Below are 223,871 nucleotides of genomic sequence, written 5' to 3' on the forward strand. Positions count from 1 at the left end.
GACGTCGACCCGCTGTTCGGCACCCTCGACGATTTCGACGCCATGCTGGCCAAGGCGCACGGCCTCGGCATCCGCGTCATCGTCGACCTCGTGCCCAACCACTCCTCCGACCAGCACGTCTGGTTCCAGCAGGCCCTCGCCGCCGCCCCCGGCAGCCCCGAGCGCGCGCGGTACATCTTCCGCGACGGCAAGGGCGAGAACGGCGAGCTGCCGCCCAACAACTGGGAGTCCGTGTTCGGCGGCGGGATGTGGGAGCGCGTCATCGAGGCCGACGGCACCCCGGGCCAGTGGTACCTGCACATCTTCGACGTGAGCCAGGCCGACTTCGACTGGACCAACCCCGAGGTGCAGGAGTACTTCCGCGGCGTGCTGCGGTTCTGGCTCGACCGGGGCGTCGACGGATTCCGGGTGGACGTCGCCCACGGAATGATCAAGAAGGACGGCCTGCCGGATTACACGCCGCCCGCCGACGGCGACTCGATGGGCGGCGACGAGGACGACGTGCCCTACTGGGGACAGCCCGGCGTCCACGAGATCTACCGCGACTGGCACAAGGTGCTCGCCGAGTACGACGGCGACCGCGCACTGTGCGCCGAGGCGTGGCTGCCCACGCCCGACAAGACCGCGCTGTGGGTGCGCCCCGACGAGATGCACCAGGCGTTCAACTTCCCGTACCTGACGACGGCGTGGGATGCGGACGCCCTCCGCACGGTCATCAGCGACTCGCTGCGAGCGTTCCCCGCGGTCGGCGCCCCGGCCACATGGGTGCTCTCGAACCACGACGTGATCCGTCACGCCTCGCGCCTCGCCCTCTCGGCCGAGAGCCCGCAGGGCGAAGGCATCGGACCGCTCTCCGAAGCCCAGCCGATCCCCGCACTCGGCCTGCGCCGCGCCCGCGCGGCCACCGCCGTCATGCTCTCCCTGCCCGGCTCCGCCTACATCTATCAGGGCGAGGAGCTCGGGCTGCCCGAGGTCATCGACATCCCCGACGACGCGCGCCAGGACCCGACGTGGTTCCGCACGAACCACGAGAAGTACGGCCGCGACGGCTGCCGCGTCCCGATCCCGTGGGAGGCCGCATCCCCCGCCTACGGCTTCAACGGCACGGGCGCATCGTGGCTGCCGCAGCCCGCGGAGTGGGCGCAGCACGCGCGCGACGTGGAGCAGCACGATCCCGACTCGACGTTGGCGCTCTACACGCATCTGCTCCGGGTGCGGAAGGCGCACGGCCTGGGTGCCGCCCCCTTCACCTGGCTCGACGGCTACCCGGAGACGGTGCTCGCCTTCCGCAGCGGCGACGTCACGGTGATCGCCAACCTCGGCGACGACGTGATCGAGCTTCCCGCCGGCGACATCCTCGTCTCGAGCGAGCCGCTCGAGGGACGTCAGCTTCCCGCCGACACGGCGGTCTGGCTCGCCGCCGCCTGATCGTCGATCACGAGCACGCCGGCGCACCCTCCCGGGTCGCCGGCGTGCTCGTGTGGGCGGGGGATCCGATCGCTCAGGGCTCCCGAGTAGGGTCGGGACATGACCCTGGACCTCGAAGCGCTGTACATCGACCTGCACCGCCACCCCGAGCTGTCGTTCCAGGAGACGCGCACCGCGGGCGTGATCGCCCGCACGCTGGAGACGCTCGGGATCCCCTTCACCGAGGGCGTCGGCCGCACCGGCGTCGTGGCGACGCTCGCCAACGGCGACGGGCCGGTCGTCTGGTTGCGTGCCGACATGGACGGCCTGCCCGTCGCCGAGCGCACCGGCCTCGCGTACGCGAGCACGGCGCGCGGCGTCGACCCGCAGGGCGCGGACGTGCCGGTGATGCACGCGTGCGGCCACGACATGCACGTGACCGCACTCCTGGGTGCGCTGGAACGGCTCGTGGCGACCGCATCCGAATGGTCGGGAACGGTCGTCGCCGTCTTCCAGCCCGCCGAGGAGTTCGGCGCGGGCTCGAAGGCGATGATCGCCGACGGCGTGCTGGATCGTTTCCCGCGGCCCGACATCGTGCTCGGTCAGCACGTCACGCCCTTGCCTGCGGGGACGATCGGCGTACGACCCGGAACCCAGATGGCGGCGTCGGACGGGCTGACCGTCACCCTGCACGGACGCGGCGGCCACGGTTCGCGTCCCCACGCCACGATCGACCCGATCGTCATGGCCGCCGCGGCCATCATGCGCCTGCAGACGGTCGCCTCACGCGAGGTCGACCCGCGCGAGGTCGCCGTGGTCACGGTCGGATCGATCCACGCCGGACTCAAGCACAACATCATCCCCGCCGAGGCGACGCTGCAGCTCAGCCTCCGCTACGCGGACGACGGGATGCGGGAACGCGTGCTCGAACGGGTCGAGCGGATCGTCCGCGCCGAGGCCGATGCCTCCGGTGCCGAGGTACCTCCCACGATCGTCACCGACCACACGCTGCCGCCGACGATCAACGACGCCGACGCGACCGCCCGGCTGGCGGCGGCTTTCCGACGCGCCTACGGCGACGCGGCGGTCGTCGACCCCGGCATGTTCACCGGCAGCGAGGACGTCTCTTGGTTCGCGCGCGAGGCGGGCGTGCCGCTCGTGTTCTGGTTCTGGGGCGGCATCGACCCGGAGCTGTTCGCCCGCGCGAGCGCCGAGGGCACGATCGACCGCGACGTGCCGACGAACCACTCGCCCTTCTTCGCCCCGGTCCTTCATCCCACGATCGAGCGCGGCGTCGAGAACCTCGTCATCGCCGCGCGCGAGTGGCTGGGCTGACCCGAGCCACGGTCCGGCGCCGGGCTCAGGCGGCGCCGAGCTTGCCGTCGAGGGTCTCGGTCACTCGGTCGTAGATCTCCTTGAGCGTCTTGGCGAGGTCGGTGTAGGTCGCGGCTGACGTGATCAGATCCTTGATGAACTCGGCCAGCAGCGCAGCCCACTTGGCCGTCTTCGTCGCCGCTTGGCCAGCAATGACGGGCGCCGCCGTTCCGAGGGTCGCCGCGCCCAGAATCAGACTCTGGGCGATGAAACCGACGACATCGCTGATCACGTCGCGCACCATGTCGTGCACGGCCTTCACGATCGTCGAGAGCAGTTCGACCGCGACACCGACGCCCTGCGCGGCGGCCGACGCCGTGTGCAGCGTGCTCGCCATCGTGGCAAGGAACTTGCGGTACACGTCCATCGCGAAGCCCTGCAGGCCCTGCAGATCGCCGATGCTCGCGTTCAACTCGTTCGCTGCACCGTTGACCGCGGTCGACACGTTGCCCCAGGTCTGGGCGTAACTGCTGACCATCCTGTGATCACCGGTGAGCTGGTCGAGCCAGTCCTTCAGCGGCCAGAGATGCTCGAGCATCCACCCGACTCCGAGCGAGATCAGCCAGGAGATCGGATTGAGCACCGCATCCACGCCCGTCGCCACGACGGATGCTCCCGAGAGGGTGACGCCCACCCAGTCGCCGCTCATCAGACCGTTGGCCAGGTTGTACCCGTCTTCGAAGGGTCCGACGCCGTCCATCCAGCCCGGTGCCTCTGGAGCCACGATGAGCGAGTTCATGTTCGACGCTGCCGTGCTGGTCAACAGTCCGCCGTAGCCCACCGGAGTCATACCTGTACCACCCCGTCGAGACGGGCTTCCATGATGCGGATCGAGTCGATGTTCTCGCGTTCGCACGTCGCGAAATCCCGCGAGATCGTGCGAACGATGTCGGCTGATCGGCGCAGCAGCGCGCGCGTCGCGACGAGCGACGCGCCGGCCCCGGCACCCATGGCGTTCGTTGGCATCGCCGCCATGGCGCACATGATTCCGTACGCGTCTGCGCCGAGCGTCATGTAGGTGATTGCACCGATCGGGTCATCCAGCGAGTCGGCGATGCGGTCGATCTTCTGCGCGTGGCTCTCCAGCTGATCGCAATCGATGGCGATCTCGTAGCTCATCGGATCGTCCCCTCGTCGGGCCGATTGATTCGCGGTGCGTTGGCTTCCACCCCGTCGCGCAGATGGGCGACGGTCGGCGACTGCGGGCCGAGCGTCGCTTCGGCGAGGTCGACACTCGCCGTACTCGTGCGCCGATAGCCCTCGGCGACCGCGTCGAGCACGAGCGCCGAGAGTTCACGCGGCGTGAGATCGAAGGCGGAGTCGTCGAACCGGAGGTCGGTCAACCGACCGCTGACATCGACGGTGATCGATACCTCGCCCCTCGGCGAGCTCACCTCAGCGCTGAGCTCCGAGATCTGCGCAGCGAGAAGCTGCATCTCGTCAGCGTGAGCGGCCGCCTGCGCAACCTGCTCATCGATGCGCTGCAGTGCCTCGCGCACCTCTTCTGCTGCCGTCTGGTCCATGTGTCCCCCTCCTCCGACAGCGCCGATCGTACAGAGACAGCATCTGTCCTGGGCTGCCCTTGTGCATAAGCCGTGGTTCACACCGAGGAGCGCGGGGCACAATGTCCTCGTGACCGCTCCGGTGAACTATGCGCCCCTCTACGAGCCGCCCGCGCCCGTCGTGGACTGGAACCCTCTGGCGCAGATCGTGCAGATCTTCGCGGAGGACAACGGGTGGCCGTACTATCCGCTCGCCGTCGCTCAGCCGCTCCCCGGCACGATCTTCCGTGATCGGAACGGCAAGCCGCGCTTCATGCAACGTTCGGTCAACATCGTGCGCATCCCCGGACCGCCGCTGACCGAGATCGGCAACAGTTTCTACACCGAGATCGCGGTCGGCAACCAGTTCACGCAGAGCTGGGGCTACGTCGCCCTGGAGCTGGACACCGGGGCACCGCCTCTCGTGCTCGTGAACCAGCAGCTCGCTCCCCGCTCACCGCTGCCCTCACTCCCCGACGTCCGGCCCATGCCCTTCAAGAACCAGGACCGATTCCTGCTGTACGCCGATCCCGGCGCATTCGCGTGGGCGGACTGGCTGTTCGACGACGAGATGCAAGCGCTCCTGGACGACGGCACGCTCGGCTTCCATGTCGAGATCGCCGGCGGATCACTGTTCCTCTACGCGCCGCATCCGCTCGCCGTCCCCGACCCTGCCGTCTGGCAGCGGGTGCTCACCCTCATCAGCGCGCTGCGCGCCCGCCTGGGGGGCCGGCTCCCCGAGCCGAGCGCCCCCATCGCATCGCCCCGCCCACCCGTTCCGAACGAGCCCCCCTACGCGAGCGCACCGATCCCGGCCACAACGGACGGCAACGCGCCGATCCCTGAGCCGGCGGCACTCCCCATGCGCTCGAACGAACTCGCCGTCAACTTCCGGCGCACGTGGGTGGTGTGGGCTCTGGTTCTGGCCGGCGGCGTCGTGGCGGGCGGCGCATCGATCATCGTCTCCGCATTGCGCTGATCAATCGCGCCCGGCGCCCGCATCCGCCGTCGCACCGAGGGGGGCCGCCCGCCGCATCCGCCGGTCCAAGGCGCCGAGTCCTTTGTCGATGAGGACGTAGACGTACGCGACGACCTCGAGCGCGAGTGTGAGACCCACGATCCAGAGCACGACCCCGTCGACCCCGTTACGGTCGACGTTCATGAACGGGTACGGGTACTGACCCCCGCCGGCGAACCGACCGCCGGCGGCCCCGTAGATGAACGCGAACGCGAGGTACACGTACGGGATGAGCGTCCACAGGGGCGGATCGAACCACCGGCTGCGCCCCTTGGGCACGAACAGCAGCCAGTCGGCGATCGCCAGCGAGGGCGTGATGATGTGGATCAGGTTGTCGGTCAGCGTGAACGGCTGATACCCGTTGCCCTGGGTGTACGTCTCGGGCACGAGCACGATCAGATAGATCAGCATCGTCACCGTGATCGCGAAGGCCACGGCGAGCGAGAAGCGCGGGGAGGGCGTCGACGCACCGCGCGGTCCGTCCGCGCGAAGGTCGGCGATCGTGCGAACGACGAGGACCACCATCCAGACGAGGCAGAGCAGGTTGCTGAGCACCGTGTAATAGAGGAACTCGACGGGGCTGGGTCGTCCGTCCAGGATGCCGGTGACCCGCCCGATCCCCCACGCCATGAGGACCGCCGCGATGAGACGGTAGGCGAGGGCGACGCGGCGATCGGGCACATGCATGCGCTACATCGTAGGTCGGCGCCCGAGCCGCGGATGATCACGGAACGATGACGGCATGGCAAACACCCCTCGCTCGCGTTGCGCGGCCTGAGCGATCGGCGTAGTGTCGCGCGTCGTGGCAAACGACAGTGCCGAACCGGCGCCGGACTCCCCTATCGCGAAACGCCTGCTGATCGGGGACCCTCTCGCGTCCACGGATGCGGACGACCATCTCCTGCGCAAGCGCATGGCGCTGCCGATCTTCGCGTCCGACGCGCTGAGCTCCGTGGCCTACGCGCCGCAGGAACTGCTCATGATCCTGATGATCGGCGGGCTCTCGTTCCTGGCCTTCAGCCCATGGATCGCGGCGGCGGTCGTCGTGCTGCTCATCGTGGTGGTGCTCTCGTACCGCCAGCTCATCAAGGCGTACCCGTCGGGCGGCGGCGACTACGAGGTGGCGCGAACGAACCTGGGTGAGATCCCCGGCGTCATCGTCGCCTCGGCGCTGCTGGTCGACTACATCCTGACGGTCGCCGTCTCGGTCGCCTCGGGCGTCGACAACATCATCTCCGCGCTGCCGGGGCTGAACCCTTGGCGCATCGAGCTGGCGGTCGGCTTCGTCATCCTCATCGTGATCGTCAACCTCCGCGGCGTGCGCGAGGCCTCGCGCGCCTTCGCGCTGCCGACGTACATCTTCATCGGATCCGTCGCGCTCATGATCGTCACCGGCATCATCCGCATGATCCTCGGCGATGCGCCGGTCGCCTCCAGCGCCGCATTCTCCGTGCAGGCGGAGAGCCTCAGCCAGGCCGCCGTCATCCTGCTGATCCTCCGCGCGTTCTCCAGTGGCTGTTCCGCCCTCACCGGTGTCGAAGCGGTCTCGAACGGCGTGCCGGCCTTCCGCCGACCCAAAGTCCAGAATGCGCAGCGCACCCTCGTCGCGATGGGCGCCGTCGCCATCCTGCTCTTCTCCGGTCTGACCGTCCTCGCGCTCGTCTCCGGCGTGCATTACGCGGAGAACCCGTGCCACCTCATCGGATTCGACTGCACACAGCCGCAGCCGAGCCTCATGGCGCAGGTGGCGGCCGCCACCTTCGGGATGAACTCGGTGCCGTTCTTCATCATCCAGGCGGCCACCGCCTGCGTGCTGCTGCTCGCGGCCAACACCGCGTTCAACGGGTTCCCGCTGCTGGGCGCGGTGCTCGCGCGCGACGGATATGCCCCGAAGGCCATGAACACGCGCGGCGACCGCCTCGTGTTCTCCAACGGCATGATCCTGCTGGGGCTTGCGGCCATCGTCGTGCTCATCGCGTCCGAGGCGAATCTGACGACCCTCATCCAGCTGTACATCATCGGCGTGTTCGTCTCGTTCTCGCTCGGTCAGATCGGAATGGTGCGCCACTGGCGGCGAGAGCTCCAAGCGCTGAACCGGCTGCCCGCCGATGCACGCCAGCAGCACTCGGGTCGCTTCGAGCGACGCGAGATCATCTCGGGCCTGATCATCAACTCACTCGGTGCGGGGCTGACCGCGGCGGTGTTCATCATCGTCACGATCACGAAGTTCACGCACGGCGCCTGGCTCGTCTTCCTCGCGATCCCCGTGCTGTCGATCCTGATGATCGGCGTGCACCGCTACTACCGCGACGTCGAGCACGAGATCACCTACGACGACGAGACCCACTTCGGCGCCGCCGGTGACGTCGCCATCGTGCTGGTCGGGCGCCTGCAGAAGCCCGTCGCGAAGGCCATCGACTACGCCCTCGCCGCGCGCCACGACAAGACGATCGCCCTGCACGTCGCCGTCACCAAGGAGTCGGCGGATGCGGTGCAGAAGGAATGGGAGGACCACCGCCCTCCCGTGCCGCTCGTGATCGTCGAGTCGCCGTACCGCACCTATGCCCAGCCGGTCATCGCCTTCATCGAGAAGTACCGCGAGAAGCACGGACCGGCGGTCGTCACGGTCTACCTGCCGCAGTACATCGTCGGTCACTGGTGGGAGAGCTTCCTGCACAACCGCCGCGCCCGCCGCATCGCCCAGCAGCTCATGCTCGTGCACGGCGTCACGATCACCCTCGTGCCATGGCTGCTGGACTCGTCCGAGGTCATCTACGGCCGCCGCTCGAGGCCGCTCCCCGGTCAGGAACGTGCGGGACGCCCCACCACGCGCACCGTCCGCGTCGCGCGCCACGGCGAGGGCCAGAGCCGCAACTGACCCGCGCCCGCCGCGGCGGCCAGCACGTCCGCGGCGGCCGCGCTCAGGTCGGAGAATCGACCTGATGTCGGAGGTTTCACGCCGGAACCTCCGACATCCGCGGGTTTCTCCGACGCACGGGCGACGGATGCGGGGCCGCAGCCGCCGCGCCGGGCGCGGAGCCGGGCGCCCGCGGCACAACTAGCCTGGAGGGGTGAGCTCCTCCCCCCTCGACGCCGCCGCCCTGCGCGCCGACTTCCCGATCCTCGAGCAGAAGATCGGCGACGCGCCGCTCGTCTACCTCGACTCCGGCGCCACCAGCCAGAAGCCCCGCGCCGTGATCGACGCGGAGGTCGACTTCCTGCTGCGCGCCAACTCCGCTGTGCACCGGGGGGCGCACACCCTCGCCGCCGAAGCGACGGAGCTGTACGAGGACGCGCGCGCCCGGGTCGCGGGCTTCGTCGGCGCCGACGAGGAGACGCTGGTGTGGACCGGCGGGGCGACCCTCGCGCTCAATCTCGTCGCCTACTCGATCGGCAATGCGACCGCGGGGCGTGGATCCGCCGCATCCGCTGCCCTGGCGCTGCGCCCGGGCGACGAGATCGTCGTGACGGAGATCGAGCACCACGCGAACCTCATCCCGTGGCAGGAGCTCGCCGCGCGCACAGGCGCCGTGCTGCGCCACATCCCCGTGCATGACGACGGCACCCTCGATCTGGATGCGGCGGCCGCGCTCATCGGCGACCGCACACGCGTCGTGGCGTTAACGCACGTGTCGAACGTGTTGGGCATCGTGAACCCGGTCGCCGAGCTCGTCGCACTGGCGCACGGGGTCGGCGCGCTCACCGTCATGGATGCCTGCCAGTCCGCGCCGCACCTGGCGCTCGACCTGCCCGCGCTGGGCGTCGACCTCGCCGCGTTCTCCGGTCACAAGATGCTCGGCCCGTACGGCATCGGCGCGCTCTACGGGCGCCGCGAGGTGCTCGAGGCGCTGCCGCCGTTCCTCACCGGCGGGTCGATGGTCACGACCGTGACGAAGGATGCGGCCGAGTTCCTGCCGCCGCCGCAGAAGTTCGAGGCCGGCACGCAGCCCGTGTCGCAGACCGTCGCCCTCGCGGCGGCCGTCGACTACCTCGACGCGCTCGGCATGGAGGCGGTGCATGAGCACGAACGCATCATCGGGCGGCGCATGATGGCAGGGCTCAGGGACATCCCCGGCATCCGGCTGCTCGGCGACACCTCCGATGCCGACCGCGTCGGGATCGCGGCCTTCGACGTCGACGGTGTGCACGCGCACGATGTCGGCCAGTTCCTCGACGCCCGCGGCATCGCCGTGCGCGTCGGGCACCACTGCGCCAAGCCGCTGCACGCGCGGTTCGGGCTCACCGCATCCGTGCGGGCCTCCGCCTCGGTGTTCACGACCGACGCCGACGTCGACGCCCTGCTGGGCGCGGTCGGCGACGTGCGCGCCTACTTCGGAGCGGACGCATGAGCGGGCTCGACGGGCTCTATCAGGAGCTCATCCTCGACCACTCCAAGCATCCGCACGGCACGCCCATGGCGGAGGCCGAGGGGCGCACGGCGACGTCGCATCAGCGCAACCCGATCTGCGGCGATGAGATCGAACTGCGGGTGCGCCTGCACGACGACGGCACGGTGCGCGACGTGACCTTCACCGGCGCGGGGTGCTCGATCTCGCAGGCATCCGCATCCATGCTGGCATCGCTCGTCGACGACATCATCGACGAGGAGGGCTCCCTCACAGCGGATGCGGCCCGTGAGCGCATCGAGCGCTTCCGTGAGGCGCTGCGCTCTCGCGGAACCGTGGCGCTCGACGAGGAGACCTTCGGCGACGCCGCGGCGCTGTCCGGGGTGTCGAAGTTCACCGCCCGCGTCAAGTGCGCGATGCTCGCCTGGGTCGCCCTCGAGGACACCCTCGCCCGCGCCTGACCCCGGGTCCGACACGTCTGGGTGGCCCCTGCCCCCCTCATGCCCGAGTTGCGACGCATGTGCGCAGCCGCCACACCTTTGCGCAACAGGGACAGTCAATGACTGTGGCGGATGCGGAGAACTGTGGCGGATGCGGGCTGGCGACAGATGGAGACAGTGGCGGATCGCACCGCGCCACCAGCGGAGGTCCCGCTGGGCTGGGCGCTTCCTGGTGCCCGAGTTGCGACGCATGTGCGCAACCGCCACACCTTTGCGCAACAGCGACAGTCAATGACTGTGGCGGATGCGGAAAACTGTGGCGGATGCCCGCCTACCCCGCCGAGACAGCACCAACCCCGCCGAGACAGCACCGACCCCGCTGAGCGCGGACGGACCCCGCTGAGCGCGGGCTCGCCCCCGGTTCCGCACCGCGACGCACATGCGCAACCGCGCCACGTCTGCGCAAAAGCGCCCGTCGATGACGGGGGCGGATGCGGAGACGTGGCGCGGTCACGGACAGACTGCCCCGGCGAGCCCGAAGGCGCCGAGCACTGTCGGGGGAGTCCGGCGAGTCCTCAAGAGTGACCCGTGGGTCAGGCGGCGGAGCCTCCGGAGCGACCGCGGCCGCCGCGACGCCGGCGACGCGGTGCATCGGCCGAACCAGCGCCCGCACCCGCGGCGGAGCGCTCGGAGCCCGCACGACCGGATGCGGCATCGCCGCCCCGCGCGAGCGACTCGACCCAGGCGCGCTGCTGCTCGCTCACGGAGTCGCCGATCGTGCGTCCGCCGCGCGGCGCCACGTTCTCGGCCGTGTGGCCCTGGGGGCGTCCGGCGCGACGGTTCGGCGTGCGCTCGGCCGCGGCGCTGTGACGCGCCTCGGCGGGAGCGGCACCCCGGACGGGAGCATCCGTACGACCACCGGAACGACCTGAACCGGCAGCAGCGCCCGCGGAGCGACCGGCCGCGGCGCCCGAACGGCCTGCGCCGGCCGAGCGACCGGATGCGGCGCCCGAACGAGCCGGAGCGGCTCCCGGACGACCCGACGCGGCGCCCGAACGGCTCGTACCACCAGAGCGTCCCGACGCACCAGCCGAGCGCGAACCGCCGGAGCGGCCGCCCTGCGAGGGCGCGGTGACGGGCGACGGCTTCACCAGCGGCGCCGGCGCACCGACGAGCTCGGAGACGGCGGCGTGCGACGCGTCCACGCGCTCGAGGGGAGCGGAGATCGAGGCCTTGCGCAGCAGGTCGGCGAGGTCGCGACGCTGCGAGTCGAGCACGACGGTGACGACCGTGCCCTCGGCGCCGGCGCGCGCGGTGCGGCCGGAGCGGTGCAGGTACGCCTTGTGCTCGGCGGGCGGGTCGACGTGCACGACGAGCTCGACGTTGTCGACGTGCACGCCACGGGCGGCGACGTCGGTGGCGACGAGCACGCGCACGCCGCCCGCATCCGGATCCGCGCCGAAGGCGGCGAGATTGCGCTCACGCGCGTTCTGCGAGAGGTTGCCGTGCAGATCGACCGAGGGGATGCCGGCGGACGTCAGCTTCTTGGCGAGCTTCTTCGCCTGGTGCTTGGTGCGCGTGAAGAGGATGCGGCGGCCGTTTCCGGACGCGAGGCGCTCGACGAGATCGTTCTTGTCGTCGTCGGAGACGTGGAAGACCCGGTGGGTCATCGCGGCTGCGGGGACGCTGGACTCGTCGACCTCGTGGCGCACCTCGTTCTGGAGGAACTTGCGCACCAGGGTGTCGACGCCGCGGTCGAGCGTGGCGCTGAAGAGCAGTCGCTGGCCACCGGTCGGCGTCGCGCCGAGGATGCGCGTGACGCCCGGGAGGAAGCCCAGGTCGGCCATGTGGTCGGCCTCGTCGAGCACGGCGACCTGCACGCGGTCAAGGCGGATGACGCCCTGCTTCATGAGGTCTTCGAGGCGACCGGGGCAGGCCACGACGATGTCGACGCCGGCGCGCAGCGCCTGCTCCTGCGGCTTCTGGCTGACGCCGCCGAAGATGGTGGTGACGTTCAGACCCACGGCGGCCGCGAGCGGCGCGAGGGTCGCGGCGATCTGCGTCGCGAGCTCACGGGTGGGGGCGAGCACGAGGCCGGTCGGACGACCGGCGGTGCGCGAGACGCCTGTGAGGCGCGCCACCATCGGCAGCGAGAACGCGATCGTCTTGCCGCTGCCGGTGCGGCCGCGGCCCAGCACGTCGCGACCGGCGAGCGCGTCGGGCAGGGTGTCCTGCTGGATGGGGAACGGCTCGGTCTTGCCCGAGGCGGCGAGGACGGAGGCGAGCGGCGCGGGCACGCCGAGATCAAGGAAAGAAGGCATGAAGAAGTGCTTTCGGATGAGGCGATCGATCGTGATCGCAAGACGGGGCGACGGCGCGGATTCGCGCATCGGTTCGCCGCTCGAGAAGAGGGCCCAGCGCCCGGAGGCGGAGCACGCGTATCGACGACGCAGCCGCCCGAAGGCGACACACAACCCTAACACCGGCGGATGCGGGTGCATTCCGCATCCGGCAAGCGCCGGTCTTCTCACGGTCCTCCCGCCCGGAAAGACAGGACCGGGCCGGCGGCCGATGCCGCCGCAGCCCGGTCCGTCGTCCGCCGTCTCAGCCGCCGAGCACCTCGCGCTCGAGGCGAGCGTAGCTGGCCTCCATGCCCTCGGTCATGCCGGTCGCGAGCACCATGTCGCGCGTGGCCGCATCCGGATACTCGATGAGGAGGGTGAGCAGCGTCGCGCCGTCCTCCTCGTAGAGCGAGAGGTCGTTCGTGGTCGAGGGGAAATCGGTCCCCGTCATGTGCTCGGTCGTCACCCAGCGCCGCTCGGGCACGACGAGCTGCGTCTGCCCGTCGAAGCCGAACGGCTCGCCGACGACACCCGCGCCGGGCGCCCACGCGTAGAGGTAGTCGCCGCCGGCGACGAGGTCGATCTCGCACGTCGTCATGGTCCAGCCGTCGGGGCCGAGCAGCCACCGCCGGACGAGTTCGGGCTCGGTGTGCGCCCGCCAGACGACGTCGCGCGGACCGTTGATGAGCCGGGTGATGCGCACGTGCTGATCGCCGAGGATCCCGGTGCGCGTGCCCTTGCCCTCGGCGTACGCCCGCAGCTCCTGCAGCACCGCGTCGAGCTGGTTGAACGCGAGGGTGGAACCCTCGACGGCGCCCATCGCGATGACCTGTTCGAGCGCCTCGATCGAGTCGAAGTGCGAGACGTTCGTCAGACGCGAGCCGGTCTCGGTCGGCGCGAAGGTGAAGGTCATGTGCTGCACCGGCATCCCCTCGACGGGAACGCCGTCCGCATCCGTGAACATGTCACGCACCTCGAACATCAGGGGCTCGTCGATCGCCACGAACTCCCACGCCCCGCTGTACGGCTCGCCCTGAGGACTGGTCATCGTGTAGCGCGCGGTGCCGCCGACGGCGAAGTCGAACACGGTGAAGGACGCGGGATATCCGGGCGGGCCCCAGAAGCGCTCCAGCTGACGCGGGTCGGTGAGGGCACGCCAGAGGCGTTCGACGGGGGCGTCGACATCGGCGACGAGCGTCATGGTGAGCGCTTCGGGGTCGTGCGTGACGGCGGTGACGGGCATGGGATCTCCAGGTGGGTTCGGCGGATGCGGCCGGTGCCGCGTCCGGGTCAGGGCTCTTCGGCGAGCAGATCGTCGAGGCGGGAGATGCGCGATCGCCAGAGCTGCTCGTACTCGGCGAGCAGCAGGCGGGCGCGGGCGATCATTGCGGGATCGGCGCTCACGAGCCGCTCCCTTCCTTCGGCGCGCTTGGTGACCAGGCGCGCGGTCTCGAGCACGGCGACGTGCTTCTGGACGGCCGCGAACGACACGTCGTACACGGCCGCGAGGGCGGAGACCGACTGCTCGGCCTCGATCGTGCGCCGCAGGATGTCGCGACGCGTGCGATCGGCGAGGGCCCGGAAGATCCGGTCCACCTCGGCGTCGCTGAGTTCCGTTTGTACAACCATTTGGTTGCACGTTAGCGTGCGGATGCGGGCGACGCAAGAGGTGGGTGTCCGCAGCGCAGGCGACCTCCGAGCGCGCCCGAGCTCCTGCAGAACCGGCGTGACGGGCGGGATGAGCCGCAGCCCGGCGGATTCTGCAGGAGTTCGGCTCGCGGCGGCTCAGCAGACGCGTCGCCGCGCGTGGAGCCGCAGCTCCGCCGCCGCGTCAGAGGTTACCGTCGAAGGCCTCCGCCTCGGCCTCCCCCTCGGCGCTCACGAGGAGGCTGCTCACCCCTCCGTGTCGTCGTATGCGTCGGGGAAGACGCGCCCCTCGGGTCCGGACTCCGGCAACCAGTAGGGCAGCGCGCCCGGCGCCTCCCACACCTCGGTCAGGAAGTCCGCGAACGACGGTGCGACCACCGGCCACTCGCCCGCGACGCCGTGGAGCTCGTGGAAGCTGTCGTAGACCCGGCCACCGCGCGGCACGGACATGTCGACGGTGAGGTGATCTCCACCGGGAGTGCGGGCGATCAGATACGCGGCCCGGCTCACCGCATCCGCTTCGACCGGGTCGCCGACGATGAGCGGATTCGCGGGGACGACCTCGTCCGGCGGCAGGACGGTCAGCTCGCGAGCCTGCCCGGCGAACAGCACGGCTCCCCCGCAGCCTTCGTAGAACTCCCTCACCCCGTCGGGAAGGCGCTCGTCGTCCCGACGGGCGAGCGGGAGCGAGACCGGCGGCAACACCACGCAGTCCGCGCGCAGTCGTGCGTGCTCCAGCAGTTCGGCGATGTCCACGCATCCATTCTCCGGCGCGAGACGCGGGAAGATCCGCAGCGTGGCCGCGCGACTCGGAGGTCCCGCGCGACTACCGACGCCGCATCCGGGTGTCCGAACTCCTGCAGAATCCGCCTCGCGGTCGTTCGGAGGCGACGCACGCCCCGTTCTGCAGGAGTTGCGCACGACACCGACTTGGGGACGCCGGGCACGCGGGCCCTGCTCACCACGTGCGTCGTGCCGCGCGAGCCGGCATCCGAGCACCCCGCACGGTTGACGCCGCATCCGCCGCACCCCTAACCTCGGAGGGCTGTGCCTCATCCGGTGCGGCATCAGCCGAGGAGACCGACCCATGCACGCACGCGAAGGCCTGCGTCAGAACGCGGCCCTGCAGCTTTTCTCGAAGCGCAGCGGCCGCTACGAGTCGTACCCTCCGGCGCGCAGCATGTGACGATTTCGTCCCACGCCCCGCACCGAAAGGTCCGGGGCGTTTTCTTTCCGCGGGGAGAACACCCGGACCGGCTGGTCCATCCCACGCAAGGAAAGGAATCATGGAGAAGCTCTCCGCACGGCTCGTGTCGTGGGCGAGCCTGATCGACGACAAGACCCTCGATCAGGCGCGCACCTCGTCACGGATGCCGTTCATCCACCCGCACATCGCGCTGATGCCCGACGCGCACCTGGGCAAGGGCGCGACCGTCGGCTCGGTCATCCCGACGCTCGGCGCGATCATGCCGGCGGCCGTCGGTGTCGACATCGGATGCGGGATGATCGCCGTCCGCACCCAGTTCGGGCTCTCGCAGCTCGCCGACCGCGACCTCGCGCCGCTTCGCGAGGCGATGGAGCGGGCGATCCCCCTCTCGGCCGGCCACGACAACCGCAAGGTCGTCGCCACCGCCGCGCCGCGGATCGCGGAGCTCGAGGAGAAAGCTGCCGCATCCGGCTTCGACCCGGCCTCGTACGTCGGCCACTGGCGACTCCAGCTCGGATCGCTCGGGTCGGGCAACCACTTCATCGAGATCTCGGTCGACGAGCTCGACCGCGTCTGGATGTTCCTGCACTCGGGCTCGCGCGGCATCGGCAACAAGATCGCCACGCACCACATCGCGGTCGCGCAGCGGCTGGCGAAGCAGTGGTGGATCGACCTGCCCGACCCCGACCTCGCCTACCTGGTGGAGGGCACGCCCGAGTTCGCGCGGTACATCCGCGAGCTGCAGTGGGCGCAGCACTTCGCTCTGCTGAACCGCGAGGAGATGATGGACCGCGTCGCGCGCCAGCTCGGCGAGTTCCTCGGCGAGGACGTCGTCGAGCACGAGCGGATCAACTGCCACCACAACTTCACGCAGCCCGAGCGCCATTTCGGTAAAGAGGTGTGGGTGTCGCGCAAGGGTGCGATCCAGGCGGATGCGGGCCGGCTCGGCCTCATCCCCGGGTCGATGGGCACGGCGTCGTACGTCGTCGAAGGGCTCGGCAACCCGGTCTCGCTCAACTCGTCGCCCCACGGCGCCGGTCGCGAGTACTCCCGTTCCGCCGCGCGCCGCACGTTCTCGCACGACCAGCTGCGGGAGGCGATGGTCGGCATCGAGTTCCGTGACACGGACGCCTTCGTCGACGAGATCCCGCAGGCCTACAAGCCGATCGACCGGGTGATGACGGATGCGGAGGAGCTCGTGTCGATCCGGCACTCGCTGCGCCAGCTCGTCAACGTGAAGGGCGACTGACCCGATCAGCCCCGCTCGCCTGTCACAGATCGCGCGTTCCGCGTCGATCTGTGACAGGCGAGCCGGGGGTGCGGCAGTCGGGCATGCGCCGGTCGGCCGCGAACCACGTGCACGAACTCCTGCAGAATCCGCATGCCCGGCCCGCGAACACCACGGACGGCACGTTCTGCAGGAGTTGGGCCGCGCCGGACCGCCGGACCGGACCGCAGGCGACCACCGGCCCGCCGGCCCGCACCCCGGTGAGCCGCGCCCGCAACTAGACTGAGCAGGTCCGGCACCCCGATCCCTGGAGCTCAGCCGCGTGACCACTTCCGCCACCGCCTCGCGTCCTGCCGCCGATACCGTCGAGAACGCTCGAGCCACGCCCGAACGCGAGCAGCCGTACGCCGCTCTGGGCCTCAAGCCCGACGAGTACGACCGCATCCGCGAGATCCTCGGCCGTCGCCCCACCAGCGGCGAGCTGGCCATGTACTCGGTCATGTGGAGCGAGCACTGCTCGTACAAGTCGAGCAAGATCTACCTCCGCCAGTTCGGCCAGAAGGTCACCGACGAGATGCGCGAGCGGCTCATGGTCGGCATGGGCCAGAACGCGGGCGTCGTCGATGTGGGCGAGGGCTGGGCGGTGACCTTCAAGGTCGAATCGCACAACCACCCCAGCTACATCGAGCCCTTCCAGGGGGCCGCCACCGGTGTCGGCGGCATCGTGCGCGACATCATCTCGATGGGGGCGCGCCCGGTGGCCGTCATGGACCAGCTCCGCTTCGGCGCGATCGACAACCCCGACACGGCCCGCGTCGTCCACGGCGTCACGAGCGGCATCTCTTTCTACGGCAACTGCCTGGGCCTTCCGAACATCGGCGGCGAGACCGTCTTCGACAGCGTGTATCAGGGCAACCCGCTCGTGAACGCCCTCGCGGTGGGTGTGCTGCGCCACGAGGACCTCAAGCTCGCCGACGCGACAGGCCCCGGCAACAAGGTCGTGCTCTTCGGCGCCCGCACCGGTGGCGACGGAATCGGCGGTGCCTCCATCCTCGCCTCCGACACGTTCGCCGACGGCGGCCCGACCAAGCGCCCTGCCGTGCAGGTGGGCGATCCGTTCGCAGAGAAGGTGCTCATCGAGTGCTGCCTCGAGCTCTACCGCGACGAGCTCGTGGAGGCCATCCAGGACCTCGGCGCCGCCGGCATCTCCTGCGCGACGAGTGAGCTGGCGGCGAACGGCGGCTCCGGGATGCGGGTCGACCTCGAGAAGGTTCTCCTGCGCGACCCCTCGCTGACTCCCGAAGAGATCCTCATGTCGGAGTCGCAGGAGCGGATGATGGCGATCGTCGCCCCCGAGAAGCTCGACGCCTTCCTCGCCGTCGTCGATAAGTGGGAGGTCGAGACGAGCGTGCTCGGCGAGGTCACCGGCGACGGCCGCCTCGCGATCTTCTGGCACGGCGAGCAGATCGTCGACGTGGACCCCTCGACCGTCGCCGTCGACGGCCCCGTGTACGAGCGTCCGGTCGCCTATCCGACGTGGATCGACGCCCTGCAGGCGGACTCCGCATCCGCTCTGGCGCGTCCGACCGACGCGGCGGCGCTGCGCGAGCAGTTCCTGCAGCTGCTCGGGAGCCCCAACCTCGCCGACACGTCGTGGATCACGAACCAGTACGACTACTACGTGCTCGGAAACACCGCGCTGAGCTTCCCCGACGACGCCGGCATGATCCGCGTCGACGAGGAGTCGGGCCTCGGCTTCGCGATCGCCACCGACGCGAACGGGCGCTTCTGCCAGCTCGACCCGTACCAGGGCGCGAAGCTGGCCCTCGCCGAGGCGTACCGCAACGTCGCCGTCACAGGCGCCACTCCCACCGCCGTCACCGACTGCCTCAACTTCGGCAGCCCCGAGAACCCCGAGGTCATGTGGCAGTTCTCGCAGGCCGTCGAGGGCCTGTCCGACGCGTGCCTCGAGCTCGGCATCCCCGTGACCGGCGGCAACGTCAGCTTCTACAACCAGACCGGCGACGTCCCGATCCACCCCACCCCCGTGGTGGGCGTCATGGGCATCATCGACGACGTCGCCCGCCGCATCCCGAGCGGCTGGCAGGATGCCGGCGAGAACCTCTACCTGCTGGGCGTCACGGCCAACGAGCTGAGCGGCTCGGCATGGGCCCAGGTCGTGCACGACCACCTCGGCGGCCGTCCGCCGGCGGTCGACCTCGCCGCCGAGAAGCGTCTTGCCCAGTTGCTGCGCGCCGCCGGCGACCAGGGACTCATCTCCAGCGCCCATGACCTCTCGGAGGGCGGCCTCGGGCAGGCCCTCGCCGAGGGCGTCATGCGCTTCGGCGTCGGGGCGCGCGTCTGGCTCACCGAGATCATGGAGCGCGACGGGGTGGATGCCGCATCCGCCCTCTTCTCCGAGTCGACCGGTCGCGTCATCGTCAGCGTGCCGCGCGAGGAGGACGTGAAGTTCCGGGGACTGTGCAACGGGCGCGACTACCCCGTGCTGCGCATCGGTGTCACCGATTCCGGCGACGGCGAGTCGGTGCTCGAGGTGCAGGACGTGTTCACCCTGTCGGTCTCCGAGCTGCGGGAGCGCTCGCGTGCGACGCTGCCCGCCGTGTTCGGCCCGACGGTGACCGAGGACGCCTGATGAACGACGACGAGGAGTACGAGGGCTTCGCCGACAAGCGCCAGATGCGCATGAAGGTCGTCGCCTGGGTGGCCATCATCGCCCTCGTGCTCGTCGGTGGCGGCTCGACCGTCCTCGCTCTGCTCTTCGGCTGAAGCGGATCGGCGCGGTCCGTTCGGGCGGGGCTCTGCGTGCTTCTACCGCGACATCTGCACGACTCGTGGTGCGGACGTGAACTCGAGAGACGCATGAGGCGGCATCCGTGGCGTTCGCCGTGCAGACGTCGGTCCGCCCGCCGTGCACACGCCGACCCGCCGGCCGCGTCGACCGGGCCGACGGAGCCGCCCACCCCGGCTGTGCCTGCATCCGCCGCTTTCCCTCGGCCGTCCGTCCTGTCGCGCCGTAGCATGGAGATGTGGGACCCCTGCTCGAGTTCCTCGCGGTCTGGTGGTGGACCGCCCCCGCTGCGGCGGGTGCCGGCACCGTCGGATACGTCGCGGCGACGACCGGGCGGCGCCGGGCGCGTCGTCTGGCGCTGGATGCGGCCCGACACCAGGAGCAGCACGCGGTCCGTGAACTGCTCAGTGCCCGAGCCCGCACACGTGCCGCGCAGGCCGAGGTTCAGGCCGCTCGCGCCACCCGCAGCGCCTCGCACTCCGAGGCGCGCCGCGCGCTGAACCAGGCGCGCGAGGCGCAGCGCACCGCGACGCTGCTGCTGCGCGCCGCGCGCACGCGGGTGAAGGCGGAACGCGCGCAGCTGGCTGCCCGCGACGCCGAACTCCCGCTGGCGCGGATCGTGCGCGAGCACGACGCGATCGCCGCGCGCTGGCTCGAGTACGAGACCGACGTGGAGCTCGCGATCGCGGTGCCGCAGATGAGCGATCCCCACCACCCGGCGACGGCCGCCTACCTGCAGGCGATGCAGCGGGCGCAATGGCTGCGCCCGCCGAGCGGCGCGACGCGCATGGATCCCGCGGACTTCGTGGCCTACGCCGCGGCGGTCCGTGAGCTGAACGAAGCGTTCGCCGCCGCCGAGACCGCCGCCCTGCGGGCCTCCGCGGAGCGTGGGCGTCGGCGCACCGAGGTTCCGCCGCGCGGAAGCGCTGCCGCATCCGAGACGCCACGCGTCATCCGCACCGAGCCCCTGCCACCCGCGCCGGAGACGCCGAGGCATGCGCCGCGAGACCAGGAGTCGCCGGGGACGACGGAGCGCGTCGTTCGTGCGGTGTGGCCCGTGCCGCGCCGCAGCGGCGACACCGGTCGCGAGCCTCGCTCCTGAGCCGGCGGGAGAACCCGTTCCGCCGTCAGCGCGGCAGCGTCAGGATCTCCGCGCCGGTCTCCGTGATGGCGATCGTGTGCTCGGTGTGGGCCGTGCGGCATCCGGTGGCGCTGCGCAGCGTCCAGCCATCGTCATCCGTCACGAGCTGATCCGTGTCGACCATGACCCACGGCTCGAGCGCGAGCAGCAGGCCCGGACGCAGCACGAAGCCGCGCCCCGGGCGCCCGGCGTTGGGAACGTGCGGGTCCTGGTGCATCGTGGTACCGATGCCGTGGCCACCGAACTCGACGTTCACGGAGTAACCGGCCTGCTTGAGCACCGTGCCGATCGCGCGGGACAGATCGCCCACCTTGGCGCCGGGCTTCGCGGCCGCGATACCCGCGGCGAGCGCACGCTCGGTCGCCTCGATCAGCGCGACGCTCTCGGCGGGGCGGGCCTCGCCGACGATGAAGCTCACCGCCGCATCCGCGGAGATGCCGTCGAGCGTGACGGCGAGGTCGAGGGTCAGCAGATCGCCGTCGGCGACGCGCTCGTCATGCGGCATGCCGTGCAGGACGGCGTCGTTGACCGCCGTGCAGATGTAGTGGCCGAAAGGCCCACGGCCGAACGAGGGCGCGTAGTCGACGTAGCACGAGACGGCACCGGCGCCGAGGATCATCTCTTTCGCCCAGGCATCGATCTCGAGCAGATTGGTGCCGGGCACGACGCGCGAGCGGATCGTGTCGAGGATCTGACCGACGAGAGCGCCCGTCCGGCGTGCGCGGTCGACCTCGGCGGGCGTGAAGATCTCGATCATGGCAGTAACCATTCTCCATGGTCGCCGCCGTGGCCCGGTCATCGGCCTCTCGCTCGACGGACTCCGGGCGGATGCGGCCGGCGCAGCGCCGGGGACACGGCGAGCTCCCGCCTCCTGACCCACGATCGGCCCGCCCCGGCTCCTAACATGGAGAAGTGGACCAGCTGTTCGCGTTCCTCCAGCACAACTGGTGGCTCGCCTTCCCTCTCATCGGCGTCGCCGGCGGCGCCGCCCGCGCGTGGGAGCGAGGCGCGAAGCGGCGGCACGAGAGGCGGCTCGAACTCATCCGCGCCAGAAGCGGAGCGATCCCGCAGGCGCCCGTCGAGCCACGACCGGAGCCGACGGCGTCCGCACTCGAACGCACTCTCGCCGAGCACGACGCGACCACAGCGCGCTGGCTCGAGTACGAGCTCGACGTCACGAAGATGATCGCCTACCCCGCCATGAGCGACGGGCGCCAGGAGCTCACGGCCGCGTTCCTGCGCGCCAAGCGTGTCGCGGATCGGATGCGGCCAGCATCGGCGGATGCCAAGATCTCCGCGGCCGAGTTGACCGCGTATCAGAACGCCGTCACCGACTACGAGGTGGCTTTCGACGTCGCCGAACGCGAGGCGCGACGCGTACGCGACGCCGGGTTCACGCCATCCGAACGCAAGCGCCTCGACACGGCTCAACAGCTGCTCTCCGTCGCGGTGGACGAGGCGGCGACCCCCGCCGAGCGCCAGCTCGCGTACCGGCGTGTGCGCGAAGAGCTCGACGGATTGATCTCCCTCTCCGATGCGGCGATCGACGAACTCGAGCGACGCGTCGCCCTCGAGCTGCCGGCGACCGCCGCCCGGGACGAGCCGGCGGGTTCTGAAGCCGGGCCGCCGTCATCAGCGCCCGGATCGGATGAAGAGGGGCACCGACGCGAACCGCCGATGCCCCCGGGCCCCCGCGACGCCCCCCAGCAACGCTCACGTCCGTAACGCAGGCCACGTCGTCCCAGGCAGACCGCCTAACGTGGACGCAGTCCAAAGATATACCACGTCCATCTTTCACTTCAGGAGCCATGCCCGAGTCACTGCGCGCACGCAAGAAGCGCGACACCGAGAACGCGATCGAGATCGCGGCCGTCGAGCTCGCCCTCGAGCGCGGCCACGCGAAGGTCACGGTCGCCGACATCTGCACGCGCGCCGACGTGTCGCGCAGTACGTTCTTCAACTACATGAGCTCCCGCGAGACAGCGCTCTTCGGCCGCTCGCTGCACCTGCTTCCGGCCGAGCAGGCCGCCGTCATCATCGAGATGTCGGCGGACGTCCCGCTCACCACGGCGGTCTTCCGCCTGATCATCGCCTCGATCGGGCATGCGCAGATCAACGCGGTGGTGGCGGAGGGACGCAATCGGATGCTGCTGGAGCAACCCGACACGCAGGCCGCGATCCTCGCGCCCTTCCTGTCGCTGACCACGGAGCTGACGGCGTTCCTCGTGCCGTGGCTCGCGGCGCATCCGGAGCGCCGGAGGCTCGCCGACACCGACACGTCGATCATGCGCGAGGCGTCGCTGACGGTGCTCGTCGCCGTCTCCGCGTTCCAGTCGCTCATCTCCGACACCACGGGCACGGGCGACGTGGAAGCCACGGAGGCCGCGTTCCGCGATTCGGTCCGCAAGCTCGCCCTCCTCGCCGAGGAGAGCGCTCACTGAGAACCAGAACGCGCGGAAGGCAAGAGCGCGTCGAACGCAAGGACGCACTGAACGCCAGAACGCGCCGCACCCCGGAGGATGCGGCGCGTTCGGCGACGATCGTCAGGACGTCAGTGCGTCCACCCACGCCTGGTTCTCGGCGATCCAGTCGGCGACCGCCGGGGCGTAGTCGTTGCCGCTGCCACCGGAGTTGAACATCGCATCCTCGAGCGAGTAGAGGGTGTCGTTGTCCATCTTGAACGACGAGAGCCAGTCGTTCACCTCGGGGAAGTCGTCCTTGAAGTTCGACGACGTCACCGTGTGAATGCCCTCGGCGTCACCGAGCAGGCCGTCCGGGTCCTCGAGGTCCTTGAGCGGGAAGGCGTTGTAGGCCCAGTGCGGACGCCACAGGGTCACGGCGATGTCCTTGCCCGCATCCGTCGCCGCCTGGAGCTCGGTGAGCATCGCCGGCGTCGAGGAGGTCACGAAGTCGAGTCCTTCCAGGCCGTAGCCGGGGATGACCTCGTCCTGCGTGACGGTCACGAGACCCGATCCGGCCTCGATGCCGACGAGACGGTTGCCGAAGACATCGGCGTTGTCGGCGAGCTCGGTGAGCGAGTCGATGGGAGCATCCTCGTTGACGGCGATCGTCAGCTTGGCCTCATCGTTCCAGGCGCCGAGGTCGACCAGGTCGTCGCCGTAGGTCTCCATGTACTGGGCGTGGGTCAGCGGCAGCCAGGTGTCCAGGGTCAGGTCGTAGTCGCCGTTCGCGATACCGGTGTAGACCGCTGCCGGGTCCGCGTACTCCAGCTCGACCTCGTAGCCCTGCTCCTCGAGCACGTTCTTCCACAGCTCGGACGCGGCGATGCCCTCGTCCCAGCCGTTGAAGACGGCGATCGTGATGGGGCGATCGCCCGATCCTTCGCCCGCATCGCCGGCGGCCGAGCAGCCGGTCAGGGCGAGGGCGGCCACGCCCGCGAGGGCGATGCCCACGGTCAGGTTCTTCTTGGTGACAGTCATCTGCAGTCCTCTCCGTCCGCGTGCTGTCGCGGACAAGGTCGGTACGGCACGTCGAGTGTCGACGGCCGCTCGCGAGTGATGAGCTCGCAAGTCTCGGATGGGTGGGCGCGCGCTCAGGCCGCGCGGGCGAGCTCGCGGCGTCGGCCGAGGAGCGCGCGCTTCGGGCGGGGGCCCGCGAAGCTCGAGGTGACGCGGTCGAGGATCATCGCGATGATCACGACGGCGAGACCCGCCTCCACACCCAGCGCGATGTCGATCCGGCTCAGCGCCTGCACGATCTGACCGCCGAGGCCGCCCGCTCCGACCATGCCGGCGATGACGACCATCGACAGGCTGAGCATGATGACCTGGTTCACGCCGGCCATGATGCTCGGAAGCGCGAGGGGCAGCTGGATCTGACGAAGGATGCGGCCGGGCGACGCTCCGAAGGCATGGCCGGCCTCCACGACCTCAGTGTCCACGCCGCGGATGCCGAGCTCCGTCAGTCGCACACCCGGAGACATCGCGAAGACGATGGTGGCGACGATGCCGGGCACGGGTCCCACGCTGAACATGATCAGGGCGGGGATCAGGTAGACGAAGGCGGGCATCGTCTGGAGGAAGTCGAGCACGGGTCGCACGACGGCGGAGACGCGATCGCTGCGAGCGGCCCAGATGCCGAGGGGAAGCGCGATGGCGACCGCGATCACGGCGGCGATGATCACCAGCGCGAGGGTGTCCATGGCCGCATCCCACTGATCGATCGTGACGATCAGCAGGAGCCCGATCGCCGTGCCCAAGGCGAGCTTCCACCCCTTCGCGAAGAACGCGAGCGCGACGAAGACGACGATGATCACCCAGAACGGCGGACCGGACAGCACCGTGTCGAGCCCGTCGTAGAGGGCGCGGAAGGCGACGCTGATCCCGTCGAAGAGCCACGAGAAGGTCTTGATGATCCAGCGGACGGCGGTCTCGACGACATCGCCGAGAGGAAGGCGGAAGAGATCGTTCATCGGGCACCTCCCGTGCTCGTGGCGGCGGGTTCGTCGACGACGGCGAGCGTCTCGGTGAGCACGCTCGCCGGCACGGATGCGGGCACGTCGATGATCGGGTTCTCCCGCGTGACGGCGGGAACGTTGCCGAGGGCTGCGAGCAGGGTGACGCGGGGGATCACGCCCACGAGGCGCTGGCGCTCGTCGACCACGGCGACGGGGTAGGGCGACTCGACCGAGTGCTCGACGACATCCGTCAGCGGGTCGTCGGGTCCGACGACCTGCTGCGCGCGCTGCACGATGCGGCGGAGGTCGGTCTCGCCCGCCTTGACCGCGCGGATCACGGCGCGGTCGGTCACGGCGCCGATGTAACGGCGGTTCTCGACGACGGCCACCGCTCCCGCCTGCAGGTCACGCATGACGCGCAGGGCGCCCCGCATCCCGGCCGACACGGGCGTCGTCGCCTGCGGCGGCGCCATCACGGACGAGGCGGTCAGCACGCGCGCACGGTCGACGTCCTGCACGAACTGGGCGACGTAGTCGTTCGCCGGATCGGTGAGGATCTCCTCCGGGGTGCCGTTCTGCACGATGCGCCCGTCGCGCATGACGGCGATGCGGTCGCCGAGGAACATGGCCTCGTTGAGGTCGTGGGTGATGAAGACGATCGTGCGACCGAGCTCCTGCTGCAGCTCGATGAGCTGCTCCTGCATCTCGCGGCGGATGAGGGGATCGAGAGCCGAGAACGCCTCGTCCATGAGCAGGATGTCGGTGCCGGAGGTGAGGGCGCGGGCGAGGCCGACGCGCTGGCGCATTCCGCCGGAGAGCTCACCGGGCATCGCGTCGACGCGGTCGCCGAGGCCGACCTTGTCGAGGATCTCGCGGGCGCGCTCGCGGCGCTCCTGCGTGCCGATGCCCTGGATCTCCAGCGCGTACGCGGCGTTGTCGAGCACCGTGCGGTGCGGCAGGAGCGCGAAGTGCTGGAACACCATCGAGATCGACGAGCGTCGGATGCGGCGCAGCTGCGCGGCCGAGGCCGTCGTCACGTTCTGACCCTGCACGAGCACCTCGCCGGCGCTCGGGGGCAGCAGTCCGTTGAGCATCCGGATGATGGTGGACTTGCCGGAGCCGGAGAGGCCCATGATCACGAAGATCTCGCCCGGGTCGACGGTGAAGCTCGCGTCGATCACCGCGGCCGTGCCGCGGTCCGAAACCTCGGCTCGGGTCTTGCCCGCGCGCAGCTGCTCGATGACGGACTTGGGATTCTTGCCGAAGACCTTGAACAGGTTCCGCGCCTCAATGGCATGTTCGACACTCACGTGGATTGCACCTCGGCAGTCCGGTGCACAGACTGCATCGGTCACGCCCGGGTGGACGACCACGGGCGGTCGCGTCGGGAGGCGCAACACGCACGGGCTCCGGGCATAGGGCCCGGGCACGGTCGCCGACCGTACGCTCGCCGACGCGCTCCCGGAGGGGCATCAGGCGACCGCGGACTGGTCGTGGGGCCCGGCGACGGGCCTTTTCCAACGTGTCATGCGTTTTCGGGGTTCGCAAGTCGGCCCCCGCGCTTGCCGCATCCGACCGGCCACGCTACCGCGCCCGCGTGATATCAGACGTCGCGCGCGGACGCACGTGCGGTGTGGCTACCGCTCCGCGCGGGCACGTCGTGGGAGTACGTTCACACCATGTACCGCATCCCCGCCGGCGAGACGTTCTCCTTTCTACGTGGGCGGTCACTCGACCAACTGTGCTTCGGGCGCCATCAGCTGATCATGCGCTTCGACGAGGGCCTCTACGTATCCGTGGAAGGTCAGTTGGGCGTGCAGCCGGCTGACTCTGAGGAGACCGTGGTCGACGACACCCGCGACGCTGCCGCAACTCTCGTGACCGCGCTGGGAACTCTCGTCAGGGATGTTGTCGTCGACGACGATCGCAGCTTCTCGATGACATTCGAGGGAGGCCTGCGCGTTCGCGTCATCGACAGCTCGGACGAGTACGAATCGTTCCAGATCGGGCACGGACGGAGCGTCTTCATCGTCTGATGACCGGGACGCGCGCCCGGGAGCTCCGGCCCCGGACGATCATCCGCCGCGCTGCGGCGACGGCAGAGCGCGGGCACCCCGCGACTTGACACGCCCACTTCCGTCGTTGCATGGTTAGTTAGTCAAGTAATGAACCACCGAACGGGGATCCAGTGATCGAAGAGGGCAAGCCGCTCTTCCTGCAGATCGCGGAGAGCGTCGAGGACGCGATCGTCGACGGCAGCCTCCGCGAGGAGGACCAGGCGCCGTCGACGAACGAGCTCGCCGCGTTCCACCGCATCAATCCCGCCACCGCGGCAAAAGGAGTCAACATGCTCGTCGACAAGGGAGTGCTCTACAAGCGCCGCGGCGTCGGTATGTTCGTCGCCCCCGGCGCCCGCGAGGTGCTGCTGAGCGAGCGCCGCACCGCGTTCGCCGACCGCTTCGTCGAGCCGCTGCTGGCCGAAGCCCGCCGGCTCGGGCTCGGCCCGGAGGACATCACCCATCTGATCGCGGACCGCGCCGCCCACACCCCCGATGCCAGCACCGACACCAACGAAGGAGCGAACCAGTGACCGCCGTGATCGAGGTCAGCGCACTGACCAAGCGATACCGCGACACCGTCGCGATCGACGACGTCAGCTTCCGCATCGAGAAGGACGCCATCTACGGCCTGCTCGGCCGCAACGGAGCGGGCAAGACGACGATCATGTCGATCCTCACCGCGCAGAACTTCGCCACCTCGGGACAGGTGCGCGTGTTCGGCGAGGACCCCTACGAGAACGCCGGCGTACTCTCGCGCGTCTGCTTCGTCCGCGAGAGTCAGCGCTACCCCGACGACGCCCTTCCCATCCACGCGTTCCGCATCGCCCGGCTCTTCTTCCCGAACTGGGACCAGGAGCTCGCCGAGCGCCTCATCGCCGAGTTCCGTCTGCCGATGAAGACACGCATCAAGAAGCTCTCGCGCGGGCAGCTCTCCGCGGTCGGCGTCATCATCGGGATCGCCTCCCGCGCTGAGATCACCTTCTTCGACGAGCCGTATCTCGGACTGGATGCCCTCGCCCGCCAGGTCTTCTACGACCGCCTGCTCGAGGACTACGCGGAGCACCCCCGCACCATCATCCTGTCGAGCCACCTCATCGACGAGGTGTCGAATCTCCTCGAGAAGGTCATCGTCGTCGAAGGCGGCCGCGTGCTGCTGGATGAGGACACCGAGGCGCTGCGCGAGCGCGCGACGAGCGTCGTCGGCGACGCGGAGGCGGTCGACGCCTTCGTCGCCGGGCGCGAGGTGCTGCACCGCGAGAGCCTCGGCCGCGTCGCATCCGTCACCGTCCTCGGCGCGCTCACACCGGACGAGCGCGCGCGCATGCGGGATGCGGGCCTCGAGCTCGCTCCCGTCTCCCTCCAACAGCTCGTCGTGCGCCTCACACAGCGCGTCGAATCCCCCGCTCTCGAGAACGGAGCCGTGCGATGAACCGCATCCTCAAGGTCGTCCGCATGCAGCTGACCAACAAGCAGACCTTCGTGTGGGTCCCGCTCATCGTGCTGGGCGGCGCGTTCGCCCTCAGCCTCGCCGTCTACGGCATCCTCTACAGCGCCGGGGTGACCGGCGCCTTCTACGGTGGGGGCGCGCAGGCTCCCCTCTGGTACTTCGCGGTCATCGGCGCCCAGGCGCTGACCATGACCTTCCCCTTCTCGCAGGCGATGAGCGTGACCCGCCGCGAGTTCTTCCTCGGCACGATGCTGACCGCTGTGCTCACCGCCGCCATGCTCGCCGTGATCTTCGTCATCGGCGGGCTCGTCGAGACGGCGACCGGCGGCTGGGGACTCAACGGCTACTTCTTCGCCGTCGGAGTCATCTGGGAATCGGGAGCCGCGCTGGCGGGACTCTTCTACTTCGTGCTCGCCCTGTTGTTCTTCGTCTCAGGCTTCTGGGGCGCGACGATCTTCAAGCGCTTCGGCACGTTGTGGCTGATCGTCACCCTCGTCGCGATCGCCGCGGTCATCGTGCTCGCCCTGTTCGCCGTCACGCGCATGGATGCCTGGCCGTCGGTCGTCGACTGGTTCGTGTCGATCGGATTCGGCGGCATCACGCTCCTGGTCGCGGGGATCGCCGCGGTACTGGCCGCCATCGCCTTCCCGACGCTGCGGCGCGCCACCCCCTGAGAACGACGGATGATGGAGGGGGCGCGATCCCGGATAGGAGTCAAGATCCCGCCCGTGACGAGGAGAACAGCATGAGCGATTTCGCGCGACGAGTCGATGCCATCACCGTCGATCAGCTTCGGGCCACCGGAGCCACGAAGTGGTCGGCGGAGGACGGCGCGCTGGGCGCCTTCGTCGCGGAGATGGACTTCGGCATCGACCGGAGGATCACCGAAGCGCTCCACCGGGCGGTCGACGCGGGATCGTTCGGCTACATGCCCCGAGGCATGGCCGCCGATCTCTCGGAGGCGACGGCGGAGTTCGTCGGCCGCCGCTACGGGTGGCAGGTTCCGGCATCGGATGTGTGGGGTGTGCCGGATGTCATCGTCGGTCTCGAACTCGCGATGGAGCACTGTTCGGCCCCGGGCTCCAAGATCATCGTGCCGACGCCCTCGTACATGCCGTTCCTGTTCGTGCCGCCGATGCGGGGGCGTGAGGTCATCGAGGTCCCGCTCGCCGTACGCGACGGCCGATACGAGTTCGACCTCGACGCCCTCCAGCGCGCATTCGACGACGGCGGCAACCTCCTGCTGCTGTGCAACCCGTACAACCCGGTGGGACGCGTCTTCAGTCGCGAGGAGCTCGTCGCCGTCTCCGAGGTCGTCGAGCGCAACGGCGGACGCGTGTTCTCCGACGAGATCTGGGCTCCGCTCGTCTTCAGCGGGTCGACCCACATCCCGTACGCGTCGATCTCCGGGGCGGCCGCGCAGCACACGATCACGGCGATGAGCGCCTCCAAGGCCTGGAACCTGCCCGGACTCAAGTGCGCGCAGCTCGTGCTCACGAGCGACGTCGACCGGGAGACCTGGGCGAGGATCGGACCGTTCGCCGGCCACGGCACGAGCAATCTCGGCGCCGTCGCCAACGCGGTGGCCTACCGCGACGGCGACGACTGGCTCGCCGAGCTCGTGCCCTACCTCGAACGCAACAGGGACGCCCTTCGGGATCTCGTGGCCGAGGAGATCCCGGGGGCATGGATGCCGGAACCCGAGGGAACCTACGTGGGATGGATCGACTTCCGCGACGCCGGCCTCGGCGACGCGCCCGCCGATTTCTTCCATCGGGAGGCATCCGTCCAGCTCACGGAGGGAACCATGTGCGGTGTCGCCGGCACCGGTTTCGCGCGGCTCATCTTCGCGACCCCGACGCCGGTGCTCGAAGAGGTCGTCCGCCGCCTCGGCGCCTCGCTGCGCACACGCCCGACCGGCTGAGCGCAGCGCCGTGATCGTCGCGCTCCCGCGCCCGGGAGCGCCTCTGCGATCAGTCGGTGGCGGATGCGGCGGCCTCGTGGTGACGAATCACCTCGGCTACGACGAAGTTGAACCACTTCTCGGCGAACGCGGGGTCGAGATCCGCCTGCTCGGCGAGACTCCGCAGCCGCGCGAGCTGTCGCTCCTCGCGAGCGGGGTCGGAGGGAGGCAGGCCGTGCTCCGCCTTCAGTGCTCCGACGGCCTTCGTGCAGCGGAAACGCTCCGCCAGCATGAAGGTCAGCGCCGCATCGATGTTGTCGATGCTGGCGCGCAGCCCCTGGAGGGTGGAGATCGGGTCGACGGGCTCGGTCATGGCGTCCTCCTCGCGCTCGACACTACCGCGCGGGCCGCGCCCTAGAGTGTGGTCATGACCGATGAATCGGCTGGGTCCGTCGATCCCGCATCCGCTCCGCCCACCGCCACGGGTCTTCGCTGGCGCGCCGTGCACCACCCGTTCGCCCTCGGGTTCTTCGTGACCCTCGGCGGCCTGCTCGCACTGGTGCTGGGACTCGCCGTCTCGAACCTGTCCACGGTGCTGATCTACGTGGCTTTCGCGCTGTTCGCCGCCCTCGGTCTCGACCCGCTCGTGCGGTTCTTCGAGAAACGCGGCGTCGCACGCATCTGGGGCATCGTCATCGTGTTCGTCGGCTTCGCGATCGTGCTGGCCGGGGTGCTGCTGCTCATCATCCCGACCGTGGTGCAGCAGATCGCAGAGTTCGTGAACGGGGTGCCGCAGCTGTTCACCACGTTCCAGCAGAGCGACCTTTATCGATCGCTGCACGACACGTTCGGCAGCGTCCTGCCCGACATCCTCGGCCACGTGCAGGATTTCATCACCAACCCGACCAACATCGCCTCCATCAGCGGCGGCGTGCTCAAGGTCGGCGTCTCGATCGTCACGGGGATCTCCGGCGGGATCATCATCCTGGTCCTGAGCCTCTACTTCACGGCCTCCCTGCCGACGATGAAGAAGTCGCTCCTCTCGCTCGCACCCGCCTACTCACGCACCAAGGTCGCCTCCCTCACCGAGGAGATCGCGGACTCCATCGGCGGATACCTGCGCGGCATGGTCGTGCTGGCCCTGTGCAACGCGGTGTTCGTGCTGATCATGTTCCTGGTGCTCGGCCTGCCCTTCCCGCAGCTGTTCGCCGTGGTCGCGTTCTGCATCACCCTCATCCCCCTCGTCGGAACGGTGCTGTTCTGGGTGATCGGCTCGGTGTTCGCCCTGTTCGCGAGCCCGATGGGTGCGCTCGTGTTCGCGATCGCCTATCTGGTCTACATGCAGCTGGAGGCATACCTGCTCACGCCCCGCGTCATGAACCGCACGATCTCGATCCCGGGATCACTCGTGGTGATCGGCGCGCTCGTGGGCGGCACACTGCTCGGGCTGCTGGGAGCGCTCGTCGCGATCCCCGTCACCGCGTCGGTGCTGCTCATCGTGAAGCAGGTCATCATCCCGAAGCAGGACGCCAAACTGCATCCCGACGCCTGAGGTCGCCGACTCCCCCGTCAGCGGATGGGCAGCAGGCAGGTCGGCGACGGCACGGCCACGCGCGAGCGTACGCGCTCCGCGATGCCGGTGCGAAGATCCAGGGCGACGGCCGCGACCTCATCCGAGCGCTGACCGGCGACGAGCACGGTGTCGCGGGAGACGACGTGATGGCGCGGCCAGTCCACGCCGCTGTCGGCCAGGGCGACGAACTGCAGCTGCTCGCCGGCGCCTGCCACCCGCACGGTCGCGAGGGTGTTGCTGCCGCGCACGCCGGCGAGGAGGAACGTGCCGTCGGAAGACGCGGCCAGCTCGGCAGCGGTGTCGCCGTCGAGGGTGCCGGCCAGCTGCACGCCGCCGATCAGACGCCAGGTGCCCGACGCATCCGGCGCCAGAACGAACACCTCGCGCGAGAGCTCGGCCACGACGTAGAGATGACCGCTCGGATGCCACACCCCGTGGCGCGGGCCGCTGCCCCGGGGAAGCACGACCTGGCCCGCCGCGCGCATCCCGGCACCGGAGGGGCGCCAGAACCGCACGAGATCAAAGCCCATGTCGGTGGTGGCCACCGCGCCGCCGGGAAGAAGGATGCTCTGGTGGGCGTGCGGCGTGCGCTCCAACACGGGGGTCTCGAGCTCGGGGGCGACGGGCGCCCGCGACTCCCCCAGGTGCGGGATGAGGTGCGCGTACTCCTCGCCCGCAGCCTCCCGCAGGGCACGAGCAGCCGCCTCGAGGCTCACATCGGCGGCCTCGGCGACGGCGGTCGACACCGACATTCCCGAACCGGCATACGGATCGACGGGAGCCGGTGCCACAGAGGGCTGCGACGGACGCCCGGCGGCGTCCAGCGTCATCCGCACGACGCGGCCGTCTCCCCAGCACGTCGCCATGAGCCAGGAGCCGTCGGGCGCGACGGCGATATGGCAGACCGCCTCTCCCGCAGAGATCGGCGGACCGAGACGCTCGTAACGGGACTCGCCCGTGCGACGGAACGCCTGTACCGCACCCGCCGACTCGAGAGCCGCGTAGATCACCTCGAGGGTGGGGTGTCGAGCGACCCAGGAGGGTGACCCGTCGACGGGAGCGACCACGCCGGCGAAGGCGAGCGCCGATCCCGCGAGCGACTGGTCGGCGGCGCCGGCATGCAGTTCACCGATGCCCTCGCCGATGCCGTCCATCTCGGCGCCGTAGCCGCCGGTGAGCAGCCTCACGTCAGTCGACGAGGTCGTGGCGCACGATGACGGCGTCACGCGCTGCGCCCACACCGATCACCGAGATGCGGGTACCGCTCAGACGCTCCAGTGCCAGAACGTAGTCCTGCGCCGTCTGCGGGAGCTCCTCGAACGTACGCGCGGTCGAGATGTCCTCCGACCAGCCCGGCAGGTACTCGAGGATCGGCTTGGCATGGTGGAACTCGGTCTGGTTCACCGGAACCTCGTCGAACCGCACGCCGTCGACGTCGTAGGCGACGCAGACCGGGATCTGCTCGAGACCGGTCAGGATGTCGAGCTTGGTGAGCACGAGGTCGGTGATGCCGTTGATGCGCGTGGCGTAGCGGGTGATGGGAGCGTCGTACCAACCGACCCGGCGCGGACGGCCCGTCGTGGTGCCGAACTCGAACCCGCGCGAACGCAGCCACTCGCCCTGCTCGTCGAACAGCTCCGTCGGGAAGGGCCCGGACCCGACGCGCGTCGTGTACGCCTTGACGATGCCGACGATCCGGTCGAGCCGGTTGGGGCCGACACCCGAACCGGTCGCGGCGCCGCCGGCGGTCGCCGACGAGGAGGTGACGAAGGGGTACGTGCCGTGGTCGACGTCGAGCATCGTGGCCTGGCCGCCCTCGAAGACGACGACGTCTCCCGCATCCAGCGCGTCGTTCAGCAGCAGTCCGGTGTCGCAGACCATCGGGCGCAGCCGCTCCGCGTACGAGAGCAGGTCCTCCACGATCTCGTCGACCGTGATGGCGCGGCGATTGAACACCTTCACGAGCAGGTGGTTCTTCTGGTCGAGGGCTCCCTCGACCTTCTGACGCAGGATGTTCTCGTCGAACAGGTCCTGGATGCGGATGCCGACGCGGTTGATCTTGTCGGCGTAGGCGGGGCCGATGCCGCGGCCGGTCGTGCCGATCTGACGCTTGCCCAGGAAGCGCTCGGTGACCTTGTCGAGCGTGCGGTGGTACTGCGTGATCACGTGTGCGTTGGCGCTGACGCGCAGGCGCGACGTGTCGACGCCCCGCGCCTGGAGTGCCTCGAGCTCGTAGAAGAGCACCTCGAGGTCGACGACGACGCCGTTGCCGATGACGGCGTTCACGCCGGGCGAGAGGATGCCGGACGGCAGCAGGTGCAGGGCGTACTTCTCGTCGCCGATCACCACCGTGTGCCCGGCGTTGTTGCCGCCGTTGAACTTGACGACCCAGTCGGTGCGCGAGCCGAGCAGATCGGTGGCCTTGCCCTTGCCCTCGTCGCCCCACTGGACGCCGACGATCACGATGCCTGGCATGGGTGGCTCCCTCGAATCGGGTGGCTGATGACGGCACCTGACGGCACCGGAAGACGCGACCCCGCCGAGCGGGAGGTCTCCGGGCAGTCTATCGAGCCGGTCTCGCGCGAGCGCGCGGGGAATATCCCGATCGCCCGGCGCATTGCCTTCCGTGACGCCCGATTGGGCACCCCGCCCCCGAGTTCCGAGAATGGACACATCATGTCCGCCCGTGAAGACCACGCCCGCTGGCACGCCGCGCGCGAACGCGCCGTCGCCGCCCCCACCGGCAACCTCGCCCTCGTCGAGACACGCTGGACCGGTGCCCGAACGGATTTCGGCGCCGCGCAGGCGTCGGCCGCGCCCACCGTGCAGGTGACCGAGATCGAGCGCACCGACATCGACACCGGTGAGCCGCAGCACGGTCTGCGGTTCTGGGATGCGGCATCCCCCGCGATCGGCGCGTTCGAGCGCATCGACACCTACGACTACGACCCGGACTGGGTCATCGACGGCACATTCCGCCCGGTGGAGGCCTCGCGAACCGTGCCGTTCGAGCACATCCGCGACAACGGCGGCACCCGCGATCTCATCGTGCCGGGCGACATCACCGCGACGATCGGCGGGGTGGAGCGCTCCCTCGCCGCCTTCGACGACGGCGGGAAGCTGCTGCTCGTGTTCGGCGACACCACCAACGGCGTGGAGACCTACGGGCCCGGTCGGTTCCTGTTCGTGCAGCACGTCGAGGGCGACCCGCACGCCGTCGTGCTCGACTTCAACCGCGCCTTCGTACCTCCGTGCGGATTCTCCGCGCAGTACAACTGCCCGCTTCCCCCCACATCCAACCGATTCGAGGTTCCGGTGCGCGCGGGCGAGAAGTCCGTCGTCTTCCGCGACGGCTTCGACATCTACGCCGCCTGACGCGGCGACGCACAGCATCCCGACCCCCACCCACAGCACCCTGGAGCATCCCCGCATGAGAAGACCTCTGCTCGCCGTCACGGCAGCCGCTGCCGCAGCCCTGCTGCTGGCCGGCTGCGCCGCCGGTTCCGGCACGGCCGAGAACGCCGACGACGCCACGATCGTGATCGGCTCGCTGTACGAGCCGCAGAACCTGAGCAACACGCAGGGCGGCGGTCAGGGCGTGACCGAGGCCTTCAACGGCAACGTCTACGAGGGGCTCTACAAGCTCACCGACGACGGCGAGGTCCAGCCGCTGCTCGCCGAGTCCGAAGAGGTCAGCGACGACGGCCTGACCTACACGATCACGCTGCGCGAGGGCGTCGAGTTCCACTCCGGCAAGAAGCTGACCTCGGCCGACGTCAAGGCGAGCGTCGAGGCCGTCCTCGCCGACGATTCGAAGTCGGCACGCAAGTCGAGCTTCGGCCCGATCGCGGACATCGCGACCCCCGACGAGAACACGGTCGTGTTCACGCTCTCGCAGCGCTCGATCTCGTTCCTCTACAACCTGAGCTACGTGTGGATCGTCAACACCGAGGCGGGCGATCTGACCACGACCGAGGACGGCACCGGCCCGTACACGCTCGACGAGTGGAAGCAGGGCAGCACGCTGACCCTGAAGCGCTTCGACGACTATTGGGGCAGCCCCGCGAAGAACGCCGAGGTCGTCTTCACCTACTTCACCGATGCGACGGCCGAGAACAACGCGCTGCTGACGGGCGAGATCGACCTCATCACCAGCATCCAGGGCCCCGATCAGCTGGCGCAGTTCGACGGCAACAGCGACTACGTCGTGAGCGAGGGCACCTCGACGACGAAGGAGCTGCTCGCCTTCAACGACCGCGTCGCCCCGTTCGACAACGTCGACGTGCGCAAGGCCGTCTACTCGGCCATCGACACGAAGAAGCTGCTGACCTCGATCTGGGGCGACTACGGCACCCTCATCGGCTCGATGGTCCCGCCCACCGACCCCTGGTACGAGGACCTCACCGGCGTGAACCCCTACGACCCGGCGCTGTCCAAGACGCTTCTCGCACAGGCGGGCTACGCCGACGGTTTCACCTTCACCCTCGACACCCCCAGCTACGACCCGCATCCCGCCGTGGCGGAGTTCCTGCAGTCGCAGCTGGCGGAGGTCGGCATCACGGTCGAGATCAACACGATCAGCGCCGACGAGTGGTACACGAAGGTCTTCAAGGACCGCGACTTCACCGCCACCCTGCAGGAGCACGTGAACGACCGCGACGTGGTCTGGTACGGCAACCCGGACTTCTACTGGGGCTACGACAACCCGCAGGTGACCCAGTGGGTCTCCGAGGCCGAGCAGGCCACGACCGTCGACGAGCAGACGTCGCTCCTCAAGCAGGTCAACGAGCAGATCGCGGCCGATGCGGCTAGCGTGTGGCTGTACCTCTACCCGCAGATCGTCGTCGCCTCCAGCGACGTCAGCGGGTACCCGGTCAACGGCTTGAACTCGCAGTTCTTCGCCTACGACATCGTCAAGTCCTGATCGACGGATGATGCCGCCGACCGACCGGGTCGGCGGCATCATCCATTCCCGGTGAACCCCATGGTCGTCTATCTGCTGCGTCGGGCCGCGTTCCTCGCGGTCTCCCTCGTCGTCGCCATGGTCGTCATCTTCGTCCTGCTGCGACTGCTGCCCGGCGACCCCGCCAACGCCCTGCTCTCGGTGGACGCGACCCCGGAGCAGATCGCTGCCGCCCGCGCCCAGGTCGGCTCCGACCAGCCACTGGTCCAGCAGTTCGCCACGTGGGCCGCGCAACTGCTGCGCCTCGACCTCGGTGAGTCGTACATCTCGTCCCGGTCGGTCGGCGACGAGGTCGCGGCGCGACTGGCGATCACGCTCCCGCTCACCCTGCTCGCCTTCGGCCTCGCGCTCGTCGTCTCGCTGATCGTGGGCATCACCGCCGCGGTGAAGGCCGACCGCTGGTACGGCATCCTGCTGTCGGGGTTCGCGCAGCTCGGGGTGGCGGTTCCGGTGTTCTGGGTCGGCGTCATCCTGGTGTGGATCTTCGCCCTCCAACTGGGCCTGCTCCCCTCGGGAGGATTCCCCCGCCACGACTGGGAGGATCCCGCCGACGCCCTCCGTTCGCTGACCCTGCCCGTCATCACGATCGCGATCGTGATGAGCGCGTCGCTCAGCCGCTACGTGCGTGCCGCGACCCTCGACGTGCTCGGCAGCGACTACCTGCGTACCGCCCGGGCGGGCGGCGCATCCCGCGCCGAGGCGCTCCTGCGTCACGGGGTGCGAAACGGTGCCGTGCCGGTCGTCGCCGTCCTCGGTATCGAACTCTCAACGACCCTGCTGGGCGCCGTCGTCGTGGAGAGCGTCTTCACGCTGCCGGGGCTCGGCAGCATGCTGCTCACCGGTATCGAGCAGCACGACTTCGCCAACATCCAGGGCGTCCTCGTGGTCAGCACCCTGTTCGTGCTCCTCGTCGGTTTCGCCGCCGACGTGGCGCAGCGTCTGATCGACCCGCGCCTGCGCACGAGCGTCTCGGGCAACCGATGAGCGGCGCGGAGCTGAAGGCGCGCACGGATGCGGTGGCCACCGCATTCGTGCGGCGGCGCCGGCCGCACGCGACCCTGATCATCGGGATCGTGCTGGTGGGACTCGTCGTGCTCACCGCGATCGTCTCGCTCGTCTGGCTGCCGTATCCGCTGAGCGACATCAGCGGCGACCGGCTCGAACCGCCGGGCCCCGCGCATCTGCTCGGCACCGACCGCTTGGGGCGCGACCTGCTGAGCCAGCTCATGGTGGGTGCCCGCATCGCTCTGACGGTCGGGGCGGGTGCGGTGCTGATCGCCGCCGTGATCGGGATCTCGCTGGGGCTCGTGGCCGCGTTCGCCCGCCCATGGCTCGACGACACGCTCTCGGCCGCTCTCGACGTGGTGATCGCGTTCCCCGTCCTGCTGCTGGCGATGCTCGTGGTCGCCGTACAGGGCCCGTCGCTGTTCTCGGCGATCCTCGCGATCGGGCTGGCGATGTCGGCCGTGGTCGCCCGGTTGACCCGCATCCTGGCGCGTCGCGTCCTCGGCGAGCAGTACGTGATCGCGGCACGCACGAGCGGGACGCGCCTGGGCGGCATCATCCGGCAGCACGTCCTGCCCAACATCGCGCCGACGCTCGTCGTGAGCCTCGCACTGCAGTTCGGCATCGCGGTGCTCGCGGAGGCGAGCCTGTCGTACCTCGGTCTCGGCGCCCCGCCGCCCAACGCATCGTGGGGGCGCATGCTGCAGGAGGCGCAGGGCACCGTGCTGACCGCGCCCGTGGGGGCCATCGCGCCCGGCATCGCGATCGTGGCGCTCGTGCTGGGCATCAACTTCCTCGCCGACGGACTGCGCGAGTGGACCGACCCGACCCGTCGGAGGTCGCGATGAGCCTTCTCTCGGTGACCGGACTCTCGGTGCGCGCCGGCGATGTCACGCCCGTACGCGACATCTCGTTCGAGGTCGCTCCCGGCGAGCGCGTCGGGGTGATCGGCGAGTCCGGATCCGGAAAGTCGCTCACCGCCCTCGCGGTGCTGGGTCTGCTGCCGCAGGCGTTGTCCGCATCCGGTTCGATCCGGCTCGACGACCGGGAGGTCGTAGGCACGCGGGATGCGGACCTGCGGAGCCTGCGGGGCCCCGTCGCGCAGATCGTGTTCCAAGAGCCGCTGACCGCCCTCGACCCGCTGATGCGGGTGGGGAATCAGATCGCCGAGCCACTGCGGCGCTGGCGGGGGCTCCGCGGCGCGCCGCTGCGCGATGCCGTCGCCGCAGCACTGGCGGAGGTCGCCCTGCCCGACTCCCGTATCGCCCGCGCGTACCCGCACGAGCTGTCGGGCGGTCAGCGTCAGCGCATCGCCATCGCGATCGCGCTGGCGGCCCAGCCGCGTCTGCTGATCGCGGATGAGCCGACCACGGCCCTGGACGTCACGGTGCAGGACGGCGTGCTCGCGCTGCTCGAGCGTCTGGTCGCCGACCGCGGGATGGCACTGCTGTTCATCAGTCACGACCTCGCGGTGATCTCCCGTATGGCCGAGCGCGTGATCGTGCTGCGCCAGGGTTCGATGATCGAGCAGGGGACGGTGCCCTCGGTGCTCACCGAGCCCGCGCACCCGTACACGGCGCAGCTGATCGGCAGTGCACGCATCCTCGACACGGCCCTCGACGCGGGTCCGCGGGACGAAGGGGGTGCGCGATGAGCGTGCTGGAGCTTCGCGCAGCTGGGTTCGCGTACGGGTCGCAGACGGTCCTCGAGGACGTGTCGCTCTCCGTCGATGCCGGTGAGTCCGTCGGGCTGGTGGGCGAGTCGGGTGCGGGCAAGTCCACGATCCTGCGCCTGCTGCTGGGGCTGTCACGTCCGCGCGACGGCGAGGTGCGCTTCGACGACGCGCCTCTCGCCCTGCGCGATCGCGCGCTCATGCGGCGGTTCCGCGCGAGCGTGCAGCCCGTCTTCCAAGACCCGTACTCGTCGCTCGATCCCCGCCAGCGCATCGATCGGATCGTCGGGGAGCCGCTGCGCTCGCTGGACCTCGCGTCGGGAGCGGATGCGGCTGCCCGCGTCGCCGAGTCGGTCGCCGCGGTGGGGCTGTCCCCGGACACCCTCGAGCGCTATCCGCACGAGTTCTCGGGCGGCCAGCGCCAGCGCATCGCGATCGCCCGGGCGATCGTGTCGCGTCCGCGCGTGCTCCTCGCCGACGAGCCGGTGAGCGCGCTGGATGTGACCACGCGCGTGCAGGTCATCGAGCTGCTCGCTCGCCTGCGCGAGGAGACGGGCCTCGCGCTGGTGATGGTCTCGCACGACCTCGGTGCCGTCGCCGCCCTGTGCGAGCGGACGGTGGTGCTGCAGCACGGCCGCGTCGTGGAGGAGGCGCCGACCGCCCGCATCCTCACCGCCGCCGAGACCCCCTACGCCCGCGAACTGGTCGCCGCGGTCCCCCGCCTCCCCCGCTGACCCCGCTCACCGGTCTCCCCTTTGCCCGAGTTGCGTCGCAGTTGCGCAAACGCCACACTTTTGCGCACCCGCGCCTGAGAACAACTGTGGCGGGTGCGCAGAAGCGTGGCAGTTCGCATCCGGCGACCGCCCCCACCGCACCCCGCGACCCGGGGCACCCTGGCCGGATCCACGAGGGCCACACCGCTAATCCCATGCGCACGGATACGCTGACTGCATGCGTGCCCGACTCCTCGCTCTCCCCCTCGCCGTCGCCGCCCTCGCCCTCCTTGCCGGGTGCGCGAGCGCGGCCCCCGCCCCCGCCCTCACCGCCCAGAGCACGGCCCCGTCTGCTGCAACAGAGACGGCCGGTACCTGCACCTACTCCGCCGGTGGCGCCGCCGCACGCGACGTGACCGCACCGCCGACCGAGCCCGCGGTCACCGGCACCGTCGCGGTGACGCTGCAGACCTCCGCGGGCGACATCCCGATCAGCATGGATGCGGACCGCACCCCCTGCACGGTGAACAGCTTCGTCTCCCTCGCCACCCAGGGGTACTACACCGACACGAACTGCCACCGCCTCACGACCTCCGGCATCTTCGTCCTGCAGTGCGGCGATCCCACCGCGACCGGAATGGGCGGACCCGGCTACCGCTATGGCGACGAGCTCGACGGATCCGAGACGTACCCCGCCGGAACCGTCGCCATGGCCAACGCCGGCCCCGGCACGAACGGCTCGCAGTTCTTCCTCGTCTACGAGGACACCCGCCTGGATCCGGACTACACGGTGTTCGGCCAGATGGATACGGCCGGCATCGCCGTCGTGCAGCAGATCGCGGCGGCCGGGACCGACAGCGGCGGCGCCGACGGAAAGCCCAAGACCCCGGTCACCATCACGGGCGTGACCGTCGGCTGAGCGCGACCGCCGGGTCCATCCAGCGTCGAGCGAGCATCCTTTCGCCGACCGAGCATCCGATCGAATGCGCACTCGACGAATGTGTGCTCATTCGGCGAGTGGTCTCTGGCGGGCGCGCTCAGTGCTTCGTGAAGGTGTCGGTGATGTCGTGCCAGGCGTACACGCCGGTCGGCTGCTCGCCGTGCGCGAAGTCGATCAGGATGCGGCGGGCGTCATCGACGCCGAGCAGCTCGTTCGCGAGGATCGTCTGGCTCGCGTGGAACCGTGCCAGCCGCACATCGGGTCCGGACGTGTCGGGATCCGTCGCCGCCACCCCGTGCCAGAAGCCGCGGATGCGGGCCAGGCCCCGACGGCGGCGACGCCACTCGACCGTCAGCCCAGCGCGGCCGCCGGCCGTCTGCGCGTAATCATCCGACGACGACTCGAGGATGACGTAGCCGGGTCCGTTGACGTCGTCGATCCAGCTCACGGCGGCGGCGATGAGCGCGTCAGACGGGGCCTCGTGCGTGCCGAGCGTCTCGGTGCGCAGGACGAGTCCCGGATGCGGCGCGTCCTCGAAGCTCTCGGTCGGCGGCCACCACACCCGGTCGGCTGCGGTGCTGTACGCCCAGACGGCCAGCGAGTGGCGCGCAGCGGTCGCCCAGACGAGCGGCTCGAGCTCATCGGCCGCATCCCACGCGCAGTGCAGGATCGCCGTCTGTCCGGCCGGCCCGTAGTCGGCGTAACGACCGCCGGGAGGCAACTCTTCCGGCGCGTCCTCGTAGCCGCGGAAGCTCTGACGCATCTCGCGTTCCCAGGCGGCGATGGATGCGGCCGGTGCGGTCCCGATCTGCGCGTCGAACCACTCCTGCAATCGGTGCACATCCCGCGGCGCACCCGCGGGATCGAACACGGCGATATCGAACGACATGGACTCCCCCTGATCCTCGCCGCCCAGTCTTGCGCTCGGCGCGGCCGCAGGCGAGTTGTCCACAACACCCGGCGGCACGGGCCGCATCCGTCGGCTCAGTAGAATCGAGAGCATGTCCAAGGTCCTGCAGTCCCTGCCCGTCGGCGAGCGCGTCGGCATCGCGTTCTCCGGAGGCCTCGACACCTCCGTCGCCGTCGCGTGGATGCGCGACAAGGGCGCCGTACCCTGCACCTACACGGGAGACCTCGGCCAGCCCGATGAGGACGACATCGCCTCGATCCCGGGCCGTGCGCTGCAGTACGGCGCGGAGGTCTCGCGCCTGGTCGACTGCAAGACCGCGCTGGTCGAGGAGGGCTTCGTGGCGCTCGCCTGCGGTGCCTTCCACATCCGCAGCGGCGGACGCACCTACTTCAACACGACGCCCCTCGGCCGTGCGGTGACGGGGACCCTCCTGGTTCGCGCCATGAAGGAGGACGGCGTCGACATCTGGGGCGACGGCTCCACCTACAAGGGCAACGACATCGAGCGGTTCTACCGCTACGGTCTGCTCGCCAACCCGGCACTGCGCATCTACAAGCCGTGGCTGGATGCGGACTTCGTCACCGAGCTGGGTGGCCGCAAGGAGATGAGCGAGTGGCTCGTCGCGCATGACTTCCCGTACCGTGACAGCGCCGAGAAGGCGTACTCGACCGACGCGAACATCTGGGGCGCGACGCACGAGGCCAAGACGCTCGAGCACCTCGACGTGTCGCTGGAGACCGTGGAGCCCATCATGGGCGTGCGGTTCTGGGATCCGGCCGTCGAGATCGCCACGGAGGACGTGACGGTCACCTTCGAGCGCGGCCGCCCCGTCGCCCTCAACGGCGTCGAGTACACCGATCCGGTCGAGCTCGTGTTCGAGGCGAACCGCATCGGCGGGCGTCACGGCCTGGGCATGAGCGACCAGATCGAGAACCGCATCATCGAGGCCAAGTCGCGCGGCATCTACGAGGCGCCCGGCATGGCCCTGCTGTTCATCGCCTACGAGCGTCTCGTCAACGCCATTCTCAACGAGGACACCCTCGCGACCTACCACGAGCAGGGACGTCGTCTCGGTCGCCTGATGTACGAGGGGCGCTGGCTGGAGCCGCAGTCGCTCATGCTGCGCGAGTCGATCCAGAAGTGGGTCGGATCCTCCATCACGGGCGAGGTGACCCTGCGTCTGCGCCGCGGCGAGGACTACTCGGTGCTCGACACGACCGCTCCCCACATGTCCTACGGACCGGAGAAGCTGTCGATGGAGCGCGTGGGCGACGCGGCGTTCGGGCCCACCGACCGCATCGGCCAGCTCACGATGCGCAACCTCGACATCCAGGACTCCCGCGCACGTCTCGAGCAGTACGCGGGTCTGGGGCTCATCGGCGGCGCGACCGGCGCGCTGATGGGCGAGCTGCGACGCGGTGCCGCGGATGAGATCGTCGAGCACGCGGAGCCCTACGACGCCGAGCGCGAGGATCTCGCCGAGGCGACGGATGCGGTCAACGAGGCGTCCGCTTTCGACTCCGGAACCGACTGAGCGAAAAACTGCACACCAGTGTGCAGTTTTGGGCGTAGACTTCTCGTCATGCCCACCGCTGTTTCGTCGCGCCCTGACGCCCTGCGCAACCGCGCGGCGCTCGTCGAGGCCGCCACTTCTCTGATCGCGCGCGACCCGCACGCTTCCATCGCCTCGATCGCCGAGGCTGCAGGCGTCAGCCGCCGTGCCGTGTACGGCCACTTCCCCGACCGCGGCGCCCTCGTGGCCGAGCTCGTCCGCTCCGGCGCCGAGCGTTTCAACGTCCTCGCTGCCGAGACGATCACCGACGAGCCGGCGCCTCTCGCCCTCGCTCGCCTGACGGCCCGCCTGTGGGATGAGGCCGCGCAGGTACAGGTCGCCGCATCCCTCGCGCTCGACGACGCGCACATCGAGCAGACCGCCTACATCCTCGCCCCCGTGCGGCGCCGCCTGATGGCGATCGTGCGCGAGGGACAGGATGCCGAGACGCTGCGCACCGACCTGACCGCGGCGACGCTCGCGCGACTCATCGAGGAGGCGGCGCGCATGGTGATCACCCGGATCGATGCGGCGAGTTCGCACGCGCGCGGCCTCGCGGCGCGTACCGTGCTCAGTATCGCCGGACTCTCCTGGCGCGAGACGGACGCACTGCTCGAGACCCACCCCGAGCTCGCGGAGGAGGACTGATGCGCGTCGAGGCGATCACCGTCAGCAAGGGGCGCGGCGGCCAGGCACTGGCGCCCGTGTCGCTCGCTTACGAGAGCGGGAGCGCGAGACTCGCGACCGCGGAGACCGAGCAGCGCCCCACGGTTCTGGGACTCATCGCGAGCGGGCGGATGCGGCCCGACACGGGCGTGGTCCTGATCGGCGGCGCGGAGGACGACTCCGCGGTACGTCGCAAGGTCGCCCTCGTCGACGCGCCCGACGTGTCGGATCCCGCTCCCAACGTCACGGTGTTCACGGTCGTCTCCGAGGAGCTCATGTTCGCGGGGCGCCCTTCGAACCCGATCGCGACCAAGGCGTGGCTCACCGAGGCCGGCCTGCTGGAGATCTCGCGCACCCCCATCGCCGACGTCGCTCCCGCCGATCGGTTGCGCATCCTGCTGGAGCTCAGCGTGCTGCGTCCGGATGTGGAGGCCCTCGTCCTCGTCTCCCCCGACCGACACGGCGGCGATCCGCGCGTGTGGTGGGAGCTCGCGGAGGAGTTCGCCGGCCGCGGACTCGCCGTGCTGGTGATCGCCGGCCAGGCGGCCGGTGCGGTTCTCGCGGGCCGCGCCGAGCGGGCCGAGATGGATGAGACGGAGGTGGCGCGATGAAGGTTCCCGCGATGATCACGGCGGAGCTGCGCCGACTGACGTCCACGAAGATGTCGGTCATCGCCCTGATCGCCCTCATGTGCGTGCCGGTGCTCTACGGCGGCCTGTACCTGTGGGCCAACCAGGATCCGTACGGCCGCCTCGACCAGGTGCCCGTCGGTCTCGTCGTGCTGGATGCGGGCGTGACCGAGAACGGCGAGACCACGAACTACGGCGACGAGGTCGCGGACAACCTCGTGAAGGACGGCACGTTCGACTGGCAGCGGATGAGCGCCGAGGGCGCCCAGGACGCCCTGAAGCACGGGGCGGTGGACTTCACCGTCACGATCCCCGCCGACTTCTCCGACGCCCTGCAGTCGGCCGCCGGGACCTCGCCGCGCCAGGCGGGGCTGGAGCTGTCGACCAACGACGCGAACAACTACCTCGCCTCCACGATCGGCTCCCAGGCGATCGAGAAGATCCGCGCCTCGGTGGCCAAGCTGGTCGGCACCCAGGCCGCGAGCCGTCTGTTGACGGCGATCAGCGACATCCGTGGCAATCTCGTCACCGCGGCCGACGGCGCCTCCCAGCTCGCCGACGGCGCCGCATCCGCTCTGGCAGGATCCCAGAGGCTCGGCGACGGCGCCTCCCAGCTCGCCGACGGGACGGCCCAGCTATCCTCCGGCGCCTCCCAGCTCGCCGGCGGAGCGTCGCAGCTCGCCGACGGCGCGAGCCAGGTGGCGGCGGGCACGGCGACGCTCGACGGATACGCCGACCGCGCGGCCTCGGCATCGCAGGGCCTGGTGAACGATCTGCCCGCCATCCGCTCCGCGATCGCCGACGAGCTCGCCGCGCGCGGGCTCACTCCCGACGAGATCGACGCCGTGCTCGCGCGACTCGACACCCTCGGCGGCGACGTGTCGTCCGCGAACGACCGGGTGCAGTCCGCCGTGAGTCAGATCGACCGGCTGAACGCCGGCGCCGCGCAGGTGTCGCAGGGAGCGGCGAGTCTCGCGAGCGGAGCCGCGCAGCTCGCCGACGGCGCCGCATCCGCGGCCGACGGTGCGGCCGCGCTCCGCGACGGCACCGGCACGCTCACCTCTGGTCTGTCCCAGCTGGACGACGGCGCGAAGCAGCTCTCGAGCGGGCTCGCCGACGGCGTGGCGCAGATCCCCGACTCCGACGCGGCGCTGCGCGAAAAGCAGGCCGACACGATCGCCGATCCGGTGGATGTGGAATCGAGCAAGGTCGCGGCGGCGGCGGACTACGGCGCGGGGCTCGCCCCCTTCTTCGCCTCGCTCGCGGGCTGGATCGGCATCTACGCGCTCTTCCTGATCGTGAAGCCGATCTCGCGCCGGGCGATCACGGCGCTGCACTCCCCCGTCCGCATCACCCTGGCGGGGTGGCTGACACCGGGACTTCTGGGCGGCATCCAGATGATCGCGTTGTTCGGCGTGCTGTCGCTCGCACTCGGCTTCACGTTCGCGAACCCGCTCGCGACGCTCGGCATCATGGTGCTCGCCTCGCTGACGTACGCGGCGATCATCCTGGCGCTGAACGTGTGGTTCGGGTCGGTCGGCCAGTTCCTGGGTCTCGTGCTCATGGTCCTGCAGCTCGTGACGGCGGGCGGGACGTTCCCGTGGCAGACGCTCCCCGCACCGCTGACGGGGCTGCATCACGTGCTGCCGATGGGCTTCGTCGTCGACGCGATGAGACAGCTCATGTACGGCGGCGACATCGCCCGGATCGGCAGCGACATCACCGTGCTCCTCACCTGGATGCTGGGCGCCCTGGTGCTCGCCGCGCTCGGCGTCACACGGATGACGCACAAGCGCACCCTCCGCGACCTGGCCCCCTCCCTCATCGGCTAAGCCCCGCATCCGCCCGCCCTCAGCCCCCAGGGCCGAGGGCGGGACGGATGCGGGTGCATACACCGCACGCCCAGGGTCCTGCCACGGTTCGTCCAGAAAGCCCCCCTACCGTGTGCAGGTCGCCCGCGAGCCCGAACTCGCACGGCGGCAGCCCCGACGACGGGGCGTGTCCACCCTGCTGGCGCAGCGCGTGATCGTCCCCGACGTCCCTCGCGTCCGCGCGTTCTCCGTGCCCCGCGTCAGGCAGGCCGCTTGACCCTGGAGCCATATGCCCCGCTTTCGTCGCGCCCTGTTGAGCGCTGCCGCCCTCGTGGTGGCCGTCCCCCTCCTTCTTCCCACGGCAGCGTTCGCAGCCTCCGACGACGCGGCTCCCACGCCGACCCCGTCGGCCTCCACCCCTCCCGCCGATCCCGCACCGCGCGCGATCGACCTCGATGCGTCGCTCTACCTCACGCTGGCGCGCTCCGTCTCCGCTTCGGCGGTCGGGAAGGCCGACACCACGACGCTCGACAAGGAGATCGCCCGATTGAGCTCGTCCCCAGAGCTCTCGGATGCGGTCGCCGAAGCGTCCATCACCGTGCTGCGTGATGCGACATCTCGCGTCACCGCCGAGCGGGATGCCTACGACGCCCGTGTCGCCGCCGAGCAGCAGGCCGCTGCCGAGGCGGCTGCTGCGGCGCTCGCGCAGGCCAACACGCCCGACGGCGCTCGTGCTGCGGCCCGCACGATGGCGGCTGAGACCTACGGCTGGGGCGACGATCAGTTCTCGTGCCTCGAGTCCCTGTGGCAGCGCGAGTCGAGTTGGAACTACCAGGCCTACAACGACGGCAGTGGCGCGACCGGCATCCCGCAGGCGCTGCCCGGATCGAAGATGGCCTCGGCCGGCGATGACTGGCAGACCTCCGCGATCACGCAGATCCGCTGGGGCTTGGACTACATCGACCGTGCCTACGGCACGCCGTGCGCGGCGTGGGGCCATTCGCAGGCCACGAGCTGGTACTGAGAACGCGAACGACGAAGGGGCACCCGCATCGCGCGGGTGCCCCTTCGTCGTTCCGGCGTCAGAGCGCGGCGCGGAGCCCCTCGACGAGCGACGTCGTCGGGCGGCCGATGAGCTGCGACAGCGTGCGGTCCTGGGAGTCGAGAGCGCCCGCGGCGATTCCCGCGTCCAGCGCGGCGACGAAGCCGGCCGTGCCCTCATCCAGCCCCGCACCCCGCAGAGCCTCGAGCAGATGCTCCTCGGACAGAGCCACATACGTCACGTCGCGCCCGTGGATCTCCGCTGCGGCGGCGGCGAGATCGGCGTAGCCGAACGCCACGTCACCGGCGAGCTCGAGCACGCGCCCGAGGTAGGCGTCGTCCGTCGCGACGACCGCGGCCGCCTCGGCGAAGTCCGCGCGGGCGGCGGCCGCGACCTTCCCGTCGGCGACGGCGGCGGCGATCACGCCCGATTCAGCGGCGCGGGCCACATCCTGCGCGTAGTTCTCGATGTACCAGTTGTTGCGGAGGATCGTGTGGGGCAGGCCGGATGCGGCGAGCGCCTCCTCCGTCGCGACGTGCTCCGCAGCCAGCGGCAGCGGGCTCGTCGTCGCGTGGTAGAGGCTCGTGTAGACCAGCCCTCCGACCTTCGCGGCCACGGCGGCGTCGATGACCGCCTGGTGCTGGGCGAGACGCTTGCCCACCTCGGAGCCCGAGACGAGCACGACGCGGTCGATCCCGGCGAATGCGGCGTCGAGGGTTTCGGGTGCGTCGTAGTCGACGACGGCGGTGCGCACGCCGCGCTCGGCGAGGTCGGCGACCTTGTCGAGGCTGCGGGAGCCTGCGACGACGTCGGATGCGGCGACGCCGCGGGCGAGCAGGCTTTCGACGATGAGGCGGCCGAGGTGTCCGCTGGCGGCGGTGACGAGAACGGTCATGGGGTGTCCTTTCGATCCGGTACGTGGGGGTAAGCCCACCTTCCGCCTGAGACATTCCCTTTGTCAGGTACCCACTTTGGAGTAAGGTACCCACGTCATGGTGAGTTTTGTGAAATTACAGGCCCTGCCCGGGGGATTGTTCACCCACGCGTGCCCCACGAGAACGGTGCTCGACCACGTGATGAGTCGCTGGGGCGTGCTCGTTCTCTCGGCGCTCGTAGGCGGAACGCTCCGCTGGAGCGAGCTGCGCCGCGCCGTCGACGGCATCAGCGAGAAGATGCTCGCATCGACGCTGCGTCAGCTCACCGCGGACGGCTTCGTGGAGCGGGAGTCGTTTCCCACGGTGCCGCCCCACGTCGAGTACCGGTTGACTGATCGGGGCCGGGACCTCATGGCGCGCATGCTGCCGCTGCTGGAGTGGATCGCCACGAACGCCGACGAGATCGTGGCGGGGGATCCTGCCGCGATCTAGGTTGCCGTGGGCGCGTCGCCCCCGATGACAAGTTCGGCGTGGAGGAGTCGGCGCAACGCGAGGATCACGGGTTCGTACAGTGCAGTGCCCAGTACGGCATAGGCCACCGCCTCCCCCCGATCCATGTCTGACAGAGGCATGAGCTCAGCAGCGGCCAGCTGGCGAAGCGGTGCGATGTAGCGGGCAGCGATCTCCTCGTTCCACGGGAGCCCGGCCGCCTGCACTGCCGCGGCCGCCGCGTCCAGCTGCTGCACCGCCGGGTAGTCCTCGGGCACCTGAATCCCGAGCCTCCTCGCCTCCCCCGAGTGCGTCACCGGGTCGTCCGTCGCGGGAGTCATGGTCGCCACCGCACGACCCATCGCCGCGACCGGGTCCACCCCGTCGTCGAGCACTTCGAGCACGGCCCTCGCCTGCGCGAGGGACATGGCCGCGGCACCGGTCAGCGCGCCGATGAGCCGCACCCGGTCGACATGTCTCTCGTCGTATACGGCTTGATTCGGCGCCGTCGTACGACCGCGCAGCAGCCCCTCCCGCACATAGAACTTGAGTGTGGGCAGTGGGACGTTCGTGCGCTCTGCGAGTTCGGAGATTCTCATCCGCTCCTCCTTGTAACGGATAGTATCACTCGCTATAACGGAGAGTACTACTATCCGTTAGGACTCCCCGCATGGTCTTCCTCACCACCGCATGCACCGTCGCGCTCGCGCTTGCACTCCATCTGCTCCGCACTCCCGGCTTCATCGACCCCGTCTCCGTCCCCGTTGCCGGGCTCGTCGTCATGTGCGCGATGGCCATCATCGGACGACTCCTGCGGACCACGCGCACCCAGCTGATCGCGATGGTTCCCCGCTCCATCCCGCGCCCCGAGGTCGTCGTATGGATCTCGGCGGCATGCGAGCTCGCCGCGGCCGTCGGTCTGCTGGTCGCACCGCTCCGGCTGGCCAGTGCCGTGGCGCTCGCACTGTTCCTCGTGGTCGTCTTCCCCGCGAACGTGCGCGCAGCGCATCTGGCGGGAGATACCGACGGCACATTCGCCCGACGCATCGCGGTGCGCGGCGCCAAGCAAGCCCTGTTCATCGCTTTGTGCGTCTGGGTCGTGGCCCTCAACGTCTGAGCCGGTCAGCGCGGATCGGGATCCTTGTCGCGCAGCTCGTCGACGTACATGGCCTCTTCGTCCAGCGTGCGGTTGCGGTAGGCCTGTCGGCCCACCATGTGCGCCGACAGCGGTGCCGTCGCGAGCTGGATGAGGGCGATCGGGATGAGGAAGGCCACCGCGGCCCAGCTGCGGACCGACAACGCGACCGCCAGGCAGATCAGCAGGAAGCCGAGCACCTGTGGCTTGGTCGCCGCGTGGAGACGCGTCGGGACGTCGTGGAATCGCAGCAGGCCGATCGCCGCCGTGAGGCACAGGAGCGCGCCGATGAGGATCAGCACCAGGGCCGTGGTGTCGAGGACGGCGTCGATCGGGAACCCCGCATCCGTCTGGACGTGCGCGATCATCGCTGGTTCGCATCCTTCCTCGCGACGAACCGCGCGATCGAGATGGATCCGAACACACCGATCGCGGCGATCACCAGCAGCACCGGCAGTGTGCGGGTGTGATGGTTGATCGCCATCTCGGCGCCCAGGACGCACATGACCTCGGTCAGCAGCACGTCGCTGGCGACCGCCCGGTCGAGGATCGAGGGCCCCGTGATGACGCGCCAGAGCGTGAGCAGGGCGGCCACGGCGAAGACGATGTAGATCGCCACGAGCAGTGGGTTCATCGGCTGGCCTCCTTCGCCTCGGCCTGGCCCGTGCGGGCCGGCGTCACCTGCGCGAGCTGTGCGCGCGAGCCGACCGCGCGCACGATCCGCCGCTCCCACCGCTGCACCTGACGTCGCTGCGCCTCGACGTCCGCGTCCGAGCTCACGCCGATGACGTGCAGGTAGAGCACGCTCTCGTCGCGGTCGATGTCGATCACGAGCGATCCCGGGATGAGGGATGCGGTGACGGCGGTGTGCGCGAGGATCAGCTCGTCATTCGTGGCGAGCGGCACCGCGATCACCGCGACCCCCGGATAGCGCCGCGGGTTCACGACCTGCCAGGCGACGAGCAACGAGCCCTTGACGAGCGCGCCGAGGAAGGCGAGCACGAAGACCAAGCCGTACCAGAGGTTGACGCGGCCGGACAGCTCCACCGGAGGCAACCGGAAGACGCGGGTGACCAGGATCGCCGCCACGAGTCCGGTCAGGAACGCGATGACCGTGAACTGACCCCACAGCAGCATCCACAGGGCGACGAGCCACAGGAAGAACGGCAGTTGCCGCCAGGTCTGGGCGATGAGTCCCTTGGGGCCGCGGAGGTGTCGGATCACTGATCGACCTCCCCGGACTGCGTCTCCAGCTGCACGAGCTGCACGGGCTGCAGCAGCGCGTCGCCGATGCGGGTGCACATGTCGTAGAGAGGCCCGGCGAACACCGTGAGGGCGACCGTCACGGCGACCATGCCCGCGGTGGCCGCAGTCATGACACGCGGGATGACGCGGCGTTCGGTCTGGATGCCGGCGGCCGGCGCGTTGCCCAGATACTCGACGCGCGCCTCGACCTCGGGCTCCTCCGTGTCGTCCTCGCGCCAGAAGCCGAGGTTCCAGGCGCGCATGAGCGCGTACAGCGTGAGCAGCGACGTGACGATACCGGCCACGATCAGAACCATCATGAGCGGGGTTCCCACCTGGGCTGCGGCGTCGAAGAGTCCGTACTTGCCGATGAACCCCGAGAACGGGGGGAGACCGCCCAGGTTCACCGCGGGGATGAAGTACAGCACCGCGATCACGGGAGCTGCGCGCATGAGCCCCTTCAGCTTGAGGATGGAGGTGCTGCCGGCCCGGCGCTCGATGAGTCCGACGGCGAGGAACAGGGTCGTCTGCACCACGATGTGGTGGACCATGTAGTAGATCGTCGCGCCGATCGCCGCGGGGGTCGCGATCGCGAGCCCGAACACCATGTAGCCCACGTGGCTCACGAGCGTGAACGAGAGGATCCTCTTGAGCTCCGCCTGGGCGACCGCGCCGAGGACACCGACGATCATCGTGGCGAGGGCGACGATCAGCAGCAGGACGTTCACGTTGCTGTCGGGGAACAGCTGCGTCTCGGTGCGGATGAGCGCGTAGACGCCGACTTTGGTCAGCAAGCCCGCGAACACGGCCGTGACGGGCGCGGGGGCGGTCGGGTAGGAGTCGGGCAGCCAGAACGACAGAGGGAAGACGGCCGCCTTGATGCTGAAGGCCAGCAGCAGCATGAGGTGGAGCGTGAGCTGGACGTGCTGAGGCAGCTCCCCCATCCGCTCGGCGATCTGCGCCATGTTCACGGTGCCGAGGGCGCCGTAGATCATGGCGATCGAGGCCAGGAAGAGGATCGAGGAGACGAGCGAGACGACGATGTAGACGATGCCCGCACGGATGCGGGACTCGGTGCCGCCGAGGGTGATCAGCACGTAGGACGCGACGAGCAGGATCTCGAAGCCCACGTAGAGGTTGAAGAGGTCGCCCGCGATGAACGCGTTGAAGATCCCCGCCGCGAGGATGAGGTACGACGGGTGGAAGATCGAGACGGGGGTCTCGTCGTCTCCGTCGGCGGCGCCCTGGCCGACCGAGAAGAGCAGGACCGCGAGCAGCACGACACTCGAGACCACGACGAGCAGCGCCGCCAGTCGGTCGACGTACAGCACGATGCCGAACGGGATCGGCCAGCCGCCGACCGCGACCGCGAGAGGCTGTCCCGAGTCGACGACGACGAGAAGGACGGCCGCGATGGCCAGCACCGCGGTCAGGGTCGTGATCGAGACGGCGACCTGCACGCGCCGGCGCCGGCCGAACACGAGGGCGATGGCCGCACCGATGAGCGGCAGGGTGACCAGGAGGGGAACCAGTGCGTTCATCGCTCGCCCTCCTCGTTCTCATCGCGCCTGCTGGTCGGTCGGTCGGTCGGCGCGTCGTCTCGGATGCCGGGCACGTCGAGGCTGCCGAGCACCGTGATGGGAACGCTCGCCGCATCCACGAAGTCCGTCGTCGCATCGTCGGCGGTGAACTCGTCCTCCATCGCCTCTTCGTCTTGGGCGGCGCGACCGCGAAGGGCGATGTCCTCGACGTCGTCCTCCACGGTGTCGGCCTGGCCCAGCTGCCAGGAGCGGTAGATGAGCGCGAGCAGGAATGCCGAGACCGCGAAGGTGATCACGATCGCCGTCAGCGTGAGCGCCTGGGGGAGCGGGTCGGAGAACTGGGCCGAATCGGCGCCTTTCGCGAAGAAGGGCGCGGTTCCGGGGAAGCCCATCACGATGAGAAGCAGCAGGTTCGCGGCGTTGCCGAGCAGCAGGAAGCCGATCAGGACCCGCGTGAGACTCCGCTCGAGCATCGCGTACACACCGCACGCGAAGAGCACGGCCATCACGGCGATCAGGACGACGGAGACACTCATCGGGCACCCGCCCCCTGCTGCTCCAGTTGGAGCTTCTGGCGGTCGACCTCGGCGCCGAGGCTGCGGAGTACGTCGAGCACGAGTCCGATGACGACGAGGTACACGCCGATGTCGAAGATCGTCGACGTCACGAACTCGACGTGGCCGAGCACGGGGAGCGTCGCGTCGAACCAGGTGCTCGTGAGGGGGTCGACGCCGAAGAACAGCGGCACGACGGCGGTGCCGACGGCGAGCAGCATTCCCACGCCGAGCAGACGCCCCGCATCCGTCGGGGCTGCGGCACCGAGCTCGTAGCGGCCGCCGGCGACGTAGCGCATGACGAGCGCCATGCCCGCGATGAGACCGCCCGCGAACCCGCCGCCGGGAAGGTTGTGACCGGCGAACAGCACGTACAGCGACACGATGATGATCGAGTGGAAGAGGATCCGCACGACCACCTCGAGCAGGATCGAGCGGTTCTCCGGCTTGACCTTGGCCCCTCCCACGAGCCAGGCGCGACGGCCGCTCTCGCCCGCGCCCTGGGGGCGCAGACCCTCCGACGTCTCGAGCAGCGGACGTCGACGGGGGATGCGGGGAAGCGGCTTGGTGAAGTCCGAGAGGGTGTCGGCGCGGTGGGTGACGAACACGAGTGAGGCGACACCGGTGGCCGCCAGGATGAGCACCGACAGCTCGCCCATCGTGTCCCAGCCGCGGAGGTCGACGAGGGCGACGTTGACGACGTTGCGCCCGTGGCCCAGTTCGTAGGCGAGTTCCGGGAAGGCGAGCGAGATCGGCGCCTCGACGCGCGCGGAGGTCGCGACGATCGCGACGAAAGCCATCGTGAGGCCGACGGCTCCGGCGAGCACGGCGCGCGCGAGCGGCGCCACCGACGCGTTGTGGTCGCCCATCCGGGCCGGGATGCGCCGCAGCACGAGCGCGAAGGCGACCAGCGTGACGGTCTCGATGAGGATCTGCGTCAGAGCCAGATCGGGGGCGCCGCTCGTGGCGAAGAGCACGACCATGCCCAGGCCCGTGACCGAGACGAGCACGACACCCGTGTAGCGCTTGCGGGCACGCACCGCGATGATGCCCGCGACGATCATGATGGGGGCGACGAAGACCTGGGTGGGGGACTGCCAGGCATCCAGCTGCGCGCGCCACTCGGGAGCGGCGAACAGGGTGACGCCCTGGGAGACGACGAAGACGACGAAGATCGTGCCGACGTAGACGGGCAGCGAACCGCGCTGCGTGAGCGTCGTCGTCCACACCGAGACGCGTGCGATCAGACGCAGGACGGCGTTGTACGCGTCGGCGGCGGTGAACGGGAGGACGCGGCGACGCTCGGACCAGCGCACCTTCAGAGCGAACCAGAACAGGAACGCGCCCACCGCCAGCGTGCCGAGCGAGAGGAAGAGCGCGGGCTCGAACCCGTGCCACAGCGCCAGGTGAGTGGCCTTCTCGCCTGCGGGTGGGGCGAGCTCGGCGTATCGCGCGAACGCGGTGTCGACCCAGGGGGCCGCGAGCCCCGACACGAGAGTGAGACCGGAGAGGATGACGGGCGCCGCGAGGAAGCCGACCGGCGGGTCGGGCCACTCGGTGCGCTCTCGTGCGGTGCCGTCCGCATCCTTCTTGGTCCAGAAGGCGCCCCAGATGAAGCGGATGCCGTATGCGGCCGTCAGCGCCGATCCGATGAGGATGCCGATGAGCGCGACCATCGCCCACACCGATCCGTCGTCGAGGAATGCCGCGAGCGCGGACTCCTTCGCAACGAACCCGATGGTGGGGATGACTCCGGCCATGGAGGCGACCGCGATGATCGAGAAGGTCGCGAGCGTCGGCGCCTGCCGTCCCACGCCGGAGAGCTCGTTGATGTCGCGGGTGGACAGCTGGCGGTCGATGACGCCGACGACGAGGAACAGCGATGACTTGAACAGGGCGTGGCTCAGCAGGAGAGCGAGGCCCGCGAGGGCTGCCTCCCTCGTGCCGAAGCCGAGGACGACCGTCAGGAACCCGAGCTGGCTCACCGTGCCGAAGGCGAGGATGCGCTTGAGGTCGGATTCGCGCAGGGCCTGCACGCCGCCGAGCAGCATCGTGAACACGCCGAGGCACACGATGATCGGACGCCAGGGATCGGCCTCCGCGTAGACGGGCGCGAAGCGGGCGATCAGATAGATGCCGGCCTTGACCATCGCCGCCGCGTGGAGGTAGGCGCTCACGGGCGTGGGCGCGGCCATCGCGCCGGGGAGCCAGAAGTGGAAGGGGAAGATCGCCGACTTGCTGAGGGCTCCGACCAGAAGCAGGACGAGGGCGGCGTTGACGACGGGGCCCGTGGGAGCCTCGGCGAGGATCGTGGAGATGCTGGTGGTTCCGGCCTCCACGACGAACAACACGACGCCGATCAGCATGACCAGCCCGCCGAGCGTCGTGACGAGCAACGCCTGGAGTGCCGCACGGCGGCTGACGCCACGCGCGTGGTAGTAGCCGATCAGCAGATACGAGAGGACGCTCGTGATCTCCCACAGCATGACCAGCACGACGATGTCGTCGGTGAGGACGAGTCCGTACATGGCTCCGGCGAAGGCGAGGAGCACGGCGGAGAACTGGCCGAGGCCGTCGCGCTTGCCCGCGAAGTACCAGCGGCAGTAGAGCATCACCAGAGCGCCGACGCCGGTCACGATGAGCGTCAGCACCCAGCTGAGCATGTCCATCCGCATCGAGAGCTGGATACCGAGCGAGGGCATCCATTCGTATGTCTCGAAAGGAATGCTCCCCGACAGCACCTGCGGCGCCAGCCACAACGTGTGTCCGAAGGCGATGATCGGCAGCAGGGCCGCTACCGCGAACGCGCGTGCTCCGAGGCGGGAGACCAGCCAGGGGAGCAGGAGGGGGACGAGGGCGAACGCAGCGAGGAGTACCAGCAAACGCGGCCTCCTCGTGGTCGTCGGGGCTCCGTGGCAGGCGGAACCACTCAGGCGATCGGGGTGTCGCTCTCTATTCTACGGGGCGAATGAGGCGCCCGGCACCACGGGAGCCGAAACGGGTCCTGTCGTATTACCCGGACGGAACACAGAGGTCAGCAGGATGTCGGGGGGCACGACGCCCTCGAGCATCGCCGAGACGGCGATCCCCGCGGCACGCCCCTTCTCCGCCGCAGGCTGAACCATCGTGGTCAGGGTGAGGGGCGCGACACCGTCGACCGAAACGCCGTCGAACCCCGTGACGCTCACGTCCTCGGGCACGCGCAGCCCGGCATCGTGGACGGCTCGGATGATGCCCGCGGCCAACACGTCGCTCTGGGCGAGGATCGCCGTGGGTCGCGGGCCCGGCGCCGTCAGGATGGCGCGGCCGGCGGAATAGCCCTCATCGATGAGGCTCGCCCCCGCCGCGTACACACCGGCATCCTCGAACACGTCGAGGGCGCCTTCGAGACGTTCGCGGGTGACGTCGACGGTGATCTGGGAGGCCGCCTGCGGATCGAACCATCCCGTGCCGTGTGGCCCGCCGACGGGAAGCGCGACCACGACGACGCGTCGGTGGCCGAGCTCTCGCACGTGCCGGGCGATGACGGCCTGCGCGTCGCGGTTGTCCAGCCGGATGCGGGGGATCCCCTCACCCGCATCCCCTTCCACCACGACGACCGGGACCCCCCGGCGCTGCAGCACCTCGAGGTCGGAGCGCAGCCGCGTGCTGCAGCCGATGAGCACGAAGGCGTCGGCAGGGGCTGCGGGGAGGGCGGCGCCCCCCGATTCGTCGTCGCGGAGCAGGAGCAGGCCGCTGCCGCGCTCGGCGACGCCCTCGGCGAGGCCGTCGAGCATGATCGTCGTGACGGGATCGCGGAAGGCCGCGCGGAGCCGGTCGCCGATGACGACGCCCACGACGCCGGAGCGTCCGAGACGCAGGGATGCCGCTCGCGGATCGGGTCCGGCGTAGCCGAGCTCGGCGGCGGCGGCGAGCACACGCGAGCGGGTCGCGTCGGAGACCGCGGTCTTGCCGCTGAACACCACCGACGCGGTCGAGGCGGCGACTCCCGCCTGACGGGCGACGTCGGCGATGGTGGCACGGCGTGCGTTCATGGTCCCTCGATGCTAACCCCCCGCGTCGCGACAAGGATCGAATCGATTCGGTAAGGTGTGCGCATGGAAACAGTGCTGTCCCGTTCCCAGGTCGCGCGTTGGCGCACGGCCGTCTTCGCCATCTTCCTCGCGAGCGGTCTGAGCATCGCGACGTGGGCGTCCCGCGTGCCGGCGATCAAGACCGCGCTGGGTATCGACAACATCCAGGTCGGCATGCTGCTGCTGGGAATGGGCGTCGCCTCGATCCTGGGCCTCACGGCCAGCTCCGCGATCCTCGCGCGGTTCGGCGCTCGCAAGGGCATGCTCGGAGCGCTCCTCTTCGTCGTGCTCGGACTCGTGCTCATCGGCGTCGGCACCGACTACCTGCACACCTACGGGGTCGTGCTCGCGGGACTCGCGCTCTTCGGCTTCGGCAACGGCTCCCTCGACGTGATGATGAACGTCGAGGGCGCCGCGATCGAGAAGCAGACCGGCAAGACGATCCTGCCGCTGTTCCACGCCTTCTTCAGCTTCGGAACGGTCATCGGCGCGGGGCTCGGCACGGCCGCCGCCGCCATCGCGTTCAGCGTCGTGGCGCACACGGCGATCGTCGCCGTCGTCATCGCCGTCCTGGCCGTCGTGACGGCCTCCAACGTGCCGGTGCGCGACGTCGCGATGGACGTCGACGCGGATGATGCCCCGAAGGGATGGGGCGAGCGCATCCGTCTCGCGCTGAGCGCGTGGAAGGAGCCGCGCACGTACACGTTGGGAGTCATCATCCTCGGCATGGCGTTCGCCGAGGGCGGCGCGAACGACTGGCTCTCCCTCGCGGTCGTCGACGATCACGGTGCCGACCCGGCGCTCGGACCCGCCGCGCTGACGGTGTTCTCGGTGGCGATGACCGTGGTGCGCGTCTTCGGTGGACCGCTCGTCGATCGCTTCGGCCGCGTCGTCGTGCTGCGCTCGCTCGCCGTGACGGCGGCGGTCGGCCTCGTGCTGTTCATCGTCGCCCCGAACATGCCGCTCGTGTTCGTCGGCGCGGCGCTGTGGGGGATGGGCGCATCCCTCGGGTTCCCGCTGGGCATGTCGGCCGCGGCCGACGACCCGCAGCACGCGGCGGCGCGGGTGAGCGCGGCCGCCACGATCGGTTACGTCGCGTTCCTCTGCGGGCCGCCGATCCTCGGCTTCATCAGCGAGCACATCGGCCTGCTGAACACCCTGCTCATCATCGTGGGACTCATCGTGGCGTCGGGCTTCTTCTCGGGCGCCGCACGCCCGCTGGCCATCGCCTCCGACGAGAAGGCGCCGCGCGGTCACTGAGCGGCGTCACCCCGGGCGATCGCCACGGCGTGCGAACGGCTTTCCGCACCCAGCTTCGTCAGCACACTCGACACGTGCGTCTTCACCGTCGGCACGGAGATCTCCAGCAGCGCGGCGATCTGATGGTTGGAGCGCCCTTCCGAGAGGGCGGCGAGCACCTCACGCTCGCGCGGAGTGAGCGCGTCGAGCGCCGCAGCAGCGGGGGAGTGCTCCGGCCGCCGCGTCCGGCGGGCCAGCACCCGCCGGGTCACCCGAGGGTCGAGAACCCCGTCGCCGCGAGCGACGCTGTGCACCGCATCCACCAAGGCCGGCGCCGAAGCCGTCTTCAGCAGAAAACCGACGGCACCGGCGTCGAGCGCCGCGTCCACCAGCTCGTCCTCGTCGAAGCTCGTCAGCACGAGCACGTCGCTCGTGTCGTCTTCGCGGATGCGGCGGGTCGCCTCCACACCGTCCATGCCCGGCATCCGCAGGTCCATCAGCACGACGTCCGGCCGCAGGGCTCGCGCGTTGCGCACCGCCACCGCGCCATCGGCCGCCTCGCCGACCACCTCGACGCCGTGGGCGACGAGCATGATCCGCAATCCCTCGCGGATGGCGGCGTGGTCGTCGGCCAGGAGCACGCGAGGCGCGGTCATCCGGGCACCGCCGCCGGGATGCGGGCCTCGACACGCCATCCATCGGCACGGGGGCCGGCATCCAGCCGCCCGCCCAGGGCCTTCGCACGTTCGCGCAGCAGCTCGAGGCCCCAGCCGTTCCCGACGAGCCGAGCGGGCGGCGCGGATGCTCCGCGGGAGTCCACCCGCACGGACACCTCCCCGGCCTCCTCGACGAGACGGATGCGCACCTCGGCACCGGGCGCGTGACGGACGCAGTTCGCCAGCGACTCCTGCACGATGCGGGCGACGGCCTGGTCCACGGGCGTGCTGAGATCGGCGTCGAGGTCGTTCTCGAGCGACACCTCCAGTCCGGAGCGGCGAGCGGCCTCGGCGAGGTCGTCGATCGACGCGACGCCGGCCGGCGCCGCGATCTGCGTGCCGCCGTCGCGCAGCACGGCGATCATCGTGCGAAGCGTGTCGTGCGCCTGCCGCGACGAGTCGCGCACCGCCCGGAGCGCAGCGCGGTCGGCATCCGGATCCGGCGGCATCGACAGCGCCGCCTCGGAACGGATCGCCATCGCCGCGACGTGCCCGGCGACGACGTCGTGCAGCTCGCGCGCCATGGCGTCGCGTTCGCCCTGCACCGCCGCGTCCCGCTGCCGCGCACCCTCGCGTCGCGCGTCCTCCGCTTGGCGTCGATGCAGCGCGATGAGCTCCCGCGACTGCGCCACCGCCGTGCCGTACCAGTACCCCAGCCCGCCGAGCGCACCCAGCTGCAGAGCGACGAGGAAGGCGGCACGCGCGTCGCCGGTGATCCACCCGGCCGCGATCGACATGACCGCGACGACCGACACCGTCCCCACGAGGATCGGCCGACGGCGCTCCGTCTCGCGGGTGGCGACGTACAGCACGTCGACGGCGACGATGAGGGGAACCAGCCCGCCGAACACGAAGACGTCGACGGCCATGACGATCGCCGCGGCGATCAGCGCAGGGATCGGCCACCGGTCCCGCACGAGGACGAGTGCCACGGCGGCGAGCGCGGGAATCAACGCCCACCACGGAGAGGCGGCGGCGAACATACTCGGCACGATGGCGCCGGACACCGTGAGTCCAAGCGCGCCGGCGGCGAGCGCGATCAGCAGATAGGTGAGCGCGTCGGCGGGCCCCCTGTGCCGGCGCACCCAGCCGCGCAGCCGGGAGACCTCTGCTTCGCCCATGCCTTCATGCAAGCACAGGCATGCGCCTGCGGCATCCGTCGAAGGACGGAGGCGCCGGGGAGAGGGTGCGTCCTTCGCCCGATGTGCGGAGTCCACCACCGTCGAAGACTCGGAGCGTGGACCTCATTCCCGGCGCCCCCCTGCCGCTCACCCTGTTCGTGCTCGCCCTCGTCGACGGACTGAGCGTCGGCACGCTCGTCATCCCCCTGCTGCTCATGATCACGCCGGGCAAGGTGCGCGTCGGGCGTCACCTGCTCTACCTGTCGACGATCTCGATCTTCTACCTCGGGGTCGGCGTGCTGTTCCTGCTCGGGCTGATGAACGTCATCGACGTGGTCGGCGACTTCTTCTCCTCCACCGCGGGGGCGGTGGTGCGCCTGGTCGTCGGCGCGGCGCTGCTGATCGCCGCCTTCGTCATCCCCGCGAACGAGAAGCGGATGCGGGAGCGCCCCGACGCCGGTCCCGGGCGCATCGTCCGGTGGCGCGACCGGCTGGTCGCCGACGGGGTACCCGCGCGCACCGTCATCGCCGTGGCGATCGCGGCGGGAATCGTGGAGCTGGCGACGATGCTGCCGTATCTGATCGGCATGACGCTGCTGGCCGAGTCGCCGCTCGCACTCCCGGTGCAGGTGGGAGCCCTGGCCGCGTACTGCCTCGTCATGGTCCTGCCGGCGCTCGTACTGCTGGGTCTGCGAGTCGTCGCGGCGCGCCTGATCGAGCGCCCCCTCGAGCGACTCGCGGCATGGTTCGCGCGCACGGCCGGCGAGACCACATCGTGGATCCTCGGCGTCATCGGCTTCCTGCTCGCCCGTGCGGCGGCGACCGAGCTCGGCCTGTTCGATCTGCTGTGAACGTCGAAGACGGCCTCGACGGCAACTAGGCTCTTCGGGTGCGTCTCGTCATCGCCCGCTGCTCCGTGGACTACACCGGCCGCCTCAACGCCCACCTTCCCCTCGCGACTCGCCTCCTCGTCCACAAGGGCGACGGCAGTCTCCTCGTGCACTCCGACGGCGGCTCCTACAAGCCCCTGAACTGGATGAGCCCGCCGTGCTCGTTGGCCGTGGAGGAGCCCGACGAGGATGCGGCGAGCGCCGGCGTCATCGAGCAGTGGCGCGTCACACACGCCAAGACCGGCGACGCGCTGCTCGTGCGCCTCTACGAGGTGATCCACGACTCCAGCCACGAGCTCGGCGTGGACCCGGGCCTGCAGAAGGACGGCGTGGAGGCCGACCTGCAGCGTCTGCTGGCCGAGCAGGTGGGGGTCATCGGCGAGCACCTCACCCTCGTGCGCCGCGAGTTCCCCACCGCCATCGGTCCCGTGGATCTCATGCTGCGCGATCCGGATGCGGCCACCGTCGTCGCCCTGGAGGGCGAGACCCCCCGTGCCCTGCACGTGGCCGTCGAGGTCAAGCGTCGAGCGGGCATCGACGCCGTCGAGCAGCTCACGCGCTACCTCGACCTGCTCAACCGCGACTCGCACCTGCGGCCCGTGCGCGGAGTGCTGGCGGCCCAGGCGTTCGCGCCGCAGGCACGCACCCTCGCGACCGACCGCGGCATCGACTGCGTCGTCCTGGACTACGAGGCCATGAAGGGCATCGACAGCGGTCTGCCGACCCTGTTCTGAGTCGCCCCGCCCCCCGCGACCCGCCCGGACGGGCTGACCCCTCGCCAACGCACGATAGCGTGGGAACCATGTCCGTCGGATCCCCGTTCTCCTGCATCCTCTGGGACGTCGACGGCACGCTCGTCGACGCATCCGATGGGATCCTGCGCCGCCTGACGATCACGCTTGAGCACTTCGGGCTTCCGGCGCCGACGCGCGCCGAGCTGGTGCACTGGATCGGACCTCCCCTGTACGAGTCCTTCCAGCACCACGCCGGAATGACGCCGGACGGCGCGACTGACGCGGTCACGTTCTACCGCGCGCTCGGCAAGGCCGACGGCTACACGACCGACGTCAAGCTGTACCCGGGGGTCAAGCAGATCGTCGACGACCTGGCCGCCGCGGGAATTCCTCAGGGCACGGCCAGCTCCAAGCCCGAGAACCAGGTGCAGGCCCTGATGCTGCACTTCGACCTCGCGGAGCACATGACGGCCATCACGGGCGCGACGCCCGATGAGAAGACGCTCGCGACCAAAGCCGACATCGTCGCCGAGGCGCTGCGCCGGATGCGGGCTGCCGGGGTCGACACCTCGCGCCCCGTGCTGATCGGCGACCGGCACCATGACGTGGACGGCGCGACCGCCAACGGCGTACCGGTGATCTTCGTGCGCTGGGGCTTCAGCTGGCCGCACGAGGCCGAGGGCGCCCAGGCCGTCGTCGACAACGCCGACGAACTCCACGCACTGCTGCTGGTCGACTCCGACGCCTGATCCCTTCGCGTCGCTATCGTGAGCGCATGACGACGGACGACGACGCCAGCCGACCGAGGCCCCGCGCCGCGATGCGGGTCGCACGCCGCATGCCCGCGACTCTCGTCCTGGTCGCCGCACTGCTGGTGACCGGGATCATCACCGGCGCGCTCTGGCATCCCTTCCATCGGAACCCGGGCATGGAGCTGTGGGCCTACGGTTGGCCCGCCCTCGAGGCCGGCCGCTGGTGGACACCGGTCACCGGCACCTTCATCGTCGGCCACCCGGGCCTCTACCTCTTCGCGGTGGCGAGCTTCGCGGGAATGGCGTACCTCGAGTTCCGCCGCGGCACACGCGTGGCGCTCGCCTACTTCACGATCGGCCAGCTGTTCGCGGTGCTGGCGGCGGCCCTTCTCGTCTGGACGCTCTCGCTGACCGGCTGGCCCTGGGCGCTCACGCAGGCGAGTGCTCTGGATGTCGGACCCTCCGGCGGCGCGTTCGCCGCCATCGCCGCGGCGGTGGGCCTCCTTCGCGCGCCGTGGCGCATGCGCGTCTGGTTGCTGCTTCTGGGCTACGTCTTCGTCACGATGCTGTTCTGGGGCAATCTCGACGACATCGAGCACCTGCTGGCGGTGGTCCTGGTGCTCTTCGTGGACCGGTCCCTGCGCCCGCAGCGCACGACCGTGCGGGAGCAGCGGCTCGTCGCCTTCCTCGCGCTCATCGTCCTCGCCGTCCTCGAGATGATCGTCTTCGTGGTCCCGACGGACGGCCCCTTCGGATCCACCACTCCCGGCTCGGGCTCGATCTGGGATGTGGCGATCGACGTGGTGGCGATCGCGCTCATCGCCAACGGGCTGCGACGCGGCCGTCGGTGGGCCTGGATCCTCGGGCTCCTGCTGACGGGCCTCAATCTTCTGTCGTTCGCTCTCCTCATCGCCCTGATCGCCCTGTCGAGCTGGACCGAAGCGGCGGACGTCCTTTCGGGCGATCCCTCGCTCTCGCTCGCGACCGGCGTGCTCTGGCTGCTCGTTCTCATCTACCTCGTCTGGGTGCGCGGCGCCTTCCGCGCGCGCCGGCGCACCCGCATCGGGCAGCCGCCCGCGCCGGATCAGACCGCACTGCGCGAACAGCTGCACCGCTTCGGCGGGGGGACGCTGTCATGGATGACGACCTGGGAGGGCAACCACTACGCCCGGGTGTCGGAGAGCATCGTCGCGTTCCAGAGTCGCGCCTCCGTCGCGCTGGTGCTCGCCGATCCGATCGGCCCGGAGGCAGACGCGCGCGCCGCCGTGTCGGCGTTCATCGACTCGGCCGAGCGCGCCGGCCTCGTGCCCTGTTTCTTCAGCGCGAGCGAACGGACCCGTGACGCGGTGCCCGAGAGCTGGCGCAGCCTCGTGGTGGCCGACGACACGATCGTGGACCTTCCCGGACTCGAGTTCACCGGCAAGGCCTGGAACGCCGTCCGCACCTCCTTCAACCGGGCGGGGCGCGAGGAGATGACGTTCCGACTCACGCGGCTCGCCGACGAACCGTGGGGGATCCGCGCCCAACTGCGCGCGATCTCCGAGAGCTGGGTGGGCGACAAGGGCCTCCCGGAGATGAGCTTCACCCTCGGCACCCTGACCGAGGCCGCCGACCCGGAGGTACGTCTCGCGCTCGCGATCTCACCCGCGGGCGATGTCGACGGGTTCCTGTCGTGGCTCCCCGTCTACGCGCCGGGCGGCGGCATCCACGGCTGGACGCTGGATCTCATGCGTCGGCGCGAGGGCGGCTTCGGTCCGGTGATGGAGTTCCTCATCGGCTCATCCGCCAAGGCGTTCTCCGAGGAGGGCGCGCAGATCATGTCGCTGTCGGGAGCGCCGCTCGCCCACGACTATCCGCCGGATGCGGGACTCATCGCCGAGCTGAGCGGCAAGCTCGCCGAGGCGCTGGAACCCGTCTACGGCTTCCAGTCACTGCATCGGTTCAAGGAGAAGTTCCACCCGCGCTACGAGACCATGTACCTGCTCTACCGCGACGAGAGCGACCTCACCCGCATCGGCCTCGGGCTCACGAGAGCCTTCCTGCCGACGGCGACGCTGCGTCAGTTCGCCGGAGCTGGTCTCGAACTCGTCCGCGGAACCTCCTGACGCGAACGCAAGAGGGACGGGATGCCAGGCATCCCGTCCCTCTTGTCGATTCGCGCCTCAGAGAGCGCGGATCTTCGCTGCCTGCAGACCCTTGGGGCCCTGCTCGACCTCGAACTCGACCCGCTGGTTCTCCTCGAGCGAGCGGTATCCGTTGCCGTCGATCGCGCTGAAGTGAGCGAAGACGTCCGCGCCCCCCTCATCGGGAGCGATGAACCCGAAACCCTTCTCGGAGTTGAACCACTTGACCGTACCCGTCGTGCTCATGCCTTGCCTTCTTGTGCGTCCGGCACCCTCTGCGCCAGTGACCTCCCACCGTAGCGGCGCGGAGCGGCCAGTGGGAAGAGTTGCAGATGGTGACGAAATCGTTGCACGGGCGACGCGGGCCGTTAACCATTCGACGCCCGGGCCGAGCTGAGCTCATAGGCCCGGGCGTCGACGGATCCCCCCGGATACGTCGCGCGGAGCGCGACAGCGATCACTCTACTGTGTCGCCGCCGAATCGCCACAGAGATTCCCCGGCGACAGGGCAAAACTCCGCGGTCGTTCCGCGGGCCGCGCCGTAGACTGGTCGCGCCATGGCCGACCACCCGACATCGCGGCCGCCGCGCCGTCGCCGGATGCTCGGAGACGAGGTCTTCGAGCTGCTCGGTCGCGCCATCCGCGACGGAAAGCTCGCCCCCGGACAGTCCCTGCGCGACGTGGAGCTGGCCGAGCGCTTCGGCATCTCGCGCACACCGGTACGCGAGGCGCTGCAGCGGCTGGAGCGCATCGGACTCGTGGAGATCTCCGCGAACCGGTTCACCCGCGTCACCGTGCCCACCGAACGCCTCGTCGCGGATACCCGCGCCTTCATCGTCGGCTTCACGGCAGAGGCCCTGCGTGCGGGACTGCCGACGTGCTCGGACGAACAGCTGACCCTCCTCGTCGCCGCCTACGACCGCATGCTCGCCACTCCCGTCGGCACAGGCGGGCACACCGAGGCATCGACCGCCTTCTTCCGGACGCTCTCGATGGCCACCGGCAACATCGTGCTCGGCCGATTCATCCGCGAGACGTCACTCACCCTCGAGCGGAATCTGCAGGGCTGGGCGTTCATCGACGTCACCTCCGACATGGGGCGCCGAGCCGGGGACGCCCTGCGGGGCGCCCTCGTCAGCCGCAACGCCGCGCGAGGCGATGCGATCCTGCGCTCGTATCACCGCCGACGGAGCCAATGAGAAAGGCCCCCTCCTGCTGGGGGGAGCGGAGGGGGCCGTGGAGCCCCTCGATTGGGGGAGGTGAAGGGCTCGTGCACTCAGAGTACCCCTGTCCCCCATATGGGGGACAAATCCGTGTCATCGCATAAGCAACACTCAGGTTCTTCTGCGACCGCCGTCAGGCCCAGTCGAGGGCGGACCGCCGCTGCCAATAGCTGTCCGGATCGACGGCGAACGACGGCATCGGGAGTGCGCCCGCCGGCGCGCTGCGCTCGGCTCCGCGACGCAGCTGGTCGTCGGTGGCGGCGCCGCTGAGCACGATGTCGGCCCACTCCTGACGACGAGCAACCGCGAATGCGTACTCGTCGACGGTGAGCGATGCGGTGCGCGCCGCATCCCTCACCACCGTCGGCGCGTGGGAGTCGCTCAGCCAGCCGTTGGCCAGCACCTCCTTCAGCACGACGGTCCACCCCGCATCGTGCGCCCGTGCGAGAGCGTGGCCCGCCGAGGGCTCGAACACGTTCCACGTGGACTGCACGACGGAGAAGAGGTCGCCGTGCTCCGCTCGCGCCCGGTCGATGACCTCGGCCTGGCGGGGCCCGCTCGTCGAGATGCCCACCCGGACTCCGGCGTCGCGGATCTCGCCGATCCGCTGCCGCAGCGCCGCGTCGGCGAGCGCGGGGGAGTCGGGCGTCACGGAGTGGATGAGATAGAAGTCCGGTCGGCCGCCGAGGGCGGCGAGCGTCTCGGGCCACTGCCGGTCGAGCATCGTGAGCGTGTGCTCCTTCCGCTCATGGACCCCGGCCGCGGGATCCCAGCCGCCGACGTACTCGTAACCCCACTTGGAGCCGATCGTCAACGACGCGCGGCGCTCGGGGTGCGCGGCGAGCCAGGAGCCGAGGAACTCCTCGGCCAGGCCATAGGAGCGCGCCGCATCCAGGTAGCGGATGCCGAGAGCCCACGCGGTGTCCAGGAGCGCGTGGACCCGGCTCCGAAGAGCGGCGACCGAGCGGGCCGCGGGGGTTCCGAGATCGTGTTCGCGATCGCTCGTGATGTAGGCGGGACGCCCCACGGCCGCGAGACCGAATCCGAGTTCCGCCGTGTGCGCTGACTCCTGCATGTGCCCATCCTCCGCGTCGCCGTCTCCAGTATCGGATGCGGCGCGCGAGGTGTGGTGGGCGCCGCCACCCGAGCGGCGCCCACCGAGGCCGCGGGCAGCGGTGTCAGCGATCCCGTCACGACCGCCCGACGCGGCGTGATGACGAGCTCTCCCCCCAAGGGACACCGCCGCATCCGCGGCAACCGTTCCAGACAACCCGATCGGATGCGGGCCGTCATCATCCGTATGGATGAAATGCCCTCGTCCTGCGGTCGGATCCGGGCGCCGCGCCGCGGCGACGGTCCACCATAGGATCGGCGGCGGAGAAGCCCCATCCCGACGAGACGAGAAGGCCGGCACCGGATGCGACCAGTCCCCCCATCCGTCGCCGACGCGTCGGTCGCGTCCTCCGGACCGTTCGCTCTCCTCGATCGCTGGCGCACGAGTGTGATCTTCGCGGCCATCATGTGCGTCGCGACGCTGGCGCAGGTGCTGGTCACGCCCCTCTCCGCTCTCGTCGACGTCGGAATGGCCTGGACGATTCCGCTGAGCCCCGCCGTCATGATCACGACGCTCACACTCGGGTGCATGCTCCAGTCGGCCGGCCTCGCGCTCAGCGCCCGGCGGCCGGTCCTGGCTCTCACGGCGACGATCGCCGTCTACGTGGCGCTGCTGTTCGTCACCGATGCCCCGACGTGGCTCGCCGCCATGCAACTGGTGATCGTGCTGGCGCTCTTCCTCGTGGCCGCGCGTGCGACGCCGGCTCTCGCTCTCGGATGGGCGGCGCTGGTCACCTCGGCGGTCGCGCTCGTGTGGGTGGGCTGGACGACGACGCTCGGCGAGAACCCCGCGCACATCGTCGCCTTCCTGATCGCGGAGATCACCCGCTTCGCCCTGCTCGCCTTCTCGGCCGCCGCCCTCGGCATCTGGTGGCACGTCGTGGTCTCGCGCGCGGAGCGGACTCGCCGCGGTGCCGAGGCCGTCGAGCGCGAACACGAGGAGCGCATCGAGCAGGCGAGGGCGGCCGAACGCGCGCGCATCGCCCAGGAGCTCCACGACGTGGCCGGGCAGCATCTGGCGGGACTCATCACCCTCGCCGATGCTGCGCTGAAGATGGCGCCGGCGCATCCCGCCGATGCGCTCGAGCTGGTCGCGGATGTCCGCGCCGAGGGACGGTTCGCTGCGGCGAGCCTGTCCAGCGCGCTGCAGGATCTGCGAGCGGTGGACTCCGAGCCGGTCGAAGTCACCCGGGACCTCCGTCAGACCGCGGAACTCGTCGAGTTCTGGCGGGCGCGCGGTGCAGATGTGCGGCTCATCAGCACAGCGAGCCCCGACGATCTGCCGGCCGTCGTCTCCACGACGGCGTACCGCGTCATCGCCGAGTCCCTCACGAACGCGGCTAAGTATGCCCCCGGTGCGCGCGTCGACGTGGCGGTGGGGCTGTCCGAGCGGGCGCTGGAGGTCACCGTCACGAACACCCCCGGCCCGGACGACGCCGAGCGCCACCCGGGTATCGGGCTGGGATGGGGACTCACGACGCTGGGCGACCGCGCCGAACTGCTCGGCGGCTCTCTCACGGCGTCAGCGACCCCGGACGGAGGCTGGCGCGTGCACACCCGCCTGCCCGTCGCGTTGGCCGAGGTCTGACGTGGACACCGATCGGCAGCCCATCCGCGTGCTCATCGCGGACGACAACCGCGCGGTCCGGCGAGGTCTCCGGCTCCAGCTCGAGCAGATCGCCCAGATCCACGTCATCGGCGAAGTGGCGACGGGAGAGGATGCGGTCGCCCTCGCCAGATCGGAGCGCGCCGACGTCGTGCTGATGGACCTGCAGATGCCCGCGATGAACGGGTTGGAGGCCACCCGCATCCTGCGCCGTGAAGCGCACGGGGCGACGCCGGCGGTCATCGTGATGACGAGCTTCGCGGTCGACCAGCTCGTCCTGGAGGCGCTGGACTCCGGTGCGGTCGGATACCTTCTGAAGAGCCACGACTCGGATCAGCTCGTACCGGCCGTCCTCGCCGCCGCGCGCGGCGAGGCGCTCGTGTCGTCGCGCGTCACCGCATCCATCCTCAAGGAGCTCGTGCGCCGCCGCCCCGCCGCCGCGGATGCGGATGCCCTCCATTCGCTGTCGCCCGCCGAGAGGCGCGTGGTCGCGGCTCTGGCGATCGGTGTCACGGGCAGCGACGCCATCGCCGCGCACCTGCACCTCTCGGTGCACACGGTGCGCTCGCACCTCCAGTCCGCCATGCGCAAGACCGGGACGCAGGATCGCACTCAGCTCGCGCTGTGGGGCGTGCGCAATCGTCTCGACGCCTCGGCGCCTTCGTCGATCGGTTGAACGGGCGGAGGGGGACGAGCCGCCACGACATGTACGGACACCCAGCTCACTGCCAGGTACCGCCGCTGCTGCGCGAAACCTCGGCAGTGTAGGAAAGAAGAGCAAAGCACTCTCACGACATCAGGGGGACATCGTGGAGGAAACCGGCTACATCCGTGCACGCCTGAGCGCACCGCCTGCCACGGGAGCCGCCTGGCGGGCCACGCTCCGCCTCATCAACGGCGACGGTGACGCCGTCGCTCGCCGCGAGGTCGAACTCGAGGCGACCCGCGCCGAGGACGTGCCCGCCGCACTCCACGCCGCGATCGCTGCGCTGGTCGGCGACGAGATAGAGATGGCCGAGAGCCTTCCGCCCCTGGTCGGCGACGTCGTCGAGCTCGAGGTACCGCTGCGCTGCCGCCAGAACGCATCCTGACGGAGCGTCGACCGCTCAGCGTCGGGACAGCAGCGACGTCACCTGGAGGCGTCCGCTGTGGATCCAGACATCCGAGAACTCGATCGGTCGCCCATCGGCGAGGTAGGTCACCTGCTGCATGTACTGCACCGGTTCGCCGACCCTCAGGCGCAGGGCGTCGGCGATCTCCTCGGTCGCGGCTTCGGCGCTGAACGTCCGACGCGCGGTGCCGATCTTCATCCCGAACTTGCCCTCGAGGGTTCCGAACAGGCTCTCCCGCGAGAAGTCGGTCTCGAGGATGCCCGGTGTGAGATCCAGCCTCACGTAGTTCGTGAGAAGAGTGACGGGATCCCCGTCGGTGGAGCGCAGACGCGACAGCCGCAGCACCTGACCGCCCGCGGGCACGTCCAGCAGGGCCGCGACCGGCCGTGGCGGCTCGATGGCCTCGGCGCTTCGTACCTCGGTGTCGAACACGACCCCCTGATGGGCGAAATCCTCCGACAGGGTGCTGAGACGCTGGGCGATCGCGGGCTCGAAGGTCGTGGAAGTGACGAAGGTGCCGCGGCCCCGCACCTGACGCAGAAGTCCCTCCTCGATCAGCGTCGTCAGAGCCCGCCGCAGTGTGCCACGACTCACGCCCAGTTCTGCGGCGAGCTCGGGCTCGCTCTTGAGTCGGTAGTGAGCGGGCCATTCGCCGGTGGCGACGCGATTGCGGATGCGCTCGGAGATCTGCGAGTGAATCGCCACTGGAGCGTCTCTGTCGATCCCGGCTGCCGCCTTCTCGCTACTCATTGCTCCCCCTGACCTTTCGTCTATCGTCCCGCATCCGCTGCGAATCCGGTGCGGGGCTGTGGGCACGGCTCACGCCGCCCCCACAGCCCCGGGACATCAGTAGCTGACGGTGGACTCGTCACCGGTGTCGGTCACGATCTGGATGCCCGCACTCGTGCCCATGAGCACCGCACCCGCGTCCAGGAGGGTCAACGCCTGCGGATAACCCTTGATCGAGCCGGAGGCCTTCACCTGCACGCCGTCGCGGGCCCGCTCGACGAGATAGCGGACGCTGGCGGCATTGGCCGTCTCGATCGCGCCGCTGGAGGCATTCTTGAGGAACGCGACCCCGGCTTCCTGCGCCAGTTCGACCGCGGCCTCCTTCTCCGCGTCCGTGAGCAGCGGAAGCTCGAGCATCACCTTGACGGGGATGCCCGCCGCGCGCACGACGCCCGCGATGTCCTCTCGGAAGGCGTCGTACATGCCGCTCTTGAGCCAGCCGATCTGTACACCGATGTCGAGCTGCGTCGCCCCGAGACGAGCGATCTCGGCCGCCTCGGCAGCCTTTCCGGCGCTGGTCATCACGCCGACGGTGGGGAAGTCGAGCGCGGACGCGATGCCGATGCCCGTTCCGGCGAGCTCGGCGGCGACCACCGGCACCCAGGATGCGGGCACCATCGCCGCGTTGAAGCCGTACTCGACGGTCTCTCGCGCGTGGGCGATCATCTCGTCGCGCGTGGTTCCGAGCTCGATCTTGGTGTGCTGGATGTACGGCGCGAGCTCAGCGGGCTTCAGCCGGGTGGACGGGGACGTCGCGATGTCGGACACTTTCTTCTTCTTTCTGTTGGCGGATCGAGACGAGCTGACGCTCAGAGCTTGGATGCGTAGTAGTCCGGGGCGATGACGCCGTCACCGCCGAACCAGCGGGGGACATCGACTCCGCAGAAGAGACCGATGTTGCCCCAGGGCTCGAACGCTCCCGTGCGCACGATGACCTTGGCCTGATAGGCGAGCTCGCCGAGCATGTCGGCGTGCGAACGGGTGGTGAACTCCGCGTCGGCGAACGTGCCGTGCAGCCACTCGTCGAGTCGGGGATTGTTCGTCGTCACGTCCTGTGCGCGCACCACGCCTTCGACCACGATCTCGCGCGAGATGAGCTCGAGGACGGTGCGCAGATCCGGCAGATTCTCAGCGATGGCGAGATCGATGCGGTGGGCGTCGCGCGGGATCGGGAAGCCGGCGTCGACGACGAGGACGAGATCGGTGTGGCCGAGCGTCGCCAGCGCACCGCTGAGCTCGGCGTTGAGGATGCCGTGTCGCTTCATGATGTCTCCTGTCTGTGGGGTGTGGGCTTGGTGCGGTTCATGCGGCGGCGTCTGCTCCGGTGGCGGCGCTCATGATCGACTCCTCGGTCGCCGTGGCGGAGTCGACGACGTCCACGACGCGCCCCTCGGCCATCACCACGATGCGATCCGTGATGGTGAGCAGCTCCGGCAGATCGGACGAGGAGCAGAGGATGGCCACGCCACGGTCGGCGAGGGCGAAAAGCTGCTCGTAGATCTCGGCTTTGGCTCCGACGTCGACCCCACGAGTCGGCTCGTCGAGGATGAGCACAGCGGGATCGATCGCGATCCACCGCGCGAGCATCGCCTTCTGCTGGTTGCCCCCCGAGAGGTTCGTGATGGGCTGATCCATCGTGGCGGTCTTGACGCGAAGACCCTCCGCCAGCGTGCGCGCGCCCCGGTCGAGCGCGCCTCGACGCACGAGGCCCGCCCGACTCAGCGCCTTCACGGTGAGCACCGCGATGTTCTCGGCGACACTCATCGTCGTCAGCAGGCCCTGCGCTCTGCGCTCTCCGGGAACGAACCCCAACCGACGGTGCACGCTGGTGATGGGGTCCCGCTTCGCGTAGGGCTCGCCGAGCAGCTCGACGCTCCCGTCGTCGCCCTTGTCACTGCCGAACAGATGGTGCAGCATCTCGACGCGACCGCTGTCGGGCAGTCCCGCGACGCCGACGATCTCGCCCGGTCTCACATCGAGGTCCACCCCCGTGTGCCGCTTACCGGTGAGGGAACGAACCGAGAGTGCCGGTGCGGCCCCCGCGGCCAGCGCCGGCCGCTGCTGCGCTCGTGATGCGAACTGACCGAGCTCGCGCCCGACCATGGCCGCCACCGCCTGGTCGGGAGTCACCTCGTCCCGGCGCCATGAGGCGACGTGCCGACCATCGCGGAGCACCTCGATGCGGTCGGCGAGTCGGAAGACCTCCGGCATCCGATGCGAGACGTAGACCATCGTGGTCCCCTGCGCCTTGAGTGTCTGCATCAGCGCGAACAGTCGGTCGGACTCGGCGGGTGTGAGCATCGCCGTCGGCTCGTCCAGGATGAGCACGCGGCACTCTCGGGCGATCGATCGGGCGACGACGACGAGTTGCTGGGTGGCGAGATCCAACGACCGCACGGGAATCGTCGGATCGAGACGGAGATCGAGTTCCGCCAGCAGCGCCGTCGCACGGGCGAGCATCCGTCGCCGGGAGGGGAAGAGACGGTTTCCCGGTTCGATGCCCGCGAGGATGTTCTCGGCCACCGAGCGGTCGGGAAGCAGGGACAGTTCCTGGGGAACGATCGCGATCCCGTGCGCGGTGAGCATGTCGGCGGGCTCGAACGTCGTGACGGTCTCACCGAAGACGGTGATGCTTCCCCCGCTCGGCGGCTGCAGCCCCGCGAGGATCTTGAGGAGGGTGGACTTGCCCGCGCCGTTCTCGCCGAGCAAGGCCGTCACCTCGCCCTCTGTGATGTCGAAGCTCACGTCCTGAAGCGCCACGACCGGACCGAACTTCCGGCTGAGGTGCTCGATGCGGACGGCGAGCGGAGGAAGCGTGCTCATCAGCCCTCCACCGTGGCCTCGTCGAGGTTCTCGAGCGTGATGAACTGCGCGCCCGTGTCGACACCGGTGATCTCGGTGCCCTTCGTGAGGAAGTCGTACAGAACCTTGACGGCCTGATATCCCTGTTCCTGCGGGTTCTGGCTGATCGTGAACGAGACGACCCCGTTCTTCACGAAGTCGGCCGTCTGCGGCAGCAGGTCGAATCCGACCATGGTGATCTTCCCGGTGTTGCCCGTCTGCTGGACCCACTTCGCGGCGGCGGTGGTGCTGCAGCAGTCGAGGCCCGCGATCGCGATCGCGTCCGACTGGCCGGCCATCGTCGACTCGACCGTGTTGTAGGCCGCATTCGGCTCGTTGCCCACGTTCACCGGCCCGACGATCTCCAGTCCAGAGCCCTCCAGCCCCTTCTCGAACCCGCTGAAGCGGTCGTTCGACCAGCCGGCGCCGGTGTCGAGTGAGAAGACCACGACCTTGCCCGCGGCCCCTTCGCCGAGAACCGAGAGGAGTTCTTCGGACTCGGACTGGCCGGATGCGGCCAGATCCTGTCCGACGAAGCCCATCTGCTTGGAACCCGGGTTGTCCGTGTTGAAAGAGATGATCGGGATGCCCGCGTCATAGGCCTGCGCGATGACGGGCTTCAGTGCGTCGCTGGACGAACTCGAGACCGCGAGCGCATCGACGGACTGCTGCTGGATGAGGGTCTGCAGTTCGGAGACCTGCTTCGCGGCGTCGCCTCCGGTCGGGCCGATGAGCTGGACATCCGCGCCGAACTCTTGGCCTGCCCGTTCCATCCCGGCCGAGATGGGGGTCGCGAAAGCCAGAGACGGGTCGTGGTAGCTCAGCTTGATTCGCAACGGCTCGCCATCGTCGATGCGCTTCTGGATGTACTCGGCCAGCTGGAAGCCGCCCGATGACGACGAGGACTCGGTTCCGGTGGTGATGGCGCCGCAACCACTGAGGGCCAGCGCCGCCGACGCGGCCACGGCCGCAGTGGCGAGCAGGCGCCGGGCGATACGTGAGAGGGACATCGATACTCCTTTGTTGGTGTCCGCGGGTGGGGATGGGGAAAGAGAGGTCGGGCTCAGGCCTTCGTCTTGCGGCGCCGCTGCCAGGTGTCGGCGGCGACGGCGGCGACGATGACGAGACCGGTGACGACGGTCTGCCAGAACGACGAGATCCCGTTGATGTTCAGGATGTTCTGCAGCAGGCCGATGAAGACGACGCCGATGATGGTGCCCCACATGGTGCCCGAGCCGCCGAAGAGCGCGGCACCGCCGATGATGACGGCCGAGATAACGGTCAGCTCGAGGCCGGTACCGGTGACGCCCTGCACGTAGGACAGGAAGGACAGCCCCAGCACGCCGGAGACGCCGGCGGTGAGTCCCGACAGGACGAAGGCCGTCAGCTTGACCCGCTTGACGTTGATGCCCACGAGGCGCGCGGCCTCCTGATTTCCGCCGACCGCGTAGGTGTTGAAGCCGAGACGCGACCGTGAGAGCAGGACGATGCCCGCGGCGGCGATCACGGCGAAGATGATCAGCTGCATCGGGACGACGCCGAACAGTCGGCCCTGACCGATGAGCGTGAACTCCGCGACGCCCGCCTGGTCGCTCGAGAGCGAGATCGGCGCGCCGTCCGAGATGAGCAGGGTCACCCCGCGGAAGACGCTCAGGCTGCCGAGGGTGACGATGAAGCTGGGCACGCCCAGCAGCACGACGGCGAGTCCGTTGAGCAGACCGGCCACGATGGCGACGGCGAGGCCGATGAGAATGGCGAGAGGCCAGGGCATGCCCGCCGTGATGGCCATTCCCGTGGTGATCGCGGAGAGCGCGTAGATGGAACCGACGGAGAGGTCGATCTCACCGTTGATGATGACGAACGTGGCCCCGATCGCCATGATGCCGATCTGCGAGATCTGCTGGCCGACCGAGAGCAAATTGCCGCTCTGGGCGAAGTTCGGCTGCAGGACGACGCCGAGGATGAACAGCAGCACGAGCGCCGCGAACACGCCGGCCTCTCGAGCGTGCAGGAGCTTGCGAGGATTGAACCGGGTGGACTGCGTCGGTGCAGCGATGGCGGTCATGACGGGCTTCCAATCGGGACGGTGGTCAGCTGGGGGAGTCGCTCACGTGTCGGCAGTGCCGGGATGACGCCCGCGATCGTGACGGCGTGGGCTCCGGCGTGCGCTGCGAAGCGCGCCGCATCCGCGAGCGACGCGCCTTCGGCGAGACCCACAGCGAGAGCCGCGGTGAAGGCATCGCCGGCGCCGGTCGTGTCGATGATCTTCGCGGCGTCGACCGGTGCGATCTCCTGAAGTCCGTGCTCATCGGCGAGCAGCGCGCCCTGCCCCCCGCGCGTGAGGATCACGGCGCCGCCCGTGCGCTCTCGCAGCCGCGAGACGAGTTCTTCGTCGCTGAGGCCATGACCGGGCGCAAGCCCGAGAAGAACGGGCGCCTCCGTCTGGTTCGGGGTGATGACGTCGATCGTCGACCAGATGTCTTCAGGGATCGCACGGGCGGGTGCCGGATTCAGCAGGGTGCGCGTGCCCTGTTCGCGACCGATGCGCAACGCTTCGAGCACCGCCGCCTCGGGAATCTCCATGGAGACCACGAGCACGTCGGCCGCGGCGATCTCTTCCGCGAAGCCGCGCACCGCGACCCCGTCGAGTTCGTCCAGCGCGCCGGGGGCGATCGTGATGCGGTTCTCCCCCGAAGGCTCGACGAGGATGAATCCGACCATGGTCGGACGCGTCCCGGTCACGACGTGAGCGTCGTCGACGCCCTCCGCGGCCCACAGCCGGCGGGCCGCGTCACCGAATGCGTCTCGGCCCACAGCCGTGAGCAGCGCCACATCCGCACCCAGGCGCGCGGCACCGATCGCCTGGTTGGATCCCTTACCGCCGGGCCCCTCGTCGTACTCGCCGCCGGACAGTGTCTCGCCCGGTCCGGGAGCCTTCGGGACCCGCATGGTCAAGCCGGCGCCGTAGCTGCCGACGACTGCGATCTTCATCGCTGTCGACTCCTTTGTCTATGAACAACCCTGTACATGGAGAAAGCTAAAGTGTCCGGCGTCGCTTGTCAATCAGCGTTTCGACGAGCCTGCGCGTGGCGCAGCGGGCGACAGAGCGGCACGCGGCAGGATCTGCGAAGCGTTGCGCAGGCCCGGAGGCGGCGCTTCCGCGCGCGACTCTGCGGCGGAACGCGCCCGTGAACGCAAGAACCGGCCGGGATGAATCCCGACCGGTTCTGTCTGTGCGCGAGGGGGGAGTTGAACCCCCACGCCCTTTCGGGCACTGGCACCTGAAGCCAGCGCGTCTGCCTATTCCGCCACTCGCGCGAGTCGCTCATCAGAGATGTGCGAACTCAACCTGCCGATCGTATCACGCCCGATCACGACCCGAGAAGTCGGCCGCGCAGCGCTCCTGCGGAAGTCCTGCACGGCCTGTTCAGCCCGTACAACTACGATGGTGCCACCCGTCCAGCCGCCTGAGGAGTCGCGTGGGACTACTTGACAGCTTCGAGAGAGGTCTCGAACGCGCCGTGAACGGCGCGTTCGCCAAGACCTTCCGCAGCGGTGTCCAGCCGGTCGACATCGCCTCAGCCCTGCGCAGCGAGCTCGACACGAAGGCCGCCGTCGTCTCGCGCGAGCGCATCCTGGCGCCCAACACCCTCACGGTGCAGCTGGCGCCGGCGGACTACGAGCGGATGCGGGCACTCGGCTCCTCGCTCACCGACGAGCTCGACGCGCTCGTCACCAAGCACGCCCGCGCCCAGGGCTACACCTTCGCCGGCCCCCTGTCGATCTCGCTGTCGAGCAGCGCGACCCTGTCGACCGGTCAGGTGCGCGTCGAATCCTCGACCGCCGCGGGTCGGGTCGCCTGGAGCGCCGTGCTCGACATCGCCGGCAAGCGGCATCCGCTCAGCGCATCCCGCACCGTCATCGGCCGCGGCAGCGATGCCGACATCACGATCTCCGACTCGGGCACGAGCCGCAAGCACGTCGAGATCCTCTGGGACGGCGAGCGGGCGATGGTGCGCGACCTCGGCTCGACGAACGGCACGAAGCTCAACGGCCGGAAGATCGACGAGGCCCCACTGCCTCCGGACGCGACCGTCTCCATCGGACGCACCGACATCGTCTTCCGCATCGTCGCCCAGGCCACGGGGGGCCGTGCGGCGCCCGTCGACGACGACGCGACGCGTGCCTTCTCGCTCGACGACATCGACCGCTGGGGGAAGGCCTGATGAACGAGCTCCCGCTTCTGCTCCTGCAGATCGGCTTCCTGCTGCTGCTGTGGTTCTTCGTCTTCGCGGTCGTGTACTCGCTACGCGCCGACCTCTTCGGCGTGCGCGTGCGCAAGATGCCCGAGCAGGCCGCCGCCGCGGCTGCCGCGCCCGCCGCGGCCACCACCGCGCCCGTCGCTCCGAAGGCCTCTCCGCGAAAGTCCTCGAAGGGTCAGAAGGCGACGACGGAGGCGGTGTCCCGCATCGTCATCACGAGCGGACCGAAGGCGGGCCTCGAGCTGCCGCTCGGCACCGAGCCCCTGACGATCGGCCGATCGAGCGAGTCGGGGCTCGTCATCCGCGACGACTACACCTCGAGCCACCACGCGCGTCTCATGCTCTGGGGCGACCAGTGGATGATCCAGGACCTCGACTCCACGAACGGAACCTGGCACGACGGCGAGCGCGTCGCGAGCCCCGTGCCGGTCCTGGTGGGCGCCCCGATCAAGGTCGGCGCGACGACCTTCGAGCTCCAGGGCTGATCCGTCGAGATGGTCTTCCAGGGCTCGAGCGCCGCACTCTCGCACACCGGAAAGGTGCGCTCGAACAATCAGGACTCCGGGTACTCGGGTTCCAACCTGTTCGTGGTGGCGGACGGCATGGGCGGCCACGCCGGCGGTGACGTCGCCTCCAGCCTTGCCATCGCGCGCATCGCCCAGCTCGATCGCCCCTTCGCCTCGACCGTCGATGCCGAGCGCGCCCTGCAGCAGGCCGTGACCGACACCGCCGGCGACATCATCGACACGGTGCGCGTGCGGCCCGCCCTCGCCGGTATGGGCACGACGGTCAGCGCGCTGCTGATGGTCGACGACTACGCCGTCATCGCTCACATCGGCGACTCCCGCATCTACCTGTTCCGCGACGGCGCGATGACGCAGATCACCACGGACCACACGTTCGTCCAGCGCCTCGTCGACTCCGGTCGCATCACGCCGGAAGAGGCGCGCTACCACCCTCGGCGCTCGGTGCTCATGCGCGTGCTCGGCGACATGGATCCCGACCCCGAGATCGACACGTTCATCATGCCGACGCGTCCGGGCGACCGGTGGCTGCTCTGCTCGGACGGCCTGTCCGGCGTGGTCGACGACGCCCACACGCAGAAGGCCCTCGCCGCGGGACAGGCGCCCGCCCGCACCGCGGATCTCCTGCTGAAGCAGGCGTTGGATGCGGGGGCTCCCGACAACGTGACGGTCGTCATCGTCGACATCGGGGGCCACCATCCGGTCTTCTCGGGAACGCCCACCATCGTCGGCTCTGCCTCGAACCCGACCGGCGTCGTCGTCCCCGCCGCCCGCCCGGGCCGCTCGTCGTGGCTGCATCCGGGACGCCAGGCGGCGAACGAACCCACCCACTTCGAGCCGGCACCGGAGTTCCTCGAGGAGCTCATCGAGGAGGACCGCCGCCGCGCGCGCCGACGCCGCATCGGCTGGCTCGTCGGGCTGCTGCTCGTGCTCGCCGCCCTCGCCGGTGCCGCGTTCGCGGGCTACAGCTGGACGCAGACGCGCTACTACGTCGGCGCCGACGACGACTCCGTCGTGATCTACCAGGGCGTGCAGCAGGGCATCGGACCGATCTCGCTGTCGAGCGTCTACGAGGACACCGACATCGCCCTGGCGGATCTCAGCCCGTTCGACCGACAGAGCGTGGAATCCACCATCTCGGCGCGTTCCCTCGCGGACGCCCAGTTGATCGTCGACCGACTCCGACCGGCAGAGGGGCAGTGATGACCGCCGAAGCCCCCGCGACCGACACCTCCGTCATGCGCGCGCTGCGCCGCATCCGGATGCCGCAGAAGCAGCGCAACCGCGAGCTCGGACTGCTGCTGTTCGCCCTGGCCATCAACGGCGCAGCCGTCGCACTCGTGCAGCTGGGGGCGAAGGGGGCGATCGACCCGAGCTTCCTGTACTACTCCGGCGGGCTCGGCGTGCTCGCCCTCGCCCTGCACATCGTGCTGCGCTTCGTCGCTCACGACGCCGATCCGTTCGTCGTCCCGATCGCGACCGTGTTGACGGGACTCGGCCTCGCGATGATCTACCGCATCGACATCGAGATCGACAGCGAAGGGTGGGCCGCCGCCTCCACGCGTCAGATCGTCTGGGCGGCGATCGCGATCGCCGCGGCGATCGCCGTCGTGCTCCTGCTGCGGAACTACCGCGTGCTGTTCCGCTACACCTACGTGTCCGGCTTCATCGGCGTCGCGCTCCTGCTCCTGCCCTTCGTTCCGGGCCTGGGCACCAACCAGAACGCCGACGTCTGGGTCAGACTCGGATTCTTCTCGTTCCAGCCGGGTGAGCTGGCCAAGCTCGCACTGGCGATCTTCTTCGCCGGCTATCTGGTGCGCACGCGCGAGAGCCTCACGTCCGTCGGCAAGAAGTTCCTCGGCATCACCTGGCCGCGCGCCCGCGACCTGGGTCCCATCCTGGTCGTCTGGCTGATCTCGCTCGGCATCATCGTGCTCCAGCGCGACCTCGGCACGGGCCTGCTGATCTTCGGCATGTTCGTCGCGATGCTCTACGTCGCCACCGGCAAGACCGGCTGGGTGCTGCTGGGGGTGGGGCTCGCCGTCGCGGGCGCCGTCGCCGCATCGCAGGTGCTGACCTACGTGGGATGGCGCTTCGCCAACTGGCTCGACGCCTTCAACCCCGACATCATCGACCGCACGGGCGGCAGCTACCAGCTCGTGCAGGGGATCTTCGGTCTGGCGCACGGCGGCCTGCTCGGCACCGGCCTCGGACAGGGCCGCCCCTCGATCACGCCGCTGGCGCAGAGCGACTACATCTTCCCGAGCCTCGGCGAAGAGATCGGACTCATCGGCGTCTTCGCGATCCTCTGTCTGTACATGGTCTTCACGAGCCGGGGACTCCGCGTCGGGGTCGCCGGGCAGGACGACTTCGGCAAGCTCCTCGCGACGGGCCTGTCGTTCACGATCGCCCTGCAGGTGTTCATCATGGTCGGCGGTGTGACACGCGTCATCCCGCTCACCGGCCTGACGACGCCGTTCCTCGCCGCCGGCGGTTCCTCCCTCGTGGCCAACTGGATCATCGTCGCGCTCATCCTGCGCATCTCGGATGCGGTGCGCAATCAGCCCAGGGTGGTGATCGGATGACCCGCGAAGTCCGCCGGCTCAGCTTCGTGATGCTGGCCATGTTCCTCGTGCTTTTCGGTTCGACCAGCGTCATCCAGGTGTTCCAGGCATCGACGCTGGCCGAGAACGGCGAGAACCGCCGCGCGCTCTACGACTCGTACGAGATCCAGCGGGGCTCGATCATCGCCAGCGGTGCGGCGATCGCCTCCTCCAGCCCGAGCGGCGACGTCTACAGCTGGCAGCGCAGCTACACGGATGCCGACATGTGGTCGCCGGTGACGGGATACATCAACGCGGCGCTGGGGTCGGCGACCGGCATCGAGCAGGCCATGAATCGCGAGCTCTCCGGAACCGGCGGAGGCCAGTTCTTCTCCCGCGTCGAGCAGATCTTCACCGGGCAGCCCCCGCAGGGCTCCAACGTGGTGCTCTCGGTCGACGCGAACGTGCAGAAGGTCGCGTACGACGCGCTCGGCGACCTGCAGGGCGCCGTCGTGGCGATCGAGCCGAAGACCGGCCGCATCCTCGCCATGGTCTCGACGCCCGGCTACGACACCAACCTGCTCGCCTCGCACGACCTCGCCGCAGTGCAGGCGTCGTACAACGACCTCATCAACAATGCGCTGCAGCCGATGTCGAACCGCGCCATCGCCGGCAAGATGAACCCGCCGGGATCCACGTTCAAGCTCGTAGTCGCCTCCGCGGCTCTCGCCTCGGGCGAGTGGACCCTCCAGTCGACACTGCCGAATGTCGCCAGCTACACGCTTCCCGGCACCTCGACCTCGATCAGCAACGCCGGCGGCGGCGCGTGCGGCCCGGGCGAGACGGTGACCCTCGCCGACGCCCTGCGCCTCAGCTGCAACATCCCCATGGCGGAGCTCGCCGTGCAGCTCGGCGACGACGCCATCCGCACCGAGGCGCAGAAGTACGGCTTCAACACCTCGTTCGCGACGCCCGTGGACTCCGCACCTTCGGTCTACCCCACCGCCGCACTCAGCGACGACAGAACGGCCCTCACCGGTTTCGGTCAGGGCGATGTCCGGGCGACTCCGCTGCAGATGGCCATGGTCTCGGCCGGCATCGTGAACGGCGGGATGGTCATGAATCCGCAGATGGTGGACCAGGTCATCGGACCGGATCTGTCGGTTCAGCAGCAATTCGAGCCGACCGAGTTCGGGCGGGCGCTGAATGAGGATCTCGCCGACCAGCTGGCGAGCGCGATGGTCGCCAATGTCAGTGACGGCGTGGCGTCGAATGCAAGAATAGACGGAGTCGACGTGGGCGGTAAGACGGGGACGGCGGAGAACGGCGGGTCCAACCCGTACACGCTCTGGTTCACCGGGTTCGCGCCCGCAGAAGACCCCGAGGTCGCGGTCGCAGTAGTCGTCGAGAACGGCGGCGGGCAAGGTCAGTCGGGCAGCGGTAACTCCATCGCAGCGCCCATTGCAAAGAAGGTCATGGAGGCGGTGCTGGGACGATGAGGCCGACACAGGGAGCGACGTTCGGTGGGCGTTACGAGCTGGATTCGCGCATCGCCATCGGCGGTATGGGCGAGGTCTGGGAAGCCACTGACCACGTCATCGGGCGCACGGTGGCGATCAAGATCCTCAAGGACGAGTACATGGGGGACCCCGGGTTCCTCGAGCGGTTCCGCGCCGAGGCGCGCCACGCCGCACTCGTGAATCACGAGGGCATCGCCAGCGTCTTCGACTACGGCGAGGAGAACGGCTCTGCCTTCCTCGTCATGGAGCTCGTGCCCGGCGAGGCCCTCTCCACGATCCTCGAGCGCGAGGGGTCGCTGTCGACGGACAAGACGCTCGACATCGTGGCGCAGACCGCATCCGCCCTCCAGGCCGCGCACGCCGCAGGCCTCGTGCACCGCGACATCAAGCCGGGCAACCTGCTCATCACGCCCGACGGTCGTGTCAAGATCACTGATTTCGGGATCGCGCGCATCGCCGACCAGGTTCCGCTGACGGCGACCGGTCAGGTCATGGGCACCGTGCAGTACCTCTCGCCCGAGCAGGCGTCAGGGCACCCCGCATCCCCCGCGACCGACATCTACTCGCTCGGCATCGTCGCGTACGAGTGCCTTGCGGGAAAGCGCCCCTTCACGGGCGAGTCGCAGGTGGCGATCGCGATGGCGCAGATCAACGAACAGCCGCCGCCGCTGCCTCCCACCGTCGCGGTTCCCGTACAGAACCTCGTCATGGCGATGATCGCCAAGAAGCCCGAGGAGCGGCCGGCGTCCGCGGCTGCCGTCGCGCGCGCCGCCAGCGCCCTGCGCCGCGGCGACGTGACGGCGGCGACCGTCGCGGTGCCCGCCATCGGCGGCGCCGTGGGCGCGGACGATGCGACCCAGCTGCTGGGCGTCGGCGAGACGCAGGCAGCCACGCAACTGCTGAGCGCCACGACCGCCGCATCGCCCGTGGCCGAGCCCGCGGGACGCAAGCGCAGTCCCTGGACGTGGCCGCTCGTCGCCCTCATCGTCCTGCTGCTGATCGTGCTGGGCGGCACCCTCTGGGCGATCTTCGGCAACCAGAACCCCGATGCCGGACCGACGGAGACGAGCACGCGGACGACGGTGTCGACCCCGCCGTCCACTCCGACTCCGACCACCACGACCGTGGATGTCGCGGCGCTGGATCTGGTGGGCAAGACGTGTGATGAGGCGACGGGGATCGCCCAGCAGGCTGGACTCCAGGCCTCCTGCACGCCGGGCAACCCCGCCCCGAGCCCCGACCAGGTCGGTCTGGTGTACAGCGTGAGCCCGACCGGCAACGCGCCCGAGGGTTCGCAGCTCACCCTGACGGTCTACGCCGACCAGACTCCGATCGGCGCCCCCACCGAACCCCGCATCGAGGTCAACGGCCAGAAGGCCGCGACCGTGACCGCCGGCTCCACCGTGCAGATCAACTGGGACGGCTTCACCTGTCCGTCGGGCACGGGATCGGTGGTCAGCTACAACTTCACGGCGGTCAACGGCATCTTCACCTCGACCGGCCAGTCCACAGCCGCCGCTGGACCCAACCAGCGTCCGATCCCTCTCGAGGTCGGGACGAACACCGGGCAGGCACTCATCGTCAGCTACACCGTGACCTGCTCCGGCTCGGGCGACGGCACGACGCGCAACTCCGAGACGTCGCCGCAGGCTCAGGCCAACGTGCAGTCCTCGTCGCCGTCGCCGTCGGCCACCACCAATCCCCTCCTGGGCGGGAACTGAGCACGAGCCGCCGACTCGCCCCGGATACTGCCAGGGCGGGTCGGTTAGGCTTTGATCTGTTGCACCCAGGGAGTCGCCGTGTCAGATGATCCACGCGTACTCGCCGGTCGCTATCGTGTCGATGAGCTCATCGGTCGCGGGGGCATGGCGAGTGTGTACCGAGGCTACGACCTGACCCTCGACCGCGAGGTCGCGCTCAAGATCCTCCGCCGCGAGCTCGCCGACGACGCGGCTTTCCGCACGCGTTTCCGGCTGGAGGCGCAGGCCGCCTCGCGGATGTCGCACCCGACCATCGTGCGGGTCTTCGATGCCGGCGAGGACACCGAGACGACCCCCGACGGCGTCGTGCACCCCGTTCCGTTCATCGTCATGGAGCTCGTCAACGGCGAGCTCCTGAAGGACATCATCGCCGGCGGCGACGTGCCTGTGACCGATGCGGTGCGCTACGTCGACGGCATCCTCGAGGCCCTCGAGTACTCGCATCGCGCGGGCGTCGTACACCGCGACATCAAGCCCGGCAACGTCATGGTGACAGCCGCGGGCCAGGTCAAGGTCATGGACTTCGGCATCGCGCGCGCGGTGTCCGACTCCTCCTCGACGGTCGCCGAGACGACCGCCATCATCGGTACCGCCGCCTACTTCTCGCCTGAGCAGGCCAAGGGCGAACCGGTGGATGCACGCGCGGACCTCTATTCGACCGGTGTCGTCCTGTACGAGCTGCTGACCGGTCGGCCTCCCTTCCGCGGCGAGACCCCGGTCGCCGTCGCGTACCAGCACGTCAGCGAGACGCCGGTCCCCCCCAGCGAGCACACCGAGAGCATCCCTCGCGGCCTCGACGCTCTCGTGATGCGCGCCCTCGCGAAGGATCCGTTCCAGCGATTCCAGGATGCGGCCTCCTTCCGTGCCGCGCTCTCGGAGGCCGTGGGTGGCAAGGCCCCCAGCAAGCGCCAGCTCGGAGCGCTCACGAGCGAGCTGTACGGCGCGAACCCCCGTCAGGCCGCCGAGACCGCCCGGTCGCTCAGGCAGCTGTCGACAGACACGACGATGCGCCGGACGCAGGCTGGGCCTCCCGTCGCCTGGATCTGGTCCGGTGTCGCGGTGCTCGCCGTTCTGCTCGTGTCCGTGCTGTTCTGGGTCGTGACCATCCGTCCCGGCGATGCCGTGCCCGACAGCGCGCGCATCGTGCCGGACCTCACGACGATGACCTACGACCAGGCCGTCGACGTGCTAGAGGAGCAGGACCTCCTGTCGGATCGAGTACCCGTGGCCGACGATCGGATCACCGAAGGCAGCGTCGTGCGCAGCGAACCCGCAGCGGGCGACTCGGTTCAGGTCGGGCAGACCATCAAGCTCTACGTCTCGACCGGGAAGGAGAGCGTCGCCGCTCCGACGATCGTCGGCCTCAACGAGACCGACGCCCGCCAAGCGCTCACCGCAGCGGGTCTCGCCGTCGGGACGATCACCCCGGTGAACGACGCGAAGGCACCCGCCGGCGAAGTGCTCAGCGCGAGCACCGCATCCGGCGATGTGACGGCGGGAGTCGAGATCCCGGTCGGAACGACCGTCAACCTGCGCGTCGCGAGCGGTCGCGTGGTTCTGAACGACGTCACCGGTTACACGATCGAGGCCGCGACACGCGACCTCGAGGCGCTGGGACTGAGCGTCGTTCCGAGCGCCGATCCCGGCTGCAGGGCGACCGGCACGACCCCGACCGTCCGCGTCATGTCGCTCGCGCCCGGTGAAGTGCCCATCCGCTCGGAGATCACGCTCACCTACTGCGCCGGCTGAGTGCTCGTCCCGCGGTGGGGGGTGAGTGTCAGCGCACGAGACGGCGCATCCTCGGCGCCGATCCCGGCCAGCCAGGTGGCGAGCATCCGATAGCCGTACTCGGTCAGCACGCTCTCCGGGTGGAACTGCACCCCGCTCAGCGGCAGATGGCGGTGTTCGAGCGCCATCACCGTGCCCTCCGGGGTGCGAGCGGTGACACGAAGCACATCCGGAATCGTCTCCGCTGCGACCGCGAGGGAGTGATAGCGGGCCGCGGAGAAGGGAGAGGGCAGCCCCTGGAGGATGCCGCTCCCGTCGTGGACGATCGGCGACGTCATCCCGTGCATGAGCTCGGGAGCCTGCACGACGCGCGCGCCGAACGCCATCGCCAGCGCCTGATGGCCGAGACAGACGCCCAGCAGCGGCGTCCGTGTCTCGGCCGCGGCCGCCACGACGGCGAGCGAGGATCCGGCGCGCTCGGGCGTCCCGGGCCCGGGTGAGACCAGGACTCCGTCGAAGCCCACGAGGGCGGTGGTCGCCGCATCCGCGTCGATCTCGTCGGCCTCGCGCATGACCGTGTCGGCCCCGAGCTCGCGCAGGTAGCCCACCAGCGTGTGGACGAAACTGTCGTGGTTGTCCACGACCAGCACGCGTGCTGCCGTCACTGGACGGTCGACTCCTGCGGGTCGACCATCGACGAGATCCACGGGAAGACGTACCAGAAGAGCCCGTAGAGAACGGCCGCCGCGACGACCAGGACGATGAGCAGTCGGACCCACCAGGGGCCGGGAAGGATGCGCCAGAACGCTGCGTACATCAGGTCACCGCCTCGCTCAGGGATGCCGGCGCGCCTTCGGCTCCGGGCGTGAAGGACTCGAAGACGGCGTACGCCACGAGACGCTCCGAGAACCCGTAGCGCGGACTGCAGGTCGTCATCGTCAGATAGCGTCCGTTGGCCTCCACGCCCTGTTCCCGCGGCACGGGCAGCAGCACGTCGACGGAATCGGGGGTCACGTACTCCATGCTGCGGTAGCGGTAGGTGTACCAGCCGTCCTGCGTCTGGATGACGATCGCATCGCCCACGTGCAGATCCGGCAGATTCATGAAGGGTGCACCGTGGCTGCCGCGGTGGGCGGCGACGGCGAAGTTGCCGACGGCGCCCGGCATCTGCGTGCTGGAGTAATGACCGATCGCGCCGAGATCCAGGCTCTCCGATCGGCCGACGCCGCCCGCGATCTGCACGGCGTAGTCCGGTCCGAAGCGCGGGATGTGCATGATGCCGAAGACTTCACCGCTGGCAGCATCCGGGAGGACGATCGGCTCGGCGGTGCTCACCTCGGGCGTGCTCGACGCGCTGGTCGACGGAGAGGGCGTCGACGGCGTGTAGTTCTGCGCCCACTGCTCGGCGATCGCCTGTCCGGCAGCGTTGTTCTGCTGCCCCTGAATCCAGTCACCGACCCACAGCTGCCAGCCGACGTAGAGGAAGGCCAGCACGCCGACGGTGATGAAGATCTCTCCGATCACCCCGAGCACACTGATCCGACGGCGCGGCGGCGTGGCGCTCCGGCGCGAACGCCGCGTGGCGGCGGGCGGGGTGTCGGTCACAAGGGGAGTCTAACTGTCGCAGGTGACGCAGAAGCCTGACCCCTAGAATGTGCACATGGCACGCTCCGACAACGACGAGGACCTCACCCCCGCTGGCGCCGGTGAGCCGGCTCCCAACCCCGTGTGGTTCAAGCCCATCATGATCGGTCTCATGCTCGTGGGACTCGTGTGGGTTCTCGTGTTCTACCTCAGCGGGATGCAGTTCCCCATCCCGGGCATCGAGGCATGGAACCTCGTGATCGGCTTCGGGATCGCCTTCGTGGGCTTCCTCATGACCACTCGGTGGCGCTGACGGCTCAGCGCCACCGAATTACATCCGTGTGATTCATCCCCACGTGTGGATGAACCTGTGGATAACTCTCCCGGTCACACCCAGATCGCGGGGGCGAGGGCAAGCAGTCCGATGAGAACGACGCTCCATCCGCTCAGCAGCGCGATCTGAAGCGCGCGACGCCGACGCTCTCGCGTCGTGACGTAGATGAGCCCGACGACCGCTCCGGCGACCAGGCCGCCGACGTGCGCCTGCCACGAGATGTTGAAGCCGGGGACGAAGCCGATCACGAGGTTGATCGCCAGCACGATGATGATGCCGGTGATGTCGTTGCCCAACCGGCGCGCGATGACCATGAGCGCACCGAAGAGCCCGAAGATCGCCCCTGAGGCGCCCACCACGAACGAGTCGCGAGCGATGAGGTCGACGAGGACGGACCCGCCGAGCGCACTGATCAGATACAGCGTGAGGAATCGGGCGCTGCCGAGCACGGGCTCCAGGATGCGTCCGATCATCCACAGCGTGAGCATGTTCAGACCGACGTGCCAGAAGCCCGAGTGCACGAGGCTCGCCGTGAGCAGTCGCCACGGCTGGAACTCGCCGGTGAACTGCGGATAGAGATAGCCCCCGCGGAAGCCGAGCCACTGGGTGAGGGGGAGTCCGAGCGAGAGCACGAACACCGCGGCGCACAGGGCGATGATCGTGTACGTCACGACCGGTCGACCGCTGCCCGCAACGAGCGCAACGGGCGCCGACCGGCCCCACCGTCGCTGCGCCTTCTTCTGCGCGGGCGTGGCCGCGCGTCGCTGCTCCGCCATGCACTCCGGACAGATCACCCCGACCGGTGCCTGCGTCTGACACTCAGGACAGATGGTTCGCAGGCACCGCTGACAGAGCACGAAGCTCTGGCGGTCGGGATGCCGGTAGCAGAAGTTCTCGCGGTTGCTCGCGAAGCTCTCGCTCGTCACGGGATGCGGGTGGTCAGACCTGCGCGATGTCGATCGACTCGATCACGACCGGCTCGACCGGCCGGTCACCGGCGCCGGTGGGGACCTGAGCGATGGCATCGACGACCTGGCGCGACGCGTCGTCCGCGACCTCGCCGAAGATCGAGTGCTTGCCCTGCAGCCACGGGGTGGGGTCGGTCGTGATGAAGAACTGCGATCCGTTCGTGCCCTCGACGGCGCCGGTGATGGCGTTGCGACGCTGACCCGCGTTGGCCATCGCCAGCAGGTACGGCTTCTGGAAGGTGAGCTCCGGGTTGATCTCGTCGTTGAACGTGTAGCCGGGACCGCCCACGCCCTGACCGAGCGGGTCGCCGCCCTGGATCATGAAACCGGGGATGATGCGGTGGAAGATGACCCCGTTGTAGAGGGGGCCGGAACCGGGCTGACCCGTGGACGGGTCGGTCCACTCTCCGGTGCCGTCGGCGAGGCCGACGAAGTTCTGAACCGTGCGGGGCGCGTGGTCCCCGAACAGGTTGACGACGATGTCGCCGTGGTTGGTGTGAATGGTGGCGACGGCGGTGTGCTGAGGCATGTTGTCATTGTCTCAGAGTTCGCTGCAAGCCCTGCCGTACGCAGCCGATCCCTCTGGCAAGATGGGCTCACGACTACCCACGGATTAGGGGGATCTCGCATGAGCCTCAGCCGCAAGCGTAAGAAGGAGCTCCGGAAGCTCCAAGGCCACGCCAACAAGGTGTGGGAATCGCAGCAGGTGCTCGTCGGCGAAGCGGCGGACATCGCCCGCGAAGCCGGCCGCCAGCTCGGCAACTACAACCGCGAGCACGTGGTGCCCGCGGTGCGCGAAGGGTACGACCGCTATGCGGCCCCGTACGTGGACCGCGGCGTCAACATCTCGAAGCACGTGCTGAGCGACAAGGTCGTTCCGGCCGCCGGTGCGCTCGTGGGCGGCGCCCTTTCGGTATGGGATGCGGCGGGCGACACCCGTGCGCGCATCGCCGCCGGACGCGGCATCGACCTCGACCCCGCCACGTACAAGAAGAAGGCGGCCAAGTACGGCGCCAAGGCTTCGAAGAAGCTGGCCAAGCGACTGGCCGTCGAGTCGCCGAAGAAGCGGGGCCTGGGCGCCGGCGGCGTCATCGCGCTCATCTTCGGTGTCGCCGCGGCAGCGGGCGTGCTCTACGCCGCCTGGCAGACGCTGCGGGCCGACGACGAGCTGTGGGTCGCGGACGACCCGCTGAGCGCGCCTGACGCGTGAACGAGGATCCGACGAGGCGGGTGCGGGAAGCCGCATCCGCCCTCGGTCTTTCTGTGGAGGTGCGCGAGCGCCCCGAAGCACGGAGCCTCCCCGAGGCGGCCGCGCTCCTGGGGATCTCGCCGGTCGACATCGTCAAGACGCTGGTCGTCAAACGCAGTGACGACACGTTCCTCTTCGCCCTGATCCCGGGCGATCGGGCCATCGCCTGGCCCAAACTTCGTCAACTCGTGGGTGTCAACAAGCTGAAGTTGCCGGACGCTGATGTCGCTCTCGCTGCGACCGGCTACGAGCGCGGCACGATCGTTCCCCTCGGCAGCACGACCGCCTGGCCGGTCTTCGCCGACGAGTCGATCCGCGGACGCCGCATCGCGCTCGGCGCCGGTGCCCACGGGTTCAGTCTTTTCGTGGATGCCGACGCCCTGGTGCAGGCGCTCGACGCGACCGTGGCGGACATCTCCCAGCCCCTCTGAGCGATCGCGCCCGATTCAGCCGAGCGCGGGGTCTCCCTTCGGGACCAGGTACTCCCGCTGCAGCCAGTCGCCGAAGTGCGCCCGCGCGAGGCAGGTCTGGGCCGACGAGCAGCCGATCACGGGATCGTGTGCGGCATACACCGCGAACAGCGACGCCTTGCGCTCCAGGTCCGTCGCGGCGATGTTCGCGGGTCGCTCGGCCGACGGATAGCCGACGGCGTACTCGACCTGCGCGCTGCCTGCGGCACCCGCATCCACCGCGCGTGCGACGAGCGTGCCGACCGATGAGTGATCGGGATGGTCGCCGGCCGAGTCCGGCGCCTCCTTGGGCAGGTGTGTGAGCACACGATCCGGCCCGTATCCGGCGAGGATCTCGACGATCGACTTCTCCAGTGTCGCGACCGACACGGATCGACCCGCGTCGATCGTGCGCAGTGACGGGAGCGCGCCGCTCAGGAGCTTCTCGAGCGTCTGCTGTCCGGTGTAGATGAACGTCGTACCGCTGAGCCCGCCATCCGGCAGACGCAGGAAGAGGAGGGAGACGCGGTCGTCGTCGCTCGGTTTGGTCATCGTGACCGTCATGCCGCTGAGCAGCGTCACCGAACGGTCGACCCATGCTCCGTTCCGCCCGAGCATGGCGTCGTACGCCGCACGGATACCGTTCTCGCGTTCGCTCGCGTAGGTGGATTCGCCTTCTCCCGCATCCGAGTACGTGAAGAAGAAGGTACGAACGCAGGCGCCGCCGCCCAGTTCATCATCGATCACCGGGTTGCCGAAGATCAGGTCATCGTCGTAGTGAGCCCAGAAGGAGACCACTGTGCGACCCTCGCAGGGCTGCTCGATGAAGCTCAGCGGTGAGGCGAAGGAGGAGACATCCGTCCGCTGCAGAGCCATGGGGATGTCTGCGCACTGGTTCGACGTCGCGAAGAAGAGCGCGGCCTCGGCTGCCGGCTGACTCGCCGCCGAGAGCTCGGCGCTGAGAGATGTGGTGTCGGTCGCCAGCGCTGCGGCACAGCGATCGACGACGGTCTGGACATCCTGCGCGGAGAGGGTGTTGGGCGGAGCAGCCGGGGCCGCGGTCTCACTGTTCGGGGCGGAGGGCTGCGACTCACTCGCCGCGCATCCGCCGATTCCGAGAGCTGCGACCAGCACGGCCGCCGCGGACAGAACACGCCATCGCACCACTGATCATCCTCACTGCACGTCCGGCGATCATACGTGCCGAAGGTCACGACTGTGTCGACGTCGCGTCCCATCCGGCCATCCGACGTCCGATGTCGACGAGCCGGACGCGGCGCAGAGCGGCGGCCTCCTCCGGCGTGAACCACTCGGCGCGATCGGTGGACCCGCCCACCTCGTTGCGCAGGCGTCCGCCCGTGATGTGAGCGCGGTACACGATGCGCAGCGTGTGCAGCGCGGACGCGGTCTCCGAGAGTCTTTTCGCCGCGGGGATCACCCGAGAGTCGATCCCGAGCAGCTCGTCGACGGCCACGCGGTAACCGGTCTCCTCCCGGACTTCGCGTCGCACGGCGCGCTCGGGATCCTCCCCTTCCTCGAGGCCCCCGCCTGGCAGTGTCCAGGCACTCCGACGACCCTCGTTCCAATGGGCGAGCAGGATGCGCCCGGTCTCGTCGGTGATGATCGCGTAGGCGGCGACACGCATATCCATGACGTGACTTTACCGGGGTGTGGATAACTCACACTGTCGTTCACGACGCTTCGCTAGCGTGACCGCGTGCCTCTGGACCCCGAAGAATCACTTGCGCAGATCGAGCGCGATGTCCGTCAGAGCGCTGATCGCGCCGCCAAGATGCCCGCCTTCGAGGCCACCGTCTCCGCCATCCGCGGCGCCGCCTGGTCCGCGGCGCGCGACGTCTACGTCCAGGTCGACTCGACGGGCCGCGTCCAGACGCTCCGTCTGGGAGAGACGGCTCTCGCCCGCGGCGCACAGCGACTCGCCTCCGACATCCTCGCCACGATCGTGTCCGCGGAGAAGAACGCTCACGCGGCCACGATCGACGCCGTCTCCGAGCTCCTGGGCGACGACGATCCCATCACCGAACAACTCCGCTCCACCGACACCCCTGACACGTTCGAAAGAGCCTCGAATGACCGAGAACATCGCCCTTGATTTCGATCGGCTTCGGCAGCACGCCGCGCTGGTCACCTCGCTTGCCGATGACGTCACCGGCGCCATCTCGATGCTGAAGGGGGGCGATCTCGCCTCCAACGCCTTCGGGATCCTCTGCGCCTTCCTCGTTCCCCCCTCGATGGCCATGTCCGCGGCGGCGACCGGCCTCTTCGGTGCGGACCAGTCCCTGCTGCTGCGCACCGCCGGGGAGCTCCGCGGCACCGCCGCGCAGTGGGAGCAGTTCGAAGACGACACGGTCACCACCCTTCGTGACCTCGAGAATGCGCTGGGCCTGTGATGACGACTCCCGCCGCCCTCGCCGCATCCGGCTCGTCCTTCGCGTCGCCGTACTCCGGCAGCAAGCTCCTCGATTCCGGCCACGCCCTCTCACAGGCCGTGCGCAACGGTGACTGGCTCGAGGGAGGACTCGCGTTCCTCGACACGCTGGGCAACGCCGCGGCCGCGCTCGCTGATCCCATTGGAACCCTCGCGAGCATCGGGCTCGGCTGGGTGATGAAGTACCTCAAGCCGCTGAGCACCTGGCTCGATCAGCTGGCCGGCAGTGAGGCCAACGTCGCCGCCGTCGCACAGCAGTGGACCAACGCCGGCAGTGCGCTGCGCGAGACCGGCAACACTCTTGTGACGCGCCTGTCGGATCTCGACGGCCTCAGCGGCGACACGGTTCGCACCTACGTCCGGTTCGCGCAGGACACCGCTCAGCACATCGCCGCATCCGGCGATTGGGCCGATGCTGCCGCCGGCGGGCTGCGCAGCGCGTCGTCGCTCGTCGCGAAGATGCAGGGTGTGGTGAAGAACGCCATCTCCCAGGTCGTCGCCACGGCGATCGAAGCCATGGCGGTCGTCGCCGCATCCTTCGGCCTCGGGATCGGCTACGCGATCGCCCGCGTCGTCACCAAGGTCAACCAGCTGGTCAACAAGGTCGTCCGCCCCCTCACACAGGTCGTTCGCTCGGTGAAGTCCCTCGTGGGCTTCGTGCAGCAGCTCGGTTCGCTGTTCAAGAGCACCGAGCGGCTGAGCTCGACCATCCTGGGCGGCGGGGCCACGTCCGCAACGATCACCGCGGGTGCCGTCGTCGATGCCTCCGGCGCCACTCGACTCGGCAACACCGCGCAGGCGAATCTCGTGAGCGCCGGTCAGAGGGCCGACGACTGGCACTTCACGCCGACCGCTGTCGTCTCCACGGGCGTCGGGGCGGAAGGCACCCTGACGGCCGACGGGTCGACGCTCGGCACCGCGGGCCTGGGAGCAGTCTCCGGCGGCGGCGCACACGGTTCCGTCGACGGCGGCGGCATCGGTGCCGGCGGGGCGTACGCATCCGGCAGCGGCGCATCCGGCTCCGGTGCCGGCACGGGCACCCCGTCGTCGATCGTAGGCACGGGTGCGGCGGCGTCCGCGGCCACCGCCGCGAGCGTCGGCAGTTCTCACGCCGCGGCCGCCGGCTCGCGGATGATGACACCCGGCGGCATGATGGGCGGCGCCAGCCGCGACGGCGGGCAGCGCAGCGGTCTCGGCATCCGTCAGGTGGTGCGTGAGATCGTCATCGAGGCGGATGCGGGCGAGGAAGAGCTCGCCACCGCAGAGCGCGACTGACGGCCTTCGCGAATGCCCCGTGCCGACAGGTGCGGGGCATTCGTCATTGCGGTGCTCCCGATACGCGAGAACCGATGCGCATCGGTGATGTCGCCGAGGGAGAAACTGTGGAGCCTAGGAGATTCGAACTCCTGACATCCTGCTTGCAAAGCAGGCGCTCTACCAACTGAGCTAAGGCCCCGTGAGAAGGGTGGTGGGGCTACCAGGACTTGAACCTGGGACCTCTTCATTATCAGTGAAGCGCTCTAACCGCCTGAGCTATAGCCCCTCGGCACCTCGCGGCGCCAACCTCCAAGACTTTACCGGATGCGGACCGGTTTGACCAATCGCGCTCAGTTGGAGGTGAAGCCCACCAGCAGACCGCCGGTGACCTTGACGGCGAGGTTGTAGATCCCCGCGATGACCGCTCCGAGAACCGTCACGACGATGAGGTTCAGGATGGCGACGACCGCCGCGAACGCCATCACCTGCGGGAGCCCCACGAACTGGCTGAGCGAGAGCGAGCCGTCCGAGAACGACTTGAAGAACTCATCGGCCTGGCCGATCAGACCGGTGGTCTGCACGACCAGGTAGACCAGCAGGAACGACACGACCGTGACGATCGCCAGGGCGACGGCCGCCAGGAACGACAGCTTCACGGCCGACCAGAAGTCGACGTAGACGAGGCGGAGACGAACCTGCTTGGCGCTCGTCTTGCTGCTCGACTTCTTGGCGAGCTTGTCGGCTACCGTGCTCATGCGTCAGTACTCTCCTCGGGAACGGTGTCGGCCGGCTCGGTCTCCTGGGATGCGTCGGCATCCGCCGCATCCGCAAGGCGCCGCTCGCTGTTGCGGGCGATCGCGATGATCCGGTCGTCATCATCCGGTCGGGCGAAAACGACGCCCATGGTGTCGCGACCCTTCGCAGGGACCTCGGCCACGGCAGAGCGTACCACCTTGCCACTGGCAAGAACCACAAGGACCTCGTCGTCGTCTCCGACGATCAGAGCGCCCGCCAGATCGCCCCGATCCTCGTGCAATTTGGCCACCTTGATGCCCAGTCCGCCGCGGCTCTGGACGCGGTACTGGTCCACATCCGTGCGCTTGGCGTAGCCACCCTCGGTGACGACGAACACGTCGCCGTCGACAGAGGCGACGGATGCTGACAACAGGCTGTCCGTGCCGCGGAACGACATTCCCTTGACGCCCTCGGTGGAGCGGCCCATCGGCCGCAGCGACGCATCCGTCGCCGTGAACCGCAGCGACATCCCGTGACGGCTCACGAGCAGGATGTCATCGCTCTCATCGACCAGCAGCGCGCTGACGAGCTCATCCTCCTCGCGCAGGCGGATGGCGATGACGCCGCCCTGTCGGTTCGTGTCGTACTCCGTGAGGCGCGTCTTCTTGACGAGTCCGCCGCGGGTGGCGAGCACGAGGTACGTCGCGACGGCGTAGTCGCGGATGTCGAGGATCTGTGCGATCTCCTCATCCGGCTGCAGCGCGAGAAGGTTGGCGACGTGCTGACCCTTGGCATCCCGCCCGGCCTCGGGGACCTCGTAGGCCTTTGCGCGGTAGACGCGGCCCTTGTTCGTGAAGAACAGCAGCCAGTGGTGCGTGGTGGTGACGAAGAAATGCTCGACCACGTCGTCGGCGCGCAGCTGCGCACCCTTGACGCCCTTGCCGCCCCGGTGCTGCGAGCGGTAGTTGTCGCTGCGCGTGCGCTTGATGTAGCCGGCGCGGGTGATGGTCAGCACCATCTCCTCTTCCGGGATGAGGTCCTCCACCGACATGTCGCCGTCGAACCCGTAGAGGATCTGCGTGCGACGCTCGTCGCCGTACTTCGCGACGATCTCGGTGAGCTCCTCGCGCACGATGGTGCGCTGGCGTGCGGGCGTCGCCAGGATGTCCTGGTAGTCCGCGATCTGCGCCTGCAGCTCTTCGGCCTCATCGATGATCTTCTGCCGTTCGAGGGCGGCCAGGCGGCGCAGCTGCATCTGGAGGATGGCATCGGCCTGGATGTCATCGATGTCGAGCAGCTTCTTCAGTCCGCCGCGCGCATCGTCGACCGTCGCGGACGCACGGATGAGGGCGATGACCTCGTCGAGCGCGTCGAGCGCCTTCAGATAGCCGCGCAGGATGTGCATGCGCTCTTCGGCCTTGCGCAGGCGGAACGCCGTGCGGCGCACGATCACGTCGATCTGGTGGGTGATCCAGTACGAGACGAAGCCGTCGAGCGAGAGCGTGCGCGGCACGCCGTCGACGATCGCCAGCATGTTGGCGCCGAAGTTGTCCTGCAGCTGCGTGTGCTTGTACAGGTTGTTCAGGACGACCTTCGCGACGGCATCCCGCTTGAGGACGACCACGAGTCGCTGACCGGTGCGGTCGCTCGACTCGTCGCGGATGTCGGCGATGCCGGTGATCTTGCCGTCGCGGGCGAGGTCACGGATCTTGACGGCGACGTTGTCGGGGTTGACCTGGTAGGGCAGCTCGGTGATCACGAGGCACGTGCGGCCCTGGATCTCCTCGATGTTGACCACGGCGCGCATCGTGATCGAACCGCGACCGGTGCGGTACGCCTCGATGATGCCGCGCGTGCCGAGGATCTGCGCGGAGGTCGGGAAGTCGGGACCCTTGATGCGCTGGATGAGCGCCTCGAGCAGCTCCTCCTGCGTCGCCTCGGGGTGATCCAGCGCCCAGAGCACACCGTCGGCCACCTCGCGGAGGTTGTGCGGCGGGATGTTGGTGGCCATACCGACGGCGATACCGACGGAACCGTTGACGAGGAGGTTCGGGAAGCGCGCCGGCAGCACGACCGGCTCCTGCGTCTGTCCGTCGTAGTTGTCGACGAAGTCGACGGTGTCTTCCTCGATGTCGCGCACCATCTCGAGCGCGAGCGGGGCCATCTTGGTCTCGGTGTACCGGGGGGCTGCCGCGCCCTGGTTGCCCGGGGAGCCGAAGTTGCCCTGACCGAGGGCCAGCGGGTAGCGCAGCGACCACGGCTGGACGAGACGCACGAGCGCCTCGTAGATGGGGGAGTCGCCGTGCGGGTGGTACTGACCCATGACCTCGCCGACGACGCGGGCGCACTTCGAGAACGACTTGTCGGGCCGGAAGCCGCCGTCGTACATGCCGTAGATCACGCGGCGGTGAACGGGCTTGAGGCCGTCCTCCACGCGCGGCAGCGCGCGGCCGACGATCACGCTCATCGCGTAGTCCAGGTAGCTGCGCTGCATCTCGGACTGCAGGTCGACCTGGTCGATGCGGCCGTGGTCGTGCTCGGCGGGCTCCGTCGTCGGACGCTCTTCGTCAGTCATTCGTCTCTTCTTCTCTACGTCGGTGTCGTGTCATCTGACGGATGCGGCTCAGGCCGCATCCGGTGCGATCAGATGTCGAGGAACCGGACGTCCTTGGCGTTGCGCTGGATGAAGTGGCGGCGGGATTCGACGTCCTCGCCCATGAGCGTGGAGAAGATCTCGTCCGCCGCGGCGGCGTCGTCGATCGTCACCTGCAGGAGGGTGCGGGTGGTCGGATCCATCGTGGTCTCCCACAGTTCCTTGGCGTTCATCTCGCCGAGACCCTTGTAGCGCTGGATGCCGTTGTCCTTCGGGATGCGGCGTCCTGCCGCGAGCCCTTCGGCCAGCAGCGCGTCGCGCTCGATGTCGCTGTAGACGTACTCGTGCGGCGAGTTCGACCACTTCAAGCGGTAGAGCGGCGGCTGTGCCAGGTACACGTACCCGGCCTCGATGAGCCCGCGCATGTAACGGAACAGCAGCGTGAGCAGCAGCGTCGTGATGTGCTGACCGTCGACGTCGGCATCGGCCATCAGCACGATCTTGTGATAGCGCGCCTTCTCGATCGAGAAGTCCTCACCGATGCCCGTGCCGAACGCCTGGATCATCGCCTGCACCTCGTTGTTGCCGAGGGCACGGTCGAGCCGGGCGCGTTCGACATTGAGGATCTTGCCGCGCAGCGCCAGGATCGCCTGCGTGTGCGGGTCGCGACCCTGCACCGCGGAGCCGCCGGCCGAGTCGCCCTCGACGAGGAAGATCTCGCTGATCGACGGGTCCTTGCTCGTGCAGTCCTTGAGCTTGTCGGGCATGGAGGCCGACTCGAAGACGCTCTTGCGGCGCGCGGTCTCGCGAGCCTTGCGGGCGGCCATCCGAGCGGTCGCGGCGTCGATCGCCTTGCGGACGATGTTCTTCGCCTGCTGCGGATTGCGGTCGAACCAGTCGCCGAGCTGATCGCCCACGACCTTCTGCACGAACGCCTTCGCCTCGGTGTTGCCGAGCTTCGTCTTGGTCTGACCCTCGAACTGGGGCTCCGACAGCTTGACGGAGATGACGGCCGTCAGGCCCTCGCGCACGTCGTCGCCGGAGAGGTTGTCGTCCTTCTCCTTGAGCAGGTTCTGCGCGCGGGCGTACTTGTTCACGAGAGTCGTGAGCGCCGCGCGGAAACCTTCCTCGTGGGTCCCGCCCTCGTGCGTGTTGATCGTGTTCGCGTAGGTGAACACGTTCTCCGTGTAGGAGGTGGTCCACTGCATCGCGAGCTCGAGCGCGATGTGGCGCTCGGTGTCCTCGGACTCGAAGTCGATGATCTCGTCGTTGACCGCATCCGCCTTGCGCACGCGGTTGAGGTACTCGACGTAGTCGACGAGGCCGCGCTCGTAGAGGAACTCGTCGTGCGGCTGAACCGTGGTGACCTTGCCGTCGATCTCCTCGTCGACCGTGTGGTCGGCTCGCTCGTCGCGCACCGTGATGGTGAGGCCCTTGTTCAGGAACGCCATCTGCTGGAAGCGGGTGCGCAGCGTGTCGTAGTCGAAGTCGACGGTCTCGAAGATCGCGGGATCCGGCCAGAAGGTGATGGTCGTGCCGGTGGACTCGGTCGCCGCCCCTTGTGCGAGCGGTGCCTGCGGCACGCCGCCGTTGGCGTACGACTGGTTCCACTCGTAGCCCTGGCGCTTGACGGCGACCTCCAGCCGCGTCGACAGCGCGTTCACGACGGACGAACCGACGCCGTGCAGGCCGCCGGAGACCGCGTAGCCGCCGCCACCGAACTTTCCGCCGGCGTGGAGGACCGTGAGGACGACCTCGACCGTCGACTTGCCCTCGGTCTTGTGGATGTCGACGGGGATGCCTCGACCGTTGTCGACGACACGCACGCCGCCATCCGCGAGGATCGTCACCTCGATGCGGTCGCAGTATCCCGCGAGTGCCTCATCGACGGAGTTGTCGACGATCTCGTACACCAGGTGGTGGAGTCCGCGCGGGCCGGTGGAACCGATGTACATGCCGGGGCGCTTGCGAACGGCCTCGAGTCCCTCGAGAACCTGGATCGCGTCTGCCCCGTACTCGTTCCGTACCGGCTCGGGGGTGCTCTGTCCGTCGTGGGGAACGCTGGAGGGGGTGGGGGACGTCATAGGTTTCGAGCGCTCCGGTTCTAGTAGACGGACCGTCCCAGTCTATCAAGCGGAGGCTCCGCGCGGGGCGTGTACGCCCGTGTGGCGTCGTAAACGGACGCGAGATACGTCCGTACATGCCTCATCCGTAGGTATCTCGGGGACCGCGCCCTGGAACGGCTCTGGGACCCCATTTCCAGGAGGGGACGTCCGGGCCGACGAAGCGGACGTTCTGGACGCCCGCATCCGGGAACCGCTGCGCGATGGTCGTGACGATGTGCGTGCGCATGAGGCGCAACTGCTTCGCCCAGGCGGTCGAGTCGCACTGCACCGTGAGCACTCCCGCATCCAGTCCCACAGGGCGCGTGTGCCTGGCGGTCTCCTCGCCGGCGACGACCTCCCACTGCCGCACCAGGTCCGCGCGAGCCAGAAGCGGGTCCCAGCCGGCCTGTTTCGTCCAGTGCGCGAGCACGTCGCCGACGCCGTGCGGGTCGCGACCGGGTGTGAACGGCGCCCCTTCATCATCGTTGCCGCGACGCGTGCGCTTCTTCGCACCGCGACGCGTCGTCGGTTCGAGTCCGCGCAGACGCAGGTACGTGCCGAGGGTCTCGGGGACCTCGTCCTCGTCACTCATCGTCGCGGACCTCCAGGATGCGGCCGGCCTCGACGCGCACCGTGCGCCCGCGGAGCTCTTCGGGAACGTCCGCCTCCACGGCGGCCGTCACCACCACCTGCTCGAAGTCCGCGACGAGGGATGCGAGCCGCATCCGCCTGTCGGCATCGAGTTCGGCGAAGACGTCGTCGAGGATGACGATCGGATCTCCCAGCAGTGAATCCGCGCGAAGCAGCTGCGCGGAGGCGAGACGCAGCGCGAGTGCCACCGACCAGGACTCGCCGTGCGACGCGTATCCCTTCACGGGGAGCGCGCGGATGCGGAGCATGAGGTCGTCGCGGTGCGGACCGACCAGCGTCACGCCTCGGTCGAACTCCGCGGCCCGCTTCGCTGCGAGGGCTGCGCGGAAGGCTTCCGCCGTCACGGCCCCCGATGCGACGCGCTGATCGTCGCCGTCCTCCGGATCGAAACCGGCGATGGAGTTGGCCCACTCCAGCTCGGGGGAATGATCCGCGCCGGCGATCGCGGCGTAGGCGGCGACGAGGTGCGGATGCAGGTCGGCGGCGAGGTGAGCGCGGGCCTCGATGATCTCCGTGCCGAGGGCGATGAGCTTGTCGTCCCAGACATCCAGGGTCGGGAGCGCGTCGCCGCGCAAACCTCGGGCGCGGGCGGATTTCAGCAACGCAGTGCGCTGTTTGAGCACGCGGTCGTAGTCCGCGATGACCCCGGCGAGCCGAGGGGAGAGCTGCACGAGCAGTTGGTCGGCGAACCGCCGGCGGGCAGAGGGGTCTCCGCGCACGATCTGCAGATCTTCCGGAGCGAACAGCACGACCTGCGCATAGCGCGGCAGCTCGGCGGAGCGCACCGGCGCCCCGCCGACACGCGCCTTGTTCGATCCCTGCTTGTTGATCTGGATCTCGAGCTGGATGTGTCGCTCACCGTGACCGAGACGGGCGCGGACGAATGCCGCATCCGCTCCCGACCGCACCAGCGGCGCGTCCGCCGACACACGATGCGAGCCGAGCGTGGCGAGGTAGGTCACGGCCTCGGCGAGATTGGTCTTGCCCTGGCCGTTGCGCCCGACGAGCAGGTTCGCTCCGCGGGTGAACTCGAGATCGGCGTGTTCGTAGTTACGGAAGTCGACGAGACTCAGGCGTTCCACGATCACCGGACAACCCTACGGCGACGGTGCGACGCGATCAGCGCAGCAGCAGGTTCGGCTGCAGCAGGTACTTGAACTCGCCCTCGCCGGCGCGCTCCACCGACGTCTGCGGCGTCACGAGGATCGGGCTGAGCTTGTTCGCGTTGTCGCTGGAGGTGAAGGTGATGCGGGAGAACTCGCTGCGCACCGCCGAGAGCGACTCGAGCAGGTACTGCGGGTTGAGCCCGAGGGTCACATCGTCACCGGTCAGCGTCGCGTCGACGGACTCGGATGCGCGCGCCTGCTCGGTACCCGACGCCTCCATCGCCACGCCCTCCGCGGTGAACGTGAAGCGCAGCGGCGCGGAGCGGTCGAGCACGAGCGCGACACGGCGCACCGCCTCGGCGAGCTCCGCGGTGTTCACCACGGCGTGATGCGCGGTCTGCTCGGGGAACAGCCGGCGCACGGGAGGGAAGTTGCCCTTGATCAGCAACGAGGTCACGGTCTTGTTGCCCGACGTGAAAGCGATGATCTCGCGGTCGCCCGAACCGGAGAACGCGATCGAGATGTTCTCGCCGTGCGAGAAGGTCTTACCGACCTCCTGGAGCGTGCGCGCCGGGACGAGCGCCGTGGTGGACTCGCCGTCGGTGGTGGCGGGACCGTCCCAGGGGATCTCTCGGAGCGCGACGCGGTAGCGGTCGGTCGCGACGAGGCTGAGCTGCGTTCCGCTCACTTCGAGCTGGACTCCCGTGAGCACGGGGGTCACGTCGTCACGCGATGCGGCGAAAGCGACCTGTGCGATCGCGGTGGCGAACTCCTCGGCGGGAACGAGGCCGGACTCGCCCGTCACCTCGGGGATCGCGGGATATTCCTGCACCGGCATCGACGCGAGCGTGAAGCGGGCGGATCCGCAGGTGAGCAGGATGCCGTCGTCGTCCACCTCGATCTGAATCGGAGCGTTGGGCAGGCGGCTGGCGATGTCGGAGAGCAGACGACCGTGCACGAGGATCGTGCCGGGTGCCTCCACCGAGGCCTCGATCGTGGTGCGCGCGGATGCCTCGTAGTCGAAGGCCGAGAGGGAGAGTCCCTCGGAACCGGCTTCGATGAGCACACCCGCCAGGATCGGCTGCGGGTTGCGCTGGGGCAGGAGCTTGACGACGAACGATACGGCTTCGCTGAAAACGTCGCGATTGACCTGGAACTTCACAGTGCTCCCTCTCCGGCGGGCTGGGCTTACCCATGCTAGTGCTGCGATCGGTCCAGACGAAGAACACGCTTCCCGCCCCCAGAGGTGATCGCACGTTGATCAAGAGTGAAGTGAGAGTCATCTTGTTAACACCTGTGCAAACTGTGGATAAGTCGGTGGATGACTCTCGGCTCATGGGAACTACACGCGTGTGAGATGTGGACGCGCTGCGGACGGAGCTGTCGAACACGTTTCCTGTGATTCATCGAGCTCGAGCGTTCTCCACACGTGATCGCCGTGTCGTTCACATCGGCCGTCGGCGTTTCGCACAGTTATCCACAACTTGTCCACATGTGTGAAAGCGGAGGATGAGGCCGCGCGAGGCGATTGTCAAATGAGAGTCTTCGCGCACCGGAAACGACGAACCCCACGGCGTCGTGCCGTGGGGTTCGAGGAGCTTCAGCGACCCGCTCTGCCGAGCTGGGCGGTGATCTCCGAGACCTGGTTGTAGATCGAGCGGCGCTCCTTCATGAGGTCGCTGATCTTCTTGTAGGCGTACATGACGGTCGTGTGGTCACGGTTGCCGAAGAGCTGGCCGATCTTCGGCAGGGAGAGGTTCGTGCGCTCCCGGCACAGATACATCGCGATCTGGCGTGCGGTCGCGATCGCCTGCGAGCGGCTCGATCCGTAGAGGTCGTCGACCGACAGTTTGAAGTACTGGGCCGTGGCCGTGATGATGTCCGTCGGTGAGATGACGTTGGTGTCGTCCTGATCGACGATGTCGCGCAGCACCTGCTGCGCGAGCGACATGTCGAGCGTCGACCGATTCAGGCTGGCGAAGGCGGAGACGCGGATGAGGGCGCCCTCGAGCTCGCGGATGTTGCTGGAGACGACGGTCGCGATGTACTCCATGACCTCGGGCGGGATCTGGAGCCGCTCGTTCTGCGCCTTCTTGCGGAGGATCGCGATGCGGGTCTCGAGGTCCGGCGCTTGGACGTCGGTGATCAGGCCCCACTCGAAGCGGCTCCGCATCCGATCCTCGAAACCGGTGAGGTGTTTCGGTGGGACGTCGCTGGTGATCACGACCTGCTTGTCGTGATCGTGGAGTGTGTTGAAGGTGTGGAAGAACGCTTCCTGGGTCTCGGCGCGCCCCTGGAGGAACTGGATGTCGTCGATCAGAAGGATGTCGACGTCGCGGTAGCGAGCCTGGAAGGCGGAGCCCCGGTTGTTGGCGATGGAGTTGATGAAGTCGTTCGTGAACTCTTCGCTGGAGACGTAGCGCACGCGGATGCCGGGATACAGGCTCAGTGCGTAGTCACCGATGGCGTGCAGCAGGTGTGTCTTTCCCAGACCTGAGTCGCCGTAGATGAACAGCGGGTTGTAAGCCTTGGCGGGTGCTTCCGCGACGGCGACCGCGGCCGCGTGGGCGAAACGGTTGGACTGGCCGATGACGAATCGGTCGAAGGTGTACTTCGGGTTCAGCCGGGTGTCTGCCCGGGCGGATGCGGGATCCGCGGCCTCCGCGGCCGGCGCGGGTGTGGCGATGGGCTGCTCGATCACCATGGTCTGAACCGGAACCTCTGCCGTGAGGTGCGCGTCGATCAGTTCCGGGTTGACGACGACTCTGAAGCCGGTGACATCGTTCGTGGACGCCTGTGCGAGGGCTTCCAGGATCATGGGTCGAAGTCGCTTGTTGAGCTGCGCGGCCGTGAGGTCGTTGGGGACATCGAGGTAGAGGAACCCCGACATCACGCCCTGGGCGACCGCCAGGTTGAGGAACCCGTGCATCTGCGGCGAGACCCGGGCGTCACTGCCGAGGATCTCGAGAGCCGCCGACCAGACCGGGACGTCGGGAGTGTCTTGCGCGGTCATGGTCCCCTTCTTGGCCCGGCGAGAACGCGCCGGTGCGCGACACCTGTGGATAACTGCGCGAGCCACGCTAGTCAGCGAGGCCCCAGAGAGCAAACTCCGGCGTCGTTCCGGGGGTGTGTCGGTTCAGCGCGTCGGGGACAGCGCTGTGGATAATGGCGGGTTGACCTCCGCGGTTTGAGTTCTCGGGGTTCGCGCCTTAGTCTTAGTCGGTTGACTTATGCCCTCGAGGCAGTCCCCGACCACGTCTGAAGGCTTCGCCTTCGGGTGGCAACCGTTTCCCGGAGAGATCCCATGAGCAAGCGTACGTTCCAGCCCAACAACCGCCGTCGCGCCAAGAAGCACGGCTTCCGCGCTCGCATGCGCACCCGCGCCGGCCGCGCCATCCTTTCGGCACGCCGCGCCAAGGGCCGCACCGAGCTCTCGGCCTGACCCTTCCGTTGCTCTCGCGGCCGAACCGACTGACCGACGGCGCCGAGTACAAGGCTGTCGTCCGCCGCGGCGTGCGATGTTCCGGCCCCCACACCGTCACGTACGTGGTGGCATCCGGTGACGATCGCGCCGCACGGTTCGGATTCATCGTGAGCAAGAAGGTCGGCACGGCGGTCGTTCGCAATCGTGTCCGCCGGCGACTCAAAGCAATCTGCGCGTCCGCGCTCCCGACTGTGGTCAGGGGCGCGGACGTTGTCGTGCGCGTGCTGCCCGGCGGCGCGGACGCCTCCTTCGCCGATCTCGACGCCGAAGTGAAGCGATGCCTGGCCCGGAGGGCGTCGTGAGCACCTCGACGCTGCCGATGGCGTCGATCGGCGAGGCGACGATGCCGGAGCACGGCTGGCTCCGCGCGATTCCGCTGCTGCCGCGCAACATCATGCTCGGTCTTCTCCATGGTTACCGTGCGACGATCTCGCATACGTACGGCGATGTCTGCAAGTACTACCCGTCCTGCTCCGCCTACGCGGTGGGGGCGGTTCAGCAGCACGGTGCGGTGAAGGGCGCGGCGTTGACCGCCGCTCGGATCGCGCGGTGCCACCCCTGGGCCGAGGGCGGGATCGATGATCCGCCTGCCCACAAGGACTTCTCCCACGCACTGACCCGGCACGGATTCGTCGTGCCACTGAGAAAGGACTGATCCCCGTGGATCTGGTACTTGCGACCGCGACGCAATCATCGGGCGGCTTCGACCTGATCGGGACGATCCTGTGGCCGCTCAAGTGGGTCGTCGAGCTCGTGCTCGTGGCCTGGCACGCGATCTGGACGTTCGTCGGTCTGCCGGCGGACTCGGGTCTGGCCTGGGTGCTCTCTATCGTCGGCCTCGTGATCGTCGTGCGCGCGGCTCTCATCCCGCTCTTCGTCAAGCAGATCAAGAGTCAGCGCAAGATGATGGAGATCGCTCCGGAACTGCGCAAGGTTCAGGAGAAGTACCGGGGCAAGCGCGACCAGCTCTCTCGCGAGGCCATGAGCCGCGAGACCATGGCGCTCTACAAGAAGCACGGCACGACCCCGATCTCCGGCTGCCTGCCGCTCCTCGTGCAGATGCCGATCTTCTTCTCGCTGTACAGCGTGCTGAACGATGTGGCGAAGCACGCCAAGGACGGGATCGGCGGCGTCGGACTGCTCGACCCCAATCTGACGTCTGAGTTCTACAACGCCAACCTGTTCGGAGCCTCGCTCCATGACACCCTCGTCGGTGCCTGGGGGCGTCCCGACGGCACGGTGACGGTCGTCATCCTGCTGGTGCTGGTGGTCCTGATGATCGCGTCGCAGTTCTTCACGCAGCTGCAGATCATCTCGAAGAACCTCTCCCCCGAGGCCAAGACCGGCCAGGCGTACCAGATGCAGCGCATCATGCTCTACATCCTGCCGCTGGCGTTCGTCTTCTCCGGCATCTTCTTCCCGCTCGGCGTCGTCGTGTACTGGTTCATCAGCAACATCTGGACGATGGTGCAGCAGTTCCTCGTCATCCGGAACATGCCGACCCCGGGATCCGAGGCCGCGAAGGCCCGGGAAGAGCGTCTCGCCCGCCGTGGCAAGGCCATCGACAGCAGCGGCAAGATCGTTCCGATCGAGAAGTACCAGGCCGAGCAGCAGCGTCTCCTCGAGGAGGCGGAGCGCAAGCGCGCCGCGGCCCCGAAGCGTCAGCAGCCCGTGGGCAAGCAGCGCGCCAAGAAGCAGGCCGGCAAGCAGCCGCCCGCCGCCAAGAGCGGCGCGTCCGACTCCGAACCCTCCAGCTGAGGAGACCGTCATGACCTCTGAACTCTCCCCCACCACGACCGACACCGTTGAGCAGCTCGAGCAGGAAGGCGATGTCGCCGCCGACTTCCTCGAGGGACTCCTCGACATCGCCGACATCGGCGGCGACCTTGCGCTGGATGTCCGCAACGATCGTGCCTATGTGTCGATCGAGTCGGATGGCGACGACTCACTTCGTGTGCTGTCCGACCCTGATACGGTCAGCGCGCTGCAGGACCTGACCCGTCTCGCCGTGCAGAACCGCACCGGTCGATTCTCGCGCCTCATCCTCGACGTCAGTGGGTCGCGCGACGCGCGACGCCGCGAGCTCGAGGCTTTGGTCGACCGTGCCGCCTCGCGTCTGGAAGACGGTGCATCACAGGCGTCACTCCCTGCGATGTCGAGCTACGAGCGCAAGGTCGTCCACGACATCGCGGCGGAGCGTGGGCTCGTTTCGGAGTCGTACGGCGAAGGCGCGCAGCGCCACACTGTGCTCCGTCGCGCGTGAGTGTTTCACGTGAAACATTGATGGACGAACTCGAGCCGGAGCCGGATGCGGCGTCGACGATCTTCGGAGACCGAATCGATCGCGCCCGCGCCTTCACGCGCAACCTCGCCAAGGAAGGCGAGCTACGCGGACTGATCGGTCCACTGGAGCTACCACGGCTGTGGACTCGTCACATCCTGAACAGTGCGGTGATGGCGCCGCTCGTTCCAGTTGGTCGTATCGGCGATGTCGGATCTGGAGCAGGATTACCAGGCATCGTCGGGGCGATCGCACGCCCTGACGTCGAGTGGGTTCTGATCGAGCCGATGGAACGACGCACCCAGTGGCTGCAGGAGCAGGTCGACGAACTCGCCCTGGACAACGTCGAGGTCTTCCGCGGTCGCTCGCAGGACTGGACCCGCGGCGCGACCCTCGATGCGGTGACGGCCCGCGCGGTGAGCGCTCTGCGCACACTTCTTCCGATCACGGCGCCTCTCGTGCGTGATGGCGGAGAGCTCATTCTTCTCAAAGGTGCCGCTGCGGATGCAGAGATCGAGAAGGCCGCGAAACAGGCGCGCGCTCACCGAGTTGTCGATCTGCGCGTCGAGATGGTGGGGGAGAGCATCTTGGACGCGCCGACCCGGGTGGTCCGTGGACGGGTGAACCGCTCCTGAGGGGATGTTTCACGTGAAACATCACGGCGTGGCTGTCGATGGCGACGATTAGAGTGGACAGGGTTCGATGCTGGCGAAAGGCGAAGTGTTTCACGTGAAACAATCCGACGACACCGCGACGGACTTCGGTGACGACACCCCTCTTGCCCGCGAACTCGCAGACCTCCGCGCGCGGCGACGCGCTCTCGAGGACTCCACTGTGACCCTGCCGACAGGGACTCGCACCCTCACGGTCTCGAACCAGAAGGGCGGCGTCGGCAAGACGACGACGACCGTCAATCTTGCGGCCGCGCTCGCGAGCGTGGGTGCTCGCGTGCTGGTGATCGACCTGGATCCGCAGGGGAACGCATCCACTGCCCTGGGTGTGCCGCACACGGCGGACATCCCGAGTGTCTACGACGTGCTGATCGATGAGTTCCCGCTCGCCGACATCGTCCAGACGAGCCCCGAGTCTCCGTTGCTCACGTGCGCGCCGAGCACGATCCACCTCGCCGGCGCGGAGATCGAGCTGGTCTCTCAGGTCGCGCGCGAGCACCGGCTTCGCCGCGCACTGGAGGAGTACCTCGCCACCGCCGAAGAGCCGCCGCATGTCGTTCTCATCGACTGCCCGCCTTCGCTGGGATTGCTCACCATCAACGCGTTCACTGCCGCGGACGAGGTTCTCATTCCCATTCAGTGCGAGTACTACGCCCTCGAGGGACTGAGTCAGCTCCTCGGTAGCGTGCAGATGATCCAGAAGCACCTGAATCCGCCGCTTCACGTGTCCTCCATCCTGCTGACGATGTACGACGGGCGCACACGACTCGCTCAGCAGGTCGCCGAGGAAGTGCGCACGCACTTCCCGAAGGAAGTGCTGAACACGGTGATCCCGCGCTCGGTGCGGGTGTCCGAAGCGCCGAGCTTCGGGCAGACCGTCATCGCCTACGACGGCCAGTCGGCAGGCGCGGTCGCCTACCGTGAAGCCGCCGTCGAACTGCTGGCTCGCGAGGCCGATGAGGCCGCGTCCGCCACGAACGAAGGAGAACACTGATGGCCAAGCGAACGGGACTCGGTCGGGGGATCGGCGCTCTCATCCCGACATCGGAGGGTTCTGAGGCGCGTCCGGTCGACGTGTTCTTCCCCGGCGCCCCCGCACCCCAGGCGGATGCGGCGAAGGAAGAGGTGCCGCAGGAGGAGCTGATCGCCGTTCCCGGCGCACGCCTGATCCAGGTCGATCCGCACGCGATCGTTCCCAACCCTCGTCAGCCGCGGACGAACTTCGACCCGGAAGATCTCGCAGAGCTGGTGCACTCCGTACGCGAGTTCGGTGTGTTGCAGCCGGTCGTCGTGCGCGACACCGGCGAGGGCACCTATGAGCTGATCATGGGAGAGCGGCGAACCCGAGCCGCGCGCGAGGCGGGGCTGGAGACGATCCCCGCGATTCTCCGTGAGACCGCCGACGAGGATCTGCTCCGCGACGCCCTTCTCGAGAATCTGCACCGGTCGCAGCTGAACCCGCTCGAGGAGGCATCCGCATATCAGCAGCTGCTCGAGGACTTCGGCATCACCCAGGAACAGCTGGCCACGCGGATCGGAAGGTCGCGTCCCCAGATCTCCAACACCATCCGCCTACTGCGTCTGCCGGTTCCGGTACAGCAGCGTGTCGCTGCCGGCGTGCTCTCGGCCGGGCACGCCCGTGCGATCCTGTCCGTTGAGGACGGCGAGAGCATGCAGCGCCTCGCGGACAAGATCGTGAACGAGGACCTGTCGGTCCGTGCGGCCGAAGCCGCGGCCAAGGGTGCCGCCACGGTGAAGCGGCCTGCACCGAAGGCGGGGGCGCGACGCGCACATCTCGATGAGATCGCGGAACGGTTGGGGGATCGACTCAACACGCGCGTGAAGATCTCCATCTCCGCACGAAAAGGCCAGATCGCGATCGATTTCGCCACCATCCAGGACTTGAACCGCATCCTCAGTGAGCTCGGTGAGGAAGAGCTCGGCGCATCTCGCTGATCCGGGCGGAGAATCGCTCCTGACGAATCGAAATCGCGTGCTTCGGCGCGGTGAGATCCGCGTATCGGGTCTCGACTCCTTGTGTCTCCGGGCCTCGCTCAATCAACGACCGGAGGGTGGCCGACGCCGAGGCCCCGATGCGTCAGACGAAACGTAGGCTGGAATCATGACCTCCGAATCCCCACGCCGTCGAGCGAGTCTCGAGCTGCTGCGGGCGGAAGCCGCGGACGAACTGGCCGCCCTCATCCACGAACGACTCCGTGAGGGAGAGGACCCGTGGGACTTCATGGAAGAGCTCCCCACGGTCGATGAACTCGTCGTGTTCCTCCTGCGCGCAGAGAACATCGCCGAAGCCGGCGGCAGCAAGCCGTCGCAGGCGCGCCACTACCGTGTGCTGCGTCAGATCGCCCTGGACTATCCGCCGCTGACCCGTGCCGTCTGGCGCCTGCTCGGCGACACGAACACCTCTCGCCGATGGGACGCCACCGTGCGGCCCGAAGCATCCTGAACAGCGCACAGAAGAAGCCCCCGGAGGATCTCCGGGGGCTTCTTCTGTGCGGGGAAGTGGATCAGCCGATGAACGCGGCCAGATCCTGCTCGAGCGCGAACTTCGGCTTCGCGCCGATGATCGTGGTCTTGACCTCGCCGCCCTGGAACACCTTCATCGCCGGGATGGAGGTGATCTGGTACTTCATCGCGAGATCGGGATTCTCGTCCACGTTGAGCTTGAGGACCGTGATCTTCTCGGGGTTCTCCGCCTGGATCTCATCGAGAACCGGGGCCACCATGCGACACGGGCCGCACCACTCCGCCCAGAAGTCCACCAGGACAGGACCGTCTGCTTCGAGGACGTCCTGGTTCCAGGTGCTCGAGCTGGTCGCCTTCGCGCTCATTGTCATTTCCCTTCGTAAGCCTTACTCGTACCGAACACCCGACGGGGTTCGGATGTTCCCTCAGACGACCGGCAGACCCTCGATCTGGTCGGCGTCGGGCTGCGGCGCGCCCGCTTCGTCGAGCGCCGCGAGGAAGTGCTCCGCGTCCAGGGCCGCGATCGTTCCGGATGCCGCGGCGGTGACCGCCTGACGGTAGGTCGGGTCGATCACGTCGCCCGCGGCGAACACGCCGGGCATCGACGTGCGCGACGACCGCCCGTCGACCCAGATCGTTCCCTCCGGGGTCAGGTCGAGCTGACCGTGGACGAGCTTCGTACGCGGGTCGTTGCCGATGGCGACGAACACTCCCTGCAGGTCGAGCTCGCGCGTCGAACCGTCGACCGCGTCCTTCAGGACGACGCCGGTCACCGCCTCGTCACCGAGGATGTCGACGACCTCGCTGTTCCACACGAACTCGATCTTCTCGTTCGCGATCGCGCGCTCCTGCATGATTTTCGAGGCGCGCAGCTCGTCGCGACGGTGGATGACGTAGACCTTCGTCGCGAAGCGCGTGAGGAAGGTCGCCTCCTCCATCGCGGAGTCGCCGCCACCGACGACGGCGATCGTGCGCTCGCGGAAGAAGAAACCGTCACAGGTCGCACACCACGACACACCGCGACCGGAGAGGTGCTCCTCCTTCGGCAGGCCGATCTTGCGGTAGGCGGAGCCCGTCGCGAAGATCACGGCAGCGGCCTCTTCGACCGCCCCGGAGCCCAGCTGAACACGCTTCACGGGACCGGAGAGGTCGAGCTCGGTGACGTCCTGGTAGAGGATCTCGGCGCCGAACTTGCGGGCCTGCTCCTCCATCTTGGTCATGAGCTCGGGACCCTGGATGCCCTCGGGGAAGCCGGGGAAGTTCTCCACCTCGGTGGTGTTCATGAGCTCACCGCCGACCTCGACGGAGCTGGCGATGACCAGCGGCTTGAGGTTGCCCCGGGCCGCGTAAATGGCGGCGGTGTAGCCTGCGGGGCCGGAGCCGATGATGATGAGCTGACGCACGTGCGTTCTCCCTCGTGGTTTCAAAGTGCTCAACATATGGTATCCGCGGGACATTCCCGCGGTCCGTTTGTCAGCGTCTGGAAAGGATGCGGCGAAGCGGTCGCAGCGCCGGGGCCAGTTCGGGGGTGCGCAGAGCTGCGAGCACGCCCAGGTAGACGACCAGGGTGACCGCCCCGATGATGCCGGTGCCGATCGCGCCGAAGATCTTGTCGGAGGTCGTCCAACCGGTGTCACCGCCGAGGAGCAGGTAGACCCCCCATCCGGCCGCCGCCGCCGGGAGCGCGGCGACCGCGTACCGGGCGATCGCGACGAACCACGAGCGGATGCCGAGGGAGCCGATCCGCCGGCGCAGCAGGATGGCTGCGAGCACGGCCTGCACGGTGATCGCGATCGACTGGCCGAGGGCGACGGCGGCCGCGAGCCACGGCGTCGGGGCGAGCCAGGCGGCGGCGAGAGCGGTGACGATCACGAGGACCGCCTGTACGGTCGTGAAGACGAACGGGGTCCGGGTGTCGTCGTAGGCGTAGAAGGTGCGCTGCAGCACGAAGAGGACCGAGAGCGGCAGCAGGCTCACGAGGTAGGCGATGAGCACCGGAGCGAGCTCGGCCGCATCCGTCGCGTTGTTCACGATGATGCGCGACGCCGGGACCGACGCGACCACGAGAGCGGCCGTCGCGACGACGATCAACAAGCTGATGATGCGGATGCTGCGCGATACATCGCCGCGCACCTCATCGTCCCGTCCCGCCGAGGCGTGCTCGCTGATCTGCGTGAAGTACGGAGTCCCGATCGAGAGCACGATGACCGAGTACGGGAGCATGAAGATGAGCCAGGCGGTCTGCGTCGCGAGCGTCGAGGCGCCGTCGCCGGTCGCCTCGGAGATGACCCGGCTCTGGATGAGGCCCGCGATCTGTCCGACGACGACCATGGCCGCGGTCCAGCCGGCCAGGCGCCCCATGTTGCGAAAACCCAGTCCGCGCCAGTGGAAGTCAGGGCGCAACCGGAGCCCCGTGCGCCGCCAGGACACGAGCAGGATGAGTGCCTGCACCGCGATGCCGAAGGTCGCCGTGCCGCCCAGGGCGGCGATGGATGCGGCGCTCCAGTCCGACACCGCCGAACGATCTCCTCCGATGACGAGCATCAGCAGCAGGAAGCCGGCGATGGAGATGACGTTGTTGAGCACCGGGGCCCAGGTGAACGGTCCGAAGATGCGGCGCGCGTTGAGCGTCTCTCCCAGGAGCGAGTATAGACCGTAGAAGAAGATCTGCGGCAGGCACCAGTAGGCGAACGCGGTCGCCAGGGCGTGCTGCTCGGGGCTGTAGGCGGGCGCGTAGAGCGTGATGAGCACGGGCGCGAGCAGCATCGCCACGGCTGTGACGGCGAGCAGCACGACGATCCCCGCGGTGAACAGGGCGGAGATGAAACGCTGGCCCCTGTCCTCCCTCGCGCTCGCGCGAACGATCTGCGGCACGATCACCGCGGTGAGCACGCCCGCCGAGATGATCGCATAGACGTTGTTCGGCAGCTGGTTGGCCTGCGCGAAGGCATCGCCCGCTCGCGAGGACATGGTGCCGAGGACCGCCACCAGCACGATGGTGCGGATGAGGCCCGTGACGCGGGAGACGAGCGTTCCCGCTCCCAGCAGCACGCTTGCCCGGCCCAATCCGCTCACGCGTTCTCCTCATCATCGGTGCGGACCGCATCCGCCTTGTCGCGCCTACGGCGTCGGACGGTTCGGACGGCGCCGATCGTGAGGAACGCGGCCGCGAGCACGACGAGCGCGGCAAGGCCGATTCCCTCCCAGTCGGCTCGCACGTTGACATCCACCGTCTGCGTCTGGCCGATGGGCACGTATGCGGGGCTGCGCAGGCTGAGATCGATCTTGACGTCGCCGTTTCCGATCCGCGCGTTCACGGGGACCTCGACGAGCGTGTTGGCGGATGCGGCGGCGACCACGGCGTTCTCACGCTCGACGTCGACGCGCAGATCATCCGGCGAGGCCACGAGCACGACGTTCACGGGGTAGGGGAGGTCGTTGCGCACCCAGAAGCGCAGATTGGTGCCCGCGGTCAGCAGGTTCAGCGCTGTCGAGGGCACGATCGACACCGAGTCGAGCGTCGTCGTGGTGGCTTCCGCGTGTGCCGCGACGGCGCTCTGCCAGCCCGACGGATCGCCGAGCCACCCGCCGCCCAGAACCTGGAGGATGGCGGCGCGCTCGCGTCCGGTGAGCAGCGACGGGTCGTCGAGGATCGTGGCGAAACTGTCGATCTGTGCGGCTCCGGCCAGCATGCTCGTCAGCGCCGCCGGACGCGAGGGGTCGACCGTGCCCGCCGAGACCTGGACCTCTGTCGGGGAGGTGCCGAGCATGCTCGACAGCCCCACGGCGGTCATGCCCGTCGTCGCCGCGGAGATCGCCCCGCGCAGGCCCTGCGGGTCGCGGACGGAGGACCTGCCCAGGGTGACGAGAATCGGGGACCCCTGTGCCGACGAGGACGCGAAGGTCAGATGCGCGGCCGCGGCCGCCGCATCCGCCGCGCGGGACGTGGGCTGTGTCGCGGTGGATGCGGCCTGAAGCGCAGCGGATGCGCCCGCCGACGCGACGAGCAGCTCACCGCCGCCGGTCCGCGCGTGTGCGGCGGATGCGGCGGACACCTGCGTGCTGTCGACGATCGTGATCGCGCCCGGTGTCGCCGCGGTGAGCCACCCGATGAGCTCCGGGGAAGCCGTGCCCGACGGCGGCCAGTAGATCGTCGGCTCTCCGGCGGCGCGCACGTCGAGGAGCGCGTCGAGGGTCGGCGGTGCGGGGTCGGACTGCTGCGTGTCCGTCGGGGCGGGCGTGGGCGCGGCCGGCTGCGCCTTCACATCCACGTACGCGTTCAACGATGTCGGCGTGAGCGGTGCGTCGATCCCCGCCGCGAACTGCGTGCTCACGTCGGCGTCGCCGTACTGCAGCGCGAACCGCGGGTTGGGCAGGTCCATGAGCCGCTGCAGCCACGCCTGAGCGGACTCCGGCGCAGCGGTTCCACGCGCCCGAATGGAGGCCACGATCGCCGGATCCACGGCGAGGATCGCGGAGGTTCCCGTGACGGCGTCGAGCGCGGCGGTCAGCGCGCCGTCGGATGCGGTGAGGGTGGCCAGCTGTTCGGTCGACAGCATCCCCGCCGTCAGCGCCGGCGCGGTGATGGGGACGATGACGGCGACGGTGCCCGTGGGGCCGGTGCCGATCGTCACCACGGAGCGCGCCGTCTCGCCCGCGACGGTGACCCACAGCGGGTAGACGCCCGCGCCGCGGCCCGCGAGGGCGGGGTCGTCGGCCGCGACGATCACGCTCGCCGAGCTCGACTGCCCGGGTGCGGTCTCTTCGACCGCGCTGGATCCGATGACGCGCCCGGCCGGGGCATCAGCCGATCCCGACAGCCACGCGTCGAGAGCGGCGGAGCCGTCCAGCGGTGCATCTGCGAGCAGCAGCTCGGCCGTCGAGCCGGCGGCTCGCGAGCTCGTGCCGTTCTCGAGGGAGACCAGCGCTGTGAGCGCCTCGCCTGCGGCCAGCACTCCGCCGGACAAGGGTGCCACCGAGACGTCGATCGTTCCCGTCGCGGACGGCGAGGGCGTCGGCGTGGCGGCGGCTGCGGGGGCGACGATCCCCAGCACGATCGCGACGGCGATGAGCGGCGCGAGCAGAAGTCGTCGCCGCCGGAATGCGGGGGTGCCCGTGCGGGCCGAAGTCGGAATCATTCGTAGCTGAGCAGGCTCCTGTGCGGAGAATCCGCAGGGTCGGGAGCGAGTCTACGGGCCCGGGCCTGGGATTCACCGAGCGCGCGCCCGGGTTGAATGGACTCATGCACACTGCCATCGCCCACCGCTTCGCCGATGATCTGCGCGCCGCGGGCTTCACGACTGCGGCCCTTCACCCGCTCATCGGCGACGCCGCGGAAGCGGCGCTCGCGCGGGCTGTCGCCGTCCCGGCCCGACGGGCCCTCGCTCGGCATCCGCAGAACGCCGTCGCCGTGCTCGCCCGCCTGTTCGTGCTGGGGGACGTCGTCGATGCCTCATCCGTAGCCGCGGCACTGCCCACCACCGGACTCGCGGATGCCGAGCGGCTCGGCGTGATCGAACGCCGCGGCGACAGCGTGGCGCCCGCGGTGGCTGTGCGCCCGCACGTCTTCGCCGACGGTGGCGAGGGATGGATCGCGAGCGATCTGGACGAGCTGGCCGGCGTCTTCCCGTTGCGTCCGGACCACGTGCTCGGTGTCGGCGGCGCCGGCAGGACGCTGGTCTCTCTGCTTCCCGCATCCGGGAACGGCCGTGCCCTCGACCTCGGATGCGGATGCGGTCTGGTGGCCTTCGAGCTGCACCGGAGGGGATTCGAGGTCGTCGCGACGGACATCTCGCCGCGCGCACTGTGGTTCACGCGGCTGGGAGCGGCGCTCAACAACCTGGAGGGCATCGATGTCCGCGAGGGCAGTCTGTACGAGCCCGTCGGCGACGAGCGTTTCGAGTTGATCGCCTCGAACCCGCCGTTCGTCATCACGCCGCGGGTGGCCGGCGTGCCCGCCTACGAGTACCGCGACGGCGGGCGGGCGGGGGACGAGCTCATGCGCGAGGTCGTCGCCGGTGCCGCACCCCATCTCGTCGAGGGTGGACGAGCGATCATGCTCGGCAACTGGCAGGACCGTGAGGATCTGGCGGGGCTGGAGCGGGTGCGCGCGTGGACGGAGGGCATCGGCGCGTGGGTCATCGAGCGCGAGCAGCTCGATCCGGCCCGCTACGCGGAGCTGTGGGTGCGCGACGGCGGCACGCGGCCGGGCAGCGACGAGCATGAGGCGCTGATCGGCGCCTGGCTCGACGACTTCGAGACGCGCGGCGTCACGGGCGTGGGGCTCGGCTGGGTGCAGCTCATGCGCGGCTCGGGGCTGCGCCGCTTCGAACGGGTGGTGCAGGCGGTCGACACCGCCGTGCTCGCCGCGCACACCGCCGCTGTGTGGCGGGCCGCGGCATGGCTGGATCGAACCGACGACATGGTGCTCGCCGCATCCGTGCTGCGCGTCGCCGCCGACGTCACCGAGGCGCGGCATCACCTTCCCGGTGCGGAAGCGCCCAGCGTGATCGAGCTGCGACAGGGAGGCGGGCTCGCCCGCACGGTGTCCGCGGACCCGGCGCTGGCCGCACTCGTCGGCGCGAGCGACGGAGAGCTGCCCGTGGGCGTGCTCATCGACGCCATCGCAGATCTGCTCGAGGTCGATGCCGCATCTCTCCGATCCGACCTGCTCCCGAGGGTCAGGGAGCTGGTGCTGACCGGGATGCTGGAGGTGCCGCACGGCGCGGCCGATTAGGCTCGTTGCATGCTCAACATGGCCGACGGTCTCTCGCGCCTGGGCACCCTCGCCTCCTCGCCCGTCGTCGTCGTTCTCGCGGACGCCTTCGCGGCCGCGGGACACGAACTGGCGGTCGTCGGAGGTCCGGTGCGCGATGCGCTGCTGGGGCGGACCACGCACGATCTGGACTTCACGACGGATGCGGATCCCGACGAGATCCTGCGCATCGTCACGCCGATCTCGACCGCGCAATGGGACATCGGGCGGGCATTCGGCACGATCGGCGCCCGCATCCGCGGCGAGCAGGTCGAGATCACCACGTACCGCGCGGACGCCTACGACGGCGAGACCCGCAAGCCCGTCGTCGCGTTCGGCGATTCGCTCGAGTCCGACCTCGTGCGCCGCGACTTCACCGTCAACGCGATGGCGCTCCGTGTGCCCGGTCCGCAGCTCGTCGATCCGCACGGCGGCATCGAGGATCTCGTCGCGGGCGTACTGCGCACCCCCACCGATGCGCGCATCAGCTTCGGCGACGACCCGCTGCGGATGCTCCGCGCGGCGCGCTTCTCGTCCCAGCTGGGCTTCACGGTCGACGCCGACGCGGTCGCGGCGATCACCGAGCTGCGCGAGACACTCGGGATCGTGAGCCCGGAGCGCATCCAGGGCGAGCTCGTGCGTCTGCTGCAGACCGACGATCCCGTGCGCGGCCTGCGGCTGCTGGTGGAGACGGGGCTGATCGATCAGTTCCTCCCCGAGGTGCCGGCGCTGCGACTCGAGGTCGACGAGCACCACCACCACAAGGACGTCTACGAGCACTCACTCACCGTGCTGCGGCAGGCGATCGAGCTCGAGGGCAGCCGCCACCCGGACGCCGCGCCCGACGTGCCGCTGCGTCTGGCGGCGCTCCTCCACGACATCGGAAAGCCCGCCACGCGCCGGCTCGAGCCGGGCGGCGCGGTCACCTTCCACCACCACGACGTGAAGGGATCGCGGATGGCGCGCAAGCGCCTGCGCGAGCTGCGGTTCGACTCGGCGACGATCGAGTCCGTCGCGCTGCTGATCGAGCTGCACCTGCGTTTCTTCGGCTACGCCGAGGGCGCGTGGACGGATGCGGCCGTGCGCCGCTACGTGCGCGATGCCGGGGACGAGCTGGAGCGCCTGCACATCCTGACCCGCGCCGACGTGACCACGCGCAACAAGCGCAAGGCGACGCGACTGCGTCTGGCGTACGACGACATCGAGCGGCGCATCGACGAGCTGCGCGCGCAGGAGGAGCTGGACGCCATCCGTCCTGAGCTGGACGGCAACGAGATCCAGCAGATCCTCGGCATCCCGCCCGGCCGAGAGGTGGGCGAGGCGTACCGGTTCCTCCTGGATCTGCGGCTGGATGAGGGCGTGCTGGGGCCCGAGGAGAGCGAGCGCCGCCTGCGCGAGTGGTGGGCGGCGCGGGGCTGATCCCCGCCGGCCGGTGCGTGGCCGCATTCGGTACATGGCCGCATCCGCTGCATGGCCGCATCCGCTGCATGGCCGCATCCGGTCAACAGGAAAAATCCGCCCATCAGGACGATTCACGTCAGATCGTCCTGATGGGCGGATATCTCCTGCGGGAGGGATGCGGTGCCGGCTCAGACCGTGGCGGACGCGGCCTCGGCGATGGAGCGACCGCCCTCGCGCGCGGCGACCTCGGCGGCGGACTTGATGTCGGCGGCGATCTCGGAGAACTGATCCAGCGCGGGGTTCACCCCCACGAGCGTGAACGAGCGCTGCACGACGCGCAGGTCGAGGCCCCACACATCCTCGAGCACGCGGCGCAGCCAGGCGGTCGAGTGGTCCCAGCCCTCCTTGGGCGTGCCGGCGTCGTAGTTGCCGCCGAGCACCGTGACCAGCACGGCGGGCTTGCCGCGCAGCGCCGTGCCCTGCGGGTCGATGCGCGGGTCGGTGTATGCCAGGTCGAACCACGTCTTCGCGTGCTGCGAGACGCCGTAGTTGTAGAGGGGGATCGTGAGCAGGAGCGCGTCGGCGTCGATGAGCTCGTCCGCGAGGCGTGTCGCCAGGGCGAGCGCCTCGCGCTGCTCGGCGGTGCGGTCGGCGTCGGGCAGGTTCCTCCCGGTGACGGCGGCCGCCCACGCGGTGGCGGGGACCGGCTCGGCGGCGAGGTCGCGGCGGACGACGGTCCGGTCGGCGTGGGTGGCGAGCCACTCGGTTTCGACGATGTCGCCGAGGGCGCGGCTGGCGGAGGTGGGGGGAAGGATGCTCGCATCCAGACGGAAGAGGGACATGGTGCTCCAATCGACCTAGCGGCTATGAAAAAGAGAGTGGCTACGTGAACGCTAGCACGACTAGACTCGGTGGTATGGCCGCAGAGCAGCACGACGAGCGTCAGTGCGACGCCGCCGTGTCGCGCGCCTTCTCCGTTCTGGGCAAGCGCTGGAACGGCATGATCCTCGACGTGCTCGGTGAGGGGGCTCTGTCGTTCGTGGGGCTCCGCCGGGCCGTCACCGGCATCAGCGACGCCGTGCTCTCGGATCGCCTCGTCGAGCTCGCCGACGCCGGCCTGGTCGTGCGCGAGCTGGATGCGGGCCCCCCGGTCGCGGTGTCCTACACACTGACGGATGCGGGCGCCCGCCTCGTGCCGATCCTCACCCAGCTGGGTGCCTGGGCAGACGGCAACCTCTCCGCCACCCGCTGATTCCCGCGGCATGTCCCGCATGGCGATGGGGCGACCCGCACACACCTACGTTCCCCTGTCACAGATCGACGTTCGGACGTCGATCTGTGACAGGGGAACAGGGGGTGGGTCGGGGGAAGGGGCCCCGAGGCGGGCTCGGGAGGGAGGTCCCTCAGTCGCGAGGGTCGGACTCGAGCGCCTCGCGCACGAGGTGACTGATGTCGATGCTCACGATCCGTGCGGGCCCGGCGGATGCGGGCGGCGGAGCGGCGGGCGCGTCGCCGTTGGCGGACGCATCCGGACGTCCCTGGCCGATCATGCTCATGGCGTCACCTCCGTCTCGGGGGCGGGCTCGGGAACCGGTGCCGTGTCCGTCCCGGTGCTGGCCCCGAGCGTCGGACTCGGCGTCGGCTCCGTGCCCGCCTGCGACTGCGCGGGTACGGCGGGAACCTGCGCGAACGGCGCCGGGGGCAGGGTCGCGACGGCGGTGTCCGTATCCCACTGGTTCACATCGACATCCCAAGGGTTCACATCCGTCGCCTCGCGCAGCGGGAACACGTTCCACAGCGGGGAGCGCCCCGTGCCCTCGTAGGCCGTGGTGACCGGACCTCCACCGCCCAGGAAGTACTCGTCCCACCACCATCCGTTCGTGCGACCCTCGGTGCCGACGGTCGTCATCGGGGTTCCCTGTTCGGTGTACAGCTGCACGTTCTCGAGCGGGTTGCCCTCGGCGTCATAGGCGAACACGTTGCGAACGCGCTCGCCGTCGAGCACGAGACCGGGCTGGGTCGTGTCCATCGGGACGTAGTTCGCATACGCCGACTGCGAGGCGAAATACTGCGGCAGCACGGTGGGCGCCGCGATGAGCGCGATCGCCGCGACGATGCTCGCCGCCACATTGAGCACGCTCCGCAGACCCCGCACCCAGCGGCGAGGCAGCCACATCCCGCGACCCCACTGGATGCTGAGGAGCACCAGCGCCGCGAGGATCGCCCACGCCACGACGTTCGTGGGCGCGTAGTCGACGCGGCCGGTGAGCGGCACGGTGAGGAACATCAGGATGAGGAAGAACGCCACCCCGCGCGCGATCCACCAGACCGGGCGCAGCGACACGAGCAGGTCCAGCGTCGCGGATCCGAACCGGGACGAGCGGATGCGGGTGGCCGCTGCCTGCCGGGCGCGCTCCAGCTGCTCGCGCATCGGTACCTTCGCGGCACGCCCGTTGCGCTCGGGGAGTCCCGCGGCGGCACGGAGTTCCGCGGCGTAGGTCGCCGCATCCGGGAGGGAGAAGGCCTCGCCGCTGTCTTCCGCCTGTTCGGACAGGTCGGCTTCGAGCCCGTCGAGCAGGTCGTCCACCTCATCGGCGGGCAAGTCGTCCAGTTCCGCGCGGACCGCGGCGGCGAAGGCGGGGATGTCGGTTCGGGGCTGAGTCGTGGCGTTCATCGTCCTTCTCCGATCGTGCGCAGCGCGGTGGGTTTGCGGGAGGCGTCGAGAAGCGTGCTCAGCGCGAGCGAGAACGAGGCCCAGTCCTCGCGCTGCGCGTCGAGTGCCGCACGCCCCTGCGGGTTGATGGCGTAGTACTTGCGGTGCGGACCCCCGTCCGAGGGCACCACATAGCTCGAGAGCGACCCGGCGCTGTAGAGCCGGCGAAGCGTCCCGTAGACGGATGCGTCGCCCACCTCGCCGAGGCCGGCCTCGCGCAGCCGACGCACGATGTCGTACCCGTAGGCGTCCTCGTGCTGCACGACCGCGAGCACGGCGGCGTCCAGCACCCCCTTCAACAGCTGCGTGGTATCCATCCGCGCTCCTCTCTCCTCTGCGAAGCAAGCTACCACGCAGTGCACAGTAGTGCGAGCAGTGCGGTACCGTGTGTCGCACAACGACCCTGTCGTCGCGCGAGCCGCGTGCCTACACTGAAGCCACCTGATCACCGTCGATCGGAGTCGTTGTGCCCTCGCCCTGGTCTCTGCGTCGCGAGGCGTCGGCCGAGAGCTCGCGCCTGCTGATCGAGCGCGCGCACGAGGAGTTCGTCGGCGGAAACGCGCAGGATCCGCGGGTCACCGCCGTGCGGGGTCTGGTCCGCGAGAGCTGGCAGCGCTCGGCCCGGAGCCTCGTCGGCGTGGACGCCGTGCCGCCCCTGGATCTCATCTCGGACGAACTCGACGCGTACCGGCGCACGCATCCCCTCGCGAGCGTCATGGACATGATCCGCCAGCTGCTGCTGCCCGGCGACGAGGACGAGTCGGGCGTCGTCGTCGCGGTGGGGGATGCGGCGGGCCGCCTGCTGTGGGTCGAGGGCGACCGCCGCATCCGCGACCTCACGGGCGACATGGGCTTCGTCGCGGGGGCGAACTGGTCGGAGCAGGCCGTGGGCACCTCGGCGCCGGGCACAGCCCTCGCCCTCGACGCGTCCGTCCAGATCCGCGGAGCCGAGCACTTCAACCGGCTCGTCCAACCGTGGTCGTGCACGGCGGCGCCGGTGCGCGACCCCGAGAGTCGGCGCGTGCTCGGTGTCATCGATGTGACCGGCGGCGCCGAGGTCACCACGCCGCAGGCACAGCTGCTCGTCGACGCGACGGCGCGGGCGATCGAGGGGGAGCTGCTCGTGGCCAGGCTGCGGGCGCGCGCCGAGCCGCCCATGAAGAGCCAGCCCCCGCGTCGTCCACGCGGCGCCACCGAGCACGCGACCCTCCGCGTGCTCGGACGCGACTTGGCGGTGCTCGACGTCGTCGACGACCGAGGCGCCACCGTCACCGAGTTGAGCGCGCGTCACGCGGAGATCCTGCTCATGCTGGCGGTGCACCAGCAGGGCCTCTCCGCGGAGAGACTGGCCGCCCTCGTGTACGGCGAGGCCGCGCCGGTGGAGACCCTGCGCCCCGAGATGGTGAGACTGCGGCGGGTGCTCGATGCCGTCGCTCCCGCATTGATCCCCGCATCCCGTCCCTATCGGCTGACGAGCCCGCTTCAGACCGACGCCGATCACGTCGTCTCGCTGCTCGATCGGGGCGCGCACCGCGTGGCCCTCACGGCGTATCGCGGCCCCGTCCTGCCGGACTCCCGCGCGCCGGGGGTCGAGGAGCTGCGGCAGAGCGTGCAGGCGGCCCTGCGCGAGTCGCTCCTCGCCGGGGCAGGGCTCGACGTGCTGCTGGCCTATGTCGACACGGATGAGGGACGTGAGGATGTGGATGCGCTGCGCCTCTGCCTCGAGATGCTCGCCCCGCGCTCGCCGCGTCGCGGGCCGATCGTCGCGCGCCTGGAGCAGCTCGGCGCCTAGTCTCGACGCGCAACCCGATGCAACCCGGGGGTGCTTACGGTGTCGGGCAACGAGCGCGGCGCTGATGCCGCCCCGTCCTGATCGTCGAAGGAGATGACATGACCATCGTTGAAGACGGCGTCTCGAGCGTCTACGCCGCCCCCGGATCCCGCGGATCGGTCGCCGAGTACCGCAGCCGCTACGGCCACTACATCGGCGGCGAGTTCGTCGAGCCGATCAAGGGCCAGTACTTCGAGAACATCACCCCCGTCACGGGCAAGCCGTTCTGCGAGGTCGGCCGCGGCACGAGCGAGGACATCGATCGCGCCGTGGATGTGGCGTGGCAGGCGTTCGAGAGCTGGAAGAAGACGACACCCGCCGACCGCGCGAACATCCTCAACAAGATCGCCGACCGCATCGAGGCGAACCTCGAGAAGATCGCCGTCGCCGAGACGTGGGAGAACGGCAAGCCGGTGCGCGAGACGCTCGCCGCCGACATCCCGCTCGCCGTCGACCACTTCCGGTACTTCGCGGGGGTCCTTCGGGCGCAGGAGGGCTCGCTCAGCCAGATCGACGAGGACACCGTCGCGTACCACTTCCACGAGCCGCTGGGCGTGGTGGGCCAGATCATCCCGTGGAACTTCCCCATCCTCATGGCCACCTGGAAGCTCGCGCCCGCCCTCGCCGCCGGCAACTGCGTCGTGCTCAAGCCCGCCGAGCAGACGCCGGCATCCATCCTCTTCCTCTTCGATCTGATCGGCGATCTGCTGCCGGCCGGCGTCGTGAACATCGTCAACGGGTTCGGCATCGAGGCGGGGGCACCGCTGGCGCAGCACAAGCGCATCCGCAAGGTCGCCTTCACGGGCGAGACCACGACCGGCCGGCTGATCATGCAGTACGCCTCGCAGAACCTGATCCCGGTCACGCTGGAGCTCGGTGGCAAGAGCGCGAACATCTTCTTCGAGGATGTGGCCCGCGACCGCGACGCCTACTACGACAAGGCGTTGGAGGGCTTCACGTTCTTCGCGCTGAACCAGGGCGAGGTCTGCACGTGTCCGAGCCGCGCGCTCATCCAGCGCTCGATCTACGACCAGTTCCTCGGGGACGGCCTGGAGCGGGTCGGCAAGATCGTGCAGGGCAACCCGCTGGATCCCGCGACCATGATCGGCGCGCAGGCCTCGAACGACCAGCTCGAGAAGATCCTGTCGTACATCGAGATCGGCAAGGCGGAGGGCGCGAAGCTGCTCGCGGGAGGGGAGCGTGTCGACCTCGGCGGCGACCTGTCCGAGGGCTACTACGTGGCGCCCACGGTGTTCGAGGGTCAGAACAGCATGCGCATCTTCCAGGAGGAGATCTTCGGTCCGGTCGTCTCGGTCACGAGCTTCGAGGGCTTCGACGACGCCATCCACACCGCGAACGACACCCTCTACGGCCTCGGCGCCGGAGTGTGGAGCCGCTCGGCCGACACGATGTACCGCGCCGGTCGCGGCATCGAAGCCGGGCGCGTCTGGACGAACACCTACCACCAGTACCCGGCGCACGCGGCCTTCGGCGGCTACAAGCAGTCCGGCATCGGCCGCGAGAACCACCTGAAGATGCTCGATCACTACCAGCAGACGAAGAACCTGCTCGTCTCCTACGCCGACGGGCCGATGGGCTTCTTCTGAGTCGGGCCCGCCGCGCAGGGGGCATGTCCCCCTTCGCGCAGGCCCGCCGCATCCGTGTCCCACTTTCTGCAGGAATCAGGGGTGAAACCTGCGGCAAGTGGGACACGGGATGCGGCAAGTGGGACACGGAGAGAAGGGGAGAGGGATGGACGAGGCACCGATCGATCGGACGGCCGAGCGCGTCGCGGTGACGGATGCGGCCGCATCCCTGCTCGTGGAGCTGACCGCGCAGCACGGACCGCTCATGTTCCACCAGTCGGGCGGATGCTGCGACGGATCCGCACCCATGTGCTACCCCGTCGGCATGTTCCTCATCGGGCCGAGCGACGTGCGGCTCGGCGCGCTGCGCGTCGCCGATCTCGCGCCCATCGAGGTGTTCATGTCCGAGTCGCAGTTCGAGTACTGGAAGTACACGCACCTGACGATCGACGCGGTACCGGGGCGCGGCGCGGGATTCAGCGTGGAGGCGCCGACGGGGATGCGGTTCCTCATCCGCTCCCGGATGCTGCAACCCGCGGAGCTCGAGGCCTTCGGCCTCGCGGCGGGGTGATCAGACGCCGACGCGCTCGCGCGCGGGGGCGGGGGCGACGACGACCTCCGGGTCGGGATCGCGACGGAAGATGATCTTGAAGATCGGGAAGAACACCGCGCACGAGATGAGCGCGTTGATGAGCATCGTGACGACGTCGGCCAGGGTCTCGCCCGTGGCGCCCATCGCCCAGACGGTGATGAACAGGTCGTACACGGGCGCCTTGTAGAAGCCCTGCAGCGCTGCCGCACCGAACGTGATCACGACGTAGGCCAGCGTGTACCAGAGCGCCGCCCACCACGGGTTGCTGTTGGACTTGAAGGTGATGTTGCGCTGCGCGAAGAAGTTCACGACCTGCGCGATCGCGAGTGTGAGCTGCACCGCGAGGAAGTAGGCGAGTCCGCCCCCGCCCGCCGGAAGAGCGCCGGCCGCGTAGTCGAAGATGAAGTAGTCCGAGCCGATGGGCAGTGCCTGGAAGCCGGTGTCGACGAGCGGCGTGAGGGCGAAGACGGCCTTGAACACGGGCATCAGCACGAGCTGGAGCACGGTCATCCCGACGTTGAGCAGCGAGAACACGATCAGCTGCGCCCACGTGGGGCGGGCGTCGGCGAAACGGGTCCATCCCCGTCGGATTCCTGCGAACATCCGTGACTCCTTCCGAGGGCTCCGCCGCGCACCTGCATCCCGGTCCCGCGCGACGAAGCCGCAGGGAGTCCATCAGGCGGGGGAGGCTTTGACGTCCACGGGCGCAGAATCTGTCGATTCCGCCGCACGAACGGTCACCGACGACAACGACGAAGGGATGCGACCCCGGCGGGCCGCATCCCTTCGTCGTGTGGAGCGCGAGACTCAGGCGCAGAGCTTCGTGAGCTCGTCGGATGCCGTCTTCAGGCGCTCGCTCGAGGCCTGCACGTCATCGTTGATCTTGGTGAGCTCGTCGATCTTGGAGGGGTCGGAGCCCGCGGCGGCGAGAGCCGACATCGACTCACCGATCGTCTTGTACTCGTCCGAGACTGCCTGCAACGGCTTCTTCACGTCGGCGTTCGTGATTTCGGCAAGGGCGTCGTCGAGACCCTTCTGGACCGTCTCGAACAGATCGGTCGTGGCCTCGCTGTCGCCCGAGGCCGCTGCCGACATCGACTCGCTCAGCTTGCTCTGGGCATCGCTGAGCTTGTCCTGGGCGATGGAGCACGCCTCCTGGACGGACTGGGACGAGGCGCCGGCGTCTCCACCGCCGTTGGCGCCGCCCGCGCAACCGGCGAGGGCGAGAAGGGCGATGGCCGAAAGGGCGAGGGGGGCGAGTTTGCGCATGAGGTTCCTCCGTGTGCTGCGTGTGCGGACGTGGGTCCGCCTCCGTCACGGAAGACGCCCCCGCTCCTCACGCTAAGCGGCGGCCCCTGCCCGACGTCCCCCCGTGAGAGGGATCTCATTCTGTGCTAAGGATCGACGTAGGCTATGGCGGTGGATACGACGCGCATCGCGGAGGCGATCGTGCGCCGCTTCGCCCGCCGCACGAATCTCATGATCGCCTCGCGCACCGTGCGGGTCGACGCCTCCCCCGCTCACCGCGTCGTCGCCGAGCGACTCACGGCTCTGCTGCACGATCTGGGCGCGGTTCTCACGACGGGGGCGGCCTCGGATGCGGGGATGCTGCGCTTCGACTTCACGGCTCTTCCCGCCGACGCGGATCCCACGGATGTGCCCGTCCTCCTCGGCGGAGCCCCGCTTCCCGAGCGGCCCGACGCCGCGGCACGCATCGCCTTCGCCGCCTCTCACATGCCGGTCTCGGCGACCGTCGCTGAGGACATCGACGTGCGGGGGCTGCGCATCGGCGTGTGCATGGTGCTCGAGCCGAAGACGGCCCAGCTGGCGCTCCTGCTGCGCTCTCGCGGCGCCGACGTCGCGGTCTACGGTCACCCCGACGAGACGGATGCGGCCGTCGCCGCGGCGCTCGCGGAGAGGGGGATCCCCGTCGACGGCGGCGCCGACCTATCGGGTCTCGAGGAGCGCGCGGCGGCCGAGGGTTTCCTGCGCCGCGGCTTCGACATTCTCATCGACGACGGCTCGCACCTCATCCGCCTCGCCCACGAGATCGACCCCGCGATCGCCGCATCCTGGATCGGTGCGAACGAGGAGACGACGTCGGGGCTCACGCCGCTGCGGCGGATGGATGCGGCGGGGCTGCTGCGCACGCCGGTCATGGCCGTCAACGACGCCGCCGCCAAGACCCGGTTCGACAACCGGTACGGCACCGGCTTCTCCTGCGTTCTGGCGATCGCGGACCTTCTCGAGGAGCACTCTCTGACGGTGCGCGACCAACCCGCGCTCGTGATCGGCTACGGCCCCGTCGGCGAGGGCGTCGCGGCCTACCTGCGCGCCCTGGGCGCGACCGTCGCGGTGGCCGAGGTCGACCCGGTGCGGGCCCTCATCGCGCGTCACGACGGCTATGCGGTCGGCCCCGCATCCGCGCTGGCGGACGGCGCTCTCGTCGTGTCGGCCACGGGTGTCGCCGGCACGATCGATGAGGCGGTCGCCGAGCGCGCGGCGGCGATCGCCGTCGCGGGCGGCGTGCCGGGGGAGGTGACGGCGGCGGCCGCCGCATCCGCTGCTCTCCTGCTCGGTGACGGCGGAGCGGTGAACATCACCGCCGCCGAGGGCAACCCGATCGAGATCATGGACCTGTCGTTCGCGGTGCAGCTCGCCGCCCTCGATCACCTGCTGCGCACCCGCCCGGGCGTCGGCGTGCACGCCCTCCCGTCTGAGATCGACGATCGTGTCGGCCGCGCGGCGCTCGCCGCGCGCGGGGTGCGGATCGATGAGCGCACCGCGTCCGTCGGCACGGATGCGGACTGGCGCTCGGCGCGTTACGAGGAGACCCGCGGATGAGCGTCGTGCTGTACTCGGCCGATCTGGTGCTGCCCATCACCGCGCCGCCGATCCCGCAGGGGGCGATCGCGGTAAGCGGCGGCCGCATCCGCCACGTCGGCGACCGCGACTGGGTGCGCCGCGAGCTCACAGCCCGCGGCGCCACCTTCACCGAGGTGCACTGGCCGGGAGTCCTCCTGCCGGGGCTCGTCAACGCGCACTCGCACCTGCAGTACACGGGCATGGCCGAGGTGGGACGCGGCAGCTACGGCGGCTTCGAGGACTGGGCGGCAGCGTTCGATCCGGTCTACGAGCGCGGACACGACTGGAAGGCGGACGCGGACGCCGGAGCGCGCGCGATGATCGAGGCGGGCACCACCGCTGTCGCCGACATCGTCACCGATGCGCCCGCCGCGGGGGTGCTGCACGACGCGGGCCTTCACGGCATCACCTACTGGGAGGTGATGAGCTGGACCAACGCCGACTGGGCGGCGACCGGCAGAGCGCAGGTCGAAGCGGCGCTCGACGCGCTGCCCTCCCCGCCCGGCACCGGGCTCTCGCCCCACGCGCCCTACTCGCTCGACGTCGAGCCGCTGCTGGAGATCCCCGACATCGTGCGCGAGCGCGGCGGCCGCATCCATCTGCACCTCGGTGAGGCCGCCTTCGAGCGCGAATCGGGCGCTCCGCATCCGACGCCCTGGCAGGAGCGTCGCGCCGGCAGCTTCCGCGAGCTGCGCGGTGACGGCTTCGGCACAGGGGCGACCGAGTTCGTCGATCAGCTCGGTGTGCTCGGACCCGACTGCCACATCGCGCACGGCGTCTACATGACCGCACGCGATCGCGCCCTGCTGCGCGCCCGCGGCACCTCCGTGGCGCTCTGCCCCCGCTCCAACGCTGTCATCGGCCTCGACGAACCGCCCGTCGCCGCCTACCTCGCCGAGGGCAACGGCATCGCCGTCGGCACGGACTCCCTCTCCTCGAGCCCGTCGCTCGACCTGCTCGCGGATGTGGCCGCGCTGCACCGCATCGCCCGCGCGCAGGGCTACTCCGACCGGGGGCTCGCGGCTCAGCTGCTGCGGGCCGCGACCCTCGGCGGCGCGCACGCGATGGGCATCGACACGGGCCCCGACCGCACCGGCTACCTCGCGGTCGGAGCCCTCGCCGACCTGGCCTTCCTCGACATCCCCGTCACGACGATCGACGACACGATCGAGCACCTCGCCACCGATGGCGCGGGCCGCGCGGCGGCCACCGTGATCAGCGGGGCGTTCCGGCACACGACACCGTCCTTCACAGAGCACACCGGAGTGAGCGCATGAGCACCCGACCCGCCACCGCCGTCACCCTCGATCTCGCCCCGCATCCCGAGGGCGGCTGGTTCCGCCGGATGTGGACAGCCACCGCCGGCGTGGAGACGCCCGCGGGTCCGAGGCCGGCGGCCACCTGCATCCACTACCTGCTGACCCCCGGCGAGCACAGCGCGTGGCATGTCGTCACGAGCGACGAGATCTGGCTCTGGCACGGACCCGGCACCCTCGAGCTGAGCCTCGGGGGCGACGGCGACCAGCCGCTCGCCGAGCGCACCGTGACCCTGGGCCCCGACCTCGCCGCCGGACACCTCGCGCAGGTGACGGTGCCGGCCGGCGTATGGCAGTCGGCTCGGCTCGGGGGCGAGGCCGAGGTGCTGGTGAGCTGTGTCGTTTCGCCAGGTTTCAGCTTCGAGGACTGGCGACTCGCGCGTGATTTAGGCTGAGCGCGGCGTCGGCCAGAGCAACCCGCCGACGCCCGACCCGACACCCCCTCTTTCTGCTTGGAGTCCCCGTGATCACGACCTCCCGCCTCCGGCGCCTGACCGCCGGTGCCGCCCTCGGCGCCGTCGCAGCGCTCGCCCTGACCGCCTGTGCCTTCGCGGGGGAGTCCGCCCCCGCCGCATCCGAGGACGGATCGCTTCCCACCCTCACCGCGGGCAAGCTCACCATCGCCACCGGTGAGCCCGCGTACGACCCCTGGATCGTCGACAACGACCCCTCCAACCAGAAGGGCTTCGAGTCGGCCGTCTCCTACGCGCTGGCGGAGAAGCTCGGCTTCTCGGCCGACGACGTCGTGTGGGTGCGTTCCACGTTCGACAGCGCGATCGCGCCCGGACCCAAGGACTGGGACCTCAACATCCAGCAGTTCTCGGTGACCGACGAGCGCAAGCAGGCCGTCGACTTCTCGTCGCCGTACTACACGACCTCGCAGGCCGTCGTCACCTCCGACAGCTCGGCCGCGGCGAACGCGACCACGATCGACGAGCTCAAGGGGTACACGGTCGGCGTCATGAGCGGTACGACCAGCTACACCGTCGCCGCCGAGGAGCTCGGCACCGACAAGCTCAGCGTCTTCAACAACAACGACGACGTCGTGCTCGCATTCCAGTCCGGTCAGATCGACGCGTTCGTGATCGACCTTCCCACCGCCTTCTACCTCGCGAACGCCGAGCTCGACGGCGGCAAGATCCTCGGTCAGTTCGCCGACACGACCGGCGGCGACCAGCTCGCCTACGTGCTGCCGAAGGGGTCCGAGCTGACCGACCCGGTCTCGAAGGCGCTCGACGAGCTCCGCGCGGACGGCACGCTCGACGAGCTGCAGAAGACCTGGCTCAGCGAAGCCGTCGACGTTCCGGTCCTCGGCTGAACATGACCACCACCGACGCCGCGTGGCAGCCGAGCGAGCTCGAGCTCGCCCGGCGCGCCACGCGGCGCCGGCAGTCCACGAAATCGGTGCTGATCGCCCTCGCCAGCACCGTCGTCTTCGTGGCCGTCATCGGCTACGCGATCGTCTCCAGCCCCGGCTGGGAGGACGTGCGCCGGAGCTTCTTCGACGTCGACATCGCGCTCGCCGCTTTCCCCTCTGTGCTCGCCGGGCTGTGGGTCAACATCCAGGTGCTGCTGGTGGCCGCCCTCGCCGTCGCCGTGATCGGCACGCTGTTGGCCGTGATGCGCTCGCTGCGCGGCCCGGTGTTCTTCCCGCTCCGTGCCCTCGCCACCGTCTACACCGACCTCTTCCGCGGGATGCCGCTGCTGATCGTGCTGTACCTCGTCGGGTTCGGCATCCCCGCCCTCGGCATCTTCGGCCGTGTGCCGGTCGTGCTCTGGGGCACCATCGCGATCGTGCTCACCTACTCGGCGTATGTCGCGGAGGTGCTGCGCGCGGGCATGGAGGCGGTGCATCCCTCGCAGCGCATCGCCGCCCGCTCCCTCGGCCTCAGCCACGCGCAGACCCTGCGCATCGTCGTCATCCCGCAGGGCGTGCGCAAGGTCGTGCCCGCCCTCATGAACGACTTCGTGTCGATGCAGAAGGATGTGGGACTCATCTCCGTCCTGGGTGCCGTCGACGCCGTGCGCGCCGCACAGATCCAGGTCGCGGCCACGTACAACTTCACCCCGTACATCGTCGCGGGGCTCCTGTTCGTCGCCATGAGCCTGCCGATGATCCGTCTCACCGACTGGGTCTCGGCCCGCCTCGCCCGCCGCGAGCAGACCGGGGGTGTCGTGTGAGCGTTCTCGACGTCATCGGCGTGCGCAAGGACTTCGGTGACCACCAGGTGCTGCGCGGGATCGACCTGAGCCTGGCCCAGCACGAGGTCGTGGTGCTCATCGGCGCCTCCGGCTCGGGCAAGTCGACGCTGCTGCGCACGATCAACCTCATCGAGCGGGTCGACGACGGCCGTATCCTGCTCAGCGGCGACGACATCACCGACCCCACGATCGATCAGGATGCGGTGCGCGCCCGCATCGGCGTCGTGTTCCAGCACTTCAATCTCTTCCCGCACCTGCGCGTGATCGACAACGTCACGCTGGCTGCGCGTCGCGTGCACGGCGTACCGCGCGAGCAGGCGCGTGCGCGCGGCATGGAGCTGCTCGAGACGCTCGGCCTCGGGGCGAAGGCGCGCGAGTTCCCGGACCGTCTCTCGGGCGGGCAGCAGCAGCGCGTCGCGATCGTGCGCGCGATCATGACCGATCCCGAGCTCCTGCTGCTGGACGAGATCACCAGCGCGCTCGACCCGCAGCTCGTCGGCGAGGTGCTCGATCTGGTGCGCGAGCTCAAGACCCGCGGCTCCACCATCCTGATGGCGACGCACGAGATGTCGTTCGCGCGGGAGGTGGCCGACCGCATCGTGTTCATGCAGGGCGGCACGATCATCGAGCAGGGGACACCCGCGCAGGTGTTCGACGCCCCGCAGCATCCCGAGACGATCCGGTTCCTCGAGCGCGAACGCCGCGGCGGCGCCCTCGCCTGAGCCCGTGCAGCGCTGGGTTCAGCGGGGGAGGGAGAACAGGAAGACGAGCGCCAGCACGTAGGCGCCGACGAAAGCGGCCAGGATGAGCAGGCCCTTCACGAGTTCCCGCTTCTGGCGCAGACGCCGACCGCCGGCGGCGACGGCGGGCGGTGGGGTGATCAGCGGAGGCAGCGGCTCGTCGGATGCGGTCTCCGGCAGCTTGTCATCGCGCCAACGCGTCCATCGGTCGAGCTTCTGAGTGACGGCATCGACAGTGGTCATGAGCCACGTCCAGGTCGCGGGGTCCGTGGTGACCAGGGGACGCTTCGCGTACAGGAAGAACCAGTCGTCGACGATCTCGACGTCCAGTTGGGCGGCATGATCGATGAGCCGCGCCATGATGTCCGGCGTGAAGAGGTAGAGCGCGTCGCGTTCGTAACCTTCGGGGCAGTACAGCGCGAAGTACTGGTCGAACGCGCCCTCGAGACTCAGGCGTTGTTCAGGGCCGAGCGTGACGGGCAGGTTGGACTGACCCCATAGGCCGTTGTTGCCCAGCGCGTCGAGCACGATGTTCGGCAACGCGGTATCGAGCTTGATCGCCACGTAGCCCCAGTGGTGTGTCGCACCCCGTTGGTTCGAGTAGCGGTAGTTCGCGAACTCGACGAAGCGGCCGCTTTCGCGGCGCAGGACGGGGAAGGCCGCCCGGAACTTGCCGCGGTGGAAGATGACACCCGGCAGATCGCGGTCGATCTCCTTCCACTCGTTGACGAGACCGTTGGACCGCGCGAACATGTCGGTCCGGTACTTGAAAACGTGATGCCGCTCGACAGCCTCGCCCGACAATCTCCATCCGCCGGCAGCGAGCAGCAGGGCGCCGAGCAACGGCAGCACTCCCCAAAGAAGCGTGACCTCGAGGGATTCGCCCACGAGACCGACGAAGACCGCGAAGAGCGCGAAGGCGGTCCCGCCCACCCCGAGCAGCAGCATCGCGTTGCCGAGGGCCCCGTCGTCGGGTCCCGTCCTGGTGGGATTCCTGCGGGTGAACTCCTTCAGCTCGGCGGGGTTGACCGGAGCGGTGAGCGGCGCCGTGTCGAGGGTCATCGGTTCACCGCATCCGCATCCCACTGCAGCGACGAACCCGCAGGCAGCGGGAGGGCTTCGAGCGCGGGGTCGGCGCACAGTGCCTCGATCAGCGCCGCGTCGCCGCCGACGATGGTGGAGTCGAAGTCCACCTCGGTCGCCAGCACCCAGGACCGGTCCGAGGGCCACATGAGCGACGGGGATGCGGCGAACTGCGCGAATCCGGCGCGCTCCATCTCTTGGTCGCGCCACGGGACCTCGTGCGGCCACATCGGATCGGCGAAGACGTCCAGCGGTCCCCAGAACAGCACGTAGTCGCGGCCGGGCAGCGACAGCCGCGGTCCGCGCGAGACGGCGTCGTCGAGGATGCCGGGCTGCCAGCTCTCCTTCGCGTACGGGCGGTTGAAGGGATCGTGCATCGCGTGGGCGAGCATCTCCTGGTGGCGCTCGAGGTCCGGTTCGTCGGACGAGGAGGAGAGGAACGCCCGCGACGGGGCGATCCCGAGATGGCCGACCAGTCCGCCCCAGCCCTCCCACACGGCGGCGTAGCCGACGGCGGTGCCGCGGGCGGCGAGGTGCCGGCCGATCGCGGCAAGCGTCGCCGCATCCAACTCGCCCTCGCGCGGGGCGTCGTACTCCCACCCGTCGTCGGAGCGCGAGCGTGCGCCGTAGACGGGGCCGTCTACAAGCGCGCGGCCGACCAGCGCGCCCCACTGCGCGGCCGGGTGCAGCTCGGTACCGAAGGATGCGGCGGCGTCCCGCCATCGGGCGGCCTCGGTGTCGATCTCGGGCTGCGCGTCGGCGAAGGCGTCCCACGCGCGGCGGTGCTCGTCCTGCGGAAGAGGCGGCCACGCCATCCCGACCGGACGCGACCGCGTCGTCGGGTGGAACACGCGGGCGTAGGCCGCGAATCCGCGGGGAACGACATCGTGCATCGTTCCCTGCCAGGGATCGTCCGTCCGCTCGCGCAGCCAATCGCCGACAGAGACGTCCGGGGTCCACTCCATGCGGCCACGCTACCGGCCCCGATCCGGCCCGGATGCGGCGGCGGGCCGCATCCGCTAGACTTCTGAGGTTGTCTGGATACGTCTGTGTCCCGGCACGTGCATTACACCCTCCTGCTGCCGGGAAGTGCCCGGTAGCCGTTCTAGTCCGAAGGAGGTGGGTTAGTGACGCACTCGCACCAGTACGAGCTCATGGTCATCTTCGACCCCGAGATCGACGAGCGTCAGGTTGCCCCCAACCTCGACAAGTTCCTGAAGGTCATCACCAACGATGGCGGTTCGGTGGACAAGGTCGATGTCTGGGGCCGTCGTCGTCTCGCGTACGAGATCCAGAAGAAGTCCGAGGGCATCTACGCCGTCGTCAACTTCGTCGCCACGAGCGAGGCCACCCAGGAGCTCGATCGTCAGCTGAAGCTGAACGAGTCGATCCTGCGTACCAAGGTTCTCCGCGCCGAAGAGGCGATCGCTCAGGTCGCCGCCGAAGCCAAGCGCTCCGAGGAGAAGGCAGCCCGCAAGGCCGCCGCTCCCGCGAAGGCAGCAAAGGCCTAAGGCTCATGGCCGGCGAAACCGTCATCACCGTCGTGGGTAACCTCACGGCCGATCCCGAGCTGCGTTACACGCAGAACGGGCTCCCCGTCGCGAACTTCACGATCGCCTCCACGCCGCGCAACTTCGATCGCGCGTCGGGTGAATGGAAGGACGGCGAAGCGCTGTTCCTTCGTGCATCGGTGTGGCGTGAGTTCGCCGAGCACGTTGCGGGTTCGCTGACGAAGGGAAGCCGCGTCATCGCGACCGGCCGCCTGAAGCAGCGCTCCTACCAGGACCGTGAGGGCAACAACCGCACCTCCATCGAGCTCGAGGTCGACGAGATCGGCCCGAGCCTGCGCTACGCCACCGCTCAGGTGACGCGCGCGGCCGGTGGTAACAGCGGTGGTGGCGGCGGACAGCCGCGTGCCCAGGTCGCCGACGAGCCGTGGGCGACCCCCGGCTCGCCTGCCGGCGGCAACAACACGGCGAACGGTGCCGACGCATGGGGCGCCCCCGGCGCCTACGGCGACGACACCCCGTTCTGACAACACACTTCTTTTAAGGAAACAACATGGCTGGAAAGTCGAGCGGCGACCGCCGCAAGCCGCGGAAGGGCGCGAAGAACGCTGCTCCCGCGAAGGCGATCCGCGTCGGCGTCATTGACTACAAGGACGTCGCCACGCTTCGCAAGTTCATCTCGGAGCGTGGAAAGATCCGCGCCCGTCGTATCACCGGTGTCTCGGTGCAGGAGCAGCGTCTGATCGCCCGCGCGATCAAGAACGCCCGTGAAATGGCGCTCCTGCCCTACGCTGGCGCAGGCCGGTAAGGGGTACCGACATGGCAAAGCTGATTCTCACGAACGAGGTCACCGGGCTCGGTAGCGCCGGTGACGTGGTCGAGGTCAAGAACGGGTACGCCCGCAACTACCTCATCCCCCAGGGCTTCGCTGTCGCGTGGACCCGTGGTGGCGAGAAGCAGGTCGCGTCGATCCGCGCCGCCCGCGAGGCTCGCGCGATCCACGACCACGAGGACGCCGTCGCACTGAAGAACGCTCTCGAGGCCGACAAGGTCAAGCTCACCGTCAAGGCGGGCGCTGAGGGTCGTCTGTTCGGCTCGGTCAAGACCGAGGACGTCGCCAACGCCGTCAAGACCGCCGGCATCGGCGAGATCGACAAGCGCAAGGTGCAGTTCACGTCGCCGATCAAGTCGGTGGGTGTGCACGAGGCCACGGTTCGTCTTCGCGACGACGTGACCGCCGTGATCTCCCTCCAGGTGGTCGCCGCGAAGTAACGCCTTCAGGCATGCCGGATGGCGGGGAGTCGATGAGACTCCCCGCCATCCGCCGTTTCCACCCTCAGATCCGAGCGTGACGGCGGCGGGCGATCAGCGCGATGAGCGCGCCGAACCCTGCCAGGAGGAAGGCGCCGAGCGCGAGGCCCGCCACATCCGCTCCGCCCGTCATCGCGAGGGATCCGTCAGCCGTCCGAGCGCCGGCGCTGACGACGCCGGTCACCGCAGCGGGGCTTCCGTTCGCACCGGGCGTTCCCGGGGTACCGGGGGCACCAGGCGTTCCGGGAGTGCCGGGCTCACCAGGAGTTCCGGGCTCACCGGGCGTTCCGGGCTCACCAGGCGTTCCCGGCTCACCAGGAGTTCCCGGCTCACCGGGCGTTCCGGGCTCACCGGGCGTTCCGGGCTCACCAGGGGTTCCCGGGGTGGTACCCGGGTTCTCGGTGGTCGAGTCGCCGGTCACCGAGATGGCGTTGCCGCCCAGCGTGATCGGCGCCGTGATGGGAAGGCCCAGCTGCGTCCCGCCGAGGATCCCGTCCTCACCCGAGGTGAGTGCCGGGACCGTGCCGTTGCCGGTCGGAGAGACCGTCTCAGCGTCGGTGGAGGTGCTGTCGCCCGTCACCGAGATGGCGTTGCCGCCCGCCGTGACGGGAGCGGTGATCGGTGCGAGCACCTGCGTGCCGCCGAGGATGCCGTCGGTGCCGCCGGTCATCGCGCCGTTGGTGCTGCCGGTGCCGGTGGTGCCGGCCGCCGTGGCGGCGTCGGTCGTGGTGCTGTCCCCGGTGAGGGAGATAGCGTTGCCGCCCACGGTCACGGGAGCCGCGATCGGGGCGACCGCCTGCGTGCCGCCGAGGATGCCGTCCGTGCCGTCCGTCATCGCGCCGCCCGCGCTGCCCGAGCCGGTGGATGCGGGTGCCGTGGCGGCGTCGCTGCTCGTGCTGTCGCCGAGCAGCGAGATGGCGTTGCCGCCGACCGTCACCGGGGCGGTGACGGGTGCGACGACCTGGGTGCCGCTGACGGCACCGTCGGAGCCGCCGGTCATCGCGCCGTCCGCGCTGCCGGATCCGGTGGTTCCCGTGGCGGTGGTGGCGTCCGTGGTGTCGCTGTCACCGAGCAGCGAGATGGCGTTCCCGCTGACGGTGACCGGGGCGGTGACGGGTGCGACCACCTGGGTACCGCCGGCGACGCTGTCGGTTCCGTCGGTGGTGGCGGGCGATCCCGCATCCGATGTCGGCGCGGCGGGAGCCGTCTCGGCGCCGGACGACGTGCTGTCGCCGGTGAGCGAGATGCTCGTGCCACTGACGGTGACGGGGATCGTCACATCGACCAGCGCCTGAGTGCCGCTGGCGATCCCGTCGGTGCCTGACGTCTCGTTCGAGCCCGTGCTGGCCGTGGGCGCGGCCACCTCGGTCGCCGCATCCTGCGACGCGGAGTCTCCCAGCAGGGAGATGGCGTTGCCGCTGACCGTGACGGGGACCGCCACGTTGATCAGGCCCTGGGTGCCCGAGAGCAGGCCGTCCTGCCCGTCTGTCTCGGCCGCGTTGGCGACCGTTGCTCCGGCGATGGCGATGCCGCCGCCGATGAGCGCTCCGAGGAGCACTCGCTTTGCGAATGTACGCATGATTCTGTCTCCTGATTGATCGATTCGGACCGCGCGGAAGCGCGGATGCACGCGAGCGTGCAGGGATGTGTCGCGTGCGAGACGCGACCCGAATCGGTCAGTCGGGGGCGACGTCGGTGTCGAAGACCGGGGAGGAGGGAAGATCATCGTCGCCATCGCGGGGAGCGACGGCCGAACCTGCGGAACCAGGCCACGCGGAGCCGTTCACCCATCCGAGGGCGAAGCTCAGCGGGCCGGACGAGGAGCCCGAGGAAGACGAGCCAGAGGGCGCAGAGCCCTCCCACGGAGCGGAGTGTGCGGGCAACGGCGGTGCGCCGAAGAGATCCAGGCTGCGGGCGGGCGCGGCCGCACTCGGCGTGGCGAACGCGGCTCCGCCGGCTCCCGCGACGCTCGCATGGCGCGCGTCCACCGTTGCTGTCAGCGCGGCCACGAGGGCTGCGGTGGCTGCCTCCTGCGTCGGGTGAGGACTCGCGCCGGGCTCGGACACCTGATCCGTGCCCGGAATGGGAACGGACGGGACGACTCCCCCGCTCGTCGGCTGACCGGGCGTGCCGATGACGGTGCCGACCGTGTCGTCCACCGAGCCGACCACACCGGGAACAGCGCCGACCACGCCAGAAACGACGCCCACCACGCTCGGAAGGTCGATCGCGCCGACGACGTCGGAGACGACGGGAACCGGCTCTACGATCCCACCCACCCCGTCGACGACCGGCTGCACGACGTCGGTGACGACGGGCTGCACGATCTCTGTGACGACGGGTTGCACGATCTCCGTGACGACGGGCTCGACGACGGGCTGAAGCTCCGGGACGACCTCGGGCACGTAGGCGACGGTGTCCGACACGGCGGTCGTCACGGTCGAGACCGTCTGCGAGGCCGCATCCGTCACGGGGGCGACGGGCGGAAGGATGTCGCCGACCGCCCCCGTGGTCGCGCCGACGAGGTCTGACGCCGCGCCTGTGACGCCGCCCACGAGCCCGATGAGGCCGCCGCGATCGTCGTCGTCCGCGTGCGCGGAGGAGGTGGAGGTCAGCACGGAGATGCTCGCCCAGAGCAGGCCGACGCCGGCGGCGAGCAGGAGAATCCGGCCCACGCGTCGCGGTGATCCGTTCACTGACTCGTCCACGTCACCCCCTGTGCGTCATCGGCAGGCCAGTTGTGCCCGGCAACTTACTGGTAGGCGGGTCTGACGTGAGGGGGCTTGCGCAATGGAGGGAAACGTGGCAGGCGCCAGCGTGCCGAACTCCTCATCCCAAGACCGGACCTGTGCACAACTCAGGTCGATTCGCAACCTTAAAGCAGGACTTCAACCACATGACATTCCGCAGGTGTGGGTAACGCGAAATCCCAGATCAAGAGACTTAAAAGTGGCGTCTCCGGGAGGCTGTTATCCACTTATCCACAGTATCCGTCCACAGGGTGCGCGGCGTTTCGCGCAATTTCCCCACAGGGTTATCCACAGGGCCGTTTGCATGGAGAATGGGCCGACTTTAGCGTGGGGGAGGCTTCAGAGCCGGCCCGAGAAAAGGGCCCGCGTGCGTCAGGGGAGACGCGATGTCGGAGGCGGGTGATGTGCTTACGCATCGTCCGTTTTCGCGTGCGCGGGCGCGCGGAACGCGGGTCGATCACGTTCGAACAGCGACGCCTTCCGGCGCCAGAGGGGAGTGTGGGCACTCGTGTCCATCGCCGACATCCCAGCGGACCGCCTCGAGCCCCGACGCGAGTACGAACGAACGCCCCCGCATGACGTGCTCGCCGAGCAGAGCACCCTGGGCGGCATGCTCCTCTCGAAGGATGCGGTGGCCGACGTCATCGAGAGCCTGCGCGGCGCTGACTTCTACGTCCCCAAGCACGAGTTGATCTTCGAGGCCATCCTCACGCTCTACTCGCACGGCGAGCCGACCGACGTCATCGCCGTCACCGATGAGCTCATCAAGACCGGCGACCTGCAGCGCGCGGGCGGCGCCGACTACCTCCACACGCTCACCTCGATCGTTCCGACGGCGGCGAACGCCGGCTACTACGCCTCGATCGTCTCGGAGCGCGCGCTGCTACGTCGTCTCGTCGAGGCCGGCACGCGCATCGTGCAGATGGGCTACGCCGGTCAGGGTGAGGCGACCGAGATCGTGAACTCGGCGCAGGCCGAGATCTACTCGGTCACCGGTACCGAGACCACCGAGGACTACGTGCCCCTCACGACGGCGGTGGATGCGGCCGTCGAGGAGATCGAGGCCGCTCGCGGTCGCGACGGCTCGATGACGGGTGTGCCGACGGGCTTCGCGCAGCTCGACGAGCTGACCAACGGTCTGCACGGCGGTCAGATGATCGTCGTCGCCGCCCGTCCCGCGATGGGTAAGTCGACCCTCGCGCTCGACTTCGCCCGCGCGGCCGCGATCAAGCACAACATGCCGGCGATCTTCTTCTCGCTCGAAATGGGCCGCAGCGAGATCGCCATGCGGCTCATGAGCGCCGAGGGCGCCATCCCGCTGCAGAACATGCGCAAGGGAACGCTCGACCAGCGCGACTGGACCACCGTCGCCGCCACCCGAGGCCGCATCAACGACGCGCCCCTGTACATCGACGACAGCCCCAATATGACGCTCGTCGAGATCCGCGCCAAGTGCCGACGCCTCAAGCAGCGCGTCGGGCTCAAGATGGTCATCATCGACTATCTGCAGCTGATGACCAGCGGCAAGAAGGTCGAGTCGCGCCAGCAGGAGGTCAGCGAGTTCTCGCGTGCGCTCAAGCTGCTCGCGAAGGAGCTGCAGGTTCCCGTCATCGCGCTGTCGCAGTTGAACCGTGGATCCGAGCAGCGCCAGGACAAGCGCCCCCAGGTGAGCGACCTGCGTGAGTCCGGCTCGATCGAGCAGGACGCCGACATGGTCATGCTGCTGCACCGCGACTCGGTGTACGACAAGGATGTGCGCCCGGGCGAGGCCGACCTCATCATCGCCAAGCACCGTAACGGTCCGACCGCGACGATCGAGATCGCCTTCCAGGGTCACTTCTCGCGCTTCACCGACATGGCCGCGGGGATGTAGCGGGAACTGTAGGTTTTTTTGAAGTTGTCCATTTCGCAGATGAAATGTCCACGGTGTGTCCATATGGACATTTCGGCGTCCGACGGGTCCCGGTCGGCAAGCCGGCAGCCGATCCAGTCGGCGTCCCGGGCGAAAGAAATGTCGAGTCCAACGACTCAGGATCGAGTGGTGACTGGAGGGGTTACGCTCGCCCCCGGGACCCGGCAGCGAGCTTGGGTATCTCTCTCCGGAGCGCCTTGTAAGAGTTGGGAAGCGCGTTCGCTGAGAGGCCGGAGATAGCGGAGATGAGGACCTCCTGCTTCTTGATGACCTTTCCACGATTCTTCAGGAGCTCACGGGTCGTGCGCTTGTCGTTCGGTATCTGAAAGTGGTCGAACATCCGGGCGCGCGGAGTTGCCGCGTTGACGAGGTCAACTTCCAAAGCCCACATGAAGCAGAAGAAGCCATGATCTGCCAGCGCCTTCAGGGCCTCGCTTGGGCGCTTGACAAGATCTTCGATCAGCCGCGTACGAGCGGAAAGGCTCGGCACAAGCGTCGTCAACAGACAACCCGGTTGGAGGCGCGCTTCGTACTGTGGGAACCCGCGGCTGTCGAGACTGGCATCCCGGGACCCGTTCTTGTAGGGCACGAAATAATCACGATCGACGACATATGCCGCGTTGATCTGCAGACCCCGGAGGAGCTGGAACATGTAGTCGACACTGCCCTTACCTACCCCACCGTCCAGTGACACGATGCTCACCCCAAGTTGATCGGTTGGCGTTCCCGCGTCTTCGAGGAGACGCTCGATAACGGCGGCGTCGATCGGGCTCTCCGTGACGACAACGAAGTCCGCGAACAGGAACTCAGAGTTCCGGCGTCGGTGGAACTTGTAGTAGCGGTCTCTATCGAGCCCGTGGTCGGCAAAGAACGTTCGGCTGATCTGCGAGAGCTCCACCTCGAGATCTCGCCGGTTGCTGCTTGTCCGCTTACAGAGCACCACGTGCTCGTGATCGAGCATGTCAACGATGGTAGGAGAGTGCGTGGTAAAGATGACTTGGAGCCCGAGCCGAGAAAGATTGCGCATCAACTGCTGCTGAGCCTGCGGGTGCAGGTTCTGCTCGGGTTCCTCCAGTCCCAGAAGGTACCTCTTGCTCTGCAACTCGGCCAGGTATGCGTACAGAGCAAACACAGCCATGCTCTGCGTCCCACTCCCGCTGTCGGAAAGTGGGATGGTCTGGCCGCCTTCGCGCACGGCGAGGGCCAGGTTCTGAAGGAGCAGGCGGTAGTCCGGGGGCACGGCATAGCTCAACTCGAACGAGAACGGGCCGTCGAGAGGGGCAATAGATCGGAGTTGCTTCTCGAGCCCTGACAGCGACTTCTCGCGAAGACGGTCAGCAACCTTGGCTATCTCTGGACTTCGACGATCCCGCTGGCTGTGGCTGCTGACCCACTCCTCCACTGCGCGTTCGAGCAAACCCCCAGTGGCGCTGTGTGCGACCTCGTGGTCGCGTCGGATCGGCACGAGCGCGTAGGTGATGTGCTCTCGCAGCGAGTCTGCGAAGTTCGAGACTGTATCCCACTCGCCAGCCCGCCAGACCTGCCAGACGGGCTTCCTCTGGTACTTGAGACGTCCTCGAAACTCGCCGTTTGTGCCAGAAGTCGGGAGTTCCGTGCCTGCGAGACCTTCGATCGTGAGCTCGATGATCGCCTGCGTCGCATTGGAGTACCGATGTGCTCCCGCTTCAAAAGCAGGCCTTTCGTCGTCGAAGTTGAAGAATGCGTTGAGAGCGCGAAGAACTGTCGACTTCCCTGCACCATTCTGACCAACCAAAGCAACCGTCTCGCCGAGTTCGATCTCGGCTTTCGCGATCGCGCGGAACTTCTCGATTCGAAGTCTGGTAACACGCACGTCACGCTCCTGCGTTGCTGGCGCGTTCAACCCGTCACCAACTGCATCAGCTCGGAGTAGTCGGAGACGACGTCGTAGGTGACGTCTCGATCGGTCTTCGCGTTGAGCGCGGCGAAGAACTTGCGGGCGCACTCGATCTTGGCGTTCTCGACGCCCTTCAGCTGAAGAGTGGACAGCGAACCCTTGGTCTCGGCCACGAAGTAGACGTGCTTGATCTTCGTATCGTCGTCGCGGAACGCGATGGCCCAGTCGGGGTTGTAGTCGCCGACCGGTGTGGGGATGAAGAACCCGCGTGGCAGCTTCGAGTAGACGACGACCTCATCACTGACGTCGAGCTTCTCGACGAAGGAGCGCTCCACCTTGGAGTCGGTGACGACATACTCGTAGACACTATTCTTTAGCTTGTCGCCAGCCTTGGACAGGTCCTGAGCGGTCTGGTTCTCCGTGAAGATCGACGAGTCGTATCGATTGTCGAGCGGGTCATAGCTGAGGTGCTCAACGATGACGGCTGCCTTCTGCTCGTTGATGAGACGGGCGGCTTCGGTGATGAACTGCTCGGGGTTCTGCTTGAACTTCGCGAACGTGCCCTGGTGAATGCCGGTGAGGATTGCGGCGCAGGTGCGTCGGGTGAGCTGCGTCTTCTCCGCGATCTCGCCCAGGAGGTCGTACTTGACGGTCGAACCTGCTGACACGGCCGAGTGCTCGACCTTCGTTTCGGAGACTTTGAAGCCCGTGCCGGCTTCCAGTTGTTCCAGTTCGAGGCCGACGACTTGGTTGCCCCTCTCGACGAGGTACTGCATGACCGTGACGTTGAGCGAGGTGTCGAGCACACGAATGCAGTTGTCGATCAGCTCATTGGAGTCAAAATCGACCTGATAGACGGCCTTGTGGTTGATGCGTCCCCAGAGCTCCTGGAACTCGCGCTTGTTGAAGTTGGCTTCGTTGACCGGGATCCTCTTCGGTTTGCGCCCATCGGTCGGCTTCGGCACGTCGAGGTAGAGTGCGTCGACGAGTGGCCAGACATAGTCGATGAGCGGCTTCAGTGCCTCCGAGGTCGGGGCCGCGAGGGTCCCCTCGTCGCGCGCGTCCTTATAAGCCTGCGTGACCAGGCCAGACTCGTCGATGTAGTCGTTCTTGATCAGGTGGAAGTAGAGAGCCTGCGCGACTGTTTTCTCGAGCGCGCTTGCGGATCCGTCGGCCAGCGTGATCGTCTTCGCGACGAAGTATTCGACGCTTGCTTTGCGGGGCCGCGCGGACAGCGATTCGATGATCTCCCTCTGGAGCGCGGTCACGAAGTCGGTGTAGGACTCGTCGGTAACGACGGTCAGCTCGTTGATGTCGTGGACGGTTACGGGATTGTCCATCCGCTCTCCGTGCTGGTCGACCGATAGGCGCAGTCCACGGCCGATCTCCTGTCTCCGAGTTGTAGTGTTGTCGCTCTTCTTTAGCATGCCCATCACAAAGACGTTCGGATTGTCCCAGCCCTCGCGGAGCGCGGAGTGTGACCAGATAAATCGGACCGGCTCCTCGAACGAGAGCAGTCTCTCTTTGTCCTTGAGGATGAGGTCATAGGCGTCGACGTCGTCCGATTGACCTGCGAAGTCGCCGCGTGCTGCGATCTTGCCATCGACGAACTGCTTGGTCTTCTTGTCAATCGAGAAGTATCCCTCGTGGGTCGAGCGCACCGGAATCGCCTGAACGTGGGCTCGATAGCGTTCAGCCGCTTCATCCAGGTCGAGTTCGCCGAGGTAGTCGGCGAGCACGGCCTCGTACTCTTCCTCGAACACTCGGGCGTACTCTCCGAGGGTGTCCTCGCGCTCCTAGTCGCGGTACTTGGCGACTTCGTCGATGAAGAACAACGACAGCGTCTTGATCCCTTGCGCGAATAGCTCGCGCTCCTTGGCGAGGTGGGCTCGGATGACCTCGCGGATCTGGATGCGCCGCTTCTGGTCTTCGGCGACGTCCTCGGTGACCTCGCCGGCGCCGACATACTCACCATTACTCAGCTCAATCCTGTCGCGAATGGCGTCAACGTCACGGATGAAGAGGCCCTTGTACGCTTCGATGCCACCCGAGATGTCGTGCAGATTCGCACGCCGCGAGAGCCGCTTCACCTGCCGCTTGATGCCCTGGGCGGTCTGCACCTCCAGCTCGACTCGCGCCTTCGGGAAGTCGGCGCCCTTGCCGATCTCGAGGCCGTCTATGTACAGGTACGCGCCACTTCCGGCCAGATGCTTGACGGTGATGCCACGCACCGCGATTTTCTTCACCAACTTCTGGTTGTAGGCATCGATGGCGTCGAGCCGATGCACCTTGGTGCGTTCGATCCGGTGCGTCGCGGAGTACCGCAACGCGAAAAGGGCGTTGAACGATGTCAGGGTCTCCAGCGACTTCGACGGCTTCTTTGCGTCCCCCTCGATCTTCTGCGGCTCATCAATGATCAGGATCGGCCGATTCGCCGCAATCACGTCGATCGGCTTGCGGGACTGGAAGTCGTCGAGCACTTCGTAGATGCGTCGGGCATCCTTGCCTGTGGCGTTGAAGGCCTGGACATTGATGATCATCACCTGCACGCCTGCGTCGGATGAGAACCGCTCGATCTCGTGCAATCGAGAGGAGTTGTAGATGAACGTCCGCGGTTTGGTGCCGTAGAGCTGCTGGAAGTGCTCGGCCGTGATGTCGAAGGACTTCTTCACACCCTCGCGGATCGCGATCGACGGCACGACGACGATGTATTTCGACCACCCATATCGCTTGTGCAGCTCCATGATTGTCTTGATGTAGACGTAGGTCTTGCCAGTGCCGGTCTCCATCTCGACATCGAGATTGATCGGGGCCGCGGACTTCTTGATCGGATCCTTTAGGTCCGTCGAGAGCGTCAGCCCGCGCGCCCGCTGTACTGCGTGGATATTGGCCAGCAGTTGTGGGGGTGTTAGCGCGATTTCCATGTTGCGCAGACCGAGCAGGGCCCAGTCGAGGAGCGTGCAGACGGCTCGCATGACGAGCCCTCGTCCCTCGGCGGCCGGTTCGAGCCAGCATCCGATCTCGCAGACTCCGGCGGCGGCACTGAAGCTCACGAACATGACGCCGCCGCGCAGCACGCCGTCGACCCAGATCCCGTAGAGACGCCCGCCGTCGGCGGCGGCCGAGTCGGCGTAGCGGGCAAGGGTCGCGGTGGCGCCCTCGACGGAGTCCGTGACGAACGACGGCCCGACCCAGGGGCGGATGAACTCGCGCGCCCGGTCGAGGTGGTCGGCGAACTCCTCCGCCTGCCAGATCTCGAGGGGGCTCAGGTAGGCGGTCGCGTCGAGCTCGTGTCGGAACATGGGACCAGCGTTGCATAACGACTGTTATGTCGTCCAGACTGAGCGGATGACGGGATCGGATGCGTACCGGCAGCGGCGCGAGGACGTGGCCGCGGCGGTGTGGCGCGTTCTCGACCAGTCCGGCTTCGCGGGCCTGTCGATGCGCGCGGTCGCCCGTGAACTCGATGCGACGACCGGCGTCGTGACGCACTACTTCCCGTCGAAGCGGGAGCTGACGAGCTTCGCGCTCGAGCTGCTCGCCGAGCGCTCCGGCGCGCGGGAACGTCCCGCCACCGCAGGGGGTCCTGCGGATCTCCGGTCCGCGCTCCTCGACATGCTCCCGCTCGACGCCGTTTCGCAGACGTCGAACCGCATCTGGATCTCATCCTGGGATGCGGCCCTCGCCGACGTGCGCCACGCCGCCGAGCACGCCGAGCGCTACCGGGCCAGCAGGGCCAAGGTCGCCGGCCTCGTGGCCGAGTTCCTCGGTGTCGACGATCGAGAAGATGAGCGAGTCGAGCGCGTCACCGAGGCGGTGCACTCGTTCGTGCTCGGCCTGACGGTTCAAGCGGTGCTCGATCCGTCGGCGTACCCGCCGGAGCGTCAGGTCACGCTGCTCGACGGGATCCTCGGCGAGCTCGGGTAGGTGATCCGACCGGATCGTCAGCGCGAGTGACCGAGCGCCCGCTGAATCAGCGTGACCTGAAGCGGCAGCCGCGCCAGCGACACCGCGAACGCGGCCCACGCCTTCAGGGTGCGCCGGCGACGGGCCCGGCGTCCGAGGTCGATGCTCATCTGCGCGTTCGCGGGCCAGACGGCGGCGAGCACCACCGCGCTCGCGCGGCCTGCAGCAACGCGCGTCGCCGGCACGGCCAGTCCGAGCGCGCACGCCAGCTCGGCGACGCCTGAGACGATCACCAGCGCCTTGTCCCAGCGTCGAAGCGCGCGCGGGATGATCGGCGTGAAGACGCTGGGGCGGACGAGATGGACGACGCCCGATACCGCGAACGGAACCATCACGGTCCATGGGATGGTGGCGGTGGGCTTCTTCGCGCGACGGGTCATCAGGCCATTGTGCGGCTGCTCGCCCGGGAACGGGGGCGGAACTCGGCAAGACACCTCGACTCGTCGCCATCCCTGCCTGCAGCCAGAATGTACGGATGCCTCGCATCCAGCTCACCGGAACCCTGATCTGCGCGAACGACGAGCAGGCGGCCATCGTCGCGACGCACCTGCCGCGCCACATCGAGCTCACGCGGGCGGAGGCGGGCTGCATCCGGTTCGACGTGACCTCCACGGCCGACCCGCTCGTGTGGGATGTGGCGGAGCTGTTCGCCACGGAGCAGGCGTTCCGCGCGCACCAGGAGCGCGTCGCGGCGAGCGAGTGGGGCAGCGTGACCGCGGGGATCGAGCGGAAGTACGTGATCGCGGAACTCGCCGACTGACCCCGGAGCCGCCGGCACCTGCACCGGCGTTGCTCGCTCAACGTCCGCGGGCGTCGGTACGTTGAGCGAGCGGGGTGAGACGGAGCGAGGGAGCAGGGGATGCGGTACGACCTCAAGCGGGATCTCGGGGCGCTGTACAAGCCCCCATCCGGTCGGTTCGTCCAGGTCGACGTGCCCGAGATGCAGTACCTCGCGATCGACGGGCACGGCGACCCGAACACCGAACCGGCGTACCGAGCTGCGGTCGAGGCGCTGTACGTGTCGGGCTACCAGGTCCGCAGCGCCTTCAAGAAGCGCACCGGGTCCGACTTCGTCGTCGGACCTCTCGAGGGGCTGTGGTCGAGCGAGGACCCCACCACCTTCGTACAGGGCAGGAAGAGCGACTGGGACTGGACGATGCTGATCCCGCTGCCCGCCCCGGTGACCGCGGAGGATGTCGCGGCGGGGCTCACCGCCGCATCCGCGAAGAAGCCCGCCGCACCGATCGCGCAGGTGACGCACCTCACGATGACCGAGGGGCTCTGCCTGCAGACCCTCCACATCGGTCCCTACGACGACGAAGCGCCGATACTGGCGCACCTCCACGACGAGCTCATGCCGGAGCTCGGTTTCACGTGGAACGGCCGTCATCACGAGATATACCTGGGGGATCCGCGGCGCGCCGCGCCCGAGAAGCTGCGGACCATCCTTCGCCAGCCGGTCACTCCGAGCTGACGGGCGCCGCCGCATCCGCCACCCGTGCGGAGAGCGAGCGGGCCGCGGCGACGAATTCCGTCGGTCCGAGCACGGTGAACGGCGCATCGAAGCGCAGGATCCACGACAGCACCCCGGCCCACGACCACGACCCGACCCGGATGCGGCACGAGCCGTCCGAGACGGCGGCAGCCTCCGCGTCCCCCAGCCACGGCGCGGCAACGCGAAGCGGCAGCTCCAGGAGGACCTCGCCGTAGACGGGCCACGTCTCCGGGCTGTCGGAGCCCTTCATTCGCGCCGCGAGGAACGCCACCGCATCGCCGTGGGGAATCGGCCGCGGCGCGAACCGCGCCCCGAGCGGGATGCGGGGCACCATCCGATCGAGCCGGAAGATGCGCCAGTCCTCGGCGTCGAGATCCCACGCGACGAGATACCACCGACCGCCGCGGGCGATGACGGCGTGCGGCTCGGCACGGCGCGAGAGCTCGTCGCCGTAGTCGAAGCGCAGGATGCGGCGGTTCTCGGTCGCGGCGCTCACCGCCTCGAGCACGGCAGGGTCGACCGCGTCCGAGCCTGCGGCGTCGGTGAAACGGATGCCGTCGATGCGGTGCCGCAGCCGGGAGGGCATGACCTGCCGCACGGTGGCGAGGGCTCGCGCGGCGCCCTCGGCCACATCGACACCCGTCGCCGGAGCGCTCTGCAGCGCGACGGCTATGGCGACCGCCTGGTCGTCGTCGAAGAGCAGCGGCGGCAGCTCGCTCCCTGCGGCGAGTCGGTAGCCGCCGTCCGGGCCCTTCGCCGCGTCGATCACGTAGCCGAGCGCCCGAAGCCGCTCGATGTCGCGGCGCACGGTTCGCGGAGTCACGCCCAGGCGCTCGGCCAGCACTCCGCCGGGCCAGTCGCGCCGCGCCTGCATCAGCGACAACAGCGACAACATGCGGGAAGACGTCGCGGACATGTTCTCCATTCTCGATCGAGTAGCGGACAGAAAGCGTCCTCTATGTCGTCGAACGTGGAGATCGCGGCGCTCGCCGCATCCCATCTACCGAGGACGCACCATGACGATCACGACCACCACCCACCTCAATTTCCGCGGCGCCGCACGCGAGGCGCTCGAGTTCTATCAGTCCGTCTTCGGCGGCCACCTCATCGTCGCCACCTACGCGGACATGGGCATGCCCGCCGACACGCCCGGTGCCGACCGCATCGTCTTCGGCCAGCTCGAGAGTGCCGACGGATTCCGCGTCATGGCCTACGACATCCCCGGCCAGGATGCGGGCACCGCGGATGCCGGGACGACCAGCCGCGCGAACGGCGTGACCCTGACCGACCGCACGTTCTTCCAGTCCGTGCGCGGCCAGTCGCTCGAGGAGATGACGGTGATCTGGGAGCGTCTTGCCGAGCGCGCCGACATCATCGAGCCGCTCGCCGCCTCCGCGTGGAGCCCCGGCTTCGGCATGCTCACCGACCGCTTCGGCGTGACGTGGGTCGTCGACGTGCAGGCGGCCTACGCCGGCTGACACGTGCCGGGCGATGGCGCCGCGGGCCGAAGAACCCCGAGGCGCCCCACCCGGCCCGTGACAGAATGAGGGATGCCTCAGCGCCGCGTGTCGATGGATGACATCGCTCGCCATCTGGGGCTCAGTCGCAGCACCGTCTCGTTCGTCATCAACGACCGCACGGACATCAGGATCGCCGACGAGACGAAGCGGCGCGTCTGGGATGCCGTCGAAGAGCTGGGGTACCGTCCTCACGCTGCCGCTCGCTCACTCGCGTCGAGTCGGACGAACCTGTTGGGGTTGGTCACCGACATCGCGAGCAGCCCCTTCGGTGGCGGGATCATCACCGGTGCGCAGAGAGCCGCGTGGGCGCGTGGTCAGGTGCTCCTGATCGTGAGCATCGATCAGGATGCGTCGGCGGACACTGCGATGCTCGAGATGCTGCTGGAGCGTCGCATCGAGGGTCTTATCTACGCGACTGCGGGGCACATCTCGGTATCGCTGCCCGCCGCGGCGTCGGAAGTGCCGGTCGTACTCGTGCATTGCGAGGACGCCGACGGCCGGTATCCGTCGATCCTGCCCGACGAAGAGCACGGCGGTTACACCGCTACTCGGCGACTGATCGAGGGTGGGCGGCGCCGGATCGGACTGCTCAACCTGGATGCGCCGCTCCCCTCTGCCGGGCGTCGCCGCGGGTACGAACGCGCACTGCGGGAGGCCGGCATCGCGGTGGACCCGGCGCTCGTGGCGCAAGGCCCCGCCGACGCCGCATCCGGCTTCGAGCTGGCCACCGCCATGCTGCGGCGGGTGGATCCGCCCGACGCCTTGTTCTGCGGCACGGATCGCATGGCCATGGGTGCGTTCGACGCCGCACGTGAGGCGGGCATGCGCATCCCCGACGACATCCGGGTGGTCGGCTACGACGATCAGGAGATCGTCGCGGCGTATCTGCGACCCGCCCTCACCACCGTCGCCCTCCCGTTCGAGGAGATGGGCGCAGCGGCCGTCGAAGCGCTCAATGGCGACATGGACACCTTCGCGGGGGCCGTTCTCCGGGGGACTCTCGTCGAGCGTTCCTCCGCCTGATCGACGGCGCGACGCCGGTCCTGCATTCGCGGTCCAGTGTGATTGACAGCGTCAGCTAACTCGCGTTAACATCGACCACGCATCGACTAACGCGAGTTAGTCACTTACTCACCATCGAGAGCTCATGTCGAAGAAGACCCCGCGTACGCGCGCCGTGACGATGAAGGACGTGGCCGAGCAGGCCGGCGTTTCGCGCACGGCCGTCTCGCTGGTGCTCAACGATCGCTTCGACGTCACACTCGCGCACGACACACGTCAGCGTGTCATCCAGGCGGCGAGCGAACTCGGCTATCGCCCAAACGCGGGTGCGCGGGCGCTGGCGCAGCAGCGTAGCGACTGGTACGGGCTGGTCACTGAGATCGTCACAGCTCCGTTCGCCGTCGATGTGATCAAGGGGGCGCAAGACCGAGCCATGGGCGACGGCAAGTATCTTCTGATCGCCTCGACGGAATCGGATCCGGCGGCCGAGACCGCGGCGATCGAGCGCCTGCTCGAGCAGCGCGTGGAGGGTCTCATCTACGCCGCCACCTGGCACCGCGGCGTCAGCATCCCCGACATCGCGCTCGAGGTGCCTACGGTGCTCGTGAACTGCTTCGATGTCGAGGAGCGATTCCCCGCCGTCGTTCCCGATGAGAGGATCGGCGGCTACCGTGCGACCGAGCGTCTGCTGCAGGCAGGCCACCGTCGCATCGGCTTCATCAACCTGGATGCCGGCATCCCGGCGGCGGTCGGACGGCGCGAAGGCTATGTGCACGCCCTGCGTGAACGGCACATCGATGCGGACGCAGCTCTCGAGGTCGTCGGTCACGCGACGGCCGATGGCGGGTTCTCAGCGGCGGAGCACCTTCTGGATCTTCCGCTGCCGCCCACCGCGATCTTCTGCGCGAACGACCGGATGGCCATGGGTGCGTACGACGCGATCAAGGAACGCGGGCTGCGCATCCCCGAAGACGTCGCCGTCATCGGCTTCGACAATCAGGAGCTCATCGCGAGCTACCTGCGGCCGAAACTGACGACCGTGGCACTGCCCTTCGAACAGATGGGCGCGATGGGCGTGGACCTCCTCGCCCGGATCACCGCGGGAGAGTCGACCGTCACGAACATCGTGACGGTCGACTGCCCGCTCCTCGAACGCTCGTCCGTGTGACTGGACATCCCGGGACGAGCATCAGTCTTCGGCTTCAACGCGGAAGAGAAGAAAGGAACAGCACCAATCATGGCACTTCGCAGAAGAAGGGCGGCCATCCTGGCCGCCGTCGTGACCGCAGGGGCGCTCCTGCTGTCGGGCTGCGCCGCGGGCGCAGCCCGCTCGTCGGCCGACCTCGACGGTACACAGCTGCTCACCATCCCGCGTGAGGACATGGGCACCTTCGATCGCAACTTCAACCCGTTCGCGAACCCCGACTTCCCGATGACCCAGGTGGCCATCTATGAGTCGATGCTCGTCTTCAACCCCGCCGACGGGACCACCACGCCGTGGCTCGCCACCGACTGGGAGGTCGCGCCGGACGGCACGGGGATCACCTTCCATCTGCGCGAAGGGGTGAAGTGGTCCGACGGTGAGCCCCTCATCGCCCAGGACGTCGTCACGAGCTTCGCCTTGCAGCGGGAGATCCGAGGGGGCTTCGACTACATCGACACGGTGACGGCTGTGGACGACGAGACGGTGGCCTTCGCATTCAACACCCCGTTCTCGCCGGCCTTGCTGGATGTCGGCCAGCAGATCATCGCGCCCTCCCACATCTGGGACGAGCAGGACGATCCGTCGAAGTTCACGAACCCGGATCCGGTCGGCACAGGCCCCTACACGCAGGTGACCAACTTCCAGGCGCAGTCCTTCGATCTGCTGAAGAACCCGAACTACTGGCAGCCGGAGAAGCAGAAGATCGAAGGCGTCCGCATGCTCGCCTTCGCCGGCAACGACGGGGCGAATCTCGCCGCCGCGAACGGTGACGTGGACTGGGCCCCTCAGTTCATCCCGAACATCGAGCAGGCCTTCATCGCGAAGGATCCGGAGCACCGTTTCTACTGGTTCCCCACCACCGGTTCGATGATCAGCTGGCAGTTCAACACGACGAAGGCGCCGTTCGACGATGTCAGGGTCCGCACGGCGCTGTCGATGGCCGTGGACCGCGAGCAGGTCACCTCGATCGGCATGCAGGGCTACACCGTCCCCGCGGACTGCACCGGCCTCTCCGGGGCGTATGACACCTGGCGGGATGCGTCCGTCGCGGACTCATGCGACTGGACGAAGCACGACCTCGCCGAAGCGGGCGCTCTGCTGGACGATGCGGGCATCACGATGGGATCGGACGGCAAGAGAGTCCTCCCCGACGGCAGCCCGTTCACATTCGACTTCTCTGTCGGGACCACGTCCAGCGACTGGGTGTCGGTAGGCAATGTGATCTCTCAGAACCTCGCCGAGCTCGGGGTGACGGTCAACGTCGCCGCCCGCGACTGGGCCGATGTCGTGTCGAGCTACGAGAACGGATCCTTCGATTCCGGCATCGTGTGGAGCAACAACGCCCCCACGCCGTACCAGTTCTTCCGCGGCGTCATGTCGACGGAGACGGTCAAGCCGGACGGGCAGCAGACGTTCGAGAACTACCACCGTTACGGAAACGCGGAGGCGGACGCCCTCCTTGCCCAGTTCGCCGCGACCTCGAGCGAAGACGGGCAGAAGTCCGTCATGAACGACCTGCAGGCGCTCTTCTCCGAAGTGCTCCCCGTCGTCCCGCTCTTCCCGGGTCCGGAGTTCGGAGCGGCGAGCACGCTGCGCTTCACGGGATGGCCGAATGAGGACAACCCCTACGCGAGCCTCGGGGCCGTCCGCACCCGCAGCGCCGTCCTGATCCTCACCACCCTCGAGCCCGTCAAGGGCTGACACCCGGACTCGCCGTGCCGCTCGCCCACAGCGGGCGGCACGGCGAGTCGGGAGGAGAAAGAACATGGGCTACATCCTTCGGCGCCTGGGCTTCTACCTGGTGGCCTTCTGGGTCTCCATCACCTTGAACTTCATGCTCCCGCGCCTCATGCCCGGTGACCCGGTCACCCGGATGGTGGCGCGCCTGCAGGGATCCATCCGCCCCGACCAGATCGAGGCGCTGCGGCACTCCTTCGGACTCGACGACGCGCCGCTCTGGGAGCAGTACTTCCGGTATCTCGGGCAGATCTTCTCCGGAGACTTCGGGTTCTCGATCTCTCGATTCCCGACCCCGGTCACTGAGGTCATCTCGACGCAGATCGGTTGGACGCTCCTGCTGGGTCTCACCTCGCTCGTCATAGCGACGGTCGTGGGCAACCTCCTGGGCATCCTCGCCGCATGGCGGCGGGGCGGGGTGCTCGACTCGGTGCTGCCGCCCCTGCTGATCTTCATCGGATCCTTCCCGTACTTTTGGCTCGCGATGGGGCTCCTGTACCTCTTCGGGGTGACGCTCGGCTGGTTCCCGCTTCGCCACGCGTTCTCCGTCGGTGCAACCCCCGAACTGTCCTTCGCCTTCATCGGCGACGTCGCGACGCATCTGTTCCTGCCCGCCGCATCCATCGTCCTGGTGTCCATCGGCGGCTGGATGCTGGGCATGCGCAACACGATGATCTCCACCAGCGCCGAGGACTACATCACCATGGCCGAGGCGAAGGGCCTGCGACGCAACCGGATCATGTTCGGCTACGCCGCCCGGAACGCACTTCTGCCGTCGGTCACCGCCTTCGGCATGTCGCTGGGATTCATCGTGGGCGGAGCGCTGCTGACGGAGGTCGTCTTCGCCTACCCGGGTGTGGGGTATCAGCTCCTCTCCGCCGTCCAGAACCTCGACTACCCCCTCATGCAGGGGCTGTTCCTCACGATCACCACCGCCGTGCTGGTCGCCAACTTCCTCGTGGACATCGCCTACGTGCGGCTCGATCCACGCGTCCGCGTCAACTGATCGGAGCGTGACCATGTCTCTCGCCCAAGATCCTCGCGCTCAGGCCGAACTCGACCTCGGCGGTGCGACCGAACCGCAAACCGGGCCACGCCGAAAGCCGAGAGGACGCGACGGCCTGCTGCGGGGCCTCCTCGCAAACGGAAAAGCGGTCGCGGGGCTGATCATCCTGGCCGTGTTCGCGGTCATCGCGCTGCTCGCGCCGGTCATTGCACCGGGCGATCCCACCCTCATCCAGGGCCTCGGCGCCCAACCGCCCTCAGCGGAGCACCTTCTGGGCACGACCGCGAAGGGGCAGGACGTGCTGGCCTTGAACATCTGGGGAGCCCGCTCGTCCCTGTTCGTGGGGTTCACCGTCGGCATCCTCGCGACTCTCGTCGGCCTGCTCGTCGGCCTCGCGTCGGCCTACCTCGGCAAAGCCGTCGACAACCTCCTCTCGCTGGTGACCAACGTCTTCCTTCTGCTGCCGGGCCTCCCGCTTCTGGTCATCCTTGCCGCCTTCCTGCCACAGGGGATCGGCACTGTGATCATCGTGCTCGTTATCACGGGCTGGGCCGGCAGCGCTCGGGTGCTTCGTTCTCAGGCCCTGTCGATCCGCGGCAAGGATTTCGTCGCTGCCGCCCAGGTCACGGGAGAGTCGTCGGTGCGCATCATGTTCCGCGAGATGCTGCCGAACATGGCGTCGATCGTCATGAGCACGTTGCTGTCGTGCGTCATCTTCGGCATCGGCTCGCAAGCCGGATTGGAGTTCCTCGGGCTCGGCGACATCTCGACCGTGAGCTGGGGCACGAACCTCTACTGGGCGAGCAACGACGGTGCGCTGTTGACCGGATCGTGGTGGATCTTCGTTCCTCCGGGAGTCTGCATCGCGCTGGTCGCCTTCGCCCTGGCCCTCGTCAACTACGGCGTCGACGAGACCACGAACCCCCGACTGCGCAAGCCACGCCGACGGGTCTCGCCGATGTCTCCCACCGCCGTCGTCGGTGTGGATGGGGATGCTCGGCCGACGAAGAAGGAGGGAGTCCGATGAGCGCTCCTCTGCTCGAGGTCCAGGACCTCTCGGTCGAGTACGTCACCGATGCCCGGACCGTCCGTGCGGTCGATCGCGTCACCTTCTCCGTCGAGGAGGGCGAGGTCTTCGGGCTCGCGGGTGAGTCGGGTTGCGGAAAGTCGACCATCGCCAACGCGATCCTTCGACTGCTTCGCGATCCCGCGGTGATCGCCGGCGGTTCCATCCGCTTCCGCGGCACCGACGTGTTGCAGCTGAGCGCCGAGGAACTCCGCCGGTTCCGTTGGCGACAGGTGGCGATGGTCTTCCAGAGCGCGATGAACTCGCTCAATCCGGTCATGACGATCGGTGACCAGATCGCCGACATCTACACGGCGCACGAGGGGATCCCCAAGAAGCAGGCGCTTAGGCGCGCGGCAGGGCTGCTCGATCTCGTCGGCATTCCGCACGACAGGCTGCGCTCGTATCCGCATCAGCTCTCCGGCGGGATGCGGCAACGCGTCGTGATCGCGATGGCGACCGCTCTGCGCCCGCCGCTGCTGATCATGGACGAGCCGACGACCGCGCTGGACGTCGTCGTGCAGCAGGAGATCATGGCCCAGATCAAAGACCTGCAGCGAGAGCTCGGGTTCGCCGTCCTGTTCATCACCCACGACATGTCGCTCATGGTGGAGCTCAGCGACCGGATGGCCGTCATGTACGCCGGCCGCTTCGTGGAGACGGCACCCGCCGACATCGTGTTCGAGAAGCCGAGCCATCCCTACACGCGGGCGCTCATGAATGCGTTCCCTCCCATGAGCGGCCCTCGCACGCGCCTGCGCGGTCTCGGCGAGGGCATCCGGTTCCACGACATCCCCGATCTGGTGAAGGTCGGACCCGATCACTTCGCCGCCCCCGTCGCCGGCGAATCCCCCCTCCCGGAGGTGACCCGATGAATGCGCAGACCCCCGTGCTCTCCGTTCGCGGACTCGAGAAGACCTTCTCGATCGGCGGAATGTTCTCACGGAGCCGCGTGCGAGCTCTCGGCGGCGTCGATCTCGACATCGCGCCGGGCGAGATCGTTGCGCTCGTGGGCGAGTCGGGCAGCGGCAAGTCGACGCTCGCGCGTTGTCTCGCCCGACTCGAGCAGCCCTCTGCGGGCACCTTCCTCTTCGAAGGGAAGGACATGATGCGCGCCGAGCCACGGCGCGCGAGTCGTGCGTATCGTTCCGCCGTCCAGATGATCTTCCAAGACCCGTTCGGCTCCCTCAACCCGGTGCATCGTGTGGGGCACTTCCTGGAGCGGCCGCTGCGTCTGCACGACGCCGTCTCGGGTTCTGCGGCACTGGAGACGGCCAAACGTCGTCTCATGGACAAGGTCGACCTGCCGGCGGAGATGCTGGAGCGCTACCCGCACGAACTGTCCGGAGGTCAGCGCCAGCGCGTCGCCATCGCGCGGGCGCTGGCGGCGAATCCTCGACTGATCCTGGCCGACGAACCGACCTCGATGCTGGACGTGTCGGTACGGATCGGAGTGCTGAACCTCATGCGATCCCTCTGCGAGGAGCAGGGCATCTCCATGCTCTACATCACGCATGATCTGGCGTCGGCGCGATACCTCGCGGACCGCATCGTCGTCATGTTCGCGGGGGAGTTCGTCGAGGGCGGCGATGCGATGGCGCTCCTCGCCGACCCGCGGCATCCGTACACCCGACTGCTGATCTCGGCGGTGCCCGACCCCCACCGACGGGGCGGCTTCGACGCGGCGGAGCGCGCCGGGCTGCGGCAGGCGGTGATGCGTCCCGTCTCCTGCGCGTTCGAGGGTGATTCCGACCGCGTGTGCTCGTCGACGAGAGCGGTGTTCCATACCGTCAGCACATCGCCGGAGCACTGGGTGCGCTGCGGCTTGTACGCCCCGCCGGCGGGTGCTCCCGGCACCGCACTCGAATCCACCGACCCCTCAGAAGAAGGCACTGCCGCATGAGCGCGACCACCGCGTACACACCCGTTCCCGCCGAGCTCATCAGGCGGGCTGGTGCAGATCCGCACCGGCCCGCGTATCACTTCACGGCCCCGGCGGGGTGGCTCAACGACCCGAACGGCCTCACGCAACGTCACGGCGAGTACCACCTCTTCTACCAGTTCAACCCGGCCGCTCCCGTGCACGACCGGATCCACTGGGGCCACGCTGTCAGCACAGACCTCGTGCACTGGCGGGACCTGCCGATCGCGCTCACCCCGAGCGCAGGACCGGACGTCGACGGATGCTGGTCAGGGGTGCTCGTTTACGACGGTGAGACCCCGACCCTGGTGTACTCGGGCCGTCACGACGGGGTGGAGCTTCCGTGCATAGCCACCGGGAGCCCCGACCTTGCGGAGTGGACGAAGGATCCCGGGAATCCCGTGATCGACGCCCCGCCCCGCGCCGATGTCACCGCGTTTCGTGACCACTGCGTCTGGCGTGAGGGAGAGGTGTGGCGGCAGCTCATCGGCTCCGGCATCCGTGGCCAGGGCGGGACGGCCTTCCTCTACGAGTCCGAGGACCTGCGCACGTGGCGCTTCCTCGGGCCTCTGATGGTGGGCGATGCTTCGGCGGGCGACCCGGGCTCCGACGACTGGACAGGCACCATGTGGGAGTGCGTCGACCTGTTCCGGCTGCGAGATGACGATTCCGTCGAACGGGACATCCTCGTCTTCTCCGCCTGGAACGACGGTGTCACCCATCATCCGCTCTACTGGTCGGGTCGATACGAGGGTGACCACTTCGAACCCGTCTCCCTGCATCGCCTCGACCTAGGCGGCCGTTACTTCTACGCCCCTCAGTCGATGCGTGACGAATCCGGTCGACGCCTGATGTTCGGGTGGCTGCAGGAGGGCCGTCCGGACAGTGCGTCGATCGCCGCAGGATGGTCGGGAGTCATGTCGCTTCCCCGCGTGATCACGCCCGGACCAGACGGGACGGTGCATCAGGCGCCCGCGCCGGAAGTGGACGCTCTTCGCGCGACACAGCTGGTCGACGCCTCCGCGCAGCTGAGCGCGCACGCGCTGGACCTCGGCCGTGGGAATCAGCTCGACATCGAGGTGCGGCTCACCCTGGCCGATGAGGGCCAGGCGATCGTCGTCCTATGCGCCACGTCCGATGATGACGAACGCACCGTCCTTACCGTGCGCCGCGACGATGATCGTGCTGAGGTCGTTCTGGATCGTTCGCGTTCCAGTCTCGATCCCGATGCGGACGCGACTGTGCGCTCGGGCACCGTCGCGCTACCTGCGGACGGAGCGATCGACGTGCGGGTGCTGATCGACCATTCCGCGCTGGAGATCTTCGTCGGCGGCGTCGCGCTGACAGCGCGGATCTATCCGACGAGCGACGATGCCGTGCATGCGCGGATCTCGGGCGACGCAGGAGAGGTTCGCGTGCGTGTGTGGGAGATGGCGTCGGTCTCGCGAGCGACGCACGCGATGGGCGGACTCGCCGAATGACTTCGTCCTCCGCCCTCACCAGGCGTCCTCGGTATCACTTCAGCGTCCCCGACAACTGGAAGAACGATCCCCAGCGCCCGATCTTCGTCGATGGCGAGTACCACTACTACTACCTGTACAACGCGGACTACCTGGCGGGTGGCATCGGGACCTCCTGGCGTCGGGCGACGACGCGGGATCACGTGCGCTTCGTCGACCAAGGCATCGCCATCGAGAAGTTCACGAACGCAGAAGGAGATTGCTGGTCGGGTTCTCTCGTGGTCGACGCGCAGAACACGGCGGGGTTCGGTGAGGGAGCGATCGTCGCCCTCGTGACGCAGGCCGGCGTGGACCGGGTGCCCGAGGGAGGGCAGGCGCAGTTCTTGTGGTACTCGGTGGACGGCGGTCGCACCTTCCGGCCCGGTCACGAGGGTCCGGTGCTGACGGCTGAGCAGACTCCGGACTTCCGTGACCCGAAGGTCATCTGGGACGCCCGTCGCGAGCGCTGGTTCATGGCGCTCGCGGAGGGAGATCGGCTCGGCTTCTACGCATCGCCGGATCTCACATCGTGGTCACGAGTGGGAGAGTTCGCGCGCGACGACCTCGGCTTGCTGGAGTGCCCCGACATCTTCGAGATGACCGCGGACGACGGATCGTCGACCTGGATCCTCGGCGTCAGCGCGAACGCCAAACACCGCGGGCTGCCCGCGACGTATGCGTACTGGAGCGGCGAGTTCGACGGGACAGGATTCGTCGCCGACGCGCATGAACCGTCCTGGTTGGACTGGGGCTTCGACTTCTACGGAGCCGTCACGTACCCGCACCACCTCGTCGACGGCGCGGAGGATCCCAGGATGCGTCACGTCATCGGCTGGGCGAACTTCTGGGACTACCCCCACAACACGCCCACGATCGTGAGTGACGGCTACAACGGCGACGACATGATCGTCCGCGACCTGCGGCTCGTGCGCGACGACCGCGGCTACCGGCTCCTCTCCGCGCCCACGGCGGCACTGACGTCCTACACGACTCGCATCCACGAGCTAGGCGAATTCGAGGTTCGCGGCCATTTCGACCTCGATGTGCGGTCGGACGCCTACGAACTGACGACCGAGCTCCGCTGGGACACCCAGGTGACGGATGTCGGCCTCGAGGTGTGTCGATCGAGGGGCGGGACACGCCTCGTCGGCGCGGGCGTGGATGTGTCCGCCTCCGAGGTCTATCTCGATCGCAGCCTGACGGGCAATCCCATGCCCGGGCGAACGATCGCACCCCTCCGGCGGACCATGGCTCGGAAGGTCGACATCCGTCTTCTCGTCGACCGCACGAGCGTCGAACTCTTCGTCGGTGACGGCGAGATCGTGCTGTCCCATCGGGTGTTCCCGCTGGCGGGTGATGAAGGCATCAGGCTGCATAGCCGAGGCGGGAGCACCGCCTTCCGCGATGTGACCATCCGCGAGCTGGCGGTGCTGCCAGAACCGCGTTCATGAGCGGCGAGGTGCTCGTGGTCGGCGAGAGCGTCATCGACATCGTGCGCAGCCCAGAACGAGACGAGACCGAAGTCGTCGGCGGATCGCCCGCGAACGTCGCTCTCGGCCTGGCCCGTCAGGGCGTGAGTGTGGACTTCCACACGGCGCTGGCGCGAGACGCGCGCGGCGAGCGGATCGCGGCGCATCTCGCGGCCGCGGGCGTGGATGTCGCCGAGGCGTCCTGGTCGCTCCCCGTCACCTCGTCCGCGCTCGCCGAGATCGGATCCGACGGGGCGGCCCGATACACGTTCGACGTGAGTTGGCACCTCCCGGTCCCGCCGCGGTCGACCAGTGCCTCGGTGGTCCACGTGGGATCAGTGGCGGCCTTTCTGGAGCCCGGCGCCTCTACGGTGGAACGGGCGCTCGAGGGGCGTGGGGCGGACGTGGCGGTCACCTTCGACCCCAACATCCGCGAGGCACTCGTCCCCGACCATGCGAGCGCCCTTGCTCGCTTCGAGAGGCTCGCCGCCATGTCCGACGTCGTGAAGCTGAGCGATGAAGACGCCGAGTGGCTGTACCCGGGCGCTGGGGAGGAGTCGGTAGCGCGTCGGCTCCTCGTGATGGGGCCTCGGCTCGTCGCTGTGACGCGCGGCGGGGCGGGAGCGTTGATCGCTGGTGGCGACATCATGCGCTCCATCGTCGCTCCAGCGGTGACGGTCAGAGACACCGTCGGAGCGGGGGACACGTTCATGGCGGCGCTCATCGCGCAGTTGCTCTGGCATCCGCAGCTGCTTGCCGCACCAACCACGGAGTTGCTCGACGCTGTCGGGCGCTACACCGTGACGGCGGCCGCGATTACGGTGCAGCGCGTAGGGGCCGACCTTCCGACGGCAGCGGAGATCGGTTCCGCCCTGGACGGGGCGGTCCGACAGGACGGCCCGTGACGCCCGCTGCGGCGATCACCGCTCTCGTAAGGTGAGCACGTGACGCTGCTGATGACCCTCACCTCCGGCCTGCTCTGGCTGACGGCGGGCAAGACCCGGCGCGACCTCTCCGGCAGTGCCTATCTGCAGAGCCTCGACCCGGCTCGGGCGCCCGAGCGCGTTCCGCGCAACGCCGCGCGGTGGGGTGAGATGACCGAGCGAACGATCGGGGGTCGGGTCGTCCGACGGTGGCAGCCTGCCGATCACGTCGCGGGTCGCGAGCTGATCTACTTCCCCGGCGGCGGCTTCGTGAATCCGCTCGTCACGGCGCACTGGTGGATCATCCGCAGGCTGATGACGCGCACGCGCGCTGCCGTCACGATCGTCGACTATCCGCTCACCCCCGAGCACACGTACGACCAGGCGCGAGCCTTCGTCGATGCCGTCTATGCGCACGTCGCGGACGACCTGCGCACCACTCGGTTGTTCGTCGCCGGAGACTCCGCCGGCGGCAACGTGGCCCTCTCGCTGGCGCTGCGCGTGCGGGACGAACGCCGTCGCCCGATCGACGGCCTCATCCTGCTCGCGCCGTGGGTCGACCCGACGATGCGCAATCCCGAGGCGGCGCGTCTGCAGCGCCGCGATCCGTCGCTGCGCTGCGATGGCCTACGCGCGGCGGGTGTCGCGTGGGCGGGGACCCTGCCGACAGACGACCCGCAGATCAGCCCGATCTTCGACAACCTCGCCGACCTGCCGCCGACCCTGCTGTTCCAGGGCGGACGCGACATCTTCCTCGCCGACGCACAGCTCTTCGCCGAGAAGGCGAGCCGGGCCGGCAGTCCCGTGCGGCTGGTCGTCGCCCCGGACGGCTTCCACGTGTACCCGGGCGCGTACTGGACGCGGGAAGCGCGCGAGGCCTACGACCTCGTCGCGCGCTTCGCGGACGACCCGGCGGGCGTGAGTTCGGGCTAGATTCTCGCCATGGCGGAGTGAACGCGCATCACTCCTTATCGGTGTCGCCGGTCTCTTCGGCGTCGTCGGTCTTGCTGCCCTGGGAGGTTATGCCGATGACGACGAACGTGATCGCCAGGACGAAGAACGGCAGCGCGATCGCGACGTTGTCCATCGTGAGCCAGAAGACGACGGCCAGGGTGAAGAAGGTGAAGCCGACCGTCGCGTACGTCGAGTTCCAGGACTGCTTCTGGTCGCTCATGCCGCGAGCCTACGAGCGTTCCAGCGTCCGGCGGATCCCCCTCGCGACGGAGAATGCGACCTTCTCACGGTTCGCGCCGGGTCGCGGCGCCGACGCCGATGCCTACGCTCGTCGGCGGTGCTCCCCTTCTACGATCCGACCCTGACCTACGAGCAGAACTACGCGCGCGGGCCGTTCGGAGCATTCGCCGAGCCCGCGGTGGATGCGGCCCCTCCGGCCTCGGGAAACAGCTTCCTCGGACGCGCCGTCGGCATCCCGTTCGGCATCCCTGCGGGGCCGTTGCTGAACGCGCGGTTCGTCGCGGCCGCCTTCGCGCACGGCTACGACCTCGCCGTCTACAAGACGGTGCGCACGCGCGCGCACCCCAGCAACCCGTACCCGAACGTGCTCGCGGTGCACGTCGACGGCGACCTCGCGCCAGATGCCGGCGCCGTCCGCGCGGACGGCGAGTTCTCCGAGCCCGTGTCGATCAGCAACTCGTTCGGGGTGCCCTCGCGCGATCCCGACGTCTGGCAACCCGATATGGCCGCGGCTGTCGCCGCGGCGGGGGAAGGTCAGCTGCTCATCGGCAGCTTCCAGGGCACCCGCGGCTCCGGCGGCGAACTGGCGCTCGTGGCCGATCACCTCCGTGCCGCCCGGCTGGTCATCGAGACCGGCGCCGCGGTGCTCGAGCTCAACCTGTCGTGCCCGAACGAGGGCGCCGCATCCCTGCTCTGCTTCGACACGCCGCGCGTGCGCCGCATCCTCGCCGTCGTGAAAGACGAGATCGGCGACACCCCCCTGCTCGTCAAGCTCGCGTACTTCGACACGGATGCGGCCCTCGAACGGTTCGTGGACGCGACCGCGGAGTTCGTGGCGGGGTACGCCGGGGTGAACACGATCCCCGCTCGGCTCGTGACCGCATCCGGGGCACCTGCGCTCGGCGCCGGACGCGAGAGCGCGGGCGTCTGCGGCGCCGCCATCCGGTGGGCGGGGCTCGAGATGACCCGCCGGCTCGCCCGCATCCGCGCGCTGCGTAACGCCGACTTCGCGATCGTGGGCACCGGCGGCGTGGCGAGCACGGCCGACTATCTGGCGTACCGCGCGGCGGGAGCGGATGCGGTCATGAGCGCCACGGGGGCGATGTGGCACCCGCACCTCGCGCGCGAGGTGCGGGTCGCCGCGGGCTGACGACGGGGCCTGCTCGCCCGGTGCTGCGCTCGGGCTGCGCTCGGGCGTCGGAGAATCGGGCTCCGGTCGGAGGTCCGGGGCGGAATCCTCCGACATCCGGGCGAATCTCCGACGGGAGCCGAGGGGGCGTCGACCGACATACGAACCCCTCTCAGGTATCACGCGGGAGATACTTCCGAGGGATGTGGGGGAGCCGCCTCGATTCGTAGCGTCGAGGCGTGGACGTCGTCACCGATCTCATCCTCCAAGCCGCCGCCTCGCCGTGGCTGCTGCCGGTCATGTTCGCCGCCGCCGTGATCGACGGGTTCTTCCCGCCGATGCCCAGCGAGACGGTGCTCGTCGCCGCGGCCGCCGTGGCCGCCGCCACCGGAGACGTGCCCACACTCGTCGCGCTGTGCCTCGTGGCCGCGCTCGGTGCCGCCATCGGCGACAACATCGCCTACGCGATCGGCGGCAGGGTCGGCACGACCCGGTACGGCTGGATGCGGCGCCCCCGCGTCGCGGGAGCCTTCGCGCGCGCTCGCGCGGCGCTCACCACGCGCGGTGCTCCCCTCATCCTGGGTGCCCGCTACATCCCGGTCGGTCGGGTCGCCGTGAACATGTCTGCCGGAGCGCTGGGTTACCCGTGGCGTCGGTTCGCTCCGCTGAGCGTCGTCGCCGGAGTCAGCTGGGCGCTCTACAGCGTCGTCATCGGAACCCTCGCGGGGCAGTGGCTCGGCGACCAGCCTGCGCTGAGCGCCGTGATCGGCGTCGCCCTCGCCCTCGGAGTGGGCATCGTCATCGACCGCATCGCTGCGCTGCGACGCCGCGCTCGCGACGTGCCCGAGGCGATGGAGCGCCAGCCCGTGTCGGCCACACTGGGAGCATGACCGAGATCCCGCGCTCCGCCCCGCGCACGCGTTCGCAGATCCTCGGGCTCGTCGCGCTCGCCGTCACGGGCGTCGCTCTCTTCAGCGTCCTCGTGCCGCTGCACGCCGTCTTCTACGGCACCCCGCTGCCGCTTGCGATGCTCCTCGGCGCGGGCGTGTGTGCGGCGCCGTGGATCTCCCTCACGCGCCCACGCACCGCCATCGTGGTCTTCGGCGTCACGGCCCTCGTGCTCCCCCTGGTCGTGAGCGTTCCGCACGACGGCGCATGGCCCTGGCCGTGGTCGGTGCCGGCGATGATCGCCTTCCTCGTCTTCGTCCTGGTGATCACGACGCTGCACGGCTGGCGACTCGGCCGGTGGCCGTGGGCCATCGGCAACCTCGGTTCGCTCGTCGCGCCGTTGATCATCACGGATGCGGCGCCCGCCGCCACCGCGAACCTCATCGTCACCGCGTCGATCTCCACCGCGGTGCTGCTCATCGGAGTGCTCCTGGCGGGCCGCATCCGCTTGAACGAGCAGCTCACCCGCGAGCGCGAGCTGACCGCATCCGAACAGTCCCGGCGCATGCTCGTCGAGGAGCGCACGCGCATCGCCCGCGAACTGCACGACGTGCTCGCCCACAGCATGTCGGTGATCCAGGTGCAGGCCTCCACCGCCCGGTACCGCCTCGCCGACCTCTCCGATGAGACGGTGCAGGAGTTCGACGACATCGCGGCGTCGGCGCGCGCGTCGCTGAGGGAGATGCGCCGGCTGCTGGGCGTGCTCCGCACCGAGGAGCAGGCCCCCGAGCTGGCGCCGCAGCAGGGGATGGCGGACATCCCCGACCTGGTGGACAGTGTCCGTCGCGCGGGGGTGCAGGTCGGCCTGTCGCTCGCCGTCATGACGACCCCGCCGCCCGCGGGCGTGCAGATCGCCGTGTACCGCATCGTGCAGGAGGCGCTGAGCAACGCGGTGCGTCATGCTCCCGGTGCGGTGATCGAGGTCCGAGTCGAGGCGCGCGATGGGCAGGTCACGATCCGCGTGCACAATACGACGTCGCCCGAGCAGACGGTCGACGCGTCCGGAGCGGGTCACGGGCTCCGCGGCATCCGCGAGCGCGTCGCCCTGCTGGGCGGAACGGTCACCGTCGGCGCCGATCCCGCGGGAGGATGGACGGTGGCGGCGACACTGCCGACCGCCGGCGAGGAGTCCCCATGAGCATCGCCGTGCTGATCGCCGACGACCAGGCGATGGTGCGCGCGGGCTTCGCCGCGCTCCTCGACGCCCAGGAGGGCATCCGCGTCGTCGGGCAGGCGGCCGACGGGCAGGAGGCGGTCGCGCTCGCGGCGCGCCTCGAGCCCGACGTCATCCTCATGGATGTGCGGATGCCGCAGCTCGACGGGATCGCGGCGACCCGCCGCATCCTGGGGCCCGCGTACCCCGCCGCACACGTGCCGCGCATCCTCATGCTGACCACGTTCGACATCGACGACTACGTGTACGACGCGCTCCAGGCGGGGGCGAGCGGCTTCCTGCTCAAGGACGCGCTGCCCGAGGAGCTCGTGCAGGCCGTCCGGGTCGTCGCCGCCGGGGACGCCCTGCTCTCGCCCCGCGTCACGCGACGGCTGATCTCCCAGTTCGCCACGCAGAAGCCGCGTGCGCCGCGAGGCGGAGCGCAGCTGGCGGAGCTCACCGACCGGGAGCGCGAGGTGCTGGTGCTGCTCGCGAAGGGCATGTCGAACACCGAGATCGCGGGCGAGCTGTTCATCGCCGAGCAGACCGTGAAGACGCACGTCGGCAAGCTGCTCGCGAAGATCGGCGCACGCGACCGCGTGCAGGCCGTGATCTTCGCCTACGACGCGGGCCTCGCCGAGCCCGCATCCTGAATCTCACTCCGAGGTAGGGGGTCGGACGACCCCTGGGAGTGATGCCGCAGCACCGGCCGCATCCATAGCCTTCTCGAGACCCACTCGAGGAGGACGCATGGTCACCACGCTCACCGCACCGCGGACCGCGATCGCACCCGCCGCGGACCGCGACACCGGGATCGATCTCGCACGCGCGATCTGCGTCGTCATCGTCGTGCTCCTCCACGCCGTCATGGTCGGCGTCACCGTCACCCCCGCAGGTCCCGTCTTCGCGAACGCCGCCGAGGACACCGCCTGGTTCGCCCCGCTGACGTGGGTCGCGCAGATCATGCCCCTGTTCTTCGTCATCGGCGGCTATGCGGGCGCGCTCGCGTATCGACGGATGCGTCGCACCGGGGGGACAGCGGGTGCCTTCGTGGCCGCGCGCGTGCATCGCCTGCTCGTGCCGGCGCTGCTCACCTTCGCGGTGGTCGCCGTCGCGCTCGCCGCCCTCCTGGCCGCCGGCGTCGACGGCGAGCTCGTGCGGATCGCCGGCTTCCGATACGCGCAGCCGCTGTGGTTCCTCGCCGTGTTCCTGCTGTGCCAGGCGCTTCTTCCCGCGCTGCTCGCCGCCCACGAACGCGCGCCGCTTCGGACGATCGTGCTGCTGGTCGCGGCCGCCGGCGCCGTCGACGCGATGCGCGCGGTCACCGGCATCGATGCCATCGGCATGCTCAACCTCGCGTGCGTGTGGCTGGCGCTGCAGCAGCTCGGCTTCGTCATGGCCGACGGCACCATCGACGCGCTACGCCGACGCACGCGCGTCGTGATCGGCGTCGCGGCGGTCGCCGTGCTGGCGTCGAGCATGATCGGCGGCGTGTTCTCCGCCGATCTCTACGAGAACCTCAACCCGCCCACGACGGCGCTGCTGCTGGTCGGGCTGGCTCAGACCACGCTGCTCTCGCTGCTGCGCGCACCGCTCGCCGCGGCGAGCCGTCGCCCGCCGGTGGCGGCGTTCACCGGATTCGTGACGGCCCGCACGATGACCATCTACCTCTGGCACATGCCGGTGCTGCTCACGATGGCGGGGGCATCGGCGCTCTTCGCCCTCACCACCGGTCTCGAGCTGCCCGAGCCCTCGAGCCCGACGTGGTGGCTCACCCGACTCCCGTGGTTCGTCGTCGCCCTGTCGCTGACGGCGGTGGTGGCGTGGGCGCTCGCGGGCCTGGAACGACGCCGGATGCCGCGGCCCACCGCATCCGTCGCGCGCATCTCCCATGCCGTGCTGCTCGGACTGGCGGCGATCGTGCTGCTGCTGGCGGCGGGCACGAGCGTGCTGACCGCGATCGCGGCGATCGCCCTCGGCCTCAGCGCGCTCGCCCGCATCCGCGGCGGCGCGCAGGGGTCGGCCCTGGCGGCGGGCTGACCGGGTCGGTCTGCTCCGTCTCGTCGGAGAAACGGGCTCCGGTCGGAAGATCCGGCGGGAATCCTCCGACATTCGCGCGAATCTCCGACCGGCGGCGAGCGGCGGATGCGGCCGCGAGCCCGCTCAGGCGCCGCTGAACCAGAGCCAGGCGATGGGGGCGATCATGACGATGCCGAGCACGATCGAGGCGATCGACAGTCCGTACGAGGTGCCGCGCCGCGCGCCAACGACCGCGCCGACGACACCCAGGAGCAGCACAGCCGCGCCGATGACGGCGAGCATCGGGATGAGCAGGATCCCCAGCCACCAGATCGGGTTCATGTCGGGGATGAAGCCGATCAGGAAGATGCCGAGGGTCGGCAGGATGGCGATCGCCGCCATGGCGACACCGGTCGTGCCCCACGCATCGAGCTTCGGCTTGCGGCGGCGCATCGGCTGATCGGATGCGGTCACTTCTCCCCCTCGGTCGACAGTCCCGACAGTACCGAACCCGCTTCGCCTGTCACAGATCGACGCGAAGCCGTCGATCTGTGACAGGCGAAGCGGGGAGGGGGGCGCGGCCAAGCTGCCGCACGAAGCGGGGGGGCGAGCCGGGGTGGAAGGCGGGAAGGAAGGAGGCCAGGCACGGGGCCCCGGGGCGGATCAGCCGACCGTCGTGCCGAAGAGGCTGCCCACCGCGTAGGTCGCCACGAGCGCGAGTGCCCCGCCGATCACCGTCCGCGCGATCGCGCGGGATCGGTTCGCCCCGCCGATCCACGCGGCGACGTAGCCGGTGATCGCGAGGGCGATGAGCACGGCGACGAAGGTCAGCGCGATGCGCAGCGGATGCGGTGCGAGCAGGATCGTGGCCATCGGGAGCAGGGCCCCGACGAAGAACGCGATGGCGGATGCGAGGGCCGCGTGCCACGGGCTCACCACGTCGTCGGCGTCGATGTTGAGTTCGGCCGAGAGATGCGCCTTCAACGCATCCTTCGCCGTGAGCTCGGTGGCGACACGGGTCGCCGTCTCCTCGCTGAGCCCCTGCGCCCGGTACAGCCCGACGAGCTCTTCGAACTCCTCCTCGGGCTGCTCTCGCAGCTCCCGTGTCTCCTTCGCGATGAGCGCGCGCTCGGAGTCGCGCTGGCTCGACACCGACACGTACTCGCCCAAGGCCATCGAGATGGCGCCGCCGACGAGTGCCGCCGTGCCGGCGAGGAAGACGGGGGCGACCTCGGAGGTGGCCCCCGCGACACCGACCACGACGGCAGCGGTCGAGACGATCCCGTCGTTGGCGCCCAGTACACCCGCGCGCAACCAGTTCAGGCGCTGGGACAGGCCTTGACGGTGCGGCTCATCGGGGTGAACCCCGTACTCGGCGGATTCGCTCACGCCGTCAGGCTATTCCCCGCTTCCCACCGGCACCACGAAGGTTAGGCGGCGCTGAGACGTCAGCCGGCGGCGCGGCGCACGAGCTCGCGGAACGTCTTCTCGGCGGCCGGGGTCATCTCCAGCACGGCGAAGGAGGTCGGCCACATCTCGCCGTCGTCGAGCGCCGCGGTCTCGTTGAAGCCGATGGAACCGTAGCGGGTCTCGAACTTCGCGGCGGGCTGATAGAACACCACGACCTTGTCGTCCTTGGCGTACGAGGGGAATCCGTACCACGTCTTGGGTGCGAGACCGGGTGCCTCCTCGGAGACGATGACGTGCAGCCTCTCGGCGATCTGGCGGTCGTTGCCGGTGAGGGCGTCGATGGCCTCGAGGCAGGCGTCGTACTCCTTCGCCCGCTTCGCGGCGCCCTTCACGCCCTTCATCTCCTTGAGCTCGGCGGCCCGCTGCTTCATGGCCTCGCGCTCCTGCGCGGAGAATCCTGTGCTCATGCCTGCTGCTCCTTGTTCTGCTGGATGCGGATGAGGTTGCCCGCGGGATCGCGGAACGCCGCGTCCCGCAGCCCGTAGTCCTGCTCGATGGGTTCCTGCACGATATCGGCCCCCGAGGCCTCCACGCGTGCGAAGACGGCGTCGAGATCGTCGGTGGAGAGGTTCACGCCGAAGTAGCTGCCCTTGGCGATGAGCGCGAGCAGGAACTCCTGCTCCTCGTCCGAGAGATCGCGCCCGACGCTCGCCGGGTGCAGCACGATGGCGGTGGAGGGCTGGCCGGCGGGTCCGACTGTGATCCAGCGCATCTGTTCGTATCCGACGTCGAGGCGCACCTCGAACTCGAGCACGTCGCGGTAGAAGGCGAGCGATGCCTCAGGATCGGTGTGCGGAAGGAAGCTGGAGTGAATCGTGATGTCCATGTCGCTCACGCTAGGGCGACGAGCATCCGTCACGCTTCTCGATTCCTGACCGGACGCGTGAGGTGCTTCGCGATGCACGGCAGCATCCCCTCGCGAAACGGCGGGTCCTGCGTGCGGTACACGCTCGGCGGAACGCCGACGAACTCGGTGAAGCGCGTGCTGAACGTGCCCATGGAGGAGAAGCCGACGGCGAAGCAGATCTCGGTCACCGTGAGATCGCCGCGGCGCAGCAGTGTCATCGACCTCTCGATCCGCCGCGTCATCAGGTACTGGTACGGAGACTCGCCGAACAGGCGACGAAACTGTCGGCTGAAGTGACCGGCCGACATCGGGATGCTGTGCGCCAGCGCTTCCACGTCGAGTGGCTTCGCGTAGTCGCGGTCCATGCGGTCGCGCGCTCGCCGGAGCTGCGCGATCGTCGCCAGGTCGGGAACCTCCACGAGGCGATCATGCCAGCGGCTCAGCGCGCGCGGCTGCGGACGGCGCCAGATGCGCACAGAATGACCGCAGCGCCCCCCAGCACGGTCGCCCAGGTCAGCGGTTCGCCGAGAATCAGTGCAGCCCACACGATCGAGAGCACCGGCTGCACCAGTTGCAGCTGGCTGACGCGCGTGATGGGACCGATCGCGAGCCCGCGGTACCAGGCGAAGAAGCCGAGGAACATGCTCACCACCGCGAGGTAGCCGAACGCGGCCCACTGGCCAGGTGTCGCCGTCGGCGGATCCGAGACCGCCGAGACCGCCGTCAACGCGGCCATCACGGGGGCGGCCACGACGAGCGCCCACGAGATCGTCTGCCACGAGCCGAGCTCGCGCGCCAGCAGCGCCCCCTCCGCGTATCCGATCGCGGCGGCGACGACGGCCCCGAGCAGCAGCACGTCCGACCAGTGGAAGCCGCCCCATCCGCCGCCGACGATGGCGAACACCGTCGCCGCCACGGCGCCCGCGGCGGTGAGCACCCAGAACGTCCGTCCCGGGCGCTCGCCGGCGCGCAGCACCGCGGCGACCGCGGTCGCGGCGGGCAGCAGGGCGATCACGACGGCGCCGTGGCTGGCCGGTGCCACCGTGAGCGCGTAGGAGGTGAGCAGCGGGAAGCCCGCGACCACCCCGCCGGCCACCACGACGAGCCGCATCCACTGTCCGCCGCGCGGCAGACGCGATCGGGTCGCGGCCAGGGCGACGGCGGCGAGGGCGGCGGCCACGACCGCACGCCCCGCCCCCACGAACAGCGGCGACAGCGAGGTGACGGCGATCCGCGTGAAGATGACCGTGAACGAGAAGGCCAGCACGCCGAGCGCTCCCCAGAGCAGTCCGGATGCGGCCGATCTGGTCATTCCCCGAGTCTGCCCGCGCGGGGGCTTGCGGCCGGGGGTCCAATCCGCAGTGCGTGGCCGTCTGCCTCGCTCAGGCGCGGGAGAACTCCGACGCGCGCGCGACCTGCTCGGGCGTGGGGGTCATACCCGTGTAGCGCGCGAACTGCCGTGCCGCTTGAAGCGCGATGACCTCGGCGCCCGTGATGACGGCGACGCCGCGTTCGCGCGCGGCGCGGATGAGGGGGGTCTCGGACGGGAAGGCGACCACATCGAACACGCGCTCCGCGGCGTCGATGTGGTCCGTGCTGAAGGCGAGCGCGTCCGCATCCGCCCCGTTCATGCCGAGCGGCGTCACGTTCACGATGACCGCGTGCCCCGGCGCCGGATCTTCCGTGACCGCACGGAAGCCGTAGCGCTCCGCGAGCGCCCGGCCCGCCTCGGCGTTGCGGGCGACGACGGTGAGATCACGGAAGCCCGCACCGTGGAACGCCGCGACGACGGCCTTCGCCATTCCGCCCGACCCGCGCACGAGCACGGATGCGGCGGGGTCGACGGCGTGCTCGGCGAGCAGCTGCGCGACCGCCTCGTAGTCGGTGTTCGAGCCCGACAGCCGTCCGCCGTCGTTGACGATCGTGTTCACGGAGTCGATCGCGGCCGCGGACGGCTCGATCTCGTCGAGCAGCGGAATCACGGCCTCTTTGAAGGGCATCGACACGGAGCAGCCTCGGATCCCCAGTGCCCGGACCCCCGTGATCGCCCCCGCGATGTCATCGGTCGTGAACGCCTTGTAGACGAAGTTCAGACCGAGCTCGTCGTAGAGGTAGTTGTGGAAGCGCGTCCCGATGTTCGAGGGTCGCCCGGCGAGCGAGATGCACAGCGTCATGTCCTTGTTGAGAATCGGCATACCTCATTGTGTCGCACGAGCGGCCGCCGTCGTCCGTTCACGGCGGGCTCCTCATCAGCACGACCTAGACTGGAGGTATCCGTTCCGCCGCCGTACCCACCTTCACGAGTCGAGCCATGACCAGCAGTTCTTCCGCGCGCGCCTTCGAGCCGCGCCACCTCCAACTGGTTCGAGCCCTCTTCGCGGCCGTGGCGGCCGTCATGATCACGTTCTCGCCGGATCACTCCGCCGCCGTGGGTCTGTCGGTGTTCAGCGGTTTCGCGATGGCGTCGGCGATCGTGTGGCTGCTCTCGGCGTGGCTCGTGTACGGCCCCGGTCAGCGCCGGCTGCCGATCGTGCTGGGCGCTCTCACCCTCATCGCGGGCGGTGTCTCCGGCATCCCGACCCTGCGCACGACACTGGCCTTCTTCGTGATCGTCATCTCGTGGGCGCTCGTGACCGGGCTCATCGAGGGCATCGCGGGCCTGCGGGCCCTGCGCGCAGCAGAGCGCGGCAGTGTCGCCCGCTCCGAGGCACGCGATGCATTGACGGTCGGCATCGTGGGCGTGCTGCTCGCGCTCGGCACCCTCGCTGTGCAGCCCGCCTACGCGTTGCAGTACAGCATCGAAGAGGCAGGCTCCTTCACGCTCACCGGCATCACGATCGCCGTCGGACTCTTCGGCGGCTACGCGGCGATCGTCGCGGTCTACCTGGGGATCGCGGGCTTCTCCCCGCGCCGCGAGTCCGCCCCCGCGCCCGAGGAGGCGGCATGACAGACAAACCCACCCGTCGCGACATCATGAAGCCCGCTCAGCTGATCGGGCTCGCTCTCGCGGCCGCTCTCTTCGCCGGAATCGTCACGCTCATCTCGATGGGCTTTTTCCAGAACCGCGTCGCCGGACAGTCGGGCCACGCCCTCATGGTCGGCGGCATCGTCGCCGGGATCACCTTCATCGCGACGCTCGTGATCATCGCCCTGCTCATGCTCGCTGTCGACCCGGCGCAGGTGAACCGTACGGTCGATCGCGCGGTGCTGCTGCCCAAGGAGGAGTCCGAGGACGCATCCGGCGACAGCCCCGCATCCGACTCCGCCGACGGCGACGCCCCGCCCCGCGCCTAGCGCCCGCGGCGCGGTGCCCGAGCGGGCCCGCCCCCTCGCGCGTGTCCCCACTGTCCCGCGAGACTGCATCTCCTGCACGAGATCACGGGTAAACACAGTGATCTCGCGCTGAAAATGCAGTCTCGGGGCAGAGGGAGAAGGAGCCCCGGATGCGGGCCCCGCCCCCCCGGATGCCGGGAGCCCGCCCGCGGGTCAGGCGCCGGCGACGAGGGAGGCCGCGAGGCCCGTGTAGGTGGCGGGCGTCAGCGCGAGCAGTCGCTGCTTCGCCGCGTCGCCGATGTCGAGGCCGCGCACGAACTCGGCGAGATCGGCGCCGCCGACGCGGTGACCGCGGGTGAGCTCCTTCAGGAGCGCGTACGGGTCGGTGATCTGCGAGCGACCTGCGACGACCTCGGCGCGGATGACGGTCTGGATGGCCTCGGCGAGAACCTCCCAGTTGGTGTCGAGGTCGGCCAGCAGCACCTCACGCGAGAGCGAGATCTCGCCGAGCCCGCGCAGCAGGTTGTCGAGCGCGAGCAGCGAGTGGCCGAACGCGACGCCGATGTTGCGCTGCGTGGTGGAGTCGGTGAGGTCGCGCTGCAGGCGGCTCGTGACCAGGGTGGCGGCCAGGGTCTGGAACAGGCCTCCCGCGATCTCGAGGTTCGCCTCCGCGTTCTCGAAGCGGATGGGGTTGATCTTGTGCGGCATGGTCGACGAACCGGTCGCGCCCGCCACGGGGATCTGGGCGAAGTAGCCGAGGGAGATGTAGGTCCACACATCCGTCGCGAGATTGTGCAGGATGCCGCCCGCGTGCCGCGCGCGGTCGTAGAGCTCGACCTGCCAGTCGTGCGACTCGATCTGCGTGGTGAGCTCGTTGAACCCGAGACCCAGCCCTTCGACGAACCCGCGGGAGATCTCGACCCAGTCCGCATCCGGATCCGCCGCGAGGTGGGCGGACCAGGTTCCCGTCGCGCCGGAGAACTTCGCCAGGTACTCCGAGGACTCGAGCTGTGCGAGCACCCGCTCCAGGCGCCACGCGAAGACGGCGATCTCCTTGCCCATCGTGGTGGGGGTCGCGGGCTGGCCGTGGGTGCGGGCGAGCATCGCCGCATCCGCCAGTTCGACGGAGACCGCCCGCAGCCGCTCGATGACCTGCCGCAGTTTCGGCAGCCACACCTGCGTCACCGCGCGCTGGACGGTGAGGGCGTACGAGGTCGAGTTGACGTCCTCGCTGGTGAGGGCGAAGTGCGTGAGCTCGGCGATCCGGTCGAGTCCGAGCGAGGACAGACGATCGCGCACGAGGTACTCGACGGCCTTCACGTCGTGACGCGTGACGGCTTCACGCTCGGCGAGCCAGTCGATCTCGGCCTGACCGAAGTCGCGGTAGAGGGCGCGGAGGGAGTCCTTCTCGGCGTCCGAGAGCGGGGACTGTCCGAACAGACCGCGGTCGGTGAGGGTGATGAGCCACTCCACCTCGACCTCGACGCGGGCGCGATTGAGCCCCGCTTCCGACAGGAAGTCGCCGAGGGCGGAGACGGCGGCCTGGTAACGACCGTCGAGGGGGCTGAGCGGCTGGGCGGGGAAGTTCGACACGGTACTCCGTCGAGGGCGGTGGGCCGCGCGGGTCATCCCGCGGAGCGGATGGCGGGTTCGAGTTGCCGGAAGAGCGCCCGGCACGCGCTCTCGATCATAGCGAGCACCTCGTCGAACGCCTCGGGACCGGCGTAGTACGGGTCGGGGACGTCCAGGTTGTCGTCGGTCTGCGGGTCGAACGCGCGCAGCAGCACGACCTTGTCGGAATCGTTCTCCGACCGCGCCCACGCGCGCAGGTTGCGTTCATGCGATCTGTCGAGGGCGATGACCAGGTCGTTGCGCTCGTAGTCCGCGAAGTCGAACTGTCGGGCGCGGTGATGCCGGCCGTCGTACCCGTGGCGCTCCAGGGCCTCGACCGTGCGCGGATCGGCGGGCTCGCCGACGTGCCAGTCGCCGGTGCCGGCGCTCGTGGAGACCACGCGATCGCCGAGACCGACCGACTCGGCGAACCAGCGGAAGACGATCTCGGCCATCGGGGATCGGCAGATGTTCCCGGTGCACACGAAGACCACGCGGAACGGCGAGGACGCGGGCATGGGTCCATTGTGGTCCTGACGACCTCTCCTGCACAGCCACGATCTCGCGGCGAGCGATCCTCGGATCGGATGCGGCCGCACCGCGCCCCTCTGATGCGGAGCGAGCATCGGGGGATGACAGACACCCTCGACGATGTCGTCTTCTCCTTCGACGCGGCACGGCGCGACGTGCTCGCAGCCGTCGAGCTCATCGAGACGGTCATCCGCGACGCCACGGGCCTCGCCCGGGCGACGGCCTGGGCGTCGCCGGCGATGCGCGCCTTCCAGCTGGCGCACGACGCCTGGACGACCGCGCTCGCCGACGAGCGACGGCGACTCCTCGCCCTCGACGACGTGATCGCGGAGATCCGCAGTCAGGCCTTGGTCACGGGTGGCGGCAACCTCTTCGGATGGTGGTCGTCGTGACCGACGAGGTCGGCATCTCCTCCGGTGGGGCGGTCGCCGTCGACACGGCGCGGTTGCGGGATGCGGCCGCGGTGCTCGTGGGGGCGGCGGCACGTCTGGACGAAGCCGTCGCCGACATCGCCCGCGCCGATGCGCGGATCAGCGCGCACATGCTGCCGGTGCTGGGGCTCACCCAGGACGCCCGCATGCGCGAGGTGGGCGCGCTGGCCGATCGCGCGCGGGAGCAGCAGGACCGCCTCCTGATGTGCGCGGCCGTGTACGAGCTCGCCGAGATGCGCGCCGAGGCCGCTCTCGCATCCGCCTCAGGAGACGCGGATGCCGTCGCGCGCGCTCGCGAGGGTATCGCCGCGATCGAGCGCGCCTACCCCGGGGCGACGGACCTTCTGCGAGCGGATGCAGGCCTCGGCGACGGCTGGGCGTGGTTCACCCTGCTGATGCCCTTCCTCGCGGGGGCGGGTCTGGCCGCGGGGGCGGCCATCGCGCGCCTCACCGCGGTCCGCGGCCGGATCCCGTTCGGCACGCACCTGGCGCCCACGGGGCGGCCCGTGCCGGAGATCGTGCCGCTGCCACCCGCGGACCTCTCGGCCGCGGCCCCCGCAGCCCTCGCGCCGGCTCTCGGCCGGATCCCGCAGGGCGGCGAGGCGCGGGTGCGCATCGAGAAGTACGCGACCGCATCCGGAACCGCGTACGCCGTGTACGTCGCCGGCACGAGCGGGCTCGGCGGCGACGAGGTGTGGGACATGCTCTCCAACGTCCAGGGGTACGGCGGCGAGCAGTCCGACGCCTACCTGGCGCTGACGGCGATGCTCGCCGAGGCGGGTGTGCGCCCCGGCGACACGCTCTATCTCTACGGCCACTCGCAGGGCGGGATGCTGGTGGGCCAGGTCGCGGCGACCGGCGACTACGACGTGCGCGTCGTCGGGACGGCGGGCTCCCCGACCGCCGCCGACCCCGGCCCCGAGGCGATGGCCGTCGACCTGCGACACGGCGACGACCCGGTGGCGATGCTCGCCGGCGGAGGATTCGCCACGCGTGTGGGAGCGGAGGGGAGTTTCGTCGTCACGCGCGTCGTGGATCCTGCGCCGGGCCCGCAGGATTTCGGCCTGCCCGCGCACCACCTCAGCGCCTACGCCGAAACGGCCGGACTCGTCGACGCCTCGGCCGATCCGCGCGTCGCCGTGGTGCACGAGCGCATGGCCGAGCTCGAGGGCGCACGTCTCATCTCGACGCAGGAGTTCGGGGCGCGTCAGGTCGACGCCGTACCGCGGCGCCGCGCCGGTGCGGTCAGTCCCGTCGCTTCGGGCGCAGGATGACGCCGAAGATGCCGTTGATGAAGGCGATCACGAGCGCTGCGACGACGCCCCACCAGAAGCTCTCGACCCGCAGGCCCCAGTCCCATAACTCGGTGATCCAGCTGGTCAGCCACAGCAGGAACCCGTTCACGATGAGCGAGAACAGGCCGAGCGTGAGCACGTAGAGCGGGAAGGCGATCACCTTCACCACCGATCCGACGATCGTGTTCACGAGCGCGAAGACGAGCGCCACGATCAGCAGTGACAGCACGATCTCGAGCGTTCCGCCCGGCGGGAACGCGATGACGCTGACGCCGAGGACCGGGATGAGGGTCACGACCCAGATCGAGAACGCATTCACCACGACGCGGATGAGAAAGCCCATGCCGGAAGTGTGGCACGCGCCCCGCATCCGCGCTCCTAGACTCTCGGTGTGACAGAGCCGATTCCCGTTCGTGTGCGCCCCGAGATCGCGGCCCTGCCGGTCTACCGACAGGGGAAGCCGGCCGGTGCCGACGCGTTCAAGCTCTCGAGCAACGAGAACCCCTTCGCGCCGCTGCCGCGAGTGCTGGCCGCCCTCCGCGCCGCCGAGACGGTGAACCGCTACCCGGACGCGACCGCGGCGAGGCTTCGCGTGCGTCTGGCCGAGCGCTACGGCGTCGACGCCGACGAGGTGCACATCGGCGCCGGAAGTGCATCGCTGCTCTCGCAGCTGATCCTCGCGGTCGCGGGCCCCGGTGATGAGGTCGTCTACGCGTGGCGGTCCTTCGAGGCCTACCCGAGCTTCGTCACGGTCGCCGGCGCCGACCGCGTCGAGGTGCCGCTGACGTCCGAGGGCCGTCACGACCTGGTCGCGATGGCCGCGGCGATCACCCCGCGCACGCGCGCCGTCATCGTGTGCAGCCCGAACAATCCCACGGGTCCGGTCGTGACGCAGGACGAGTTCGACACCTTCGTCGCGGCGGTCCCCGCCGACGTGCTCGTCATCCTCGACGAGGCGTACGCCGAGTTCGTGACCGCGCCGGACGCGGTCGACGGCCTGCGCCGCACGGGCGTCACCCGCCCGAACGTCGTGGCGCTGCGCACCTTCTCGAAGGCCTACGGGCTCGCGGGGCTGCGCATCGGATACGCGATCGGCCACCGCCGCGTGCTGGATGCGGCGCGCGCCGTCGCCATCCCTCTCTCGGTCACCGCCACCGCCGAAGAGGCGGCGCTCGCGAGCCTCGACGCCGACGCCGAGCTGCTCGAGCGCGTACGGGTGATCGCCGAACGCCGCGACCGGGTCGTCGCGGGACTCCGCGACGCAGGATGGCGGGTCCCCGACGCGCAGGGCAACTTCGTCTGGCTCGCCACGGGAGAGGCCACGACCGACGCCGCGGCGGCCTTCGACGAGGGTGGCCTGGTGGTCCGCCCCTTCGCGGGAGACGGCGTGCGGATCTCGATCGGCGAAGAGGAGTCTGTCGAGCAGATCCTACGAATTGCCGCATCCGTTGTACGTGACCTCCCAGAGGGCCATCCCGCCAGCAGATAGCGTAGAGCCCGTGACCTCGCCCGACACGTTCTCTCCGGCCGACGACGACGCGCGGATGGTGCGGGTGCTGGCGGCGGACGGTTCGTTCGCGCCGACCCCCGCCGCCGAGCCCTACCTCGCCGCCGTGGCCGCGATCGACGACGCCCAGCTCGAGACCTTCTACCGCGACATGGTGGTCGTGCGCGCCTTCGACCGGCAGGCGACCAACCTGCAGCGTCAGGGCCAGCTCGCCCTCTGGCCGCCGAGCTGGGGGCAGGAGGCGGCGCAGGTCGGCTCTGCCCACGCCGCGAGGGCCCAGGACCACCTCTTCCCCTCGTACCGCGAGCACGTCGTGTGCACCATCCGCGGCGTCGACCCGATCGACATCGTGCGGCTCATGCGCGGCCTCACGCACGGCGGGTGGAACCCGTACGACCCGAAGAACGGCAACACGCACATCTACACGCTCGTGCTCGGCTCGCAGACGCTGCACGCCGCCGGCTTCGGCATGAGCCTCGTGTTCGACGGCAAGACGGGCACCGGCGACGTCGACCGCGACGAGGCCGTCATCGTCTACTACGGCGACGGCGCGTCCAGTCAGGGCGATGTGCACGAGGCGATGGTCTTCGCGGCGAGCTATCGCGCTCCTCAGGTCTTCTTCCTCCAGAACAACCAGTGGGCCATCTCGGTCCCGGTCGCGACCCAGGCCTCGGCGCCGCTCTACCGACGCGGCGAGGGCTACGGCATGCCGAGCGTCCAGGTCGACGGCAACGACGTGCTGGCGAGCTTCGCCGTCACGCGTCAGGCCCTCGACGAGGCGCGCGCCGGCGGCGGACCCCGCGCGATCGAGGCGATGACGTACCGCATGGGCGCGCACACGACCAGCGACGACCCCACCAAGTACCGCACCTCCGCCGAGGAGCAGTCCTGGGCCGAGCGCGACCCGATCGCCCGGATGGCGGCGTACCTGCGCTCGCGCGGTGCGTCGGACGCGTTCTTCGCCGACGTGGATGCAGCCGCCGCCGACTACGCCGAAGACGTCCGCGCCCGCACGGTGGCCCTCGGCTCCATCGGCACCGACATGATGTTCGACCACGTCTACAGCGAGCCGCATCCGCTCGTCGACGAGCAGAAGCGTTGGCTCGCCGAGTACGAAGCATCCCTCGAGGGAGGCCGGGCATGAGCGAGATGACCACCCTGCCGATGAGCAAGGCCCTGAACGCGGGCATGGCCCAGGCCATGCGCGACAGTGACCGCGTGCTGCTGATGGGCGAGGACATCGGTCCGCTCGGCGGCGTCTTCCGCGTCACCGAGGGTCTGCAGGCAGAGTTCGGCAAGCACCGCGTGATCGACACCCCCCTCGCCGAGTCGGGGATCATCGGCACCGCGATCGGGCTCGCCATGGGCGGGTTCCGTCCCGTCTGCGAGATCCAGTTCGACGGCTTCGTCTTCCCCGGCTTCGACCAGATCACGACGCAGCTGGCCAAGCTCACCAACCGCCACGAGGGCGCGCTGCGCATGCCCGTGGTCATCCGCATCCCGTACGGCGGGCACATCGGCGCCGTCGAGCACCACCAGGAGAGCCCCGAGGCGTACTTCACGCACACCCCGGGCCTGCGTGTGGTGAGCCCGTCCACGCCGAACGACGCGTACTGGATGATCCAGGACGCGATCGCCTCCGACGACCCGGTCGTCTTCCTCGAGCCGAAGAGCCGCTACTGGCCCAAGGGCGAGGTGGATCTCTCCGCTCGTGCGCTGCCGCTGCACGCCTCCCGCATCGTGCGGCGGGGCACCGATGTGACGCTCGTCGGGCACGGCGCGATGGTCTCGACCCTGCTGCAGGCGGCCGCGCTCGCCGAGAGCGAGGGGACCAGCTGCGAGGTCATCGACCTGCGTTCCCTCTCGCCGGTGGATTACGGCCCCATCCTCGACTCCGTCGCCCGCACCGGTCGCATGGTCTACGCGCAGGAGGCGCCGCAGTTCACCTCGCTCGGCTCGGAGATCGCCGCGACCGTCACGGAGCGCGCGTTCTACTCGCTCGAGGCCCCGGTGCTGCGCGTGTCCGGGTTCGATGTGCCCTTCCCGCCCGCCAAGCTCGAGGGGCAGTACCTGCCCGATGCCGACCGCATCCTCGAGGCCGTCGACCGCGCCCTCGCCTACTGACCACTCCGCCCCTCATCCCCATCCCCGCCCCTCACCCCCTCATGACCGCGAGACTGCATTTCGAGCACGAGATCACGGTGTTTACCCGTGATCTCGTCACAAAGATGCAGTCTCGACGGTGAAGGAACGGCGAAAGGAACCGCAATGAGCACGCAGACCTTCCATCTCCCGGATGTCGGCGAGGGTCTCACCGACGCCGAGATCGTCACCTGGCACGTCAAGAGCGGTGACACCGTCGCCGTCAACGACGTGATCGTCGAGATCGAGACGGCGAAGTCGTTGGTCGAGCTGCCGTCGCCCTTCGCGGGCGTGGTCGGCGAGGTGCTCGTCGAAGAGGGCCAGACGGTCGATGTCGGGGCCCCCATCATCACGATCGCGGATGCGGCGGCTCCCGCATCCGATGTCCCCGCACCCGGCGACCCGGGACTTCCGGCCCCCGCGGCCGAGCCCGAGGCGGGCGGCTCCGTCCTCGTCGGCTACGGCTCCGCCGGTGCCGTCACCTCGCGGCGCCGCAAGCCCGCCGCGGCGCCCGCCGCATCCGCCGCCGGGGTCGTGGCGAAGCCGCCGATCCGCAAGCTCGCCCGCGACCTGGGCGTCGACCTCTCCGCCGTGACGCCCAGCGGCGCCGCCGGCGAGGTGACACGCGACGATGTCGTGAAGCACGCGTCGCAGGCGAGCGTGTTCCGCAACATCGAGACGCCCGAGTGGCCCGAGGTGCGCGAGGAGACGATCCCGGTCGCCGCATCCGTCGCCGAGTCCGACCCGCGCGAGGAGTCCATCCCGGTGAGGGGTGTGCGCAAGGCGACGGCCGGGTCGATGGTGCGCAGCGCTTACTCCGCGCCGCACGTGACGGTGTGGACCGACGTCGACGCGACGCGCACGATGGAGCTCGTGAAGCGCCTGAAGGCGTCGCCCGACTATGCCGACACGAAGGTCTCGCCGCTGTTGATCATGGCCCGCGCGGTCATCTGGGCCGTGCGTCGCACGCCCATGGTCAACGCCGCGTGGGTGGACGGCGACGACGGCGCGCAGATCAACCTCCGCCACTACGTGAACCTCGGCATCGCGGCGGCCACGCCGCGGGGCTTGATCGTCCCGAACATCAAGGACGCCCAGAACCTGAGCATGCGCGAGCTGGCGAAGGCCCTGGAGCGCCTGACGCTCACGGCGCGCGAGGGCAAGACCCCGCCCGCCGACCAGCAGCAGGGGACCATCACGATCACCAACATCGGCGTCTTCGGGATGGATGCGGGAACCCCCATCATCAACCCGGGTGAGGCCGGGATCATCGCGATGGGGACGATCCGTCAGAAGCCGTGGGTCGTCGATGGCGAGGTGCGCCCGCGCTTCGTGACCACGGTGTCCGGTTCGTTCGATCACCGCGTCATCGACGGTGACGGCATGAGCCGCTTCATCGCCGACGTCGCCGCCGTCCTCGAGGAGCCCGCCCTCCTCGTGGAGTGATCCCCGTCGGGCCGTTCCGCGCTCGGTGGTGCCGTCCGCGTGTGCCCGAGTTGCGTCGCACATGCGCAGATGCCACAGGTCTCCGCATCCGCCACAGTGATTTCCTGTCGCACTCGCGGAGAAGTGTGGCGGATGCGGGCCCGCACCCCACCTGGGTCCGCACCCGCCTGGGGCCGCACCCGCCTGTCGCCCGCACCCCGCCCGTACCCCGCCCGTACCCCGCCCGTACCCCGCCCGCAGCTGCGAACGCGGCTAGCCGATCCCGAGGCAGGAGGCCATCACGGCCTGGTGCACGGGCAGGAGGGCGCTCTTGAACGCGTGACCGACGAAGGCGGGATGTGCCACCGCGTCCTCGCTGACCTCCCGCCCGCGGATGAACGGCGGGCACGGGTTCAGCCGGACACCGCGAGGCGCCGCATCCAGCAGGGCTGCGGTGATCCGATACGGCTCGAGGATCTCGGCGTGGCTCCCGGGGTCGTCGGTGATGATCACGTCGGCGGAGCGGATCGCCGAATCGAGGTCTTCGACCCAGCGCGCGCCGGGTGTGCGCAGCTCGGCCGGCGCGCACTGCACCACGTCGAGTCCGAGCGCGCGAGAGGCTTCCTGCCACGCGCGTGAGATGTTGCCGTCAGGCCCGACGAACAGGAAACGTGTCGCGGCGAGATCGCGGTTCCGTCGCAGCATCCACAGGTCGGCGAGGACCTCGCAGGGATGGTTGATGCCCGTCATCGCGTTCACGATCGGAAGCGCGCCCGGGGCCGCGAGTGCCTCCAGCACGCCGATGTCGCCGTGGCGGACGACGGCGACATCGGCCCAGCCGGCGAGGTAGCCCGCGACATCCGCGTGCGCCTCCGGCTTGTCGAGGGTGGACTCGGGAAGGACGACCGGCTGCAGACCCATGAGCGCCGCGCCGCGCTCGAACGTGACGCGGGTGCGAAGACTCGTCGCTGGGAAGAACATGACCGCGCAGCCCGACGTCGTCGGACCCCGCCCCGCCTCGTACGCGTCGGCGAGGGCGAAGACCTGCTCGATGTCGGCGGATGTCCAGTCGTCGAGGCGGATGAGGGAGCGCATCCCGCCACCGTATCGACGCGGATGCGGCTGGCTCACCGCATCCGTCTGGCGGGAACCCGTACAGGGGCCACACTTCTGCGCAACTGCGCCTGTCAATGACTGGTGCATCTGCGCAGGAGTGGCGCAACTGCGCACATGCGACGCAACTCGGGCACAGGGAGGGAAGGTGCCGCTGGCCACAGTGGCCGACCAGGAAGCGCGCCCAACCGATTTTGATAACGATTATCAGTAGGCGTAGAGTGACCGCCATGCCCCTGAAGACCCGACTTCTCCTCGCGCCCGCCCTCGTCGCCGGCGCCGCCCTCACGCTCGCCGGATGCGCGTCGGCCACGGCCGATCCGTCGCAGAGCTCCGCATCCGCCGACGCGATCACCATCGTCACCTCGACGAACGTGTACAGCCAGATCGCCGAGGAGATCGCGGGGGATGCGGCCACGATCACGCCCGTGATCTCGTCCGCCGCGCAGGACCCCCACGACTACGAGGCCACCGCCGCGGACCAGCTGACGGTGCAGAAGGCCGACCTCATCATCCAGAACGGCGGCGGGTACGACGCGTTCATGGACTCTCTCATCGACGCGAGCAAGTCCGAGGCTCCGGTGATCGTGGCCGCCGAGTACTCCGACAGCTGGCAGGGCACCGAGGCGACCGAGCACGACACGGACGAGCTCGAGGCGAGCCCGCACTCCGAGCTGGAGCACGACCACGACCACATCGAGGGCTTCAACGAGCACGTCTGGTACGACCCGCACACGATCGAGCACGTGACCGAGGCGATCACCGAGGAGCTCTCGCGTCTCGTTCCCGACGAGGCGGAGACCTTCCAGGCGAACTCGACCGCGTTCCTCGCGCAGGTCGCCGGTCTCGAGAAGTCCCTCGACGACATCAAGGCCGCGCACGGCGGCGCCGAGGTCTTCGTGACCGAGCCGGTGCCGGGCTACCTGATCGCCGCCGCCGGACTCGAGAACGCCACGCCGGACGAGTTCAGCGAGGCCGTCGAAGAGGGCCAGGACGTGCCCGCGGCGGTGCTGCTGGCGGCTCTCAACGAGGTCAAGTCGGGCGAGGTGAAGGTCGTCATCGCGAACGCCCAGGCCGGCGGCGCCGAGACGACGCAGATCATCGACGCGGCGGGTACCGCGGGCATTCCGGTGCTCGAGTTCACGGAAACGCGTCCGGACGACCAGACTTACATCCAGTGGATGCAGAAGAACATCGAGGACCTCGCCGGAGCCCTCGACAAGTGACGACCGAGCGCGACCCGCTCGTCATCGCGTCCGCTGCGCTTCGGCGCGGCGGACGCGACCTGTGGCGCGGGCTGGATCTGACCGTCGCGCCCGGCGAGCTGGTTGCCGTTCTCGGACCCAGCGGCGCCGGCAAGACGACGCTGCTGCGGGCGATCCTCGGCCTCGACAGGCTCAGCGAGGGAACGATCACGGCCCTCGGGGCGCCGGTCACCCGGGCCGGCAACCGGCGCATCGGCTACATCCCCCAGCAGCGCCCGCTGCCGCGCGACACCTCGATGCGCGGCCGCGATGTCGTCGCGCTCGGCGTGGACGGCCACCGCTTCGGTCTGCCGATCTCCCGTCGGCGCGACCGGGCTCGCGTCGACGAGCTCCTCGCCGCCGTGGGCGCCGAGACCTTCGCCGACCGTCCGGTCGGGCTGCTCTCGGGCGGGGAGCAGCAGCGGCTCCGCGTCGGACAGGCACTCGCGGACGACCCCCGCCTGCTGCTGTGCGACGAGCCGCTGACGAGTCTCGACCTCGCGAACCAGCAGGCCGTGGTGTCGCTGATCGATCGGCATCGCCGGCAGCGTCAGGCCGGCGTCCTGCTGGTGACCCACGACATCAACCCGGTGCTCGACGCGGTCGACCGCATCCTCTACATCGCCGGCGGAACCTTCATGCTCGGGACCCCCGACCAGGTGCTCGACTCCGCCGTGCTCAGTGACCTCTACGGCGCTCCCGTGCACGTGCTGCGGGCGGGCGGACGCCTCGTCGTCGTCGGAGCGCCGGATGCGGAGCAGTCGCACCACCACCATCACGACCACGAGGACCACGCATGAACTGGAGCGACGTCGGCGACGCGCTGTTCGGAGGCGTGGCCCAGTACGGCCAGATCCTCGAGCTCGTGCAGAACTCGGTGTGGGCGGGCGCCGTCCTCGGCATCGTCGGCGGTCTCATCGGCGTGTTCGTGATGCAGCGCGACATGGCCTTCGCGGTGCACGGCATCAGCGAACTCTCCTTCGCCGGCGCCGCTGCCGCCCTCCTCCTCGGCTTCGACGTCGTGACGGGATCCATCGTCGGCTCGATGATCGCCGCAGCCCTCATCGGCTGGCTCGGCTCCCGCGCGCGCGACCGGAACTCGATCATCGGCGTGCTGATGCCCTTCGGACTCGGTCTCGGCATCCTCTTCCTCTCGCTGTACAACGGACGAAGCGCCAACCGGTTCAGCCTGCTCACGGGGCAGATCGTCTCCGTGCAGACCGGGCAGCTCGGCGTGCTCATCGCGATCGCGGCCGTGGTGCTGGTGGGTCTGCTGCTCATCTGGCGCCCGCTGCGCTTCGACTCGCTGGACCCCCAGTCGGCCGCCGCGCGCGGTGTGCCGACGAGGGCGGTCTCGCTCGCCTTCATGCTGCTGCTCGGGCTCATCGTGGCCGTCGCCGTGCACATCATCGGCGCGTTGCTCGTGCTCGCGCTGCTCGTGACCCCCGCCGCGGCCGCGATGCGCATCTCCACCGGCCCGCTCGCGGTGCCGCTATGGGCTGCGCTGTTCGGCGTCGTCTCCGCCGTCGGCGGCATCCTGCTCGCGGTGGCGGGAACCCTGCCGGTGAGCCCGTACATCACGACGATCTCGTTCGTCATCTACATCGTCTGCCGCGCGATCGGAGCACGTCGCGACCGCGTGACGCGTGCCGCCTGAGAACAGCGCCCGGCCCGCTGCCAGGGTGCGCGGGTAGGATTCGGGCATGGCTCAGCGCAACACCTGGCAGCGCGAGCGCGTCCGCGAAGCCCTCTCCGACGCGCAGGGTTTCGTCAGCGCCCAGACGCTGCACGCGCGGTTGCGCGACGACAACACCGGCATCGGCCTGGCCACCGTCTACCGTGCGCTCGCAGGGCTGGCCGCCGGCGGTGACGCCGACTCGTTGCAGAGCCCCGAGGGCGAGAACCTCTACCGCGCCTGCGTGACCAGCGGCCACCACCATCACCTCATCTGCCGGCAGTGCGGTCTGACGGTCGAGATCGAGGCCTCGGAGGTCGAGGAGTGGGCTCAGCGCACGGCCGCGAGCCACGGCTTCACCTCCGCCGAGCACGTCGTCGACATCTTCGGGCTCTGCGGTGCGTGCACCGCCGCCCGGGCGAATGAGCGTGACGACTAGTCGCACCGAGCGCGCGAGGTCGGCGTCGCCGCGGCGCGCGTCCGGCTCGCGTACGTCCGTGGCGCTGAGTCTCGGACTGGCGCTCATCGTCGTGATGGCGGCGATCTACATCTTCGCGCCGCAGCTGCTTCCGGCGGACGTCCCCACGCGCCTCCAGGACGGGGTCACGCTCGCGCTCAGTGTGCTCATCGAGTCGCTGCCGTTCGTGGCGCTGGGCGTCGTGCTCTCGATCCTCGTCCAGGTGTGGCTGCCCGCCGGCGTCCTGGAGCGGTGGATGCCGCGACGCGCCTGGGCGCGGCGGGCGGTGCTGTCGTTGCTGGGCATGATCGTGCCGGTGTGCGAGTGCGGCAACGTCCCGTTCGCGCGCGGCCTGCTCATGCGCGGCTTCAGCGTCTCCGAGACGATGACCTTCCTGATCGCCGCGCCGATCGTGAACCCCATCGTGATCATCACGACGCACCAGGCCTTCGGCTTCAGCGACGGCATCCTCATCGCGCGCCTGCTGGGCGGCTACGCGGTGGCGAACCTCATCGGCTGGCTCTACAGCCGCCACCCGTCGCCCGACGCCCTGCTGACCGACCGTTTCCGCGCGACGTGCGAGGTCGTCGTCCACGAGCGCGGCGGGCGCGGTCGCCGCTCCCTGGCGCAGTTCCTCGTCGAGCTGCGTGCGGTCATGCCCGCGCTCGTGATCGGCTCCGCGCTCGCCGGCGCGGTGCAGGTTCTCGTGCCGCGCAACGCGCTGCTGGCCATCGGCTCGAACCCCGTGCTGTCGATCGTGGCGATGATGATGCTCGCGATCGTCGTCTCGATCTGCTCGAACATCGACGCCTTCTTCGCGCTCTCCTTCGCCTCGACGTTCACCCCCGGCTCGCTGGTCGCCTTCCTGGTGACCGGTCCGCTCGTGGACGTGAAGATGATCGCCCTGCTGCGCACGACCTTCTCCACCCGCGCACTCGTCGGGATCGTCACCACGGTCCTGCTGTTCGCCTTCGCGCTCGGAGCGGTGGTGAATCTCCTTGCGTAGCGTCCTCACCCGTTGGCTCGGCGCGGGGCTTGCCGCGGCCCTCGCCGTCATCACCCTGGTGCTGGCCGTCACCGGCCGCATCGGCCTGTACATCAACCCGGACGGGGCCTGGTTCGCGATCGGCATGGCCGTCGTCGTGCTCGTCGGAACGGCGCTCAGCTTCGTGCTGCCGCTCGGGGCCGAGGACGACCACGGTCACGACCACGGCGACGCCCACGACGAGGACCACACGCATCACGGGCACGAACGCCGGGTGTCGGCGGGAGCCGTGGCCGCGGTGGCCGGCGGCGTTCTGGCCTCGGGCGTCGTCGTGACGATGCTGGCACTTCCGCCGGCATCCCTCTCGGCGGAGCTCGCCGCATCCCGTGACGTCGGCGCGCCGCCGTTGTTCGCCGGATCGGATGTGATCTCGCTCGCCTCCACCGGTGACACGTCGAAGTTCGGGGTGGGCGACTGGGCCGCGGTGTTCGCCACGGCGACCAATCCCGACGCGTTCGAGGGCGACGCGGTGACCCTCACGGGCTTCGTCAGCGGCGACATCGACGGCGGGTTCGATCTCAGCCGCCTCGTCATCACGCACTGCGTGATCGACGCGCAACCCGCACGCCTGGCCATCTCGGCGGATGCGGCCGCGCCGTCCACCGGGCAATGGGTCACCGTCTCGGGCACGGTGCGCGCGACGGGATCCGGACAGCTGGCGATCGTGGCCGACCAGGTCACGCCGATCGACGAGCCGAGCGATCCCTATGAGTACTGAGGCCCGGCGCCCCTCGCGACGCGAGCAGTCCCGGCGCCGCCGCATCCGCGCGTACCTCGGGGCGTTCGCGATCGTGTTGGCCGTGCTGGCGCTCGCGGGTGCCGCCGCGGGCGCGGTCGGAACCCTTCAGGGCCCGCGGGTGACGAACGTGCAGTTCGACCCGCAGGCGGCGGTGTCCACATCCGGCTCGCGCCTGATCCTCACCACGACGCAGACCCTCACGGCGATCGACCCCTCGCAGGTGACCGTCAGCCCGGTCGCGGACTTCGCCGTCGAGACATCCGGCCGCAGCATCGGGGTGCGCTTCACGCTGCCGCTGCGCGACGACACCGACTACACCGTCACCGTCTCGGGTGTCGCGGGGCAGGGATCGGATGCGGCCGTCACCCTCACCGAGAGCTTCCGCACTCCGCCGCTGTCGGTGTATCTGCTGCAGCGTGGCGACGACGGCGAGCACGACACCGTCTTTCGCACGTCGCTGTCGGGCGAGGACGCCGTCCCCGTCTTCACGCACCGGCACATCGAGGACTTCCGCGCGACGAGTGCGCACCTCGTCATGTCGGTCGTCGACGACGACGGCTCGAACGAGCTCATCGTGACCGACCCCGACGGGACGGGACAGCGCTCGCTGCCGCTTCCCGGAACGGGGCCGATTCAGGACCTGCAGACCGCGGATCGCGGCGAGACCATCGGCTACACCTATACCGACCCCGACATGTCGGCCGCGGGGGCCCGGGCGAGCGTGCTGTACACCGCCTCGCTCAAGCCGGCCGACGCCGACACCCCGCCGACGCGCATCGACGTGTCGGGTGAACCGGCGAGCGTCGCGCAGTGGAGCTTCGTCCCCGATACCGACAGCATCCTCATGCTCTCGTTCCAGGGCCGGTTGCTGCTCGCACCGCCCTCGGGAGAGAACCCCGTCGATCTGGGAGCGGCCGCGCAGATCGAGGGCATCGCGCGCGGCTCGACGACGGCCATCGTGCTGCGCGCCGACGGGCTCGTCACGGTCTCGCTCGTCGACGGCTCGGAGACGCCGCTCGTCTCGACGCAGGACGCGACGGGCTACCTCGGCGGCGTCGTGCCTCTCACCGGCGATCGGACGCTGCGTCAGTACACCGATCCCAACGGCGCCGGCTCCTCGCTTCTGCTGGTCGACGGCGAGGGCCACGCCAAGCCGGTGTTCACGGTGGCGGCGAGCTCGGCCCTGCTGCAGACGTGCGTCTCGCCGTCCGGTCGCTACGCGGCCGTGCTGGTGCAGCCGGATGCCGCCAAGAACCCGTACGTGACGAGCTACGCCCTGCCGGTGCCCGAGACCGTCGAGACCCACATCCTGGATCTCGACAGCGAGACCGAGGTGTCCAGCCTCGGCGCCTTCGACATCTCGTGGTGCCAGGTTCCGCTGCGATGACGACCCATGTGCCGGCCACGCGCGAGGCGCTGAGCGCCCTGCCGGTGGAGGTCGCGCCGCTCCTGCTCGACGCGCTGCTCGAGGTCGAGCTCGACGGTGAACGCGTCGTGCTGCGTCTCAGCGAGGTCGAGGCGTACCACGGACGCGGGACCGGTGACGTGCCCGATCCGGGGTCGCACGCCCGCATGGGGCCGACGCCGCGCAACGCCACGATGTGGGGCGAGCCCGGCCACCTGTACGTGTATCTGAGCCACGGCATCCACTCCTGCGTGAACGTGGTCTGCGGGCCCGCGGGAGTCGCCGGCGGTGTCCTGCTGCGCGGCGCGGAGGTCGTCGGGGGTGCGGATGCGGCCCGTCGCCGCCGCAACGAACGCGGTGTCGTTCGCCACGACCGGGATCTCGCCCGCGGACCGGGCCGCCTCGGTGACGCCTCAGGACTCCGTCATCCCGTGCACGACGGCATCGACGCGGTGACCGGTGGCGTGCAGGCGGGGGCGCGAGCCCGGCTCCTCCTTCCGGTGAGTCCTCGCCGAGGCATCGCCACCGGCCCGCGCGTCGGGGTGGCGGGTGCCGCCGGCGGCGACGAGTTCCCGTGGCGCTTCTGGATCCCCGACGACCCCACCGTCTCGGCGTTCCGCTGGGGACGCGGCGCCGGACCCGGGCTCAGCGCAGCGCGGTGACCGCGGCGAAGGCCGCCTTGAGCGCCCGCATCCGCTTCTCGTAGCGGGCAGCCAGGAAGATGAGCGCCACCCCGCCGAGCCCCAGCCACAGCCACCAGAAGGCGACATAGGCGGCGGCGATCCAGGGCCACAGCTGCGCGATCGCGTGGACGAGCAGCACCGCCGAACCCACCACGAGCGGCGCCTGCAGAGCGCGGACCGCGCCGATGACGACGAGGGCAATCGCCACGGCGCCCAGCGCGACCACACGCCACAGTGCGGCGTCGGGATCGACGTCGTACGCGAGCGACGGCAGCGTCAGCAGGGCGAGCCAGCCGCCGAGCGCGGGCCATGAGCGCCGCGCGGGTTCGGCCCGCATCCGGGCGATGCCCACCGCGAGTCCTGCGAGAGCGGGCGGCAGCGTGATGACCTCGATCATCGTGATGACCGCGGGAGTCGTCGACGCGGCGGTGACGAGGGCGAAGGCGCCGGCGGCGCCCAGCAGCACGAGACCGTTCCGGCGGCGAAGCGCCCAGCCCGCGGTTCCCGCCGCGCTCAGCACGACCATGATCAGCAGGACGCGGACCGCGAGTCGCGCGCCGTCGAACGCGGCGAGCTCGGCGATCGTGAACGCGCCGACCGCCGCGGAGAGCACGATCATGGCGGCGACGTCGACGCGGCTGCCGGAACGGGTGCGCAGCGACGCGACGGCGATGGCGGTGACGAGCCCCAACGCCGCCAGAGTCCAGATCTCCGGTTCGATCGTGAAGAGGGCGCCCGGCAGCTCCGTCAGGAGCAGGATGCGGATTCCCGCCGCCGTGGCCAGCGTCACCGCGCTCGCGACCGCCGCGACGGCGGCGACGCCCCGCCAGCGCTCGCGTCCGAGCACGAGGGCGGACGCCACACCGACCAGCGCTGCGGCGCTCATCGTCACGGCGGTCGTCGTGGGCGCTCCGTCCAGCCGGAGGGCGACGGTCACGACCACGAAGGCCGAGCCGACCGCGGCGACGGATGCGGGGATGCCTGCCCGTGCGCCGATCCGGACGAGACCCGCCGCAACGGCGACCGTGCCGACGCCGACGACCAGAGACGCGATCGTGGGGGCAACCGCATCCGTTCCCGCGCCGCGCACCGCCATCGCCCAGGCGGCGACGAGGAGCACGAGCACGGAGGGCGTCTTGAGGCGGCCGATGTCCGGCAGGGGGGCGAGCACGAGGACGAGGGCGGCCGCGAGCGACAGCGAGATGACCAGCCACGTGCGCAGCGGCTCGACGGGTGCGAACACGCTCGGCAGGGCGGTGATCGTGAGGCCGGCCAGCCACGCCGCGCGTTCGAGGGCGCTGGTGCGGTCGGCGCGGACGGCGGCGAGGACGGCCCCTGCTGCGAGCGCGACGCCGGCGGGTGCGAAGGCCAGCTCGACCTCGGTGAACACGCCGCCGGCGAGCATCAGGGAGCCGGCGATCAGCGCGACGGCCCATGTGGTCCAGCGCAGTGCCGGTGTCAGCGGGATGCGGTGCGCACCGGCGGATGCCAGGTGCAGGGTGAGCAGGACGAGAACCAGGGTCAGACCGACCGCGAACGAGTCGTGCGTCGCGACGGCGCTGATGACGGCCGCCGAGGCCACGAAGGTCGCGACGGGGCCCGCCGCAGTCGCGACGCCCACCGCGGCGGCGGAGGTGTCCCGCGCGAGGCCGACACCGACGATCAGTGTCACCGCCACGGCCGCGGCCGCCCACAGGGCGGCGACCTCGGGTCCGGTGATGACGAGGCCGCTCGCCGCCAGCAGCAGTGCGCCGAGCGACGTGGCGGCCGCGGCGAGTCCGGGTGCGGAGGAACGAAGGCGCCCCAGGAACGACGCAGCGCCGGCGACGGCGGTGGCGATCGCGGCCGCGACGATTCCGCGCGTCGCGTCGCCGCTGAGCGCGGTGGCCGCGGACGGCAGAAGCCCCAGACCCACGCCGAACGCCGCCGCGAGTGTGGCCTCGGGGATGCGGCCGAGTCCGCTCAGCAGGACCGCGAAGGCGATGAGGCCCACGGCCGGTGGAACGACGTACGCCTCCAGGGCGGCGTCGGGCCATGCCGACCCGAGCCACAGCCACAGCGCCGCGGTCGCTCCCGCGAACGCGGGCCAGGCCAGGAGACGCCGCGGAGCCGCGGCGAGCGCAACTCCGCCCGCGCCCTCGGCGCGCCAGCCCCGGGTGACGGATGCGGCGCCGATCGCGATCGCGATGATCGCGACGAACGCCCCACGCCATTCGGTCGGGATCGGAAAGAGCACCCGACCGTCCGGGAGGGGACTCGGCCACGCCGCCAACAGGAGCACGACCGCCGCGCCCAGATCCGCCGCGAGCCGCACCCGAGGCACGCGTGCGCGGAGCGCGAGGACCGCACCGCCGGCGATGACGGCCGCGGCGACCGCAGCCGTCACCAGTGCGGTGATGAACGGCGGTGCGCCGACCAGAGTGAGCAGAGCCACTGCACCGGATGCCGCGGTGGGCGCGACGAACGCGGCACTCGCCCAGCCGACCGGGCTCTCCCGGTGCCGCGCGGTCAGTGCCGTCAACGCGACGACCAGCAGGGCCGCCCGTGCGATGCCGAGGCCCGGTTCGAGCAGGGCGCGCTCGGCGAGCGGCGAAGCGCCCAGTGCCGCCGCAGCGGGGAGGGAGACGGCGAGCAGCACGGTCGTCGCGAGGGCGAGCGCCCGGCGCGACGCGGCGTCGCGCCACCCGAGCAGCGAGGCGAGCGCCGAAACCAGTGCGACCCACTGCAGCAGCACGAACGCGCAGCCCGCGGCGGCCGCATCCGATGCTCCGCCGAGCTGCACGCTCAGCGCGTTCGGCGCGATCGTCGACGAGACCGCGAGCACGCCGATCGGAAGGACGGCGAAGGCGACGGCGAGTCCGCCCGCCGCGCGCGCGGCGAGCCGATGAGCCACGGGCAGCAGTGCGGCGACGGCGACCGCGGCGACCCACAGCCAGATCGCCGACAGGCCGGTCAGGTAGGCCGCGCCGGCGCCGATGTAGCCCGCGGTGAGCCATCCGGTCGTGTCCGCACGCCTGCGCATCGCGACGACGGATGCGACCGCGACGACGACACCCGCGGCGACCGCGACCGCGGGGATCAGCGTGAGGGCCGCGGCGGAGGTCAGCAGGAGGGTGCCCACGACCGGGCGGACGTGCCGCACGGAGTCTCGTCGTGCCGCGGGAGCGAGGAACACGAGCACGCTGAGCATGGCGGCGGCGACGAGTGCGAGCAGCGGGACCTCGAGTGAGCCGCCGGCGGCTTCGAACGCCGGTGTGCGCCACAGCGGCCAGTTCCCGTACATCGCGAGCGCCGCGCGGGTCGACCACATCACGATCTGCACGGCGAGCGAACAGACCGCGACGATCCCGGCGGCGATGGCCGCGGGGATCAGCCAGGGCAGCCGGACCCGCAGGCGATCCAGCGCGACCGCCGTGACGACCGCCAGGACCGGCGCCACGAGCACGCCGAACACGGGCAGATCGCTGCGGGCGGCGAGCTGCCACCCGGCGGTCGCGAGTGAGAGGGCAGCCAGCACGGATGCCGCAGCGCCGAGCCACGCGCCGGCGACGCGCTCGGGTGCGGCGGGGCGCAGCACGAACGCGTACGTCGAGCCGATCAGGATCACGCCGCCGTTGGCCCAGATGGCTGCGCCGACCCCCTCGGCGAACAGCGGCGTCAGCAGCGCGCCCGCTGCGAGGGCGGACAGGCCGACGATCGCGAGCACGAAGCGCTCGACGGCGCCGGTCTCGCCCGACCGTGCCGACGATGCGGGCGCGGGGAGCGCATGCGCGAGCCCGCCGACCGCGGCGCCGAGGAGTCCCGCGATCAGGGCCTCGGGCGACGGCAGTGCGACGGCGCCGCCGACCAGGAACCCGACCCCCGCGGGGAGTGCGACGGATGCGGCGAGATCGGGAGTGCGCAGACGCGAGAACCGGGCCCATGCGCGGCCGATGACCGCCACCGCGACGGCGCCGATGCCCGTCCACACGGCCGGTCGGAAACTCGCCGCGCCGAACAGATCGTTCGCGTACACCGCCCAGGTGTCGAGCCCCAGCAGCACGACGCCGAGCGCCGCGATCCCCTCCGCTGTGGCCGTGAGGCCCCTGCGCCGCAGCAGCGACGCACCGCCGATCGTGAGGAGCGTGATCGCGCCCACGATCACCGCACGAAGAGCGATGCCGGCCACGAACCAGGCGAGCAGCAGGAAGAACACCGCCGCGACGCCGACGAGAGAGACGCCCACGATGAGCAGCAACACCGGCACGGTGAGCCGCCGCCGGCGGGGTGCCGGCTCTGCGGCAGGCGGCTGCGCCGCGGGACGCGGGGATGCGGGGGCGACAGGTGCGGAGCGGACGGGCTCCGCACGTGCGGCGTCGGCCGCGAGCCCGCGGGCGTCCGGCGCTTCGGACTCGGCGACGGCTCCGGCGCCGACGGGATCGGGGATGATGGGGGCCGGCGGCGGGGCGGCCTGCTGCTGGGCGGCGAGAGCTGCCTGCTCCGCCAGCGCCGCTCGCTCCGCGAGGGCCGCCTGGCGCGCGGCGACGGCGCTCTCGCGGACGGCGGTCATGATGCTCTGGCGCGTGGCCTCCGCATCCGCCATCGTCTGGCCGATCGCGAGCACCTGCCCCATGCGCGGATCGTCCAGCGGCTGCCCGCAGGCGGGGCAGGGTGATCCGTTGATCACCGTGAAGCAGAAGGGGCACCTGTGCGGATCGCCGAGCTCGCGCGCGGAGGCGGGCCAGCGGCCCCCCTGCGGTGTGTCCGTCATCGTCTCCCCCGAATCGACGGCGTCGCAGCCGTCACGCCATCGTGGCAGTGCGGCACCTGTCGGGACTGTCAGCGCGCGGTGCGCTGTGGACAACGTGGGGTGACGGTCGGCGGGGGAGGGCCCTCGTCAAGGCGACACGCCGCACGTGCTAGACTGACTCCTTGTCTGTGCGCACTCCTGCGCGCAGTTCGTGTCCACATCCTCTTCCGGGTCGGAAACGGCCGGGTCGATCGTGGGCGCAGACAAGGGATCTTGGGTGGCGCCGTCCGGCGTCACGGTACAGAAGGAGACATCACCATGGCAGCAGTGTGCCAGGTGACTGGAGCGGTTCCCGGCTTCGGTCACAACATCTCGCACTCGCACCGCCGGACGAAGCGCCGCTTCGACCCGAACGTGCAGAAGAAGACGTACTACGTGCCCTCGCTGGGTCGTAACGTCAAGCTCAACGTCTCGGCGAAGGGCATCAAGGTCATCGACGCACGCGGCATCGAGTCCGTCGTCAAGGACCTCATCGCGAAGGGTGTGAAGCTCTAGTGGCGAAGAAGGCACAGGACGTCCGTCCGATCATCAAGCTGCGTTCGACCGCCGGCACGGGCTACACCTACGTGACGCGCAAGAACCGTCGCAACAACCCCGACCGCATCGTGCTCAAGAAGTACGACCCGGTCATCCGCAAGCACGTCGAATTCCGAGAGGAGCGCTGATCCATGGCTAAGAAGAGCAAGATCGCGCGCAACAAGCAGCGCCAGGAGGTCGTCGACCGCTACGCCGCCAAGCGCGCCGAGCTGAAGAAGGCGCTCGTCTCGCCCGAGTCCACCGACGAGCAGCGCGAGGCCGCCCGTGTCGGCCTGCAGAAGCTGCCGCGCAACGCGTCGCCCGTGCGCCTGCGTTCGCGTGACGTCATCGACGGCCGCCCCCGTGGTGTGCTGTCGAAATTCGGCATCTCGCGTGTGCGCTTCCGCGACATGGCCCACCGTGGCGAGCTGCCCGGTGTGACCAAGTCCAGCTGGTAAGCACCCGCATCCGCACGAAGGCCCGGAACCCCTGAGGTTCCGGGCCTTCGTCGTTCTCGGACGCCCGGTGGGGCCGATTCCGACCCATTTGGGTCATTTCGGGTGAGACACGCCGTCGGATGTGGGCGGTTCACGCCCAAAATCCGCGGAATCACGGGGTTCGTGGGTATATTCGTGCTCGGTCGATCCGACCAACCGGGGCCGAGCCCCGGACCGAAGTCAAGAAAGCGGCGTACCGCCGCCTGGAGGACAACCCACATGGCCGACAAGTCCATCACCAAGACCGAGCTCGTCGCGAGCATCGCCAGCGCCACGGGACAGAGCCAGTCCACCGTGTCGAGCGTGCTCGACTCCCTCTTCTCCACGGTCTCCGAGGCCGTCGCCAAGGGCACCAAGGTCTCCATCCCCGGTTGGATCGCGTTCGAGCAGGTCGAGACCTCCGCTCGCACCGGCCGCAACCCGCAGACCGGCGCCGAGATCGCCATCCCCGCCGGCAAGCGCGTCAAGGTGACCGCCGGTTCGAAGCTCAAGGCCGCCGTCAAGTAATCGACGACCGTCTGTGAGGGGGGAGCCGTGAGGCTCCCCCCTTTTCGTCGTCTGGGCGAGCTGACAGCGCAGCGCGCCTAGGCTGGAGCAGTGATGACGACCGCCTCCGCCCGCGCCGCCGGACCCCGTTCGGGCGGTCCCGGAACGGTCTCGGCGAGCACGCTGCGGGTGGCGGGCCCGGTCATCCTCGGAGTCACCGCTCTCGTGGCCCTCATCCTCGCCCTGGCCTACGGCGGGGGTGCCGCGCCGCTCGTCATCGCCGACGCCGGCCCCGTGGTCCGCTGGGGCCTTCCCATCGCCACCCTCGTGCTGAATCTCGCGGCGGCGACCATGGTGGGCGCTCTCGTGCTCGCGCTGTTCGGCCTGCGGCCCGAGGACCGCGCCTTCGAGGTCGCGCTGGACACCGCATCCATCGGCGCGGCGGTGTTCACCGTCGCGGCCGCCGTCACCGGGTTCTTCACCTTCGTCAACGTCTTCAACGCGGCCCCGAGCGCGGATGCGGTCTTCGGACAGCAGCTCGGCCGCTTCCTCGTCGAGGTCGAGCTGGGGCGGACATGGCTCATCACCACCGTCGCCGGCGCCGTGCTCACGGTGCTCACCTTCGCGGTGCGCGCGTGGACGCCGACCCTGCTCGTGGCCATCCTCGCGCTGGCCTCGCTCGTTCCGATGGGCACGCAGGGCCACTCCGGAGAGCTGGCGAACCACAGCGTCGCCGTCACCTCGCTCGTGCTGCACATCCTGGCCGCGGCCGTCTGGCTGGGAGGGCTCGTGCTGCTGGTCGTGATCCGGCCGGTCGTGGCGCGGTCGAGTCAGATCGCCCTGCTGCGGCGCTACTCCAGCATCGCGCTCGTCGCCTTCATCGTCGTCGCGGTCTCGGGCTCCGTCCGCGCCTGGGTCAGCGTGGAGGCGCTGCCCGCTCTCCTCAGCCCCTACGGCGGCATCCTCGCGGTCAAGGTCGTGGCCCTCATCGGACTAGGCCTGCTCGGCGCCTGGTACCGGCTGCGGCTCATCTCGCGGATGAACGAGAACGCGAGTGCCCGGCGGTTCTGGACGCTCATCGCCGTGGAACTCGCCCTCATGGGCATCGCCAGCGGAGCCGCCGCTGCTCTCGCGCGCACGCCTCCGCCCACCGATCAGCAGCCGCCGGTGGCGCGCACTCCCGCGGAGTTCCTCACCGACGCGCCCGTACCGCCGGAGCTCACGCCGCTGCGGTGGATCACGGCGTGGAACATCGATCTGCTGTGGCTGTTCGTCGTCGCCTTCGGGATCTTCCTGTACCTGGCCGGCGTGTGGCGCCTGCACCGCCGCGGCGACCGCTGGCCGATCTATCGCACGATCATGTGGGTGGCCGGCATGCTGCTGCTGCTGTGGGTCACCTCGGGTGCCGTGAACGCGTACCAGGAGTATCTGTTCAGCGTGCACATGGTCGGCCACATGCTGCTGACGATGGCGATCCCGCTGCTGCTCGTGCCCGGCTCACCGGTCACGCTGGCGCTGCGCGCCATCCGCAAGCGCGACGACGGGACGCGCGGCGGTCGCGAGTGGATCCTGTGGGCGGTGCACACGCCCTTCGCCAAGGTCGTCACGCATCCGATCTTCACCGCGCTCAACTTCGTGGCGTCGCTGTGGATCTTCTACTACACGGACCTGTTCCGGTGGTCGCTCTACGACCACCTCGGGCACATCTGGATGGTGACGCACTTCCTGATCACCGGCTACCTGTTCGTGCTGTCTCTCATCGGGATCGACCCGGTGCCGCTGCGCTTCCCCTACCCCTTCCGGCTGCTGACCCTCGTGGTCGTGATCGCGATGCACGCCTTCTTCGGTGTGGCGATCATGATGCAGACGGGCCTGTTCGCCGCCGAGTGGTTCGGCGCGATGGGTCGGACCTGGGGCGCGACGCCGCTCGAAGACCAGTACGTCGGCGGAGGTGTCGCCTGGGGCATCGGAGAGATCCCTTCCCTCATCCTCGGCATCACCGTGGCGATCCAGTGGAGCCGCAGCGACGAGCGCCTGCAGCGATCCAACGACCGCCAGGCCGATCGCACCGGAGACGCGGAGCTCGAGGAGTACAACGCACGTCTGGCGGCGATCGCCGCCCGCGACGCGCGTCGCGGTCAGGGCTGACTCAGAGCCCCGGGTCGTAGCCGCCAATGCGGATCGACGCGGTTCCGTCCGGGAGGATGTCGATCGTGCCGTTCACCACGAACGGTACGTCCTCGGACACCTCGCGCAGCGAACCGTCGGCCAGGGAGCGCACCTCGAGATCGATGTGCGCGACCGCATCCGCGTCGGGGATGACCCATCCCGCACCGTTGGGAAGGACCTCGACGGTGGGTTGTTGCGTGATCGACCAGGTCGGGAGCTTCTCGACGCGGTTGCGCACCACGAAGCCGAACGGGCAGCCCGTCGGCTGCAGCACCTGCTGCGTGCTGCACGCGGTGAGGAACTCCTCGACGCGCTGCTGCACGACCTTCACGAACTCGTCGGTCGGCTTGGTCTGAACGGTGACGGGCACGTTCACCATCGGCGCGTCCGCGAGAACGGCGAGCCCCTCGGACGTCGAGAGCGCGCTGTCGACGGTGACCGAGTAGAGGTTCGGCGAGAACACCAGCAGCGACACGGGCGCGACGGGGTCGGCGTCGACGCCATCGGGGGAGACCTGGCGACGGTCGACGCGGAATCCGTTGACGTCGAACGTGGACGAGCCGAGGACCATGAGGTTCATGACGGCGAGGGGGCTCTGGCTGAACCGCCACGTCGGGATGAAGCCGAGCGTCCCGTTGCTGCGGACCCGGAACGAGGTGGTCCCGTCGTGCCCGCCGGCGACGTAACTGGCGGTCACGACCGTGTCGGCACCGTCGGTCTGCTCGGACACCACGTGGGCGTCGGTGAGGGAACCGAGCGCGGCGCTGCGCAGGAGTGCGTCGGATGCGGATGCGGGCAGTCCCGCATCCGTCAGCTCCGAGGAGTCGAGCGAGACGCCGGGCAGGGCCAGAGCGTCAGCGGCGCGTCCGGACTCGAGCATGCTCAGATAGCGCTGCACGAAAGCGGAGGGGCTGTAGAACTCCTGGTACAGGGCCGCCGTGCCGGCGCCCAGGGCCGCGAGCAGGAGGGCGCCGATGAGGCCGAGGGTCGTGAGATCGAACGCCAGGCGCACGCCGGGGCGCCGGGTTCGTCTCAAGCGGCTCACGGGCCAAGTCTAGGAAAGGGTCCCCGCGAAAGCGCGGGGAGTCGCCCCCGGGCGTCATGCGGCCGCGCGGCGCCTAGCATGGATCGGTGAGCACCCCCGCCCTCTCCGCCGAACAGCAGGCGCTGTTCCGGCTCATCGAGGACACCCGGGAGCACGTGTTCGTCACCGGTCGCGCCGGCACCGGCAAATCGACGCTGCTGCAGCACCTGGCGTGGAACACGTCGAAGCAGATCGCCGTCTGCGCCCCGACCGGCGTCGCCGCCCTGAACGTCGAGGGCCAGACCATCCATTCGTTGTTCCGGCTGCCGATCGGCCTCATCGCGAACAGCGAACTCGACCAGTCGGACGCCACGCGCAAGCTCCTCAACGCGATCGACACGCTCGTGATCGACGAGATCTCGATGGTCAACGCCGACCTCATGGACGCCATCGACCGGGCGCTGCGCCAGGCCCGGGGCCGGCGGGCGGAGCCCTTCGGCGGCGTGCAGATGGTGATGTTCGGAGACCCGTACCAGTTGGCGCCCGTTCCGCCGCGGGGTGACGAGCTGCGCTATGTGCGCGACCATTACCACTCGTTCTGGTTCTTCGACGCGCACGTGTGGGCGGGGGAGTCGAGCGGTGACGGTCTCATGGACATGGGGCGGTACGGCGCCGATCTGCACGTCGCCGAGCTGCGCGAGATCCATCGGCAGTCGGACCCGGGGTTCAAAGCGCTGCTGAACGCGGTGCGCTACGGCCAGGTCACCGCGGACATGGCCAAGATCCTCAACGACACGGGCGCCCGCACGCCCCCTGAGTTCTCCGCGGACGAGCCCATCATCACGCTCGCGACCCGCAACGACCGCGTCAACGCGATCAACCGGCGCCACCTCGATGCCCTCTCCGGTCGTGTGCAGACCGCGCACGCCGAGGTCAGCGGGGACTTCGGGCGCGGGGAGGCCGCCTTCCCCGCCGAACAGGAGCTGCAGCTGAAGGTCGGCGCGCAGGTCATGTTCCTGCGCAACGACACGCAGTCCTACGGCGACGGGCCCCGATGGGTGAACGGCACGATCGGCACGGTGGTCAAGATCGCCGGGAGCATCGTCCGTGTGGAGATCGACGGCCGCGACTACGACGTCGAGCCCGCGGTCTGGGAGCGTTTCCGTTACGCGTACGACGCCGCATCCCGATCGCTCAGCCGGGAGGTCGTGGCCGAGTTCACGCAGTTCCCGCTGCGGCTGGCGTGGGCGGTCACGATCCACAAGTCGCAGGGAAAGACGTACGACCGCGCCATCGTGGATCTCGGAGCGGGAGCCTTCGCGCCCGGGCAGACCTACGTCGCGCTGTCCCGGCTCACCTCGCTCGACGGACTGTACCTGTCGCGGCCGCTCCGGCCTTCCGACATCCGCGTGGACCCCGACGTGCAGCGGTTCATGTCCCGCGCCCGCGCCTGACCGCATCCCCTCGCTCCCGGTTCCGCTCCCCGGGGGTTCCCCCCTTCCTTGCCCGAGTTGCGTCGCTCTTGCGCAGATGCGCCACTTTTGCGCAGCTGCGACAGTCCATGACTGTGGCGGGTGCGCAGAAGTGTGGCTGTTGCGAGGGGTCGGGGGTGGCGGATGCGGTGGCGGGGCGTCGGGTCGAGGGCGGGCTTTCAGCAGGACATCCGGGAAGACCCGCCGGGTCCGGGCGCCGCGGGTCGAGGGCGGGCCGGGTTCAGGTGGACGGGCTGCACCGAGAGCTACAGTTCTGCGCAGATGCGCCAGTCAATAACTGCCGCGGATGCGGAAACATGTGGCAGTTGCGCATATGCGACGCAACTCGGGCACAGGAGGGCGCCCCACGCACGGATGCGAGCCCACGCACGGATGCGAGCCCACGCGCGGATGCGAGCCCACGCACGGATGCGGCGCGCCGGGTCAGGCGGCGGCTTCGGCCTTCGCCCGAGCGAGGTCCTCGAACAGCTCGGTGTTGAAGCGGTAAGCCAGGAGCACCTCGTCGATCACGCGCTCCTTCTCGGCCTCGTCCCAGGGGGCGGAGTCGAGCTGCACGCGGTAGTGCTCCTTGAACTCCTTCGGGTCGGCGATGTCCGCGAAGATGTAGAAACCGATGCCGTTGGTGTCGAAACCGAACCGGCGCTGCATGAGCTTGCCGATGAACAGCCCGCCCGACAGGTCGCCGAGGTAGCGGGTGTAGTGGTGTGCGACGAATCCTCCCGGCCACGTCGCGCCGACCTGGTTGATGCGGTCGACGTAGCGCCGGGTGGTCGGCAGGGGCTCGATGCGCTCGCGCCAGTCGGGACCGACGAGGAACTCGAGATCGGCGGCGAGAGCGGGAAGGCGGGTGAGGCGCTCGCTGATGAACACCGCCGCCACGGGGTCGCGCCGCATCCGCTCGGCCGCCGATTCCAGCGCCTCGTAGATGAACCAGTGCTGCGCGACGAGCGCGATGTAGTCATCGCGCGTGCCCTCGCCTTTGATCAGGTCGGACATGAATCCGGCGCCCTCGCTGCCCGAGTGGGCACCGCTGGAACGTTCGCGAAGGGCTGCGGAGAACGGGATCGGCTCGCTCATGCGGCCCACTATACCTTCAGGTAAGCAGAACCTAAATCGTCAATTCGCCCAGGATGTCGGATGCGGTCAGTGAGGGCGCGGCTCGATGCCCAGCTCGGCGCATGCAGCGTCATACAGCGCAACGATCTCGCGTCGCACCTCGGCCCGCTGGGTGATGGGACCGCCGGGCCACGTCAGCCGCATGTCGACGCTCGCGCCCCCGGCAGCCGTGATGATCCAGTCCCCGCCGTCGCCGTCGAATCCGACCATGCGGGCGCCGACGGGCGCCGGATGCGGGCCGAAAGCGCGTGCGAAGAGCATGTTGTCGTCGGAGTGATCGGAGTTCATGTGCCCGAGAACACCGGCCAGTGTCTCGTCGTCGAAAACGTGGGTCATGCAGCACAGCCTAAGAGCCGTGATGGTCTTGTGATGTGGGTGTGTTTGAATGCTGGAGCACGACCGCGGGGGTGAAATGCCGATCAGTTCCGGCTTCAAACGCGCTGCCGCCGCGATCGCCGGCGCAGCTGCCATCGTTCTCGCGCTCGCGGGATGCACGCCGGCCAAGAGCGTCGAGATCGACATGCCCACGCAGGTGGAGGGCGCCTTCCCGGCAGACACGCAGACGCAGCTCGAGTCGGCGGTGAACTTCGCGATGGCCGCGACCGGTTCGACCGGCGCGATCGTCGGTGTCTGGGCGCCATGGAGCGGGTCATGGGTGGCCGGTGTCGGCGATGCCTCGGTCGACGACGTGTTCCGGGTGGGCGATCTCACCCGCCCGATGATCTGCGACGTGCTCTACGAGATGGTGGATGCCGGCACCGTCTCGCTCGATGACGAGGTGCGCACGTACGTCCCCAGTGTCGCCGGTCTCAGCGGCGTGACCCTCGGGATGCTGTGCGACGGAACGAGCGGTCTGGGCTCGTACGGTGCCGTGCTGCAGGACGACGCGATCGGCCTGCCCGCCCGCGAGTGGAACGCCGCGGAGCTCGCCGCCTACGGTATCACCGGGTTCGACCCGGCCACGGCGGGCGCTGCCTGGCGCGACTCCGACACGGGCTACGTGCTGCTCGGACTCGCGCTCGAGAACGCCGGCTCCCAGAGCGCCTCAGCTCTGCTCGACGAGCACGTTTTCGCGCCGCTGGGGCTGAGTCGCACCAGCCTTCCCGGGCGCACCGCAGCGAAGCCCGGACAGCCCTCGCTGACGGGTCTGTTGTCGCAGCCGGGCCCCGACGGTGCCATGAACTGTGCCGAGCCGCGCGACATGACGACCATGTCGTCCAGCTTCGGCTTCACGAACGCGGGAGTCGTCTCCACGATCGCCGATGTCGGCCGCTACACGCAGGCGCTCGCCGCCGGATCGTTCGGCGGCGAGGAGCGCTTCGCGTCCCCGATGCTCGTCTCCCCCGACCAGCCGTCGTGGCTCACCGCCACGGGCGGCGCCTTCCAGGCCGGTTCGCTCATCGGACAGTTCGGTTCGGTGCCGGGGTACATCACCGCGTCCTTCGCCGACCCGACCACCGGCATGACCGTCTCTGTCGTGCTGAACAACTCGGCGGCCTCCGACCTGGTGGGCGCGTACCTCGCGTGGGAGCTCGCCTCCATCGCCTCCAAGGCGCCCGCGGCCAGCGGTCAGAGCACCCCGGATGCGGGTCTGCCCTGGACCGCGCAGCAGTATCACGACGCGATCGCCGCTGCGGCCGTGTGCCCGCTGCCCGCTTCGTGACCGCTCGCTCCGGATCCACCTCCGCCGTCGCCCTGGTCCTGGTCGGCCTCGCCTGCCAGGAGGTCGGCGCCTCGCTCGCCGTTCTGCTGTTCGATGAGGTCGGACCGCTGGGCATGGTCATGCTCCGGCTCGTCTTCGCGGCGATGGTGCTGTTGCTCATCGCACGACCGAGCCTGCGGGGGCATTCGCGGGCGGCCTGGCTCGCGGTCGTCCGGTTCGGGCTGGTGCTGGCGCTGATGAACGGGCTGTTCTATCTCGCTCTCGAACGCCTGCCGCTCGGCGTCACCGTGACGATCGAGGTGCTCGGGCCGCTGACGCTGTCGATCATCGCGGCGCGTCGGGCCTCCGCGTGGCTCTGGGCCGGACTCGCGTTCGTGGGCGTCGCTGCGCTCGGCGGGGGTGGCTGGGACCGCCTGGATGCACTCGGCGTGGTCTTCGCCCTGGGAGCCGCCGCGAGCTGGGCCCTGTACATCCTCGCCTCGGCGCGGGTCGGACGCGAGTTCGTCCGGCTCGACGGCCTCGCGTTGGCCATGGCCGTGGGCGCCGTGCTCTCGCTCCCCTTCGGCATCGCGGATGCGGGCGTCGCGCTGCTGCGGCCCGACCTGCTGGCGCTCGGGGCCGGGGTCGCCGTGCTCTCTTCGACGATCCCCTACGCGCTCGAGCTGTCCGCATTGCGCCGCCTGGCCGCATCCACGTTCGCGATCCTCATGAGCCTCGGACCGGCGACGGCGTCGATCGCCGGCTTCCTCCTGCTCGGGCAGCACCTGAGCGTGCTCGAGATCGCGGGCATCGCCCTGGTGATCGCCGCCAGTATCGGCGCGGTGCTGATGGCCCCGCGTGCCCGCCGCCAGGACGAACCGGTGGCCTGAGCGCTCAGCCCGCGAGGATCGTGTCGATCAGATGGTCCGCCACACCCGCGTCGACGTCGAGCACGATGCGCGTGCGCACACCGTCGTGGTCGCGCATCGCCACGCGCTGGCCGCGCAGGTCGGCGATCGTCTGACCTCGCCCCGGTCCGTCGGTGACGTCGACCGTCACCGGCACTCGGGGTGCGCGTGACGGGGTGATGCCGCCCACGATCGCGGCGGCGAGCGGGTCGTGCAGCGCGCATGTGCGATGCCCGTAGGTGTCGCGGTAGAAGTCGAAGTAGTGATCGAGGATGTGGCCGATCGCCGAGACGAACGGGCGATCGTCGGCGACGAGCCTCTCGCGCTGCTGCTCGCTCATGGTGTGCTCCATGGTCGCGTCCAAGGGCACGAGCGTCACATCCCAGTCGGCGGCGAGGAGCGCTGCCGCCGCCTGCGGGTCGTTGTAGACGTTCGCCTCGGCCGCTGCCGTGATGTTGCCGGGCACGAGGGCCGCGCCGCCCATGGCCGTCACCGCGGCGACGCGCTCGGGAAGCGTGGGATCCGCCTCCAGGGCGTGCGCGAGGTTCGTCATCGGCCCGATCGTCAGCACGTGCAGGCGTCCGGCGTGGGCGTGAGACAGGTCGATGAGAAGCTCGACGGCGCTGCGCGAATCCGCCGCCCGCGGGCTCCGGGGCAGCTCGACGCCGCCGATGCCGTTCTCGCCGTGCACCCACTGCGCGCCGCCCCCGTAGGGGTGGTCGAGATGATCGTGGGCGCCCTGCGCCACGGGGATGTCGTCGCGGCCGGCGAGGGCGAGCAGGTCGAGCGTGTTGCGCGTGGCCTCGGCGGCGGAGATGTTGCCGCTGACGGTGCCGACCCCGACGAGGTCGATCGTCGGGGAGGCCAGCAGGTACGCCAGCGCGACGGCGTCGTCGACGCCGGTGTCGCAGTCCAGGTAGACGGGGGTGGGCTCGGTCATCGTTCTCCTCGGTGGGTCGGGGCGCGACCCCCTCGTCCGCCTGTTCGGTTATATCTCCTCCAGCGCCGAGGTGCCGCATCCGGGGCTTCGGTGCGTGGTGGAATGGGGGGATGCTCGGTCCCCTCTGCGTCGTCGGAAGCATCAACGTCGATCTGACGGCCACCACCGATCGATTGCCCGGTGCCGGGGAGACCGTTCTCGGCGGTCGGTTGCGGCGCGACCCCGGTGGCAAGGGCGCCAACCAGGCGGTGGCCGCGGCGCGTCTGGGTGCTCGCGTGCGCATGGTCGGTGCCGTCGGCGACGACACCGACGGTCACGCGATGCTGCAGAACCTGCGGGAGGCGGGCGTCGACACGAGTGACGTCTGGCTCGGCGACGATGCGACCGGGACCGCACTGATCATCGTCGACGAGGCCGGCGAGAACCAGATCGTCGTCTGTCCGGGAGCGAACGACACGGTGCGCCTCGACGGGGTGGCGTTTCAGGCGGACGAGGCGGTCCTGGCGCAGCAGGAGATCCCGGTGTCCGCGATCGCGGCGCTCGCCGAGGTGCCCGGTTTCCTCGCCGTGAACGCGGCGCCCGCGCGCGCGGTGCCGCAGGCGGTGCTCGAGCGCGCGGACCTCGTGATCGTGAACGAGACCGAGTACGAACTGCTGCCGGCGCTCGCCGCCGCCCGCCGTGTGGCGGTCACCTACGGCTCCGACGGTGCAGCGCTGCGGGAGGGCGGCCGCGAGGTCGCACGGGTGAGCGCCCCGCGGGTCGCCGCGATCAACTCCGTCGGGGCGGGCGACGCGTTCTGCGCCGCACTGACCTTGGCGTTGCACGCCGGATGGGACGACGTCGCGGCCCTCACCGCCGCCTGCGCGGTCGGCGCCGATGCGGTCACCTACGAGGGTGCGCAGCCGCCTTTGCGCCGCCTCGAGACCTACCGCTGACACGATCCGGCGGCGTGGGACGCGGGTCGGACCCGTGGGAATTGTCTGGACAGATGTCGAAGCACTCAGCGTGAGGCGCGGAGCTATCGTGAACGCACCCTCGGCCCGTGCGGCTCGAGAGCGCTCCCCTCAACGACTGTGAAACAAGACACCCTGGAGGCTTCCCATGGCTTACGTGACCACCGAAGACGGCGCAGAGATCTACTTCAAGGACTGGGGCAGCACCGACGCCCAGCCCATCGTGTTCCACCACGGCTGGCCCCTCTCGTCGGACGACTGGGACGCCCAGATGTTGTTCTTCCTCAGCAAGGGCTTCCGCGTCATCGCGACCGACCGCCGCGGGCACGGCCATTCCTCGCAGATCGGCACCGGCCACGACATGGATCACTACGCGAGCGATGTGAACGCGGTCGTCGAGCACCTCGACCTGCACAACGCGATCCACGTCGGACACTCGACGGGCGGCGGCCAGGTGGCCCGCTACGTCGCGAAGTACGGCGAGCCCCAGGGTCGCGTCGCCAAGGCGGTGCTCGTGTCGTCCGTGCCCCCGCTCATGGTGCAGACCGACGCCAACCCCGAGGGCACGCCGATCTCGGTGTTCGACGGCTTCCGTGAGGCGCTCGCCGCCAACCGTGCCGAGTTCTTCGAGGCCGTCGCATCCGGTCCCTTCTACGGCTTCAACCGCGAGGGCGTCACCCCCTCGCAGCCCGTCATCGACAACTGGTGGCGGCAGGGCATGACCGGCAGCGCCCTCGCCCACTACCTGGGCATCAAGGCGTTCTCCGAGACCGATCAGACCGAGGACCTCAAGGCCATCACGGTTCCCGTGTTCGTCATCCAGGGCGACGACGACCAGGTCGTCCCGTACAAGGATGCGGCGCTCAAGCAGCACGAGCTGCTGCAGAACTCGACGCTGAAGATCTACGAGGGCTACCCGCACGGCATGCTGACCACGCACGCCGATGTCATCAACCCCGACATCCTGGCCTTCATCCAGGAGTGACCCGCTGACACCCGGCCCCGACCCCGCAGCCCTGCAGGGTCGGGGCCGGCTGTCGTCCGGGTGTGGCAGGCTTGCGAACAGCACCCCCTTTCCCTCCCGAAGGATCGTCATGCCCATCGCCGCCGATGACCCCCGCCTGCTCTCGCCGTACATCGCGAAGGCGACCCGCTACGACGATGTGCCGTTCGCGCGCGCCGGCGCCAGCGGGGTGCGCCTGCCCCGTGTCTCACTGGGGCTGTGGCAGAACTTCGGCCGCGGTCGTCCGATCGAGACGCAGCGCGAGATCCTCCTCCACGCGGTCGATCGCGGCGTGGTGCACATCGACCTCGCCAACAACTACGGCCCGCCCTACGGTGCTGCCGAGACGACGTTCGGCACCGTGCTCGAGAGCGACCTGCGTCGCTACCGCGACGAGCTGTTCCTGACGACGAAGGCCGGCTACGACATGTGGCCGGGGCCGTACGGCGACGGCGGGTCGCGCAAGTACCTGATGCGCTCGCTCGAGCAGAGTCTCACGCGGATGCGCACCGACTACGTCGACGTGTTCTACTCCCACCGCGTCGACCCCGACACGCCCCTCGAAGAGACGATGCAGGCGCTCGTCGACATCGTGCGCAGCGGCAAGGCGCTCTACGTCGGCATCTCCAACTACCCCGCCGAGCTCACACGTCGCGCGCACGCGCTGCTCGCCGCCGAGGGCGTGCGCCTGCTCGTACACCAGCCCCGTTACTCGCTGTTCGACCGCACTCCCGAGGCGGAGCTCTTCCCGGCCCTGCGGGAGCTGCAGGTCGGCAGCGCCGTCTTCTCGCCGCTGGCGCAGGGGCTGCTGACCGCCAAGTATCTCGACGGCACGGTCCCTGCCGACTCGCGCGCCGCCGACAGCCACTTCCTCAACAGCAGCGCGCTCACCGACGACTACCTGCGCCGCATCCGGGGAATCGACGGCGTCGCGCAGGATGCGGGACTGTCGATCCCGCAGCTCGCGATCGCGTGGGTGCTGCGCGACGAGGTCGTGACCACCGCGATCATCGGCGCCTCGCGCCCGGGCCAGATCGATGACGCGATCGCCGCGAGCAAGGCCGAGCTCTCGCCCGAGGTCGTCGCCGCTCTCGACGAGTTCGCCGCGCCCGTCGGCGGCTCGGTCAACTGACGGGGTTCACCACCACGACCTCGACGTTCGGTGCGCGCTCGAAGGATGCGAGCTGAGCTGGAGTGGCCGCGGAGTCGGTGATCAGGGTGTATTCACCCACGTCGGCCCAGGCATCGAAGGGTGCCTGGTCGAGTTTCGAGGAGTCTGCGAGCACGTAGACCTTGCGGCCTCGTTGCGCCATCAGTTCCTTCGTACGCGTCTGCTCGAGGTCGGCCTCGCAGATGCCGAGGTCGGCGCGAATGGCATCCGCACCCAGGAAGACCCGATCGGCCGTGACGCGGGACAGTGACAAATCGGTGAGCGCACCCACGAGCCCCTGGCTGATGTGACGGATGCGACCCCCGAGTACCACGACCTCCACATCGTCGGCGGCAGCCAGTTCCATAATCGAGGTCAGGCCGTTCGTGAAGACGGTCAGCGAGGTTCGGCTTCGCAGCGCAGCAGCTAGTCGCCCCGTGGTGGTGCCGGCATCGAGGATGATCTTCTCCCCATCGGCCACGAGCGATGCGCAGTATCTCGCGATGGCCTCCTTCTCGGCACGTGCGGTCTGGGATCGCTGAGCGAGGCTCGGCTCGCTGTAGCCGGGGGTGGGCAGCGCAGCGCCCCCAAGGGTGCGCGTGAGGCGGCCTTCTGCGCTGAGGCGTTGCAGATCGCGTCGGACCGTCGACTCGGTCACGTCGAGGCGGGCGGAGAGTTCCTCGACGGTGAGCTGGCCGTGGGCGGCGAGGAGCTCGAGCGTCCTCGCTCGGCGGAGAGCACCGTTCATGGCCTCAGCGTATCGGGCGCGCCGCGCAAGGCGATAGAGGGAATCTGCGCGGTACGCGCGAACAGAAGATCGATTGTTATGAGATCTTGCGCATAACGCGCAGATTGTGGAGGATGGAGGCGTTGCGACGAGCGCGACACAAAGACCTTCCGTCAATGGTGATTGGAGTACGACATGGCTGTGTTGAAGAGCCCACCGCGCAGGTGGTCGGTCGTTGGAGCGGTGGTCCTGGCCGCAACGCTTGCGCTCTCGGGGTGCGCGGGAGGGAGCGGAGCATCCTCCACCACTCTCACCATCGCGATCAATGGCGAGCCTCAGAGCCTCGACCCCGCGAAGAACGGTGGCGACTACCAGCAGATCGTTCAGTGGCTCTCCTACGAGCCGCTCATCCGCCAGAACGCGGACGGCACGTTCTCGCCGGGGCTCGCTGAATCGTGGGAGTACGTCGGCGACGACAACACGACGTTCGAGATGAACCTGCGACCCGACGCGACCTTCGCCGATGGCACCCCGGTCACCGCCGAAGCGGTCGTCGACACGATCGAGTACTACGTGGCGACCCCGGGCACGCTCCACTCCGTCATCGACGCGCTGACAGACGTGGAAGCCGTTGACGACGACACGGTCCGCGTGGTCTACAGCCAACCGAACCCGATCCTGCCGTACGTCTTCAGCCAGATGACGAGCTACGGAAACGTCATCAGTCCGGCCGGTCTCGCCGACCCGGAGAAGCTCGGATCGGCAACTTTCGGTGCGGGTCCGTACATCCTCGACTCGGCCGGCACAGTGACCGGCGACCGCTACACCTTCACGAAGAACGATGCGTACTGGAATCCCGACGCGCAGCACTACGAGAAAGTGGTGGTCCGGGTGATCGGAGATGCGCAGACGGCGCTGAGCGCGCTGCGCACCGGCCAGATCAATGTCAGCACGGTGACGACGCAATCCCAACTCACGGAGGCCCAGGCGGCGTCGGTCGATATCTTGACGGGCAAGCCGCTGTCGATCGTGGTCTGGCTCATCGACCGTGACGGGCAGATCAACCCCGCGATGGGTGATGTGCGCGTACGCCAGGCGCTGAATTACGCGATCGACCGAGAGGCCATCGCGAAGGCTCTCGGAGAGGCCTACACGCCGCTCAATCAGTACGTACCGCCCGGACTCATCGGTTTCTCAGATGCGCTGGATGACGCCTACGCCTATGACCCCGCGCGGGCCAAGCAGCTGCTTGCGGACGCGGGCTTCAGCGGCGGATTCACGCTGAACTTCGCCACGAACACGGACAACCGTGACGCGGAGGTCTCGCAGATCCTCGTCGAGCAGTGGAACGCCATCGGCGTCACGGCGAATCTGACCACGTACAACAACCAGCCGGGAGAGATGTTCGGAGCCATCGGCGACGGTCAGGTGGCCGCGCTCACCTTCGCGCTGAACGCCGACGTCACCACCCAGCAGTCGCTGCTGACCGCGCAGTCCGTCTTCAACCCCTCCGGGCTGACATCCCCGGAGGTCGATGCCGCCTACGCGGCACTGGCTGTCGCCCCGGAGGCCGAGGTGGCCTCGGCGGCCGAGGCCGTCAGCGCCGCCATCAGTGCGGATGCCTGGTTCGCACCGGTGGTCAGCGTGGACAGCTACGTGTTCGCCAAGGGCGTCGCCGATCTCGGACCGCTGGCAGCCAACGGTGCGCTCGATCTGCTCGACTGGAAGCCGGCGTCCTGAGGGACTGAGTTATGAGAATCCTGATTGTCCTGGGGCGCCGACTGATCTGGTCCGTTCCGCTTCTGTTCGCCGTATCCATCATCACCTTCGCGCTTGCCTCCCTGATGCCCGGTGATGTTGCCACGGTGATCCTCGGCACGGGGTCTACGCCGGAGCAGCGTGCCATCGTCACCGAGCAGCTGGGTCTGGATCAGCCGATGATCGTCCAGTACGGCACATGGCTGCTCAATGCGCTCCAGGGCAATCTCGGATCATCTCTCTTCAGCGGCGAGAGCGTGGCCGGCATGCTCGGTGCTCGACTTCCGGTCACTCTCTCGCTCGCTGCTCTGACCCTCGTCGTCTGCGTCATCATCGGTGTGGCGCTGGGAACCGTCTCGGCCATCCGGGGCGGGCCCATCGCCCGACTGCTCGATGCGACTTCGCTGGTCGCAATGAGCATCCCGAGTTTCTGGTTCGCGGCGGTGGTCATCATCCTGTTCGCTGTCACAATCCCGCTGTTCCCCGTCAGCGGGTACGTCGCCTTCGCGGATTCGCCACAGCTCTGGCTGGCCTCGCTCGTGCTGCCGGTCTTCTGTCTCGCGACCAGCAGCGTCGCAGGTCTCGCGCTGCAGATGCGCGGGCAGATGGTGGCGACCTTCCGTAGCGACTTCGTGCGCGCGCTGCGCGCCAACGGCATCTCCTCTCGGTCCATTCTCTACACGCACATCCTCAAGAACGCGGCGGGGCCGGTCGTGACTCTGACCGGACTGCTCGTGGTGACTCTGTTGGGAGGCACCGTCTTCATGGAGAAGGTCTTCGGCATGGCCGGACTCGGAACGCTCGCCGTCAACGCGACGGCCCGTCACGACCTGCCGGTCATCCAGGGGGTGGTCGTCTACTTCACGCTCGTCGTGGTCGCCGTCAACCTCATCACCGATGTCGCTTACGCAGCGCTGAACCCGAAGGTGGTCACCGCATGACCGACACCGAGGTTCTCCTCGCGGAGGAGAGTCAGCCGGCGGTCAAACGCCCGAACTTCCTCCGCGCCACCATCCGGCGACCCAGCGCCCTCGTATCGCTGCTGTTCCTGGTGATCGTCGTTCTCGCCTGCCTGTTTGCGGGAGTGATCAGCCCCTACAGCCCGTACGCGCAGAATCTGGACGCGGTCTACGAGCTGCCGAGTGTCGCGCACCCGCTCGGAACCGACTCCCTCGGTCGCGACCTGCTCGCCCGCCTGCTCTTCGGCGGGCAGGTCACCCTCTCCGGCGCGCTGATCGCCGTGGTCGTGTACGTGGTCCTCGGTGTCCTCGTCGGAATACTCGCCGGAACGGCGGGAGGGCGCTTCGATGCGGTCATCATGCGGTTCGTCGATCTCATGCAGTCGATTCCGGGGCTGATCGTCCTCCTGGTCGTCCTGGCGATCTTCGGGTCCAACGAGATCGCAGCGATGGTGACGCTCGGCGCTCTGTCCTCGCCGAGTCTGATCCGCGTGGTTCGCGGGTCGACCCTCGCCGCGAAGACCGAGCTGTACGTCACGGCGGGACGCGTCGCAGGTCTGACGCCGGGCCAGATCCAGCGCCGACACATCCTTCCCGCCATCAGCGGGCCGGCCATCACTCAGGCGACGCTTTTCGCTGCGGCCGCCATCCTCACAGAAGCGGGGTTGGGATATCTCGGATTGGGCGTGCAGCCACCGCAGCCCAACTGGGGCAACCTGATCAACGACGCGCAGCAGGCCATGATGATCCAACCGTGGATGCTCGTTCCCACGGGCGGTGTGCTCGTGCTCGTCTCGCTCGCATTGGGCCTGCTGGGAAATGCCATTCGTGACGCGTACATGGGCCGCGGCGCGCGCTCGGATCAGCAAGAGCAGAGCTGGAAGGCGATCGCGCCTCGCGCGGCGCTGGCGGATCAGCGCATCGCACCCGACGGCGAGGTCCTGCTGTCCATTCGTGAATTGAGCGTCGCTCTCGACGAGGGAGCGACGACGATTGTCGACCGCGTGAGCCTGGATGTGAGAGCGGGTGAGGCCGTCGGCATCGTGGGCGAGTCGGGGTGCGGCAAGACGATGTTCGTCACGGCTCTGCTGCGCGTGACCCCGCCGGGCTCCGTCGTCACCGCGGGTGCGTGCAGCTTCGGCGGCATCGAACTCATGGAGCTCAGCGAAAAGTCCATCAACTCCGTGAGAGGCCGCGAGATCGCGTACATCTCGCAGGAGCCGATCTCGAGTCTGGATCCCGTCTTCACGGCCGGGCAGCAGGTCGCGGAGGCCGTTCGACAGCACAGGCGAGTCAGCCGCAGGCAGGCGCGGCGGATCGCCCTGGAGCTGTTCGCGCAGGTCCGACTTCCCGACCCTGCTGCTGCCGCGGCGCGATATCCGCACGAGCTCTCCGGAGGAATGGCGCAGCGCGTCGCCATCGCACGCGCCCTCGCCGGGAACCCGCGCATCCTCATCGCGGACGAACCCACGACTGCTTTGGACGTCACTGTGCAGGCGGAGATCCTCGATCTGCTGCGGGAGTTGCGAGAGCAAACGGGGATGGCGCTGATCATGGTGACGCACGACTGGGGCGTGCTCGCCGACTCTTGCGAACGAGCCGTCGTGATGTACGCCGGGCAGATCGTGGAAGAGGCGTCGGTCGAATCGCTTGTGAGCGCGCCGCGGCACCCGTACTCGAAGGCACTCTTGGAGTCGAACCCCTCAGAGGTCGAGGTCGGAGTGCGGTTGCCGACGATCCCGGGGCTGGTGCCGCGACCTGGCACCTGGCCCACCTCGTGCCGCTTCGCCGACCGATGCGCGTTCGCGCGGGACGACTGTCGACAGGCTCCCATCGCCTTGTCTCAGGTCGCCGACAGGTCCTTCCGGTGCCTCCATCCCCGTACGGACGATGTCAGAGAGAAGGCCGTGTCGTGAGCGTTCCCCTCCTTCAGGTCGACTCTCTCGAGGTCACCTACGCGGGCCGACGCAGAAGCGCCGCCCACCGTGCACTCGACGGTGTGTCCATCGAGCTGCATCGCGGCGAGACCCTGGGGATCGTCGGCGAGTCCGGCTCGGGAAAGTCGACCCTCGGCAACTCGGTCCTCGGGCTCACGCCGATCCTCGGGGGACGCATCACCTTCGACGGCCAGGACATCACACGGTCGCGCGGTCGCGCGCGACGCGTGCTGAGTCGGCGGATGCAGGCGATCTTCCAAGACCCGTACAGTTCGTTGAATCCGCACCGCACCGTGGGTCAGAGCATCACCGAGACCCTGGAAGGTACGGGGGTCGCCGATCGGGACGAGCGGCGTCGCAGGGCGATGACGATGCTGGCGAACGTCGGGCTCGACGAATCTTCCTATGACCGATTCCCGGGCCAGTTCTCGGGGGGGCAACGGCAGCGGATCTCCATTGCTCGCGCCATGCTCCCAGAGCCCGAACTGGTCATCTGCGACGAGGTGGTCTCCGCGCTCGATCTTTCCGTGCAGGCGCAGGTGATGAACCTGTTGGCCGATCTGCAGCGTGAGCGTTCCCTGTCATACCTCTTCATCACCCACGACCTGTCGGTGGTCAAGCACCTGTGCCAGCGCGTGATCGTGCTGCGCGGCGGGCGCATCGTCGAGCAGGGCACAACGATGCAAGTGCTCGAGGACCCGCAGACGGCCTACACGAAACGTCTGGTGCTGGCAGCCCCCGTGCTTGATCCGAAGCGCCAGCGCGAGCGGCGGATCGAGCGCATCGGTGCCGTCACGACGAACTTCCCGACCCAGCGAGGAGCATGATGCCTTTTCTATCGATCAACGATTCCGACATCTTTTACACGGACCACGGCTCGGGGCGGCCTCTCGTGCTGCTGCACGGACGTTCCGCATCGGGCGCGTGTTGGGACTGGCACATCGACCGGCTACGGGATCGCTACCGCGTGATCGCGTTCGACAGCGTGAACCACGGGTTCTCCTCCAACTCACCGATCGATCAGCCCGAGCCCGACCGCGTGGCCGAGTTGGAGCAGTTGCTCGCCGCCCTGGAGATCGAACGCCCCGTCCTGGTGGGGCAGTCGATGGGGTCCATGACGAGCCTGCGCTGGGCCGCGCGCCATCCATCCGAGGCCGATGCGCTGGTTCTGGCCGGCATGGGCTGGCCGATCCCGCCCGTCGAGTCGATCGGTCCCGCACCTCTGCGCGATGGCCTCTGGCTCGAGTCGCGTAACTTCAATGAGGCGTGGGCTGCGAAGCATCCCCGCATCGTGGCCCAGTACTCGCGGATGCGGTCCACGGCGACCGCCATCGAGACGTCGTTGCGCCCGCGCGTATCGATGCCCGGCGAGTGGAGCGATCCGGCGTTCGGTGGTCAGCTCGCCGGCATCAAGAGCGCGGTGACACTCTTCGTCGGCGCCGACGATTTCATGGCCGATCCGGTTCGATCTTTGGGGGCGACAATCCCGCATGCCAGGGTGATCGTCGCTCAGGATGCCCACCACAACGCCTACGTGCAGTGTCTCGACGAGTTCGTCGAACTCATCGACGAGGCGATCGCCGCGGTGGAGGAGCGCGTCTGATGCCAGAGCTCGGAGCCGTCCTCGGGACCATGACGTTCGGCGACACCGTCGACATCGATACCGCGACCACGATGGTGGACGTGGCCCTTGCCGAGGGAGTGACCCGCATCGACACGGCGAACGGCTACGCCGGTGGCGCAGCGGAGTCGATGCTCGCCACCATCCTGCGCGGTCGTCGACACCGCATCGAGCTGGCGTCCAAAGTGGGAATCCCGCACCCTGACGCACAGGGACTCGCCCCGTTGTCGGCAGACGCGATCCGCCGCTGCGTCGCCGGCAGCCTCGCGCGGCTCGAGGTCGACTCCATCGACCTGCTGTACCTCCACCAGCCCGATCGGCTCACGCCCGTCGAGGAGACCCTCGCAGCGCTCGGAGAGCTGATCGGCGGCGGCGCGATCGCTTCCTGGGGCGTGTCGAATTACTCGGCATGGCAAGTCGCCGAGCTCAGTCATGCCGCGCGGCGGCTGGGTCTGCCCGGACCGCGCGTCGGGCAGCAGGTCTACAGCATCGTCGCGCGGCGGCTAGATGAGGAGTACCTCGAGTACGCGCGCACCGCAGGTATCGAAACCATGGTCTACAACCCGCTCGCCGGTGGACTGCTCAGCGGTCGCCATGACCTGGCTAAGCGACCCGAACACGGACGGTTCGGCGACAGCCGGTTGGCCGACATGTACACGCAGCGATATTGGAATGCCGCGATGCTCAGTGCCGTAACGGAGCTGTCGAAGATCGCGGACGAGGCGGGGGTGCCGCTCGCGGACCTCGCCATCCGATGGCTTGTCGGACGCGACGGGATCGACACCGTGCTCCTGGGCGGATCACGGGTGGACCACCTTGAGACCAACCTCGCGTCGATTCGCCGGGGCCCCTTGCCCGATGACGTCGTGGCGGCGTGCGACGCAGTCGGCGCCGAGCTGCGCGGGCCGATGCCCGCCTACAACCGTTGAGATCTCCGAGAGAGGACGCGAGAACGATGAGCGCAGATTTCGCCGCTCGCATGCGAGCGGGTGGCACCGCAGTGGGGTATTGGGTCGTCACGGACAACCCGATCGCGACGGAGCGCGTCGCGATGACGGGATACGACTACATCGCCGTCGACATGCAGCACGGACTCATCGGCTATCAAGGCATGGTTCACGCGCTCCTGGCCATCAGCGCCGCAAACGCGCCGGTCGGTGTCGTTCGGGTGGGTGAGAACAGCGTTGCCGCGATCGGTCGGGCGCTGGACTCCGGCGCGTCCGCGGTCATCGTTCCCCTCGTGAACACCGCGGCGGATGCGGCGGCCGCCGTCGCTGCGACGCGCTACCCGCCCGCGGGTGCGCGGTCCTACGGTCCGATGCGATCAGGACTGCGCATCGGGCCGGCGCCAGCCGAGGCGGATGCGAGCGTGCTGGTGCTGGCCATGATCGAAACGCCGCAGGGCCTGGCCAACCTCGACGAGATCGCCGCCGTGCCCGGGCTCGACGGTTTGTACGTGGGGCCCTCCGACCTCACGCTGGCGCTGGGCGGGGTAACCCCCACCGATCCTTCTGTCGCCATGGATTTCGATGCCGCCCTGCGAAGGGTTCTCGCGGCCTGTCGGCAACACGATCTGATCCCCGGCATCCACTCGGCCTCAGGGGAGATCGCGCAGAAACGCCTCGCAGACGGATTCCGGTTCGTGTCTGTCGCCTCCGACCTCGTTCATCTCGAGCACGCGGCGCGGCACCATCTGTCGATTGCGCGGAGTGCCTCGTGACCTCCCGATACGCCAGGCAGCGTGACGTGCCCTCCGCAATCGACGCCGCGCGGATCGATGGTGTGCTGCGGGCTGTCGCAGAGGGACGCGAGGACGCATACCTCAGCGCGGGAACAGCCCAGAGCCACGCAGCCATGCTGGAGCGCTTGCCCGACGGAAGCCTCGGCATGGTCTGGTTCGGCGGGACGCAGGAGGGTGTGTCGGACATCTCCGTCTGGTTCTCACGCTTCGATGAGGTCGATCATTGCTGGTCGGCGGCGCAGCGGCTCAGCGACGACCCCGACCGATCCGAACAGAATCCCGTGCTGTTCACGACGCCCGCGGGTGAGCTCTGGCTGCTGTTCACCGCGCAGCACGCGGGTGACCAGGACACGGCCCACGTGCGTCGCCGCCGTTCCTCGGACAGCGGGCGAAGCTGGAGCGACGTCGAGACGCTGTTCCCCGCCGATGACGTGGGCGGCATCTTCGTCCGGCAGCCCATCGTCGTCACACCGAGCGGACGCTGGATCCTGCCGATCTTTCACTGCGTTCGTGTGCCGGGGCAGCGCTGGACGGGCGAGGTCGACACGAGTGCGGTCATGATCTCCGACGATGCCGGGGCGCATTGGCGTGAAGTCGTGGTTTCTGAGAGCACGGGGCTCGTACACATGAGCGTCGTGTTGATCGATGACGGGAGTCTGCATGCCCTGTTCCGCAGCCGTTGGGCCGACGCCATCTACGAGTCCCGTTCCCTGGATGAAGGAGAGACCTGGTCGTTGCCGGAACCCACTGCCCTTCCCAACAACAACTCATCGATTCAGCACAGGATGTCGCCGGGAGGCCGGATCGCGTTGGTGTACAACCACAGCAGCCGCGACGACGCCACGGAGAGGCGTGCCTCGCTGTACGACGAGATCGACGACACTGCGGCCCTTCGACACGAGGCGCCCGCTGAACCGTCGTCGCTCGGGCGAGCATTCTGGGGAGCGCCCCGCGCGCCGTTGACACTGGCACTCTCGGACGACTCAGGACGGAGCTGGTGGGTGCTCGATGACCTGGACCAGGGTGACGGCTACTGCCTCACGAACGATTCGCTGCATGGGCGAAATCGCGAGTTCTCCTACCCGACTGTGCTCCCTTCGCCGGACGGCGGATGGGATGTCGCTTACACCTACCACCGGCAGGCCATCAAACACGTGCGGCTGAGCTCCGAATGGGTGGACGCGCGTCCATGACGGTATGGGGGATGGTGGCGGACGATCTCACGGGAGCCGTCGACGCGGCAGCGGGGTTCTCGGCAATGGGTCTGCCGGCGATCGTCGCCTGTGAGGGGATCGACACGCCGCTCGACGAAGGGGTGACAGTCGTCGTCACCGGCGCACGTGCTTGGGATCCGGAGCTGAGCACGGCTGCGACCCAGACCGCGGTCGAGACGCTCGTTCGTGGAGGCGCCGAGCGACTGTTCGTGAAGATCGACTCCACGGCGCGCGGCTCCACTCGCTATCAGATTCTCGGGGCGCTGACGGGGTGGAGTGCACGCGAACCGGACGCGGCAGCAGTGATCTGCCCGGCCTTCCCCGCCCTCGGCCGTGTGGTGCGTGGTGCGTGTGTCTTCGTCCACGACGTTCCGCTTGCGTTGAGCCCGGCTTCCAGCGATGCCGTCACGCCGGTGGATGAGTCCGATCTGCGCGCAATCCTCGATGCGCGGCCTGTACGGGTGGGTGACACCGTGCGTCCGGGAGAGCGGGTGGTTCTGGACGCGCAGACAGACGAGGATCTCGATGACGTCGCGGCTACCATCCTTGCCGCCGGCCCCTCGGCCATCGCCGTGGGCTCCGGCGGACTGGCCGCGGCGCTCGGGCGAGCCGAGCCCGCGACGTGGCCCGCATCGACCGATTCGCAACGGGTGGATGGGCCCATCATGGTCGCCGTCAGCTCCCGGCATCCCCGCGCCTTGGCGCAGCTCGACGCGCTGTCTTCGGCGGCGAGCGATGTCCGCGTCTTCACAACCTCCCGGGAGTGGACGGCGCCCGCGGTGGCCGCCCAGGAGCTTGCGGCGCGCGTTGCGGTCGCCGTGGAGGCGACGCGACCGGCGGCTCTCGTCTTGGTCGGCGGGGACGGCGCATCCCGCATCCTGCACGCGCTGGGGGCGCGTCGTCTGCGCGTACGCGGAGCCCTCACGCCCGGCAGCGGTCTCAGCACGATCGAGGGCGGCATCGTCTCTGGCGTTCCGGTCGTCACTAAATCCGGCGGGTTCGGACCAGACGACGAGCTTCTCACGCTCGTCGAACGCCTGCGGCGCCCTCGCTTCTCTTCCACCCTCCTCGAACCGAAGGATCCCTCATGACTGCATCCGTTCTGCCTCTGCTCGCCATCACTCTGGGCGACGTCGCCGGGGTCGGCCCGGAGATCACTGCGAAGGCTCTCCTCGTCAATCCGGATTTGCGTGAAGAGTGCATTCCCGTCGTCATCGGGGACGCGGATGCGATGCGCAGAGGAGCGGCCGAGGCGGGACTCGACCCGGAAGCCGTTCGAGTGATCTCCTCCCCTCGAGACGCCACGAATGATCCGGGTCTCATCGAGATCGTGCAGGTCGGCGACTCGCTCGCGGATGTGCCTGTGGGCGAGTTGAGCGGGAAAGCGGGCAACGGGGCGTACCTGTTCGTCGTCGAGGCCTGCCGCCTCGCCCGCGAGGGCGAGGTGGACGCGATCGTCACGGCCCCCCTGAACAAGGCGGCGATGCATGCCGGCGGTCATACGTGGCCCGGGCACACCGAACTGCTGGCGCATGAGTTCGGTGTTGAGAACTTCAGTCTGGTGCTGTCCGCGGGTGACTTTTATTTGTTCCACCTGACGGCTCATGTCTCACTGCAGCAGGCGATTCGAGACTGCACTCCCGAGCGGGCCGATGATGTCCTCACACTTGCCGGCGCCTTCTTGAAGGCGCGGGGAAAGCAGAATCAGGCGATCGGCTTCTGCGGGCTCAACCCCCACGCGGGTGAGAACCGGATCTTCGGCGATGAGGATGCCGATGTGATCGCGCCGGCCGTGCAGCGCGCGCGCGAGCGCGGCATCAACGCCCACGGCCCACTTCCGGCGGATGCGGTGATCCCGGCTGCGGTGCGTGGCAAATGGCAGACCGTCATCGCGTGCTACCACGACCAGGGTCACGCGCCGTTCAAAGCCGTCTACGGCGATGATGGCGTCAACATCACCATCGGGCTTCCCGTCGTGCGCGTCTCGGTTGACCACGGAACCGCCTTCGATATCGCGGGACAGGGGATCGCGCGAGAGGCAAGCCTTGTCCTCGCGTGCCGTCGCGCGGCGGAGCTGGCTCCCGGCTGGGAGAGCGTGTGGGAGGCGGCCTCCGGCTCCTCATCCGTCCACTCCGCGTGAGACCGTCGTCCCGAAAAACAGTCGCCGCGCTGTCGAGCGCTGCATTCGCGTACGGGCTTCTGCAGTCGTGCGTCACCCCGATGCTGCCCGCGCTCGCCCGCGAATACGGCGTCGATGAGGCAGCGTCTGCCTGGCTCGTGACGGGCTTTCTGCTCTCGGCTTCGATCGCGACACCGTTGGGCGGGCGCCTCGGGGACATGTACGGTCGGGGACGCATCCTGCGGTGGGTGCTCTGGATCTTCGCGGCGGCCAGTGCGATGGCCGCTGCGGCGCCCACCTACGAGTTACTTCTGGCGGCGCGGGTGGGGCAGGGTGTGGGTGGGGCGCTCTTCCCGTTGGCTTTCGGGATCTATCGCGAGCATCTGTCGGCGGGGCGCTTGGCCGCCGCTGTCGGGCTGACTTCGTCCGTCATCGCCGTCGGTAGCGGGATCGGGGTGGTCGTGGTCGGTCCCCTCGAACGCGCGGGCGGCTCTCATGGCGTCTTCGCGACGGCGGCGATGCTCGTGGTGATCTCCGCTGCCCTCGTGACGCTGGTGATATCGCCGCACGTGGGTGGTACGGGGGGAACGATCGACGTACCCGGTGCTGCGTTACTCGTGGTGTGGCTGTCAGCGCTGCTGGTCGCGCTGAGCGAGCTCGCCCGAGGCGGAATGGCCCTCCCCCTCGTCCCGGTGCTCTTCGGGGCCTCCGCTGTGGCCTTCGCGCTGTGGATCCTCGTCGAGCGACGTGCGCGCACCCCAATCGTCAACGTCAAGCTCTTGGCGACGTCGGTTGTCCTGCTTCCGAATCTGCTCGCCTTCGCATTCGGGTTCCTGCTCTTCAGCGGGATGGTGCTCGTGCCCGCATTCGTGCAGGCGCCGGCGGCGGCCGGATTCGGCTTCTCCGCCAGCGTCACCGAGACGAGCTTCTACCTCCTGCCCCAGACGGTCGTGTTCCTCGCCGTCAGCCTGCTCGCCGGACGAATGCACCAATGGCCGGGTGAGCGAGTCTCGATCGTCCTCGGTGCGCTCCTCGCTCTGGTTGGACAGCTCGCGCTCGCCCTCTGGCATGATGACCCGGCACCGGTCATCGCGGCCAGCGCCGTCACGGGAATGGGAATCGGGCTCATCTATACTCACCTCTCCTCGTTCATCGTTCGCACGGTGCCCGCTTCTGAAGTCGGATCGGTGTCGGGAATGAACACCAACATCCGCAACATCGGCGGCGCAGTGGGCGCGCAGCTCAGCGCGTCGATCATCGTCGCGGTGGGTGGCGGAGGCGGATTCACCGTCGCGTTCGCGATCTTGGCCGCAATGGCTCTGGTCGCCGTCGTGCTGTCGGTGATTCTGGCGTTGCCCCGATCTCGGCGTGGGTAACCTTCACCCGCGGGCAGCTCGCCCACGGCAGGATGGGACGCGGAGGCAGGAATGTCGCGAAACGACCAGAAGAAGCTGGCGCAGCACCGCCGGATCGTGGAGCTGCTCGAAACCGAGCCGCTCTACGTGATCACCCGGGCGCTGCAGAACGTGCCGCGCAAGCGTGAGACCACCGAGGGCGGAGCGCGCGCCGCCGTCGAGCGCTGGAACGCGCTCCTGCGCACGCACGACGTCGACGGCCTGCGACGGGCGCTCCTCGGCGGCGACGACGAGAGTCGTGCCATGCGCAACAACTCCGTGTTCGGGGGGATCGTGCCCCGCGACGAGGACGCGGCGTGAGCCGGCTGCTCGTCGGCATCGAGACCGGCGGAATGAAGATCGTCTGAGCGGCGGCCCCGGAGGGGGACCTTCGTCGCATCCTGAGTCGGAGCTCCGTGG

At 69.2% G+C, this 223,871-nt stretch carries 227 protein-coding genes and 3 tRNA genes (2 of these 230 only partly in view); 140 read left to right on the forward strand and 90 right to left on the reverse strand.

The window, feature by feature from the left end; all coding sequences use genetic code 11:
* On the forward strand, positions 1–1,428 hold the 3' portion of the coding sequence (locus EHF32_RS12060; protein WP_137418412.1) for a glycoside hydrolase family 13 protein. It extends 246 nt beyond the left edge of the window; only the last 1,428 of its 1,674 coding nucleotides appear in the window; the start codon falls outside the window, past its left edge; the stop codon is at positions 1,426–1,428.
* A gap of 99 nt (positions 1,429–1,527) precedes the next feature.
* Entirely contained in the window at positions 1,528–2,742 is a 1,215-nt protein-coding gene (locus tag EHF32_RS12065) for an amidohydrolase (protein ID WP_137418413.1), read from the forward strand.
* A gap of 25 nt (positions 2,743–2,767) precedes the next feature.
* Here the strand turns inward: EHF32_RS12065 and EHF32_RS12070 are convergent, their stop codons facing one another.
* The 3 genes from EHF32_RS12070 to EHF32_RS12080 are packed head-to-tail and all read right to left on the reverse strand — an operon-like array spanning position 2,768 to position 4,304.
* Positions 2,768–3,571: a hypothetical protein gene (locus tag EHF32_RS12070; RefSeq protein WP_137418414.1), complete on the reverse strand. Its 804-nt coding sequence runs from the start codon at positions 3,569–3,571 to the stop codon at positions 2,768–2,770.
* Entirely contained in the window at positions 3,568–3,900 is a 333-nt protein-coding gene (locus EHF32_RS12075) for a hypothetical protein (protein WP_137418415.1), read from the reverse strand. Before EHF32_RS12075 ends, EHF32_RS12070 begins: the two co-directional genes overlap by 4 nt.
* Positions 3,897–4,304, reverse strand: a complete 408-nt coding sequence (locus EHF32_RS12080; RefSeq protein ID WP_137418416.1) for a YbaB/EbfC family nucleoid-associated protein — start codon at positions 4,302–4,304, stop codon at positions 3,897–3,899. Before EHF32_RS12080 ends, EHF32_RS12075 begins: the two co-directional genes overlap by 4 nt.
* A 109-nt stretch (positions 4,305–4,413) precedes the next feature.
* On the opposite strand from EHF32_RS12080, the gene EHF32_RS12085 reads away from it, so the two are divergent.
* Positions 4,414–5,301: a hypothetical protein gene (locus EHF32_RS12085; RefSeq protein WP_137418417.1), complete on the forward strand. Its 888-nt coding sequence runs from the start codon at positions 4,414–4,416 to the stop codon at positions 5,299–5,301.
* On the opposite strand, the gene EHF32_RS12090 is transcribed toward EHF32_RS12085, so the two are convergent.
* Positions 5,302–6,027, reverse strand: a complete 726-nt coding sequence (locus EHF32_RS12090; protein ID WP_137418418.1) for a Pr6Pr family membrane protein — start codon at positions 6,025–6,027, stop codon at positions 5,302–5,304. It abuts the gene before it with no gap.
* Between the two features lie 226 nt (positions 6,028–6,253).
* Here EHF32_RS12090 and EHF32_RS12095 point away from each other — a divergent pair, with 226 nt between their 5' ends.
* The 3 genes from EHF32_RS12095 to sufU all read left to right on the forward strand — a co-directional run bounded on the left by EHF32_RS12095 (position 6,254) and on the right by sufU (position 10,147).
* Positions 6,254–8,218 (forward strand): APC family permease, encoded by a 1,965-nt coding sequence (locus tag EHF32_RS12095; RefSeq protein ID WP_238343851.1) that lies wholly within the window; start codon positions 6,254–6,256, stop codon positions 8,216–8,218.
* Between the two features lie 193 nt (positions 8,219–8,411).
* Positions 8,412–9,689 carry an aminotransferase class V-fold PLP-dependent enzyme gene (locus EHF32_RS12100; protein ID WP_137418419.1) on the forward strand — a complete coding sequence of 426 codons (1,278 nt, stop codon included), beginning with the start codon at positions 8,412–8,414 and terminating at the stop codon, positions 9,687–9,689.
* Positions 9,686–10,147: a Fe-S cluster assembly sulfur transfer protein SufU gene (gene sufU, locus EHF32_RS12105; protein ID WP_137418420.1), complete on the forward strand. Its 462-nt coding sequence runs from the start codon at positions 9,686–9,688 to the stop codon at positions 10,145–10,147. Before EHF32_RS12100 ends, sufU begins: the two co-directional genes overlap by 4 nt.
* Before the next feature lie 572 nt (positions 10,148–10,719).
* Here sufU and EHF32_RS12110 read toward each other — a convergent pair.
* From EHF32_RS12110 to EHF32_RS12125, 4 genes are all read right to left on the reverse strand, one after another.
* On the reverse strand, positions 10,720–12,447 hold the full coding sequence (locus tag EHF32_RS12110) for a DEAD/DEAH box helicase (RefSeq protein WP_137418421.1): 1,728 nt from the start codon (positions 12,445–12,447) through the stop codon (positions 10,720–10,722).
* 283 nt (positions 12,448–12,730) lie between these two features.
* Positions 12,731–13,711, reverse strand: a complete 981-nt coding sequence (locus EHF32_RS12115; protein ID WP_137418422.1) for an SRPBCC family protein — start codon at positions 13,709–13,711, stop codon at positions 12,731–12,733.
* A gap of 47 nt (positions 13,712–13,758) precedes the next feature.
* A complete protein-coding gene (locus EHF32_RS12120) occupies positions 13,759–14,097 on the reverse strand; it encodes an ArsR/SmtB family transcription factor (RefSeq protein ID WP_137418423.1) in 339 nt (112 codons plus the stop codon).
* Between the two features lie 264 nt (positions 14,098–14,361).
* Complete coding sequence (locus EHF32_RS12125; protein ID WP_137418424.1) at positions 14,362–14,871, reverse strand: SMI1/KNR4 family protein; 510 nt, start codon at positions 14,869–14,871, stop codon at positions 14,362–14,364.
* Between the two features lie 530 nt (positions 14,872–15,401).
* On the opposite strand from EHF32_RS12125, the gene EHF32_RS12130 reads away from it, so the two are divergent.
* The 4 genes from EHF32_RS12130 to EHF32_RS12140 all read left to right on the forward strand — a co-directional run bounded on the left by EHF32_RS12130 (position 15,402) and on the right by EHF32_RS12140 (position 20,461).
* Positions 15,402–16,571, forward strand: a complete 1,170-nt coding sequence (locus tag EHF32_RS12130) for an RtcB family protein (RefSeq protein ID WP_137418425.1) — start codon at positions 15,402–15,404, stop codon at positions 16,569–16,571.
* Positions 16,572–16,872: 301 nt separating this feature from the next.
* The gene (gene purL, locus EHF32_RS12135; protein ID WP_137418426.1) at positions 16,873–19,203 is read left to right on the forward strand and encodes a phosphoribosylformylglycinamidine synthase subunit PurL; all 2,331 of its coding nucleotides are present in this window, start codon (positions 16,873–16,875) and stop codon (positions 19,201–19,203) included.
* Positions 19,203–19,337 (forward strand): hypothetical protein, encoded by a 135-nt coding sequence (locus tag EHF32_RS16195; RefSeq protein ID WP_267955117.1) that lies wholly within the window; start codon positions 19,203–19,205, stop codon positions 19,335–19,337. Before purL ends, EHF32_RS16195 begins: the two co-directional genes overlap by 1 nt.
* Before the next feature lie 260 nt (positions 19,338–19,597).
* Positions 19,598–20,461, forward strand: coding sequence for a hypothetical protein (locus EHF32_RS12140; protein ID WP_137418427.1), 864 nt, complete (start codon positions 19,598–19,600; stop codon positions 20,459–20,461).
* Between the two features lie 25 nt (positions 20,462–20,486).
* On the opposite strand, the gene map is transcribed toward EHF32_RS12140, so the two are convergent.
* The gene (map, locus tag EHF32_RS12145) at positions 20,487–21,257 is read right to left on the reverse strand and encodes a type I methionyl aminopeptidase (RefSeq protein WP_137418428.1); all 771 of its coding nucleotides are present in this window, start codon (positions 21,255–21,257) and stop codon (positions 20,487–20,489) included.
* Between the two features lie 155 nt (positions 21,258–21,412).
* Between map and EHF32_RS12150 the strand changes: the two genes are divergently transcribed.
* Positions 21,413–22,225, forward strand: a complete 813-nt coding sequence (locus EHF32_RS12150; protein ID WP_238343700.1) for a hypothetical protein — start codon at positions 21,413–21,415, stop codon at positions 22,223–22,225.
* Between the two features lie 83 nt (positions 22,226–22,308).
* Complete coding sequence (locus EHF32_RS12155) at positions 22,309–22,941, forward strand: TetR/AcrR family transcriptional regulator (protein ID WP_137418429.1); 633 nt, start codon at positions 22,309–22,311, stop codon at positions 22,939–22,941.
* A gap of 102 nt (positions 22,942–23,043) precedes the next feature.
* On the opposite strand, the gene EHF32_RS12160 is transcribed toward EHF32_RS12155, so the two are convergent.
* The 3 genes from EHF32_RS12160 to EHF32_RS12170 all read right to left on the reverse strand — a co-directional run bounded on the left by EHF32_RS12160 (position 23,044) and on the right by EHF32_RS12170 (position 26,227).
* Entirely contained in the window at positions 23,044–23,940 is an 897-nt protein-coding gene (locus EHF32_RS12160) for a glycine betaine ABC transporter substrate-binding protein (protein ID WP_137418430.1), read from the reverse strand.
* A gap of 113 nt (positions 23,941–24,053) precedes the next feature.
* Positions 24,054–24,932 (reverse strand): ABC transporter permease, encoded by an 879-nt coding sequence (locus EHF32_RS12165; protein ID WP_137418431.1) that lies wholly within the window; start codon positions 24,930–24,932, stop codon positions 24,054–24,056.
* Positions 24,929–26,227, reverse strand: coding sequence for a quaternary amine ABC transporter ATP-binding protein (locus EHF32_RS12170; RefSeq protein ID WP_137418432.1), 1,299 nt, complete (start codon positions 26,225–26,227; stop codon positions 24,929–24,931). Before EHF32_RS12170 ends, EHF32_RS12165 begins: the two co-directional genes overlap by 4 nt.
* Before the next feature lie 369 nt (positions 26,228–26,596).
* Here EHF32_RS12170 and EHF32_RS12175 point away from each other — a divergent pair, with 369 nt between their 5' ends.
* From EHF32_RS12175 to EHF32_RS12195, 5 genes are all read left to right on the forward strand, one after another.
* Positions 26,597–26,953, forward strand: a complete 357-nt coding sequence (locus EHF32_RS12175; protein ID WP_137418433.1) for a DUF6188 family protein — start codon at positions 26,597–26,599, stop codon at positions 26,951–26,953.
* Positions 26,954–27,105: 152 nt separating this feature from the next.
* Positions 27,106–27,507, forward strand: coding sequence for a GntR family transcriptional regulator (locus EHF32_RS12180; RefSeq protein WP_137418434.1), 402 nt, complete (start codon positions 27,106–27,108; stop codon positions 27,505–27,507).
* Positions 27,504–28,406, forward strand: a complete 903-nt coding sequence (locus EHF32_RS12185; protein ID WP_137418435.1) for an ABC transporter ATP-binding protein — start codon at positions 27,504–27,506, stop codon at positions 28,404–28,406. The genes EHF32_RS12180 and EHF32_RS12185 overlap by 4 nt, the downstream gene beginning before the upstream one ends.
* A complete protein-coding gene (locus tag EHF32_RS12190) occupies positions 28,403–29,098 on the forward strand; it encodes a hypothetical protein (protein WP_137418436.1) in 696 nt (231 codons plus the stop codon). The genes EHF32_RS12185 and EHF32_RS12190 overlap by 4 nt, the downstream gene beginning before the upstream one ends.
* A gap of 71 nt (positions 29,099–29,169) precedes the next feature.
* Complete coding sequence (locus EHF32_RS12195) at positions 29,170–30,348, forward strand: MalY/PatB family protein (RefSeq protein ID WP_137418437.1); 1,179 nt, start codon at positions 29,170–29,172, stop codon at positions 30,346–30,348.
* Between the two features lie 49 nt (positions 30,349–30,397).
* Here EHF32_RS12195 and EHF32_RS12200 read toward each other — a convergent pair whose 3' ends face one another.
* Positions 30,398–30,700, reverse strand: coding sequence for a chorismate mutase (locus tag EHF32_RS12200; RefSeq protein WP_137418438.1), 303 nt, complete (start codon positions 30,698–30,700; stop codon positions 30,398–30,400).
* 54 nt (positions 30,701–30,754) lie between these two features.
* Here EHF32_RS12200 and EHF32_RS12205 point away from each other — a divergent pair, with 54 nt between their 5' ends.
* Positions 30,755–31,879: an AI-2E family transporter gene (locus EHF32_RS12205; protein ID WP_137418439.1), complete on the forward strand. Its 1,125-nt coding sequence runs from the start codon at positions 30,755–30,757 to the stop codon at positions 31,877–31,879.
* A 17-nt stretch (positions 31,880–31,896) separates the two neighbouring features.
* Here EHF32_RS12205 and EHF32_RS12210 read toward each other — a convergent pair whose 3' ends face one another.
* Both EHF32_RS12210 and EHF32_RS12215 read right to left on the reverse strand, forming a co-directional pair.
* Positions 31,897–33,087: a lactonase family protein gene (locus tag EHF32_RS12210; RefSeq protein ID WP_137418440.1), complete on the reverse strand. Its 1,191-nt coding sequence runs from the start codon at positions 33,085–33,087 to the stop codon at positions 31,897–31,899.
* Between the two features lies 1 nt (position 33,088).
* On the reverse strand, positions 33,089–34,375 hold the full coding sequence (locus EHF32_RS12215; RefSeq protein ID WP_137418441.1) for an adenylosuccinate synthase: 1,287 nt from the start codon (positions 34,373–34,375) through the stop codon (positions 33,089–33,091).
* A gap of 201 nt (positions 34,376–34,576) precedes the next feature.
* On the opposite strand from EHF32_RS12215, the gene EHF32_RS12220 reads away from it, so the two are divergent.
* The 7 genes from EHF32_RS12220 (at position 34,577) to EHF32_RS12250 (ending at position 41,172) form a co-directional block, all read left to right on the forward strand.
* Positions 34,577–35,275, forward strand: coding sequence for a DUF1684 domain-containing protein (locus EHF32_RS12220; protein WP_137418442.1), 699 nt, complete (start codon positions 34,577–34,579; stop codon positions 35,273–35,275).
* A 55-nt stretch (positions 35,276–35,330) separates the two neighbouring features.
* Positions 35,331–36,824, forward strand: coding sequence for an ABC transporter substrate-binding protein (locus EHF32_RS12225; RefSeq protein ID WP_137418443.1), 1,494 nt, complete (start codon positions 35,331–35,333; stop codon positions 36,822–36,824).
* A 60-nt stretch (positions 36,825–36,884) separates the two neighbouring features.
* Positions 36,885–37,847, forward strand: a complete 963-nt coding sequence (locus EHF32_RS12230; RefSeq protein ID WP_137419231.1) for an ABC transporter permease — start codon at positions 36,885–36,887, stop codon at positions 37,845–37,847.
* On the forward strand, positions 37,844–38,716 hold the full coding sequence (locus EHF32_RS12235; RefSeq protein ID WP_137418444.1) for an ABC transporter permease: 873 nt from the start codon (positions 37,844–37,846) through the stop codon (positions 38,714–38,716). Before EHF32_RS12230 ends, EHF32_RS12235 begins: the two co-directional genes overlap by 4 nt.
* On the forward strand, positions 38,713–39,522 hold the full coding sequence (locus tag EHF32_RS12240) for an ATP-binding cassette domain-containing protein (RefSeq protein ID WP_137418445.1): 810 nt from the start codon (positions 38,713–38,715) through the stop codon (positions 39,520–39,522). Before EHF32_RS12235 ends, EHF32_RS12240 begins: the two co-directional genes overlap by 4 nt.
* Positions 39,519–40,274, forward strand: coding sequence for an ABC transporter ATP-binding protein (locus EHF32_RS12245; protein ID WP_137418446.1), 756 nt, complete (start codon positions 39,519–39,521; stop codon positions 40,272–40,274). Before EHF32_RS12240 ends, EHF32_RS12245 begins: the two co-directional genes overlap by 4 nt.
* Before the next feature lie 217 nt (positions 40,275–40,491).
* Entirely contained in the window at positions 40,492–41,172 is a 681-nt protein-coding gene (locus tag EHF32_RS12250; RefSeq protein ID WP_137418447.1) for a peptidylprolyl isomerase, read from the forward strand.
* A 118-nt stretch (positions 41,173–41,290) separates the two neighbouring features.
* Here the strand turns inward: EHF32_RS12250 and EHF32_RS12255 are convergent, their stop codons facing one another.
* Positions 41,291–42,082 (reverse strand): hypothetical protein, encoded by a 792-nt coding sequence (locus tag EHF32_RS12255; RefSeq protein ID WP_137418448.1) that lies wholly within the window; start codon positions 42,080–42,082, stop codon positions 41,291–41,293.
* Between the two features lie 112 nt (positions 42,083–42,194).
* Here EHF32_RS12255 and argG point away from each other — a divergent pair, with 112 nt between their 5' ends.
* The 5 genes from argG (at position 42,195) to EHF32_RS12280 (ending at position 47,785) form a co-directional block, all read left to right on the forward strand.
* Entirely contained in the window at positions 42,195–43,637 is a 1,443-nt protein-coding gene (argG, locus tag EHF32_RS12260; RefSeq protein ID WP_137418449.1) for an argininosuccinate synthase, read from the forward strand.
* 48 nt (positions 43,638–43,685) lie between these two features.
* A complete protein-coding gene (locus tag EHF32_RS12265) occupies positions 43,686–44,303 on the forward strand; it encodes a TetR/AcrR family transcriptional regulator (RefSeq protein WP_137418450.1) in 618 nt (205 codons plus the stop codon).
* Complete coding sequence (locus tag EHF32_RS12270; protein WP_192900641.1) at positions 44,303–44,932, forward strand: hypothetical protein; 630 nt, start codon at positions 44,303–44,305, stop codon at positions 44,930–44,932. Before EHF32_RS12265 ends, EHF32_RS12270 begins: the two co-directional genes overlap by 1 nt.
* Entirely contained in the window at positions 44,929–46,782 is a 1,854-nt protein-coding gene (locus tag EHF32_RS12275) for a YhgE/Pip family protein (RefSeq protein WP_137418451.1), read from the forward strand. The genes EHF32_RS12270 and EHF32_RS12275 overlap by 4 nt, the downstream gene beginning before the upstream one ends.
* Before the next feature lie 268 nt (positions 46,783–47,050).
* Positions 47,051–47,785, forward strand: a complete 735-nt coding sequence (locus tag EHF32_RS12280; RefSeq protein ID WP_137418452.1) for a hypothetical protein — start codon at positions 47,051–47,053, stop codon at positions 47,783–47,785.
* 58 nt (positions 47,786–47,843) lie between these two features.
* On the opposite strand, the gene EHF32_RS12285 is transcribed toward EHF32_RS12280, so the two are convergent.
* On the reverse strand, positions 47,844–48,698 hold the full coding sequence (locus EHF32_RS12285) for an NmrA family NAD(P)-binding protein (RefSeq protein WP_137418453.1): 855 nt from the start codon (positions 48,696–48,698) through the stop codon (positions 47,844–47,846).
* 97 nt (positions 48,699–48,795) lie between these two features.
* On the opposite strand from EHF32_RS12285, the gene EHF32_RS12290 reads away from it, so the two are divergent.
* On the forward strand, positions 48,796–49,170 hold the full coding sequence (locus EHF32_RS12290) for a winged helix-turn-helix transcriptional regulator (RefSeq protein WP_137418454.1): 375 nt from the start codon (positions 48,796–48,798) through the stop codon (positions 49,168–49,170).
* Here the strand turns inward: EHF32_RS12290 and EHF32_RS12295 are convergent.
* On the reverse strand, positions 49,167–49,766 hold the full coding sequence (locus EHF32_RS12295) for a MerR family transcriptional regulator (RefSeq protein ID WP_137418455.1): 600 nt from the start codon (positions 49,764–49,766) through the stop codon (positions 49,167–49,169). The genes EHF32_RS12290 and EHF32_RS12295 overlap by 4 nt on opposite strands.
* A 71-nt stretch (positions 49,767–49,837) precedes the next feature.
* On the opposite strand from EHF32_RS12295, the gene EHF32_RS12300 reads away from it, so the two are divergent.
* Complete coding sequence (locus tag EHF32_RS12300) at positions 49,838–50,284, forward strand: DoxX family protein (RefSeq protein ID WP_137418456.1); 447 nt, start codon at positions 49,838–49,840, stop codon at positions 50,282–50,284.
* Between the two features lie 5 nt (positions 50,285–50,289).
* On the opposite strand, the gene mnhG is transcribed toward EHF32_RS12300, so the two are convergent.
* The 7 genes from mnhG to EHF32_RS12335 all read right to left on the reverse strand — a co-directional run bounded on the left by mnhG (position 50,290) and on the right by EHF32_RS12335 (position 57,676).
* Positions 50,290–50,670, reverse strand: coding sequence for a monovalent cation/H(+) antiporter subunit G (mnhG, locus tag EHF32_RS12305; RefSeq protein WP_137418457.1), 381 nt, complete (start codon positions 50,668–50,670; stop codon positions 50,290–50,292).
* Positions 50,667–50,936 (reverse strand): monovalent cation/H+ antiporter complex subunit F, encoded by a 270-nt coding sequence (locus tag EHF32_RS12310; RefSeq protein ID WP_137418458.1) that lies wholly within the window; start codon positions 50,934–50,936, stop codon positions 50,667–50,669. Before EHF32_RS12310 ends, mnhG begins: the two co-directional genes overlap by 4 nt.
* A complete protein-coding gene (locus tag EHF32_RS12315; RefSeq protein WP_238343701.1) occupies positions 50,933–51,526 on the reverse strand; it encodes a Na+/H+ antiporter subunit E in 594 nt (197 codons plus the stop codon). The genes EHF32_RS12310 and EHF32_RS12315 overlap by 4 nt, the downstream gene beginning before the upstream one ends.
* Positions 51,523–53,088 carry a Na+/H+ antiporter subunit D gene (locus EHF32_RS12320; RefSeq protein WP_137418459.1) on the reverse strand — a complete coding sequence of 522 codons (1,566 nt, stop codon included), beginning with the start codon at positions 53,086–53,088 and terminating at the stop codon, positions 51,523–51,525. The genes EHF32_RS12315 and EHF32_RS12320 overlap by 4 nt, the downstream gene beginning before the upstream one ends.
* A complete protein-coding gene (locus tag EHF32_RS12325; RefSeq protein ID WP_137418460.1) occupies positions 53,085–53,624 on the reverse strand; it encodes a Na(+)/H(+) antiporter subunit C in 540 nt (179 codons plus the stop codon). The genes EHF32_RS12320 and EHF32_RS12325 overlap by 4 nt, the downstream gene beginning before the upstream one ends.
* Positions 53,621–56,524, reverse strand: a complete 2,904-nt coding sequence (locus EHF32_RS12330; RefSeq protein WP_137418461.1) for a Na+/H+ antiporter subunit A — start codon at positions 56,522–56,524, stop codon at positions 53,621–53,623. Before EHF32_RS12330 ends, EHF32_RS12325 begins: the two co-directional genes overlap by 4 nt.
* A gap of 75 nt (positions 56,525–56,599) precedes the next feature.
* A complete protein-coding gene (locus EHF32_RS12335; protein WP_137418462.1) occupies positions 56,600–57,676 on the reverse strand; it encodes a LacI family DNA-binding transcriptional regulator in 1,077 nt (358 codons plus the stop codon).
* Between the two features lie 63 nt (positions 57,677–57,739).
* Between EHF32_RS12335 and EHF32_RS12340 the strand changes: the two genes are divergently transcribed.
* The gene (locus EHF32_RS12340; RefSeq protein WP_137418463.1) at positions 57,740–58,975 is read left to right on the forward strand and encodes an MFS transporter; all 1,236 of its coding nucleotides are present in this window, start codon (positions 57,740–57,742) and stop codon (positions 58,973–58,975) included.
* Here EHF32_RS12340 and EHF32_RS12345 read toward each other — a convergent pair.
* Positions 58,969–59,610 carry a response regulator transcription factor gene (locus EHF32_RS12345; RefSeq protein WP_137418464.1) on the reverse strand — a complete coding sequence of 214 codons (642 nt, stop codon included), beginning with the start codon at positions 59,608–59,610 and terminating at the stop codon, positions 58,969–58,971. The two genes, EHF32_RS12340 and EHF32_RS12345, sit on opposite strands and share 7 nt — an antisense overlap.
* Positions 59,607–60,791 carry a sensor histidine kinase gene (locus tag EHF32_RS12350; RefSeq protein ID WP_137418465.1) on the reverse strand — a complete coding sequence of 395 codons (1,185 nt, stop codon included), beginning with the start codon at positions 60,789–60,791 and terminating at the stop codon, positions 59,607–59,609. The genes EHF32_RS12345 and EHF32_RS12350 overlap by 4 nt, the downstream gene beginning before the upstream one ends.
* A gap of 116 nt (positions 60,792–60,907) precedes the next feature.
* Between EHF32_RS12350 and EHF32_RS12355 the strand changes: the two genes are divergently transcribed.
* From EHF32_RS12355 to EHF32_RS12370, 4 genes are all read left to right on the forward strand, one after another.
* Entirely contained in the window at positions 60,908–61,642 is a 735-nt protein-coding gene (locus EHF32_RS12355) for a GAP family protein (protein WP_137418466.1), read from the forward strand.
* 38 nt (positions 61,643–61,680) lie between these two features.
* Positions 61,681–62,415, forward strand: a complete 735-nt coding sequence (nucS, locus tag EHF32_RS12360) for an endonuclease NucS (RefSeq protein ID WP_137418467.1) — start codon at positions 61,681–61,683, stop codon at positions 62,413–62,415.
* Positions 62,416–62,483: 68 nt separating this feature from the next.
* Positions 62,484–63,164: an HAD hydrolase-like protein gene (locus EHF32_RS12365; RefSeq protein ID WP_137418468.1), complete on the forward strand. Its 681-nt coding sequence runs from the start codon at positions 62,484–62,486 to the stop codon at positions 63,162–63,164.
* A 26-nt stretch (positions 63,165–63,190) separates the two neighbouring features.
* Positions 63,191–65,272 carry a bifunctional lysylphosphatidylglycerol flippase/synthetase MprF gene (locus tag EHF32_RS12370; protein WP_238343702.1) on the forward strand — a complete coding sequence of 694 codons (2,082 nt, stop codon included), beginning with the start codon at positions 63,191–63,193 and terminating at the stop codon, positions 65,270–65,272.
* A gap of 57 nt (positions 65,273–65,329) precedes the next feature.
* Here EHF32_RS12370 and EHF32_RS12375 read toward each other — a convergent pair whose 3' ends face one another.
* Positions 65,330–65,536, reverse strand: coding sequence for a cold-shock protein (locus EHF32_RS12375; protein WP_137418469.1), 207 nt, complete (start codon positions 65,534–65,536; stop codon positions 65,330–65,332).
* Between the two features lie 311 nt (positions 65,537–65,847).
* Between EHF32_RS12375 and EHF32_RS12380 the strand changes: the two genes are divergently transcribed.
* Entirely contained in the window at positions 65,848–66,489 is a 642-nt protein-coding gene (locus tag EHF32_RS12380) for a GntR family transcriptional regulator (RefSeq protein ID WP_137418470.1), read from the forward strand.
* Between the two features lie 157 nt (positions 66,490–66,646).
* On the opposite strand, the gene EHF32_RS12385 is transcribed toward EHF32_RS12380, so the two are convergent.
* Positions 66,647–67,588: an aldo/keto reductase gene (locus tag EHF32_RS12385; protein ID WP_137418471.1), complete on the reverse strand. Its 942-nt coding sequence runs from the start codon at positions 67,586–67,588 to the stop codon at positions 66,647–66,649.
* 342 nt (positions 67,589–67,930) lie between these two features.
* Between EHF32_RS12385 and EHF32_RS12390 the strand changes: the two genes are divergently transcribed.
* The 3 genes from EHF32_RS12390 (at position 67,931) to EHF32_RS12400 (ending at position 70,323) form a co-directional block, all read left to right on the forward strand.
* Positions 67,931–69,214 carry a sensor histidine kinase gene (locus EHF32_RS12390; protein ID WP_137418472.1) on the forward strand — a complete coding sequence of 428 codons (1,284 nt, stop codon included), beginning with the start codon at positions 67,931–67,933 and terminating at the stop codon, positions 69,212–69,214.
* A 1-nt stretch (position 69,215) separates the two neighbouring features.
* Positions 69,216–69,908: a response regulator transcription factor gene (locus tag EHF32_RS12395; protein ID WP_137418473.1), complete on the forward strand. Its 693-nt coding sequence runs from the start codon at positions 69,216–69,218 to the stop codon at positions 69,906–69,908.
* A 133-nt stretch (positions 69,909–70,041) separates the two neighbouring features.
* On the forward strand, positions 70,042–70,323 hold the full coding sequence (locus EHF32_RS12400; RefSeq protein WP_137418474.1) for a hypothetical protein: 282 nt from the start codon (positions 70,042–70,044) through the stop codon (positions 70,321–70,323).
* 15 nt (positions 70,324–70,338) lie between these two features.
* Here the strand turns inward: EHF32_RS12400 and EHF32_RS12405 are convergent, their stop codons facing one another.
* From EHF32_RS12405 to EHF32_RS12440, 8 genes are all read right to left on the reverse strand, one after another.
* Entirely contained in the window at positions 70,339–71,049 is a 711-nt protein-coding gene (locus EHF32_RS12405) for a GntR family transcriptional regulator (protein WP_202876816.1), read from the reverse strand.
* 141 nt (positions 71,050–71,190) lie between these two features.
* Positions 71,191–71,901, reverse strand: coding sequence for a deoxyribose-phosphate aldolase (deoC, locus tag EHF32_RS12410; protein WP_137418476.1), 711 nt, complete (start codon positions 71,899–71,901; stop codon positions 71,191–71,193).
* A gap of 41 nt (positions 71,902–71,942) precedes the next feature.
* Complete coding sequence (gene rbsD, locus EHF32_RS12415; protein WP_137418477.1) at positions 71,943–72,398, reverse strand: D-ribose pyranase; 456 nt, start codon at positions 72,396–72,398, stop codon at positions 71,943–71,945.
* 37 nt (positions 72,399–72,435) lie between these two features.
* Positions 72,436–73,956 (reverse strand): sugar ABC transporter ATP-binding protein, encoded by a 1,521-nt coding sequence (locus tag EHF32_RS12420; RefSeq protein WP_137418478.1) that lies wholly within the window; start codon positions 73,954–73,956, stop codon positions 72,436–72,438.
* Positions 73,956–74,984: a substrate-binding domain-containing protein gene (locus EHF32_RS12425; RefSeq protein ID WP_137418479.1), complete on the reverse strand. Its 1,029-nt coding sequence runs from the start codon at positions 74,982–74,984 to the stop codon at positions 73,956–73,958. The genes EHF32_RS12420 and EHF32_RS12425 overlap by 1 nt, the downstream gene beginning before the upstream one ends.
* Positions 74,985–75,037: 53 nt before the next feature.
* On the reverse strand, positions 75,038–76,039 hold the full coding sequence (locus EHF32_RS12430) for an ABC transporter permease (RefSeq protein WP_137418480.1): 1,002 nt from the start codon (positions 76,037–76,039) through the stop codon (positions 75,038–75,040).
* Positions 76,036–76,965, reverse strand: coding sequence for a ribokinase (locus EHF32_RS12435; protein WP_137418481.1), 930 nt, complete (start codon positions 76,963–76,965; stop codon positions 76,036–76,038). Before EHF32_RS12435 ends, EHF32_RS12430 begins: the two co-directional genes overlap by 4 nt.
* Before the next feature lie 243 nt (positions 76,966–77,208).
* Positions 77,209–77,292: transfer RNA gene (locus EHF32_RS12440), tRNA-Leu, on the reverse strand.
* 161 nt (positions 77,293–77,453) lie between these two features.
* Here EHF32_RS12440 and EHF32_RS12445 point away from each other — a divergent pair.
* From EHF32_RS12445 to pknB, 7 genes are all read left to right on the forward strand, one after another.
* Positions 77,454–78,200: an FhaA domain-containing protein gene (locus EHF32_RS12445; RefSeq protein ID WP_137418482.1), complete on the forward strand. Its 747-nt coding sequence runs from the start codon at positions 77,454–77,456 to the stop codon at positions 78,198–78,200.
* Positions 78,200–78,721 carry an FHA domain-containing protein FhaB/FipA gene (locus EHF32_RS12450; protein WP_137418483.1) on the forward strand — a complete coding sequence of 174 codons (522 nt, stop codon included), beginning with the start codon at positions 78,200–78,202 and terminating at the stop codon, positions 78,719–78,721. Before EHF32_RS12445 ends, EHF32_RS12450 begins: the two co-directional genes overlap by 1 nt.
* A 9-nt stretch (positions 78,722–78,730) precedes the next feature.
* Positions 78,731–79,963, forward strand: a complete 1,233-nt coding sequence (locus tag EHF32_RS12455; protein ID WP_137418484.1) for a PP2C family protein-serine/threonine phosphatase — start codon at positions 78,731–78,733, stop codon at positions 79,961–79,963.
* Positions 79,963–81,345, forward strand: a complete 1,383-nt coding sequence (locus tag EHF32_RS12460) for an FtsW/RodA/SpoVE family cell cycle protein (protein WP_137418485.1) — start codon at positions 79,963–79,965, stop codon at positions 81,343–81,345. The genes EHF32_RS12455 and EHF32_RS12460 overlap by 1 nt, the downstream gene beginning before the upstream one ends.
* Positions 81,342–82,802, forward strand: a complete 1,461-nt coding sequence (locus EHF32_RS12465; protein WP_137418486.1) for a peptidoglycan D,D-transpeptidase FtsI family protein — start codon at positions 81,342–81,344, stop codon at positions 82,800–82,802. Before EHF32_RS12460 ends, EHF32_RS12465 begins: the two co-directional genes overlap by 4 nt.
* Positions 82,799–84,544, forward strand: a complete 1,746-nt coding sequence (locus tag EHF32_RS12470; protein WP_137418487.1) for a serine/threonine-protein kinase — start codon at positions 82,799–82,801, stop codon at positions 84,542–84,544. The genes EHF32_RS12465 and EHF32_RS12470 overlap by 4 nt, the downstream gene beginning before the upstream one ends.
* A gap of 144 nt (positions 84,545–84,688) precedes the next feature.
* Positions 84,689–86,332: a Stk1 family PASTA domain-containing Ser/Thr kinase gene (gene pknB, locus EHF32_RS12475; RefSeq protein WP_443189875.1), complete on the forward strand. Its 1,644-nt coding sequence runs from the start codon at positions 84,689–84,691 to the stop codon at positions 86,330–86,332.
* Here pknB and EHF32_RS12480 read toward each other — a convergent pair.
* Genes EHF32_RS12480 through EHF32_RS12485 form a run of 3 tightly spaced genes read right to left on the reverse strand, consistent with a single transcriptional unit; the run spans position 86,317 to position 87,916 of the window.
* A complete protein-coding gene (locus tag EHF32_RS12480) occupies positions 86,317–86,976 on the reverse strand; it encodes an anthranilate synthase component II (RefSeq protein WP_137418489.1) in 660 nt (219 codons plus the stop codon). The genes pknB and EHF32_RS12480 overlap by 16 nt on opposite strands.
* Complete coding sequence (locus EHF32_RS15930) at positions 86,973–87,128, reverse strand: hypothetical protein (protein WP_192900642.1); 156 nt, start codon at positions 87,126–87,128, stop codon at positions 86,973–86,975. The genes EHF32_RS12480 and EHF32_RS15930 overlap by 4 nt, the downstream gene beginning before the upstream one ends.
* Entirely contained in the window at positions 87,128–87,916 is a 789-nt protein-coding gene (locus EHF32_RS12485) for a class E sortase (RefSeq protein WP_137418490.1), read from the reverse strand. Before EHF32_RS12485 ends, EHF32_RS15930 begins: the two co-directional genes overlap by 1 nt.
* A 55-nt stretch (positions 87,917–87,971) precedes the next feature.
* On the opposite strand from EHF32_RS12485, the gene EHF32_RS12490 reads away from it, so the two are divergent.
* Complete coding sequence (locus tag EHF32_RS12490; protein WP_137418491.1) at positions 87,972–88,208, forward strand: cell division protein CrgA; 237 nt, start codon at positions 87,972–87,974, stop codon at positions 88,206–88,208.
* Between the two features lie 74 nt (positions 88,209–88,282).
* Here EHF32_RS12490 and EHF32_RS12495 read toward each other — a convergent pair whose 3' ends face one another.
* Both EHF32_RS12495 and EHF32_RS12500 read right to left on the reverse strand, forming a co-directional pair.
* Positions 88,283–89,155 carry a rhomboid family intramembrane serine protease gene (locus EHF32_RS12495; RefSeq protein ID WP_137418492.1) on the reverse strand — a complete coding sequence of 291 codons (873 nt, stop codon included), beginning with the start codon at positions 89,153–89,155 and terminating at the stop codon, positions 88,283–88,285.
* A 13-nt stretch (positions 89,156–89,168) separates the two neighbouring features.
* Positions 89,169–89,726, reverse strand: coding sequence for a peptidylprolyl isomerase (locus tag EHF32_RS12500; RefSeq protein ID WP_137418493.1), 558 nt, complete (start codon positions 89,724–89,726; stop codon positions 89,169–89,171).
* A 99-nt stretch (positions 89,727–89,825) separates the two neighbouring features.
* On the opposite strand from EHF32_RS12500, the gene EHF32_RS12505 reads away from it, so the two are divergent.
* Positions 89,826–90,407: a DNA helicase gene (locus tag EHF32_RS12505; protein ID WP_137418494.1), complete on the forward strand. Its 582-nt coding sequence runs from the start codon at positions 89,826–89,828 to the stop codon at positions 90,405–90,407.
* Positions 90,404–90,877 carry an aminoacyl-tRNA deacylase gene (locus tag EHF32_RS12510; RefSeq protein ID WP_238343703.1) on the forward strand — a complete coding sequence of 158 codons (474 nt, stop codon included), beginning with the start codon at positions 90,404–90,406 and terminating at the stop codon, positions 90,875–90,877. The genes EHF32_RS12505 and EHF32_RS12510 overlap by 4 nt, the downstream gene beginning before the upstream one ends.
* Positions 90,878–90,892: 15 nt before the next feature.
* On the opposite strand, the gene EHF32_RS12515 is transcribed toward EHF32_RS12510, so the two are convergent.
* Positions 90,893–92,062: a PIG-L family deacetylase gene (locus EHF32_RS12515; protein WP_161594107.1), complete on the reverse strand. Its 1,170-nt coding sequence runs from the start codon at positions 92,060–92,062 to the stop codon at positions 90,893–90,895.
* Positions 92,063–92,105: 43 nt separating this feature from the next.
* Positions 92,106–92,546, reverse strand: a complete 441-nt coding sequence (locus tag EHF32_RS12520; RefSeq protein WP_137418496.1) for an NUDIX hydrolase — start codon at positions 92,544–92,546, stop codon at positions 92,106–92,108.
* A 66-nt stretch (positions 92,547–92,612) separates the two neighbouring features.
* Between EHF32_RS12520 and EHF32_RS12525 the strand changes: the two genes are divergently transcribed.
* The 3 genes from EHF32_RS12525 to EHF32_RS12535 are packed head-to-tail and all read left to right on the forward strand — an operon-like array spanning position 92,613 to position 94,619.
* Positions 92,613–93,008, forward strand: a complete 396-nt coding sequence (locus EHF32_RS12525; protein ID WP_137418497.1) for a hypothetical protein — start codon at positions 92,613–92,615, stop codon at positions 93,006–93,008.
* Positions 92,986–93,306, forward strand: a complete 321-nt coding sequence (locus EHF32_RS12530; protein ID WP_137418498.1) for a hypothetical protein — start codon at positions 92,986–92,988, stop codon at positions 93,304–93,306. The genes EHF32_RS12525 and EHF32_RS12530 overlap by 23 nt, the downstream gene beginning before the upstream one ends.
* The gene (locus tag EHF32_RS12535; protein ID WP_137418499.1) at positions 93,306–94,619 is read left to right on the forward strand and encodes a hypothetical protein; all 1,314 of its coding nucleotides are present in this window, start codon (positions 93,306–93,308) and stop codon (positions 94,617–94,619) included. The genes EHF32_RS12530 and EHF32_RS12535 overlap by 1 nt, the downstream gene beginning before the upstream one ends.
* A gap of 108 nt (positions 94,620–94,727) precedes the next feature.
* Here EHF32_RS12535 and EHF32_RS12540 read toward each other — a convergent pair.
* The 9 genes from EHF32_RS12540 to dnaA all read right to left on the reverse strand — a co-directional run bounded on the left by EHF32_RS12540 (position 94,728) and on the right by dnaA (position 104,804).
* Positions 94,728–94,800, reverse strand: a tRNA-Ala gene (locus EHF32_RS12540).
* Between the two features lie 10 nt (positions 94,801–94,810).
* Positions 94,811–94,887, reverse strand: a tRNA-Ile gene (locus EHF32_RS12545).
* A 64-nt stretch (positions 94,888–94,951) separates the two neighbouring features.
* On the reverse strand, positions 94,952–95,356 hold the full coding sequence (locus EHF32_RS12550) for a DUF3566 domain-containing protein (protein ID WP_137418500.1): 405 nt from the start codon (positions 95,354–95,356) through the stop codon (positions 94,952–94,954).
* On the reverse strand, positions 95,353–97,911 hold the full coding sequence (gene gyrA, locus EHF32_RS12555; RefSeq protein WP_137418501.1) for a DNA gyrase subunit A: 2,559 nt from the start codon (positions 97,909–97,911) through the stop codon (positions 95,353–95,355). The genes EHF32_RS12550 and gyrA overlap by 4 nt, the downstream gene beginning before the upstream one ends.
* A gap of 68 nt (positions 97,912–97,979) precedes the next feature.
* Positions 97,980–100,013 (reverse strand): DNA topoisomerase (ATP-hydrolyzing) subunit B, encoded by a 2,034-nt coding sequence (gyrB, locus tag EHF32_RS12560; protein WP_137418502.1) that lies wholly within the window; start codon positions 100,011–100,013, stop codon positions 97,980–97,982.
* A 121-nt stretch (positions 100,014–100,134) separates the two neighbouring features.
* Positions 100,135–100,626 (reverse strand): DUF721 domain-containing protein, encoded by a 492-nt coding sequence (locus EHF32_RS12565; RefSeq protein WP_137418503.1) that lies wholly within the window; start codon positions 100,624–100,626, stop codon positions 100,135–100,137.
* Positions 100,619–101,773: a DNA replication/repair protein RecF gene (gene recF / locus EHF32_RS12570; protein WP_137418504.1), complete on the reverse strand. Its 1,155-nt coding sequence runs from the start codon at positions 101,771–101,773 to the stop codon at positions 100,619–100,621. The genes EHF32_RS12565 and recF overlap by 8 nt, the downstream gene beginning before the upstream one ends.
* Positions 101,774–101,804: 31 nt before the next feature.
* Positions 101,805–102,953: a DNA polymerase III subunit beta gene (gene dnaN, locus EHF32_RS12575; RefSeq protein ID WP_137418505.1), complete on the reverse strand. Its 1,149-nt coding sequence runs from the start codon at positions 102,951–102,953 to the stop codon at positions 101,805–101,807.
* 438 nt (positions 102,954–103,391) lie between these two features.
* Entirely contained in the window at positions 103,392–104,804 is a 1,413-nt protein-coding gene (dnaA, locus tag EHF32_RS12580) for a chromosomal replication initiator protein DnaA (protein ID WP_137418506.1), read from the reverse strand.
* A 291-nt stretch (positions 104,805–105,095) separates the two neighbouring features.
* Here dnaA and rpmH point away from each other — a divergent pair, with 291 nt between their 5' ends.
* The 9 genes from rpmH to EHF32_RS12625 all read left to right on the forward strand — a co-directional run bounded on the left by rpmH (position 105,096) and on the right by EHF32_RS12625 (position 110,691).
* Entirely contained in the window at positions 105,096–105,233 is a 138-nt protein-coding gene (gene rpmH / locus EHF32_RS12585) for a 50S ribosomal protein L34 (RefSeq protein WP_022879826.1), read from the forward strand.
* Between the two features lie 71 nt (positions 105,234–105,304).
* Positions 105,305–105,577 carry a ribonuclease P protein component gene (gene rnpA, locus EHF32_RS12590; RefSeq protein ID WP_238343852.1) on the forward strand — a complete coding sequence of 91 codons (273 nt, stop codon included), beginning with the start codon at positions 105,305–105,307 and terminating at the stop codon, positions 105,575–105,577.
* A gap of 17 nt (positions 105,578–105,594) precedes the next feature.
* Positions 105,595–105,930, forward strand: coding sequence for a membrane protein insertion efficiency factor YidD (gene yidD / locus EHF32_RS12595; protein ID WP_238343853.1), 336 nt, complete (start codon positions 105,595–105,597; stop codon positions 105,928–105,930).
* A 5-nt stretch (positions 105,931–105,935) separates the two neighbouring features.
* Positions 105,936–107,033 carry a membrane protein insertase YidC gene (yidC, locus tag EHF32_RS12600; RefSeq protein ID WP_234074081.1) on the forward strand — a complete coding sequence of 366 codons (1,098 nt, stop codon included), beginning with the start codon at positions 105,936–105,938 and terminating at the stop codon, positions 107,031–107,033.
* A gap of 10 nt (positions 107,034–107,043) precedes the next feature.
* Positions 107,044–107,538: a Jag family protein gene (locus tag EHF32_RS12605; RefSeq protein WP_137418510.1), complete on the forward strand. Its 495-nt coding sequence runs from the start codon at positions 107,044–107,046 to the stop codon at positions 107,536–107,538.
* A 20-nt stretch (positions 107,539–107,558) separates the two neighbouring features.
* Positions 107,559–108,191: a 16S rRNA (guanine(527)-N(7))-methyltransferase RsmG gene (gene rsmG, locus EHF32_RS12610; RefSeq protein ID WP_137418511.1), complete on the forward strand. Its 633-nt coding sequence runs from the start codon at positions 107,559–107,561 to the stop codon at positions 108,189–108,191.
* A gap of 85 nt (positions 108,192–108,276) precedes the next feature.
* On the forward strand, positions 108,277–109,221 hold the full coding sequence (locus EHF32_RS12615) for a ParA family protein (RefSeq protein WP_238343704.1): 945 nt from the start codon (positions 108,277–108,279) through the stop codon (positions 109,219–109,221).
* Positions 109,221–110,183, forward strand: coding sequence for a ParB/RepB/Spo0J family partition protein (locus EHF32_RS12620; RefSeq protein ID WP_137418513.1), 963 nt, complete (start codon positions 109,221–109,223; stop codon positions 110,181–110,183). The genes EHF32_RS12615 and EHF32_RS12620 overlap by 1 nt, the downstream gene beginning before the upstream one ends.
* A gap of 166 nt (positions 110,184–110,349) precedes the next feature.
* The gene (locus tag EHF32_RS12625; protein ID WP_137418514.1) at positions 110,350–110,691 is read left to right on the forward strand and encodes a tryptophan synthase subunit alpha; all 342 of its coding nucleotides are present in this window, start codon (positions 110,350–110,352) and stop codon (positions 110,689–110,691) included.
* Between the two features lie 61 nt (positions 110,692–110,752).
* Here EHF32_RS12625 and trxA read toward each other — a convergent pair whose 3' ends face one another.
* From trxA to EHF32_RS12645, 4 genes are all read right to left on the reverse strand, one after another.
* Positions 110,753–111,076 (reverse strand): thioredoxin, encoded by a 324-nt coding sequence (gene trxA / locus EHF32_RS12630; RefSeq protein ID WP_137418515.1) that lies wholly within the window; start codon positions 111,074–111,076, stop codon positions 110,753–110,755.
* Positions 111,077–111,136: 60 nt separating this feature from the next.
* Positions 111,137–112,114: a thioredoxin-disulfide reductase gene (gene trxB / locus EHF32_RS12635; RefSeq protein ID WP_137418516.1), complete on the reverse strand. Its 978-nt coding sequence runs from the start codon at positions 112,112–112,114 to the stop codon at positions 111,137–111,139.
* Positions 112,115–112,184: 70 nt separating this feature from the next.
* On the reverse strand, positions 112,185–113,786 hold the full coding sequence (gene murJ, locus EHF32_RS12640) for a murein biosynthesis integral membrane protein MurJ (protein WP_137418517.1): 1,602 nt from the start codon (positions 113,784–113,786) through the stop codon (positions 112,185–112,187).
* A complete protein-coding gene (locus EHF32_RS12645) occupies positions 113,783–115,849 on the reverse strand; it encodes a DUF6049 family protein (RefSeq protein ID WP_137418518.1) in 2,067 nt (688 codons plus the stop codon). Before EHF32_RS12645 ends, murJ begins: the two co-directional genes overlap by 4 nt.
* 104 nt (positions 115,850–115,953) lie before the next feature.
* Between EHF32_RS12645 and EHF32_RS12650 the strand changes: the two genes are divergently transcribed.
* The gene (locus tag EHF32_RS12650) at positions 115,954–117,447 is read left to right on the forward strand and encodes a DUF7059 domain-containing protein (RefSeq protein ID WP_137418519.1); all 1,494 of its coding nucleotides are present in this window, start codon (positions 115,954–115,956) and stop codon (positions 117,445–117,447) included.
* A gap of 9 nt (positions 117,448–117,456) precedes the next feature.
* Positions 117,457–118,884 (forward strand): CCA tRNA nucleotidyltransferase, encoded by a 1,428-nt coding sequence (locus tag EHF32_RS12655; RefSeq protein WP_137418520.1) that lies wholly within the window; start codon positions 117,457–117,459, stop codon positions 118,882–118,884.
* 170 nt (positions 118,885–119,054) lie between these two features.
* Here the strand turns inward: EHF32_RS12655 and EHF32_RS12660 are convergent, their stop codons facing one another.
* On the reverse strand, positions 119,055–119,708 hold the full coding sequence (locus EHF32_RS12660; protein ID WP_137418521.1) for an FMN-dependent NADH-azoreductase: 654 nt from the start codon (positions 119,706–119,708) through the stop codon (positions 119,055–119,057).
* Between the two features lie 74 nt (positions 119,709–119,782).
* Between EHF32_RS12660 and EHF32_RS12665 the strand changes: the two genes are divergently transcribed.
* Entirely contained in the window at positions 119,783–120,118 is a 336-nt protein-coding gene (locus EHF32_RS12665; protein WP_137418522.1) for a winged helix-turn-helix transcriptional regulator, read from the forward strand.
* A gap of 151 nt (positions 120,119–120,269) precedes the next feature.
* Here EHF32_RS12665 and EHF32_RS15800 read toward each other — a convergent pair whose 3' ends face one another.
* From EHF32_RS15800 to EHF32_RS12675, 3 genes are read right to left on the reverse strand one after another with little or no spacing between them, the layout of a single operon-like run.
* Positions 120,270–120,422, reverse strand: coding sequence for a hypothetical protein (locus tag EHF32_RS15800; RefSeq protein WP_161594108.1), 153 nt, complete (start codon positions 120,420–120,422; stop codon positions 120,270–120,272).
* Positions 120,419–121,540, reverse strand: coding sequence for a hypothetical protein (locus tag EHF32_RS12670; RefSeq protein WP_137418523.1), 1,122 nt, complete (start codon positions 121,538–121,540; stop codon positions 120,419–120,421). Before EHF32_RS12670 ends, EHF32_RS15800 begins: the two co-directional genes overlap by 4 nt.
* The gene (locus EHF32_RS12675; protein WP_137418524.1) at positions 121,537–121,896 is read right to left on the reverse strand and encodes a PadR family transcriptional regulator; all 360 of its coding nucleotides are present in this window, start codon (positions 121,894–121,896) and stop codon (positions 121,537–121,539) included. The genes EHF32_RS12670 and EHF32_RS12675 overlap by 4 nt, the downstream gene beginning before the upstream one ends.
* A 149-nt stretch (positions 121,897–122,045) precedes the next feature.
* Between EHF32_RS12675 and EHF32_RS12680 the strand changes: the two genes are divergently transcribed.
* The 3 genes from EHF32_RS12680 (at position 122,046) to EHF32_RS12690 (ending at position 125,567) form a co-directional block, all read left to right on the forward strand.
* Positions 122,046–123,371, forward strand: a complete 1,326-nt coding sequence (locus tag EHF32_RS12680) for a GAF domain-containing protein (protein WP_137418525.1) — start codon at positions 122,046–122,048, stop codon at positions 123,369–123,371.
* A gap of 98 nt (positions 123,372–123,469) precedes the next feature.
* Positions 123,470–125,017, forward strand: a complete 1,548-nt coding sequence (gene exaC, locus EHF32_RS12685; protein ID WP_137418526.1) for an acetaldehyde dehydrogenase ExaC — start codon at positions 123,470–123,472, stop codon at positions 125,015–125,017.
* A gap of 145 nt (positions 125,018–125,162) precedes the next feature.
* On the forward strand, positions 125,163–125,567 hold the full coding sequence (locus EHF32_RS12690) for a DUF779 domain-containing protein (protein WP_137418527.1): 405 nt from the start codon (positions 125,163–125,165) through the stop codon (positions 125,565–125,567).
* Here EHF32_RS12690 and EHF32_RS12695 read toward each other — a convergent pair whose 3' ends face one another.
* Positions 125,568–126,191 carry a hypothetical protein gene (locus EHF32_RS12695; RefSeq protein WP_137418528.1) on the reverse strand — a complete coding sequence of 208 codons (624 nt, stop codon included), beginning with the start codon at positions 126,189–126,191 and terminating at the stop codon, positions 125,568–125,570.
* 204 nt (positions 126,192–126,395) lie between these two features.
* Positions 126,396–126,857, reverse strand: a complete 462-nt coding sequence (locus EHF32_RS12700) for a hypothetical protein (protein WP_137418529.1) — start codon at positions 126,855–126,857, stop codon at positions 126,396–126,398.
* 150 nt (positions 126,858–127,007) lie between these two features.
* Between EHF32_RS12700 and EHF32_RS12705 the strand changes: the two genes are divergently transcribed.
* From EHF32_RS12705 to EHF32_RS12730, 6 genes are all read left to right on the forward strand, one after another.
* Positions 127,008–128,432: an adenosylhomocysteinase gene (locus EHF32_RS12705; protein ID WP_161594109.1), complete on the forward strand. Its 1,425-nt coding sequence runs from the start codon at positions 127,008–127,010 to the stop codon at positions 128,430–128,432.
* Complete coding sequence (locus tag EHF32_RS12710; protein ID WP_137418531.1) at positions 128,429–129,730, forward strand: amidohydrolase family protein; 1,302 nt, start codon at positions 128,429–128,431, stop codon at positions 129,728–129,730. Before EHF32_RS12705 ends, EHF32_RS12710 begins: the two co-directional genes overlap by 4 nt.
* Entirely contained in the window at positions 129,727–130,164 is a 438-nt protein-coding gene (locus EHF32_RS12715) for a cupin domain-containing protein (protein ID WP_137418532.1), read from the forward strand. Before EHF32_RS12710 ends, EHF32_RS12715 begins: the two co-directional genes overlap by 4 nt.
* A gap of 68 nt (positions 130,165–130,232) precedes the next feature.
* Positions 130,233–131,087: an ABC transporter substrate-binding protein gene (locus tag EHF32_RS12720; RefSeq protein ID WP_238343705.1), complete on the forward strand. Its 855-nt coding sequence runs from the start codon at positions 130,233–130,235 to the stop codon at positions 131,085–131,087.
* Positions 131,088–131,089: 2 nt separating this feature from the next.
* Positions 131,090–131,950, forward strand: a complete 861-nt coding sequence (locus tag EHF32_RS12725) for an amino acid ABC transporter permease (protein WP_192900643.1) — start codon at positions 131,090–131,092, stop codon at positions 131,948–131,950.
* The gene (locus tag EHF32_RS12730) at positions 131,947–132,693 is read left to right on the forward strand and encodes an amino acid ABC transporter ATP-binding protein (protein WP_202876817.1); all 747 of its coding nucleotides are present in this window, start codon (positions 131,947–131,949) and stop codon (positions 132,691–132,693) included. Before EHF32_RS12725 ends, EHF32_RS12730 begins: the two co-directional genes overlap by 4 nt.
* 18 nt (positions 132,694–132,711) lie before the next feature.
* Here EHF32_RS12730 and EHF32_RS12735 read toward each other — a convergent pair whose 3' ends face one another.
* Entirely contained in the window at positions 132,712–133,773 is a 1,062-nt protein-coding gene (locus EHF32_RS12735; RefSeq protein ID WP_137418533.1) for a hypothetical protein, read from the reverse strand.
* Positions 133,770–134,759, reverse strand: coding sequence for a hypothetical protein (locus EHF32_RS12740; protein ID WP_137418534.1), 990 nt, complete (start codon positions 134,757–134,759; stop codon positions 133,770–133,772). The genes EHF32_RS12735 and EHF32_RS12740 overlap by 4 nt, the downstream gene beginning before the upstream one ends.
* A gap of 189 nt (positions 134,760–134,948) precedes the next feature.
* Here EHF32_RS12740 and rpsF point away from each other — a divergent pair, with 189 nt between their 5' ends.
* The 4 genes from rpsF to rplI are packed head-to-tail and all read left to right on the forward strand — an operon-like array spanning position 134,949 to position 136,574.
* On the forward strand, positions 134,949–135,305 hold the full coding sequence (gene rpsF, locus EHF32_RS12745) for a 30S ribosomal protein S6 (RefSeq protein ID WP_137419238.1): 357 nt from the start codon (positions 134,949–134,951) through the stop codon (positions 135,303–135,305).
* Between the two features lie 5 nt (positions 135,306–135,310).
* The gene (locus EHF32_RS12750) at positions 135,311–135,829 is read left to right on the forward strand and encodes a single-stranded DNA-binding protein (protein WP_137418535.1); all 519 of its coding nucleotides are present in this window, start codon (positions 135,311–135,313) and stop codon (positions 135,827–135,829) included.
* 26 nt (positions 135,830–135,855) lie between these two features.
* The gene (gene rpsR, locus EHF32_RS12755; protein WP_137418536.1) at positions 135,856–136,110 is read left to right on the forward strand and encodes a 30S ribosomal protein S18; all 255 of its coding nucleotides are present in this window, start codon (positions 135,856–135,858) and stop codon (positions 136,108–136,110) included.
* An 11-nt stretch (positions 136,111–136,121) separates the two neighbouring features.
* Positions 136,122–136,574: a 50S ribosomal protein L9 gene (rplI, locus tag EHF32_RS12760; protein ID WP_137418537.1), complete on the forward strand. Its 453-nt coding sequence runs from the start codon at positions 136,122–136,124 to the stop codon at positions 136,572–136,574.
* A 64-nt stretch (positions 136,575–136,638) separates the two neighbouring features.
* Here the strand turns inward: rplI and EHF32_RS15935 are convergent, their stop codons facing one another.
* Both EHF32_RS15935 and EHF32_RS15805 read right to left on the reverse strand, forming a co-directional pair.
* The gene (locus tag EHF32_RS15935) at positions 136,639–138,192 is read right to left on the reverse strand and encodes a hypothetical protein (RefSeq protein ID WP_192900644.1); all 1,554 of its coding nucleotides are present in this window, start codon (positions 138,190–138,192) and stop codon (positions 136,639–136,641) included.
* Positions 138,193–138,289: 97 nt separating this feature from the next.
* On the reverse strand, positions 138,290–139,321 hold the full coding sequence (locus tag EHF32_RS15805; protein WP_161594110.1) for a hypothetical protein: 1,032 nt from the start codon (positions 139,319–139,321) through the stop codon (positions 138,290–138,292).
* Between the two features lie 550 nt (positions 139,322–139,871).
* Here EHF32_RS15805 and dnaB point away from each other — a divergent pair.
* Entirely contained in the window at positions 139,872–141,236 is a 1,365-nt protein-coding gene (dnaB, locus tag EHF32_RS12785; RefSeq protein WP_137418539.1) for a replicative DNA helicase, read from the forward strand.
* 181 nt (positions 141,237–141,417) lie between these two features.
* On the opposite strand, the gene EHF32_RS12790 is transcribed toward dnaB, so the two are convergent.
* Genes EHF32_RS12790 through EHF32_RS16110 form a run of 3 tightly spaced genes read right to left on the reverse strand, consistent with a single transcriptional unit; the run spans position 141,418 to position 146,453 of the window.
* Positions 141,418–143,127 carry an ATP-dependent nuclease gene (locus EHF32_RS12790; RefSeq protein ID WP_161594111.1) on the reverse strand — a complete coding sequence of 570 codons (1,710 nt, stop codon included), beginning with the start codon at positions 143,125–143,127 and terminating at the stop codon, positions 141,418–141,420.
* A gap of 26 nt (positions 143,128–143,153) precedes the next feature.
* On the reverse strand, positions 143,154–144,914 hold the full coding sequence (locus EHF32_RS16105; RefSeq protein WP_238343706.1) for a restriction endonuclease: 1,761 nt from the start codon (positions 144,912–144,914) through the stop codon (positions 143,154–143,156).
* Positions 144,915–144,947: 33 nt separating this feature from the next.
* Positions 144,948–146,453: a GNAT family N-acetyltransferase gene (locus EHF32_RS16110; protein WP_238343707.1), complete on the reverse strand. Its 1,506-nt coding sequence runs from the start codon at positions 146,451–146,453 to the stop codon at positions 144,948–144,950.
* Positions 146,454–146,499: 46 nt separating this feature from the next.
* Here EHF32_RS16110 and EHF32_RS12800 point away from each other — a divergent pair, with 46 nt between their 5' ends.
* Positions 146,500–147,078 (forward strand): TetR/AcrR family transcriptional regulator, encoded by a 579-nt coding sequence (locus EHF32_RS12800; protein ID WP_202876818.1) that lies wholly within the window; start codon positions 146,500–146,502, stop codon positions 147,076–147,078.
* 17 nt (positions 147,079–147,095) lie between these two features.
* On the opposite strand, the gene EHF32_RS12805 is transcribed toward EHF32_RS12800, so the two are convergent.
* Complete coding sequence (locus EHF32_RS12805) at positions 147,096–147,497, reverse strand: DoxX family protein (RefSeq protein WP_137418541.1); 402 nt, start codon at positions 147,495–147,497, stop codon at positions 147,096–147,098.
* A 95-nt stretch (positions 147,498–147,592) separates the two neighbouring features.
* Here EHF32_RS12805 and EHF32_RS12810 point away from each other — a divergent pair, with 95 nt between their 5' ends.
* Both EHF32_RS12810 and EHF32_RS12815 read left to right on the forward strand, forming a co-directional pair.
* Positions 147,593–147,877, forward strand: coding sequence for a putative quinol monooxygenase (locus EHF32_RS12810; protein WP_137418542.1), 285 nt, complete (start codon positions 147,593–147,595; stop codon positions 147,875–147,877).
* Between the two features lie 99 nt (positions 147,878–147,976).
* Complete coding sequence (locus EHF32_RS12815; protein WP_137418543.1) at positions 147,977–148,591, forward strand: GyrI-like domain-containing protein; 615 nt, start codon at positions 147,977–147,979, stop codon at positions 148,589–148,591.
* Here the strand turns inward: EHF32_RS12815 and EHF32_RS12820 are convergent.
* Positions 148,578–149,528, reverse strand: a complete 951-nt coding sequence (locus tag EHF32_RS12820; RefSeq protein WP_137418544.1) for a helix-turn-helix transcriptional regulator — start codon at positions 149,526–149,528, stop codon at positions 148,578–148,580. The genes EHF32_RS12815 and EHF32_RS12820 overlap by 14 nt on opposite strands.
* 100 nt (positions 149,529–149,628) lie before the next feature.
* On the opposite strand from EHF32_RS12820, the gene EHF32_RS12825 reads away from it, so the two are divergent.
* The 12 genes from EHF32_RS12825 (at position 149,629) to EHF32_RS12880 (ending at position 162,892) form a co-directional block, all read left to right on the forward strand.
* A complete protein-coding gene (locus EHF32_RS12825) occupies positions 149,629–150,090 on the forward strand; it encodes a VOC family protein (protein WP_137418545.1) in 462 nt (153 codons plus the stop codon).
* A gap of 72 nt (positions 150,091–150,162) precedes the next feature.
* Positions 150,163–151,155, forward strand: a complete 993-nt coding sequence (locus EHF32_RS12830) for a LacI family DNA-binding transcriptional regulator (RefSeq protein WP_137418546.1) — start codon at positions 150,163–150,165, stop codon at positions 151,153–151,155.
* 124 nt (positions 151,156–151,279) lie between these two features.
* A complete protein-coding gene (locus tag EHF32_RS12835) occupies positions 151,280–152,302 on the forward strand; it encodes a LacI family DNA-binding transcriptional regulator (RefSeq protein WP_137418547.1) in 1,023 nt (340 codons plus the stop codon).
* A gap of 69 nt (positions 152,303–152,371) precedes the next feature.
* Positions 152,372–154,039, forward strand: a complete 1,668-nt coding sequence (locus tag EHF32_RS12840; protein WP_137418548.1) for an ABC transporter substrate-binding protein — start codon at positions 152,372–152,374, stop codon at positions 154,037–154,039.
* A gap of 64 nt (positions 154,040–154,103) precedes the next feature.
* Positions 154,104–155,081, forward strand: coding sequence for an ABC transporter permease (locus tag EHF32_RS12845; RefSeq protein ID WP_137418549.1), 978 nt, complete (start codon positions 154,104–154,106; stop codon positions 155,079–155,081).
* Positions 155,082–155,094: 13 nt separating this feature from the next.
* Positions 155,095–156,108, forward strand: a complete 1,014-nt coding sequence (locus EHF32_RS12850) for an ABC transporter permease (RefSeq protein WP_137418550.1) — start codon at positions 155,095–155,097, stop codon at positions 156,106–156,108.
* Positions 156,105–157,022 (forward strand): ABC transporter ATP-binding protein, encoded by a 918-nt coding sequence (locus EHF32_RS12855; RefSeq protein WP_137418551.1) that lies wholly within the window; start codon positions 156,105–156,107, stop codon positions 157,020–157,022. The genes EHF32_RS12850 and EHF32_RS12855 overlap by 4 nt, the downstream gene beginning before the upstream one ends.
* On the forward strand, positions 157,019–158,050 hold the full coding sequence (locus EHF32_RS12860; RefSeq protein ID WP_137418552.1) for an ABC transporter ATP-binding protein: 1,032 nt from the start codon (positions 157,019–157,021) through the stop codon (positions 158,048–158,050). Before EHF32_RS12855 ends, EHF32_RS12860 begins: the two co-directional genes overlap by 4 nt.
* Positions 158,047–159,549 carry a glycoside hydrolase family 32 protein gene (locus tag EHF32_RS12865; RefSeq protein WP_137418553.1) on the forward strand — a complete coding sequence of 501 codons (1,503 nt, stop codon included), beginning with the start codon at positions 158,047–158,049 and terminating at the stop codon, positions 159,547–159,549. The genes EHF32_RS12860 and EHF32_RS12865 overlap by 4 nt, the downstream gene beginning before the upstream one ends.
* The gene (locus EHF32_RS12870) at positions 159,546–161,018 is read left to right on the forward strand and encodes a glycoside hydrolase family 32 protein (protein ID WP_137418554.1); all 1,473 of its coding nucleotides are present in this window, start codon (positions 159,546–159,548) and stop codon (positions 161,016–161,018) included. The genes EHF32_RS12865 and EHF32_RS12870 overlap by 4 nt, the downstream gene beginning before the upstream one ends.
* Positions 161,015–161,941, forward strand: a complete 927-nt coding sequence (locus EHF32_RS12875; RefSeq protein WP_137418555.1) for a carbohydrate kinase family protein — start codon at positions 161,015–161,017, stop codon at positions 161,939–161,941. The genes EHF32_RS12870 and EHF32_RS12875 overlap by 4 nt, the downstream gene beginning before the upstream one ends.
* Before the next feature lie 39 nt (positions 161,942–161,980).
* The gene (locus tag EHF32_RS12880) at positions 161,981–162,892 is read left to right on the forward strand and encodes an alpha/beta hydrolase (protein ID WP_137418556.1); all 912 of its coding nucleotides are present in this window, start codon (positions 161,981–161,983) and stop codon (positions 162,890–162,892) included.
* Between the two features lie 28 nt (positions 162,893–162,920).
* Here the strand turns inward: EHF32_RS12880 and EHF32_RS12885 are convergent, their stop codons facing one another.
* Positions 162,921–163,133 carry a hypothetical protein gene (locus EHF32_RS12885; RefSeq protein WP_137418557.1) on the reverse strand — a complete coding sequence of 71 codons (213 nt, stop codon included), beginning with the start codon at positions 163,131–163,133 and terminating at the stop codon, positions 162,921–162,923.
* Positions 163,134–163,250: 117 nt separating this feature from the next.
* Here EHF32_RS12885 and EHF32_RS12890 point away from each other — a divergent pair, with 117 nt between their 5' ends.
* The 5 genes from EHF32_RS12890 (at position 163,251) to EHF32_RS12910 (ending at position 168,423) form a co-directional block, all read left to right on the forward strand.
* Positions 163,251–164,303 (forward strand): dihydroorotate oxidase, encoded by a 1,053-nt coding sequence (locus tag EHF32_RS12890; protein ID WP_137418558.1) that lies wholly within the window; start codon positions 163,251–163,253, stop codon positions 164,301–164,303.
* 218 nt (positions 164,304–164,521) lie between these two features.
* Positions 164,522–165,172: a DedA family protein gene (locus EHF32_RS12895; protein ID WP_137418559.1), complete on the forward strand. Its 651-nt coding sequence runs from the start codon at positions 164,522–164,524 to the stop codon at positions 165,170–165,172.
* Entirely contained in the window at positions 165,169–166,368 is a 1,200-nt protein-coding gene (locus EHF32_RS12900) for a sensor histidine kinase (protein WP_137418560.1), read from the forward strand. The genes EHF32_RS12895 and EHF32_RS12900 overlap by 4 nt, the downstream gene beginning before the upstream one ends.
* Positions 166,365–167,036, forward strand: coding sequence for a response regulator (locus EHF32_RS12905; RefSeq protein WP_137418561.1), 672 nt, complete (start codon positions 166,365–166,367; stop codon positions 167,034–167,036). The genes EHF32_RS12900 and EHF32_RS12905 overlap by 4 nt, the downstream gene beginning before the upstream one ends.
* A 97-nt stretch (positions 167,037–167,133) precedes the next feature.
* On the forward strand, positions 167,134–168,423 hold the full coding sequence (locus EHF32_RS12910; RefSeq protein ID WP_137418562.1) for an acyltransferase family protein: 1,290 nt from the start codon (positions 167,134–167,136) through the stop codon (positions 168,421–168,423).
* Positions 168,424–168,546: 123 nt separating this feature from the next.
* Here the strand turns inward: EHF32_RS12910 and EHF32_RS12915 are convergent, their stop codons facing one another.
* From EHF32_RS12915 to EHF32_RS12945, 7 genes are all read right to left on the reverse strand, one after another.
* Positions 168,547–168,876, reverse strand: a complete 330-nt coding sequence (locus tag EHF32_RS12915) for a hypothetical protein (protein ID WP_137418563.1) — start codon at positions 168,874–168,876, stop codon at positions 168,547–168,549.
* Positions 168,877–169,065: 189 nt separating this feature from the next.
* Positions 169,066–169,791 carry a VIT1/CCC1 transporter family protein gene (locus EHF32_RS12920; RefSeq protein ID WP_137418564.1) on the reverse strand — a complete coding sequence of 242 codons (726 nt, stop codon included), beginning with the start codon at positions 169,789–169,791 and terminating at the stop codon, positions 169,066–169,068.
* Between the two features lie 59 nt (positions 169,792–169,850).
* Positions 169,851–170,279, reverse strand: coding sequence for a hypothetical protein (locus EHF32_RS12925; protein WP_137418565.1), 429 nt, complete (start codon positions 170,277–170,279; stop codon positions 169,851–169,853).
* Positions 170,276–170,698 (reverse strand): VOC family protein, encoded by a 423-nt coding sequence (locus EHF32_RS12930; protein WP_137418566.1) that lies wholly within the window; start codon positions 170,696–170,698, stop codon positions 170,276–170,278. The genes EHF32_RS12925 and EHF32_RS12930 overlap by 4 nt, the downstream gene beginning before the upstream one ends.
* A 29-nt stretch (positions 170,699–170,727) precedes the next feature.
* On the reverse strand, positions 170,728–171,084 hold the full coding sequence (locus tag EHF32_RS12935; protein ID WP_137419241.1) for a helix-turn-helix transcriptional regulator: 357 nt from the start codon (positions 171,082–171,084) through the stop codon (positions 170,728–170,730).
* Between the two features lie 74 nt (positions 171,085–171,158).
* Positions 171,159–172,031: a DMT family transporter gene (locus EHF32_RS12940; RefSeq protein WP_137418567.1), complete on the reverse strand. Its 873-nt coding sequence runs from the start codon at positions 172,029–172,031 to the stop codon at positions 171,159–171,161.
* Between the two features lie 70 nt (positions 172,032–172,101).
* Positions 172,102–172,914 carry a shikimate 5-dehydrogenase gene (locus tag EHF32_RS12945; protein ID WP_137418568.1) on the reverse strand — a complete coding sequence of 271 codons (813 nt, stop codon included), beginning with the start codon at positions 172,912–172,914 and terminating at the stop codon, positions 172,102–172,104.
* Positions 172,915–173,030: 116 nt separating this feature from the next.
* Between EHF32_RS12945 and EHF32_RS12950 the strand changes: the two genes are divergently transcribed.
* Together EHF32_RS12950 and EHF32_RS12955 are read left to right on the forward strand one after the other, a co-directional pair.
* The gene (locus tag EHF32_RS12950; RefSeq protein WP_137418569.1) at positions 173,031–173,666 is read left to right on the forward strand and encodes an acyl-CoA synthetase; all 636 of its coding nucleotides are present in this window, start codon (positions 173,031–173,033) and stop codon (positions 173,664–173,666) included.
* Positions 173,663–174,013: an amino acid transporter gene (locus EHF32_RS12955; RefSeq protein WP_137418570.1), complete on the forward strand. Its 351-nt coding sequence runs from the start codon at positions 173,663–173,665 to the stop codon at positions 174,011–174,013. Before EHF32_RS12950 ends, EHF32_RS12955 begins: the two co-directional genes overlap by 4 nt.
* A gap of 192 nt (positions 174,014–174,205) precedes the next feature.
* On the opposite strand, the gene purB is transcribed toward EHF32_RS12955, so the two are convergent.
* Together purB and EHF32_RS12965 are read right to left on the reverse strand one after the other, a co-directional pair.
* Positions 174,206–175,621, reverse strand: coding sequence for an adenylosuccinate lyase (gene purB, locus EHF32_RS12960; protein WP_137418571.1), 1,416 nt, complete (start codon positions 175,619–175,621; stop codon positions 174,206–174,208).
* Positions 175,618–176,121, reverse strand: a complete 504-nt coding sequence (locus EHF32_RS12965) for a low molecular weight protein-tyrosine-phosphatase (RefSeq protein WP_192900646.1) — start codon at positions 176,119–176,121, stop codon at positions 175,618–175,620. The genes purB and EHF32_RS12965 overlap by 4 nt, the downstream gene beginning before the upstream one ends.
* A gap of 114 nt (positions 176,122–176,235) precedes the next feature.
* Here EHF32_RS12965 and EHF32_RS12970 point away from each other — a divergent pair, with 114 nt between their 5' ends.
* Positions 176,236–176,526 carry a hypothetical protein gene (locus tag EHF32_RS12970; RefSeq protein ID WP_137418572.1) on the forward strand — a complete coding sequence of 97 codons (291 nt, stop codon included), beginning with the start codon at positions 176,236–176,238 and terminating at the stop codon, positions 176,524–176,526.
* On the forward strand, positions 176,511–177,839 hold the full coding sequence (locus EHF32_RS12975; RefSeq protein ID WP_137418573.1) for a hypothetical protein: 1,329 nt from the start codon (positions 176,511–176,513) through the stop codon (positions 177,837–177,839). The genes EHF32_RS12970 and EHF32_RS12975 overlap by 16 nt, the downstream gene beginning before the upstream one ends.
* On the opposite strand, the gene EHF32_RS12980 is transcribed toward EHF32_RS12975, so the two are convergent.
* Positions 177,811–178,203, reverse strand: coding sequence for a phage holin family protein (locus tag EHF32_RS12980; RefSeq protein WP_137418574.1), 393 nt, complete (start codon positions 178,201–178,203; stop codon positions 177,811–177,813). The two genes, EHF32_RS12975 and EHF32_RS12980, sit on opposite strands and share 29 nt — an antisense overlap.
* Positions 178,204–178,251: 48 nt before the next feature.
* Here EHF32_RS12980 and EHF32_RS12985 point away from each other — a divergent pair, with 48 nt between their 5' ends.
* From EHF32_RS12985 to EHF32_RS13000, 4 genes are all read left to right on the forward strand, one after another.
* Positions 178,252–179,349: a histidinol-phosphate transaminase gene (locus EHF32_RS12985; protein WP_137418575.1), complete on the forward strand. Its 1,098-nt coding sequence runs from the start codon at positions 178,252–178,254 to the stop codon at positions 179,347–179,349.
* A gap of 55 nt (positions 179,350–179,404) precedes the next feature.
* On the forward strand, positions 179,405–180,511 hold the full coding sequence (locus tag EHF32_RS12990) for a thiamine pyrophosphate-dependent enzyme (RefSeq protein WP_137419243.1): 1,107 nt from the start codon (positions 179,405–179,407) through the stop codon (positions 180,509–180,511).
* Positions 180,508–181,491, forward strand: a complete 984-nt coding sequence (locus EHF32_RS12995; protein WP_238343708.1) for an alpha-ketoacid dehydrogenase subunit beta — start codon at positions 180,508–180,510, stop codon at positions 181,489–181,491. Before EHF32_RS12990 ends, EHF32_RS12995 begins: the two co-directional genes overlap by 4 nt.
* A gap of 144 nt (positions 181,492–181,635) precedes the next feature.
* Positions 181,636–182,955 (forward strand): dihydrolipoamide acetyltransferase family protein, encoded by a 1,320-nt coding sequence (locus EHF32_RS13000; protein WP_137418576.1) that lies wholly within the window; start codon positions 181,636–181,638, stop codon positions 182,953–182,955.
* Between the two features lie 252 nt (positions 182,956–183,207).
* On the opposite strand, the gene EHF32_RS13005 is transcribed toward EHF32_RS13000, so the two are convergent.
* On the reverse strand, positions 183,208–184,029 hold the full coding sequence (locus EHF32_RS13005) for an ornithine carbamoyltransferase (protein ID WP_137418577.1): 822 nt from the start codon (positions 184,027–184,029) through the stop codon (positions 183,208–183,210).
* A gap of 248 nt (positions 184,030–184,277) precedes the next feature.
* Between EHF32_RS13005 and EHF32_RS13010 the strand changes: the two genes are divergently transcribed.
* The 8 genes from EHF32_RS13010 to EHF32_RS13045 all read left to right on the forward strand — a co-directional run bounded on the left by EHF32_RS13010 (position 184,278) and on the right by EHF32_RS13045 (position 191,274).
* Positions 184,278–185,273, forward strand: a complete 996-nt coding sequence (locus EHF32_RS13010; RefSeq protein WP_137418578.1) for a metal ABC transporter solute-binding protein, Zn/Mn family — start codon at positions 184,278–184,280, stop codon at positions 185,271–185,273.
* A complete protein-coding gene (locus tag EHF32_RS13015) occupies positions 185,270–186,091 on the forward strand; it encodes a metal ABC transporter ATP-binding protein (protein ID WP_137418579.1) in 822 nt (273 codons plus the stop codon). The genes EHF32_RS13010 and EHF32_RS13015 overlap by 4 nt, the downstream gene beginning before the upstream one ends.
* Positions 186,088–186,948, forward strand: coding sequence for a metal ABC transporter permease (locus tag EHF32_RS13020; RefSeq protein WP_137418580.1), 861 nt, complete (start codon positions 186,088–186,090; stop codon positions 186,946–186,948). The genes EHF32_RS13015 and EHF32_RS13020 overlap by 4 nt, the downstream gene beginning before the upstream one ends.
* A gap of 46 nt (positions 186,949–186,994) precedes the next feature.
* Positions 186,995–187,405 carry a Fur family transcriptional regulator gene (locus EHF32_RS13025; RefSeq protein ID WP_137418581.1) on the forward strand — a complete coding sequence of 137 codons (411 nt, stop codon included), beginning with the start codon at positions 186,995–186,997 and terminating at the stop codon, positions 187,403–187,405.
* Between the two features lie 94 nt (positions 187,406–187,499).
* Entirely contained in the window at positions 187,500–188,429 is a 930-nt protein-coding gene (locus EHF32_RS13030; protein ID WP_307325893.1) for a permease, read from the forward strand.
* On the forward strand, positions 188,422–189,186 hold the full coding sequence (locus EHF32_RS13035; RefSeq protein ID WP_137418583.1) for a TIGR03943 family putative permease subunit: 765 nt from the start codon (positions 188,422–188,424) through the stop codon (positions 189,184–189,186). Before EHF32_RS13030 ends, EHF32_RS13035 begins: the two co-directional genes overlap by 8 nt.
* Positions 189,176–190,594: a hypothetical protein gene (locus tag EHF32_RS13040; RefSeq protein ID WP_137418584.1), complete on the forward strand. Its 1,419-nt coding sequence runs from the start codon at positions 189,176–189,178 to the stop codon at positions 190,592–190,594. The genes EHF32_RS13035 and EHF32_RS13040 overlap by 11 nt, the downstream gene beginning before the upstream one ends.
* Entirely contained in the window at positions 190,591–191,274 is a 684-nt protein-coding gene (locus EHF32_RS13045) for a DNA-3-methyladenine glycosylase (protein WP_137418585.1), read from the forward strand. Before EHF32_RS13040 ends, EHF32_RS13045 begins: the two co-directional genes overlap by 4 nt.
* On the opposite strand, the gene EHF32_RS13050 is transcribed toward EHF32_RS13045, so the two are convergent.
* Positions 191,258–195,907, reverse strand: a complete 4,650-nt coding sequence (locus tag EHF32_RS13050; protein ID WP_137418586.1) for an SCO7613 C-terminal domain-containing membrane protein — start codon at positions 195,905–195,907, stop codon at positions 191,258–191,260. The two genes, EHF32_RS13045 and EHF32_RS13050, sit on opposite strands and share 17 nt — an antisense overlap.
* A gap of 435 nt (positions 195,908–196,342) precedes the next feature.
* On the opposite strand from EHF32_RS13050, the gene rpmB reads away from it, so the two are divergent.
* The 5 genes from rpmB (at position 196,343) to EHF32_RS13075 (ending at position 199,731) form a co-directional block, all read left to right on the forward strand.
* Positions 196,343–196,579: a 50S ribosomal protein L28 gene (gene rpmB / locus EHF32_RS13055; RefSeq protein WP_137418587.1), complete on the forward strand. Its 237-nt coding sequence runs from the start codon at positions 196,343–196,345 to the stop codon at positions 196,577–196,579.
* Positions 196,579–196,749, forward strand: a complete 171-nt coding sequence (gene rpmG / locus EHF32_RS13060; protein ID WP_005051772.1) for a 50S ribosomal protein L33 — start codon at positions 196,579–196,581, stop codon at positions 196,747–196,749. Before rpmB ends, rpmG begins: the two co-directional genes overlap by 1 nt.
* Positions 196,750–196,752: 3 nt before the next feature.
* A complete protein-coding gene (gene rpsN / locus EHF32_RS13065) occupies positions 196,753–197,058 on the forward strand; it encodes a 30S ribosomal protein S14 (protein ID WP_137418588.1) in 306 nt (101 codons plus the stop codon).
* Between the two features lie 258 nt (positions 197,059–197,316).
* Positions 197,317–197,604, forward strand: coding sequence for an HU family DNA-binding protein (locus EHF32_RS13070; RefSeq protein WP_137418589.1), 288 nt, complete (start codon positions 197,317–197,319; stop codon positions 197,602–197,604).
* A gap of 93 nt (positions 197,605–197,697) precedes the next feature.
* Entirely contained in the window at positions 197,698–199,731 is a 2,034-nt protein-coding gene (locus tag EHF32_RS13075) for a cytochrome c oxidase assembly protein (RefSeq protein ID WP_137418590.1), read from the forward strand.
* A 1-nt stretch (position 199,732) separates the two neighbouring features.
* On the opposite strand, the gene EHF32_RS13080 is transcribed toward EHF32_RS13075, so the two are convergent.
* On the reverse strand, positions 199,733–200,797 hold the full coding sequence (locus tag EHF32_RS13080) for a hypothetical protein (protein ID WP_238343709.1): 1,065 nt from the start codon (positions 200,795–200,797) through the stop codon (positions 199,733–199,735).
* Positions 200,798–200,883: 86 nt separating this feature from the next.
* Here EHF32_RS13080 and EHF32_RS13085 point away from each other — a divergent pair, with 86 nt between their 5' ends.
* On the forward strand, positions 200,884–202,230 hold the full coding sequence (locus tag EHF32_RS13085) for an ATP-dependent DNA helicase (protein ID WP_137418591.1): 1,347 nt from the start codon (positions 200,884–200,886) through the stop codon (positions 202,228–202,230).
* A 462-nt stretch (positions 202,231–202,692) separates the two neighbouring features.
* Here the strand turns inward: EHF32_RS13085 and EHF32_RS13090 are convergent, their stop codons facing one another.
* Positions 202,693–203,346 carry a biliverdin-producing heme oxygenase gene (locus EHF32_RS13090; protein WP_137418592.1) on the reverse strand — a complete coding sequence of 218 codons (654 nt, stop codon included), beginning with the start codon at positions 203,344–203,346 and terminating at the stop codon, positions 202,693–202,695.
* 66 nt (positions 203,347–203,412) lie between these two features.
* A complete protein-coding gene (locus EHF32_RS13095; RefSeq protein WP_137418593.1) occupies positions 203,413–203,721 on the reverse strand; it encodes a DUF2470 domain-containing protein in 309 nt (102 codons plus the stop codon).
* Between the two features lie 76 nt (positions 203,722–203,797).
* Between EHF32_RS13095 and EHF32_RS13100 the strand changes: the two genes are divergently transcribed.
* Both EHF32_RS13100 and EHF32_RS13105 read left to right on the forward strand, forming a co-directional pair.
* A complete protein-coding gene (locus EHF32_RS13100) occupies positions 203,798–205,048 on the forward strand; it encodes a serine hydrolase domain-containing protein (protein WP_137418594.1) in 1,251 nt (416 codons plus the stop codon).
* Positions 205,045–205,917 (forward strand): EamA family transporter, encoded by an 873-nt coding sequence (locus EHF32_RS13105; RefSeq protein ID WP_137418595.1) that lies wholly within the window; start codon positions 205,045–205,047, stop codon positions 205,915–205,917. Before EHF32_RS13100 ends, EHF32_RS13105 begins: the two co-directional genes overlap by 4 nt.
* 4 nt (positions 205,918–205,921) lie before the next feature.
* Here the strand turns inward: EHF32_RS13105 and EHF32_RS13110 are convergent, their stop codons facing one another.
* On the reverse strand, positions 205,922–206,875 hold the full coding sequence (locus EHF32_RS13110) for a nucleoside hydrolase (RefSeq protein WP_137418596.1): 954 nt from the start codon (positions 206,873–206,875) through the stop codon (positions 205,922–205,924).
* 110 nt (positions 206,876–206,985) lie between these two features.
* Between EHF32_RS13110 and EHF32_RS13115 the strand changes: the two genes are divergently transcribed.
* From EHF32_RS13115 to EHF32_RS13125, 3 genes are all read left to right on the forward strand, one after another.
* Positions 206,986–207,810, forward strand: coding sequence for a ribokinase (locus tag EHF32_RS13115; protein ID WP_137418597.1), 825 nt, complete (start codon positions 206,986–206,988; stop codon positions 207,808–207,810).
* Positions 207,811–207,976: 166 nt separating this feature from the next.
* Entirely contained in the window at positions 207,977–208,813 is an 837-nt protein-coding gene (locus EHF32_RS13120; RefSeq protein ID WP_137418598.1) for an alpha/beta fold hydrolase, read from the forward strand.
* Positions 208,814–208,922: 109 nt separating this feature from the next.
* On the forward strand, positions 208,923–209,963 hold the full coding sequence (locus tag EHF32_RS13125; RefSeq protein ID WP_137418599.1) for an aldo/keto reductase: 1,041 nt from the start codon (positions 208,923–208,925) through the stop codon (positions 209,961–209,963).
* Here EHF32_RS13125 and EHF32_RS13130 read toward each other — a convergent pair.
* The gene (locus tag EHF32_RS13130) at positions 209,956–210,729 is read right to left on the reverse strand and encodes a DeoR/GlpR family DNA-binding transcription regulator (RefSeq protein WP_137418600.1); all 774 of its coding nucleotides are present in this window, start codon (positions 210,727–210,729) and stop codon (positions 209,956–209,958) included. The genes EHF32_RS13125 and EHF32_RS13130 overlap by 8 nt on opposite strands.
* 174 nt (positions 210,730–210,903) lie before the next feature.
* Between EHF32_RS13130 and EHF32_RS13135 the strand changes: the two genes are divergently transcribed.
* The 13 genes from EHF32_RS13135 to EHF32_RS16200 form a co-directional block, all read left to right on the forward strand.
* Positions 210,904–212,448, forward strand: coding sequence for an ABC transporter substrate-binding protein (locus EHF32_RS13135; RefSeq protein WP_137418601.1), 1,545 nt, complete (start codon positions 210,904–210,906; stop codon positions 212,446–212,448).
* An 11-nt stretch (positions 212,449–212,459) separates the two neighbouring features.
* The gene (locus EHF32_RS13140; RefSeq protein WP_202876819.1) at positions 212,460–213,407 is read left to right on the forward strand and encodes an ABC transporter permease; all 948 of its coding nucleotides are present in this window, start codon (positions 212,460–212,462) and stop codon (positions 213,405–213,407) included.
* Positions 213,404–215,341, forward strand: coding sequence for a dipeptide/oligopeptide/nickel ABC transporter permease/ATP-binding protein (locus EHF32_RS13145; RefSeq protein WP_137418602.1), 1,938 nt, complete (start codon positions 213,404–213,406; stop codon positions 215,339–215,341). Before EHF32_RS13140 ends, EHF32_RS13145 begins: the two co-directional genes overlap by 4 nt.
* Positions 215,338–216,189 (forward strand): ATP-binding cassette domain-containing protein, encoded by an 852-nt coding sequence (locus tag EHF32_RS13150; RefSeq protein WP_192900737.1) that lies wholly within the window; start codon positions 215,338–215,340, stop codon positions 216,187–216,189. Before EHF32_RS13145 ends, EHF32_RS13150 begins: the two co-directional genes overlap by 4 nt.
* Positions 216,189–216,965 carry an alpha/beta fold hydrolase gene (locus EHF32_RS13155; RefSeq protein WP_161594112.1) on the forward strand — a complete coding sequence of 259 codons (777 nt, stop codon included), beginning with the start codon at positions 216,189–216,191 and terminating at the stop codon, positions 216,963–216,965. Before EHF32_RS13150 ends, EHF32_RS13155 begins: the two co-directional genes overlap by 1 nt.
* On the forward strand, positions 216,965–217,912 hold the full coding sequence (locus EHF32_RS13160) for an aldo/keto reductase (protein WP_137418605.1): 948 nt from the start codon (positions 216,965–216,967) through the stop codon (positions 217,910–217,912). The genes EHF32_RS13155 and EHF32_RS13160 overlap by 1 nt, the downstream gene beginning before the upstream one ends.
* A gap of 26 nt (positions 217,913–217,938) precedes the next feature.
* Positions 217,939–218,703 (forward strand): HpcH/HpaI aldolase family protein, encoded by a 765-nt coding sequence (locus EHF32_RS13165; RefSeq protein WP_137418606.1) that lies wholly within the window; start codon positions 217,939–217,941, stop codon positions 218,701–218,703.
* A 26-nt stretch (positions 218,704–218,729) separates the two neighbouring features.
* Positions 218,730–219,917, forward strand: coding sequence for a sialidase family protein (locus tag EHF32_RS13170; protein ID WP_238343710.1), 1,188 nt, complete (start codon positions 218,730–218,732; stop codon positions 219,915–219,917).
* Positions 219,914–221,029 (forward strand): four-carbon acid sugar kinase family protein, encoded by a 1,116-nt coding sequence (locus EHF32_RS13175; RefSeq protein ID WP_161594113.1) that lies wholly within the window; start codon positions 219,914–219,916, stop codon positions 221,027–221,029. The genes EHF32_RS13170 and EHF32_RS13175 overlap by 4 nt, the downstream gene beginning before the upstream one ends.
* Positions 221,026–222,078: a 4-hydroxythreonine-4-phosphate dehydrogenase PdxA gene (gene pdxA / locus EHF32_RS13180; RefSeq protein WP_137418608.1), complete on the forward strand. Its 1,053-nt coding sequence runs from the start codon at positions 221,026–221,028 to the stop codon at positions 222,076–222,078. Before EHF32_RS13175 ends, pdxA begins: the two co-directional genes overlap by 4 nt.
* On the forward strand, positions 222,075–223,433 hold the full coding sequence (locus EHF32_RS13185; protein ID WP_161594114.1) for an MFS transporter: 1,359 nt from the start codon (positions 222,075–222,077) through the stop codon (positions 223,431–223,433). The genes pdxA and EHF32_RS13185 overlap by 4 nt, the downstream gene beginning before the upstream one ends.
* Positions 223,434–223,484: 51 nt before the next feature.
* Positions 223,485–223,772, forward strand: a complete 288-nt coding sequence (locus EHF32_RS13190) for a hypothetical protein (RefSeq protein ID WP_137418610.1) — start codon at positions 223,485–223,487, stop codon at positions 223,770–223,772.
* Positions 223,773–223,867: 95 nt separating this feature from the next.
* Positions 223,868–223,871, forward strand: partial view of a hypothetical protein gene (locus EHF32_RS16200; RefSeq protein WP_272949048.1) — the beginning only. 122 nt of this gene lie beyond the right edge of the window; only the first 4 of its 126 coding nucleotides appear in the window; the start codon lies at positions 223,868–223,870; its stop codon lies off the right edge, out of view.

Source organism: Microbacterium sp. RG1, assembly GCF_005347485.1.
Classification (GTDB): Bacteria; Actinomycetota; Actinomycetes; order Actinomycetales; family Microbacteriaceae; genus Microbacterium; species Microbacterium binotii_A.

What these genes read in the sequence shown, in the direction of transcription:
- EHF32_RS12065 (WP_137418413.1), top strand. Translation starts at nt 1,528, where the DNA reads ATGACCCTGGACCTCGAAGCGCTGTACATCGACCTGCACCGCCACCCC.
- EHF32_RS12070 (WP_137418414.1), bottom strand. Translation starts at nt 3,571, where the DNA reads ATGACTCCGGTGGGCTACGGCGGACTGTTGACCAGCACGGCAGCGTCG.
- EHF32_RS12075 (WP_137418415.1), bottom strand. Translation starts at nt 3,900, where the DNA reads ATGAGCTACGAGATCGCCATCGATTGCGATCAGCTGGAGAGCCACGCG.
- EHF32_RS12080 (WP_137418416.1), bottom strand. Translation starts at nt 4,304, where the DNA reads ATGGACCAGACGGCAGCAGAAGAGGTGCGCGAGGCACTGCAGCGCATC.
- EHF32_RS12090 (WP_137418418.1), bottom strand. Translation starts at nt 6,027, where the DNA reads ATGCATGTGCCCGATCGCCGCGTCGCCCTCGCCTACCGTCTCATCGCG.
- EHF32_RS12095 (WP_238343851.1), top strand. Translation starts at nt 6,254, where the DNA reads ATGGCGCTGCCGATCTTCGCGTCCGACGCGCTGAGCTCCGTGGCCTAC.
- sufU (WP_137418420.1), top strand. Translation starts at nt 9,686, where the DNA reads ATGAGCGGGCTCGACGGGCTCTATCAGGAGCTCATCCTCGACCACTCC.
- EHF32_RS12110 (WP_137418421.1), bottom strand. Translation starts at nt 12,447, where the DNA reads ATGCCTTCTTTCCTTGATCTCGGCGTGCCCGCGCCGCTCGCCTCCGTC.
- EHF32_RS12115 (WP_137418422.1), bottom strand. Translation starts at nt 13,711, where the DNA reads ATGCCCGTCACCGCCGTCACGCACGACCCCGAAGCGCTCACCATGACG.
- EHF32_RS12120 (WP_137418423.1), bottom strand. Translation starts at nt 14,097, where the DNA reads ATGGTTGTACAAACGGAACTCAGCGACGCCGAGGTGGACCGGATCTTC.
- EHF32_RS12130 (WP_137418425.1), top strand. Translation starts at nt 15,402, where the DNA reads ATGGAGAAGCTCTCCGCACGGCTCGTGTCGTGGGCGAGCCTGATCGAC.
- EHF32_RS16195 (WP_267955117.1), top strand. Translation starts at nt 19,203, where the DNA reads ATGAACGACGACGAGGAGTACGAGGGCTTCGCCGACAAGCGCCAGATG.
- map (WP_137418428.1), bottom strand. Translation starts at nt 21,257, where the DNA reads ATGATCGAGATCTTCACGCCCGCCGAGGTCGACCGCGCACGCCGGACG.
- EHF32_RS12155 (WP_137418429.1), top strand. Translation starts at nt 22,309, where the DNA reads ATGCCCGAGTCACTGCGCGCACGCAAGAAGCGCGACACCGAGAACGCG.
- EHF32_RS12160 (WP_137418430.1), bottom strand. Translation starts at nt 23,940, where the DNA reads ATGACTGTCACCAAGAAGAACCTGACCGTGGGCATCGCCCTCGCGGGC.
- EHF32_RS12165 (WP_137418431.1), bottom strand. Translation starts at nt 24,932, where the DNA reads ATGAACGATCTCTTCCGCCTTCCTCTCGGCGATGTCGTCGAGACCGCC.
- EHF32_RS12175 (WP_137418433.1), top strand. Translation starts at nt 26,597, where the DNA reads ATGTACCGCATCCCCGCCGGCGAGACGTTCTCCTTTCTACGTGGGCGG.
- EHF32_RS12190 (WP_137418436.1), top strand. Translation starts at nt 28,403, where the DNA reads ATGAACCGCATCCTCAAGGTCGTCCGCATGCAGCTGACCAACAAGCAG.
- EHF32_RS12195 (WP_137418437.1), top strand. Translation starts at nt 29,170, where the DNA reads ATGAGCGATTTCGCGCGACGAGTCGATGCCATCACCGTCGATCAGCTT.
- EHF32_RS12200 (WP_137418438.1), bottom strand. Translation starts at nt 30,700, where the DNA reads ATGACCGAGCCCGTCGACCCGATCTCCACCCTCCAGGGGCTGCGCGCC.
- EHF32_RS12205 (WP_137418439.1), top strand. Translation starts at nt 30,755, where the DNA reads ATGACCGATGAATCGGCTGGGTCCGTCGATCCCGCATCCGCTCCGCCC.
- EHF32_RS12215 (WP_137418441.1), bottom strand. Translation starts at nt 34,375, where the DNA reads ATGCCAGGCATCGTGATCGTCGGCGTCCAGTGGGGCGACGAGGGCAAG.
- EHF32_RS12220 (WP_137418442.1), top strand. Translation starts at nt 34,577, where the DNA reads ATGTCCGCCCGTGAAGACCACGCCCGCTGGCACGCCGCGCGCGAACGC.
- EHF32_RS12225 (WP_137418443.1), top strand. Translation starts at nt 35,331, where the DNA reads ATGAGAAGACCTCTGCTCGCCGTCACGGCAGCCGCTGCCGCAGCCCTG.
- EHF32_RS12230 (WP_137419231.1), top strand. Translation starts at nt 36,885, where the DNA reads ATGGTCGTCTATCTGCTGCGTCGGGCCGCGTTCCTCGCGGTCTCCCTC.
- EHF32_RS12235 (WP_137418444.1), top strand. Translation starts at nt 37,844, where the DNA reads ATGAGCGGCGCGGAGCTGAAGGCGCGCACGGATGCGGTGGCCACCGCA.
- EHF32_RS12240 (WP_137418445.1), top strand. Translation starts at nt 38,713, where the DNA reads ATGAGCCTTCTCTCGGTGACCGGACTCTCGGTGCGCGCCGGCGATGTC.
- EHF32_RS12245 (WP_137418446.1), top strand. Translation starts at nt 39,519, where the DNA reads ATGAGCGTGCTGGAGCTTCGCGCAGCTGGGTTCGCGTACGGGTCGCAG.
- EHF32_RS12250 (WP_137418447.1), top strand. Translation starts at nt 40,492, where the DNA reads ATGCGTGCCCGACTCCTCGCTCTCCCCCTCGCCGTCGCCGCCCTCGCC.
- EHF32_RS12255 (WP_137418448.1), bottom strand. Translation starts at nt 42,082, where the DNA reads ATGTCGTTCGATATCGCCGTGTTCGATCCCGCGGGTGCGCCGCGGGAT.
- argG (WP_137418449.1), top strand. Translation starts at nt 42,195, where the DNA reads ATGTCCAAGGTCCTGCAGTCCCTGCCCGTCGGCGAGCGCGTCGGCATC.
- EHF32_RS12265 (WP_137418450.1), top strand. Translation starts at nt 43,686, where the DNA reads ATGCCCACCGCTGTTTCGTCGCGCCCTGACGCCCTGCGCAACCGCGCG.
- EHF32_RS12270 (WP_192900641.1), top strand. Translation starts at nt 44,303, where the DNA reads ATGCGCGTCGAGGCGATCACCGTCAGCAAGGGGCGCGGCGGCCAGGCA.
- EHF32_RS12275 (WP_137418451.1), top strand. Translation starts at nt 44,929, where the DNA reads ATGAAGGTTCCCGCGATGATCACGGCGGAGCTGCGCCGACTGACGTCC.
- EHF32_RS12280 (WP_137418452.1), top strand. Translation starts at nt 47,051, where the DNA reads ATGCCCCGCTTTCGTCGCGCCCTGTTGAGCGCTGCCGCCCTCGTGGTG.
- EHF32_RS12285 (WP_137418453.1), bottom strand. Translation starts at nt 48,698, where the DNA reads ATGACCGTTCTCGTCACCGCCGCCAGCGGACACCTCGGCCGCCTCATC.
- EHF32_RS12290 (WP_137418454.1), top strand. Translation starts at nt 48,796, where the DNA reads ATGGTGAGTTTTGTGAAATTACAGGCCCTGCCCGGGGGATTGTTCACC.
- EHF32_RS12295 (WP_137418455.1), bottom strand. Translation starts at nt 49,766, where the DNA reads ATGAGAATCTCCGAACTCGCAGAGCGCACGAACGTCCCACTGCCCACA.
- EHF32_RS12300 (WP_137418456.1), top strand. Translation starts at nt 49,838, where the DNA reads ATGGTCTTCCTCACCACCGCATGCACCGTCGCGCTCGCGCTTGCACTC.
- mnhG (WP_137418457.1), bottom strand. Translation starts at nt 50,670, where the DNA reads ATGATCGCGCACGTCCAGACGGATGCGGGGTTCCCGATCGACGCCGTC.
- EHF32_RS12310 (WP_137418458.1), bottom strand. Translation starts at nt 50,936, where the DNA reads ATGAACCCACTGCTCGTGGCGATCTACATCGTCTTCGCCGTGGCCGCC.
- EHF32_RS12320 (WP_137418459.1), bottom strand. Translation starts at nt 53,088, where the DNA reads ATGAACGCACTGGTTCCCCTCCTGGTCACCCTGCCGCTCATCGGTGCG.
- EHF32_RS12325 (WP_137418460.1), bottom strand. Translation starts at nt 53,624, where the DNA reads ATGAGTGTCTCCGTCGTCCTGATCGCCGTGATGGCCGTGCTCTTCGCG.
- EHF32_RS12335 (WP_137418462.1), bottom strand. Translation starts at nt 57,676, where the DNA reads ATGAACGCACGCCGTGCCACCATCGCCGACGTCGCCCGTCAGGCGGGA.
- EHF32_RS12340 (WP_137418463.1), top strand. Translation starts at nt 57,740, where the DNA reads ATGGAAACAGTGCTGTCCCGTTCCCAGGTCGCGCGTTGGCGCACGGCC.
- EHF32_RS12345 (WP_137418464.1), bottom strand. Translation starts at nt 59,610, where the DNA reads ATGACCGCGCCTCGCGTGCTCCTGGCCGACGACCACGCCGCCATCCGC.
- EHF32_RS12350 (WP_137418465.1), bottom strand. Translation starts at nt 60,791, where the DNA reads ATGGGCGAAGCAGAGGTCTCCCGGCTGCGCGGCTGGGTGCGCCGGCAC.
- EHF32_RS12365 (WP_137418468.1), top strand. Translation starts at nt 62,484, where the DNA reads ATGTCCGTCGGATCCCCGTTCTCCTGCATCCTCTGGGACGTCGACGGC.
- EHF32_RS12370 (WP_238343702.1), top strand. Translation starts at nt 63,191, where the DNA reads ATGACGACGGACGACGACGCCAGCCGACCGAGGCCCCGCGCCGCGATG.
- EHF32_RS12375 (WP_137418469.1), bottom strand. Translation starts at nt 65,536, where the DNA reads ATGAGCACGACGGGTACGGTCAAGTGGTTCAACTCCGAGAAGGGTTTC.
- EHF32_RS12380 (WP_137418470.1), top strand. Translation starts at nt 65,848, where the DNA reads ATGGCCGACCACCCGACATCGCGGCCGCCGCGCCGTCGCCGGATGCTC.
- EHF32_RS12385 (WP_137418471.1), bottom strand. Translation starts at nt 67,588, where the DNA reads ATGCAGGAGTCAGCGCACACGGCGGAACTCGGATTCGGTCTCGCGGCC.
- EHF32_RS12390 (WP_137418472.1), top strand. Translation starts at nt 67,931, where the DNA reads ATGCGACCAGTCCCCCCATCCGTCGCCGACGCGTCGGTCGCGTCCTCC.
- rbsD (WP_137418477.1), bottom strand. Translation starts at nt 72,398, where the DNA reads ATGAAGCGACACGGCATCCTCAACGCCGAGCTCAGCGGTGCGCTGGCG.
- EHF32_RS12420 (WP_137418478.1), bottom strand. Translation starts at nt 73,956, where the DNA reads ATGAGCACGCTTCCTCCGCTCGCCGTCCGCATCGAGCACCTCAGCCGG.
- EHF32_RS12425 (WP_137418479.1), bottom strand. Translation starts at nt 74,984, where the DNA reads ATGTCCCTCTCACGTATCGCCCGGCGCCTGCTCGCCACTGCGGCCGTG.
- EHF32_RS12430 (WP_137418480.1), bottom strand. Translation starts at nt 76,039, where the DNA reads ATGACCGCCATCGCTGCACCGACGCAGTCCACCCGGTTCAATCCTCGC.
- EHF32_RS12435 (WP_137418481.1), bottom strand. Translation starts at nt 76,965, where the DNA reads ATGAAGATCGCAGTCGTCGGCAGCTACGGCGCCGGCTTGACCATGCGG.
- EHF32_RS12450 (WP_137418483.1), top strand. Translation starts at nt 78,200, where the DNA reads ATGAACGAGCTCCCGCTTCTGCTCCTGCAGATCGGCTTCCTGCTGCTG.
- EHF32_RS12455 (WP_137418484.1), top strand. Translation starts at nt 78,731, where the DNA reads ATGGTCTTCCAGGGCTCGAGCGCCGCACTCTCGCACACCGGAAAGGTG.
- EHF32_RS12460 (WP_137418485.1), top strand. Translation starts at nt 79,963, where the DNA reads ATGACCGCCGAAGCCCCCGCGACCGACACCTCCGTCATGCGCGCGCTG.
- EHF32_RS12465 (WP_137418486.1), top strand. Translation starts at nt 81,342, where the DNA reads ATGACCCGCGAAGTCCGCCGGCTCAGCTTCGTGATGCTGGCCATGTTC.
- EHF32_RS12470 (WP_137418487.1), top strand. Translation starts at nt 82,799, where the DNA reads ATGAGGCCGACACAGGGAGCGACGTTCGGTGGGCGTTACGAGCTGGAT.
- pknB (WP_443189875.1), top strand. Translation starts at nt 84,689, where the DNA reads ATGGCGAGTGTGTACCGAGGCTACGACCTGACCCTCGACCGCGAGGTC.
- EHF32_RS15930 (WP_192900642.1), bottom strand. Translation starts at nt 87,128, where the DNA reads ATGTACGCAGCGTTCTGGCGCATCCTTCCCGGCCCCTGGTGGGTCCGA.
- EHF32_RS12490 (WP_137418491.1), top strand. Translation starts at nt 87,972, where the DNA reads ATGGCACGCTCCGACAACGACGAGGACCTCACCCCCGCTGGCGCCGGT.
- EHF32_RS12500 (WP_137418493.1), bottom strand. Translation starts at nt 89,726, where the DNA reads ATGCCTCAGCACACCGCCGTCGCCACCATTCACACCAACCACGGCGAC.
- EHF32_RS12505 (WP_137418494.1), top strand. Translation starts at nt 89,826, where the DNA reads ATGAGCCTCAGCCGCAAGCGTAAGAAGGAGCTCCGGAAGCTCCAAGGC.
- EHF32_RS12520 (WP_137418496.1), bottom strand. Translation starts at nt 92,546, where the DNA reads ATGGATATGCGTGTCGCCGCCTACGCGATCATCACCGACGAGACCGGG.
- EHF32_RS12530 (WP_137418498.1), top strand. Translation starts at nt 92,986, where the DNA reads ATGACCGAGAACATCGCCCTTGATTTCGATCGGCTTCGGCAGCACGCC.
- EHF32_RS12535 (WP_137418499.1), top strand. Translation starts at nt 93,306, where the DNA reads ATGACGACTCCCGCCGCCCTCGCCGCATCCGGCTCGTCCTTCGCGTCG.
- EHF32_RS12550 (WP_137418500.1), bottom strand. Translation starts at nt 95,356, where the DNA reads ATGAGCACGGTAGCCGACAAGCTCGCCAAGAAGTCGAGCAGCAAGACG.
- gyrA (WP_137418501.1), bottom strand. Translation starts at nt 97,911, where the DNA reads ATGACTGACGAAGAGCGTCCGACGACGGAGCCCGCCGAGCACGACCAC.
- gyrB (WP_137418502.1), bottom strand. Translation starts at nt 100,013, where the DNA reads ATGACGTCCCCCACCCCCTCCAGCGTTCCCCACGACGGACAGAGCACC.
- EHF32_RS12565 (WP_137418503.1), bottom strand. Translation starts at nt 100,626, where the DNA reads ATGAGTGACGAGGACGAGGTCCCCGAGACCCTCGGCACGTACCTGCGT.
- dnaA (WP_137418506.1), bottom strand. Translation starts at nt 104,804, where the DNA reads ATGACCGCGCAAGACACTCCCGACGTCCCGGTCTGGTCGGCGGCTCTC.
- rpmH (WP_022879826.1), top strand. Translation starts at nt 105,096, where the DNA reads ATGAGCAAGCGTACGTTCCAGCCCAACAACCGCCGTCGCGCCAAGAAG.
- yidD (WP_238343853.1), top strand. Translation starts at nt 105,595, where the DNA reads ATGGCGTCGATCGGCGAGGCGACGATGCCGGAGCACGGCTGGCTCCGC.
- EHF32_RS12605 (WP_137418510.1), top strand. Translation starts at nt 107,044, where the DNA reads ATGACCTCTGAACTCTCCCCCACCACGACCGACACCGTTGAGCAGCTC.
- rsmG (WP_137418511.1), top strand. Translation starts at nt 107,559, where the DNA reads ATGGACGAACTCGAGCCGGAGCCGGATGCGGCGTCGACGATCTTCGGA.
- EHF32_RS12620 (WP_137418513.1), top strand. Translation starts at nt 109,221, where the DNA reads ATGGCCAAGCGAACGGGACTCGGTCGGGGGATCGGCGCTCTCATCCCG.
- EHF32_RS12625 (WP_137418514.1), top strand. Translation starts at nt 110,350, where the DNA reads ATGACCTCCGAATCCCCACGCCGTCGAGCGAGTCTCGAGCTGCTGCGG.
- trxA (WP_137418515.1), bottom strand. Translation starts at nt 111,076, where the DNA reads ATGAGCGCGAAGGCGACCAGCTCGAGCACCTGGAACCAGGACGTCCTC.
- EHF32_RS12645 (WP_137418518.1), bottom strand. Translation starts at nt 115,849, where the DNA reads ATGATTCCGACTTCGGCCCGCACGGGCACCCCCGCATTCCGGCGGCGA.
- EHF32_RS12650 (WP_137418519.1), top strand. Translation starts at nt 115,954, where the DNA reads ATGCACACTGCCATCGCCCACCGCTTCGCCGATGATCTGCGCGCCGCG.
- EHF32_RS12655 (WP_137418520.1), top strand. Translation starts at nt 117,457, where the DNA reads ATGCTCAACATGGCCGACGGTCTCTCGCGCCTGGGCACCCTCGCCTCC.
- EHF32_RS12660 (WP_137418521.1), bottom strand. Translation starts at nt 119,708, where the DNA reads ATGTCCCTCTTCCGTCTGGATGCGAGCATCCTTCCCCCCACCTCCGCC.
- EHF32_RS12665 (WP_137418522.1), top strand. Translation starts at nt 119,783, where the DNA reads ATGGCCGCAGAGCAGCACGACGAGCGTCAGTGCGACGCCGCCGTGTCG.
- EHF32_RS15800 (WP_161594108.1), bottom strand. Translation starts at nt 120,422, where the DNA reads ATGAGCATGATCGGCCAGGGACGTCCGGATGCGTCCGCCAACGGCGAC.
- EHF32_RS12670 (WP_137418523.1), bottom strand. Translation starts at nt 121,540, where the DNA reads ATGAACGCCACGACTCAGCCCCGAACCGACATCCCCGCCTTCGCCGCC.
- EHF32_RS12675 (WP_137418524.1), bottom strand. Translation starts at nt 121,896, where the DNA reads ATGGATACCACGCAGCTGTTGAAGGGGGTGCTGGACGCCGCCGTGCTC.
- exaC (WP_137418526.1), top strand. Translation starts at nt 123,470, where the DNA reads ATGACCATCGTTGAAGACGGCGTCTCGAGCGTCTACGCCGCCCCCGGA.
- EHF32_RS12690 (WP_137418527.1), top strand. Translation starts at nt 125,163, where the DNA reads ATGGACGAGGCACCGATCGATCGGACGGCCGAGCGCGTCGCGGTGACG.
- EHF32_RS12695 (WP_137418528.1), bottom strand. Translation starts at nt 126,191, where the DNA reads ATGTTCGCAGGAATCCGACGGGGATGGACCCGTTTCGCCGACGCCCGC.
- EHF32_RS12700 (WP_137418529.1), bottom strand. Translation starts at nt 126,857, where the DNA reads ATGCGCAAACTCGCCCCCCTCGCCCTTTCGGCCATCGCCCTTCTCGCC.
- EHF32_RS12710 (WP_137418531.1), top strand. Translation starts at nt 128,429, where the DNA reads ATGAGCGTCGTGCTGTACTCGGCCGATCTGGTGCTGCCCATCACCGCG.
- EHF32_RS12715 (WP_137418532.1), top strand. Translation starts at nt 129,727, where the DNA reads ATGAGCACCCGACCCGCCACCGCCGTCACCCTCGATCTCGCCCCGCAT.
- EHF32_RS12725 (WP_192900643.1), top strand. Translation starts at nt 131,090, where the DNA reads ATGACCACCACCGACGCCGCGTGGCAGCCGAGCGAGCTCGAGCTCGCC.
- EHF32_RS12735 (WP_137418533.1), bottom strand. Translation starts at nt 133,773, where the DNA reads ATGACCCTCGACACGGCGCCGCTCACCGCTCCGGTCAACCCCGCCGAG.
- EHF32_RS12740 (WP_137418534.1), bottom strand. Translation starts at nt 134,759, where the DNA reads ATGGAGTGGACCCCGGACGTCTCTGTCGGCGATTGGCTGCGCGAGCGG.
- rpsF (WP_137419238.1), top strand. Translation starts at nt 134,949, where the DNA reads ATGGTCATCTTCGACCCCGAGATCGACGAGCGTCAGGTTGCCCCCAAC.
- EHF32_RS12750 (WP_137418535.1), top strand. Translation starts at nt 135,311, where the DNA reads ATGGCCGGCGAAACCGTCATCACCGTCGTGGGTAACCTCACGGCCGAT.
- rpsR (WP_137418536.1), top strand. Translation starts at nt 135,856, where the DNA reads ATGGCTGGAAAGTCGAGCGGCGACCGCCGCAAGCCGCGGAAGGGCGCG.
- rplI (WP_137418537.1), top strand. Translation starts at nt 136,122, where the DNA reads ATGGCAAAGCTGATTCTCACGAACGAGGTCACCGGGCTCGGTAGCGCC.
- EHF32_RS15935 (WP_192900644.1), bottom strand. Translation starts at nt 138,192, where the DNA reads ATGCGTACATTCGCAAAGCGAGTGCTCCTCGGAGCGCTCATCGGCGGC.
- EHF32_RS16110 (WP_238343707.1), bottom strand. Translation starts at nt 146,453, where the DNA reads ATGTTCCGACACGAGCTCGACGCGACCGCCTACCTGAGCCCCCTCGAG.
- EHF32_RS12800 (WP_202876818.1), top strand. Translation starts at nt 146,500, where the DNA reads ATGACGGGATCGGATGCGTACCGGCAGCGGCGCGAGGACGTGGCCGCG.
- EHF32_RS12805 (WP_137418541.1), bottom strand. Translation starts at nt 147,497, where the DNA reads ATGACCCGTCGCGCGAAGAAGCCCACCGCCACCATCCCATGGACCGTG.
- EHF32_RS12810 (WP_137418542.1), top strand. Translation starts at nt 147,593, where the DNA reads ATGCCTCGCATCCAGCTCACCGGAACCCTGATCTGCGCGAACGACGAG.
- EHF32_RS12815 (WP_137418543.1), top strand. Translation starts at nt 147,977, where the DNA reads ATGCGGTACGACCTCAAGCGGGATCTCGGGGCGCTGTACAAGCCCCCA.
- EHF32_RS12820 (WP_137418544.1), bottom strand. Translation starts at nt 149,528, where the DNA reads ATGTCCGCGACGTCTTCCCGCATGTTGTCGCTGTTGTCGCTGATGCAG.
- EHF32_RS12825 (WP_137418545.1), top strand. Translation starts at nt 149,629, where the DNA reads ATGACGATCACGACCACCACCCACCTCAATTTCCGCGGCGCCGCACGC.
- EHF32_RS12830 (WP_137418546.1), top strand. Translation starts at nt 150,163, where the DNA reads ATGCCTCAGCGCCGCGTGTCGATGGATGACATCGCTCGCCATCTGGGG.
- EHF32_RS12835 (WP_137418547.1), top strand. Translation starts at nt 151,280, where the DNA reads ATGTCGAAGAAGACCCCGCGTACGCGCGCCGTGACGATGAAGGACGTG.
- EHF32_RS12840 (WP_137418548.1), top strand. Translation starts at nt 152,372, where the DNA reads ATGGCACTTCGCAGAAGAAGGGCGGCCATCCTGGCCGCCGTCGTGACC.
- EHF32_RS12845 (WP_137418549.1), top strand. Translation starts at nt 154,104, where the DNA reads ATGGGCTACATCCTTCGGCGCCTGGGCTTCTACCTGGTGGCCTTCTGG.
- EHF32_RS12850 (WP_137418550.1), top strand. Translation starts at nt 155,095, where the DNA reads ATGTCTCTCGCCCAAGATCCTCGCGCTCAGGCCGAACTCGACCTCGGC.
- EHF32_RS12855 (WP_137418551.1), top strand. Translation starts at nt 156,105, where the DNA reads ATGAGCGCTCCTCTGCTCGAGGTCCAGGACCTCTCGGTCGAGTACGTC.
- EHF32_RS12860 (WP_137418552.1), top strand. Translation starts at nt 157,019, where the DNA reads ATGAATGCGCAGACCCCCGTGCTCTCCGTTCGCGGACTCGAGAAGACC.
- EHF32_RS12865 (WP_137418553.1), top strand. Translation starts at nt 158,047, where the DNA reads ATGAGCGCGACCACCGCGTACACACCCGTTCCCGCCGAGCTCATCAGG.
- EHF32_RS12870 (WP_137418554.1), top strand. Translation starts at nt 159,546, where the DNA reads ATGACTTCGTCCTCCGCCCTCACCAGGCGTCCTCGGTATCACTTCAGC.
- EHF32_RS12875 (WP_137418555.1), top strand. Translation starts at nt 161,015, where the DNA reads ATGAGCGGCGAGGTGCTCGTGGTCGGCGAGAGCGTCATCGACATCGTG.
- EHF32_RS12885 (WP_137418557.1), bottom strand. Translation starts at nt 163,133, where the DNA reads ATGAGCGACCAGAAGCAGTCCTGGAACTCGACGTACGCGACGGTCGGC.
- EHF32_RS12900 (WP_137418560.1), top strand. Translation starts at nt 165,169, where the DNA reads ATGACCGAGATCCCGCGCTCCGCCCCGCGCACGCGTTCGCAGATCCTC.
- EHF32_RS12905 (WP_137418561.1), top strand. Translation starts at nt 166,365, where the DNA reads ATGAGCATCGCCGTGCTGATCGCCGACGACCAGGCGATGGTGCGCGCG.
- EHF32_RS12910 (WP_137418562.1), top strand. Translation starts at nt 167,134, where the DNA reads ATGGTCACCACGCTCACCGCACCGCGGACCGCGATCGCACCCGCCGCG.
- EHF32_RS12925 (WP_137418565.1), bottom strand. Translation starts at nt 170,279, where the DNA reads ATGAGCACAGGATTCTCCGCGCAGGAGCGCGAGGCCATGAAGCAGCGG.
- EHF32_RS12930 (WP_137418566.1), bottom strand. Translation starts at nt 170,698, where the DNA reads ATGGACATCACGATTCACTCCAGCTTCCTTCCGCACACCGATCCTGAG.
- EHF32_RS12935 (WP_137419241.1), bottom strand. Translation starts at nt 171,084, where the DNA reads ATGGACCGCGACTACGCGAAGCCACTCGACGTGGAAGCGCTGGCGCAC.
- EHF32_RS12940 (WP_137418567.1), bottom strand. Translation starts at nt 172,031, where the DNA reads ATGACCAGATCGGCCGCATCCGGACTGCTCTGGGGAGCGCTCGGCGTG.
- EHF32_RS12945 (WP_137418568.1), bottom strand. Translation starts at nt 172,914, where the DNA reads ATGCCGATTCTCAACAAGGACATGACGCTGTGCATCTCGCTCGCCGGG.
- EHF32_RS12950 (WP_137418569.1), top strand. Translation starts at nt 173,031, where the DNA reads ATGACCAGCAGTTCTTCCGCGCGCGCCTTCGAGCCGCGCCACCTCCAA.
- EHF32_RS12955 (WP_137418570.1), top strand. Translation starts at nt 173,663, where the DNA reads ATGACAGACAAACCCACCCGTCGCGACATCATGAAGCCCGCTCAGCTG.
- purB (WP_137418571.1), bottom strand. Translation starts at nt 175,621, where the DNA reads ATGACCCGCGCGGCCCACCGCCCTCGACGGAGTACCGTGTCGAACTTC.
- EHF32_RS12965 (WP_192900646.1), bottom strand. Translation starts at nt 176,121, where the DNA reads ATGCCCGCGTCCTCGCCGTTCCGCGTGGTCTTCGTGTGCACCGGGAAC.
- EHF32_RS12970 (WP_137418572.1), top strand. Translation starts at nt 176,236, where the DNA reads ATGACAGACACCCTCGACGATGTCGTCTTCTCCTTCGACGCGGCACGG.
- EHF32_RS12975 (WP_137418573.1), top strand. Translation starts at nt 176,511, where the DNA reads ATGGTGGTCGTCGTGACCGACGAGGTCGGCATCTCCTCCGGTGGGGCG.
- EHF32_RS12980 (WP_137418574.1), bottom strand. Translation starts at nt 178,203, where the DNA reads ATGGGCTTTCTCATCCGCGTCGTGGTGAATGCGTTCTCGATCTGGGTC.
- EHF32_RS12990 (WP_137419243.1), top strand. Translation starts at nt 179,405, where the DNA reads ATGGTGCGGGTGCTGGCGGCGGACGGTTCGTTCGCGCCGACCCCCGCC.
- EHF32_RS12995 (WP_238343708.1), top strand. Translation starts at nt 180,508, where the DNA reads ATGAGCGAGATGACCACCCTGCCGATGAGCAAGGCCCTGAACGCGGGC.
- EHF32_RS13000 (WP_137418576.1), top strand. Translation starts at nt 181,636, where the DNA reads ATGAGCACGCAGACCTTCCATCTCCCGGATGTCGGCGAGGGTCTCACC.
- EHF32_RS13005 (WP_137418577.1), bottom strand. Translation starts at nt 184,029, where the DNA reads ATGCGCTCCCTCATCCGCCTCGACGACTGGACATCCGCCGACATCGAG.
- EHF32_RS13010 (WP_137418578.1), top strand. Translation starts at nt 184,278, where the DNA reads ATGCCCCTGAAGACCCGACTTCTCCTCGCGCCCGCCCTCGTCGCCGGC.
- EHF32_RS13020 (WP_137418580.1), top strand. Translation starts at nt 186,088, where the DNA reads ATGAACTGGAGCGACGTCGGCGACGCGCTGTTCGGAGGCGTGGCCCAG.
- EHF32_RS13025 (WP_137418581.1), top strand. Translation starts at nt 186,995, where the DNA reads ATGGCTCAGCGCAACACCTGGCAGCGCGAGCGCGTCCGCGAAGCCCTC.
- EHF32_RS13030 (WP_307325893.1), top strand. Translation starts at nt 187,500, where the DNA reads ATGGCGGCGATCTACATCTTCGCGCCGCAGCTGCTTCCGGCGGACGTC.
- EHF32_RS13040 (WP_137418584.1), top strand. Translation starts at nt 189,176, where the DNA reads ATGAGTACTGAGGCCCGGCGCCCCTCGCGACGCGAGCAGTCCCGGCGC.
- EHF32_RS13045 (WP_137418585.1), top strand. Translation starts at nt 190,591, where the DNA reads ATGACGACCCATGTGCCGGCCACGCGCGAGGCGCTGAGCGCCCTGCCG.
- EHF32_RS13050 (WP_137418586.1), bottom strand. Translation starts at nt 195,907, where the DNA reads ATGGGGCAGGTGCTCGCGATCGGCCAGACGATGGCGGATGCGGAGGCC.
- rpmB (WP_137418587.1), top strand. Translation starts at nt 196,343, where the DNA reads ATGGCAGCAGTGTGCCAGGTGACTGGAGCGGTTCCCGGCTTCGGTCAC.
- rpsN (WP_137418588.1), top strand. Translation starts at nt 196,753, where the DNA reads ATGGCTAAGAAGAGCAAGATCGCGCGCAACAAGCAGCGCCAGGAGGTC.
- EHF32_RS13070 (WP_137418589.1), top strand. Translation starts at nt 197,317, where the DNA reads ATGGCCGACAAGTCCATCACCAAGACCGAGCTCGTCGCGAGCATCGCC.
- EHF32_RS13075 (WP_137418590.1), top strand. Translation starts at nt 197,698, where the DNA reads ATGACGACCGCCTCCGCCCGCGCCGCCGGACCCCGTTCGGGCGGTCCC.
- EHF32_RS13090 (WP_137418592.1), bottom strand. Translation starts at nt 203,346, where the DNA reads ATGAGCGAGCCGATCCCGTTCTCCGCAGCCCTTCGCGAACGTTCCAGC.
- EHF32_RS13095 (WP_137418593.1), bottom strand. Translation starts at nt 203,721, where the DNA reads ATGACCCACGTTTTCGACGACGAGACACTGGCCGGTGTTCTCGGGCAC.
- EHF32_RS13100 (WP_137418594.1), top strand. Translation starts at nt 203,798, where the DNA reads ATGCCGATCAGTTCCGGCTTCAAACGCGCTGCCGCCGCGATCGCCGGC.
- EHF32_RS13110 (WP_137418596.1), bottom strand. Translation starts at nt 206,875, where the DNA reads ATGACCGAGCCCACCCCCGTCTACCTGGACTGCGACACCGGCGTCGAC.
- EHF32_RS13115 (WP_137418597.1), top strand. Translation starts at nt 206,986, where the DNA reads ATGCTCGGTCCCCTCTGCGTCGTCGGAAGCATCAACGTCGATCTGACG.
- EHF32_RS13120 (WP_137418598.1), top strand. Translation starts at nt 207,977, where the DNA reads ATGGCTTACGTGACCACCGAAGACGGCGCAGAGATCTACTTCAAGGAC.
- EHF32_RS13125 (WP_137418599.1), top strand. Translation starts at nt 208,923, where the DNA reads ATGCCCATCGCCGCCGATGACCCCCGCCTGCTCTCGCCGTACATCGCG.
- EHF32_RS13130 (WP_137418600.1), bottom strand. Translation starts at nt 210,729, where the DNA reads ATGAACGGTGCTCTCCGCCGAGCGAGGACGCTCGAGCTCCTCGCCGCC.
- EHF32_RS13135 (WP_137418601.1), top strand. Translation starts at nt 210,904, where the DNA reads ATGGCTGTGTTGAAGAGCCCACCGCGCAGGTGGTCGGTCGTTGGAGCG.
- EHF32_RS13140 (WP_202876819.1), top strand. Translation starts at nt 212,460, where the DNA reads ATGAGAATCCTGATTGTCCTGGGGCGCCGACTGATCTGGTCCGTTCCG.
- EHF32_RS13145 (WP_137418602.1), top strand. Translation starts at nt 213,404, where the DNA reads ATGACCGACACCGAGGTTCTCCTCGCGGAGGAGAGTCAGCCGGCGGTC.
- EHF32_RS13155 (WP_161594112.1), top strand. Translation starts at nt 216,189, where the DNA reads ATGCCTTTTCTATCGATCAACGATTCCGACATCTTTTACACGGACCAC.
- EHF32_RS13160 (WP_137418605.1), top strand. Translation starts at nt 216,965, where the DNA reads ATGCCAGAGCTCGGAGCCGTCCTCGGGACCATGACGTTCGGCGACACC.
- EHF32_RS13165 (WP_137418606.1), top strand. Translation starts at nt 217,939, where the DNA reads ATGAGCGCAGATTTCGCCGCTCGCATGCGAGCGGGTGGCACCGCAGTG.
- EHF32_RS13175 (WP_161594113.1), top strand. Translation starts at nt 219,914, where the DNA reads ATGACGGTATGGGGGATGGTGGCGGACGATCTCACGGGAGCCGTCGAC.
- pdxA (WP_137418608.1), top strand. Translation starts at nt 221,026, where the DNA reads ATGACTGCATCCGTTCTGCCTCTGCTCGCCATCACTCTGGGCGACGTC.
- EHF32_RS13190 (WP_137418610.1), top strand. Translation starts at nt 223,485, where the DNA reads ATGTCGCGAAACGACCAGAAGAAGCTGGCGCAGCACCGCCGGATCGTG.